Raw genomic sequence first — 226341 nt, 5'->3', positions numbered from 1 at the left:
CAAGTGGTCGCACTACGTGAAACTGGTGGTCGGAACGCCGCTCTACATGGCGATGCTGACGGCCGCGGCGACCCGGGCGGTGTGGCGTGAATACACCGGCCGCAATGATTGGGAGCTGACCCAGCATGTGGGCGCTCACCTCGAGCCGGCGTCGAAAGTGCGGGCCACGGCATGACTCTCACCCTGGTTCCCGATCCCGCGCCCGCGGCCGAGGTCTCTCCGAATCCCCCTGTGCACCTGCGCATCCGGCCCGACAACTGGGTGCTGGCGGGTCTGCTGGTCATCGTCGGCACGGTGGACGGCTGGAATCTCACCAACTATCCGAGCCTCAGCGACGACGAGGGCACCTATCTGGCGCAGGCCTGGGCGGTGCGCACCGGTACCGGCCTGACCCACTACACCTACTGGTACGACCATCCGCCGGGCGGCTGGCTGCAGATCGCCCTGCTGTCCTGGCTGCCGGAAGTGGCGGCGCCGGACCAGCTCGCGGTCGCGACCGGCCGGATCGTGATGGTCATCGTCGCGTTGATCAACGCGGCGCTGGTCTTCGTGGTCGCGCGGCGGCTGTCGTTCACCACCTGGACCGCGGCGCTGGCCGTGCTGCTGTTCGCGCTCTCGCCGCTGTCGGTGACCCTGCACCGGCAGATCTATCTGGACAATGTCGCGGTCGGGTGGATGCTGGCCGCGTTCGCCCTGGTGCTGTCGCCGCGGCGGCATCTGTGGCACCACGTGGGGGCGGGCGTGTGCGCGGCGGTGGCGATCCTGTCCAAGGAGACGATGCTGCTGGTGTTGCCCGCGTTGGGTTTCGCGTTGTGGCAGTCGGCGCATCCCACCACCCGGAAGTTCTCGGCGGCCGGGCTGTTGACCGGCGTGGTGCTGACCGGATGCCTGTATCCGCTGTACGCGGTGCTCAAGCGGGAGCTGATACCCGGCGCCGGGCACGTGTCGCTGATCGACGGGGTCCTGTTCCAGCTGCACCAGCGCACCGGTTCCGGAGCGATGTGGCAGACCGGCAGCGCCTCCGGAGAAGTGGTGCGCTCCTGGCTGTTCTACGACCGGGTGCTGCCGGTGGCCGGTGTGATCGCGGTGGTGGCGGCGCTGGCGGTGCGGCGATTGCGCGCACCGGCGCTGGCGGGCGCGCTGCTGGTCGGCATGGCGCTGCGCCCGGGCGGCTATCTGCCCGCGATGTACGTGATCCAGGCGCTGCCGTTCTTCGCGTTGGCGCTGGCCGGTCTCGTCGACGCCGGATCGCGAATCCTGTTGTCCGAGGCGGTCTCCGAGTCCGCTCGACGGTGGGCCGCCCGCGGCGGCCGCGGGGCGCGCGATCTGGTGCGGGTGGCCGCGGTGCCGTCGGCGACCTGGTGGCTGCGCTGGGTGGTGGCCGCGGTGTGCGTCGCGGTGGGTCTGTCGGTGGTCGCGCCGCGGTGGGACATCGGCCTGCGTCGGGCCACGACCTCGCACGTCAATGACGAGTACGCCGCGGCGCTGGTCTGGGTGCGGGAGCACATCCCGGCTCCGGGCTCACAGGTGATCGTGGTCGACGATGTGCTGTGGCTGGACATGGTCCGGCTCGGATTCACGCCCGGCCTGGGCGCGATCTGGTTCTACAAACTCGACCTCGACCCCGGTGTCCGGCTGCCGAACGGCTGGCGCGACGTGGACTGGATCGTGTCCACGCCCACGCTGCGCGGCAACCTCACCACCCTGCCGAATACGGCTGACGTGCTCGACCATTCGAATATCGCGGCGACTTTCGGCCACGACGCGGGCCGCATCGAGATTCGCCATGTGGACAAGGATCGCCGATGAGTCGCATTCGCCCGGGTAGTGTCGTTCGCTGGATGCTCGCGGTGGCCTTGCTGGTGACCGTCGTCGCCTCCGCGCCGTCGGCGCAGGCCGACAATCTCATGCTCAATGCCGGAATGGAAACCATTGGCGCGGACGGCTTTCCGGACTGCTGGGAGAAATCCGGTTGGGGGGACAACGATGCCACCTTCACCGTGACCGATCAGGCGCACAGCGGTTCGAAGGCGGTGTCCATCGCCGTCGCCCGCATCGCCAGCGGTGACCGCAAGACGCTGGTGCTGGAGAACGCCCAGTGCGCGCCGAAAGTCACTGTGGGACACCAATACGACCTGTCGGTGTGGTACACGACCAGCACTCCCGACACCGTCATCACGATGTTCCGTCACGACATCACAGCGGGCTGGCAGTACTGGACCGACCTGTCCGCGCTACCGGTGACCTCCGCATTCCAGAACGCCGGGGCCCGCACCCCGGCCGTGCCCGCCAACACCGATCAAATCACCTGGGGCGTCACGATCTACGGCGTCGGAACGCTGGTGACCGACGACTACGGCATGTCCGACGCCACCCCTGCCACGCCACCGCCGACCTGCACCGCGGGCGCGGCCTGCACCCAGGGGTCGTGGGAGGTCCTCGCCTTCGAGGCGACCGTGCGCGGCATCCACGCCGCGGTCCTGCCCGGCGGCAAGGTGCTGTTGATCTCGGGCTCCGGCAATGACCCCACCGCGTTCGCCGCGGGCACCTTCAAGACCGCCGTCTACGATCCGGCCACCGGCCAATTCGCCGATGTGACAACGCCATTCGACGCCTTCTGCGCGGGTCATGTGCAGTTGCCCGACGGGCGGCTGCTGGTCATGGGCGGCAACAAGGACTACCCGGCGGCGGACGGCAGTCACGGCTACGAGGGGCTCAAGGACGCCTACGTCTTCGACCCGGCCGACAACAGCTATCACCGGCTCAACGACATGAACGCCGGGCACTGGTATCCCTCGGCCACCGCGCTCGGCAACGGCGACGTGCTGTCCCTGGGCGGCCTCGGCGAGGACTCCAGCGGCACCGTCTCCACCGAGTACTACTCGGTCGCGCAGCAACGCTGGCTGGGGATGGGGGAGATCGCGCAGACCTGGCGCTTCTGGGGGCTGTATCCGTCGATGGTGCTGCTGCAGGACGGCCGCCTGTTCTATACCGGCAGTCACGTGTTCGGCAGCGGACTGCCCGGTACGGGCGCGTCGATCTACGACTATCCCGCCGGCGCCGTCACCGACATCCCGGGACTGCGAAACAAGGACGAGCGCGATCAGTCCATGAGCGTGTTGCTGCCGCCCGCGCAGGATCAGCGGGTGGCCACCTTCGGCGGCGGAAATATCGTCACCAATGTCGACGCCAACGCGCTCACCGACATCATCGACCTCAAGGCGGCCACACCGGGTTATCAAGCCGGACCGGCGCTGCCGACCGCGAAGATGTACCTCTCCGCGGTGCTGCTGCCCGACGGCAAGGTCTTCGAAACCGGTGGCGGCCTGCACAATCGCGCCGATCCGGTGTACGAGGCCTCGATGTTCGACCCGGCGGCCAATGCCTTCAGCCCCGGCATGGCCACCGACCCGGTGCCGCGCACGTATCACTCCTCGGCGTTCCTGCTGCCCGACGGCCGGGTGATGGCGGTCGGCAACAACCCCGGTGACGGCAGTTTCGACAAGCGCGTCTCGATCTACTCGCCGCCGTACCTGTTCCACGGATCGCGTCCACAGATCACCGCGGTGGCCGCGCAGAACTGGACCTACGGCAGCGCGCAGTCGATCACGGTGGACGGCCCGATCGCGAAGGCGTCGCTGATCCGGCCCGCCGCGGTCACCCATTCCTCCGACCCGAACCAGCGCTATGTGGACCTGCCGCTGACCGTCGACGCCACCGGCACGAAGGTCAATCTCACCACCAACCCGAATCTGGCCCCGCCGGGCTGGTACATGCTCTTCGTCGCCAACTCCGCCGGTGTGCCCTCGGTGGCGCACTGGGTGCACGTGGGGTGAGAGGATCGCCATGAAACACGTCGGAATGCTTGTGGCCGTGGTCTTCGCCGTGGTCGTCTGCGTCGGCGGGGACGCCGCCCTGCCCAGTTCGAGGGCCGAACCGGTCCCGGCGCAGCCCCAGGTACCCGATCCCCATGTGAACGAGTTCGCTCGCCGCCCCGCCGCCCCGGCCCAGCCGCCCGCCGCGCGGGCCGACAAGGCCGCCGTGCCCGAGGCCGTCGACGGCTGCGATCACGCCTACGGCAGCCCGGGACAGTGCGTGCCGTGGAACTTCCCGCCCCGCACCCACGACCGCTGCGCCTGGCTCCGAGACCACGGGCTCGCCGCCCTGCCGGTCCACGGCAAGCGCGACCGGCACAACCTCGACCGCAACAAGGACGGGACCGCCTGTGGCCCCGGGGACTCCTGAACCGCGAAGGACCCGGAACCGCGGGGGTTCCGGGCCTCGTCGGCCGCGGCGGGCGGCCGGGTCAGCTGGCGAAGGTGACCGTCCAGTGCTGGTGGTTGTCCTTGTAGATGACGGAGACGCCGACACGGGTGAGGTTCTTGTCGAGAATGATGGCGCGGTGGGTGGGGGAGTGCTCCCAGAAGTTCATGGCGTTGGCGGGGGTGACGTTGTAGCCCCAGTAGTTGATCTCGGCGATGCGGCTGGTATTCGCGGGGACACCGCACTGCTGGAAGCGGGTCTTGATGTCGCGGCCGAGAGTGTCGACGTGGTTGGAGGGGGAGGAGCCGCGGTTCGCGCTGTCGTTGCTGGCCCATTCGGCGGGGCGGGACAGGACGGTGGTGTGGGTGACGGGCTTCAGACCGTTGGCGGCTCGCAAGTTGTTGATGGCGTTGAATACGTCCGGCTCCTCACCGCGCAGGGCGAGCGACGGGGTGTCGACGTCGCAGTTGGTGTAGGGCGCGGCCTGCGCGGTGGCGGGCAGGGCGAGGACGGTGGCGCCGGCGGCGATGGCCAGGGCGGCGGTTGCGGAGCGAAGGTTCATGGGTTTCCTCGGGGTGGGTGTGAGCGGAGTGCCCCAACGGTCGCGCCGCTCACCAACGAGATCCCAATCAAGCGCTAATCGCCTGGTGGAGCCGGTTTTACTTGGTCAGGCGACCGTGTTGGACCAGCGCCCAGGCGAGCGCGGTGAGGGCCCCGGTATTGGCCAGGGCGCGGACGATATTCCATGTCAGCCAGGGGGTTTCGAAGTCCTTGCGCAGGGCGGCGTAGTCGGCGAGGCCGGGGGCGGCGTCGGTGGCGGTGGCCAGGTTGTTGTTCAGGGGCACGTTGAAGCCCGAGGTGATGATCAGGCTCAGCAGGTTGAGCGCGGCGGCGACGGCGACCCAGATCAGCACCGAGCGCAGGTCCGCGCGTAGATAGAACACCCCGGCCAGCACCGAGAAGCCCAGCGAGCCGAGGAAGCTGAGCATGAACACCGGGTTCACGATCACCACATTGATCTTGTTCATCACCTCGACGTACGTCTTGTCGTCGAACTTGCCCAGCCCGATCATCACCGAGCAGGCGTAGGCGTAGAACACGCCCGCCAGCAGCCCGGTCGTCACCGTGGCGGCGATCAGTGAGATGACCCCGAAGGTCGGGGGCGCGTGCGGCGGATCGAGGACTTCTTCGGCCAGTAACGTGCTGTGCTGCATGTCGTTTCACTCCCTGTCGGATTCGAGTTCGACTCAGCGTCGGTCGATCCGGGGATTCGATCAACGGCGATTCGCGCATGGCCGGATTAGCCCGCGTGATTGATAGCGATCCGGCATGGCGGAAATTGCCAACCAACTGAAACGCCGATGTGTCTGAAAACCCTGCGAAATCGCCGCCGAGCGGCGAGAATTAGCTATGACTGTGCTGCGGATCTGTCCTTCGCGGCTCGGGAACGGGACCCCTTCGGCGGCAGAGGAATCGGAACGATGAGCAGGCTGGCGACCTCGTGCGCGGCGATCTTGGTCACCGCGGCCGTCACGGTCGGGACCCCGGGAATCGGCATGGCGCGGGCGGATACGCCTGCGGCGGAGCCGTGCACCCGCTACACCGCCATTCTCGCGCCGGGCACCTGGGAGACCCATCCCGACGCCGATCCCACCGTCCCCGTGGGCCTGCTCCGGCCGATCGGCGACGGCCTGCAACGGCAGTTCGGATCCGATATCACCGTCCTCTACGCCCCTTATGCCGCAAGCGCTTTCGACCAGGGCCTGACCTACGCGCAGTCGCTGGGCACCCTCGAAGCCCGACTGCGCGAGATGGTGAGCGGCCTGTGCGCGAAGACACGCGTCATGCTCGCCGGGTACAGCCAGGGCGCCGACGGCGTCGGCGACTTCGCCACCGAGATCGGCAATGGCGAGGGCCCGATCACCCCCGACCGGGTGCTGGGCGTCGGCCTGGTGGCGGACCCGCACCGCGACCCGAGAACCGCTCTCCCGCTGGGGACTCCGCAGCCGGGCCACGGCATCGCCGGCATCCGGACCCAGGATTTCGGCGCGCTGACCGACCGCGTGCGCACCATGTGCGCCGACGGCGACCTGTACTGCTCGCTCAATGCCGTGGCGTCCCCGTTCCTTTCGGCGCTCGGCCAGGTGGTGGTCGGCAACCCCGATGCCATCGCCTCCGTGATCCCGCCGGGCACCGATCCCGGCCCGATCTTCGCGCAGGCGATCAAGGTGGGCGCTGGCTGGTCGGCGACCGCGGCGAACATCCCCGCCATCCTCGCCAAGCTCACGGGTCTGCAGGGCCTGATCGAGGCGGGCAATATCCCCGCCGCGCATCAGATCGCGAGTGACCTGAATGCCGCCCTGGCCCCGCTCGTCCAGGCCGCCGCCGGCGTGGACCTGCCGCTGGTCGCTTCGGTGATCCGGGCGGCGGGCGGTGTCGACCCCACCGGCTGGACCGCCGCGGCGAGTGTCCTGGCCGACGCGCTGACCCAGATCGACATCGTGCGGATCGCCGCCAATGTGGGCCGCGTGGAGGAGAGCCTGTTCCGCGCCGCCGATGCCCTGGCCCGGGACAATGCGCTGGCCGCCGCGGCGGAACTGGTGAACCTCACCCCGGCGGGTCTGGATCTCGCGGGCTCGGTGGTCGGCCCCTTCACCTCCGCCATCCGCAGTGACCTGCGCGCGTCCGCCCGCACCCTGATCAGCCTCGGCGATCCGGACAGCGTCAACAACCTGCTGGAGATGACGCGCCAGGGCGTCGACCTGGCCAACTTCTACGCATCCAAGGCGCACGTCGACTACGGCGACGACACCGAGCTGCTGCTGGATTTCCTGGGCTCCCAGGCGGTTTCGTAACTCAGTCGAGAGTGTTGGTCCGAGGCTGCAATCCGGCCGCCCACTTCTCCTCGATCCGGCCGTACCGCCAGGTGAGCAGGGCGGCGGCCCAGGTGACGACGAACAGTCCGACGATCAGGAATCCGATCAGGTTCAGGTCGAGCCCGCTGATCGTGTCCCACGGCCCGCCGGTCCAGCCGAACTCCTCGGCCAGCAGGCCGAGCAGTTCGATCGTGCCGATGATGAGCGCGACCGCGATCGACAGCGACGTGATGGTCAGGTTGTAGTAGATCTTGCGCACCGGATTCGCGAACGCCCACCCGTACGCGAAGTTCATGAACGTCCCGTCGATGGTGTCGAGCAGGCTCATCCCGGCCGCGAACAGCACCGGCAGGCACAGGATGGCGTACCAGGGCAGACCCGCCGCCGCGCTGGTCCCGGCCAGCACCAGCAGCGCGACCTCGGTGGCGGTGTCGAATCCGAGCCCGAACAGCAGCCCGATCGGGTACATCTGCCACGGCTTGGTCACCGACTTCATGACCGGCCCGAGCAGCCGATTCACCAGACCGCGTTGCGCCAGCTGGGCTTCCAGCTCGGCCTCGTCGAAGTCCCCGCTCCGCATCCGCCGGAACACCCGCAGAATGCCGACCAGCACAACGATGTTCAGCAGCGCGATGACGTAGAGGAAGGTCCCCGACACCGTGGTCCCGATCAGCCCGGTGTAGCGGTGCAGAGACGAGGCGTCGTCCTCCACCGGTCCCGCGATCGCCTTGACCCCGAGCGACAGCAGCAGCGCCAGCCCGAACACCACCGACGAATGCCCCAGCGAGAAGAAGAATCCCACCGACAGCGGCCGCTTCCCCTCGCCCATGAGCTTGCGCGTGGTGTTGTCGATGGCCGCGATGTGGTCGGCGTCGAACGCGTGCCGCAACCCCAGCGTGTACGCGGTCAGTCCGACCCCGATGCCGAGCGTCCGGTCTCCGACGCTCAGCTGCTGCGGCGCGACCAGCGCCACCAGCGTCACCCATCCCACGAGGTGCAGCGCCACGATGACCCCGGCCATCGCCCCGAGCCGCACCCATTCCTGCCGAGTCACCCGCATCGATCCACACACCTCTCCACGACCACCCATGGTGCCCGATGGCGTCGAAAGTTCCCCGACCGGCGTGATCGACCACCCGCACCACGATGTGATCGCGCATAGATTCGAGCAGTCCGGGCCCGCGCGGGGTGGGCCCGGACACAAAACAACTGCGCTACTTAAGTTTCGCGTGCATGAGGTAGACGTTGTAGCTGTTCCACGCGGATATCGTGAAATACAGGTCCTTTGCGGTGGACCAGGGGTGGATGAACCCGCCGTAGGCGGTCGGGTAGTCCTCGGTATTGATCAGCGCGACCGGTTCGGTCCACGTGCCCTGCGGGTCGGCGGCGGTGCGCAACACGATCTGCCCGCGCACGGTGTCGAGGTACACCATCCGCCAGCGGTTCGACTCGGCGTCGAACTGGACCGACAGCTCACTGGCCGTGCCGGAGATCAGGGGTGTGGCGAGCAGTTCATTGGCGCCGTCGGCGGGAATCCAGGCGTCCTTGACCCAGTACTGGTACGCGGACTTGTTGAGCACCTGATCCGTGGGCACCCGGCCGAGCCCGATGGTGCCGAGCCGGCCGTTGGGCGTGCCGAACATGTAGACGTAGTCGCCGTGCGGCACCATCGTCGCGACCTGGAAGCGCCCGGCGCCGAACAGGTTGTCCCAGCGCGCCCATTGGGATTTGGTCCAGGTGCGGCCGTGGTCGTCGGACCAGGCGATGCCGCCGAGGTTGGTCCACCACATGCCGGGGATCTTGGACCAGCGATTGACCGACATGTAGGTCAGGTATTGGCGATCGCCGACCGCGAAGCCGGAGGTGGGGATGGTGGTGGTCTCGTAGTTCTTGACCTTGCGGCTGTCCAGGATCTCGGTGGCGTGGCAGCGGGTGTTCTGCACGAAGTCGTCGAGGACCAGGCCCTGCGACAGATCGCGGGTGCTGCTGTAGGCGATCACATTGCTGCGCCAGTCCTGCGTGTCGGTGCCCGCGCCGCCGGGCTTCCAGCCCTTGCCGAAGGTGTCGCCGAAGACGACCGCGACCTGGCCGGGCTTGCTCTCCCACATCAGCCCGAGGTCGGTGCCGTCGACCGACCAGCGGGTGTCGGTGCGGTTGACCGACCCGCGCCCGGTCACCTGATTGACCAGTTCCACCGAATCCACCTGCGGCGCGGCCACCGCGGCGGCCGCGGGCGCGGGCACCGACGGCTGGACGGCCGGGGCGGGCGCGGGCTGCGGTTCGGGCGGTTCACCGCCGGGCACCACGATCGGGATGGGTTCGGGGTCGGGGGCGATTTCGATCTGCGGCAGCGACGCGCTGCCGCCGCCCGGCGGGGCCGGGGTCGGGGCCACGGTGTCGCGGACGTCCGGGCACGGGCTGGCGCACGGGTCCGTGGGCAGCGCGACGTCCACCCGATTGGCGTCCGGCTTCTGCGCGTACTGGCTGACCGTCACGATCTGCGGTACCGGGATGGGCACCTTGATGGTCGCCGGCGGCTGCGAGGTCGATCCGCTCGGGTCGGCCTGCCGATTGACCGGGTCGAATCCCGTTTCTCCACAGCTGTTCACGGGAGCGGGCGCCCACGGTCGCGGCGCGGCGGCGGCGGGGGCCGCGGGCAGCAGCATCACGCCCAGGGCGACCACGGCCGATAGCGACAGCGCCGCAGGGATTTCGGCAGGGTTCGAGCGACGGCGGGATCGAATTCCCATGGGGTAGGCGGCTCCTCGTTCGCGATCGACCCGACCACCTTAGACCGATCTTGTCGCGGGGTGAACCACCGTGAACCGGTCGCGAGATCCGTCGCGTGTGAGGTGGTCGCGGCGCGATCGGGCGCACGCGGCAGACTGAACGGTAATGAAACTCCCCGATCTCCCCGACCTCCCCGTGCGCGGCGCGCTCGGGGAGATCACCGACACGCTGGCCGAGCGCGGCACCGCCGTCCTGGTCGCCCCGCCGGGCACCGGTAAGACGACGCTGGTTCCGCTGGCACTGGCCGCCGCCACCTCCGGGCGTGTCGTAGTGGCGGAGCCGCGGCGACTGGCCGCGCGCGCCGCCGCCTCGCGCATGGCCGCCTTGCTGGGAGAGCGGGTCGGGGAGACCGCCGGATACTCGGTACGCGGCGACCGCAAGGTGGGACCCGGCACCCGCATCGAGGTGGTGACCTCGGGACTGTTGGTGCGGCGCTTGCAGAACGACCCCGAACTGGCCGGAGTCGATGTGGTCGTCCTCGACGAATGCCACGAGCGGCACCTGGACGCGGACCTGCTGCTGGCTCTGCTCCTCGACGCCCGCGCCGGACTCCGCCCCGACCTGCGCGTGCTGGCCACCTCCGCGACCGTTGCGGCGGACCGCCTTTCGACCCTGCTGGGCGGCGAGTCGGAACCATCCGCCCCTGTGCTGGAGGTCCACGGCCGCACCTACCCGGTCGAATTCGATTACGTGCCACCGCTGCCCCGCGAACGCATCGAGCAGCAGGTGGCCCGTACGACCCGCCTGGCCCTCGCCGACAGCCCCGGCGACGTCCTGGTCTTCCTCCCCGGTGCGGGTGAGATCCGCCGCACCGCCGCCCTGCTCTCGGACCTACCCGAGGTCGACGTCGTCCCGCTGCACGGCAGACTGCCCGCCGCCGCACAGGATTCCGCCCTGCGCCCGGGCACCCGCCGGCGGGTCGTGCTGTCCACCGCGGTCGCCGAATCCAGCCTCACCGTCCCCGGCGTCCGCACCGTGGTCGACTCCGGACTGGCCCGCGTCCCGCGCATCGACCACCGCCGCGGCCTGTCGGGCCTTGCCACCGTCCGTGTTTCGGCCGCCGTCGCCGAACAGCGTGCGGGCCGCGCGGGCCGAGAAGGCCCGGGCCGCGCCTGGCGCTGCTGGCCCGAATACGAGCACACCACCCTCCCCGCCTACCCCGAACCGGAGATCCGCACCGCCGACCTGACCCGACTGGCGCTGGAACTGGCCTGCTGGGGCACCGTCGACGGCCAGGGCCTGGCCTGGTGGGACGCGCCTCCGGCAGGCGGCCTCGCCGCGGGGCGCGCGGTCCTGCGAGCCCTCGACGCCGTGGACGACCATGGCGCGGTGACGGATCGAGGCCGGCGCATGGCAGCGGTCGGCCTCCACCCCCGACTGGCCCGAGCCCTGCTCGACGGCGCGAGCGAGGTCGGAGCCCGCGCCGCCGCCGAGGTGGTCGCCCTGCTCGACGACGACGCACTGGCCCCCGGCGTGGATCTGGTCGCCGCCCTGCGCACCCTCCGCGGCGACCGCCCGGCCCGCTGGCAGAAGGAGGCGCAACGCCTGGCGCGCCTCGTCAGCGACGACGTCGACGGTGGTCGGGGCTCCACGCGCGGCGCAGGGTGCGATGATCCGGCTCTCGTTGCGGCACTGGCCTATCCGGAGCGGCTCGCTCGTCGCCGCGCCTCCGGGGCGGCCAGCTATCTGATGGCGGGTGGGACCGCGGTGACCCTGCCACCCGGGAGCGGATTGGGCGATGCCGAATGGTTGGCGATCGCGGTGGCCGGGCGCGATCCGGGCCAATCCGAGGGGCGAATCCGGTTGGCGGCCACAGCGGATGAGGAGCTGGCCCGCCGGGCTGCCGCCAATCTGCTCACGACCGTGGACGAAGTCGACTGGGTCGATGGCGATCTGGTGGCTCGCCGGGTGCGCCGCTTGGGCGCGATCGTGTTGTCCGAGCAGCCGCTGCGCGATCCGAACCCGGACTTGGTCTCGGCGGCATTGCTGCGAGGATTGCGCGCCACCGGCCTCGACCTACTGCGCTGGACCGATGATGCCCGCGGCCTGCGGCAGCGCCTGGACTTCCTGCACCGCACCCTGGGCGCGCCGTGGCCCGCCGTCGACGACGACACCCTGCTCGCCGACGCCGAAACCTGGCTCGCCCCAGAACTTTCCACCGCCCGCCGCCGCTCCGACCTGGAGCGCGTGGACGCCGGTCAAGCCCTCCGCCGCCTGCTGCCCTGGCCCGAGGCCGCCCGGCTCGACGAACTCGCCCCCGAACGCCTGGAGGTCCCCTCCGGCAGCAATGTCCGCCTCGACTACTCCACCGACCCACCGGTCCTCGCCGTCAAGGTCCAGGAGATCTTCGGCTGGACCGAAACCCCGCGCCTGGCAGGCGGCCGCGTGTCGCCTGTCCTGCACCTGCTCTCCCCGGCCCGGCGCCCGGTGGCGGTCACCGCCGACCTGCCGTCCTTCTGGCGCACCGGCTGGCTCCAGGTCCGCGCCGACCTGCGCGGCCGCTACCCGAAGCACGCCTGGCCCGAGGACCCCACCACCGTCGTCGCCCACCGCGGCACCGCCCGCAACGCCAACCGGCAGGGATAGGTCAGGCCGGCGGTACCCCCGAGTCCGCCGCCTGCGCCCGCCTCGCCCTGGGTCCCCGGTGAATCCGAGACCCCCACGGCCACAAGCGCTACCGCCTCGGCATGAGGTGAGTCGGCGTGACCTGTGGCCGACGTGGGACACCCGCGCGGTGTGCGGAATAGTCGGCTCGTCGCGCATGCTGCACTCGTGCGTCCGGGTTCGGACGATGTGGCGACTCGTCTGGTGAGCAGGCGGAGAGGGAGTGTGGCGGTATGCGCGCGATTCGATTCGACGAGTACGGCGGGCCCGAGGTGCTGCGGTCGGTGGAGCTGGCAGTACCGGAGCCGGGTGCGGGGGAGGTGTCCATCGAGGTGGCCTACGTCGGGGTGAATTTCGCTGACTTGCAGGCCCGTTCGGTCGGGTATCGGGTTCCGGCCTTGCCGTATGTGCCGGGGCTGGAGCTGTCCGGGCGGGTGCGGGCGGTCGGTGCGGGCGTCGAGGGGCTGAGTGTGGGGCAGGCGGTGGCCGCGATCTCCGACGGCGGCGCGTATGCCGAGGTCGTCGTGGTCTCCGCGGCGACGGTCTTCCCGGTGCCCGATGGCGTCGATCTGCGCACTGCCGCAACGCTTCCCACGGTGCTGCCGACCGGTTACGCCCTGCTGCACACGGTGGGCCGGTTGCAGCCGGGTGAGACGGTGCTGGTGCAGGCCGCCGCCGGTGGCGTCGGTACGGTGGCCGCGCAGATCGCCAAGCTGGCGGGCGCCGGCGCGGTGTACGGCGTGGTCTCCAGCCCGGCCAAGGCGGACTACGCCCGCGAATTCGGTTATGACGAGGCGTTCTCGAACGAATCGTTCGATGCCGATGTCCGCGCCGCCACCGGTGGCCGTGGGGTGGACCTGGCGTTGGAGTCGATCGGCGGTGACACCTTCCGCCGCACCCTGGAGTCGCTGGCCCGCTTCGGTCGCCTGGTCTCCTTCGGCAATGCCGGTGGCGAGGCCCCGTGGCAGGTCGGCGCGCCCGAACTGTTCCCGCAGGGCCGTTCGGTCGCCGGCTTCTCCATCATGGGCCTGAGCGCCTCCGCCCCGGATGTGTTGCGCGAGATCTCCTCGCACGCCTTCGACCTGGCCACCTCGGGCAAGGTGCGGCTGCCGATCACCGCCGAGTTCCCGCTCGCCGAGGCGGCCGACGCGCACCGGCTGATGGCCGGCCGCTCCTCGACGGGCAAGCTGGTCCTGGCGGTCAACTCCCGGCTGTGATCCGACCGGATTCGATTGCCGCGAGCAGGGATTCGTGGTCGGCGTCGGTCTGGTCGGCGTAGGCCAGCGCGAATTCTCCCATGGCCCGGTCGAAGGTGTCCTTGCCGCCCAGGTAGGCCGCGATGGCCGCCCGGTCCCCGGACCGGGCGTGCCCGCGGGCCAGGGTGTGCCCGCACAGGGCCGCGTACTCGCGCAGCTGTGCGGGCGACATGTCGTCGATGCTCAAGGAACCCTTCATGTCTCGCAGCTGCCGCCAGTAGTAGAAGCGTCCGTCGGGGCCGGTGGCCCAGCCGAGGAAGATGTCACCGGCCGATTGGGAGAGCCGCTGTCCGTGCACGACGCGGTGGCCCTGATGGAGGAACGGGCTGTGGCTCAGGTGCGCCGACAGCACCGAGGGCTCGGCCTGTTTCACCTGGAGGAACAGCGGGTCGCCGGTATTGCGTCCGGTCAGCAGCGCGATGTAGCAGCGGGTGCCGACGCTGCCCACGCCGACCACCTTCATGGCGATGTCGCGGAGTACGTAGCGGTCCAGCAGGACGCGGCGCTCCTCCGGCAGCGTGTCCCGGTAGTCGGTCAGCACCGAAAGTAGTTGCTTCTGGGCCTTTTTCGGCACCGGAAGCAGCAGGGGCGGGTCGGCCTTGATGCGCGGCGCGCCGTCGGGCCCGAGTTCGGTGAGCTTGTCCAACGCGTGCAGGCTGGTGCGCGTCCGCGCCCGGCTGATCACCTTGGCGGTCAGCTTGCGATGCTTGGGCCGCATCAGGGCGGCGACCTTGTCGGCGTCGACCATCTCGTACCAGACGTCGGTCTCGCCGAGCTCGGCCAGCCGGTTCATGGCCTCGCGATAGGCCCGCGCCGCCGAGACGGCGGCCTCGCCCGCCTCCTCGTCGTCGCTGCCATTGGTCCGTGCCGCCACCGCCACGCTGGCCGCGAGCCGCTTCACATCCCATTCGAAGGGCCCGGGCAGCGTTTCGTCGAAGTCGTTGACGTCGAACACGAGTGACCGCTCCGGCGAGGCGAACAGCCCGAAGTTGGACAGGTGCGCGTCCCCGCACAACTGCACGTGCAGTCCGGTGTTCGCGCCGCTCGCCAGATCCCCCGCCATGATGGCGGGCGCGCCCCGGAAGAACGGGAGCCGTCCGGCCGCCATCCGCTCGTACCGGATCCCGATCAGTTCGGGCAGCCGCGTGGCGGCCTGCCGCTCCAGGACCGCCACCGGATCCGGCCGATCCACCGCGGCTTTCCACTCACCCAGCGACCGCCGCGGCACCCGCTTGCGCACCGCCCGCCCCGCCTTCGATCTCGACATGCGCTGACTCTAATGGATTGTGCCAAACCACTATCGACCCGCTGCGCACTCGAAACAATTCGCAGCTATCCAGGAGTAAGTAGCCGCATTCACTCATTTCGAGTACTGGTCCCGGGGAAGTGCTCATGCGCACTCGATTTCGCTGTCTCATCGCGTCCGCCCTCGTCACGGCCGCCGCACTGCTCCTGGTCCCCGGTGTGTCCGGCACCGCGTCGGAGGAACGCGCCGGTGTACTGGGGGACGAATTCCTCTGGGGAGTGGCGGCGTCCGGGTTCCAATCCGAGGGACAGTCACCCGACAGCAATTGGACGCGTTATGTCGACGCGAATCCGGGCTGGGATCGCCTCGGCGGTTCCGTCGATTTCCGCACCCGCTACCGGTCCGATATCGCCCTGGCCAAGAGCCTCGGCGTCAAGGTCTTCCGTATCGGGATCGAGTGGGCTCGACTGGAACCTCGACCGGGAGTGTGGGATTCGTCCGCCTTCGCCTACTACGACGACGTGATCGGAACCATCGTCGCCGCCGGTATGCGTCCGATGCTGACGCTGGACCACTGGGTGTATCCCGGCTGGGCGGCCGACCGCGGCGGCTGGCGCGATCCCGGCATGGTCTCGGACTGGCTCGTCAACATGCGCAAGGTCGTCGACCGATACGCCGCCCGAAATCCGGTGTGGGTGACCATCAACGAGCCGGTCGCCTACATCATGCACGAGGTCCGCCAGAACGGAACCGACGCCGATCAGATGCTCGACAGCGTGGCGCAGGCGCACAACGCCATCTACGACTACATCCACCAGATCCAGCCGAACGCGCTGGTGACCAGCAATGTCGGTTATGTCGCCGGGGCCGAGTCCCAGGTCAACGGACCCCTGATGGACCGTATCGGCGACCGGCTCGACTTCATCGGAGTCGACTACTACTTCGGCTACGAACCGCCGGATCTCGCCGCCGCGAACGCACCCTCGGGCATGTGGGACCTGCCCGTCCGTCCCGAGGGCATCTACTTCGCGCTGCAGCACTATGCACAACGCTTCCCCGGCAAGCCGCTGTGGATCGTCGAGAACGGCATGCCCACCGAGAACGCTCAACCCCGCGCGGACGGCTACACCCGCTCGGATCACCTCCGCGACACCGTCTACTGGCTCCAGCGCGCGAAATCCGACGGCATGAACGTCATCGGCTACAACTACTGGAGCCTGACCGACAACTACGAATGGAGCTCCTACACACCGAGATTCGGGCTCTACACGGTGAACGTGCGCACTGATCCGACCCTGAGCAGAATCCCCACGGACGCCGTCGCCACCTATCGCGCCATCATCGCGCACGACGGCGTCCCCGCCGACTACCTGCCCCTGCGTCCGGTCGCCGACTGCCGCCTGATCGATCCACCCGCCAGCTGTGCCACCCCGGTCTCCGCGTCTCGAGCCGATGGCTGACCATCGGCCCGAGGCGCGGTGAGAACGCTTGTCTCAGGCGAACTTTCCGGGGTTGGCGGCCACGGCCCGGCGCAATGTGGGCCGGTCGGCGCGGTAGGCGTCCACCACCGATTCCAGCTCGTGTGGGCTGGCCCCGTGCATGATCACCGAGTGGCAGCCGAGGTCGTACTCGCGGGAGATCTTCCGCACGCACTGCTCCGGCGTGCCGTAGGCGGCCGACGCGAGCCACTCGTCGGGGATGAGCGCGTCGAGCTGCTCCAGCACGTCGACCGAGGCGGACGCGTCGATCGGGCCGGCCGCCGCGGCGTCCTGGAACAGCTGCGTGCCGCGAATACGCTCCCACACCTGCGGATCCCAGCCATTCGCGCTGATCAGGATGTCGGCGTACGCCTGCATGTAGGTCACCAGACGACCGGTCCGCCGCCGCAGCTGGTCCTCGGGGGTGAGCGCGTCGCTCGCGGTCGCCAGGCAGGACCAGATGCGCACGCTGTCGGGGTCCTTGCCCGCCCGCTCCGCACCGCGCCGCACCGCCGCGACCGAGTTGGTAGTGGCCTCGTCGGAGAAGAAGGTGTGCAGGACGACGAAGTCACCGATCTCACCGGCGAGTTCCATGGTCTTCGGGCCGACCGCGACGAAGCCGATCGGGGGCGCTTCCTCCAGGCCGTTCTGGTGGTACAGCACCGGCCATTTGCCCGCGGGCCCATCGTGATTCACGATCGTCTCGCCGTCCCACAGGCGACGCAGGATGCCGACGAAATCCCGCAGCTGCGCTTCGGTGACGGCGGGCAGCCCGATCGCCTTCCAGTTCGCGGCCATGCCGCGCCCGAAGGCCATGGCGTACCGGCCCTCGGTCAGCGCCTGCATGGTCGACCCGATGGTCGCCGTCACCATGGGGTGCCGGGTGTGGTGATTGGTTGCCGCGGCGGCGATTCCGAGGTCGGTGGTGCATCCGGCGAGACCGCCGGACAGGACCGCGGAGTCCTTGACCGTCATACGCTCGCCGATCATGCACGAGCCGAGTCCGAGGCGCTCCGCGTCGCGGGCCTCGGGCAGCAGGACGCGGGCGTCGGCGGGATGCCGGGTGATGCAGTAGTAGGCCAGTTCGTTCAGTTGGTCGGTCACGAGAGTTGTACTTCCCTGATAGGTTTCGAAAGAAGGGGGGTGGGCGCCGGAGTGTCAGGCGCCGAGTTCGGTGAGCAGTTCTTCGACGATCGCCCGGTGGTGGAGCAGCACCTCGATGTCCTCGGGACGTTCCATCTCGCCGAAGTGGATCTGCCGTCCGCCCGCGCGCAGGAAGACGACCGCGTAGTTGAGGGCGGCGAACATCGTGTACCAGGTGAGGTCGGCGAGCTCGACGCCCGAATGCCGCGCGTAGCTCGCCCGCACGTCCTCCACGCGCATGAAGTCCGGCATGCCGGGGAATCCGAAGTTCACGGCGATCGCGTGAAAGACGCGGTGCCCGAACGTGATCCAGGCGACATCGAGTTCGCGAGGTCCGATCGTCGCCATCTCCCAGTCGAGCACCGCGACCGGTGCGAAGTCCCGGTACATGCAGTTGCCGAGCCGTGCGTCACCCCACGAGAGCACGGTCTGGTAGGACGACGGCTCCGGAAGATTGTCCGTGAGCCACTTCAGGATTCGCTCCACGAGCGGTGACGGCCCGATATCGCGGGCCGCGAACTCGTACCACGCGCGGGCGCGATTCAGGTTCCGCTCGAGCAGGCTGGCGCCGGGCTGCCGCGGGTCGAGGAACGCGAAAGTGGTTGCCGCGTCCGGGATCGCGTGGATCTTCGCGAGCGCCTCGACGGTGCTTTCCTGCACGCCACGCTGCTGCTCCGGGTCGGCGTCGAAGAGCCAGTTGTCGCCGAAGGTATAGGGCATGACATCGGGCGGCACCAGGCCCTCGACCCGATCCATCAGCAGGAACGGCGTGCCCAGCACCTCGCCGGTCGGTTCGAGGAACCGCACCAGGGGGACGCGGACATCGCTGGCCTCGGCCACGATGCGCATGACGTCGAACTGGTCGCGCAGGTTGTAGTGCTCGTAGACCGGGAAGTCGCCGGGGGCGGGCACTACCCGGGCGATCAGTTCGTTGACCTGCTCCGCTCCGGCTTCCTGCCAGCGCAGGGTCAGAGTGAGCGTCTCCGCGGACATGCCGTTGCTGTCGATGCCGGACCCCAGCGTGAGCTCCGGATTCGCGTCGTCGGGCAGCTGGGTGGCCAGCCATTCGGTGAGGCGCGGAATCAGGGCGGCGGTGTCACGGCTACTGCGCTGCAGGCGCATGCCCTGATCATCGGGAGACGGAGACATGAGTCACTCCTGACTGGATTGCGAAAGCTGGAGGTAACAGTGGACCTCCCCGTCGCAATTGTCAACGAGGGTTCTCAAAGAATGTGAGTTAGTGCAGGTAAGACGCTATGGAGTCGACCAGGCAGTGGCGGGCTTCGGTCAGTTCGGCGGGCGAGGACAGCCGGCGCTCGTTATTGATGCCGCGCATGGCCATCGGGATCAGCGCCTGGACCCGATGCACCTTGTCCGCGTCGAGGGGCAGGTCCGCCAGGAAGTACTCGAAGGCCCGGAGCCAGGCGTCCTCGTACCCGGCCATCGCGGCCGTGGTCAGCGGGAAGTCTCCGAGCCGTTCCTGCCGGCCGTTCGGCAATCCGGCCCGCAGCGTCTCCACCGCCCGGCCTTCGGGAGTGTCCAGGATGGTCCAGATGGCATCGACCATCTCCCACACCCGCTCCCGGACGGTCCCGGTCACCTGTGGCCAGCTCTCGGGACTGTTCGCCCCGGTGCGGTCGGTCAATTCGATGAGCACGGCCGCCCACAGCCCGTCGATATCGCCGAACTGATGCTTCAACGTCCCCCAGCTGACCCCGGCCTCCTTGGCGACCCGATTCGCCGACAGCGGTTCCCCGGACCCCGTCGCGAGACAGCCGATGGCCACATCGAGCAGCCGCTGCCTGGTCTCCCGCCCCTTCCGGTTGAGGCGAGTTCCGGCCGCGGATTGCATTGTCGAACTCGTCTCGGTCATCGCCGCTTCCGTTTCGCATGTCCCGAAATCTCGGAATCTCCGATTATCGGTCCGACGATAGCTGGAGGACTTGAGTCTCCATCTGGGGGAGACAGGAAGGTTGGGGCATGGACGACGACACGCTCTTCACGATCGGAGCCCTGGCCGAACGGACCGGCTTGACGGTCAAGACGATCCGGTTCTACTCCGACAAGGGGATCGTGCCGCCGACCGCTCACACCCCGACCGGCTACCGGCTCTACGACGCCGAGGCCGCCACCCGCCTGGAACTGGTCCGCACCCTGCGTGAACTGGGCATCGACCTGCCCACCGTGGCCCGGGTGCTGGCCCGCGAGACCTCGCTGACCGAGGTCGCCGCGGCTCATGCCGATGCGCTCGACGTGCAGATCCGGATCCTGCGGATGCGCCGCGCGGTCCTGCGAGCCGTGGCCGAGCGGGGCTCCCACCGAGAGGAAATGGAACTCATGCACAACCTGATGCGCCTGTCCGAGGCCGAACGCCGCCGGCTGATCGACGACTTCATCGACGCCGCGTACGGCGGCGTGGACGCCAATCCCGCCATGGTGGAGCTGGTACGCACCAGCATGCCCGAACTGCCGGACGACCCGACCGTCGCGCAGCTCACGGCGTGGATGGAACTCGTGGAACTGGTGCGGGACAACGACTTCCGGGAATCGGTCCGGGCCATGGCCGAGTACCAGGCCCGCGAACGCGCCGAAGGCGACACCACCGGCCTGCACCACGACCTGACCGAGGCCGTCCGCGCCGACATCGGCAAGGCGCTCGCCGACGGACTGAGCGCCGACTCCCCGGCTGCCGCCGCGGTGGTCGACGGGCTCACCGCACGCTATGCCGAGACCTTCGGCAAGCCCGACGACGCGCGACTGCGCCGCTGGATCCTGGAACGGCTCGAGGTGGCCGATGATCCACGCGTGGAACGCTATTGGCGGCTGGTATCCGCCATCAACGGCTGGCCGAAGCTGCCCGACATGGGGCCGGTGTTCACCTGGTTCGCCGCCGCTCTCCGCGCCTACCCGGCCTAGGGGTTCCGCCGGGGATTTCCTCGGATGAATCAGGGAGCGATTTGGGGGATCCGCCGGATCCGGGGAAAGGCTGGTCTTCCTTAGCGTTCGAGGCATGAGAGACAGGTCTCGAACGCGGCGGGTAGTGGTCTGGCTGGGTGTGGCGGTGCTGGTGGTGGCCGCCGGGATCGGTGGCGCGTTCACCTGGGTGTACACCTCGGCCGACGTATCCACCGTGGGGAAGGTGGATTTCGTGCGTCCGCTGGCCGTCCCGCCGCTGGCCCAGTCGACCGTGGCGGCTGACGGGACGCGAGAGTTCGAGCTCGACATGCGCTCCGGCAGTAAGGAATTCCTCCCCGGGCAGGTCACCGATACCTGGGGATTCAATGGGGATCATCTCGGACCGACCCTGCGTGCGCGCCGCGGGGAGCAGGTGCGGGTGCGGGTCCGCAATGAACTGCCGGAAGCGTCGACCGTTCACTGGCACGGGATGCACGTGCCCGCCGCGATGGACGGGGGACCGCATCAGATGGTCGAACCGGGTGCGGAGTGGAAGCCGGAGTGGACGGTCGAGCAGCCCGCGGCCACCCTCTGGTACCACCCGCACCCGCACGGGGCCACCGAGACTCACGTCAGCCGCGGGCTGGCGGGCGTGTTCCTGCTCGACGACGACGCCGGCGACGCGCTCGCACTGCCCCACACCTACGGCGTCGACGATCTCCCGCTGCTGGTTCAGGACGTCCGATTCCGCAACGGGCGATTCGATTTCGGGCACGGCGCGTTCCGTGACGCCGGGTTCCTGGGCGACGAGGTGCTGGTCAACGGCACCCTCGCGCCCTACCGCGAGGTGAGCGACGAACTGGTGCGACTGCGCCTGGTCAACGCGTCCCCCGCGCGCATCTACAACTTCGGCCTCTCCGACGGCCGCGAGTTCGCGCTCATCGGCACCGACGGCGGCCTGCTCGAGCGCCCCGCCCAGCTGGAGCACGTGCAGCTGTCCCCGGGTGAGCGCGCCGAAATCGTGGTCCGCATGAAGCCCGGCGAACGAGTGACCCTGCGCAGCGACCGCCTCGACGCCGGACTCGACATGTTCACCAACCGATTCAGCGGCGGCGACGACCGATTCGACATCCTCGAACTACGAGCCGCCGCCACCCTCCGCCCGGCGCCGCCCCTGCCCGACCGCCTCGTCACCCCGCAGACGCCGAAGGCCGCGGACTCGGTGGGGGAGCGGTCCTTCGAGCTGGAATTCGGCAAGATCAACGGCAAGGCAATGGATATGAGCCGCATCGACGCCTCCGTCACACGCGGCGCCACCGAGACCTGGATCGTCCACAACGGCGACGGCACCCCGCACAACTTCCACATCCACGACACCCAGTTCGCGGTCGCGGCAGTGAACGGCAGCCAACCGCCCGAGTCCCTGCGCGGCCCGAAGGACACCGTCTTCGTAGCCCCGGGCTCCACCGTCGAACTGCTCGTGCGCTTCGACGGCCCCGCGGATCCCAACGCCCCGTACATGTTCCACTGCCACCTGCTCTGGCACGAGGACCTGGGCATGATGGGCCAGTTCGTGGTCGTGGACCCGGGACAACAGCCCGGAACCCCTCACCACACCGGCCACTGACCGGCCCACCCTGATCCGCGAGCAGACGCCGATCACCGACACGGTCGGTCAGTGGTCGGCGACCGGGGTGTTCTGGCAGAAGGTGAGCAGCCAGCGGCCGTTCTCCTTGGTCATGCCGTACAGCGGCGTGCCCTCGGACTGGAGTTCGTCGGCGTGGTTGAAGTACTGCTGGCGCACCTTGACCGCGGCCACGTCCGGTCGGATGAAGCGGATGAAGAAGGGTTCGTAGGTGGCGTAGCCGTCCTCGGTGGCGCCGGGCAGTACGGCACGGGTGAATTCGGAGATCTCGGTGAGGCCGTTGAGGAATTTGCCGCCGCCGGTGGTCCAGATGGCGTCGGGGTGGAACAGGGCGAGGAAGGCGTCGGCGTCCTCGGCGCGCTGCGCCTTGGCCACCGCGGCCACGACGGCGTGGATGGCGGTGATGTCTTCGGTCTGCTCGAGCTCCGTGGTTGTCATACCGCCATCTTCGAACCCCAACCCCACTCGAGGTCAAGTGACCAAGATCGATTTACTCCGCCCCGCCTGATGCCAGCGCCGCGATGACCTCATGAGCTGCGCGCTCGCCGGACTCGATGGCGCCCTCGATGTAACCGGCGTGCTCGCGGGCGGTTTCGGTTCCCGACCAATGAATTGGTCCGGTCGGTTCGGCGGGGTGCGGGAAGTAGCCCTCCTCGTGACCGATGCTCGGCAGTGCCGAATAGCCCCCACCCGCGTGAACGTCCTGGTGCCAGGCCTTTTCATGCCAGCCGCGAGGTTCGAGGACTTCGGCGCCCAGGCGGTCGGCGATAGGGCCGAGAATGGTCGAGCGGCGGGCGTCGGGGCCGAGCTCGCCGAGATCGCGCGCTTCGGGACCGGCGACCAGAACGCACAGGTGCCCCGGCCCGTCCGGTGGCGAGGTGTCGAATACCGCCATCCCGGGTTCGGTGAGCACGATCATCTCGGCGTCCGCGCGCTCGCGCCAGAACGGTCGCTCGAAGACGGCGATCGCCTTGTACACCGAACCCATATAGGTGTTGTCCTGCAACCGAATCCGATCGGCGGGCAGCGGCGGCTGGTGTGCGATGCGGGCGGCCATCGGGGCCGGGACGGTCACGATCACCTTCTCGGCGCGGTACGTGCCGGAGGCCGAGTGGATCGTGACTCCGGTGGCGTCACGGTGCAAGGCGGTGACCGGACTGTCGAACACGATTGTGCCGTCGAGTTCGTCGGCCAGCCGTTCGGCGAGGGTTCCCGCCGCCTGGGTGACGAGGTTTTCCTGCGCGCCGCCCGCGGTGGAAACCATTGTGGCGAGCCCGCCTTGGTAGCGGACCAAGTCGAGGAAGGCGTGCATCGAGAATCGGTCGAGGTCGGCGGTGGACGATACCGAGACGAGGACTTCCATCAGGCGTCGCGCTCGGCGGGTCGGTATCCGCCGCAGCCACGACTGGACGCTCTGCCGCTTCCATGACCGGGGTGTCCGGAGCCGGGAGACGGTCTCCCAGATCAGCAGAGTCGCGTTGGCGGCCAAGCCATCTCGACCCCAATATCCGATGGTGGCGCCGTCTTCGACGATGGCGGGCCGTGCGGGGGTGTGCATGGCGAAGACGTCGGCGCCCAGTTCGGCGGCGAGCTTCTCGAAGCGGTGATGGCCGTGGCCGATCCATTGCCCGCCCAGGTCGACTCGCGAGCCGAGCACCGTGGTCTCGGCCAGCACCCGCCCGCCGGGCCGTGCGGCGGATTCGAGCACGAGGACGTCGATTCCCTGCCGGTGCAGTTCGCGCGCGGCGACGAGTCCGGCCATGCCGGCGCCGATCACGACGACGCCGACTTGCCGGAATCCTCGATCGCCGGGGTGATCGATGGGTGGGTGCTGGGTCATCTCGCCACGCTCCAAAAGGCTAAAGAAAGTCGGTCAGCCGTATGACTCACGATAAAACGACTGTGACCCAGGACGCAATAGGCGGTGAAATCGAAGCGGCTACTCGTCGTCGGCGGGCGCCGCGGTGGACCGCGGCCGGGTCCGGCGCGCCACCGGCTGGGGGTCGGCGAAGAGGACGAGCATCTCCAGGGCCTGCTGCAGGTCGCGGCGGGCGCGCTCGGGGTCGGGCTTGGCGATGTACTGCAGTATCAGGCCGTCGACCTGGGCGAGCGCGAGGCGTCCGAGGGTCTCGAAGCCGACCGCGCAGCGCTCCCCGGCGGCCCGCGCGGCCTGCTCGCAGAAGTCGGTGACGACCGAGCTGTAGCTCTCGTACTGCAATCGGGCCAGCTCGCCGGACTCGTTGCGCAGGGAGTAGCTCATCAGCTCGTACTGCATGATCTGCAGTCCGATGCGGTTGTCCACCAGCTTCTCCCAGAAGCTGGTGACCCCCTGGCGCAGGGCGTGCTCGACGCCCTTGTCGAGGTCGAGGTGCGGACGCAGCGCTTCGGAAATGTCGTGGATCACCTTGGTGATGACCCGGCGAAGCAGCTGGTCCTTGCTGGAGAACACGTACTGCAAGGTCCCGAGCGGAACGTCGGCCTCGGCGGCCACGCCGCGCAGGGTGGTGGCCGGCACGCCCACGTCGCTGAGCACCCTGATGGCGGCCGCGATGATCTGCTCCTCGCGCTCGGACGCCTTGACGTAAACCACGGACTCTCCTCGTTCAACGGCCGACGAACCTCGACACAACTCTTGCATATCGGGGATACCGTGACCTACCTTACAGTCATACAGCTGACTGACTCTTTGTCGAAGGACCGGATATGACCGACGTAGATGTTGTGGTGATCGGAGCGGGTCTCGCGGGGTTGACCGCGGCCAGAACCCTGCGCGCGGCAGGGCGCAGCGTGCGCGTGCTCGAGGCGCGCGACCGGGTGGCGGGGCGCAATCACGGCGGCACGCTCTCGAACGGAGTGCCGGTGGAATTGGGCGGCCAGTGGATCGGCCGGACGCAGACCGAGGTGTTGCAGCTCGTCGAGCAACTCGGGCTGGAAACCTTCGCCACCTACGACGACGGTGAGGCGGTCACCCTCTACAACGGCACGCTGACTCAATACGGCGACGAGACTTTCGGCTTGTCCGATGCGGCAGCCCTGGAAGTGGGCCGTCTGCAGGCCGAGCTGGAGGCGCTCGCCGAAACCGTCTCGCTGTCCTCCCCGTGGACCACGGAGCACGCGGCGGAGCTGGATCGCCGGACGCTCGACGAGTGGTTGCGGACGAACACCGGCAATGACGAAGCCCTGGCGTTCTGGGATGCGGTCGTGCCGGGCCTGTTCTCCGCCGAGACGGCGGAGATGTCGTTGCTGCACTTCCTGTTCTACATCAAGTCCGCGGGCATGATCGACATCCTGGTGGGCGTCACCGGCGGCGCGCAGGAGCTGCGTGTCGTCGGCGGAACCCATCACATCAGCGAGCGGCTGGCCGCCGAACTCGGCGACGACGTAGTCACCCTCGATGCCCCGGTGCGTGCCATCGCATACGACGATGACGGTGTGCGAGTGGACTATTCGGGCGGAACGATCTCCGCCGAGTACGCGATCGTCGCGATCCCTCCCACCCTCGCGGGGCGACTGCACTACCAACCGGCGCTGCCCGCCACCCGCGACGGCCTCACCCAGCAGATCCCGATGGGATCCGTCATCAAGATCCAGGTCGCCTACCCGACGCCGTTCTGGCGGGACTCGGGCCTGAGCGGCTTCGCCTTCAGCCTCGACGATCCGATCAGCGTCACCCTCGACAACTCCCCGCCGGACGGAACCTGCGGTGTGATCGTCGGATTCTTCGAAGGAGCCCACGCGCGGATCGCGGGCCGGTGGAGCACGGACGAACGCCGGGCGGCCGTCGTGGCGACCCTGACCAAGCTGTTCGGAACACAAGCCGCGGACCCGGTCGACTACCTCGAATTGAACTGGATGGAAGAGGAATACACCCGCGGGTGCTACGGCGGCCGACTGGGCGCCGGGGTCTGGACCCAATACGGCGCGGCACTGTCGGAGCCGGTCGGCCGCATCCACTGGGCGGGCGCGGAGACCTCCGACGTGTGGAACGGCTACATGGACGGAGCCGTGCGATCGGGCTACCGCGCCGCCGCCGAAGTCGACCTCCGCCTGACTTCCTGAAGGAGAACCGCGACCCCAGCGGAGCAAAGGATCCCATCGGTACGCTCGTGCCCATGGGCGGGGAATTGCTACTGCTGATCGCCACCATCGGCCCCTTGGCAGTGCTCGGATGGGCGGCTGTTCGCGCGAAGCACCGCGGCCTCGGCGGTTCGTTCGTCGGACCGTTCCAGGAGATGTTCGACCCCGGCGCGGCCCGAGCTCAGATCGTCATCGAGGAGAGAGCGGAACTCCCGGACCCCTCGGACTCCGGCGACCCGGACGACGACGATCTACCGAACGCCGTGGTGTACAAGGGCATTCGACTCCACATCAACTCTCGGCGCCGCGCCGAGGGTTGATGGTGATCCAGGAGCCCGGTGTCGACCACAAAGATGGTCGAACGGGTCACGTGGTTGCCGGTAGCGACCCTGCAAGCACGCTCCGCGGCGGGCGAGTGGCGCGCGGTAGTGACCTGTGTCACGCAATGTCACGGGGGTCGGGGGTGGGGTGTCTTCAGGCTCGAACATCGAGCAAGGAGAACATCATGAACATCGCACTGTGGATCGTCACCGGACTGCTGGCTGTCGTCGCGCTCGTCAGCGGCAACATCAAAATGTTCACGCCGAAGGCCAAGCTGGCTCAGGCGCCGGGCGGGCAGTGGACAGCCACCGCTGGCGCCGGGGTCATCAAAACCCTGGGGGCTGTGGAGGTTCTGGCCGCGATCGGATTGATTCTGCCTGCCGTGCTCGACATCGCTCCCACGACGGTTCCTGTCACCGCCGTGTGCTGGTCGTTGCTGATGGTCGGCGCGATGATCACCCACATTCGCGACGGGGAATACAAGGTGATCACCGCGAATGTGGTCTATCTGGCAATGGCGGCCTTCGTGGTGTGGGGTCGGTTCGTCCTCGAACCGTTCGCCGGCTGAGCCTGTAGCCTTGCCGGGCATTTGTGGCCGGGTATGAGGAGCAAGGTGAGCAGCACAACGTCCGACTCGGCGACCGACACGTTCGTCGCCTACCGCAATCTGCTGTTCACCGTCGCCTACGAGATGCTCGGCTCGGCTGCCGACGCCGAAGACGTGCTGCAGGAGACCTGGGTCCGGTGGGCGCAGGTCGATATGGAGCAGGTGCAGGACCGGCGCGCCTACCTGGTCAGGATCACTACTCGGCAGGCATTGAATCGGCTTCGAACCATGAAGCGCCGCAAGGAGTCCTACGTCGGGCCCTGGTTGCCGGAACCACTGCTCACCGCACCCGACGTGGCCGAGAATTTCGAGCTCGCCGAGAGTATGTCGATGGCGTTGATGCTCGTGCTGGAGACGCTGTCGCCGACCGAGCGCGCGGTGTTCGTGCTCCGCGAAGTCTTCGACGTCGGCTACGAGGAGATCGCCGCCGCGGTCGACAAGTCGACGGTGACGGTCCGTCAGATCGCCCGCCGCGCGCGCCAGCACGTCGAGGCCCGCCGCCCGCGCTCGGTCGTTTCCCCCGACCAGGCGCGGGCGGCGCTGGAGTCGTTTCGGACGGCGTTGGAAACCGGTGATCCGCAAGGTCTTCTGAACGTGCTCGCCCCGGATGTCGTGCTGCTCACCGATGGCGGCGGAATCAAGACCGCGGCGCGAGTACCGATCGTCGGCATCGAGCGGGTGCTGCGGAACCTGCTGGTCGGCTTCGGCAAGATCAATGCCACGCTCAGCACCGAACCGGCTGTCGTCAACGGCAACCCGGCGCTCGTCGTGCGCTGGGACGACGAAATCGGCATCCTGACCTTCCGGATGGATGACACCCGCATCACCGGGCTCTACTTCGTCCGCAACCCGGAGAAGCTGACCCATATCGACTCGCCGACCGCGCTCAGCGTGCGGTGAGTATCGACTCGTCGGCGGTGCGGCTGATCAGTTGCTGAGGTCCTGGATGAGGTCCAGGGCCGGGTAGAGGACGGGGCGCAGTGGGCGGAGTCTGGACAACGCCACGATGCGTTCGACGAGGGGGGCGGTGCGGCGGATCAGCAGCCGGGTGCGTTGCTGGTCGGGGCTGCGGTCGTGGACCCAGAACAGGACGATGCCCATGTGGGCCAGCCACAGCAGATTCGGCAGCTCGGCCAGCAGGCGCTTGTCGCCCTTGACGTCCGTGCCGATGACCAGGTCGCCCATGATGGCGGTGGATGTCTGTCGGGCGGGCAGGCTTTCGTCGCTGAACGGGCTGAGCGGGCTGGTGGGTTCGGCAGCGATGGCGAAGAACTTGCCGCCGAACTCGTGGTAGGGCGCGGCCACGTCGACGAAGGACAATTCCATCGTCTCCCATCGGTCGGCGAGGGAGTCGCTGTGCGGAGCCTGCTCGACCCGCTGCTGGTGGAGAGCCTGGATGTGCTGGTAGAAACCCTGGACCAGGTGCTCTTTGGATGCGAAGTAGTAGTAGGCGTTGCCGACGCTGACACCGGCTTCGCCCGCGATCGCGCGCATGGTGGTCTTCGTGAAGCCGTTCTGCTCGAACAGGCGCAGGGCGGCGTCGATGATCTGCTGGCGAGTTTCCTCGCCGCGCGCGGTCGCGGGCTCGGGGCGGGGCATGGGGCTCAGGCTAGTTGGGCGGCGTCGAACACGACCGGGGGGACATCGGCCTGCTGCTCGTTGTGCCTGCTGCGCCGGATCTTGTTCAGGGCGATCAGGTTCGCGAAGTGCATGCCGCCGAGAACGAGCAGGACCAGGCCGAGTTTGCTGGCGAGCTCCTCGATGGCCACGCGCGCGTCGTCGACCGGGACGCTGATGCGCAAGGCCAGTGCCACGAATCCCGCGTTGACGAGCCAGAACCCGATGACCAACAGATGATTCACCGCCTCGGCGAGGTCGCTGTCCCCGTTCATGACATCCACCAGAAACCGTGCGCCGGTGCGATGCAGGACCCGTGCCACCCAGAAGGTGACCGCCAGGCTGATGGTCGTGTAGGCCGCGTATGTGACGACGACAAGGTTCATTTCCCCAGCTCCTCGCTGATTTGAACGTGTTCAACTAGGAGGCTAGGTCATTTTTTGAACGTGTTCAAGAGTGAGCGTCGCGACAGGAGTGTCGCAGGAGCGGATGTGCGCCAGGTTCGGACGTAGGGTGAGGTCCCGTGGAGTCAGACAGCAAGCTGGAAGATCTGCGGTCAGCGCTCTCCTGCGTTTTCGAGAAGCTCGGTGCCGAGAGCCTCACCGAGCCCGACCGCGTCGAGTTGGTGGCGCGCGCCGAGGTCGTTCAGGAGCAGATCGACGCGATCCAGGACGTCATCGACGACGAGGAGGGGCTGCGATGATCCCGTCCATGGACGAATCGGTCGACCCGCGGATCCGGGAAGCGGCCCTGGACGGCGCGTGAGATCGCCGACGTTCCTCGGCGGCGGCGACGACGAAGTATCGCAATTCGCGCGTCTCCATCAGGTTATCGAATCCGGCGTCTACCACGACCGATACCCGTGCGGTATCGCCGTCCACCCAATCGGTCTTGGACGACCGAACCAGATTTGCCGCATGGTCGACGGTATGAGTGATCGGAAGATCGCGCTGGTGACCGGCGCGAACAAGGGAATCGGATACGAGATCGCCGCGGGCCTGGGCGCTCTCGGCTGGCGAATCGGTGTGGGCGCGAGGGATGAGCAACGCCGCGACATCGCCGTGGAGAAGCTGCGTGCGGCGGGGATCGACGCTTTCGGCGTGCCGCTCGATGTAACCGACGACGCGAGTGTGGCGGCCGCGGCCGAGTTGATCGCCGAGCAAGCCGGAGGGCTCGACGTTCTGGTCAACAATGCCGCGGTCGCCGGCGATCATCCACAGACACCCACCACGGTGGATCCCGCGATCCTGCGGAACGTAGTGGACACCAATGTGATCGGCGTCGTTCGCGTCACCAACGCGATGTTGCCGATGCTGCGCGTGTCTGCCTCTCCGCGCATCGTGAACATGTCCAGCAGCGTCGGTTCTCTCACCCTGCAAACCACGCCCGGCCTGCCCAGTACCGAGATCGGTTCCTTTGCCATCACCGCGTACATGGCATCGAAGACGTTTCTCAACGCCGTCACGATCCAATACGTCAAGGAACTGAGCGACACCAATATCCTGATCAACTCCGGCTGCCCCGGTTTCACCGCCACCGACCTCAACGGCTTCCGAGGCATCCGCACGCCAGAGCAGGGCGCGGCGATCGCGATCCGCCTGGCGACCCTGCCCGACGACGGCCCGACCGGCGGATTCTTCGACGACGCCGGCGTGGTGCCCTGGTGAAGACCATGCCGAAGGCAGTCAGGTACAACGAATTCGGAGGGATCGACGTCCTGCGGATCGACGAGGTCGACCGCCCCGTACCCGGCCCCGGGCAAGTCCTCGTCGAGGTGCGGGCCGCCGGCATCAACCCCGGTGAGGCGGCCATCCGCACCGGCGTGATGGCGCACATCTTCCCCTCGACCTTCCCATCCGGCCAGGGCAGCGATCTCGCCGGAGTCGTCGCCGAAATCGGTTCCGGAGCAGACCGATTCGCAGTCGGCGACGAGGTGATCGGATTCTCCGACCGGCGGTCCGCCCAAGCGGAGCTGGTCCTGGTCGACGTCGACAAACTCGTCCCCAAGCCGAAGAACGTCTCCTGGGAGGTGGCGGGCGGCCTCTACGTCGCCGGCGTGACAGCCTGGGGCGCAGTCCATTCCGTTCAGCTGGAGCCGGGCGAGTGTGTCGTGATCTCCGGAGCAGCCGGAGGAGTCGGCTCCCTCGCCGTCCAACTCGCAAGCCGTACCGGTGCCATGGTCATCGGCCTGGCGAGCAAGCCCAACCACGAGTGGCTGCGACGCCATGGCGTCATCCCCCTCGAGTACGGCGACGCCGTAGCGGACCGCCTGAAGGCCACCGCCCCCAACCGCATCCACGCCTTCATCGACACCCACGGCACCGGCTACGTCGACCTGGCCCTCACCCTCGGGGTTCCCCGCGACCGGATCAACACCATCGCCGACTTCGCAGCAGCCGCGAAACATGGCGTCAAAACCGAGCCCGGCCCCAACCCCAGACCAGGCGCCGAGATCCTCACCGAACTCGCCACCCTGATTGCCGCCGGCCACTTGGAAGTCCCCATCGCAAACGTCTACCCCCTAACGCAGGTCCGCGAGGCCTACACCGAACTCGAACGCAGACACACCCACGGCAAAATCATCCTGAAGCCCTGACCGACACAGCATTTCGGATGCCGCGCGACCACACCTCCGGTATCCCACAGAAGATCTACGGTCGGTCGAACTCGCCGTCTCTGACCCCCAGGGTGAAGACGTCCCACTCGCTGGGGTTGAAGGTAAGGGCCGGTCCGGTGGGGTTTTTGGAGTCGCGGACACCGATTCTGCCGGAGTCGAGGAAAGCGACTTCGACGCATTCGCCTTGGGGTTGGCTGTAGCTGCTTTTGAACCAGTTCGGCACGGGTAGTTCGCTATTCACGCTCGTACTCCTTCGCGATGGTGCAGTGCGGCTTGTCCGATGACCACGTCCATCGCGACGGGGCTGGCCGGGGAAGGGGTCTGGCTATTCGGTGAGGAGTTGTTTGATGACCCATTGTGCTGCTTCGGGTTGCATGGGGAGGGTGGCGTGGGTGGAGGGGCTCGCTTGGGGGTATAGGTCTTCGAAGTAGTCGTTTTCTACGCGGGGGTCGTTGATGAAGGAGGCTGGGCCGGGTGGGGTGAGGACTTGGTCGCGGTGGGTGGCGAGGACTGCGTAGATGACGCCGGGGACGGTTAGTCCGTCGGTGAGGAGGGCTTGGGTGACTTGGGATCCGGCTAGGCAGTCGAGGGCGCCTGCTACTCCGGCGAAGATGGTGGAGCGCAGGGGGTCTGCGGGGTTGTCGAGGATTGCGGTGAGGCCTTCGGGGGAGCCTGGGAGGTCGAGGCCGCCGATCAGGGTGGCGGCGGTTGTGCCTGTGGTGACCGGGGCGAGGTAGGTTGCGCGGTCGACGTGGGGGCCGCCGTGGAGGAATTTCAGGTAGTAGTTCGCTACCAGGGCGCCTGAGGAATGGGCGACGATGTCGACATGGGTGGCTCCGGTGGTGGCGAGCAGTTTCGTGATGAACGCCCCCAGTTGGTCCGCTGACTCCGCTACCGGTGCCGCTGCTTGCATCGGGCCGATGATTCCGTAGCCGAAGATGAAGGGGCAGCCGCCGAGATCTCTTATGCCGGTGGTGATTCCGGACATCTGCATTTCCAGCGTGCCGCGGATGTCTCCGACTGCCCCGAAACCGCCCAGCACCACAACGGGATTCGGTTGGGCCGGTGATGGCACGCAGTCCAGCACCGGTTCGAGTGTGGTCGATGTCAGCGCGGCTCCGAGGCGATGTGGCCGTTCGGAGAGTTGCCCTGTCCCGCTGTGCCGGGCCGGCCCGGAGGTGGACTCTGGTGGTCTGTCGATCGGGGCTGCCCAGGCCGGGGTGACGCTCGAGCCGATCGCGGCCGCCGTGACCGCGACAACGGCGCCGACCCGATTCCACGAGTGTCTCGCTCTCGGCACCGGGTTCGTCTCGGTTGCCGGTCTCGCATCCCTCACCGAAATACTTCGTCGGGCGGCCGAGTTCGGACGACTGGTTCAGCGTGTCGGCGGCGTGCCCTACGCTCCCGGGATCGGAAGGAGTGTGCGGTGAGTAGGCGCGGATGGCTGTTGTTCCTGGGTATGGGCGTTATCTGGGGCGTGCCGTACGCGATGATCCGGGTGGCGGTGGGGGAGTTCGATCCGGTGTTCGTGGCGTTCGGGCGGACGCTGCTGGGTGCGTTGGTGCTGCTGCCGGTCGCGCTGTTCACGAAGGTGCTGTGGCCGGTGTTGCGGGAGTGGCGGTGGGTGCTGGTCTACACGCTGGTCGAGATCACCGGGCCGTGGCTGCTGATCGGGCACGCGGAGACCCGGCTGACCAGTTCGACGGTGGGGCTGCTCATCGCCGCGGTCCCGTTGATCGCGATCGTGATCACCACCCGCCTCGGACACGAGGGTCTCGAGACACGCCGCGTCCTCGGCCTGGTGATCGGCTTCGCGGGTGTGACCGCACTGGTCGGTCTGGATATCGATATGTCGAATCTGGGCGCGCTGGCCGCCATCGGGGTCAGCGTGATCGGCTACGCCCTGGGCCCGATCATCATCGACCGCAAGCTGAAAGAGCTACCGCCGATCGGCGTGGTCACCGCGTCGCTGGTCTTCGCGGCCACCCTGTACCTGCCGTTCGCGCTGTGGCGCCTGCCGTCTCATTTCCCGGCGGCCGCGACCTGGTCGGTGGTCGGGCTGGGCCTGTTGTGCACCGCGCTGGCGTTCGTGGTCTTCTTCGCCCTCATCGGCGAGGTCGGCCCGTCCCGCGCCACGGTCATCACCTACATCAATCCGGCCGTGGCCCTGCTGATCGGCGTCTCGCTGCTGAACGAGCCGCTCACCGCCGGCATGGCGATCGGCTTCCCGCTGGTGATCCTGGGCTCCATCCTGGGCACCGCGCGGGCCAAGCGGCCCGAGGACGCCGTCCCGGTCCGCGCCTAGTCCCCGGACTTCTCGGACTCCTTCGCCGCGGCCTCGTCCAGTTTGCGCTGCTTGCGAGCCCCGCCCTTGCGCTCGATCCGCGGATCCTCGCTGACCTCGTACCGCTTCACGTACTCCCCGAGGAACGCCTGCAAGGTGGCGGTCGCCGGAATGGCCAGCAGCGCCCCCACCGCCCCCAGCAGCGCCCCGCCCATGATCACCGACAGCAGTGCCACCGCCGGATTCACGTCCACCGTCCGCGCGGTGATCCGCGGCTGCAGCACATAGTCCTGAATCCACTGGTAGACCACCACGAACAGCAGAATCCACACCGCGTCGAGCGGTCTGATGGTGAGCGCCACCAGGATCGGCAGCACACCCGCGATATAGGTTCCGATGGTCGGCACGAACGAGGCCACCACACCGAACCAGATGCCCAGCGCCAGCGCGTTGGGTATGTCGAGCAGCCACAGGAACGCCCCGTGCGCGACGGCGGAGATGACCGCCAGCAGCGCCCGCGAATAGAGATACCCACCGGTCTTGTCGATGGCCAGGTCCCAGGCATGCAGCACCGCACCCTGTTTCGCGGGCGGCAGCAGCGAGCACACCGAGCGTCGCAGCTTGGGCCCGTCGGCGGTCATGTACACGCTGAACAGCGCGATGGTGATGAACTGCGCCAGCCCGCCCAGCACCGTGCTCGACAGCCCCCACACATTGTCGGCCGCACGCGCGGCATAGGAACTGATGATGTCCGAGTCCTTGAACAGCCGATCGCGCAACTGATCCAAGGTGAAATTCTGGTGGAATACGCGATTGACCCAATCCACCAATTCGCCGACCAGCCGCGGCAGTTCGCTCACCACATGGGACACGGTCTCGACCAGGAGCACGCCCAGCGTCGCGAGGAATCCCGCGGTGCACGCGAACACGATGACGAACACCAGTCCGGTGGCCAGTCCGCGATTCACCCCGCGCCCGGCGAGCCCGTCCACCGCCGGCTCCATGGCGAGCGACACGAAGAACGCCACCGTCATCATGATCGCGATCCCGATGAGCTGGTGCGCCGCCCAATTGGCGAGCTCGAACAGTCCGAGCAGGGCCAGCGCGAGCACCATGGCGCGGGGGAGCCACGCGGGCATGGCGGTCCGCTGCGGCGGGTCTGGAGTGTCGGCGGCCACCGGGCCAGTCTCGGTTACCGGCGGGTCTTTCCGGTTACGACCCACCGAAGCAGGTCAAATCGAACTTTTGGTGGACAAATCTGACAAATCTGGACGGTCTGTTTACTTCTGATGAACGAAACCGAGACCCATTCGGAGAGAAAGGTTTTCCCGCGATAGTGTGCAGGCATGCGGGAGGGCGGCCAAGATATGCGAGTGCGCACGAAATTCTCCAGCGAACTGATGGCGCTGACCGAGGAGCTCGCGCATATGGCGCAGCTGACACAGGAGGCCTCCGAGCGGGCCACGGCGGCGCTCCTCGGCGCCGACCTGACGGCCGCGTACGAGGTGTTCGCGCTCGAGGAGCAAGTGGAGATCGAGCACGCCAAATGCGAGGACCGGTCGGTCATCCTGCTGGCTCTGGAGGCCCCCGTGGCCCGCGATCTGCGCCAGGTCATCACCGCCATGCAGATCGCCGACGACCTGCTGGCGGTGAGCCGATCGCTGAGCCGCGTCGCCGACGTGGTGGTGCGTCGCTACCCGAACCCGGTGGCCCCCGAGCACGTCCTGGACCTGCTGGTGGAAATGTCCGGCGCGGTCACGCATCTCGCCACCGGCTCGGTGAGAGTCATTGCGGCGCAGAACCCGCCGCGCGACCGCGTGCTGATCCCGCGTGACGAGAACCTGGAGCGCCTGCGCGGCCGCCTGGTGGAGCTCGCCGCCGACGACGGCTGGGCGCACGGCTCGGCCATGGCCATCGACATCGCCCTGCTGGCCCACCACTTCGAGCGCGCGGCCGACCACTGCGTGCGCATCGGCCGCCTCATTCGCTTCTTCCACACCGGCATTCCGCTCTACGCGCAAACGGAGGCGTAACCACCACCTCCTGTGAGGGGCCCCGATCGGCGGGAGTAAGCTGCCCGAATTGCTTCATGGCGAGGTCTTTTCGAGTAGCACCGCACGTACGGCAAGCCGAAATCCGACAAGGGCCCCAAACATGCCAAACAGCTCTACCCAGGCATCGGTATCCACCCCGTCGCGGGTGGCAGCGCCGGTCCGGGTCGCACCGACCACCGAGAAATCAGCGCCGAGCGAGCCCTCGGCGCCGGCCGAGAGAACACTCTCGCACCGCCAGATCATGACCATCCTGTCCGGCCTGCTGCTCGGGGTGTTCCTCGCGGCGCTGGACCAGAACATCGTCAGCGTGGCGATCGTCCGCATCGCCAACAGCCTGCACGGCTTCGACAAACAGGCCTGGGCCACCACCGCCTACCTGATCACCGCCACCATCTCGACGCCGCTCTACGGCAAGCTGGCCGACATCTACGGCCGGAAACCCTGCTACCTCATCGCCATCGGCGTCTTCGTACTCGGCTCGGTGGCCTGCACCTTCGCCACCTCCATGTACCAGCTGGCGGGATTCCGCGCGCTGCAGGGCGTCGGCGCGGGCGGGCTCATGTCGCTGGCCTTCACCATCATCGGCGATATCGTGCCGCCCCGCGAAAGGGTCAGGTACCAGGGCTATTTCATGATGGTCTTCGGCATCGCCACGGTGCTGGGCCCCGTCCTGGGCGGCTTCTTCTCCAACGCCGACCACATCCTCGGACTGTCCGGCTGGCGCTGGGTGTTCCTGGTGAACGTGCCGATCGGCGCGCTCGCGCTGGTGGTGGTCGGCAAGGTGCTCGACGTGCCCTTCGAACGGCACCGCCACCGCACCGACTGGCTCGGGGCGATAACCCTTGCGGCGGGCACGGTTCCGCTGCTCATCGTCGCCCAGCAGGGGCGCGAATGGGGGTGGAGGTCGCAGCACGCGCTGCTCTGCTACGGCATCGCGGCCGCCGGGCTGACCGCCTTCCTCATCGTGGAACTGCTCATGAAGGACTCCGCGCTGATTCCCTTGCGGCTGTTCCGCAGTCGCACCTTCAGCATCGCCATCCTGGGCGGGTTCATCGTCGGCGTCGCCATGTTCGGCGCGATCGTGCTGGTGCCGTTGTACTTCCAGGTGGTGCGCGGGTACTCACCCACGCGCTCCGGGCTTTTCATGCTGCCGCTGGTGCTGGGCATCATGCTGGGCGCGCAACTGTCCGGGCTGGTCACCAAGTTCACCGGGCGCTACAAGGCGCTGCCGATCCTGGGCTCGCTGATCATCGCCGCCGGATCGGTGCTGTTCGCGCTGGTCCGCTTCGACAGCCCGCTGTGGCAGCCGCTGCTGTACTGCGGCGTCATCGGTTTCGGCCTGGGCGGCTGCATGCAGACGCTGATCATCGCCGCCCAGAACGCCGGACCGCGCGCCGACATGGGCGTGTCCACCGCGTCGGCCACCTTCTTCCGGCAGATGGGCGGCACCCTCGGGGTCGCGGTGTTCCTCACCATCCTGTTCAACCTGCTGCCGCGAAAGATCCTGGCGGCCTTCGGCGGTCAGCTGCCACCCGGCTTCGACGCCGCGCAGCTGGGGCGGATCGAGGCCAATACCAGCGGCATCGCGGACCTGCCGGAGCAGGTGCGCACACCCATTCTGACCGGATTCACCCACGCCATGGGCGGGGTGTTCGCGGTGGCCGCCGCCGTCGCGGTGGTGGCGGCGGTCGTGCTGCTGTTCATGAAAGAGATTCCGCTGCAGGACACTCCGGTACCGGTCGCGGTGGCCGAGGAGGAGCTCGTCGAGCCGGAGCTCGAACCGGACCCGGAGTTCGACGCGGAGCCGGAGTTCGTGTTCGAGGAGGCGCCGGGGCTGTCGGTGTCGGGCCGGGTGCACCGGGAGGACGGGCAGTCGGTGCCCGACACCGTGCTCACCCTGATCGACCAGCGCGGACGTCAGGTCTCGCGGGCCGTCGGCGACGCGGACGGCGAGTACCTGATCGGTGCGCCTCGGACGGGCGGGTACGTGCTGATCGTGTCCGCCTACGGCTATCAGCCCGCCGCGGTGAGCATTTCGGTCGGTAGCCGCCCGCATCGGCTCGATGTCGCCCTGCTCGGCTCCGGCGAGGTGTCGGGCGTCGTGCGGTCGGCGGGCCGGGGCGCGCCGCTCGGCGACGCGACCATCACCCTGACCGATCACTTCGGTGACGTGGTCGGCTCGGCCGTCACCACCGCCGACGGCGACTTCATCTGCCGCGGCGTGCTGGCCGGGACCTACACGCTGGTCGCGGTGGCCGAGCACATGCGGCCGTCCGCGGTCACCCTCACCGTGCCCGACAGCGGAATGCTGCGCCACGACATCGAACTCGCGCCGCGCGCGGTCCTGGCCGGATCGGCATGCAACGAGCGCGGCGACGGCATCCCCGACGCCCAGATCACCGTGCTCGACGAGGCCGGGGACCTGATCGCTGTCACCCGCACCGACGACACCGGCCACTACGTGGTGCCGGATCTCGCCGAGGGCCGCTACACCGTGATGGCCCGCGGCTATCCGGCCGCCTTCAGCCGGGTCACCGTGGCGGACGGCGAAGTGGCGCACGATGTCCTGCTCGGGTACGAGCGGATGGAGGCGGCGAGCGTCGACCGCAGGGAGATGGTGGGCGCGGAGCTGCGGGAGGTGGCGGACCGGGTTTGAGACTTCGGCGAGCAGGACGACGGTCCAACTGCTAGGTTCCGCACTGAAAACAGTCCCCTCTTCGGTATTGGGACTGATCCAGGGGAGACCAGACATGAAGACCTCGCGCGCACTGCTCACCGCCGCCGCCCTCGCCGCCGTCCTGCCCGCGGGGGCCGCGTCCGCCGAACCGCCCGCCGCCACGATCAACGAATATGTGGCCCTGGGCGACTCCTGGGCCGCCGACGCCACCCTCAGCCAGCTCAGCACCGCGTTCACCCCCGCGCCCTGCGCGCAGAGCGCCCACAACTACGCCAAACAGGTGGCCGCGGCGCTGGCCGTGCCGGTCTTCCGCGACGCCACCTGCGGCGGCGCGGTCACCGCCAATATGACCCAGCCGCAGCACACCGCGCTCGGGTCCAACGCACCACAGTTCGACTCGCTGACCGAGTCGACCGACCTGGTCACCCTCGAAATCGGCGGCAACGACGCGAATCTGGCGGCCATCGTCACCGACTGCATCACCCTCGACCCCGCCATCAGCCCCTGCCTGAACTCGATGGTCGCCGACGGCGTCGACCGGATGTCGCAGAACATCGCCCGGACCGAGCCGCGCGTGGCCGCCACCATCGCGGGCATTCGCGAACGCGCGCCGCACGCCCGCATCCTGCTGCTCGACTACTTCGAGGGCATCGGCCTCGACGGCGGCTGCTGGCCGGTCATCCCGATCTCCGACGGCGACGCGGTCTGGCTGGGGCAGAAGCTGATCGAACTGCACACCATGCTAGAACGGGTCGCCTCGAGCACGGGAGTCGAATTCGTCGACACCTACGCCGGCAGCGCGGGCCACGACGCCTGTCAGCCCGTCGGCACCCGCTGGGTGGAGGGGCTGCTGCCGTTCTCCGGCAACCCGGTCGGCCTCGCCGTCCCCTTCCACCCCAACCAGCTGGGCGCGGACTATCAGGCCCGGCGGGTGCTGGAGCAGCTCGCCGCGTCCTGACCGCTCAGTTCCGGGGGCGGATCCACACCCGGTTGTCGTGGAACACCGCGCCACCGCCGAAATCCGAATCCCGTTCGGCGACGGTGGCGTTGACGGTCGCGCCGCCGGAATGCTTGGCCCAGCGGCCCTTCGGGGTCGCGGCCACACCCGGGCGGACCATGTCCGAGACCTCGGCGAGGGCCTCGAAACTGCCGCGGTCATTGCCGACGGTCACCGGATCGCCGTCGGCGATACCCCGCGCGGCCGCGTCGTCCGGATGGATGGCGACGCGGAGTTCGCCTGCGCGGCGACGCAATTCGGGATTCGAACCGAACCCGGTATTGAGGAAGTAGTGTGACGCCGCCGAGATGAGCACCAGGCCGTCACCGGGATCCGCGGGCGGGGTGTATCCGGCCACCGGATCGTGTCCCACCGCCGCCACCTGGTCCGAGACGAACCGGAGCTTGCCGTCGGGCACCGGGCCCGGCTCGATCTTCAGGAACCCGTCCGCGCGCAGCCGGTCCACGTCGTACTGTTTCAGCAGCTGGTTCGCCAGCTCCTCATCGGACTCGTAGAGCGCCGGCTCGGTCAGCCCCATGCGCCGGGCCAGCCGCCGGAAGGTCTCGGTGGTGGGCAGGCATTCGCCGGGCGGGGCCACGGCGGGCTCGTTCCAGACCAGATACAGATTGCCGTAGGCGGCCAGCACATCGAGGTGCTCGGGCTGCATGGTGGCCGGGAGGACGATATCGGCGTAGTCGACCGTGTCGGTCGGGAAGTGCTCCAGCACCACGGTGAACAGATCCTCGCGCGACAGGCCCTCGACCACCCGGCGCTGATCGGGGTTGGAGCCCACCGGATTTGCGCTGATCACGAACAACGCGTGCACCGGAGGACCGTCCGGGGCCAGCAGCGCCTCACCCATCCGCGTCATCGACAGCGTGCGCACGGGATGCGGCAGCAGATCGAAACGGGTCAGGGCGTCGATGTCCAGGCGGAAGTGGCCGCTGGTCGAATAGTGCAGCCCGCCACCGGGAATCGCCCAGTCGCCGGTGACGCCGGGCAGACAGGCCAGGGTGCGCAGCGCCATACCGCCGCCCGCGTGCCGCTGCATACCCTGCGAGGCGCGGATGGCGGTGGGGCGGGTGGTGGCGATCCGTTCGCCGAGCGCCACGATGCGCTCCACCGGCACGCCGGTGATGGCGGCGGCCCGCTCGGGCGGGTACTCGGCGATGCGGGCGCGGAATTCGGGCCAGCCCTCGGTGTGGTCGGCCAGGAACTCCTCGTCCTGCGCGCCCAGCCCGACGATCACGTGCATGAGGCCCAGCGCGAGCGCGGCATCGGTGCCCGGCAGCGGGGCGAGATGCTCGTCACAGCGTTCGGCGGTCTTGGTGCGCACCGGGTCGATGGCGACGGTGTACGCGCCGCTGTCCTGGATGAACTTCCAGACGTGATGGCCGGAGGTGAGCGGATTGGTGCCCCACAACAGGATCAGCTTCGACTTCGCCAGGTCCTCGGGATCCATGCCGCCGGATGTGCCCAGCGTGTACCGCAACCCGACCGTGCCCGCGACGGAGCAGATGGTCGGGTCGTGCCCGGACGCGCCGAGCGCATTGAAGAAACGCCGCCCGGAAAGACCCTCCAGCCCTTGGATGAAGCCGAGGCTGCCGGTGCCGTGGAACGGCCACACCGCTTCCCCGCCGTGCTCGGCGATGACCGCGGTGAGACGGGTGGCGATCTCGTCGAGCGCTTCGTCCCAGCTGATCGGCTCGAAGCGGCCCTCGCCCTTGCGGCCGACGCGGCGCAGCGGACGGGTGAGGCGTTCAGGGGAGTGGACCTGCTCGAGGTAGCGGTTCACCTTGACGCACAGCGCGCCCCGGGTGACCGGATGCTCCTTGTTGCCGCGCAGGCCGGCGGCCTGGCCGTCCTGGACGTCCACCACCCAGGAGCAGGCGTCGGGGCAGTCGAGGGGGCATGCTCCCAGTACCTTCACGTACTAGATCGTATGCAGGGGCTCCGACACCCGCGAAAGGCGAGGATACGGCCGGTTTTCCAGTGCGACACGCCTATGCCGTCATGTGACGACACGCGGTCGAGCTGGGGTAGTCTCGGCCCGCGGCTAATCAGCCGCAACAGGAGTGCGGGGGCGGAAGTGCGCGGTGGAATGGGAGATTCATGATCACCCCCGGCCGAGGTCTAGTCGGTGTCGTGTCAGGTTGCGCGGCGCTACTGACCGGCTGTGCGCACGGCGGACACGCTGAACCCACGCACGCGCACCAGTCCAATGCCGAGCAGTCCGTCGGTGATACCGCCGAAATGCAGCGCAGCGCCTTCGTCACCGCCTGCGCGGGCACCTCCGCGGGCTGGCAGGCGACCGCCGTGGTCAGCAACCGCGATGTGGTGGAGCACCGGTATCTGGTGGTGATCAGCTTCCAGACGCCCGAGTCCGCGGATCTGGAACGCACGCGCACCGAGGTATTGGTGGCGCCCGGCGCGACCCAGGACTTCACCACCGAGACGCTGCTGGATCCGGTGGCCCGGCCACAGACCGTGCGGTGTGTGCTGCGTGGTGTCGAGCAGCTCTGATCGATACTCGCTATTCGGGCGCGGGTCGGATGGGTCCGTCACGAAAGTTGCGCGGGGACAGGGGCGGACGCCTAGGATCACCAGCGCCGGCCATGCTCCGTGGGCCGCACCAGTAGGAATAGCTGAAGGATCACTGACCGTGCGTGGGTGACCAGGCGCGTTCTCCGGATGTGGATTTGTCGGTGCCATGGTGCATGCTCTTGGCACGCAGCTGTCCGCCCCGTCCGCCCCGGAGTGCCCATGTCGACCCGTACCAAGCCACAGCCCTTGTCGGATACCGAGATTCGGGAGATCGCCGCGGAAATCGACGCTGGCAGACCGCCTATGGTGTGGTTCACCGCGGCGGCGGTCGGTGTCCCGGAAGGTCGTTCCGGCAAGGTGATGTCCCTCGGTGATCCGTCCGAGGGCGATTTCCTGCAGGTGAAGCCGACGGGCTCGAAGGACGTGCTGTCCTTCGGTCCCACCGAGGTGACCCTGTCCAAGCCGGCCCGGCAGAACCCGGCCAAGCCGGCCGCCGCGCCGGCGTCCGCCGCCAAACCGGCGAGTGCAACCCCCAGAACGGCAACCAGGAAGGAACCGACCGTGACGATGTCGTCCCCCGCGACGATGCCGGCCGCCGCGCCGAGCACCCCGCCCGCTCCGGAAGCCACCCCGCAGCCGGCCGGCGAGCCCGCCGCCGAGGCCAAGAAGGCCTCGCGCCCGGCCCGCAATGCCGCCGCCGCCGCGAAGAAGCCGAAGACGCCCGAGGTGACGGTCACCCTCAGTGGCACCGCCGAAGGCGAGTGGACCCTCGATGTCGTGAATGGCAAGAAGCGCGCCATCAAGGGCCTGGTGGTCACCAGTTCCGCTGTCGCCCAGGCAGCCAAGATCCTGCATCCCGAATTCGCCGAGGTCGTCGACTCCATCCACGAGTCGGTCCGGTCCGCCCAGCAGGCCAAGGTGGAGCAGTTACAGGCCGAACTCGAGTCGGCCCGCCGGCTTTTGGAAGACCTGGCCTGAGCGGCGTCCGACCGGCTCGAGCGTCCGCGTTCGGGCCCGATGGTTCGGACTCCGGCCTGAAGGCCGACGGCCCAACCCTTTTCGTGTGGGTTGGGCCACAACTCCTACCGCGTGCTCACACCGCGGATTCGCGCTGCCAGGTGCGTGGGCCCGCCTCGGGGCGGTTGCGCCGCAAGTCGTCGTGGAAGATGTAGCCGAGGGAGTATTCCTTGGCGTGGTACATGGCCGAATCGGCCTCGCGCAGTAGCTCGTAGACGGTGGTCTCGGTCTCGCGCGGTTTGGAGCACGCGATGCCGATACTGGCCGCGATACGCACCTCGGCCGCGCTCAACTCGAATGGTTCGCCCAGCGTGGCCAGCAGGCGTTCGGCCAGCTGCAGGGCGTGCGGCCGGGCCAGCGGGGCCAGCACCACGAATTCGTCTCCGCCGTAGCGGGCGGCCGCGTCGTCGCGGCGGATCACCCGGCGGATCCGGGCCGCCGCATTGGCGATGAGTTCGTCACCCACCGCGTGCCCGTAGTTGTCGTTGACCCGCTTGAATCCGTCCAGGTCGATGAACAGCAGTGCCAGGGGCTGTCCGGCCCACCGGTCCCGATTACGATGCAGCGCCCGCAGCAGGGCGGCGCGGTTCAGGAGTCCGGTGAGCATGTCGTGGTCTGCCTGATACTGCGCGCGCCGCTCGCTGCGGGCGCTGCGTTCGATGGCGCGCTCGCTGCGTAGCAGCACTCCGGCTAGTAGGAGTGCGAACAGCGACGAGACCACGATGCGGTCCAGGGTGTCCAGACTGGAGCCGACCACCGGTACCAGCGAGGCCACGATCATGACGATGGCGATGATGCTGGCCCGCTGCCGGGACCGGTGCGGGTGGATATCGCGCGGCCCGCCGAGCACCACCATGCTGGGGTGCAGCGCGGCCGCGCCGATCAGCGTGAATCCCAGCTGCAAGGGCAGCAATTGGATCTGGCGGCCGATCACCGCCGAGCCCGCGGTCTCCAGGTTGTAGGCCAGGTCACCGGCGAGGATCACCAGCATGGCCAGATGCACCAGGCGCAGTGAGGTTTCCGAACGCGCCGAGGTGATCACCGAATGCACGATCACCGTGAGCAGCAGCGCGTCCACGATCGGGTCCGCGACACAGGTGATGGTGGTGAAGTCCAGGTCCCGGGACATGTGCAGCACCGGCGAGATGAGGAAGGTCCACGACAGCAGCAGCGCGCCCAGCCCGATCAGCCCGGAATCGAGCAGCAGATCGTGGTCGGTGCTGTTCTGGCGCGGGCGCAACCACAGCACCGCCGCCACTCCGACACAGCAGTAGCCGCTGAGGGTGAACAGGTCGTCGAAGGGGTGCCGCTGGGAGTCGGAGACGTGACGCAGGGCGGTGCCGATGGCGAATTGCACGGCGGCCGCGGAAAGCAGGTACCACGGCAGCGGATGGCGGGGGCGGAACTTGCGCACCCCCATGCCGATCATGGTGAGACTGATGGCCACCGACACGAACAGCGTGCCCAGCGCCACGGCCTTGGAATCGATCACCAGGGGTAGGCCGAGAATCAGTACGCCGCAGATGAACAGGACGGTGCGCCAGCAGATGTTGAAGCGTCGCGGCCGTTCGGCCGGTTGTACTTCTGTTCCCACCAGCCCCCCTGTCCGAGCAGTACTCGAAAAGACACCGCCGATCATCAACCGTGTGTGTTGCGGTACGAGCATAGGTCCCCGCACTGCGGTGGCAGAGTGCCCGGTCGAGAAAGGCGCTGCCACTTATTGGGCAACCGAACCGATCATGACATGAAAGCGGGCGGTCCGGATGGGAGTTCGGCGAACCCGCAGGGCCGCTTTCGGGAGACTCGCTATGCTCCCCGCAGATCGAACCGTACGCCCCGCACGCCCCGGTGAAGAGGAGCCCGACACGTGGAATCGACAGCGGGACGCTGGTGGGCGCCAGGGCGGGTCAACCTGATCGGCGAGCACACCGACTACAACGACGGGTACGTCCTGCCCCTCGCGCTGCCGCTGGGTACGACCTGCACCGCGCGGGCCAGACCGGACGGCGTGCTGCGCATCGCATCCGAGCAGGCGCCCGGCGACACGATCGACACCACCACCGCCGACCTCTCCACCGCGGGCTGGTCCCACTTCCCGGCGTGGTCCCGCTACCCCTTGGGCGTGATCCGGGAATTCGAGCGCCGTGGCCACGAGATCCCCGGCATGGACATCGGCCTCGACAGCACCGTCCCGATCGGCGCGGGCCTGTCCTCCTCGGCCGCCCTGACCTGTTCGGTCGCCATCGCGGTGCGGGATCTGTTCGCCCCCAGCGTCTCCACCGCCGAACTCATCGACATCACCCGCACCGCCGAGAACGTCTACGCGGGCGTCCCCACCGGCGCCCTCGACCAATCCGCCGCGCTGCTCTGCACGCCCGGCCACCTCCTCTTCCTCGACACCCGCATCGGCAAGACCGAACACATCCCGTTCGACCTCGCGCGCTACGGCCTCACCCTGCTCATCGTCGACACCGGCGCCCCGCACCGCCTCATGGACAGCGCCTACGCCACCCGCCGAGCCGAATGTGCCGCCGCCGCAGCCCAACTGGACGTCCCCACCCTCCGCGACGTCCCCACCGCCGCCGAGATCGACCGCCTCCCCGACCCGGTCCTCCGCCGCCGCGCCCGCCACGTGATCACCGAAAACGCCCGCGTCCTGCGAATAACCGAACAATTGCGCTCCACCACCGACCCCCGCACCATCGCCCACCTCCTCACCGCCGGCCACACCTCCCTCCGAGACGACTTCGAAGTCTCCGCCCCACCCCTCGAAACAGCCGTGGCCGCGGCCCTCACCGCCAGCGCCCACGGCGCCCGCCTCACCGGCGCCGGCTTCGGCGGCAGCATCCTCGCCCTCATCGACGAGAACCGAGTTGTCCCGGTCTCCCGCCGGATTCGAGAAGCCTTGATCGCCAAGGGATTCCCCAGCCCCCACATCTTCACCGCCATACCGTCCGCCGGTGCCCACCGCCTGGCCTGACCGGTGCCGCACGGCGATGACCAGGCGGTCGCGGGAGTGCTGAGGCCGTGAACGCGGGGAGATCTGTTGCCCGCCACCGGATCGCGGATGCGGGGATCGGGTGGCGGGCAGCGGGTTTCGGGTTACTTCGCCGGCTGGATCGTCGGCTGGGTGATCGTCGTGAAGTACTGGACGGCGGCGGCGACGGCGACCGGGGCGGTCACGAGGACCTGTCCGGCGATGGTGCCGAGGAAACCGACGGCGCTCGCGCCGATGAGGCAGCCGGTGCCCGCCGCGCCCAGGAGGGGGACGAAGAGGGCGGCCAGCAGTCCGGCGGAGCCGATGGTGACCAGGCTCGCGCCCGCGACGCCGCCGATCAGGCAGCCGAGGGCCGCGCCGCCGAGGCCGCCGGTGAGGGTGCCGATGGTGGCGCCCATGGACAGGGTGCTGGTCATGCGGCTCCAGGCGGCCTGCTCACGCTCGTAGTCGGTCTTCCAGGGAGCGCTGTTCTCGAAGGGGAGGGCGACCGGCTGGTAGGTGGCGTGCGCGAGGTCGATCTGGGGGGTCAGGGTGGCGACACGGTCCTTGATCTCGGTGGCGACGGGGAAGACGAAATCGTCCACGCGGACCGACAACTCGGTGCCGGCGACGGTGGTGCCGTCCGCACCCTTGATCTTGAACACGCCGTTCTCGACGCCCATGGAACCGGCGTCGGTACGAATGACCACGTCCTTCTCGCCGGCGGTGGCGGTGTAGTTGATGGCGTCCGCGGGGGCGGGCGCGGCGTTCACGGTTCCGGCGGTGACACCCAGGGCGGTGGTCACGAGGGCGGCGGACACGGCGAACTTGTTGAGCTTCATCAGGTTTCGATCTTTCGTTGGTGCGGCAGGGTCCGCACGAGAGGACGCAGGTCGCGTACGCGAGCTGCGAAAGGGTGTCAGGATCCGGCGGCACGGCCAAGAGGCCGTGTCGCTCAGTGGATTTCGGTGCGCCTAGGCAGTCTTGGCGCGCACGCGGGCTCCCACTCCCACGAGCGCGTCGATCACCAGGAAGGCCAGCAGCGGCAGACCGATCATCGGCGCGAACCAGCCGACCACCGCGGCGGCGGCCGCCAGCGGCAGCAGCACGACCAGCGGGGCGTGGGCGATCGCCCGGCGCGGAGCCTTGCCCACGGCGAGCTTCGACTCCTTGGTCGGGCGCCGCCGCCACCACATCAGGTATCCGCGCACGATCACCGTGCCCAGCCCGACCATGATGACCAGCAACAACAGCTGGTTGACCAGGCCGAACAGCAGACCCATATGGAACTGGATGCCCCAGTTGGTGAGCTTGGCCATCAGCGGCCACTCGGCGTAGGGCAGCTTGGCGGTGACATTGCCGGTCGCGCCGTCGACGGCGATGGCGTCGCGGCTGAACTGCCACGGCCGACGCAGCTCCTGCGCGACGAAGGCGGTGCCGTCCTTGGCCGGAACACTGATCTCCAGCGGCCCGGTCAGGCCGTTGGCGCGGGCGACGCCGTACACGGTGTCGGCCAGCGCCGCCTTCCCGGCCGGGGGAGTGGCGGCGGGAGCGCCGCCGTGACCGGCGTGCTCGCCGCCCGCCGGCATCGCCGGACCCGACGTGCCCGGCAGCTTGGCGTCGACCGCGGGGGTCTGCCAGCTCATGGCCTTGCGCAGCTCGGTCACGTTCTCGCCCGCGTACTTCGACCAGGTCATGCCGGTGGCCGACAGCAGCAGGATCACGGGCAGGATCCAGACGCCCACCACCGCATGCCAATTCAGCGTGCGTGCGCGGGGCCGCGACCGATCCGGGCGCACCAGCCAGGCCGCCGAGCGCTTCTCGCGCCGCGCCCGCACCCGCCGGTACCAGAGCACCAGCCCGGCCAGGGCCACCAGCCACAGCCAGGAGGCCGCGATCTCGCTGTAGAAACGGCCGACCTTGCCCAGGTGCAGGTCCTTGTGCAGCTTGTCGATCCAGGTGCGCATGGGCAGCGCGCCCGAACTGCCGTAGACGACGCTGTCGCCGACGGTCTGCGCGGTGACCGGGTCGACGAACACCGCGCGCCGCTCGGACTCGCCCAGCGACGGATCATTGAAGATGACCCGCGTGGTGTCACCGGCGTTCTGGCCCGGGGCCACCGCCACCAGCGCCAGCGAAGGCTCGACGGCCTGCGCGGCCGCGATCTGTTCCTTCAACGGCTTGGCGGGCCCGGTCGACGAGGTGTGCAGCAGATCGCTGGAGGTGATGTTCTCCAGCGTCGGCGAGATCGCGTACAGCGCACCGGTCACGGCCGCGATCAGGATGAACGGCGCCACGAAGACGCCCGCATAGAAGTGCAGCCGCAGCATGAGCGCCTGGAAGGCATTGCCCACGCCACGTTTCGCGGCCTTCCCGGACGCCGGCTCCGGCGTCGGGGCAGGGGAGGGTGGCGGTGTCGTCGCGACACCGCTGTCAGTGATTGTCACCAAAGGTCTTTCGGGTTCGAGGGAACACCCGGGGCGCGAAGGACCTGTCGACGGCGTGTCGAGACGGCACCCATGACCCCCTCACGGCGCGCGGGCGCGCACAACGGTCATGGGAATGCCGGACACCACCGCGACCGGTCACGGCCGTACGGCGAAATCACACGAACGCGAAAGTCCGTGTGCCCGGGTGAAAGTAAGGAATCAGCCTCGAACGAGCGCGGGCGGCCCGCGGGTATGGAATACGTCGGCCGCGAAGATCCGCAGCACGACCAGATCCCGGTGCGCGATGGGCAGCCGCGGCGGCCCCGACAGCACCGGCAGTGAAACCGGCAGCGGCAGCACCCGGGCCAGCACCGTGGTGCCGATCCGATAGGCCGCCTCCGCGCCCAGGATGACCACCGCCGCCACACACGCGGCCGTGATGTGCGCGGCCAGCATGGCCGGACTCCACATCGACGCGTTGTGGTGCATGTGGTGCATGCGGCCCGGCGAACCCCACATCATGGCGAAGTGGCCCAGCAGCTGCCCGCCGATCAGGGCGACCACCAGACCCGGCACGGTGGAGCGCAGCGCGTGCACGCTCGCCACCGCCGCGCCGACCGCGGCCGAGGCGGCGACCAGCAGCGTCAACGGCCCCGATTCCAGGGGCGCGGCCCTCGAGATCCAGCCGTGCGCGGCCATCGCGAGCGCCCCGGAAACCGAACCGGCCGCCCCACCGCGCAGCACCGCAGCATCGCTGCGGATTTGCGCCGTACGGCGGCCGGATTCGAAACTCACGCGCTGATAATAGCCACAGGGCTCCCAGCGAATTCCCAGCCCCGGACGAAAGCGGCCGGGGCGCGCGGGGATTCGGCTAGCCCTCTGTGACCTCCATCTCGATGAGCGGCTTGCGCAGCAGCTTGCCGGTGGCATTGCGCGGCAGTTCGTCGAGGAAGATGACCTCGCGCGGCACCTTGTACCGGGCCAGGTTCTCCTTCACGTAGTCCTTGATCTCCTGCACGTCGCGCTTGGACTCGGGGCCGGGGACCACGATGGCGCGCAGCCGCTTGCCGAAGTCGCGGTCGTCGACGCCGACCACGGCGGCCTCGAGGATGTCGTGCCGGTTGGACAGCAGGTTCTCGACCTCCTGCGGGAAGACGTTCTCGCCGCCGGAGACGATCATGTCGTCGTCGCGGCCGTCGATGAACAGCAGCCCGTCGGTGTCGAAGTGGCCGACATCGCCGGAGGACATGAGGCCGTCCACGTACTCCTTGGTGCGGCCGTCGGTGTACTGCTTGAACGAGTGCCCGTTCTCGATGAAGATCGTGCCGGTCACGTTCGGGCCGCTGATGCGCTTGCGGTTCTCGTCGTACAGCGCGATGCGGATACCGACCGGCGCCTTGCCCGCGGTGGTCGGGGCCTTGCGCAGCTCGCTCGGGGTGGCCACGGTCATGACCGCGCACTCGGTGGAGCCGTACACGTTGTAGAGGGTCTCGCCGAAGTAGTCGAGGGTGCGGGTGACGACGTCCGGCGGGATGGCCGAGCCGGCGGCGAAGATGACGCGCAGGGTCCGCTTCGGGTCGTACTTGGCCAGGGTCTCCGGCGGCAGGTCGAGGATGCGCTGCAGCATGGTCGGCACCACGGTCAGGCCCTGCGCCCGGTACTTCACCAGGTTGGCGAGGGTGGTCTCCGGATCGAAGCGGCGCTGCTGGAACACCACCCGGTTGCCCAGCGCGATCGACAGCGTGAACTGCGACAGGCCGGTGGCGTGGAAGATCGGGGCGGCCATCACCACGGTGCTGTTGCGCGGCAACGGGATTCGATCCAGGAACTGGGCCGTGATGAACGGCGACACCTTGTCGCGCGGCGCGCCCTTGGGGGTGCCGGTGGTGCCCGAGGTCAGGATGACCATGCCGCCCGGCTTCTCCGGCGGCGCCAGCGGCGCGGTGGACTGACCGGCCGCGACCGAGTCGATGGTCGGGATCGACGGGTCGGCATTGTCCTTCTCGTCGACCCAGGTCAGGATGCGCGGAATCTCGGCGGGGATGGCCGACATGAGATCGAAGAACTCGCTGTCGTGCAGCACGGCCTTGACGTTCTCGCGGGCGGCCACATCGGTGAACTGCGGCTTGGCGAAACCGGTGTTCATCAGCACCGCGCGCACGCCCAGCTTGCCGGCGGCGACCAGGCTCAGCACCATGCCGCGGTGGTCGCGGGCCAGTACGCCGATCACGTCGCCGGGGCCCAGGCCCTGCGCGGCGAGGCCACGGGCCAGCGCGGTCGACTGCTTGTCGAGCTGCTCGAAGGTGAGCTCGCCGCGCTCGTCGACGATGGCCGCGGACTTCGGATTGGTGTTGGCGGCGTGCACGACCGCGCCCGCGAAGGGGCCGAACTTCAACACGTTGATCGCCGAGCGCACCGCGTGATCGGGGCGCAGCGGATTGAACAGTCCCCCTCGGACCATCGCGTTGACGCTCAGTGCGGTATCGCCGGCCTTGCGTAGAACCGAGCCCGCCGATGGAAGTGACATGGGTACAACCTTCCGCGATCCCCCTGGCCGGACGAGTCCGCCGACGGACCACAACATCGAGATCCAGTGCGGTGCTAACCCTAGCAAGCGCAGGCAGCGAGGATGTGGCCGAGGTCTCCGTTACTCACGGTTACGAATAAACCTCGCAGCTCGTGGTGTGAATCCCAGGATTGCCACCGTGTCGCGGTGATCGGGACCGGGAAGGTGTGTGTAAGCGCCGCCCGTGATTCAGGCCGCGGGCGGCTCGTATTCGACCAGGACGCGGCGCAGCAATTTGCCGGTCGCGTTGCGGGGGAGATCGTCGAGGAAGAAGACGTCACGCGGCACCTTGTATCGGGCCAGATTCGCCTTCACGTGCGCCTTGATCTCCTCGGCGTCGAGTCGCACGCCCGGCTCGGGAACCACGAACGCGCGCAGCCGCTTGCCGAACTCGACGTCGTCCACGCCGACCACGGCCGCGTCGAAGATGTCGGGCCGCTCCAGCAGCAGGTTCTCGACCTCCTGCGGGAAGACGTTCTCGCCGCCGGAGACGATCATGTCGTCGTCGCGGCCGTCGATGAACAGCAGTCCACGGTCGTCGAAATGCCCGACGTCGCCGCTGGACATGTAGCCGTCGATGACCTCCTTCTTGCGTCCGTCGGTGTAGCCCTTGAACGGGGAACCGGAGCGGATGAAGACGCGGCCGGTGACATTCTTGGCCAGCACACGGCGGCCGTCGTCGTCGAACAACGCCACCTCGCAGGTGAGCGGGGCCTTCCCGGCGGTGCCCGGGGCCACGGTCAGATCCTCCGGCCGCGCCACCGAGGCGATCGCGCACTCGGTGGAGCCGTACAGGTTGTAGAGCACCGGGCCGAACACCTCGGCCGTGCGCGTCGACAGCTCCGGCGACAACGCCGACCCGGCCAGCACGATCCCCTTGAGCGAGGACGTGTCGTACTTCTGGCGAATCTCCTTGTCCAGCTCCACCATTCGATGCAGCATGGTCGGCACCGCCACCAGCATGTCCGCCCGGTGCTCGGCGATCAGGCGCAGTGTGCGCTCGGCGTCGAAGCGGCGGGCGGTCACCACCTTGTTGCCGAACGCGCACCCGGTCAGCCAGGTCGCGAAGCCGGTGGAATGGAAGATGGGGGAGACGATCACCATGGTGCCCCGCTGCGGGAAATCGATGCGGTCCACCATCTGCACGGTCGACAGCGGCCCGGTGCGGTCGCGCGGCGCGCCCTTGGGCAGGCCGGTGGTGCCGGAGGTGAGGATGATGAACCCGCCCGGCTTCTTCGGCGCGGGCAGCGGCGTCTTCGCGTTGGACTCGACCAGCTCGTCCAGAGTCTTCGCGCCGGACGGTATTTCGGCGCCCTCGTCGACCCAGGTCAGGATGCGGGGCAGCTCCTCGGGCAGGGCGTCGAGCAGGCCGAGGAATTCGCTGTCGTGCAAGACGACTCGCACGTTCTCGCGCTCACACACCTGCGCGAACTGGGGTTTGGCGAAACCGGTGTTCATCAGCGCCAGCCGTGCCCCGAGTTTGCCCAGGGCGGCCATGGTGAGGATCAGGCCCCGGTGGTCGCGGGCCAGCACGCCCACCACGGTGCCGGGGCGGACGCCGGTGCGCTGCAGGCCGCGGGCCAGCGCGTTGGACTGCTGATCCAGCTCGCGGTAGGTGAGTTCACCCCGCTCGTCGGCCAGGGCGGGCTGATCGGGGAACATGCGGGCCGCGCGGCGCACCGCCGTGGCGGGCGGGCCGAAAACCCGTGCGTCCCTGAGCAATCGCACCGTCTCCACCGGATCCGACGGGTCGCTCAACCCCAATTCTCGCAACCGCCGCAATCCCCTGAGCGCCTCGCCGGTGTGCGCCATGCGCTGCCGAGTCGAATGCAGAACCGAGGCCATGCGGACCACCTCCGTTGACGAGACGCTCGCCGCCCACCCGACGACGGTAGCGCCACCGTAACAGGGGTATGTGACGCCGGTTACACATTTTCGGTCACATCGGGCATCGGTATTATTCGCGAAATTCCCCGGATTGTTAACCCTGCCGTCGCGCGGACGTCACTCTCATCGCCCAGGCTGCGTGTTTCCCGCCCCGAATTGATGAGGAACTCAAATGGAACTTCTCGCCGTGCTTGCCAACATCATCACCGCCATGAGCACCGGGAGTGCCGCGCTGACCGCGCTGTAGGCAGAACGCATGAAACAGCCCGCCGAGGGGACCGGCGGGCTGTTCGCGTTTCCGGGGGTGCTCAGGCCTCGTCGAAGGCGGTGTTCAGGCCGAGTGCCGCGGTGGCGTCCAGCTCCGCGGCGACGGTGGCCAGCTTGGCGCGGATCGCGCCCACGGCGTCCGGGCCCAGGGCCAGGCGCAGCGGGGCGTCCCGCTGACCGACCGTGGCCAGCACCGCGGCCGCGGCCTTGGCCGGATCACCGGTCTGCTGCTGATCGGAGGCGGGCAGGCCGTCGCGGATCGCGCCGACGGTCCCGGCATAGTCGGGGATCGACGAACCGAACGTGAGGGCGTCGGGCCGGGCGAAACCGGTACGGAACTCACCCGGTTCGACGATCAGGACCTGGATGCCGAGCGGATTCACCTCGGCCGCCAAGGCTTCACTGGCCAGCTCCAGCGCGCCCTTCGCGGCGCTGTACGCGCCCACACCCGCGAAAGACATGAAGCCGCCCATGCTGGTCAGCTGCACGATCACGCCGGAGCGGCGTTCCCGCAACTGCGGCAGCACCAGCTGGGTCAGGCGCAGCGGGCCGAAGAACATCACCTCCATGGCGTCCCGCAGATCGGCCTCACTGGTCTCCTCGATCGCGCCGACGATGCCGTACCCGGCATTGTTGACCAGTACGTCGATGCGACCGGCCTCCTTGATCGCGCGCTCGGCGGCCTCGCCGTCGCGCACGTCCAGCGTCACCACCTGCACCTGATCCGGGTGCGTCGCAATGACTTCCGCCATCGTCTCGGGGCGGCGCACCGCGGCCACCACCTCGTCCCCGGCGGCCAGCACGGCCGCGGTGATGGCCGCGCCGAAACCACTGTTCGCGCCGGTGATCAGCCAGCGGCGGGGGTTCTGTGCACTCATTCCATTCCTTCGTCGCTGTGCCCCCGGCGAATTCACCCGGGGCGGTCGCGTCCAGTGTCGCGGCGCGCGGCATCGCCCGGTATGGCCCAAAGGTGGAAAATGGCTGGAGTGACTGGAGCCCTGCTCGATCCGCACCGCCGCCCCCGGCCGTTGCCCGACGGCGAACCGCTGACCGCCGAGGATCACCGGCGGCTGATCGGCGTGCTGGAAGCCGTCGACCGGGCCGTGGACCTGAGCGAGTTCCGGGAACGGCTGGTGCTCGCCCTGCAGAGCTGGTTCGGATTCGTCGGAGTCGCTGTGCTGCACGGGGATACGCTCGACGAGGCGATCCGTGAAGGCTGCGGCGTGCAGGGTGGATACACGGCGGCATTCATGGCCGACTACGCCGCACGCTGGGCGGCGGTGGACCCGCTGCGCAACGCGCTGGTCCCCGACCTGCTGCGCGCCCGCGGCGTCATCCGGCTCAGCGAGGTGCCGGGGTCCGACACGTTCCGCGCGGAGTTCCTGCACCCCAACGGAATCACCGACAAGGCGGCCATGCTGGTCGACGGCGGACCCGCGGGAGTGCTGTGCGTGGGCATGGCGGTCGCGGAGTCGCCGAGCGTGCCCGAACGCGATGTGGCGCTGCTGCACGCGCTGCGCCGCCACCTCGCGCCGCTGGTCGGCGAACAGCTCGCCCGCGACCGCGAACGGCGGGCCGCCACCGCCACCTGGCAGCTCACCCCGCGCGAATGGGAGGTCGCCGACCTGGCCGCGCGCGGGCTGACCAACCGGCAGATCTCCGAACGGCTGTTCATCGGTGTGGATACCGTGAAGAAACACCTCAGCCGGGTGCTGGCCGAGACCGCGTGCACCAGCCGCACCCAATTGGCGGTCCGCTTCGCCGCCGCCTGACCGGGCTCGAGCTCGACGAGGATCTCGGCCCGAACCGGTCGCGAGCCTGCATCGAACCGCGTGAACCCGACCCCGGAGCGGGGGAATCGCCGCAGAATCAGGAGATGAGCGACCTCTTCGACTACTCCGGCCGGACGGTGTTCGTGGCCGGTGGCACCAGCGGAATCAATCTCGGCGTGGCTCGCGCGTTCGCGCGGGCGGGGGCCTCGGTGGGGGTGCTGTCGCGCTCACCGGACAAGGTGCGCGCCGCCGTCGACTCGATCGGGGAGAGCGGGGGCACCGTGCTCGGCTTCGCCGCCGACGTCCGCGACTACGAGGGGGTGGAGCAGGGGATCGCCGCCATCTGCGGGGAACTCGGGGAACTGGACGTGCTGGTCTCCGGGGCCGCCGGGAACTTCCCCGCCGCGGCGGACACCATGTCGGCGGGCGCGTTCGCGGCGGTCGTGGACATCGATCTGAAGGGCACCTTCAATGTGCTGCGCGCCGGCCGCGAGCATCTGCGCGCGCCCGGGGCGTCGGTCATCACCATCTCCGCGCCGCAGTCGACCCTTCCGATGGCGATGCAGGCGCACGCGTGCGCGGCCAAGGCGGGCGTCGACATGCTCACCCGATGCGCGGCGCTCGAATGGGGGCACCACGGCATCCGGGTCAACGCGGTGGTGCCGGGGCCGATCGAGGACACCGAGGGCATGGCGCGGCTGGCGCCCACACCCCAGATGGCCGATATGGTGACCGGATCGGTGCCCATGGGCCGCTACGGCACCGCCCAGGAGATCGCCGACTGCTGCCTGTGGCTGGCCTCGCCCTACGCCGCCTACGTCAACGGCGCGATCATCCCCGTCGACGGCGGCTGGTCGCTGGGCGGCGCGTCCGAGGTGTTCACCGCCATGCGAAACATGTTGGCGGGCTGAGCGTCCCGCTCAGTGCCCGCCCGCCGCGATCTTCTTCGGATCGATGAACGCCTGCAACGGCGACAGATGCGTGTACGTGTCGAGCAACGACCGTCCCAGCGCGGCGTGCGCTTCCACCACCGGATTCGTGGCCCCGTAATTGTCGGCGTCGGGAGCCTGATCGGCGAAGAACGAGAACACCACCGACGGGGCCCCGGCCGCGTCGAACATGACGCCCGTTTCGTGCCGTTTGTCGTCGGACGCACCGTGTTTGACGGCGAAACGGGCCCGCTCGTCCGACGACATATTGCGCCGGACACCGTCGGTGTAGCCGACCGAGGACCACGTCATGATCCGCAGCACCGCCTGCGTCGACTCCTTCGACAGCAGCGTCCCCGAGGCCAGCCGGTACAACAGGTCGTTGTTCTCGCGCGCCGTGGTGACGCCCAGATAGAAGCGGCTCTCCCCGGGCAGCGGCTCCACGCGAGTCTGCTTGAACCCCAGCCGATCCAGCGTCTCGTTGACCTGATCACCCGGCACGAACCGCGACAGCAGCCGCACCGCGGTGTTGTCCGACACCTGCAACATCGTGGTCAGCAGATTCGCGACGGTCAGCTGATCCCCGAACGCGGCCTGGTTCAGATACAGCCCGCTGCCCTCGGCGATGATATCGGCGTCCAGAGTCGTGGTGTCCGACAGCTTCACCCGACCCGCGTCGACCTCGCTCATGAGGGCCGCCATCACCGCCAGCTTCTGCACGCTGGCGCCCTCGATCACGAAGTCGGCGTCCTCCTCCACGACCGGCACCGGCGTCCCCGACCCCAGATCGGTCACCAGGCAATGCCAGCGCCCGCCGGCCACTCTGGTGACCGCCCGGTACTGCGCGTCGAACGCGGGCCCCACCACCGGCACCCCGGCCCGGCCGACCCCCGCCGGGATCAACACACCCGCCGTAAGAGCCCCCGCCCCCAATAGCATTCGCCTACTGAATCCGCGCACCGCCGAAACCTATCCGCGCAGATCATATTTCGGCAACCGACGCTCCGCGCCCGCGCCACCGGTTCCTCCTATTTCACCTGGTCGCCCGACCGCTACCGAACCTCGAGAATTCCCTGTGATCGATTGAATACCAGCAGTATCCTGATCCTGCCGCTCCGCTCGAGCGGCCACAATGCGTGATCGACCAGGGGAGGCGCGCATGTCCGAACGGGCAGGCGTAGCGATCGCAGTAGCCGTCATCGGCGCCGCCGCCACCATCGCCGCGGCTTTCATCGCGGCGGGAGCCTTCGGCAACATTCATTTCGGCGCCGGGTCCGACAAGCCGGCGGACACCACCATCGTCGTCACCGGCAACGGCAATGAAGTGGGATCCGGAAAGGATGTGGGCAAACAGGAATCGAAGGGCCCCTCCGCGGACCAGATCGCCAGCTTCATCCGCAGCTACTACGCCCAACTGCCGTCAGGCACCGAATCAGCCTGGGCCCAGCTCTCCTCGTCCTACCAATCCCAGAGCGGCGGCTACTCCGGCTACACCAAGTTCTGGTCCACCGTCACCACGGTTCAAGTCGGCTCCATCACCAACACCGACTACCGAACCAGCACCGCCACCCTCACCTATACCTACACGACCGGCAAAACCCAGACCGAGAAACGCTGGCTCCGAGTCGAGTACGTGAACTCGCAACTCCGAATCACCGGCTCCGGAATCTGATCGATCCCCGCCTCCTCAACCGGTCGGAACGAGATCACCGAGGCGCTCGTTGGCAGGACATGACCTCATCGACGAACACCGTACGGCTGATCACCGACGCCGACGTCCCCACCGCGGTCGACACCCTGGCCCGCGCGTTCGCCGACTATCCCTACACCCGGTACGTGATCGACGCCGACAATCACCTGGAACGAATCCGCCGCTACCAGGAACTGTGCCTCACCCGCATAGCGATGCTCTACGGCAAGGTCTGGATCGCCGATGACGGCTACGCCGTCGCCGCCTGGTCCACCCCCGACCAGGACCCCACGCCCGCATTCGCCGACCTCGCCGCCGAACTGTCCGACCTCATCGGCAACCGGTCCGAAGCAGCCGCCGCCTCCGAAGCGGCCATCGAGCCCTACCGCCCCCATGACCCGGCATGGATGCTCCACACCGTCGCCGTGGCCCCCGAACACCAGAGCCGAGGCCTCGGCACCGCAGTCCTCCGCCCAGGCCTCGAAGCAGCCGCCCGAGCCGGCTACCCAGCCTTCCTGGAAACCTCCAGCGAGGCCAACGTCCGCTTCTACCAACACCTGGGCTTCGAAGTAACCGCCGACATCATGCTCGCCGACAACGGCCTCCGCACCTGGTGCATGCGCCGAGACCCCCGTTAGGAGCGCCGATGGCGTCCGTCAGAACAATCCAAGTCACCTTCGACTGCGCGGACCCCGCGCGGCTCGCCCATTTCTGGTGCCAGGTACTGGGATACGAGCAGCAGGATTCGGCCTGTGTCGACCCCTCAGGCATAGGCCCGCGCTTGTACTTCCAACGTGTGCCCGAAGAGAAGCTCGTCAAGAATCGTCTGCACCTCGACGTGCGCGTCGGCACCGGCCTCGTGGGCGAGGAGCGCGTAGCCGCTCTCGAGACCGAATGCGCAAGACTGGTCGCCCTCGGCGCCCGCCGCCTGCACTTGCTGCGTGCCGACGACGTCAACGAGTCATGCCTGGTCATGCAGGACATAGAGGGCAACGAATTCTGCCTCGACTGAAGCCTTTCGAGCGAAAGACCAGCCGCGGCTCCGATCGCCGCACTACCCGGCCGATGACCCGCGTGCGCTGGTGAAAGAGTCGTGAGCATTCTGGCTGAACAGCACGAAACGCACTTCCCGCACCGCGGTGTCGGCCGCTCGCACCGTCTCGATCGCGATCCGGGCACCGTCATCCATCGGCCACCCGAAAATGCCGGTCGAGATAGCCGGGAACGCCACCGTCCGCGCACCCAGCTCATCGGCCACCCGAAGCGATTCGCGATAGCACGACGCCAGCAGCTCCGAGCGGTCGTCCTGCGCCGACCACACCGGCCCCACCGTGTGAATCACCCACCGCGCCGGCAGATTCCCACCGGTCGTCGCAACAGCCGCCCCGGTCGCCAGCCCCTTCCCGTACCGCGACGCCCGCAATTCCCGACACGCGGCCAGAATCGCCGGACCCCCCTTCCGATGAATGGCCCCGTCAACACCCCCACCCCCGAGCAGCGAAGAATTCGCCGCATTCACCACGGCATCAACGTCCTGCTCGGTGATATCCCCCCGAACCAGCACGAGATCGACCATGCCCCCATTGTCCCCACCTCCACCGAAGCGGCAAGGGCCGATCAACGTGGCTGTGATTCAGAAGTACTGGACCAAACAGAATTCGTGCCCCTCAGGATCGGCCATCACAACGACCACTCCGCCATCATGATCGTGCCGCTCACCCGTGTACCTGCCCCCGAGCGCGATCACCTGCGCCATCCCCTGCTCGACATCATCCACCGCCACATCGAGATGAAGGCGCACCTTGCCGTACTTGTGTTCGCTCACAGGCTGAAAGACCAGCCGCGGCTCCGGATCATCAGAATGTCCGAGGTAAATCCAACCAGGTTCCGACGGCCCCTGCGGACGGTCCAACAGCGCACTCCAAAAGGAGGCAACCTGTTGCACATCAACGCAATCGATCGTCACCCCGACCCAGCGATTAGCCATCAGGCGAGTATCCATGCGATTGCGTCAGGAGTAGGCCAAGGGGCCGAGGTCCTGGGGTGTGCGGTTCTTCGGGTCGGGGCCGTATTTGTTGGGGCCGTGGGTGCCGTCGATGAGGGAGAGGACGAGCAGGGTGAGCATGCCTATGAAGGGGATGAAGGCGATGAGGATCCACCAGCCGGAGAATTCGGCGTCGTGCAGGCGACGTACCCGGACGGCCAAGGAGGGCACGATAAGTGCAAGCACGACGAGCCCATGAACGGTGGCCAGCACGGATGTTCCGCCGCCGTCAGGGTCGGCCAGGGCGATGTTGACGCCGGCCACACCAAAGATGATCAGCAAGAAGAACAGCGCGAACCACCAGAATTCGCTACGCCGGGCCCGCCCCCTAAACGTGGCGTAATTCGACAGAACACTCTTGATAGCAGCACCGAAACCCACAGGACCCTCCCCGAAACCCGAGGAGCCGACGCCACTCCCGCGTGGCTCCCGAAAGCAAACGCGGGCAACGTATCACGTGGTGAACGGCGTCATCGGCCACCTTCACCCGATCTGTGTAGCGCAACCGATTCGCTGACGGATACAGCCCCCAACTGATAGGCCCCGCCGAGATTCCTCCGGTGCTAGTCTGCGGCGGCCCTTACCTGGGCTAAGGAGATACAGGAGAATAATGAGCACGACAACACGCGGCCGTTTGATCGGCGGGGGAGTCGCGTCGGCGCTGGCGATCGCCGGTGTATTCGGAGCAGGTATCGCAGCGGCAGACACAGCGCCGACGTCGATCACCGTGGCCGGGGGCACCAACCTCATCGTCAATCACACCTACACGATCACGGTGCACTGCCAGGTGCAGGGCACCCTCGCCGTGGCGATCGATCTGGATCCTTACTCGGCGACAGACGCGAGCCAGCTCCTCGGCGGAGACAACATCGCAGCGGGTTCGAACCTGCTGGCGACTGTGCAGTGGACGCCAACCACTCTCGGATCCCACACCATCGAAGCGTATGGCTGTGCCAGCGGTGCAGGATGGCCCGGCTCCCGTCCGCCGACCGCAACCCTGGCGGTGAACGTCACGGCTGAGCCGACGAGTACCGGCAGCGCCGACTCTCTCCCGGTTGTCGGCAACGTGCTGAAGGCGCTCGGACTCTAGTTCCGTCATGGAATCACCGGCCGGTGGGCGTCTCCTGGGTAACGCGCACCGGTTCGAGCTTCCATCCGCCTGAACGCGCGCCAAGCAAAGTTGAGAGCTGTACGCCCCGCGACGGATTCGTTGTCGCGGATAGTATTTGGGAGTGTTATCGCAGTTGCTCGGCACGCTGAGCGGGGTGGTGATCGGTGGCGCGATCACCTTTCTGGCGTCATACGTGAACGAACGATCGAAGTGGGTTCGGAGCAAGGCCGCCCGTTGGGATGAACGTCGGCTGCAGGCGTACTCGGACTATCTCATCGTCACCAGGGCTATGCACACCATGGCCGCGCGCATGGTTCGCTTGCGGGCCGGTGAGGCTGATCCGCACGGTATGTCATTGCAGGAAGCGCTGGTTCAGCTGGGCGAGCTCGAGCGTGAGCGGACCCAGCGGTGGCAGGAGGTGCAACTGCTCGGCAGTCCGGCGGCAGTGGCGATCGGCGACGAACTCAACAGGTGCACATGGACATTGGAATGGTTCGCCTACGGCGAGCTTGCCGGTGACACGGATTGGTTGTTGATCGTTCGCGAGTCATACCGTCTGCGCAAGGAATTCAGTGTCGCCGCCCGAGGCGACCTGGGTGTCGCCGAGCCGACTATCGCCGTACCGGAATGGCGTGATGCGTGGACACCACGTAACCACATGATCGAGATCCGCCGCCGAGCCGAAGCCCTTCCTCGCACCTAGAGGCGGAACTACCCGACCAACGACTCGATGCCGACGTGCAGCACCATTTTGTGCAGATCGACGGCCTGCGCATCCATTACGCGGAGGCGGGTGCCGGTGAACCGCTGATCCTGTTGCACGGGTGGCCGCAGCACTGGTGGGAGTGGCGCCACGTCATCGGCCCGCTGTCCCGGCGCTATCGCGTCATCTGTCCCGACCTGCGCGGGCTGGGTTGGTCCGAGGGACGGGCCGACGGATTTACCTTCCAGCGGATGGCGCAGGACGTGATCGACTTGATGGATCACCTGCAGCTGCCCCGGACCCGGATCGTCGGCCGCGACTGGGGTCTGGTGACGGGGTATCGTGCCTGTCTCGACCACCCCGAGCGGTTCGAGCAGTTCGTCGCCCTGGCCGGTGTTCACCCGTGGACCGGTGACGACGTCCGACCAGCCGCCATCATCAGTCCATGGCATGTGTATCTACTTGCATTGCAGGGTGATTCGCGCATATTGCAGGACTGGATCAGTAAACGCAGCCTCCACGCATGGCGACATCGTGGACAGTTCACCCCCGACGAGATCGCGGTCTATCAGAAGCGCATGCACACCCCCGCCGCATACGCCGCAACAGTCGCGTTCAATCGCAACGTCGTGCTGCGCGAGGTCCCGTACTTCTTGCGGAACTACCGGTCACTGCGGCCAAGGGTCCCCACGCTGCACCTCAACGGCGCCCGGGACCCACTCTGCCGCGGAATCCCGCACAGTTACCACGCCTTCGCCGACGCCATGCGGCTCGAAAGTTTGCCGGACTGCGGCCATTTCGTACCCGAGGAACAGCCCGAACAGCTGACCGCGCGAATGCTGGGCTTCTTCGGATAGTGCCGCCACCCCGCAACGCCCGGCGGGTCGGTCACTCCGTTCCTTCGCGGGTGCAGACGAGCATTTGCGTTCCGAAGCGCTGGAACTCGTAGCCGACATCCTTTATCGCCGTAGTGATTCCGGCCTCAGTCAAGCTGTCGATGAGGGTGGGGAGTTCTCGGTAGAGGTGGGGTGCGCCCATGGGGGTGAGGGGGAAGATGCGGACTTCGCGGCGGCTTACTCGGATCAGCTCGAGGATTGCGCGTAGGTGGAAGTTCAGGTCGAGACGGTCTGCGTAGCTGAACAGGAAGTGGGAGCTGAGGACCAGATCGAAGCTGGCATCGGCGAAGGGGAGGTTGGGGAGGGCTGCCGCGATGTAGCGGGCCGGGTGGGCGGCGATATCGGCGCCGAAGCGGCGTGCGGCCTCCGAGCGGGACTGCCGATGATGTTCGGGGTCGGTGAAGAAGGTCCACGCGTACTGGTCGGCATGGCTGCGCAGGTACTGGTTCGCGCGGTCGATGTCCGCGAGCGCGAGCGCGGTGGTTTCCGTGGGGTCGCGCTCGGCGTAGACGGGATCGCACGCGAGCGCATCGCCTCCACGGGAATTGATTTCGGCGACGAATCCGGCGGCTCCGGCAGGGCAGTCCAGGATGGACGCGCGCAAGTCGGCGTCGGACAACCCGAACATGGCTTGGTACTCGGCAAGCGATCGGGAGGTCACCAGGATCTCGCCGATGACGTTCGGCTCACCGCTCATGTCCGCTCCTCGACCCGGGAGACTGCAGCGCCTGCAGTGTTCGGAATCAACCTAGCCGACAGGGCCCATCGCGCTGAAACGAAAAATCCGGTGCGGGCCACTTGCGTGGCGCGCACCGGTTTTCCGTTGTGCCGGAACTTACTTCAGCTTGTCGCTGGACAGCCCCAGCACGCGGCGGGCGACGATGAGCTGCTGGATCTGCTGGGTGCCCTCGAAGATGTAGGATCTTGCAGCCGATCCCCCTGACCTCAAGAGATGTTCCGAATAGGACCTTTGAGCTGGGTTAGGACTTCCCTCGACATCTACCTGGCTCCGCCCAGGTTCCGTACTTCTACGGCCTGGTGGCGGGCTGGCTTGTAAAGCTTGGCGTCCACGAGGGCGTGCCGGTCGGCAGGAGGTCCGAGACACGTGTTCCGGAACCGCGGAGGTGTGGTTCTACTAGGTTGTGCCGTGGTAGGTGCGGGTAGTGGTGCCGTCGGGTGACGAACGTGCAGCCCAATTGCCGAACAGGCACTAAGGTGGACAGACAGCCGTGCTGTCGCGGAATAACTACAGAGTCATAAATGCAGGGGTATTCGTTGGATATCATCGATGAATTCGTCGCTCAATATACTAGGGAGATTGATTTCTATGAGCGTGCCGCGAGGCTAGCTCGAGAATCTCTGGAACAGCGTTTGAGCTCTGCTGGCATCAGATGCATCGTCACTAGTCGAGCTAAAGCGATTGATCGGTTGAAGGATAAATGCCGGAAGCGAAATCAAGATGGACGATATGGAACATTCGCTGATATCACTGCCGATATAGCCGATCTCGCAGGCGTCCGTGTGGCTCTCTATTTTCCAACGGAATCTGAGCAGGTTGACAAGATGATTGATGACTTATTCGATCAGACGGATGTTCGACGTGAGATTATCAATCCTCCAGAGCCGTCAGAAAAGAAGCGGTTCCCGGGATATTCGGCGCTGCACTATCGTGTCAAATTGAAGTCCGATCCTCTTCCGGATGCAGACAAGAGATACTCCGAAGCAAAAATTGAGATACAAGTCGCTTCAGTGCTGATGCATGCTTGGTCGGAGGTCGAACACGACCTCTCCTATAAGCCCGTGAATGGAGAACTTTCTGAAGACGAGCGTGCATCTCTGGATCAACTGAGTGGGCTCGTACATGCTGGTGAGGTCGCGCTTGAACTGCTTCAGAGAGCTGGGGAGCGGAGAGTGGAAAACTCTTCTCGTCCATTCTCTAATCGCTATGAGCTTGCGACCTATCTATTGAAGCGGGAGAGAGTTGATCAGGAGATAATTGACATCGGCCTCGGCCGTGTGGATGTTCTCTACGTATTCATTTGCAGACTGGATCTGAACACTCCGGAGACTCTGCAGCCATACCTGACCTCCCTGCATGGAAATCTTGAAGAGAGGGCGCTCTCTGAACAGATCGTGGATGCAATCTTGGCTCAACATCCTGAGCACACTGATCTATATCAGAGAATCCTTTCTGAAGTTCGGGTGCAGACTGTCGAATATGACGAAGATGCTGATACTCGTAGACTTTTCGGAAACTATGTAATTGAGTGGCGGCGGCTGGAAGAAGTACTTGGCGTCCTGGCTGGCTCTGATTGGGGGCATCGGAATCCGGCGGCAATTATCGCCCATCTCTTAAAGGCTGGAATTATCGATGCAGACTTGCGTGGCAGTTTAGATCATGCGCGACGCACTCGAAACGAACTGATACATGGTCGAGCGGTCGCTAATGCCGCGGAGCTGGATTCGGAGATCCAGAGGGTACACAGGCTTATCGATGAGCTTATTGCCCGGGGGAGAGGCTCGGAGTAGGCCAGTTTCAGCACGATTATCGAATTTGGCGACTTTCTTCGCCGCTTCCTCATACCGGCTGCCCTCAGTGGAGGAAGGGCGTGTCAAGGGCGCCGTAGGCATCGCGGAGCGACGCGACGTAGGAGCGCCCTTACTCGTCCGAGTGGAGCGAGACAATGGGCCGATGAGGAGGCAGGACCACCGCATACGCAGGTTGAGCCGGGCCTTCGCGCTCAGCTCCCGAAGTAGTTGCGCGGATGGCTGTTCGAGGGCTCGGGGCGAGTGGCCGGACGGTCGTGGCCGACGTACCGGCGCCGCAGGGAGGGCCCGCAGCGAGGACGCCGCGGCGTGGCGGCGGCGGCCGGTAGGCCGCCGCCCTTGAGTCTGTATAGCCAGTTTCGGCAACGGGTCGCGAGCGCCCTCCCACGCGAGTGGCCAGATGAGCACCGATGCGGCTTGGATCCGCTGTTCTGCGGGTCTGTTCAGAGGTCCTCGGGATCGAGGTAGGGCTCGGATTCCGTGAGGCCCCAGTCGATCCGCTTGCGCTGGCTCGGATCCATTCTCAGTGTCGGAATCTGTTCCACGGGAACCCATTCCACGTGAGTGCTCTCGCTACTTGTGGTCGGCTCGCCGCCGATGGCCTCGGCGCGGTAGATGATGGTGAACTCCTGCCGCACTTCGTCATTGCTGGTGTAGTGGATGACGTGCGTCGGGTCGGTGAAGATTCCGACAATGCCGGTCAGCCGGACATCGACGCCGGTCTCCTCCTGGGTCTCGCGGACAGCTGTGCGGCTCAGCGATTCTCCTGGATCGTGAGCGCCGCCCGGCATGGACCAGTTGCCATTGTCGGAGCGGCAGATCAGGAGGACTTCATCGCCGCGGCGGACGAATGCGCCGGCACTCGGTCGGACGCTGTTCGCGGTGGGTGCGTTCGGATCCCGGTGGTAGTCGATACGTCGGCCCATAGGGCGCAGCGTACTGCTGCCGGACCAGGTCACAGCACGATTGGGCTGGGCCGCCGGGTGCTGCTATCCGGGGAGCAGACGGCGGGTGAATCCGGCCTCGACCAGGTTGGCATACGCCTTCCGGACTTCGCTGGGGACCTCTTGCTCGATGGCCCAGCCTCTTTCCGGGTAGACCCAGATTCGTTGGGTATCGCCGACAAGCATGTTGATCACGCGATCCACGTCTCCGATGCTGGCTACGTAGTCGTCGAGGGCAAGTGGGAGTGATCCGCAGACCACCTCGACCTCAGGCCATCGTTTGCGGCAGATCGCGAAGCTGCGTCGCTGCTGGTACGGGCGGGAGATCAGCACGACGGATTTGATCGAGTCCAGCAGGCCATGCTCGTCGAGCAGGGCTCGAGTGAAATCGATGTTGTCGCCCGTGTTCGTCGCCTTGGGCTCGATCAGGATGGATTCGGTCGGCACGCCGAGCCCGATTGCGCGTTCACGGAAGTGGACCGCTTCGCCCCGGGGAAACCGGTCCACGGTGGTGGGTGCATTCGCGCCGGTAAACACGATGAGCGGGAGCATGCCTGCCCGGTAGAGGTCAGCCGCGTAGGTGGCGACTCCGATGTCGTGGCCCCCCAGGCCGATACCGAGATCGACCGGCCGCGGATCGTGATGCATTTGGTTGTAGTCCCAGAGGATCTCGACGTCTGAGCGGTGCTGGGCGGGCAGGATCGTCGTTGGCATCGGCAGGTCCTCTATTCGGGAAGCTTGAAATCGTAGGTCCATGAAAAGCGAGAGGCCGCGTGGACGCCCCGCGCGAACTCGATCAGGACATCGTTCGCGGTGTACGTACGTCGCGTCAGGATCATCACCGGTTCGCCCGCAGGCAGTTCCAAGGTCTTGGTCTCATCGGGGGTCGGCATCCGCGCGAAGATCGTCTCGGACATGTGGTCCGGCTCGTAGCCCTGCAACGTGAGGACCGCGAAACCCCCACCGGGACCGGCGGGGCCGGGTGTCGGGTCGACCAGCGGTGTGCCTTCAACCGTCTCCGGAAGGTAGTAGCTGGTGAGCACGTGTGTTGGGCGACCGGCATTCCGAACAGTACGGGCGCGCTCGTACACGTGCGAACCAGGTTGTAGCCGATAGGCTTCCGCTACTTCCGGATCCGCTTCGACAAGGGTGACGCGTTGTGTCTGATCCGTCCGCTGCCATGGCCGACCGGAAGCCTCACGGTCGGCCATGAACGCGACAGTGTCGCCGTACTTCCACTTCTTCTTCGAGTAGCGCTCGACGCCCAAGCGCTGCAGCGGTGGTTGTTCCCGAACGACGGTGCCACGCCTTCGGATCGCGGTCACCAGCCCTTCGGCCTCGAGCATGCCGACCGCCTGACGAACCGTCTTGATGTTGACTCCGTAGCGATCTGCCAGCACATCCTGCTTGGGAAGTGTTGATCCAGATGGGTATTCGCCCCGCTTGATGCCTTCGCGCAGGTGGTCCGCTACTTCCCGGTATCCGCTCATGTCGCTCAGGGGCTCCCTCGCCGCGTTGGTGCGAACTGCACAAGTTTAAGAGTAGCCCTAACTTGAGTAGCTCCTAGGACCAGCTAATAGAACCGGCCCTATTGATCTATCGGTCTGATGATGCTTCTATAGAACCACTCCTATCAGGGTGGATGGAGGCTGAAGTGGCTGGACAGACAAGGCTCTTCGTATTTCCCGGCGGCATCTTGGAAATCGAGGCTTATGGGAGCGAGGACGACGAGGAGGCCGGGGCCTATCTCGAGTGGTTCGGATGTGGCGATGACGGCGACGGCGATGACGGCGACTGTAAGGGGGAGTAATGCGTTACAGGCCAACGGCATTGGGATATCTGAGGACAGATGTGTCCGGGATCGTCCAGCTATGGGATGAGAGTCGGATACGTCAGACGGCCTCGCACTTGGGTTTTGATCTTGCCGCGATCATCGTGTACGACCCGTTGAGCGGCCGTCCGCCTCTGGCGCGGTTGAAGGCACAGGCGACGCGGCTCGATGCCGAGGCCGTAATCGTTCCCGACCTCACGCATCTCGAGAACAGCGGAATTCCGGCGTCGATCTCAGGAAGGCTCGAGCTGATCGCCGTATCGCCGGAACAGAGCTATCCGCGAACGAGGGGCCCGTCTCGGTCGTGCTCTCCGCCCTCGCCGCTGGACGGCACATAGCCGGTGTTCAAAAGCAGAACCCCGGTGCGGGGCCGTTGGGCCATGCACCGGGGTTTCGTTGTGCCAGTACCTACTTCAGCTTGTCGCTGCCCAGCCCGAGCACGCGGCGCGCCACGATGAGCTGCTGGATCTGCTGGGTGCCTTCGAAGATGTCGAGGATCTTCGAGTCGCGGCCCCACTTCTCCAGGAGGGTGCGCTGGGAGTAACCCGTGGCGCCGGCCAGCTCGACTGCCTTGAGGGTGACGTCGGTGCCCATGCGGCCGGCCTTGGCCTTGGACATCGACGCCTCGAGGGAGTTGGGCTTCTTGTTGTCGGCCATCCACGCGGCGCGGAGGGAGAGGAGGTAGGCCGCTTCCCAATCCGCTTCCAGGCGGAGGAATTCCGCGGCGGCGGCGTGCTGGTTGTTGGCGGGGGTGTCGTAGGAGATCTCGACGCCCGCGTCGGTCAGCACCGTGCGGAGTTCCTCGAGGGCGGCGCGGCCGACGCCGACCGCCATGGCGGCCACGAGGGGGCGGGTGTTGTCGAACGTCTGCATGACGCCCGCGAAACCCTTCTCCACGTTGACTTCCGGGGAACCGAGGATGTTGTCCTTCGGGATGCGGCAGTCCTCGAAGCGGATCTCGGCGGTGTCGGACGCCTTGATGCCGAGCTTGTGCTCGAGGCGGGACACGGTGAGGCCCTTGGCATCACGGGGAACCACGAAGGACTTGATGGCGGCGCGGCCCAGGGACCGGTCCACCGACGCCCACACCACGATGTGGGTGGCGCGCGAGCCCGCGGTCACGAAGATCTTGGTGCCGTTGAGGACCCACTCGTCACCGTCGAGGGTGGCGGTGGCGGTGACCGCCGCGGAGTCCGAGCCGAAGGACGGCTCGGTGATGGCCATGGCGGCCCACACCTTGCCGAAACGCGCCAGCTGCTCGTCGGTGGCGACCGCGGCGATGGCGGCGTTGCCCAGACCCTGGTAGGGGATCGACAGCATCAGGCCGACGTCGCCCCAGGAAGTCTCGAGGGCGTTCATCAGCGCGGACATATTGCCGCCGTTGGTGTTTCCGAGCAGCTCGGTGGCGTGCTTGTCACCTTCGGTGGACTCGCCGGCCTTACGGCCGCCGGTGGCGCCCGAGACATCGGCGGAACCGGAGTCGGACAGGCCCTCGACCATGGCGGCCATGGTGTCCAGCTCGACCGGGTATTCGTGCTCGGCCAGGTCGTACTTGCGCGACGCGGGACGGAAGATCTCCTGCGCGACCTGGTGGGCCTGGTTGGCGCTGGCCCGCAGCTTCTTGGGGAGTTCGAGATTGATCATGAGTGGTCTCTCCGTTGAGAAGTCGGGTCAGAGGAGGACGACGCCCTCGGCGACGCCCACACCGCGCAGATCGCGGTACCAGCGCTCGACCGGGTGTTCCTTGGTGAAGCCGTGGCCGCCGAGCAGCTGCACGCCGTCGAGGCCGATCTGCATGCCCTTGTCGGTGGCCAGCTTCTTGGCCAGCGCGGCCTCGCGGGCGAAGGACAGACCCTGCTCGGCGCGCGACGCACCGCGCAGTGTCACGAGACGAAGACCGTCCAGCTCGATCGCCATGTTCGCGACCATGAACGCGACCGCCTGCCGGTGCGCGATCGGCTCACCGAACGCCTCCCGCTCCTTCACATACGGAATCACGTAGTCCAGCACGGCCTGACCGGTACCGATGGCCAGCGAGGCCCAGCCCAGACGAGCCAGCCGCACGGCGTCGGCGTACTCCTCGGCGCGGACGGCACCCTCGGAGTCGCCCAGCAGGGCGGTGGCCGGAACCGCGACATTGTTCAGGATCAGGCGACCCAGACCCGCGGCCCGCATACCCATGCTCGGGTCCGCCTCGATCACCAGGCCCTCGGTGTCGGACTCGACGATGAAGAAGGTCGGGCGGCCGTCCAGCTCGGCGGCGACGATGAACAGCTCGGCGTCACCGGCGGCCGGGACCAGGGTCTTCACACCATTGAGGCGGAAACCGCTGGGGGAGCGGGTGGCCTTGGTCTTCAGCGCGAACGGGTCGAACAGCGCCTGCGGCTCGGCGATGACCACCGAGGACTGCGGCACGTTCTCGCCGGCGTAGGCGCCCAGGTAGCTCTTCTGCTGCGCGTCGGTGCCCCACTGCGACAGCGCGACCGCGACACCGCTCGGCGCCAGGATCGGCAGCGCCAGGCCCATGTCGCCGTACGCCAGCGCCTCGGCGACCAGCGAATTGGTGACCGCGCCGCGCTCGGAGGCCGCGCCCTCGAGCTCCTCGGGCACGTTGATCAGCGTGACGCCCAGCTCGGCGGCCCGCTCCAGCAGGTCGCGCGGCGCCTTGGCCGAGTTGTCGGCCTCGTACGCGGCCGGGCGCAGGATCTCGCCGGCGAAGTCGCGCACCGTCTCGACGATCATCTGCTGCTCGTCGGTCGGGGTCAGGTCGAAGTAGTCCTTCTTACGAGACTCGTTGGCGGGCAGACGCTTCGGAGCGCCACCGCCGGCGACCTTCTCGAACGCGCGGGTCGCGGCACCGAGAGTGCGGAATCCGGTCTTGGTGCCCTCATAGGTGAGACGCTCGATCGGCTTGCGCAGGTTGTACTTCTCGGCCAGGTCGGACCCCGTGATGGTCGTCATGACCCGCATCGCCGCGCCCATCCAGTCGCGTTTGACCGGGTTGAGGCCAACGGCGGAGGTATCCCGCTTCGTTGCGGTGTCTCGAGTGCTCATAATCACCAAGTTTCTATCGAGGAGGTGGGTGATCCTGCCCAGCAATCTTACTCCTGAGTAAGACTATCTTACTTCAGAGTAAGAACTGTCGTCGAGTGTTGTCGAATCACGAGGTCAGAGCGGTGGCTCGAACATGACTATGACGTAACCCGGATCTAGTGAAACAAACACACTTCAAACGACGGCGAGCTGGGCTAAGGTGTCGGCGCATAACCCGATCCTGATGGAGGCTCGTACATAATGAAGATCGCGCTCGGAACGGTCGGCTTCATCGCCGCCGGTCTCTTCCTCACCGCCCCCGCCGCGAATGCCGAAGTGCCGCTGCAGAACATCGACATCGGCATCACCGGCTCCGGCATCGGCACCGGCTCGGGCACCAGCGGGTGCAGCACCGGCGTCGGCACCGAGATCGGCCTCGGCTCGGTCGGCGTGGGCTCGTCCATCCCCGGCGGCCCGTTCCTCGACCTCGGTTCGGTCTGCGTTCCGCTGGGCTGATGACCCCCCAGGCGTCGCCACGCCGGCATGAGCGGGCGCAGTGACGCGCCCGGCAGCGGGACCGCAGCCCGCGCCGGGTACCCCTCGAATTTCTCCGATCAGGCCTGCAGTGCCGCCAGAACCTGGTCCTGCAGATGCGAATTGGTCGCCACCGCGCTGCCGCCGTGCGGTCCGGGATTGCCGTCGAGTGACGTGAAGGTGCCGCCCGCCTCGCGAATCAGAATGTCGAGCGCGGCCATGTCCCACAGCGACAGCTCCGGCTCGGTGACGATGTCCACCGCACCCTCGGCCAGCAGCGCGTAGCCGTAGAAGTCGCCGTATCCGCGCACCCGCCACACCTCGTCGGTGAGCGCGATGAGCTTGGCGCGGCGGCCGATCGCCCGCCAGCCGGACAGGCTCGAGATCGCCAGGCTGGACGCCCCCAGCTCCGCGATCGCCGACACCGAAATCGCCTTGGGTTCACCCTTTTCGAAGGTGCTCCACGCACCGTGGCCCGACGCCGCCCACCAGCGCCGCGACAGACCGGGCGCACTCACCACGCCCACCACCGGCACGCCGTCCTCGAGCAGCGAGATGAGCGAGGCCCACACCGGCACGCCGCGCACGAAGTTCTTGGTCCCGTCGATCGGATCGATCACCCACTGCCGCCCGGTGAACTCGGCGTCCCCGCCGAATTCCTCGCCGAGCACCAGATCGTCGGGGCGCTCGGCCGCGAGCACCTCCCGGACCATCCGCTCGACCGCCAGATCCGCGTCCGACACCGGCGTCAGATCCGGTTTCGAATCGATCTTCAAGTCGAGCGCCCCGAACCGCTCACGGGTGATCACATCGGCCGCGTCGGCCAGCCTCAGCGCAAGTTCCAGGTCAGCGGAGTATCCGGTCACCCCGAGCACGTTAGTCCTCCCCCGTTAACACCGGGTGTCTCACGTCCCGAACACCGAGTGGCACACCAGTGCGGAGATTTGCCCGATTTTCCCTCCATGGTGTGCCGCTCGACGGGTCAGGCGGGGATGGGGGCCTGGCGGGCGGTGTTGAGCGCTGTTGCCCACCAGTGCAGCTGGGTCAGCAGGCGGTCGGCGGCTTCCTCGTACTCGGCGGGTTCGATCAATGTGCCGGACTGGTCGAACAGCAGGTAGTAGCGGGAGAAGGAGAGGTAGTTTCGCACCGTGTGGGCGTTCAACTCGTTGAACACCGCGCGCAGACCCTCGATCGCCAGCAGCCCGCCCGACCCGCCGCTGTAGCCGACGAATCCGACCGTCTTGCGATCCCATTCGGTGACATGCCAATCGATAGCCGTCTTGAGCGACGACGGGAAGCTGCGATTGATGTCGGGCGTGACGACCACGAACGCGTCCGCCGCCGCCAGCCGCGCGGCCAGCTCGTCGCCATTGCCGGGGCGGGCCGGATTCGGTTCCATCGCCATCGGGATCGCGGGCAGTTCGTGCGGCAGGTTGTAGTCGGCCAGATCGATCACATCCACCTCGAACGCGCCGTGGACGCGGGCCCGCGCGGCGAACCAGTCGGCCACCACCGGTCCGAAGCGTCCTTCCCGAACGCTGCCGATGATCACCGCGAGGCGCAGGGACGTGCTGGTCATGATGGTCTCCTTGGGGGATCCGGTGCGGCCGGTCGGCCGCTCGGGATCAACTCTGCGAGTTCGCAAGACCGGTAGGGAGACCACGCTGAGGGTGGTAGTGGCAGGGACACCCTCAGTGGCCGCCCCGGTTGTTACCGTCGAAAACGTGAGTGAGAACGAGCTGGGACTGTTCCTGCGCCTGCGCCGCGAGGCCGTCACACCCGCGGAGGTGGGCCTGCCGACCGGTCCGCGGCGGCGCACGCCCGGACTGCGCCGGGCCGAATTGGCCACGCTCGCGGGTGTTTCCGTGGAATACCTGACCCGGCTCGAGCAGGGTCGCGACCGGCATCCGTCGTCACCGGTGCTGATCGCGCTGTCCGATGCGCTCCGACTGACCCCCGCGCAGCGCGTGCACCTGCTCGGTTTCGCGAAGGCGGGGGATCCGAACTTCAACTGCCGCGGCGCATCCGGACCCAACCGCCGCATCCGCCCGGCCGTGCAGGCCATGCTGGATCAGCTCGAACCCGCGCCCGCCGCGGTCATGAACCGCCTCACCGAGATCCTCGCCGTGACCGACGGCTACCGCGCCCTGTTCGGACCGATCGGCATGCTCGACGACGGACTGCCCGGCAACTACGCCCGCTACGTGCTGTCCGACCCGCGCGCCCGCGAGTTCTACCCCGACTGGGAACACAAGGCGGACAAGGTGGTCGCCACCCTCAAACAGGGACCCGGCCGCGCCGACCCACACGTGAACGCCCTGTTCGACGAACTCGCCGAGACCCTCGGCTCCGAATTCACCGACCGGCTCGACACCATCCCCGGCCTGCCCGACACCAATGGCGTCGGCCGCCTCGAACACCCCGAGGCCGGGTCGCTGCGCCTGGCCTACGAGACCCTGCACTTCTCCGCGGACGACGACCAGACCCTCATCGTCTATCTCCCCGCCGACGACGCCACCGCGACCGCCCTCGACCGGCTCGTCGGCCGCCGCCCCGGCGGTCTGCGGGCGGTCGCGGGCTGAACCACGCACCCCCGCACCCGCCGAAGTTAGGGCGCGGTGCGGCGGGACGGTAGATTTGAACACCGTGCATCCTGACGTCTCCGCTGATCTGGCCGAACTCGACACCACTCTGAAGACCATCGAGTCGGTGCTCGATATCGACGAGCTCGCTCGCCGCATCGACGAGCTGGAACACCAGGCGGCCGACCCGGAGCTGTGGAACAACCAGGAGCACGCGCAGAGCGTGACCAGCGAGTTGTCGCACGCCCAGGCCGAACTGCGGCGGGTGCGCGACCTGCGGCAGCGGCTCGAGGACCTGCCGGTGCTCTACGAGCTCGCCGAAGCCGAGGAAGGCGCGGACCAGGTCGCGGCGCTGGCCGACGCCGACGCCGAGCGGGCCAGCCTGCACACCGACGTCGAGGCGATGGAGGTCCGGACGCTGCTCTCGGGCGAGTACGACAAGCGTGAGGCGCTGGTCAACATTCGTTCCGGCGCGGGCGGCGTGGACGCCGCGGACTGGGCGCAGATGCTGATGCGCATGTACGTGCGCTGGGCCGAGGGGCACAAGTACCCGGTCGAGATCTACGACACCTCCTATGCGGAAGAGGCGGGCATCAAGTCGGCGACCTTCGCGGTGAAGGTGCCCTACGCGTACGGCACGCTGTCGGTCGAAATGGGTACGCACCGACTGGTCCGTATCAGCCCGTTCGACAACCAGGGCCGCCGCCAGACCTCCTTCGCCGAGGTCGAGGTGCTGCCCGTCGTCGAGACCACCGACCACATCGAGATCCCCGAGGGCGAGGTCCGCGTCGACGTGTACCGCTCCTCGGGCCCGGGCGGCCAGTCGGTCAACACCACCGACTCCGCGGTCCGCCTGACCCACATCCCGACCGGCATCGTGGTCACCTGCCAGAACGAGAAGTCGCAGCTGCAGAACAAGATCTCGGCCATGCGCGTGCTGCAGGCCAAGCTGCTCGAGCGCAAGCGGCAGGAAGAGCGCGCCCAGATGGACGCGCTCAAGACCAACGAGGGCGCCTCCTGGGGCAACCAGATGCGCTCCTACGTGCTGCACCCGTACCAGATGGTCAAGGATCTGCGCACCAACTACGAGGTCAACAACCCCTCCGCCGTGCTCGACGGCGACATCGATGCTTTCATCGAAGCCGGAATCCGTTGGCGCATGCGAGAGCAGTCGGCGAATTAGGCTGATCCTGTTGCTTCCCTCGGTGTTCGCGGCCCGCCCCGGTCTGGACTGACGGAGCGGGGGAGCGAAGCGGAGGAGCGGAGGAGGGAAGACCGGGGTTACGAGGGCCGCGAACCGCCGGAGCGGAGCGGAGGCAAATTGGATACAGAGTTCGGAAATTGGCTGCGGTCCAGCGGTTTGGAGATCGTGCTGCTCATTGTGGGCACCATGCTCTTCAGCCGCGGCGCGAACTACGTGCGGGACCGGATCACCCGGCGCATCGATGCCGGATTCCGCAGCAGTGACTCACTGGTGCGGTCGGAGGCGTCCAAGCATCGGCACGCGCTGGCCCAGGTGATCACCTGGGTGGTGTTGTCCATCGTCTACTTCCTGGTCTCGCTGGAAGTGTTGCGGCGCTTGGGATTCGAGCTGGGCGGACTGGTCGCCCCGGCCGCCGTGCTGGGCGCGGCGCTGGGTTTCGGCGCGCAGCGCATCGTGCAGGATCTGCTCGCGGGATTCTTCCTCATCACCGAAAGGCAGTACGGCTTCGGCGATGTCGTGCGGATCGCGGTCAGCGGGAACTCCGCGGAGGCCGAGGGTACGGTGGAGGACGTCACGCTGCGCATCACCACCTTGCGCAGCGCGGACGGCGAAGTGGTCATCGTTCCCAACGGCCAGATCGTGAAAGTGACCAATCTGTCCAAGGATTGGGCGCGCGCCGCCATCGATGTGCCGGTGCCCGCCACATCCGACATCAACAAGGTCAACGAAGTCCTGCGCGATGTCGGGGCCAAGGCGTTCTCCGATCGCAAGCTCAAGGCCCTGCTGCTGGACCAGCCCAGCGTGATGGGTGTCGAAGATCTCACCGTCAATCAGATGAACATCAAGATGGTGGCCCGGACGCTCCCGGGCAAACAGTTCGAAGTCGGGCGCGAGCTCCGTGTGCGGGTGGCCGCGGCACTGCGCCGGGAGGGTATGGGTGTCGGTGTCGATCAAGCGAATCCGTAAGTCCACCGCGATCCTGATGGCCGTGTGGGTCGCCACGTTCGCGCTCTACGTGGTCGTCAAGCCCGCCGGACACGAGCCCAAGAACGCCCCGCCGATGGTGAATACCGTGCTCAGCAACTATCTGCCAAACACATCGGAGCACACGCAGCGCTGACCCCGCGTCCGCGCGGTGTAGTCGGCCGCGCGGACGTGCTGGCTACACTGGCTCCCCGTGATAACCCTGCGCAACGTCACCAAGTCGTATCAGACCTCGACGCGGCCGGCGCTGGACAATGTCTCCGTCGATATCGGAAAAGGCGAGTTCGTCTTCGTTATCGGGCCCTCGGGCTCCGGAAAGTCCACGTTCATGCGGATGCTGTTGAAGGACGAGAAGCCGACCACCGGTGAGGTGTGGGTCGCCGACTTCCGGGTCGACCGGCTGCCGGGGCGCAAGGTTCCCAAGCTGCGCCAGCGCATCGGCTGCGTCTTCCAGGACTTCCGGCTGCTGCAGCAGAAGACGGTGGAACAGAATGTCGCCTTCGCGCTGGAGGTGATCGGCAAATCGCGAGCATTCATCAATCGGTCGGTGCCCGAGGCACTCGACATGGTGGGACTCGCGGGCAAGGCCGACCGGCTGCCCGGTGAACTGTCCGGTGGTGAGCAGCAGCGCGTCGCGCTCGCCCGCGCCTTCGTGAACCGGCCACTGGTACTGCTGGCGGACGAACCGACCGGCAACCTCGACCCGGAGACCAGTCAGGACATCATGATGCTGCTCGAACGCATCAACCGCACCGGAACCACGGTGGTCATGGCCACCCACGACAACACCATCGTCGACGCGATGCGTCGGCGCGTGGTCGAACTCGATCGCGGACGCATCGTGCGCGACGACGAGATGGGCGTCTACGGGGTGGGCCGATAATGCGCGCGGGATTCCTGTTCAGCGAGGTCTTCACCGGCCTGCGCCGCAACGTCACCATGACCATCGCCATGATCCTCACCACCGCGGTGTCGCTGACCATGCTCGGCGGCGGTCTGCTCGCGGTCCGCATGGCGGACAAGATCCAGGACTACTACGTCCAGCGCGTGGAGATCCGGCTGTACCTCGACGACCAGGTGTCGAAGACGGATCCGGACTGCACCGGACAGCCGTGCGCCGCGCTCATGGCGGATCTGAAGAAGCACGACTATGTGGCGAACGTGCAGTTCATCAATAGCTCGGACGCGGTGAAGGAAGTCAAGGAGACCACCTTCAAGGATCAGCCGGGACTCGCCGACGAGGTGAGCAAGGACGGCCTGCCCGCCTCGTTCCGGGTCAAGCTCGACGACGTCACCAAGTACCGGTCCATCTACGACGACTTCTCCAAGCGGCCCGGCGTCATGACCGTGCTCAACGACATGGACATCGTGGACCGACTGGTCAGCTTCTTCGTCGGATTGCGCAATGCCGCCTTCGGGTTGGCGGCGCTGCAGGCCCTGGCCGCCCTGATGCTGATCGCCAATATGGTGCAGGTCGCGGCGCTGGCCCGGCGGACCGAGGTCGGCATCATGCGGCTGGTCGGCGCCACGCGCTGGTACACGCAGTTGCCGTTCCTGCTGGAAGCCGTGCTGGCCGCGCTGGTGGGTTCGGTGCTGGCCGTGGGCGGTCTGTTCGTGGCGCAGCCGCTGGTGATCAACCGGGCGCTGGGGTCGCTGTTCAACGATCAGGTGCTGCCGCGGATCACCGGCGACGACATCGCGGCCGTGGCCATGGTCGTCACACCGATCGGTATCGGATTCGCCGCTCTCACCGCGTATGTCGCCTTGCGGTACTACGTGCGCGAGTGACGGGGTGCGAAGTTCTCGAGCGGGCACCGGTCGTCGGATGGTGTCCGTAGGATTGCCGTCGTGAGTGCGCCGGAGGTCGAGACCATTGACGGGAACCTGGGTGATGCCGGAAGTGATCCGGCACACCAGGTTTTGCGGAAGACGTTCGGGTACGACAATTTTCGCGGGCCGCAGCGGGAGATCGTCGAACAGGTGATCTCCGGCGGCGATGCCCTGGTGCTCATGCCCACCGGTGGCGGCAAGTCGCTGTGCTATCAGATCCCGGCGCTGGTGCGCCCGGGCGTCGGCGTGGTCATCTCGCCGCTCATCGCCCTCATGCAGGACCAGGTCGACGCGCTCACCGCGGTGGGCGTGCGGGCCGGGTTCCTGAACTCCACGCAGTTCCCCGACGAACGGCGCACGGTCGAGGCGCAATTCGTGGCGGGGGAGCTGGACGTGCTCTATCTCGCACCCGAACGGCTGCGGCTGGAATCCACCGCCCAGCTGCTGGACCGGGGCAAGATCTCGGTCTTCGCCATCGACGAGGCGCACTGTGTGTCGCAGTGGGGCCACGACTTCCGGCCCGACTATCTGGGCCTGTCCATGCTGCACGAACGCTGGCCGGACGTGCCGCGCATCGCGCTCACCGCCACCGCCACCGAGGCCACCCGCAAGGAGATCGCCGAACGGCTGGACCTGCTCGAGGGGCGCGGGGCCAAGCACTTCGTGGCCAGCTTCGACCGGCCCAATATCCAATACCGGATCGAGGGCAAGAACCGGGCCGAGCACCAGCTGCTCTCGTTCATCCAAAACGAGCACGCCGGCGATGCGGGCATCGTCTACTGCCTGTCGCGCAATTCGGTGGAGAAGACCGCGGCGTTCCTCACCGCGAACGGCGTCGAAGCGGTGCCGTACCACGCCGGTCTGGACAACCGGACCCGCGCGACCAACCAGTCGCGGTTCCTGCGCGAGGACGGCCTGGTCGTGGTCGCCACCATCGCTTTCGGCATGGGTATCGATAAGCCGGACGTGCGGTTCGTCGCCCACCTGGACCTGCCCAAATCGGTGGAGGGCTACTACCAGGAGACCGGCCGCGCCGGGCGTGACGGGCAGCCGTCCACCGCGTGGATGGTGTACGGCCTCAGTGACGTTGTGCAGCAACGCAAGATGATCGACTCCTCCGACGGCGACGCCATGCACCGCCGCCAGCTGCAACTGCACCTGGAGGCCATGCTCGCGCTGTGCGAGACCGTCCAGTGCCGCCGGGTCCAGCTGCTCGCCTACTTCGGCCAGCCGGGGGAGCGCTGCGGCAACTGCGACACCTGCCTCAACGCGCCCGAGGCGTGGGACGGGACCGTGCCCGCGCAGAAGGTGCTCTCCGCCGTGCTGCGGCTCAAGCGGGAACGCGGGCAGAGCTTCGGCGCGGGGCACATCGTGGACATCCTGATCGGCAAGCGCAATCCGAAGGTGGAGCAGCACGCCCATCACGAGCTGAAGGTCTTCGGCATCGGCACCGAGCTGCGCGATATCGAATGGCGCGGGGTGATCCGCCAGCTGCTGGCGCAGGGGCTGCTCGCCGTGCACGGCGACTACGGGGTGCTCACCCTCACCGAATCCAGCAACCAGGTGTTGTTCGAGAAGCGTGAAGTCATGCTGCGCCGCGAGCCCGAACGCACCAAGGCGGCCCGAACCTCGAAGCCCGCCAAGGGTTCTCGCCTCGCGGCCGGCGACCTGAGCAAGTCCGATACCGACCTGTTCGAGAAGCTGCGCGCCTGGCGAGCGGCCACCGCCAAGGAACAGGGGGTGCCCGCCTACGTCGTCTTCCACGATGCGACATTGCGGGATATCGCCTCCCGTAAGCCCGCGTCCCTGGCCGACCTCGCGAGCATCTCCGGCATCGGTGAGAACAAGCGCGCCAAGTACGGCGAAGGCGTGCTCGAAGTCGTCGCGGGTGAGGGCGGCACCGGCGAGTCATCCGGAAACTCCGCGTCCGCACTGCAGGCCGAGGCACCAGCCTCCGCGACCCGTGCTCCCGCTGTCGATGCGATTGTCGAGACGGCAAGCTCCGCAACGGTTTCCCGGGGCACACGCACCGCGTCTGGTTCCCGGTTCGCCGAGGATTCCGGTTCGCGGGGCGGCGCTGCGCGCGAGGCCGGAACATCTGCCCGCGGGTCCGCGCCGCGCTCCGCCGCACCCGAGTCGCGGCGTACATCCGGTTCCGGCGCGCCGACCGCCGCGGGCCGGGGTGCGAGCTCCGCGCCGTCCGCCTTCGCGCCGGCCGACGACATCCCCTGGCCGGACGAGGCTCCGCCGGAATTCGACGACCTGCCGCCGGACTACTGATCGGGCTTGCCGATGAGACACGACATGCCGCAGGTCGCGGCGGAAATCCTCGCGCACCTGCGGGCGGCCGGGTTCCCGGCCGAGGGGTCGCGGAACCGGCAGGTTCTCGCCCTGGCCGAGGAGGCGGGCGAGTTCGTCGGCGCGTACCGCCGTTGGTCCGGACAGGCCCGCCGCACAGGCACATTCGAGGAGATGCGGGCCGAGCTGGCGGACGTGGTCATCTGCGCGTGGCTGACCGCCGAGGAGCTCGGTATCGATCTCGACGCCGCGATCGCGGACAAGCTCGCGGTGATCTTCGATCGCGGTTGGCGTGACGAGGTCCCGGAGAGCTGATCTCGGGTGGGTCCGGTGGCGCACCGCAGGCCTGTCAACAGGCGATTTGGTTGCTGGGCGGCGGCAGGATAAGCTTTCGGAGCTGCCGCGGTCCACGGATCGCAGCGAGCGACCTGGTCCCGTCGTCTAGCGGCCTAGGACGCCGCCCTCTCAAGGCGGTAGCGCGGGTTCAAATCCCGTCGGGACTACTGTGAAAGGCCCTTCAGTGAAAACTGAAGGGCCTTTTCGCATTTCACGGCCCTCGTTCCCGCGCCCGGAAAATCGTTGGCGCGCATCGCGATGCGGTGGCTACCTTTGATCTCGGCCGCTACTCAGGGGCGCACCGGAATCTCCGGACCGCGTTCCCCGCATCGGGGGTGGCTACTCCCTGGTGACGCAGATTCCATCTGCCGAGGTTCGACTCCTTGACGTGATGCGCCCTGACCGGTCGTGGGCGGCATCGCGGCTCTGCGAGCTCTCCGTCTCCGGACGGGGGAGGCTCCCGCCGCGTGCCGTGATCGGTCAGGGCGTGTCCGGTCGTGCCCCGATGCCAAGCGAGGGAAGGAGATTGGGATGTTCACGAAGACGATGTTCACGAAGACGTATGCGACTGTCATGGATTGGCAGCGCACCCTGCTGTACCGCGACGGTGTCCTGGAGCGGACGCTGGAGCCGGGCCGCCACCGCTACGACGAGAAGCGCTGCAAGCTCGTCGCCATCGATATGCGCCCGCGCATGCTCCATGTCGGCGGCCAGGAGCTGCTGACCTCGGACGGCCTGTCGCTGCGCGTCAGCTTCGCCGCGGACTGGGCGGTCACCGATCCGGTGGCGTTCACGGTCGAGGCGCAGAACGCCGAAGTGGTGCTGTACGGCGCGGTCCAGGAGGTCGCGCGCGACCTGGTGGCCGCGCACACCCTCGACGAGCTGGTCGCCGATCGCGCGCTGCTCGGTTCCGGGACGGCGACGGTCGCGGCCGCGGTCGAGCGGCTCGGCATCCGGGTCGACGCCGTGCGCGTCAAGGACCTCATGCTCCCGGGCGAGCTCCGCAAGGCCGCCCTCGAGACGGTCCTGGCCCGTGAGCGCGGCCGCGCCGAGCTCGAGCGGGCCCGCGCCGAGGCGGCCGCGCTGCGGTCGCTGGCCAACACGGCCAAGCTGCTCACCGACAACCCGGTGCTGCTGCGCCTGCGCACCCTGCAGGTCGCCGCGGCGTCGGGGGCTAAGGTCGTCCTCGACTCGCGCGAGAACGTCTGAGGGTGATTGCCCAATCCGGCCGCGGGCGGCGCCGCGCAGGCGCACCAGGAGACGGCCTCCGAGTTGCGTGCCGAACGTGCACTCGACGGCCGGTCCGGGTAGCGCGGCGGATCAGGCCAGGGCCGTGGTGTGGTTCTGCTCCCACACCTGGATGTGCGGGCCGAACTCGCTGAGGAAGGCCTGCACGTGCGGGGTCGAGCCGTGATCGTCGAGGGCCTGGCGTGAATCCCAGTGCTCGAAGCACAGGAACAGCGACGGGTCGTCGTTGTCGCGGTAGAACTCGTAGGTGTGGCAGCCGGGCTCGGCCAGGGTCGGTGCGGTGAGCGTCAGCATGGCCTGCGCGACCTGGTCGGCGGCGGCGGGATCGACCTTGATGCGGATGAAAGCCGTATGCACGGAGGTCCTTTCGAGGAGAGTCGCTGTGAACTGGCTCACGCCAGCACCGGTTTCATGAGTAACACCGGGCCGCCCGGTCCGGACTGGGCGCGTCCCGGCCACCGGAACCCGTCCGGACCATCCGTAAGCTGGTTGGGAATTCCGACCGGCGACGGGACGATAGAGGAGACATGAAGGAAAAGGGGCGCAAGGTCATCGCCAGCAACAAGAAGGCGAGGCACAACTACGCGATCCTCGAGACGTTCGAGGCCGGCGTGGCGCTGGTCGGCACCGAGGTGAAGAGCCTGCGCGAGGGCAAGGCCTCGCTGGTCGACGCCTACGCCTCCATCGACGACGGCGAGGTGTGGCTGCGCGGCCTGCACGTGCCCGAATACGGCCACGGCACCTGGACCAATCACGCCCCGCGTCGCACCCGCAAGTTGCTGCTGCACCGTCGCGAGATCGACAAGCTGCTCGGCAAGACCAAGGAGTCCAGCCTCACCCTGGTCCCGCTGTCCATGTACTTCTCCGACGGCAAGGTCAAGGTCGAACTGGCTCTCGCCAAGGGTAAGCAGGACTACGACAAGCGGCAGGACCTGGCCCGACGCGACGCCGAACGCGAGGTCACCCGCGAACTCGGCCGCCGCATCAAGGGCATGCGCGGCTGACCGATCGGCCCGCGCGTTAATGGAATGAACCAAGGTTTGTGCGGTGTTAGGATAGGTAGCCCGGTGAGAGCCGGGAAGTTCATCTGAATCGGTGAACACAGACGGGGCTGAACGGTTTCGACTGCGTACGTTGATTCAGGGGAAGCGTGTCGGTGCAGGCAGGAGACCACCGTATAAGCGTCGCTGTAACCCTATAAGCGCCGATTCTCATCAGCGCGACTACGCTCTCGCTGCCTAAGCAACGAAGCGTGTCTGTCAGCCCGGGTTCGCCCTCGACCCGGTCCCTGGCATCAGCTAGAGGGCTCTACCGTCCGGCGCGGTCGCGGCGTCGGATGGAACATCAAACAGCGACTGGGATCGTCATCTCGGCTTGTTCGCGTGACCGAGAGATCCAAGCAGAGGCATAGCGAACTGCACACGGAGAAGCCCTGAAGATGCGGCGGAGGACCCGGGTTCGATTCCCGGCAGCTCCACCTCGAGGCTCCCGGCCTGATCCAGGTCGGGAGCCTTTTTCATGCGTCGCTAGCCGCGGCCGAACACCTCATGCGTGCCCAGCTCATGGGTGACCTCCTGGCGCCAGGACACGATGCGCCAGCCTTCCGGGCGGCGCCGCACCGTGGCGTGATACCAGCCGAACACCTCGTATTGCAGATCCGGCCGACCCTGTCCGATGTGGTGAACCCGCATCTTGGCTGTCACCGTGCCGGTTTCGCCTTCGATGGCGGCCGACTCGTTGCCCATGAGGTGCTGCGTCGGCCCGCAGCCGTCGAGATACCCGCGAATCATCCCGGCCAAATTGTCACGCCCCGAGACGATCTCACTGCCCGCGTAATCGGCCGAAACATCCGGGCTGAACACGGTATCCAGCGCCGCCCAGTCCCGCCGGTCCAGGGCGTCCGCGTATCGGTGCAGTAGTCCGATGACTTCTGTCGCATCACTCATGCGCCGGACGCTAGCCGCACCTACTACGCCCGCCCGGCTCCGTCCTGATCATCGGGACAACGGCGGCGAACATCGGGTCGGCGCGTGTCAGTGGACATGTCAGGTTGTTGTCAGGGCGCTGTCAGTCTGCCCGGCGAAAGTGTGTCCATCGAACAAAACGACCGGGACCGAACCGGTTGGGAAAACCGAAGATTCGAAGGAGACACGACATGACCATCACGCTGACCGACCAGGACAAGAGCACCATCCGCACCGCCGCCTACGGCGCGGTCGCGCTGCTTTCCGCCGCCGGGGCGCCGCACAAGGGCAGCAGCCAGGGCTCCGTCGCCCTCACCTCCGCGACCGGTGTTGTCGGCCACGTGCTCTCCACCCGGGCACGGGACGTCCACCTGGACGGTAAGAACGTCGCCGAACTGGCCGATCAGGTGCTGCCCGCCCTGACCGCGGCGATCACCCTGCTCGGCAAGCAGGATCCCGCCGAGGCGGCCAACTTCCGCGACACCGTGCTCGTCGCCGTCGACGCCACCGCCCAGGCCAAGGGCGACCCCAGCCCGGCGGTGGCCGCCATGGCCCGCAAGATCGCCGCGGCCCTCGACGTCGCGTAATCCGACAACCAACGTGCTGCGCTGAGCGAGGTCCCCTCACCCTGGGTGAGGGACCTTTCGCGTTGTCAGGACGAGCGTTCGATGGTGACCTTCACGTTCTTCATGATCGGTTGGTCGCTTTGGGTGCTGTAGTCGCCGATGGCGCAGAGGACGTTGAGTTCGGGCATGTAGCCGGCGGCGCAGCCTGGGGGGATGTCGTAGGGGATTGCCTTGTAGCGGTGGACTGTTCGGGTGGTCTGGTCTCGGGCGATGCTGGTGATGTCGACTTCGTCGAAGAGTTCCAGGCCTCGGGCTTTCATGTCCTCGGGGTTCATGAAGACCAGGGTGCGGAGGTTCTTGATGCCCCGGTAGCGGTCGTCGTGGGAGTAGATGGTGGTGTTCCACTGGTCGTGGGAACGCATGGTGGCGAGGGTGAGGGTACCGGGCGCGGGGGTGAGGTCGGGGAGGTCGGCGGTGGAGAATTCGGCCCGGCCGGAGGGGGTGAGGAAGACGAGTTCGCGGGCGGGTTGTTTGATGCGGAAGCCGAGGGGGAGGCGGACTCGGCGGTTGAAGTCCTCGAAGCCGTCGATGACCTCGGCCATGGTGTCGCGGATGCGGTCGTAGTCGTCGACGTAGTGGTCCCAGGGGGTATTCGTCCGGGGGAGAGCGGCTTTCGCCACGCCGGCGATGATGGCGGGCTCGGAGAGCAGGTGGGGGGAGGCGGGCTTCTTCATGCCCTTGGACAGGTGGACCATGGCCATCGCGTCCTCGACGGAGGTCTGCTGCAAGCCGGCGCGTTGTTCGTCGCGTTCGGTGCGGCCCAGGCAGGGGAGGATGACGGCGCGGGCGCCGTGAACCAGGTGGCTGCGGTTGAGTTTGGTGCTGACCTGGACGGTCAGGGAGCAGCGGCGCAGCGCCTCGGAGGTGTAGGCGGTGTCGGGGGCCGCGAGCGCGAAATTGCCGCCCATGCCGACGAATACGGTGACCTTGCCCGCGTGCATCGCCTCGATGGTGGCGACCGTGTCGAGGCCGTGCGCGCGGGGCGGATCGATGCCGCACACCTCCCCCAGCCGATCCAGGAACTCCGGTTTCGGTCGGTGGTCGATGCCGCAGGTGCGGTTGCCCTGCACATTGCTGTGCCCGCGGACCGGAGACGGGCCCGCGCCCTCGCGGCCCAGATTGCCGCGCAGCAGCAGGAGATTCACGATCTCGCGGATGGTGTCGACGCCGTGCTCGTGCTGGGTCACACCCAGACACCAGCTGATGATCGAGCGGTCCGCCTCCCGGTATATCTGTGCGGCACGGCGCAATTCGGCCTCGGTGAGCGCCGACTGCTCCTCGATCTCGGCCCACGGGGTGGCCTCCACCTTGGCCCGGTAGTCCTCGAACCCGGTGGTGTGGAGCTCGATGAACCGGTGGTCCAGTGCCTTCGGATCGGTCTTCGACTGTTCCAGAACGGCTTTGGCGATACCGCGGATCACCGCGAAGTCGCCGCCGATACGGGTCTGCAGATTCAGGGTGCCGGTGGGGGTGGCGTGGAAGGTCGCCATGTGCAGGAACTCGTGCGGGATGATGGTGCGCCGCGAACCGGCCTCGATCAGCGGATTGATGTGCACGATCTGGGCGCCGCGGCGATCCGCCTCGGCGAGCGCGGTCAGCATGCGCGGGGCGTTGGAGGCCGCGTTGACGCCCATGATGAACAGCGCGTCGGTGGCCTCCCAGTCCGCCAGATCGCAGGTGCCCTTGCCGGTGCCGAGCGCGGCCTGCAGGGCGCGGCCGCTGGCCTCGTGGCACATGTTCGAGCAGTCCGGCAAATTGTTGGTGCCCAGCTCGCGGGCCATCAGCTGGTACAGGAAGGTGGCCTCGTTGCCGAGGCGGCCGGAGGTGTAGAACGCGGCCCGGTTCGGGTCGTCCAGCTCGCGTAGGGTGCGTCCGATCAGCTCGAACGCCGCCTCCCATCCGATCGGGACATAGCGGTCGGTTTCCGGGTCGTAGGTCATGGGCTCGGTGAGTCGGCCCTGGTTCTCCAGGTCGTGGTCACTCCAGCCGGACAGCTCGGTCACGGTGTGCGCGGCGAAGAACTCCCGGTCGACCCGCTTGTGGGTCATCTCCCAGGTGACGTGCTTGATCCCGTTCTCGCAGATGTCGAGATGGATGCCCTTGATGGAATCCGGCCAGGCGCAGCCCGGACAGTCGAACCCGTCGTTCTCGTGATTCATCTTCAGGATCGCGCGCGTGCCCAGGATCGGCTCGCGCTCCTGCCCGATCATGAACTCGGTGACGGACTTGGCCGCACCCCAGCCCGCAGCGGGATGGTCGTACGGGTGGAAACTCGGCCCGCCGTCGGACTCGGTCCGGTCGGTGTGATCGATGGCCATCACAGATCCCTTCGACAACGTGCCTGCGGTCGGTGTGGTGCGGATCCAGTCGGTGATAGCCAGCGTAGATGTTCAGGGCCGACGGCCACCAGCACACCGACAGCAACACCCAGAACCGTGTCCACGCCGCGATCGATCAGCAGCCGCCCCGGGCTGGTCGTGACCGACAGACTGGTCGTCAACATGATCAGCGGTGTGAAGAATCCGAGCGCCAGCGCGTAGTTGCGGGCCATGTACAGCTCGGTCGGGAACAGCAACGCCAGCACCAGGGCGCCGGTGAGCACCGGGCGCGGGCCGGGGATCAGCAGGACCGCCGACAGCCCGAGTCCCAGGAAGGTCCCCGCCACCCGGTGCAGCCCCCGTGAGAGGTGAGTGCCCGCGTCGAGGGCCGCCAACGGGACCGCCGCCGACGCCATGGCCCAATTCGCATGGCCCACACCCAATCCCAGGCCGGCCAGCCCCGCACCGGATACCGCGACGGCGTAGCGTGTCGCGTGCCGCGCACCGAAATGCACGCCCGGGCGTGCGGATACGGTTGCCGCGTCGATGGTTTCGCCGTCGAGGGCGGCGAGCACCATGCACAACACCGCGGTCATCGTGAACACCCCCAGCGCCGGAAGGGGTTTCGCCAAGCCCGCCGGTGTCAACGAGACCGCCCCGAGCGCGAAGATCGCGTAGAACGGGCCCCCGGGCCGGATTCCGCGGCGATCGGCCAGCAGCGAGGCCGCGGCCGCGAATACGCTCTCGACGATCACCAGCACGAGCGGCGCGACTCCGGTCGCCGCCAGCAGCACGCCGATCCCGACACCGCCGCCGATGAGCCAGGCCGCCGACCGCTGCTGCCGCCCCCGCTCGCGCCGCGATCCGTCACGCCCGTACATGCCGACGAACGAGCCGAACATGGCGAAGATCAGCAAGTCGGTCCGGCCCAGGACCAGCAGCACCGACCCGGGGATCACCAGGCCCGTCGCGACGCGCAGCGCGTGCCGGGTGTGGTCGGCGGAGGGCCCGACGGTGAACAACCCCGTCGTCGCCTCGCGAACCGCAAGCACCGCACGCACGTTCCGACCCCGCCTCTCGCTCGGTACCCGCGGCGATCGAGTCCGGCGGATGTAGAGATCAAGTGTTCGGCGCAGCGGGGTCCGGCGTCCAAGACGTGGCTTCGACCGGCTGATAGGTGCGGCCGATCAACCGAGGTCGCCGCCTGGGCCGCCGTCGAGGCGGACGAGCCGCGAGGTCTCGGTGAAGGCGCGGATGATCAGCGGCACCGGCTCGGTCGCCAAGGTGACCAGTGCGACGGTCGCGGTCACCGGATCGCGCGGCCGCAGTACTCGCGCACCCGCCGGTGGCCGCGTCGCGCGCAGCCAGGACTCGGGCACGATCGTGGCCCAGCGTCCGGTGGCGACCTGACCGAACAGGGTCGCGACCGAATCGGTCTCCAGCCGCGGGTCGGCCGTGAGCCCGTGACCGGCCAGCGCGTCGTCGATCAGCTCGCGCCCGCGCATCCCCGGACGCAGCAGGCACAGCGGCAGTTCCACCACCTCGGCCCAGTCGACCGACCCGGTCGCACCGGTCAGCAGTCCCTCCGCGGCGAGCACGACATGGTCCTCGGAGTACAACGGCGTCACGGTCATGTCCGGTGTATCCCGGCCGTCGGGATAGACCAGTCCCGCATCGAGTTCGAAGCGCCGCAGCCGGTCGACGATGTCGGCCGACTCCAAGCCGGTGTCCACCCGCACCCGCACCAGCGGGTTGTCCGCGCAGAACGGATCGGTGAGCCGGGCGACGGTGGCCGCGGCCGCGGGAATCACCCCCAGCCGCAGCTCACCGGTCAGACCGGTCTGCAGGGCCACGACCTCCTGTTGCAGCGCATCGCGATCGGCCAGGATCCGGCGGGCCCACAACACCAGCCGCTCCCCTTCGGGAGTGAGCCCCTCGAAGGTGCGCGCCCGCTTGACCAGCGGCACCTTCAGCTCGTGTTCGAGCTTGCGGATCGCCTCCGACAAGGCCGGCTGCGACACGTAGCAGGCGGCGGCGGCTCGGGCGAAATGACGCTCCCGGGCGAGGGCGACGAAGTACTCGAGCTGCCGGAACAACATGACCACATTCGATCACGGCCGCGGCGGAGTCCTAGGGATTCGGGTCGCCGTAGGCGGCGGCGATGTCCTCGGAGGAGGTCCAGCCGGAGTAGGTCGGCGACTGCGGCCACCCGGCCGGGGAGTCCTGCCATTCTTCCCGGCGGCCGTAGGGGAGCAGGTCGATGAGGGGGAAGGTGTGGGCGATCTGTTCGACCCCGCGGCCGTTGGTGTGCCAGGTGCGGTAGACGGTATCGCCGTCGCGCAGAAAGACATTCACGGCGAAGCCGCCGCCGGGCGGCGCGTCGACGTCGCTGCCGAAGGTGCTGTTCGCCGTTGAGTACCAAGGCATCTGGTTGCCGACCCGGCGTTTGTAGGCGAGCGCCTCGTCGATCGGGCCCTGGGTGATGATGACGAAGCGGGCGTCGTAGTTGTCGAGGAAGTTGAAGCGGGTGAACTGGGCGGTGAACCCGGTGCAGCCGGGGCACTGCCATTCCTTGCCCTCGAACCACATGTGGCTGTAGACGATCAGCTGGGATTTGCCGTCGAAGATCTCGGCCAGAGTGATCGGGCCGTCCTCGCCTTCGAGGGTGTAGGTCGGGAGTTCGACCATCGGGAGGTGGCGGCGCTGGGCGGCGATGGCGTCCAGCTCACGGGTGGCGGCCTTCTCGCGGATGCGCAGGGCTTCGAGTTCTTTGCGCCAGGTGGCGGCGTCGACGATCGGTGGCAAGGGCTGGGTGCTCACGGAGGTCCTCCTGACCGGCTCACAGATTGCGTGCTGACAGTGAGGACGGGATCAGCGCGCGGAATTCATCGGTGGCGGCCCAAGTCAGTTGGAGCGGTTGGCGTAATCGTGGGGGAGTTTGCCCGGGGGACGGTCGATGACGGTGTCGTCATCGGGGCTGCGGGCCTCGAGAAACGTGATGTGTCCGGTGGCCGCGACCATGGTCTGGGGGTAGGCGGGGCCGCGATTACGGGCGGCGGTGATCTCCGGGATGTTGTCCTCGTAGCGGCCCAGGGTGAATTCGGGGTAGTCGAGCATCCACTGCGGATAGCAGATGGTGGTGTGGACCCGGCGTTCGGCGAGCCAGGCGATGACCACGGTGACCGTGCCGGTCGGTTCCACCCAGGCGAGTTTGAACAGGTCGTCGCCGAGCTGGACGATCTTCGCCGCCTGATCGGTGGACCAGCGACCGAACATGGGACCCATCAGGCAGCGGAACGCGACGGTCTGGGGATTACGGACGTACAGCTCGTACTTCCAGCCGTTCTCGTACGTGTAGATCAGGTGCTGCCCGACGATGCCCGTCAGATCGCCGGCCCAGGCCGGTACGGTGGCGGCTTCTTCGGCGCTCATCGTGAACTCCTCTCGGCCGACCTGCGGAGAGCCCCGGGTGATCCCCGCCAGCCTATCCGCTGATCACACGGTTCCGAGGAAACCGAGAGGTGTTCCCGGTCGCGCGCTCAGTTGGCCGCGGTCGGCAATGCCGGACCGAGGGAGATGCTGCGCGCACAGCTCGACGAGGAGGTCTTCGGCTCGGTCCCCGCTCTCGCCGTGCTGGACGACCGGCAGCGGCGCGAGCTGTACGCGCTTCTGGAACATGTAGCGTCTCAATAGAATTCGGCTTGCACCGAGATTCAGGCGGGCTGTGCCGCCGTGACCGGGCCGGTCGCCGGAGCAGGGCCGGTCGCCGGAGCCGGGCTGATGAAGCCGTCGGCCGCGCCGACCACGGCGCCGACAGCCGCGCCCAGGGCCGCGAACGGCGCGGCGACAAAGGCGTAGCCGAGGGCCGCGCCCACCACGGGAACGACCACCAGCCCGATCGGAGCGAAGGGAAGCCCGGCGACGAGCCCCGCCACGACGCCGACCACCGCACCGGTGGCGGCGATCGGGCTCACGACGGTGGCACCGACGGCCGCGCCGATCGCGGCATCGCCGATTACCGACTTCGCCACGTGCGTGGAACGCGCATGATCGACGCCCGCTGCCTCGAGGGCCTGTACCAGCACGGATTCCGCGCTCGAGGTGACGGCGTTGATCTGCTGGGTCTGCTCGGGGGTCAGGAAGAACGGCTGGTCGAGCCGGACCGTGCCGATGTGGATCTGTGAATCGGGGATGTCGGCGGCGGGCTGAACCGCCGCGGGCGCCTCCTCGGCGAGTGCGGGTCCGGTGCCCAGCAGGGCGAGGGACAGTGGGAGGGCTCCGGCAACAGCGATCCTGGCTGCGTGCCGAAATGCCGGACGAACAGGACTTTTGGGCTGATCAAGGCCCATAGGAAACCTCATTCCGAAGTTCGATGTTATTCCGCATCTGAATTCGAAACCGAAGCCTGTTCGGATATGTCCCGATCGCAAATTTTTGGAACGGAACGGGACCCGCGCTCGTCATCCGCGGGTCCCGGCCCCGTCAGCCGCGCCGCATACGCGGGCCGGGACCGCCCCAATTGTGGTGCCCGTGATGGCCGTGATGGATCAGCACCAGAATGAACAGCAGATAGAGGACGGCGAATACGACGAACAGGGCGCCACCGATCCACAGCGAGAGGATGCCGAGATAGCGGGCTCGGCCGGAGGCGTACCGGGCACCCTCGACATCGCCGTCACTCCACAGCGGGGACACATTGAGTGCGTGGGTGAACGCGGAGAACGACAGGGGCCAGAAGAACAGGAGGGCGGCGACGGCCCAGCCGATATTGTGCGGCGGACGTGTCGCGGGCTTCGGAGTGTTTGCGGTGTCGGCGGCCGGGGTGGGGAGCTCGGTGGTTCGGGGCTCCTCCGGGGCGGCGGCCGAGTCGGGTGTCGTCATGGCAGAATCCTTTTCGAATTGCCTGGTCCGCGAGGTTTCGCGGACCCTGTCTGGTCGATTACGACACCGCAGTCTGGTAATCGGCCGTGAACCATCGGTGAGATCACTGCGTAGGAGATTCGACGATGACGTTTGCTCGCAAGATCGCTGTTTTCGGTGCCGCGTTCGCGATGTGCGGATTGCCGGCGGTCGCGACGGCCGCGGCCGACACCGTCGCCATTCCTTTTCAAATCGATGCCGCGCCCTTCGGAAATCCGAACGGCAGTTTCGACGCCTTCCCGGCGCGCTGTGCGGCCGTACTGGGTGGAACGCCCGGGGCTGTCGTGATCACCGGCGCGAAGCCAGGTGGTTGGGGCTGCACGATTTCCACGCCGGTCCGCTGGATCAATCTGTCGACCGGTGCGACGGGTGTGGTTGTGCTGTCCGACGGCCTGAACGGAATCCCCTCGGCCGCGACGATCAATTCCGGCCCGGGGCGGGTGGCGGTGCTGCTCGCGCCCGGCGGCACCTACACGCCGGGTTTCGCGACATTCGACGTGCAATAGCACCGCCGCGCGAAACAACACCGCCACACGAAAACTGTGGGTACGGTCCTGAATTCGTTGAGTCGTCGGGGCGCTACCGGAGGTCGTCGGACAGCGCCGCCGCCACCTCGGTGAGCAGCGGCGCGGCGCGCTCGACGAGTTCCTCGGTCATGCGGCCCACCGGGCCGGATACCGAAATGGCCAGCCGGGCCGGGGCTTTCGGGACGGCGACGGCGACACACCGCACGCCCAGCTCCTGCTCGCCCTCGTCCATGGCGTAGCCGGTCCGGGCGGCCTGCTCGAGCTGGCGCGCGAATTCCTCCGGGTCGGTGATGGTGGTGTCGGTGTAGCGGGGCATTCCGGTGCGCCGCAACAACTCTCGGGTCAGGTCCGGCGGGGATCCGGCCAGGATCGCCTTGCCGACGGCGGTGCAGTGGGGCAGGACGCGGCGTCCCACCTCGGTGAACATCCGCATGGAGTGGCGCGACTGCACCTGTGCCACATAGACGATCTGGTCGCCGTCGAGCATGGCCATGTTCGCGGATTCGCCGAGCTCGTCGACCAGTCGCGCCAGGTGCGGGCGCGCGAGGACGGACAGCATCTGGGAGGAGCTCTCGCCGAGTTTGATCAGCTTGGGGCCGAGTACGTACTTGCGGGACGGCTCCTGGTGCAGGTAGCCCAGGTCGACCAGGGTGCGGACCAGTCGGTGAATGGTGGGCAGCGGTAGCCCGGATTCGGTGGCCAGCTGGGACAGGCCCATCATGCCGCCCTCGTCGGCCATGAGTTCCAGTAGTCCGAACGCGCGCTCGATGGATTGCACACCCCCGGAACTGCCCTTCGGCTGCTTCGCTGCGGGCACCCCGGTCCTCCTTAGTTTTTCCGAATGCCGGAATAGTAGCCTGGGGCGCATGCGGCTACGCGCGGAGTTCACGACCGAACCGTTCCACGGCGAAGGGGAGGCCCCGCCGCATGCCCTGGCGGCGCTCGAGCTCGCCGAATCGGCCGGTCTGGAATGCGATTTCGGTCCGCTCGGCACCTCGGTGGCCGGGTCGGACGAGCGGCTGCTGCCGGTGCTGGGCGAGATCATGGTGACCGCCTTCGCGCACGGCGCGACCCGGGTCACCATGCAGGTCGAGCAGGATGACTGAACATTCGCCCGTGGACGCGTCACACCCGGTCCTGGTGACCCTCGCGCCCCTGCTGGAGAAGACCGGCGGCCGGCTGGTGTCCGCCGGTGAGGCCGCCGCCGACGACGTCCCACTGGTCTGGGAGGGCGAGATGCTGGCCTGCGTGCGTTTCGGTCAGCCGGAGGCCGACAGCCTGGGCGGCCTGGAACGATTGCTCGACGAGGTGGCCGGTGAATTGGGCGGCCCGCTCGCCGAACTGCCGCGCGCCGAGAAGCAGCGTGCCGTGCGATTGCTGGAGGAGCGCGGCGCGTTCACCTTCCGCAAGTCCGCGGAGACCGTGGCGGCGGCGCTGGGCGTCACCCGCTTCACGGTCTACAACTACCTCAACCGCGAGCGCGCCTGATCGGTCCCGCGGCGCGGGTCATGGCGCTGACCGGGGATCTCTGTATATCTTCAACGAACTGTTGACGACCAGTGTGGCCCATGCCACTCTTCTCGGCTAGCGGAATGACCCTTCCGCGATCCGAGAGAGGCTGCGTTCCCATGGAAACAGAAGCGCCGGAACGACATCCGGTCGACGTCATCCCACCGCCCTGGCAGCTGGTCGCCGGCGGCCTGCAGCACATCGCCGCCATGGTCGCCGGAGTCGTGGCGCCCCCGCTGATCGTCGGCGCGGCCGTCGGGCTGGGGACCGGCGACACGGTCCTGCTCATCACCGCGAGCCTGTTCACCGCGGGCCTGGCCACCCTGCTGCAGTCGCTGGGCTGGTGGAAGTTCGGCGCGCGGCTGCCGCTGATCAATGGCGGCTCCTTCGCCGCGGTCGGCCCGATCCTGGCCATCGCCAAGGACGCCGCGCCGGGGGAGGCGCTGCCGGTGATCTTCGGCGCGACCCTGGTGGCGGGCATGCTGGCGGTGTTCGCCGCGCCGTATTTCTCACGGCTGCACCGGTTCTTCCCGCCGATCGTGGGCGGCACCGTCATCTCGTTGATCGGGTTGTCGCTGCTGCCGGTCGCGCTCGGTTGGATCAGCGGCGCGGGGGAGGGTGCGATGGGGGAGGCGCACGTGCCGTCGAAGAACCTCCTCGTCGCCGCGATCGCCCTGGTCGTGGTGCTGTTGTGTCATCGCTTCCTGACAGGGTTCGGGCGGCAGCTCGCCCTCTTGATCGGACTGGTCGCCGGGTCCTTGGCGGGATGGCCACTGGGACTGCTGGATACAGGACCGGTGCGCTCCAGCGCGCTGGTCGGCTTCATTCCGCCGCTGCACTTCGGCGTGCCCCAGTTCCAGATCGGCGCGATCGTCTCGCTGTGCATCGTCATGCTCGTGGTGATGACCGAGTCCACCGCGACCATGATGGCGCTCAGCGAGATCGTGGACCGGCCCGTGGAGGAACACCATCTGGCGGGCGGTCTGCGAGCCGCCGGACTGGGCACCATGCTGGCCTCGGTGATGGGCGGATTCGCGTGCGGCGCTTTTGCTCAGAACGTCGGCCTGGTCGCGCTGACCAGGATGTACAGCCGGTTCGTGGTGGCCGCCAGCGGTGCGCTGCTGGTGCTGCTGGGCCTCTTCCCGGTGGCGAGCGCGGTGGTCGAGCTGGTGCCCAAACCGGCGCTGGGCGGGACGGGACTGGTGTTGTTCGGGACCGTGGCCGCCAGTGGCATCCGCACCCTCGCCAAGGCCGATCTCGGCGACCCGATCAATTCGCTCATCGTGGGCGTCTCGCTGTTCGTCGGCATGACCCCGACGGTGGCCCCGTCGTTCTATGCCGGTCTGCCGGGCCCGATGTCGATCATCATGGCGTCCGGAATCAGTGCGGGCTGCCTGACGGCCCTGGTGCTGCATCAGCTGTTCCGCTCGCGCACGACCCCCGCCCTGGCACCCTCAGCCTGAGCCAAACCAGCGCCCTGACCTGCGGACCGTGTATATTTTCAACAAACTGTTGACGAGTTGTTGTGGCCCGTGACACTCTTCTCGGGTGGCGGAATCACCCTTCCGTCATCCGAGAGAGGTAGCGCCGATGGTGACGTTGAGCGAATTCAATTCGACAGCCGGTGAACGACTCCGGCCGGATCTGCTGACCTGCTGCGACGTGCCCGAATGGGCCGACGCCGTGCTGGCGGACCGGCCCTACGCCGATATCGACGGCGTGCTCGCGCGAGCCGACGAACTGGCCGCCGGATTGTCCGGCGCCGACGTGGACCGCGCCCTGGCCGCGCACCCCCGGATCGGCGAGCGGGTCACCGGCACCGGCACCGGATCGGCGTGGTCCCGCCAGGAACAGGCCGGGGTCGGGCAGGACGTGGCCATCGCCGCCCAGTTGCTGGACGGAAACCGCGCCTACGAGAAGCGATTCGGCCGGGTCTTCCTGATCTGCGCCACCGGCCTGTCGGCCGAGCAGATCCTCACGAACCTGCACGAGCGCCTCGCCAACGACGATGCCACCGAGGCGGCCGTGGTGGCCGGAGAATTGCGCAAGATCGCCGTCCTGCGCCTGCGAAAGGTCTTCGAACAATGAGCACCATTACGACGCACATCCTGGATTCCGCGCTCGGCAAGCCCGCCGCGGGCGTCCCGGTCCGGCTCGAACACCTCGGCCCCGAGACCCGGGTGCTGGCCGAGGGCAAGACCGATGACGACGGCCGCATCCGCGACCTCGGCCCCGAGGGGCTGGCGGCGGGGCACTACCGGCTCACCTTCGATATCGAGTCCTATTCCGCCGCAACGCGACAGACCTACTTCTATCCCACGGTGTCGATCACGTTCACCGTGGCGGGCGAGCCGGGCGAGCACTACCACGTGCCCCTGCTGATGAGCCCCTTCGCCTATTCCACCTATCGAGGAAGCTGAACTCCTATGGCAATCAAGCTGGGACAGAACCAGTACGGCAAGGCCGAGAACCGGGTCGTGCGCGTCTACCGCGACACCCCGCGCCACCAGATCCGCGACCTGAACGTCTCCTCGGCGCTGCGCGGCGACTTCGCCGACGCCCACATCACCGGCGACCAGGGCGACGTGCTGCCGACCGACACCCAGAAGAACACCGCCTTCTCCTTCGCCAAGGAGAAGGGTGTGCACTCCATCGAGGAGTTCGGTCTCACCCTCGCCGACCACTTCATCTCCCGCGCCCCCACCGCCACCGGCGCGCGCGTCGAGATCGAGGAATACGCCTGGGACCGCATCGAGGTCGACGGCTCCGGCCACGACCATTCGTTCGTGAAGTCCGGTCAGGGCATCCGCACCACCGTGGTGAACGTCGACGGCGTCGGCCCGGATCGGGTGGCGCACGTGGTATCCGGCGTCCGCGACCTCACTCTGCTCAAGACCACGGGCTCGGAGTTCCACGGCTTCTTCAAGGACAAGTACACCACCCTGCAGCCGACGAACGACCGCATCATGGCGACCTCGCTGGTGGCCAAGTGGCGCTACAACCACACCGATGTCGACTGGGACAAGACCTACGACGCCATCCTCAAGACCATCCTGCGGCAGTTCGCCGTGGTGCACTCCTTCGCGCTGCAGCAGACCCTGTACTCCATGGGCCGCGCCGTGCTCGAGCAGTTCACCGAGGTCGCCGAGATCCGTTTCTCCGCACCGAACAAGCACCACTTCCTGGTGGACCTGAGCCCGTTCAACGTCGAGAACCCGGGCGAGGTCTTCATCGCCGCGGATCGCCCCTACGGCCTCATCGAGGCCACCGTCGAGCGCGACGACGCTCGTGAGTCCGGCAACGCCTGGCTCGCCACCCCCGGCTTTTGCTGACCAGGCAGAGCCTGATCCCCCTCTTCCTGATCTAGGAGGTGCGGCGATGGGTGATGACCAGAGCCGCGTGTCAGTGACCGTCACCCGACCCGAGGATGCGCGACATTCGTTGGGGCAGTTGGCGATCTACGGAACTCAGCACATTCTGACGATGTACGGCGGCGTGATCGCGCCGCCGCTGATCGTCGGCGGTGCGGCCGGGCTCTCGGTGTCGGACATGGCGCTGCTGGTGACAGCGGGCCTGTTCGTCTCCGGCCTGGCGACCCTGCTCCAGACCCTGGGCATCGGGCCGATCGGCTCCAGATTGCCTATCGTGCAGGGCATTTCGTTCGCGAGCGTCTCGACGATGGTGACCATCGCGAGCGACGGCGGACTCCGGCCGGTATTCGGGGCGATCATCGTCGCCGGACTGATCGGCCTGGTGTTGTCCAGCTTCTTCGCCAAGCTGGTGCGCCTGTTCCCGGCCGTGGTGACCGGGACGATCATCACGGTGATCGGGCTCTCGTTGCTGCCCACCGCGTTCCGGTGGGCGATGGGCAACAATCCGAAGGCCGCCGACTACGGATCGATGGGCAATATCGGTTTCGCCGGGCTCACGCTGCTCATCATCCTGGTGATCAGCCGGGTGTTCCAGGGCGCGATCTCGCGGCTGTCGATCCTGCTGGGCCTGGCGGTCGGCACGGTCATCGCGCTGCTCACCCATCACGCCGACTTCGGTGCGGTGAGCACGGCGAAAATCGTCGCGCTGCCGCCGATCCTGCACTTCGGCGGGCCGACCTTCGAGGTCGGGGCGATCGTGTCCATGACCATCGTGGTGCTGGTGATCATGACCGAGACCACCGCCGACATCCTCGCCATCGGCGAGATCGTCGGCACCGAGGTGGATTCGGCGCGGGTGGCGGCCGGCCTGCGGGCCGACATGCTGTCCACCACGGTCGCGCCGGCGTTCGGCAGCTTCCCGTGCAGCGCTTTCGCACAGAACGTGGGGCTGGTGGCGCTGACCGGCATCAAGAGCCGATTCGTGGTCGCCGCGGGCGGTTTGGTGCTGGTGCTGCTGGGCCTGTTCCCGGTGGTGGGCGCGGTGGTGGCCGGGATCCCGTATCCGGTGCTGGGCGGTGCGGGCATCGTGCTGTTCGGATCGGTGGCGGCGAGCGGCATCCGCACGCTGGCGCGGGTGGATTTCACCGACAACCTGAACATGGTCATCGTCGCGGTGGCTCTGGGCGTCGGCCTGATTCCCATTGCGGCGCCGACGTTCTGGGACAAGTTCCCGACCTGGCTCGGGGTGATCATGCACTCCGGGATCAGTGCCACCGCCGTGGTGGCGATCGTGTTGAACCTGGTGTTCAACGAGATCACGCGCGGAAACAAGGCGGGCGCTTCGGTATTCGCCGCGGTCGAGGATCGGAAGGACGATCTGGGCGAACGCCTGGACGACGACATCCGCGACTGAGTCGAGCGAGATCCGCGCCCGATTCCGCAACTTCGTATATTTCCCGCTCTACCGGCCGGTAGCTCCCGGAACTCTCTTGACGGGCTTGTTCCGGGAGCTCTAGCATTTTCATATCCCGAAAAAACATTTCCGCATTATGGAAAACAGCGGAGAACCTGCGGGAACGACTGGAGGGATTCCTGATGACCCACACGCTGAACTACGCCGTGAACTGCTCGCTGCTGTTCACCGAGCTGCCCATCCTGGAGCGCCCGGAAGCCGTGCGCCGGGCCGGATTCGACGCCGTCGAGTTCTGGTGGCCCTTCGCCGAGGCCGTCCCGTCGGACCGGGACGTGGACGCCTTCGTCGCCGCGGTGCAGGACGCCGGAGTGCAGCTGATCGGCCTGAACTTCTTCGCCGGTGACATGCCCGGCGGCGACCGCGGCTTGGTCTCCTGGCCGGCTCGCGCCACGGAGTTCACGGACAATATCGATGTCACCGTGGGCATCGGAGAGCGCCTGGGCGCCAAGGCTTTCAACGCCCTGTACGGCAACCGCGTCGACGACACCACCGCCGAGCGGCAGGACGAGCTGGCGGTCGAGAACCTCTCCGCCGCGGCCCTGGCCGCCGCCCGCATCGGGGCCACCGTCCTCGTCGAACCCGCCTCCGGCGCACCCCGTTACCCGCTGCTGACCGCCGCCGACGGTCTGGCCGTCATCGACAAGGTGCAGGCGCACTCCGGGGTATCGAACATCGGCCTGCTCGCCGACCTCTACCACCTCGCCGTCAACGGCGACGACGTGGACAAGGTGATCGCCGAGCACACCGACCGAATCGCCCACGTGCAGATCGCCGACAACCCCGGCCGCAACGAGCCCGGCACCGGCGAACTCCAGCTCGAACTCCAGCTCACCGATCTCGCCGCGCGCGGCTACCGCGGCTGGGTCGGCCTCGAGTACAAGCCCTCCGGTCGTTCCGAGGACGCCTTCGAATGGCTGCCGCGCGTGCGCCGCGTCGCCAAGTAGACCGAAAACTATTGACAGACAACCACTTAGGGAACAGATCATGACCAACATCGCTTTCATCGGCCTCGGCATCATGGGCAGCCCGATGGCCGTCCACCTGCAGAACGCGGGCCACTCGGTCAAGGGCTTCGACCGCAACCCGGCCCAGGCACAGCCGCTGGTCGACGCGGGCGGCCGGGCCGTCACCTCCATCGCCGACGCCGTGCGCGGCGCCGACGTCATCGCCGTGATGGTGCCGGACTCCCCGCACGTGCAGGAGGTCCTGGCCGGGGAGAAGGGCGTTTTCGAGACCGCCGAGCCCGGCGCGCTGATCATCGACTTCTCGTCCATCCGCCCGGACGTCACCCAGGAGCTGGCCAAGCAGGCCGCCGAGCGCGGCTTCCGGCTGCTCGACGCCCCCGTCTCCGGTGGTGAGCCGGGCGCGGTCAACGCCACCCTGTCCATCATGGTCGGCGGTTCGGCCGAGGACTTCGCCTCCGCCCAGCCGCTTTTCGACAAGGTCGGCAAGACCGTCGTGCACGTGGGCGCCAATGGCGCGGGCCAGACCGTGAAGGCCGCCAACCAGCTCATCGTGGCCACCAATATCCAGGCCGTGGCCGAGGCCGTGGTCTTCCTCGAGGCCTACGGCGTCGAGCTGGGCCCGGCGCTGGACGTGCTCGGCGGCGGCCTGGCCGGTTCGGCCGTGCTGAACCAGAAGCGCGACAAGATGATCAACCGCGAGTTCGCGCCCGGCTTCCGCATCGACCTGCACCACAAGGACATGGGCATCTTCACCACCGCCGCCCGCGAGGCCGGTCTGGTGACCCCGGCCGGCTCGCTGATCGCGCAGCTGGTCGCCTCGGCCCGCGCCAACGGCGACGGCCACCTGGACCACTCTGCCCTGCTGCGCGGCGTCGAGCGCCTGAGCGGCACCCTGGACAAGGAGAACTGAGCATGGCGCGCATGCGCACCGTCGACGCGGCGGTCCTGATCCTGGAGAAGGAAGGGGCCACACAGGCTTTCGGCCTGCCCGGCGCCGCGATCAACCCCTTCTACAGCGCCATGAAGGCGCACGGCGGCATCAAGCACGTGCTGGCCCGCCACGTGGAAGCCGCCTCGCACATGGCCGAGGGCTACACCCGGGCCCGGCCCGGCAATATCGGCGTCTGCATCGGAACCTCCGGTCCCGCGGGCACCGACATGGTGACCGGTCTGTACGCCGCCTCCGCGGATTCCATTCCGATCCTGTGCATCACGGGCCAGGCGCCCGTGGCCAAGCTGCACAAGGAGGACTTCCAGGCCGTCGACATCGCCTCCATCGCCAAGCCGCTGGCCAAGTGGGCGCACACGGTGCTCGAGCCCGCGCAGGTGCCGGGCGCGTTCCAGAAGGCGTTCTGGCTCATGCGCGAAGGCCGTCCGGGCCCGGTGCTGCTGGACCTGCCGATCGACGTGCAGCTGGCCGAGATCGAGTTCGACATCGAGACCTACGAGCCGCTGCCGGTCGTGCGCCCCGCCGCCACCCCGGCACAGGCCGCCAAGGTGCTGGCGATGCTCAACGCCGCCCAGCGTCCGCTGATCATCGCGGGCGGCGGCGTCATCAATGCCGACGCCGACGCGCTGCTGGTGAAGCTCGCCGAGCTGACCGGTGTTCCGGTGGTCCCGACCCTGATGGGCTGGGGTTCGATTCCCGACGACCACGAGCTGAACGCGGGCATGGTGGGTCTGCAGACCTCCCACATCTACGGCAACGAGTCGCTGCTGGCCGCCGATTTCGTGCTGGGCATCGGCAACCGGTGGGCCAACCGCCACACCGGGGCGCTCGACGTCTACACCAAGGACCGCACCTTCGTCCACGTCGACATCGAGCCGACCCAGATCGGCCGGGTCTTCGCACCCGACTACGGCGTCGTCTCCGATGCCGGCGCCGCGCTGGAGCAGTTCATCGCGGTCGCCGAATCCCTCGACCAGGTGGGCGGTCTGACCGACCACCGCGAGTGGGTCGAGCAGGTGCGCGCCAAGCGCGCGACCGGTCAGCGCAAGACCCACTTCGAGAACGTGCCGCTGAAGCCGGCGCGCGTATACGAGGAGATGAACAAGGCGTTCGGCCCGGAAACCCGCTACGTCACCACGATCGGGCTGTCGCAGATCCAGGCGTCGCAGATGCTGCACGTGTACAAGCCGCGGCACTGGATCAACGCCGGTCAGGCCGGGCCGCTGGGCTGGACCCTGCCCGCCGCGCTGGGTGTGGCCACCGCGGTGCGGGACGAGCCGGTCGTGGCGCTCTCGGGTGACTACGACTTCCAGTTCCTGATCGAGGAATTGGCCGTCGGCGCGCAGTTCAACATCCCGTACATCCATGTGCTGGTGAACAACTCGTACCTGGGCCTGATCCGGCAGGCGCAGCGGGCGTTCGACATGGACTACTACGTCCAGCTGGACTTCGAGAACATCAACTCGCCCGAGGTCAACGGCTACGGCGTGGACCACGTCAAGGTCGCGGAGGGACTGGGCTGCAAGGCGATTCGCGTCTTCGAGCCACAGGACATCGGTCCCGCGTTCGAGAAGGCCAAATCGCTGATGGCCGAGTACAAGGTTCCCGTCGTGGTCGAGTGCATTCTCGAGCGGGTCACCAATGTGTCCATGGGCGCGGCCGGGATCGACGCGATCACGGAGTTCGAGGAACTGGCCTCCGCCTTCGCGGACGCCCCGACCGCCACCGTTCCGCTGGACTAGAGGATTCCCATGGCTCGTGTGCTGATCGCCTCCGACAAGTTCAAGGGCTCGCTGACCGCGGCGCAGGTCGGGGCCGCCGTGCGAGCCGGAATCCGGCGCGGGCGACCCGACGCCTCGGTATCGGTGGTGCCCGTCGCCGACGGCGGTGACGGCACCGTCGCCGCCGCCCTCGCGGCCGGGTTCGACGCGGTCCCGCTGACCGCCTCGGGCCCGACCGGGGAACCGGTGCTGACCGCCTATGCCCGCCGCGGCGACCTCGCCGTCGTGGAAATGGCCGACGTGTCCGGACTGGTGCGGCTGCCCGAAGGCCGCCCGCACCCCATGACCGCCACCAGCCGGGGCACCGGCGAGGTGATGGCGGCGGCGGTGGCGGCCGGCTGCCGCCGCATCGTGCTCGGGATCGGCGGCAGCGCCGGAACCGACGGCGGCGCAGGACTGTTGGAGGCGCTCGGCGCCCTGCTGCTGGACGACGAGGGGCGACCCATCGGCGACGGCGGGGCGGCGCTCACCCGGGTGCACTCCATCGACCTGACCGCCCTGCGCGAGCGGATGGCCGGCGTCGAGGTCATCGTGGCCTGTGACGTCGACAATCCGCTCACCGGGCCCTCCGGGGCCGCCGCGGTCTACGGACCGCAGAAGGGCGCCGATCCGGCCCAGGTCGCCGAGTTGGACGCCGCGCTCGGGCAGTGGGCGCGGCGGCTGGCCGACGAACTCGGGTCGGATCGGCGCGACGTGGCGGGGGCCGGCGCCGCGGGGGGCGTCGGATTCGCCGCGCTCGCGGTGCTCGGCGCGACCCTGCGGCCCGGTATCGAATTGATGCTGGAACTGGTCGGTTTCGACGAACGACTGGCCGGGGTCGACCTGGTCGTCACCGGTGAGGGCAAGCTCGACGAGCAGACCCTGCACGGCAAGGCGCCCGCCGGTGTCGCCGCGGCCGCGCGGGCGGCGGGGGTGCCCGTGGTCGCGGTGTGCGGCCGGAACACCTTGCCGCCGGAGCGTTCTCACGCGGCCGGTTTCGCGGCGGTGTATTCGCTGCTCGAGATCGAGCCCGACGAGCAGCGCTGCCTGAGCGCCGGGTTGATGTTGTTGCAGCAGTTGGGCGTTCGCATCGCGGACGAGTACCTGCCGGGCGGTCGCCGCGTGGCCGCCACGGTATCCGAGCAGTCCGGAGGCGACGCGTGAAACTTCTGCGAGTAGGACCCAAGGGGTCCGAGCGGCCCGCGGCCATCGACGAGCACGGCGTGCTGCACGACGTGTCCGCGGTGACCGCCGACATCGACGGGGCGCTGCTGGGCGATCCGGTCGCGCTCGGCGCGATCCTCGGGGCGCTGGCCTCCGGCACGCTGCCCGAGGTGGACCCCGCCGCGCGGATCGGGGCGCCGATCGCCCGGCCCGGCAAGGTGATCGGCGTCGGCCTCAACTACACCGACCACGCCGCCGCCATCGGCGCGGCCATTCCGGAACGGCCCGTCGTCTTCCTCAAGCCCGGCACCACGGTGAGCGGTCCCTACGACGCCATCGAACTGCCGCGTGACAGCGCCACCACCGACCACGAGGTGGAGCTGGGCGTGGTGATCGGCCGCCGCCTGCGCGACTGCCCCGACGCCGCCACCGCGCTGGGGGCGGTGGGCGGCTACGTCACCGCCAACGACGTCACCGAACGCGATGGCATCGCGGGCGAACCAACCTGGGTGAAGGGCAAGTCCTTCGACACCTTCACCCCCATCGGGCCGTGGCTGGTCACACCCGACGAGATCGCCGAACCGCAGGCGCTGAGCCTGCAGCTGTGGGTGAACGGGGAACAGCGGCAGGCGGGTTCGACCGGCGACATGGTGGCCGGGGTCGGCGAGGTGCTGCGCTACCTGAGCACGCTGATGACCCTGGAACCCGGCGATCTGGTGCTCACCGGCACGCCCGCGGGCGTCGCGGTCGGCCGCCCGGAGCCGAAACCCTATCTGCGCGACGGCGATGTCGTCGTCGCGGAAGTGGCCGGACTGGGCAGGCAGCAGACCCTGGCGACGGGGGTCCGCGGCTGAACCCGCTGCGGTGACAGACTTCCCACGACGACGCCGGACGCGCTGCTGGGGCGCAGACCACGTCGCCACGGGATGATTCGAACGGCCCGGTCGCTGTGGAGACCGGGCCGTTCGTCCCGTTCCGGGGTCAGGACTTGTTGCCGCCCAGGCTGAATCGCACACCGGCCGGATCGGCCACCGCCGCCAGCCGGCCGTACGGGGTGTCCTCCGGCGGGCGCACCACGCTGCCGCCCAGCTCCTGCACCTTCCGCACCGCCGCGTCCACATCCTCGACACCGAAGTAGACCGTCCAATAGCCGGGCACGCTCGGCGGCAGGAAGCCCGAGGAATCCATCACGCCACCCAGCATCGGGCTCACGGAATGGATGGTGGTGTAGCGGAATTCGGGGGTGTCGGCGATCGTGAACGGATCCTGCCAGCCGAACGCCTCGCGGTAGAACTTCAGCGCGTCGTCATAGCCGCGGGTGTGCAGTTCGAACCACGAGGGCGCACCCACATGGCCCTCCCAGTGCCCGTCGCCGACGAGGCCGCGCTGCTCGAAACCGGTCATGGTGCCCGGCTCCCACACACCGATGCCGACGCCGCCGTTGTCGCCGAACACCCCGAACTTCCCGAGCTCGGACACCGGCATCACCGGCACCACGGTCATGCCGCCCGCCGCGGTCACCTTCTCGGCCGTCCGCTCGGCGTCGGTGCTGGCCAGGTACACCATCCACTGGCTCGGTCCGCTCGAGCCGTCACTGGCCATCCCGCCCGCCACGGCCTTGCCGTCCTTGCGGAAGGTGATGTAGTTCCCGTGCTCCGGCGCGATCTCGGCCGTCCAGCCGAGCAATTCGCCGTAGAAGGCGATCGCGCCCTCGGGGTCGGTGGTGAAGATATCGGTCCAGATCGGATCGCCGGGCTGGGTTGTGTACGACATGGTCAACTCCTCGAATCGGTGTTCGCTCGGTGTTTCGGCCGCTGCGAATGGAGACGACGTTCGGCACCGGAAATCATCGCCGCCGCCCGCGCTCGACGCGCGGATGGCGGGAGACGGCGTGTCAGCCGGGACGGCGGTCGCGGCATGACAACTGTCATGGCCGGGAGGTGATGGTTGGCAGATTCGGTGCGGCGGCGGTCTCCGTAGCGTCATTCCTGTAGCGCAGAAACCGATTACAGGAGTTCGCATCATGGCTGACAACACGCTCGCCGCGCCCGCCGCCCGGCCGAATGTGCTCCGCATGCTGGCCCCCACCCTCCGCGACATCGCGGTGCCCCTCGCGGCCTACTACGCCCTGCACGCCGCCGGCTACTCCGACTTCATCGCGCTGCTGGCGGGAGCGCTGTTCTCCGGCGCCGTGGTGCTGGTCGGCGTGATCCGGGCCCGCAAGATCGATGCCCTGGCCGCGCTCATCCTCGCGGGTTTCGCCTTCGGCATCGGATCCTCGCTGATCAGCGGCGATGCCCGGATGATCATCGTCCGCGACTCGGTCACCACCGCCGCGATCGGCCTGGCCTTCCTGATCAGCGCCCTGCTCGGCAAGCCCCTCACCTACGTCGCCGCCCGTAAGGGCCTCGCCGGATCGCCCGAGCGGCTGGCCCAGCTCGACCACAAGTTCCGCACCAACCCCGTGGTCCGTCGCCTGCTGAACCGGATCGCCCTCATGTGGGGCGTCGGCCTCATGGGCGAATCGGCCCTCCGTGTGGTGCTCGTCTACCGCCTGCCCATCCACACCATGACCTGGCTGTCGAGCGTGCTGATGATCGGCGTCACGGCCGTCATGGTCATTATCACCGTGCGAACGGTCAAGCGCGTCAAGCGAATCGAGCCGACCGCCGAACCGGTCTACGCTGCGATGCATGAGTGAGGGATCGGTTCCGGAACGCACGCTCGCGGGAACCGCTCGGGTGGAAGCTTTCAGTGACGGGGTGATGGCGATTGCCATCACCCTGTTGATTTTGGAGATCCGGGTGCCCGAGCACGAGCCCGGGCGCTTGCTGCAGGCGCTCGGGCACATCTGGCCGTCGTATGTGGCGTATCTGGCGTCGTTCATGACGATCGGGGTGGTGTGGATGAACCACCACACCTTCTTCGGGCGGTTGCGGCGGATCGACCATGTCCTGCGGTGGTGGAATCTGCTTCTGCTGCTGGGGATTTCGCTGGTGCCGTTCCCGACCATGGTGGTGGCCGAGAACGTCGTGCACGGGACGCACCGGGACGCGGTGGCGGCGGTGGCGCTGTACGGGATCGTGGGGGTGCTGATGACCGTGCCGTGGGCGCCTATGTGGTGGCGGCTGGCGAAACGGCCGGAGATGCTGAAGTCCGGATTGGGGGCGGACTACGCGCGGCGGGAGAGCTGGCGGGCCTGGCCGGGAATTCTGGTCTACGCGGCGTGCATCGGGGTCGGATTCCTCTCGCCGATCGCCGCGCTGGTGCTGTATCTGCTGGTCGCGACGTTCTACGGGCTGAGCAACAAGGGGTGGACCGCGCCGTCGGAGGCCGATCCGGACGACGAATAGCCCTTGCCAAATTAAGCGATTGTGATTAACTGCCGAAGTGGACAGCACGAGCGTGGCCGATGGGCCCGTCACCCAGATCGCGTGGGTGGTCGAGGACATCGAGGCCGGGGAACGGTTCCTGACGACGATCATGGGCGTGAAGGGCTGGATGCGGATGCCCGACGTGCACTTCGGGCCCGAGAAGTGCGTGTATCGCGGCGAGGCCGCGGACTTCACGGCACACATCTCGCTCGGGTACAGCGGGGACATGCAGCTCGAACTCATCCAGCCGGTGAACGGGCGCTCCATCTACACCGAATTCCTCGAACGCGGGGGAGCGGGGCTGCACCACATCTGCCTGGAGCCCCAGGACTTCGACGCCGCGCTGAAAGACGCCGAGGCCCGGGGGATTCCGGTGGTACAACAGGGCGATATGGGCGGGCAGATGCGGTTCGCCTACCTCGACGGCGCGGACTCGGGCGTGCCGTACATCGAACTCGCGGAGATCGGGCCGAATATGCGGGCGTTCTTCGAGCAGATCAAGAAGGGTGCGCAGTGAGCACGCAGATTCCGGAAACCGTTGCGGCGGAGTCCGTTACCGAATGGTCCGACGAGGTCGACGTGGTGGTCGCCGGATTCGGCATCGCGGGCGGGTGTGCCGCGGTCGAGGCGGCCACGCGCGGGGCCCGTGTGCTGGTGCTGGAACGCGCCGGGGTCGCGGGCGGGACCACGGCGCTCGCCGGCGGGCACTTCTACCTGGGCGGCGGCACCGCCGTGCAGCGGGCGACCGGGCACGAGGACTCGGTCGAGGAAATGTACAAGTATCTGCTGTCGGTGGCGCGGGACCCGGAACCGGAGAAGATCCGCGCCTACTGCGAGGGCAGCGTCGAGCACTTCGATTGGCTGGAGAGCCTCGGATTCGAGTTCGAGCGCAGCTACTACCCGGAGAAGGCGGTCATCCAGCCCGGTACCCAGGGGCTGATGTACACCGGCAACGAAAAGGTGTGGCCCTACCGGGAACAGGCCGTGCCCGCGCCCCGCGGGCACAAGGTTCCGGTGCCCGGCGACACCCAGGGCGCGGCCATGATCATCGACCTGCTGGTGAAGCGGGCCGCCACGCTCGGCGTCGAGGTGCGCTACGAGACCGGCGTGACCAACCTGATCACCGGCGCGGACGGCGCGGTGGTCGGGGTGGAGTGGAAGAGCCTCGGCAAAACCGGTGCGGTGAAAGCGAAGTCGGTGGTGCTGGCCGCGGGCGGCTTCGTCATGAACACCGACATGGTGGCCGAGCACGTGCCGTGGCTGACCGAGAAGCCGTTCGTGCTCGGGACGCCGTTCGACGACGGGCTGGGCATCCGGCTCGGAGTGTCGGCGGGCGGCGTGACCCGCATGATGGACCAGGCGTTCGTCACCGCGCCGGTGTATCCGCCGTCGAAGCTGCTGACCGGAATCGTGGTGAACCACAAGGGTGAACGGTTCGTCGCCGAGGACTCCTACCACGCGCGCACCTCCGCGTACGTGCTCGATCAGCCCGGTGCGGTCGCCTACCTGATCGTGGACTCCGAGCACATGGAACGGCCCATGTTCCCGCTCGCGCCGTTCATCGACGGCTGGGAGACCGTGGACGAGATGGCCGCCGCGCTCGGAATCCCCGCCGAGACACTGCGATCCACGCTCGACCGGTACAACGAGAACGCGGCCCGCGGCGAGGACCCGGACTTCCACAAGGCCGCCGAATGGCTGCAACCGCAGGACCAGGGGCCGTGGGCGGCCTTCGACCTGACCCTCGGCAAAGCGCTCTACGCGGGCTTCACCCTCGGCGGGCTGCGCACCTCCGTCGACTCGGAGGTGCTGCGGGACAACGGATCACCCATCCCCGGCCTGTACGCGGCGGGCGCGACCGCCTCCACCCTGGCCCAGGACGGCAAGGGCTACTCCAGCGGCACCCAGCTCGGCGCGGGCTCGTTCTTCGGCCGCCGCGCCGGACGTCACGCCGCCAGTCGCTCCAACTGACGGATCAGCTCCGAGGCGGTCACGGCGTCGAGCGAATCGAACGTGCCGCCCCGGAGCTCCACCGAGAGCACCCGCTGCAGCTCGGGCTCGTCGCGGAAACCGCCTTCGAGCCCGGGATCCAGCGTGACGATCACCTCCCGGACCGGTCCGAACCGGCGGGTGAGGACCTCCCGCGACACCTGCCAGCCCAGCTGTTGCAGACCGAACACCCGGTCCGTGCGAATCGACCGATCGCTGAAGCGGGACAGTCGATTCGACTCCGCGTCCTCCGTCGTGAGCAGGTTGATCGGCCGTTCCAGCTGCTCGAACGGCTGCCGTAACCGATTGTCGTCGAACAGGTCCCGCCAGGCCGCGAGCGTCGCACCGAGCTGAATCGGGTGTGCCACACCCACCAACGCCTGGTCCGCGAGTTCGACCGGCTCGCCCTCGACAGTGCGCGGCACGCCTTCCTCGTCCACCCGGAACGCCCCCGTCACCTCGCCGCGGGCATCGAAGACCGCCCACACCAGCAGCCGCGCGGCCGGCCCCAGCGCGGGATCCTCGAGCACCAATCGCCGATGCGCGGCGGCCCGCCACCGCCTGCCGTCCACCATGGCCGCCTCGAGCCGCCGAATCTGATCGGTCGTCACCGACTTCGGCTCCGGCGCCCGGCGCGTGGGATCGCGGCGTGCGCCGTTCGGTGGCGCACCGCCCGGTCCCGCATCCTCGGGCACGGTCCCCAGGCGGGCGCGAACCCGTAGGCGCAGCGCGTCGGCGGCCGGCTCGGGCTCCTCGCCCGCGGTGGTGGTCCGCAGCCAGGGCGTCATCCGGCCCGATCGCGGATCGGGATCCTCCACGCGCACCGCCAGCCGGGCTTCGGCGACCTCGGCGGTGAAGGCGTGCCCGCGCTCGATCATCCAGCTGTCGATGAACCGATCGATGAACTCCTGCTCCCGCCGCGCCCCGGTCCGATAGGCGACCGCCGCGTGCTGCGCGATGGCGAAGGCGAGTGCCGCGCCCGCCGCCGTCCCCGGCCGTTCCGGCGCGCCGACGTATTCGGCGGCGGCATCGGCGAGTTCGTTCAGCCCGTCCACCCGGGCCGCCGTCAGCACGGTCTCCACCGCGGCTCGATGCCGGCGCAGCAGCTTCCGCACCGCCTCCGTGGCGTGCGGGTCGGCCCAGCGCCGCTCGTCCTCGGTCACTCCCATGATCTTGCCGTCGGGCACCGACAGATTGCGGGGTCGCTTCCGCAGCGGCCGTGCACCGGAGTCCCGACGCCGAGGGCAGGTGGCGTCGCCGGTGGTCGGAATGCACGCCGCCGCTGCGGGGGCGGCTGCGATTCCGGCGAGGCGGCTAGTCCGGGTCGCGCACGATCAGTGCGACCGTCATGGGGACGAGCACTTCGACCAGGTCGCGGACCGGGGGGCGAGGCTCGGAGAGCAGCCATTCGTGGGCGAGGCCGTTGATCGCGCCGATCAGGGCGCTGGTGGCGAGTTCGGGGGTGCCGCGCAGGGCGGCGTTCTCGCCCGCCAGCGGCTGCACGGCCAGGCGGAGGATGTCGCCCCAGCCGTGGCGGCGGGCGCGGCGGTGTTGTTCCATGCGCTCACTCACGCCGACGACCTCGACGAAGGCCACCTTGGCGCGGAACGGGTCCGAGCCGATCGAGGCCAGGAAGGCCGAGAGGGCCTGGGTCACGGTCTCGGTCGGGTCCGGATTCGGGCCCATGGCGCTCAACGCGGTGGCGAGGGCGGCGGCCGACTGGTCCTGGATCTGGTCGTAGGCCGCGACCAGCACGTCCTCGCGGGTCTGGAATTCCTCGTAGAACTGCCGTTTGGACAGTCCGGCCGCGGCGCACACATCGGCCAGCGAACAGTTGGCGTAGCCGCGCTCGCCGAAGATTCGGATGGCCGCGTCGAGGAAACGCTGCCGGCGCTCGGCTTTTCGTTCGGTCACGGCGCGTCCGCCGTACTGCCTGCCTTCGATCGTCACTGTCGTTTCTCGATCGTCACGCCTGAAAGGTTACGGGTGCGGAGGCCACCGATTTCGGGGGCGGCGGCGCGGTGCCGCGTTCGGTGAACCGCGCGTCAGCGTCGCGGACGCAAATGTTTCAGCGTCGCGGACGCAAACCGTTCAGCATGTGGGTGACCATCTCGTCGAAGAGTCCGTCCGCCTCCGCGGCGTCGACCAGCCCCGACCCGAGGATCGAGGCCAGCCCCTGCAGCGCCGCCACCGCCGACAGGCAGATGCGGCGCGGCTCGCCCGGCACCACCTCCCCGAGCGCCTGCGCGTCGGTGACCATCTCGATCGGCACGGTGAACGCGCGTTCCGCGGCCTCCCCGATGGCCGGGGTCGGGCTGTTCTTGCGGGCGAACATGAGCGCCAGCAGTTCCGGATTGTCGATGGCGAACCGCAGATAGGTGTGGGCCATGGCGCGCAGGCGTTCCAGGAAGGTGCCCGCGGCCGCCGCCTTCTCGAATCCCGCGCCGAGCCGCTCGAATCCGGCGACGGTCAGCGCGTCCAGCAGCGCCTGCTTGTCGCGGAAGTGCCGGGCGGGCGCCGCGTGGCTGACCCCGGTGTCGCGGGCCAGCTGCCGCAGCGACAGACTCTCGATTCCGCTGCCGCGCAGGGTCTCCTCGGCGCGGCGGAGGAGTTCGGCGCGCAGGTCCCCGTGGTGGTAGGAACGGGCGCGCTCGGCCACCGCCCGGGCCTTGCGCTTGGTGATGCTCATGGTGAGAGCAGGATATCGGACACACTCGGGGATGTTGGCGTTGACTACTTTGTTGTCGCTGCCTACATTCGTGCCCATGGCTACTGAGAACCCGGTCCAGCGCGCCGTACCGCTGCGCGGCTGGATCGGCCCGATGGTGGTGCTCGGCCTGCTCGCGGCCCTGATCGGCACCATGTACCTCGGCTACACCTCCGACCCGGAGAAGAACCTGCACGACTTCCCGGTCGCCCTGGTCAATCAGGACGTGGGCGACGTGATGGACGGCCGCACCGTCAATATCGGCGACCAGATCGCCGACGCGCTCACCGAGCGCATCCCGGCCGACAAGATCGACCTGCGCGTGGTCGGCATCGGCGAGGCCCGCCAGCAGCTGAGCAACGGCCAGGTCTACGGCGCCATCATCATTCCCGGCGACTTCACCAAGCGGCTCTCGATTCTCGCCGCGGCCTCGGTGGTGCCCGGTGATGTGGAACGGCCGGTCATCACCGTCCAGACCAATCCGCGCGCCGGCACCTACGCCTCCTCGATCACCCAGCGCATCGCCGATCGAGCGATGGCGCAGGTCAATTCGACGGTCGGCGCGCAGCTCACCGACCAGGTGAAGGCCAAGCTCGCACCGCAGCCGGGCGCGCCCGCCACCGAATTGTCCGGCGCGGCACGGTTGCAGCTGGCCCAGCCCATCGACGTGGTCACCAGCCCGTACCGGCCGCTCCCGGCGGGCACCGGGCAGGGCCTGTCCGCGTTCTTCTACACCCTGGTCCTGCTGTTCGCGGGCTTCAGCGGCGCGATGATCATCCACTCCATGATCGACAACGTGCTCGGTTACGTCCCAGCCGAATACGGCCCGTGGTTCCGCGCCCCCGCGCCCGCCTCGATCAGCCGCTGGCGCACGCTGCTGGTGAAGTGGGCCATCGCCGCGATCACCGCGCCGTTCCTGTCCGGCATGTTCATGGGCATCGCGCGGATATTCGGCATGCCCATCGACCAGCCGCTGCCGCTGTTCCTCTACGGCACACTGGCCATCATCGCGGTGTCGGTCACCGGGCTGTCGGTGCTGGCCGCCTTCGGCACCGCGGGCCTGCTGATCAATATGATCGTGTTCGTGGTGCTGGGCCTGCCCTCGTCCTCGGGCTCGATTCCGGTGGAAGCGATTCCGCGCTGGATCGCCTCCCTGTCGAGCTTCGAACCGATGCACCAGATCTATCTGTCGGTGCGCGCCATCCTGTTCTTCGACGGCCACCTCGAGGCCGGACTCGGCACCGGGATCTGGATGACGTTGTTCGGGCTGGCGTTCGGATCGGTGCTCGGCGCGGTCGCCACGCACCTCTACGACCTGCGCGGCCTGTACCGGCTCGGCGTGCCGCACCGGCCGGTCGCGGTCACCGTCGGCGCTGACCCACAGTGACTTTCGGCCCTGTTCGTTGTCGAGCTGTGACGGAGATACTGGCCTCGGGCACCGAATAACTCATCGCCGGGCGATGATTGTGGGGCGGTTCGATGGTGATGGCTTCGTCGCAGTTCGATCAGCTGACAGGACAGTTCCTGCGCGCCGTGCGCGACGCGGGCGGCGGATTGAACGCGGTGTGCGCCGCGTGCGTTCGGGTGTTACCGGTGCGCCGCGCCGCCATCGTGCTCGAGGAACGCGACGCGGGTATGCAACCCTGGTGCGCCAGTGACGAATTCGCCGAACGGGTGGAGCGGGCGCAGGCGACGGCGGGCGAGGGCCCCGCGGTCACGGCGGTGGCCGACGGGATGCCGGTGGTGGTCACCGATCTGAGCGCCGACTGCGAGCACTGGCCCGGCTTCGCCGAAGCGCTCTCCGGTACCCCGCTGTCGGGCTCGCTGTTCGCGGTGCCCTTGCGGCTGGGCGCGATTCGGCTCGGCGCGGTCGACCTGTATCGCGAATCCGTCGGGCGGCCCGGGCCGCGGCTGGTGTCGGCGGCGCTGCACATCGCCGATCTGGTGACCGCCAGCCTGGTGCTGGCCACCGGCGACGACGCCCGGCAATGGGCACAGCCGTTGTCCAGCAGATGGATTCACCAGGCGGCCGGCATGACCAGCGCACAACTCGGCATCGAGATCCCCGACGCCTACGCCCGCCTGCGCGGATACGCCTTCACGCATGGACTTTCGCTGGTGGAGGTGGCACGGCGGGTGGTGGAGCGCAGCATTCGGATCGAGGCCGAATGAGCGCAACTGTTCCGCGACACCCCGCCCGGCAAATACCATGGGCTGACGGCAAGAGCGGCACAGGAATACTTTCGTGGCGGGCGCCCGGCGTTCGCTGATGCGGGGTGAATGCGGTGTCCGACAGTGAGTTGCTGGTGACGGTGCTGGCCAGATTCGCGCGGCTGCTACCGGCGGCGGGCGAACTGCCCCAGATTCTGGACGAGTTGATGCGCAGCGCCATCGATGTGCTGGAGCCGGGCGGGGTGACGGTGGCACTGTCCGCCCGACTACGAGGCGACCGGTCCGAACTCTTCACCGGTATCCCCGAGGACCTCCTGGACCTCGAGGTCTGCCAGCGCGACCACGACCGTGGACCCGGCGTGGTCGCCCACGCCTGCGGAGCGCCGGTGACCGTCACCGACATCGGCAGCTACGGCGACCTGTGGCCGGAGTACACGACCCTGGCCGGGCGGCATCGGATCGCCTCGGTCGCCGCCGTCCCCATGCGCCTGGACGCCACCGAAGCCGGTGTGCTGAGCCTGTATTCGCGCGAGGCCCGGCACTGGACCGGCCAGGACCTGTCGGTGGCGACGCTGCTGGCGGGCATGGCCGCCGGGCACATCGTCACCGCCGATCTGGTGCGCCGCCACCAGCGGGTGACCGAGCAGCTCCAGCACGCGCTCACCACCCGCATCGTGGTGGAACAGGCCAAGGGCGTGCTCGCCCATGCCCACCACACCACCCCCGACGCGGCGTTCGAGTTGATCCGCGCGCACGCCCGCCGCAATCGGGTGACGGTGCACGCGGTCGCGCACGGCATCGTCGCTCTGGGGCTGCGGATCTGATCCGCGCCCGGTCGGCCGGGTTTGCCGGGATGGCGTCCGGTTAATCGGATCGGTGCGGGCATCGGCCCCCGGGGCGTAGCCTGGATTCTTGGCGGAACCGAAAGCCCCTGTCCCCGGCCGGTTTCCGTAGTGGCCGTCCCAGTCCTCGACGGCTCGTTTCGACATATCCGTATCCGGACACCGTCGATCCGCTCGCTTCGTCGACCTGGGGGCAATCGTGAATTCCTCACGTGCACCACATCGTTCCGCTGCCCATCCGGCAGTCCGTCCGTCATCGGCCCACCCCGTCCGACCCACGACCGTCCCTGCCCGCCGCACCCGGCGCGGCAGCGAGTTCGACAGCCTCGTCCGCCGCATCGCCGAGCGCGACCGCGCCGCCTACGAGGAGCTCTACCGCCGCACCCGCGGTCTCATCTACTCCCGCGTCCTGAACATCCTGTACGACACCGGATATGCCGAGGAAACCTGTCACGAGGTCTACCTCCAGGTCTGGCGCAGCGCCCCGAACTTCGACCCGGCCCGCGGCAATGCGCTGACCTGGCTCACCACCCTGGCCCACCATCAGGCGGTGGACCGGGTCCGGCGCGAGCGCAGCGCCGCCGGGCACGAACACCGCTGGGGCGTCGGCGATTACCGCCCCGCCATCGATGTGGTGGCCGAGGAGATCCTGCGCCGCCAGGAGCAGCGCGCAATCCGTCGCGGCCTGTCCACCCTCACCCCCAATCAGCGCGAGTCGGTGGTGCTGGCGTTCTACGGCGGGCTCACCTACCCGCAGGTCGCGGACCGGCTGGGGATCGGCTTGCCCGCCGTGAAGGCCCGCATCCGCTCCGGCCTCGCGCAACTGAAAGTCGCACTGGCATAGCCGGATACATCCCGGACAGGGGGTCTCAGTGCGCGGCGGTCGCCTTGAAGCCGCGCGGAACCAGGATCACGGTGAGCACCGCGACCGCGCCCACCAGCCCCGTCGAGATCCAGGAGGTGGTGGTGAGCGCCGCGTCGTAGGCGTGCTGAGCGATGCGCAGCACCTCGTCGCCGGTGGGTCCCCCGATCCGCTCGGCGACGTGGGCCGCGCCGCCCACCGAGCCCTGCGCCTCGGTCAGATCGTCGCCGTGCAGCGGCAATCCGGTCATGTGGCCGGTGAACAAACGGCCGTGGATGCTACCCAGCAGCGCCACGCCCAGACCGATGCCCAGCTCGTAGTTGGTCTCCTCGACCGCCCCCGCCTGCCCGGCGCGCTCGGCGGGCACCGAGGCGACCAGGACGGCGGCGGCCGTGGTGATCGCGATGCCGTCACCGATGCCCAGACACAGCAGCACCAGGGCGACGATCGGGTAGGTGGTGTCGGGAATCGCGGCCAGCACCGCGAAACCCGCTGCCAGCGCGCCCAATCCGAAACCCATCAGCGCGCGCACGCCCACGCGCCGCATGAGCCAGGGGGTGGCCAGCGAACCGAACAGGGTGGCCAGCGCCGCGGGCAGGGTGCGCATACCGGCCTCCGACGGCGAGTAGCCGTGAATGTATTGCAGCCACAAGGAGATCAGGAACAGGGCCGCGCCGATCGCCAGCATGGCGAGCAGGGTGGCGAGCGCCGCGGCGGTGAAGGCGCGATTGCGGAACAACCGCACATCCAGCAGCGGGTCGGGCGACTTCGACTGCCGGTAGGCGAACAGCCCCAGCAGGAGTACCGACGACACCATGATGATCAGATCGACCGGGGCCGGATTGCCCTTGGCCACATGCTTGATGCCCCACGCCAGCGCCACGATGCCCAGCACCGACAGCGCCGCGCTGCCCCAGTCCAGCCGGCCGTGCTGCGGGGCCCGGTACTCCGGCAGCAGCCACAGTCCCGCGGCCACGGTGAGGATCACCACGGGCACATTGAGCCAGAAGGCCGCCGACCAGCCGAACGCCTCCACCAGATGACCGCCGACCAGCGGGCCGATGGCCGCGCCGCCACCGGCCACCGAGGCCCAGATGCCGATGGCGAGGGTGCGTTCGTGGTCATCGGTGAAGATATTGCGGATCAGCGAGAGCGTGGACGGCATCACCATGGCCCCACCGACGCCGAGCAGCGCGCGGCCCGCGATGAGCTGGGCGGGGGAGTGCGCGGTCGCCGCGATCACCGAGGCGACGCCGAAGAGCAGGAAGCCGAGCAGGAACAGCAGTTTCCGGCCGTACCGGTCGCCGATCGCGCCGCAGGTGATCAGCAGACCGCCCAGCACCAGGCCGTAGAGGTCGACGATCCACAGCTGCTCCATGGGGGTGGGCGCCATGTGATCGATGAGCGAGGGCAGCGCGACATTGAGGATGGTCGCGTCCATCGCCACCAGCAGCAGGCTCGCGCAGAGCACGGCGAGCATGGCCCACCGGCTCGCCGGTGCGGGCCGCACCGGGTCCGCCAGATCCCGCGCCTGTTCCCGGGGTGGAATGCGGCCCACGGTTCCCGCCTCCTCGACTAGACCTCTGTCCGGCTGTCGGCAACAGCCTGGCTAAGCCTAGTCGAGGCGCTGAGTGGAACCCTGGCTCGACCGTGGGGAACTACCGGCCGGCGTTCTGCTTGGCGAGCAGGTCGCGGATCTCGGTGAGCAGCTCCAGTTCGGTCGCCACCTTCTCCTCCTCGGCCTTCGCGAAGCGGCTCTTGAGGGTGTTCATCGGCAGGATGAGCACGAAGTAGAGCACCGCCGCGACGCACAGGAAGTTGATGCCCGCGCTGATGATCGGCCCGAGGGCGACGAAGGTGGACGGCTTGTCCGCCAGCAGTTGGAAGCCCAGACCGAACTCCTTGTTCCCGCCGAGGGTGGCGAGCAGCGGCTCGATCACGCCCTTGGTCACCGAGGTGACGATGGCGGTGAAGGCCGTGCCCATGACCACCGCCACCGCGAGATCGATGACATTGCCCCTCATCAGGAAGTCTTTGAAGCCCTTGAGCATGATGCGCGCAGTTCCAATCCGAGACGTTTTCGTGATGTTCCGGATGGGAGTTTAAATGCTGGTCGGGGCCTCGTGTGCACATGGCACACCCCCCTTGACGCGTATCACTCCGGTTCGCCGGAAGGTACTGGCACACATTTGGCAAACCGGAAGGTTCCGAATCAGCTCCCGCGGCCCGGCGTCGAGCTCGCGTGCTCGGCCCGGAAGGTCTTCACCAGCGCCACGCACATGGCCAGCAACACCACGCTGAACGGCAAGGCGATCAGGATCGCCACGGTCTGCAGCGTGGTCAGCGCGGCCGTGCCGGTGCCGCTGGCCACCAGCAGCGCCGCCGCCACCGCACCCTGCGCGGTGGTCCAGAACGCGCGACTCCAGGTCGGCGGCTCCGGATTGCCGCCCGAGGACAGCATGTTCACCACCAGCGCCCCCGAATCCGCGGAGGTGACGAAGAACAGCACGATCACCAGGATCGCCAGCCCCGCCGTGATCGATCCGCCGGGCAGGGTGTTCAGCAGTTCGAACAGCGCGCTGTCGCGATCGGGCCCGTCCGGACCGACCAGCCCGCCGCCGCCGAACATCTCGCGGTGCAGGCCCGCCCCGCCGAACACCGCGAACCACACGAAGGTCAGCAGCGTCGGCACCAGCAGCACCCCGGCCACGAACTCCCGCACCGTGCGACCGCGCGAGATGCGCGCGATGAACACGCCCACGAACGGGGCCCAGGAAATCCACCAGCCCCAATAGAAGACGGTCCACTGCTGGGTCCAGGCCGTCCCGGTGGGGCCTTCGGTCGCGCCGGTGTACATGCTGATCCGCGGCAGCGACTGCAGGTACTGGCCCACGTTCTGCACCAGATCGTCGACGATGAACAGCGTCGGCCCGACGATCAGCACGAACAGCATCAGCGCGCCCGCCACACCCATATTGAGCTGGGACAGCAGCTTGATGCCCTTGTCCACGCCGGTCACCACCGACACCGTGGCCAGCGTGGTGACCGCCACGACCAGCGTCACCTGCAGGCCCTTGCCCGGTTCGTGCAGCCAGCCCTGATGATTCAGCCCGGCCGAGATCTGCAGCACGCCCAGCCCCAGCGAGGTCGCCACACCGAAGACGGTGCCGATCACCGCCACCACGTCGATGACGTCTCCGCGCCAGCCTCGAACCTTGTCGCCCGCAATCGATTCCAGCGACCAGCGGATCGACACGGGCCTGCCCTTGCGGTGGATGGAGTACGCGATGGCCAGCCCGACCACCACGTAGATGGCCCACGGGTGGATGCCCCAGTGCAGGAAGGTCTGCACCATCGCCGAATCCGCGCGCTGTGCCGGGGTGGACCCGACCCCGGGACGCGGGTCCTCGTAGTGGAACAACGGTTCGGCCACGCCCCAGAACACCAGGCCGATCCCCATACCCGCCGCGAACAGCATGGAAAGCCAAGCGCCGATGGAGTATTCGGCCTTCTCGCCGTCCTCGCCCAGGGTGATGCCGCCGAACCGGCCCAGTCCCAGCCAGATCGCGAACACCACGAAAAGGCTCACGATCAGGATGTAGTACCAGCCGAAGCCGCCGATCACATTGTCCTGCAGCGCTTTCGCCTGCTGAGCCGCGGTGTCGCGGAAGACGATGGCGTACACGGTGAAGGCGGTCACCACGATGGCGGAGGGCCAGAACACCCGGGGAGCCACCGCCACTCGATGATGGGCCGGAACCGTCTCGGTCGAGGTATGGCGGGTTGTGCTCACGTGCGGTGCCCCCTGCGGTCGTCGTCTGCTGCGATCTACCTGCCGAACACATGCGAACAACCCCGGTTCCGGGCCGCGCGGCCCGGAACCGGGGTTGGCTGAACTACTTTCCGGCCCTGTTCTTCAGCGCGGTGACGATCTCGTTGACCGCGGCCAGCACGTCCTGTGCGGCGTGGTCGAGGTTGGCCCGCACCTGTTCGAGGGTGGCCTGGAAGTCCTCGGGAGTGATCTTGTCGGCGAAGGACTTCGCCATATCGGCGAGGTCGGCGGCCGCGGTCTGAGCTCGATCGGCCAGTTCGGCGGCGGCGCCGCTGGCCCGTTCGGCCAGCTGCCCGGTCGCCGCCCCGGCCCGCTCGCGCAGGTCGGCGGCGGTGACCCCGAGATCGGTGGTCAGGTCGTCGGCGGTGGTGCGCAGGTCGTCTGCCAGGCGTTCGGTCGCGTCCTCGAACTTCGACGCGCCGTCGCCGAGATCGTCGTTGGTCGGCATGGTCGGACCCCTACTTCGATCCGCGGTCGAACATCCCCTTGACCTTGTCGGCCAAGCCGCCCGCCCATTCCTTGACTTCGTCACCGGCCTTCTCGGCCCACTCCTTGGCCTCGTCGCCCGCCTTCTCGACCCATTCCCTGGCGTCCTCGGGCTTCCCGCCCGCCTCGTTGCCGTCGCTGAAAGAACTCATCGGAACCTCCTACGTGGGTGGTCACGCCCGGAAGAGCAGCGATCTTTCAGCAATCGATACTAGTCGGTTTGTCCTAGGCTGGGGCGTACTCAGTTCACCGGGCCCAGGACGCGTTCGATGTAGGCGTTGGTGAACCGGCCCTTGGGGTCGAAACGGCGGCGCACCTCGGCGAAGCGGTCCCACTCCGGGTAGCGCTCACGCAGCGTCTCGGCGGTCTGGAAGTGCCGCTTGCCCCAGTGCGGGCGGCCGTTGTAGCGGTCGAAAACGCGTTCGCAGGCGCGGAAATACGGCTCGTAGTTCATGCCCTCGTACTGGTGCACCGCGATGTAGCAGGTCTCGCGGCCACCGGCGGGGGACAGGAAGGCGTCGTCGGGGGCGACCCAGCGCACCTCGATCGGCATCGGGGTGTCGAAATGCTTGGCCACCTCCTTGATCTCGCGGATGGCGTCGATCGAATGCTCGCGCGGGATGGCGTATTCCATCTCGGTGAAGCGGAACAGCCGGGGGCTGGCGAAGACCTTGTAGGAGCGTTCGACCTGGCGGCGGTAGCTGCCCGCGTAGGCGGCGCTGCGCTGGATCATCGGGATCAGGCTGGGGCGCCACCGGGTGAGTTTGCACAGCGCGTCGAAGGTGTAGTTGGTCATGAGGATGTCGGAGAACCAGTCGACCGCTTTGCCGCGCGGTTGCTCGGCGAGGTCGACCCGGTTGTTGCGCTTGGTCATGGCCAGCGGGCTGTGCGCGAACATGTAGAACTCGAAGTGCTCGTTGCCCTCGACGAAGGTGTCCAGATCGGCCAGCACGTCCTCGACCGGGACCGGCCGCTCGATGCCCTCGAGCACGAACGACGGCACCATCTGCAGCGTCACGGCCGTGACCACGCCCAGTGCACCGATATTCACGCGCGCGGCGCGCCAGCCGTCGGGGTCGGTCTGCTCGTTGAGTTCGACCCGGCTGCCGTCGGCCAGCATGAGCTCCACCGAATGCAGTGCGGCGGAGAGGTTCTGCAGCTTGGATCCGGTCCCGTGGGTGCCGGTGGCGGTGGCGCCGGCGATCGACTGCACGTCGATGTCGCCGAGATTGGGGAAGGCCAGGCCCAGCGGGTGCAGCGCGTTGCTGGCGGCGTTGAGGGTGATGCCGGCCTCGGCGCGGACCAGGCCGGTGGCGCGGTCCACGTGCAGGATCTTGTCGAGCTGGTTCAGCCGCATGAGCGTGCCGTCGGTGAGCACGGTCTCGGTGAAGGAGTGCCCGGATCCGGCGACCCGGACGGTGTGGCCGTTCGCTTCGGCCTGAGCGAGTACTGCCGCGACGTCCTCGGGCGAGCTCGGTTCGGCGATGGACGCCGGGGTACAGCTCTGATCCCCGGCCCAGTTCACCCAAGAGTTGGTCATGCGACCAACTTTAAACCGCGAGTGTGATGCGCGCTACCGTTTGCGCGGGTTGAAGGCAGCCGCCTTCGCTCGCTCGACCTCGTCCTCGGACAGCGGAGGCTGCGTGAGCGGCAGGCGAGGCACGCTGTCGCCGCGCACGCCATTGAGAATCACCGCCATGTAGCGCTCCCACACTTCGGGATTGACCGGCCGCGCGAAGCCCGCGATGCCGTCGACCATGTTCACCATGGCGAAGAAATCGGCCGGTTCGATGTCGGGCTGCAACACGCCCGCGTCCTTGGCGCGCGCGATGACCGCCTGCATGCCGGGCCGGATCTGATCCTTCATGCACACGAAGCGATCCATGCTGTCGTGCAGCTCGAGGATCACCTCACTGAAGCCCCGGTTGGCGGCGATGTGCCGGCAGGAGTACTCGAACAGGTCGGTCAGGCCCTCCCAGGGATCCGGGTGGTGCAGCGCCACGTTCACGGCCTCGGCCAGTTCGGTGACCATCTGCTCGAAGACCTCGGAGATGAGCTCCTGCTTGTTGGCGAAGCGACGGTAGACCGTGCCGACGCCGACACCTGCCCGCTCGGCCACATCGTCGAGGGTGACGTCCAGCCCGCGATCGGCGAACAGCTCGCGGGCGGCCGCGATGATGCGCTGCTGATTGCGGGCGGCGTCCGCGCGCAGACGCCGAGGTGGGGGCGCGGTGGTGACGTGATTCACAGGCTAATCCTATCAGCAATCGGGATTATCCGGAGGAGTTATCTCCGTTTAGCTGATAGCTTGATCGGTAAGCGGAGATGGTTTCTCCACTAAGTCTAGGGGACGAGGACACCAACCATGACTACAGCGCTCGAGAAAGATGTCACAGCCCCGGCTGCGACCGAGGACAAGGCAGGGCGGCGCGGATCGCACGCCCTGCGCTGGTGGGTGCTCGCCGTACTCGGCGTCGCCCAGTTGATGGTCGTGCTCGACGCGACCGTCGTGAACATCGCGCTCCCGCACGCGCAGGCCGACCTCGGCTTCTCCAACGGCGATCGGCAGTGGGTCATCACCGGCTACGCGCTGGCCTTCGGCTCGCTGCTGCTGCTCGGCGGACGGCTCTCCGACCTGTTCGGCCGTCGCACCACCTTCATCACCGGTCTGATCGGCTTCGCGGTCGCCTCCGCGGTCGGCGGCGCGGCCGGCAACTTCGAGGTGCTGGTCGGCTCCCGCGTCGCGCAGGGCGTGTTCGCCGCGCTGCTCGCGCCCGCCGCGCTCTCGCTGCTGACCGTCACCTTCACCGAACCCGCCGAGCGCGCAAAGGCATTCGGCATCTTCGGCGCCATCGCGGGCGCGGGCGGCGCGCTCGGCCTGCTGCTGGGCGGCGCGCTCACCGAATGGGCCTCGTGGCGCTGGGTGATGTACGTGAACCTGGTCTTCGCGGCCGTCGCGCTGGTCGGTGCGATCCTGCTGCTGGCCAAGCACACCGCCACCACCCGCCCCAAGCTCGACCTGCCCGGCACCGTGACCGTGACCGCCGCGCTGTTCGGCATCGTCTACGGCTTCTCGCACGCCGAATCCGACGGCTGGACCAACGGCCTCACCCTGGCCTTCCTGATCGGCGGCGTCGCGCTGCTGGGCGTGTTCGTGTGGCTGGAACAGCGTGTCGCGCACCCGCTGCTGCCGCTGCGCGTGGTGCTGGACCGCACCCGCGGCGCGTCCTACGTCGCCGTGTTCACCATCGGCATCGGCATGTTCGCCATGTTCCTGTTCCTCACCTACTACATGCAGCAGCAGCTGGGGTACTCGCCGATCCGCACCGGCGTCGCGTTCCTGCCGATGGTCGCGGGCATGGTCGCCGCCTCCACCACCGTGCCCGCGCTGCTCATCCCGCGGGTGGGTCCGAAGGTGACCGTGGTGACCGGATTCCTGCTCGCCACACTGGGAATGGCGCTGCTGACCCGCATCGGCGTGGACACCGGGTACGCGAGCCACATCCTGCCGAGCCTGCTGCTGATGGGCCTGGGCCTGGGTATGGCGATGTCCACCGCGTTCAGCGGCGCGACCGCGGGCGTGGAGCACGCCGACGCCGGCGTCGCCTCGGCCATGGTGAACACCAGCCAGCAGGTGGGCGGCTCGATCGGCACCGCGCTGCTCAGCACGCTGGCCGCGACCTCGTTCAACGACTATGTGGCCGGGCACGTTCCGCCGTCGCCGCGGGTGCTGGCCGAGGCGGCGGTGCAGAGCTACACCACCACCTTCTGGTGGGCCGCCGCGATCTTCGTGGTCGGCGCGGTGGTCACCGGGCTGATCATGCCGAACAAGGTACCGGTCCCGGCCGAGGGCGAACCCGTTCTCGCGCACTGAGATTCGAACCCCTGGACAACGCGCTCCGGATAGCGAAGCGGCCCCGCTCACCGAGGTGAGCGGGGCCGCTTCGTATTCCGGCTTACCGCGATCAGCGGCAGTTGGAGGGCGGGGCCAGGCCCGCGAACCGGTCGGACAGATAGTTCACGGCGTTGACCGTGCCGGGGAACGCGGCGGTGCCGTGGTCCGCGCCCGGGATGACGTCGAACTGGACCGGCGTCCCGGCGGCGCAGTAGCGGCCCGCGGTGTACTGGGCCAGATCCAGCGGCACCTGGTCGTTGCCGCCGTGCCATTGGTAGAGCGGCTGGCGGATCAGCTCGGGCACGGTCTCGAGCGCGTTCTCCTCCAGGGCGCGGATCAGCGCCGGATCGTTCTCCCTACCCGGGGTGAAGACCTCGCCGATGCTGTGGTTGGCGCCGACCACAATGATGTCTTCCACACAGGAATTGGCGATCCGGTCGCGCATCCAGAAGCCGTAGGGTGTGAGTGAGCTGTCGAGCTCCATCTCGCGGGGGTACTCGCGTTCCATGCCCGCGGCGACCGCGAAGCCGAGTCCGAACAGCGGCTGCGGCGTGTTCCCGGCCTGGATGGCAATTCTGCCCGGATTGACCGGTACGCCGCCGATGGCGACGCCGACGATCGGCAGCTCCGGCGCATAATCGGGGGCGATGGCGGCCGCGAATCCGGTGGACATCGAGCCGCCGGAGTATCCGGCCAGGCCGACCGGTCCGACACCCAGTCCGGCGGGGGTAAACCGCTGGACCGCGCGAATCCCGTCCAGGGTGATCTGGCCGCCCATGCGGGCCGCGCCGTAGGCGCTGTCGGGCCCGAGATGATCGGGCACCGCGATCGCCCAGCCCCTGGCCACCAGCAACGGGATCGCCGACGCCTCCTTCATGCCCCCGTCGAACAGGCTGTGCGACGGCGCGCATTGCAGGCCCAGGGAATTCACGAACGGCTGATAGGACACCAGCGGCCGCGGCCCGGGGCCGGGGGAGATCAGCGTGGTCACCGCGGCGATGGGCGCGCCGGTGGAATTGGTGGAGCGGAACAGGATCTGCCACACCGTCGCCCCGGGGAACGGGTGGATGGGCACCTGGCGGGAGTTCAGCACGTCGCCGTTCTGGGCGGCGTCGAGATTCCCTGCGGCGTAGTAGAACCCGTCCGGATCCGGGACGGGGAAAATCGCCCCGGCGTGCGCCGCGGGCGCGGCCGCCATGACGGCCACCAGGACCGTGGCGATTCCGAAGCTCTGGACCAGCATCTTTCTGATCGACTGGCGCACCGCCAACTTGGCTCTCCTCGAGGCCGATGGGACAACACCGGGCAAGCCGCACTATCCTCGCAGTTCCGGGCTGCTGTTCGGTCTCAGCAACACGCCAGACAGCGGCGATTGGGCCAGGCACATCGAAGGGAGGGTGATGGCGGCGAACTCCGCGGGCGTCGACGTCGCCCTGCTCGGCGTCATCGCCCTGGGCGGCGCGATCGGGGCGGAGGCGCGCTACGGGGTGGGCGTCCTGCTGCCGCAGCGCGGTCCGATCCCCTGGCACACCTTGGCGGTCAACGCGATCGGTTGCTTGCTCATCGGGGTACTCATGGTCTGCATCACCGAGATCTGGGCGGCGCACCGGCTGCTGCGGCCGTTCCTCGGGGTCGGTGTGCTGGGCGGATTCACCACCATGTCCACATATGCCGGGGAAGTTCGTACACTGCTCGAATCGGGCCGAATCGGCTACGGGCTCGGCTACCTCGGGGGGACGGTGGTGACCGGGCTGATCGCGGTCGTGCTGGGCGTGGGTGCGACACGATGGATATCGGGAACGGCGCGACGATTGGGGGCAGGACGATGAGCACGGAGTCCGACACCGACGCGGTCCGGCGGTGGATACCGGCGTCGCGGCTGACGGTGCTGCTCGGCGAGGACGACACCTATCGGCATCGGCCCCGCTACCACGAGATCGTGCGGCGTGCCCGGGATGCCGGATTGGCCGGGGCGAGCGTGTGGCGCGGCGTCGAGGGGTACGGGGTGTCCTCCCAGATCCACACCACCCGACTGCTCGATCTGGCCGAGCGGCTGCCGGTGATGGTCATGATCATCGACGACACCGACCGGTTGCGTTCTTTCGTGGAAACCAATGCGGACCTGCTGGATTCGCTGACCGTCGCGCTCTCGCCCGTCGAACTCTTCGACGGGGTGCGGCGGTGACCGCGCTGGCGGTGATCCTGGGCGCGCTGCTCGGTGCGCCCGCCCGATATCTGGTGGATCGCGCGTTGGCCCTTCGATTCGATAGTGTTCTCCCCCTGGGCACACTGACGGTGAACATGGGCGGTTCGGCGTTGCTGGGCGCGTTGATCGGTGCGGGAGCAAACCATTGGCTCTTCGCGGCCGCGGGAACGGGCTTCTGCGGCGCGCTGACCACGTTCAGTACGTTCGGATACGAAACGGTTCGATTGGCCGAGGAGGGCGCTTACAGCTATGCGGTGGCGAACGTCGTGATCGGCGTCGGCGCGAGCCTGGCCGCGGCCTACCTCGGTGTCCAACTCGGGCAGTGGGTACGGCCGTGATCCTGATGACCAGCCGGGCGCAGGCGATACGGAAGGGAGGTGCGGGCATGGCCCACGATCGAGCCGGACGACCGGCGCGGTCCACGGACCTCGAGGACATCGCACACCTGGTGACCGCCTATTACAGCCGCATCCCGGATCCGGCCGATCCCGCGCAGCTGGTCTCCTTCGGCACCTCCGGGCATCGCGGATCCAGCCTGGACTGCGCGTTCAACGAGGCGCACATCCTGGCCATCACGCAGGCCATCGTGGAATACCGGGCCTCGCGCGGCATCACCGGGCCGGTGTACCTGGCGCGGGACACGCACGCGCTGTCCGAGCCCGCCTGGACCACCGCCCTGGAGGTGCTCGCCGCCAACGATGTCACCGCGGTCATCGACGCCCGCGACAGGTACACGCCCACACCGGCTTTGAGTCACGCCGTGCTGCGCCACAATCGGGGCGGCACCCGGCATCAGGCCGACGGCATCGTGGTGACGCCCTCGCACAATCCGCCTCGCGACGGCGGCTTCAAATACAACCCGCCGCACGGCGGCCCGGCCGACACCATCGCCACCGACGCCATCGCCGCCCGCGCCAACGAGCTGCTGCGCACCGGGCTCGCCGAGGTCAGGCGCACCTCGCTGGCGCACGCGCTGGCCACCAACGTGGAGCGCTACGACTATCTGGACCGCTACATCTCGGACCTACCCAACGTGCTGAATCTGGACGCCATTCGCGGCGCCGGGATTCGGCTGGGCGCTGACCCCATGGGCGGGGCCTCGGTGGACTACTGGGAGGAGATCGGGCAGCGCTACGATCTCGAGCTCGAGGTGGTGAACCCGTTCGTCGACCCGACGTGGCGGTTCATGACGCTGGACTCCGACGGGCGGATCCGGATGGATCCGTCCTCGCGCTACGCCATGGCCTCACTCGTGGCGATTCGCGACGATTACGACATTTCGACCGGCAATGACGCGGACGCGGACCGGCACGGGATCGTGACTCCCGATGCGGGACTGATGAATCCGAACCACTTCCTGGCGGTGGCGATCGAGTACATGATCGCCAACCGGATGGGCTGGGACGCGCTGACCAAGATCGGCAAGACGGTGGTGACGTCCTCCATGATCGACCGGGTGGTCGGCGTGCTGGGGCGTGACGTGTACGAGGTGCCGGTCGGGTTCAAATGGTTCGTGCCCGGATTGTTCAGCGGCAGCCTGGCTTTCGGCGGCGAGGAGTCCGCGGGCGCCTCGTTCCTGCGCATGGACGGCACCGTCTGGACCACCGACAAGGACGGCATCCTGCTGGCCCTGCTCGCCGCGGAGATCACCGCGGTCACCGGGCAGAGCCCGTCCACCCGCTACGCCGAACTCGAGAAGCGCTACGGCTCACCCGCCTACGCCCGGGTCGACGCCACCGCCACCGCGGAACAGAAGACCCGCCTCGCGGCGTTGACGCCGGACATGATCACCGCGACCGAAATCGCCGGCGAGCCCGTCACCGGCATCCAGACCCGCGCCCGCGGCAATGGCGCGGCCCTGGGCGGGCTCAAGATCACCACGGAGAACGCGTGGTTCGCGGCCCGGCCCTCCGGGACCGAGGACAAGTACAAGATCTACGCCGAATCCTTCGAGGGCCCCGAGCACCTCGTGCAGGTGCAGGCGGCCGCGGAGGAGATCGTCGGACACGCGTTGTCCGGTGAGTAGTACGGCGTTGAGCCGGGCGTTGAGTGGATCGGTGTGTGCGGTGGAGATGTCGAGGTGTGCCGGGGCGATCGCGCGACTATCGGAGCGTGAGGTGTGTACCGGTGAGTGAATCGGTGGAAGTGGCGCAGTCACGGCGGCTGCCCGTGGAGATCTGGGTGCTGGTGGGCTCGGCCTTCACCATCGCCATCGGATTCGGTTTGGTCGCACCGGCCCTGCCGCAGTTCGCGCGGAGCTTCGACGTCGGCGTGGCGGCGGCCTCGTTCATCGTGAGCGCGTTCGCGTTGATGCGCTTGATCTTCGCGCCCATGGCCGGGCGGCTGTTGCAGAAACTGGGCGAGCGCCCGGTCTACCTGACCGGCCTGCTGATCGTCGCGGTCTCCACCGGCGCGTGCGCCCTCGCGCAAAGCTATTGGCAGCTCCTGGTTCTGCGTTCGCTGGGCGGGATCGGATCCACCATGTTCACGGTGTCCTCCCTGGGCCTGGTCATCCGCATGTCCCCGCCCGCCGAACGCGGCCGCGTCTCCGGCGTCTACTCCACCAGCTTCCTCATCGGGTCCATCAGCGGCCCGCTGGTCGGCGGCGCCCTGTCCTTCCTGGGTCTGCGCGCCCCGTTCCTGATCTACTGCGTAGCCCTCCTGATCGCCAGCCTCATCGTCTATGTGGCCCTCCGCGATTCCCCGCTCGCGCTGCCGGAGAAGACCGACGGCGCGCCCACCATGTCCTTCCGCGAGGCGGTCGCCCGCCCCGCCTATCGCGCTGCCCTGTGGGCGAACTTCGGCAACGGCGCCGCCGTCTTCGGCGTCCGGATGGCCTTGGTCCCGCTGATCGTCGTGGAGGTCCTGAAACAGGACGCCGCCCTGGCGGGCGTGGCCCTCACGGCCTTCGCCCTCGGCAACGCCTCGGTCCTGTTCCTCTCCGGCCGCTGGTCGGACACCCTGGGCCGCAGACCCTTCCTCATCGCGGGCACCCTGGTCTGCGCCGTGGGCACAGCGGGCATCGGCCTCGCCTCGACCCTGCCCTGGCTCCTCGCCGCCTCCGCCCTCGCAGGCGTCGGATCAGGAATGTTCACGCCCGCCCTGCAGGCCGCGGTCGCCGACATCATCGGCCCCGGCCGCCGCGGCGGCCCGGTCCTCGCCGGCTACCAGATGTCCGCCGACCTCGGCACCTTCCTCGGCCCCTACGCCATCGGCCTGCTCGCCGACCGCGTCTCCTACGGCGTGGCCCTCGGCGTCACCGGCATCCTCCTCGCCTCCGCCTCCGCGGTCTGGCTGGTCGTGCCCGAGACGCTGCGCCGCAAGGAAGCCGCGCTCGCCGTCGACCGTTAGGGGTGGGTATCGGTGGGGTGGGGGTGTCGGGCAGAGTGGTGCGGGTGAGCAATCCGACTTCGAAGCACACGCCGCAGCCGGTCTCGAGCAAGACCACCTATGCGCTGGCCGGGGTGGCGGTGGTGGTGATCCTGCTGATCGTGTTCGCGGTGTTCCAGTGGAACCGCGGTGGCGGGGACGCGGTGCGCAACGACGGGTACGGGTCGGCGCACGATCCGGCCGTGGAGGTGGCGCTGGACTCCGACGGGGCCATCGTGCTGGGGAAGCCCAAGGTGGCGAAAACCCTTGACATCTACGAGGATCCACTGTGCCCGGCGTGCGGCCAGATGGAGAAGGTGAACGGCCAGGAGATCGCCCAGCAGGTCGACGAGGGCAAGCTCGCTGTGCGGTACCGGCTGGTGAACTTCCTCGACTCCCGCTCGGGCAGCAAGGACTACTCCACCCGCGCCGTCGCCGCCAACGAATGCGTCGCGCAGGACGGGAACGGCCCGGTGTACGCCAAGTTCCACGAGCTGCTCTTCACCACGAAGCAGCCCTCCGAAGGCGGCTCCGACCACGACAACAAGGAACTCGCCGCCATCGCCAAGGAAGCGGGCGCGAGCGACTCCGTCGCCAAGTGCATCACCTCCGGCGACCGCGCCGACACCGCCCGGGCCCACGCCACCGCCGCCCTCGAGGCCCTCGGTGACGCCCTGAACGGCCCGGCTGCCACCCCGTCGGTCTTCCTCGACGGCAAGAAGATCGACCGCGGCAACGCGGACTGGGTGCTCAGCGCCGCGAAATAGGCTGCGGAACAGCGGTCTTCGAACAACCGGTTCAGGCCGGGCAGCCGACTCCTGCGAGTCGGCGGCCCGGCCTGTCTCCTGCGGTGGTATCCACTGCGATTGGGTGGGGTGCGGCCCATCAAGGGAACGGGGACGGTGAGCCGCACCCCGGGCAGGGGGCCGAGCCGGGGGCTCGGTCCCTTGGTTCGGGGTGGTGGACGGTCAGTGGGGGACCGGGTGGGTGGGGGATTCGGGGATGTCGTTGTCGGCTGTGGTGCGGGAGAGCTGGGGGTGGATGAGGACGTGGGATTCGAGGGGGTAGGCCAGGTCGGTGGTGAAATAGCTTCCGGCCGTGGCGGGTTCGGTGGGGACCGGGCGGAGGTGGGGCGGCTTGGCGGGGGCGTCGATGTCGGTGTGGGGGAAGAGGTAGCGGGCGCCCTCGCGGATGGTTTCGTGGGTTTCGCCGCTCGGGTCGATCCAGCGCATGCGGTCGGTGTCGGCGAGGTAGACGCGCCAGGGGTGTTTGCCCTTGTCCGCCAGGGACTTCAGGCGGTTGTGGTGGGTGCAGAGCACGGCGCGGTAGCCGGAGTTCGGTTGCGCGGGGAGGTGGGGGAGCGGGCCGAACTGGATGAGGGAGGTCTCGGCGGCGGGCATGGTGCAGCCGGGGAAGCGGCAGAAGCCGTCGAGGGCGCGCACCTCGCGGGCCGGGGCGTTCGAGAAGGGGCGCACCGCGGCGACTTTGGCGCGTTTGCGCAGTGGCGCGGACGGGGGAGCCGGTTCGGCGGGCCGGGCGGGACGTTCCGGTGCTGCCGGGCTGTCGGCGGTGGTGAGGCGGCCGCGATCCACCCGGGGCGTGGTGGGGGCGTCGTCCTGCGTGCGACGCTGACGGAGGTGGGCGGCGGCCGCTCGTTCCCAGGGGGCTTCGGCGGCGATCCGCGTCCGCCGGGTCCGGCGCGGACTCGGAACGCCCACGCTGACGGATTCCTTTGTCTCCGAAGTGCTTTCCTCGGGCGTCGATTTCGCTGACCCGGCCGAAGGCGACGAGGTGGCGTCGTCCTCGCTCGGGCCCGGAGCGGCGTCCTCCGGGAAGTACTCGGGGATGACCTGGAAGCGGGCGTGTTCGGCGAGCGAGCGGGCCAGGGCGGCGTCGATGGGGCCGTAGCCGGAGAGGAAGGCGGGGTCGTCGCGCAGGCCGAGGAGGGTTTCGGCGGACACCCCGACCTGGATGAGCGGACGGCGAGGCGTGGTGGGGGTGCTGGCCTTGGGGCAGTCGAGTTCCTTGCCGCATTCGCAGTGCAGCCGGCCCGAACCGTCGGCGAGGGCGATGAGCGCGTCGGCCCGGCGCTGCGACATGGTGCGCGGATCGTCCTCGCACACTTGCAGACTCATCTCCCGCAGCCGCATGGCGAGCGCCTGCGCTCCCGCGGCGGGCAGCAGCCCGTCGAACACGGCCATCCCGTCCTGCACCGCGCGAATCCGGACGTCGCGATCCTGTTCCCGCGCCTCGCGCCGCCGCGTCTCGCCGTCGGGATCGAGCCGCGTCACCCAGCGCTGCGCGGTCTGCCGCAACCGGACCGGGTCCGACCGCAGCGCCGCGTCGATCAGCTTGGGCTCCAGGACTTCTCGTATCTCCCGCGGCATCCCCCGCAGGCAGTCCGTGATCACCTGCACGCGCGACAGATCGATCCGGCCCGCCGCGAACGCCAGTTTGGTCTGGGGTAGCGAGTCCAGCGCGAGCCCGATGTCGATGAGCGCCGCCGCCACCCCCTCCGGCACCTGCACCGCTACCGCGATCTCCGCCGCGGCGAACTCCCCAGCCCGCACCCCGCCGGCGCCCGGTGCGGCGTTCGCGGCGCGATGGCGGCGATACACCTCCCGCACCGCTGTGATTTCCGCCGCCTGTGCGAACGCCGCCGCCCCATGTGCCCGCCGCAGCGCGTCGACCAGCTCGTCCTCGCCCATCGCCTCCACCTCTCGGCTATCGAACATGCGTTCGAGACTACCTCCGAAAGATCGCCGCCGCCAGCTCTTGTCCAGGCGATTTGGTTTGTACGCCACCGGTCGTGTAACTTCGTTCAAGCAAGCGGGGCAACGCCCGGCTGGTAGAAAAGTGAACACGGGGCTATGGCGCAGCTGGTAGCGCACCACACTGGCAGTGTGGGGGTCAGGGGTTCGAGTCCCCTTAGCTCCACCCATTGATTCAGGTCAGGTCCGGTCTTGTACCGGGCCTGACCTGTTTTTGTTCCGCCTACCCCGCGCTTACCCGCGGTTTCGATTCAATGTTCATCGTTCCGTCGTGTCGGGTGGCGTGGCCAGTCGCCGGCTCCCGGAGTCACCCGGCCGCAATCTGGTGAGACCTAGGTGTCGACCGCCTGGCGCCGCACGGGACGATCGCCGGAGTGGCCAGCGGGTGCCGGAAGAACGGCGCATCCACTGTCTTGCCGGGCAATCGAGCGGAGTATTTGCCGACGTGCCCGGATCGTTACCTTCGGCCGAACTGGGCAGATGTCCAAAATCGGCGTCGAACCCGCCGGTAATTTTGTGAAACGACGATATTTCTGAATGGATCAACCTATGGTGAGCGCGCTTGCCCCAGACGAGATCATAGGAGATCACAGCAGTACGGATCAGAACAAATGCCGAGAGCAAAGCTTCCGAAATCTCTCGGTCGTAGCCTCCGCTGAAACCCCTGAGTCTGCGTAACCGCCGGCGTTGCGTGATTCAGCGATCGAATGTTGTTGATGATCGCTGGATTTGACCTTTCCGGATACCAGCGCCCAGTGGGGCGATGCGCGTTCCGTCCCGCTGCCCGCGATCGAATTCCGAACGAGCGCCCCGAATTCTCTTCTCCAGGAATAACAATGACAAATCGACATGTCGCCCGCAAACTTGCCGCGACCACCACGGCCGCGAGCGCTCTGGCGCTGTTCGGCACCGGCGCCGCGGACGCGAACCCCGGGAACATCACGTGGTCCGACGGCTCCTCGCAGTTCACCCGGACCATCAGCAACGTGTCCCCGGCCGAGGGCGACACCATCACGGTCTCCACCCAGTTCAGCCGTAACAGCTGGACCGACGAGTACATCTACAACATCAAGGACCGGCACCCGGCCTGTACCACCTATGTACCGGGTTCGGCCACCATGGGTGGCAGCGCGGTGTCGAATCCCGAAGTAGTCGCCGACGAGGGCAACGGCGGCGGCTACGTGCGAGCGTCGTTCGGCGCCACCTCCTGGGTGGTCCAGAACCGGCCGGGCTTCCACAGCTCCCCGACCTTCAGCGTGCAGTACAAGGTCGGTCACGGCTGTGCCCGCGGGGCCGCTATGACCACCGGCATGGATTACGGCGGGTCGCTCGGCTCGGGGTCGTACGGCACTCAGGGCCCGTCGATCACGGTGGGCAAGAACGCCACGACCACCACCCTGGCCCCGGTCTCGGGCGCCCGCGCGGGCCAGCCGGTCACGTTGACGGCCACGGTGACCGGTGGCTCGGCCGGTGACACGATCGGTTTCTCCGACGGCGGCACCCAGATCGGTACCGGCACCCTGGACGCCACCGGCACCGCGACCTACCAATGGACACCGACGGTGGGCGGCAACCACACCCTGACCGCGCAGTACCCAGGCACCGCGTTCGCCAACGCATCGCAGTCCGCACCGCAGACCGTGAACGTCGTCGCCGATGTCGCCTCCACCATCACTCTCAACCCGGTGACCGGTGCGAAGGTCGGTACCGCGACCACCCTCACGGCCAAGGTGACTCCTAACGCGGCCGGTGGCACCGTCCAGTTCGCTGACGGCACTACGGTTCTGGGGACCGGGCAGGTCGATGGGACCGGTACCGCCACTCTCCATTGGACTCCCTCGGCTGCTGGTGCGCACACGTTGACCGCGACGTTCTCGGGGCGTGACGGTGTCACCGGATCCAACACGACCGCACAGGCGGACGTTGCCGCGGCCGATGTCGCTTCCACCACCGTCCTCAACCCGGTGACGGGCGCGAAGGTGGGCACCGCGACCACCCTCACGGCCAAGGTGACTCCCGCCGCGGCCGGCGGCACGGTCGAGTTCGCCGATGGCGCAACCGTGCTGGGGACCGGCCAGGTCGATGGGACCGGGACCGCGACCTTCCAGTGGACTCCCTCGGCTGCTGGTGCGCACACGCTGACCGCGACGTTCTCGGGGCGTGACGGAGTCACCGGGTCCAACACCACCGGGCAGGTATCGGTCGCTGCGGCCGATGTCGCTTCCACCACCGTCCTCAACCCGGTGACGGGTGCGAAGGTGGGCACCGCGACCACGTTGACTGCGACGGTCACTCCTGCAGCGGCGGGTGGCACGGTCCAGTTCGCCGATGGCACTACGGTTCTGGGGACCGGGCAGGTCGATGGGACCGGTACCGCCACTCTCCAGTGGACTCCCTCGGCTGCCGGGGCGCACACGTTGACCGCGACGTTCTCCGGACGGGACGGTGTCACCGGATCCAACACCACCGCACAGGCGGACGTTGCCGCGGCCGACGTCGCTTCCACCACCGTCCTCAACCCGGTGACGGGCGCGAAGGTCGGTACCCCGACCACCCTCACAGCCAAGGTGACTCCCGGCGCGGCGGGTGGCTCGGTCCAGTTCGCTGACGGCACAACCATTCTGGGGACCGGGCAGGTCGACGCGACCGGAACCGCCACCCTCCAGTGGACTCCTTCGGTTGCCGGGGCGCACACGTTGACCGCGACGTTCTCGGGCCGTGACGGTGTCACCGGATCCAACACCACGGCACAGGCGGACGTTGCCGCGGCCGATGTCGCTTCCACCACCGTCCTCAATCCGGTGACGGGCGCGAAGGTGGGCACCGCGACCACGTTGACCGCGACGGTGACCCCTGCCGCGGCCGGAGGCACCATCGAATTCGCTGACGGCACTACGGTTCTGGGGACCGGGCAGGTCGATGGGACCGGGACCGCGACCTTCCAGTGGACTCCCTCGGCTGCTGGTGCGCACACGCTGACCGCGACCTTCTCGGGGCGTGACGGTGTCACCGGATCCAACACCACAACTCCGGTGAACGTCGCTGCGGCCGACAGCAATTCCACTGTGACCGTCAACCCGGTCACAGGAGCCACCGTCGGTACCGCGATCACCCTGACGGCGAAGGTCAGCCCCGCAAACGCGGGCGGCACCATCACCTTCACCGACGGTGGCACCGTCATCGGCACCACCGCCCAGGTCGGCGCTGACGGCACCGCCACCATCACGTGGACCCCCACCACCGCCGGCAGCCACATCATCACCGCCGACTACTCCGGCAACGGCACGGTCAACGCGTCCACCACTACGGTAACGATCACCGTCGCACCCACCGGAGGCACCGGCACCGGCACCGGCAGCTCCCTGCCCGGCAGCCTCGGTTCCAACCGCTGAACAAGAGCTACCGCGGTGCATGTTCCCAGCCGGTACGGCCGGGGACATGCACCGCACTTCGGTGATCATTCAACGCGGAACGGGGGGCTCAGCCGACCGGGAGTTTCACCACCGGATCGGGGCCCTGGTCGGTGATGTAAACGTTTCCCGCCCTATCGACGGCCACACCCTGGGGATTCTTCAGGCCGGTGAACGGCAGCGGGGTCGGTGTCGATGCGCCCGCCGCCAACCTCACCACCCATTGATTACCCCAGTCGACGACGTACAAGTCTCCCGTCGCGTCGACCGCCACACCCTGGGGATCCTTGAGCCCGGTGAACGGCAGCGAGGTCGCCGTCGACGCGCCCGCCGCCAATTTCAGGACCCGCTCGGTACTCAATTCGGTGACGTATACGTTTCCCGCCGTGTCGACCGCCACCCCGTGGGGGTCTTGGAGCCCCGTGAACGGCAACGGCGTCGGCGTGGATGCGCCCGCCGCCAGCTTCACCACCCGATCATTACCCCGGTCGCTGACGTACACGTTTCCCGCCGTGTCGGCCGCCACACCCTGGGGATCCTTGAGCCCGGTGAACGGCAGCGAGGTCGGCGTGGATGCGCCCGCCGCCAATTTCATCACCCGATTGTTACTCGTGTCGGTGACGTAAATGTTGCCCACCGTGTCGACCGCCACGCCCTGGGGATTATTCAGGCCGGTGAACGGCAGCGGGGTCGGCGTGGATGCGCCCGCCGCCAATTTCATCACCCGATCGTTACCCATGTCGGTGACGTACACAGTGCCCGCCGCGTCGACAGCCACATCGGTGGGCAAGCTGACGCCGGTGAACGGCAGTGGAGTCTGTGCCGAGTAGCCCGCGGTGATAGGCGTGGGCGAGTTGCCACCGCCTGATCCGAGGCGGACGCCGATGATGGTGGCCACCACAGTAACCGCGACCGCGGCGGCGAGCAGCCCGGCGGTCTTGGGCGACAATCTGATTCGCCGCCCATGGCGCGCTGCCACGGCCACGGTGGTGCCGACCGCGGAATCGCCCACCGCGGCGCGGGCGGCCGCGGCCAGCTCGCGCACTGTCTGGTAACGATCGTCGGGCTCTTTGGCCATTCCCTTGGCGATGATCGCATCGAACGCAGCCGGTACATCGGGCGTAATGGTGCTGGGTCGTGGCGGCGGGGTATGCAGGTGATGGGCGATCACACCCTGCACGCCCGCTGCGCTCGTAAACGGTGGTTGGCCGGTCAGGCACTGATACAGCACGCACGTCAACGCGTACACGTCCGCTCGGGCATCGGCCTTGACCTCCGCGGTGATCTCCTCCGGCGCCATGTAGGCGACGGTGCCGAGGGTCTCGCCGACCGTGGTCAGCGTCCGGTCATCGGTGGCGTGGGCGATCCCGAAGTCGATCAGGTAGGCGAACTCATCGGCCCCCAGCAGGATGTTGGAGGGTTTGACATCGCGATGGACCAGCCCGACGTCGTGGGCCGCCTGCAGCGCGGCGGCCACCTGTACGCAGATCGCCACTGCCCGCCGCGGCGACAAGGCCCCTTCTCGGCTGATCACCGCGCGCAGGTCGGTGCCCTCGATCAAGCGCATGTTCAGATACAGCCGACCGTCGATGTCGCCGAAATCGTGGATGGGGATCACATGCGGCTCGGCCAACTGCGCCACCGCCCGACACTCCCGGCGAAACCGTTCGCGCAGCTCCTCGTCATCGGCGAAGCGCTCGGGCAACACCTTGACCGCCACCACCCGGTTGGTCAGCGAATCATGCGCCCGCCACACCTGGCCCATGCCACCGTGCCCCAGCAGCGACAACAGCCGATAGCGCCCGAACACCTCCGCTGAGGTGGTGTCTCTGCCACCAACTGACGTGTCGTCCATTATGTCGTCCCGTGACCACCCGACTGGCAAACGGTGTACTTGCCTGCGATCCAACCCCCGCCCGAGCTGGTACCCCACCCTCGTCGATTCAGCCAGGCCAGACAGTCGAGAGTCGGCGCTATCCGCCAACAAACCTGTAGCAACTCGAGCGTACCTCTTTGCCTGTGATTCAACCGTGTGGCACCGGTGTAGCCGGTGTCTGCCAGCCGGACGACCACGCAACGGACCTGCGCGGCGGTTACCGCGTGGCCGCCGACGATAACCGGAGCACCACGCAGTCCCCGGGCGACGCCGGAATTCGATCGCCGCCTGGAACTGCTGGACATGCGACCGTATTCACGTGGGAGTCCAGGCTCGGGAACCGCCCCGACAAGAGCAGTCGGCTTCAGTGACAAGGGTATGCGTCGGCGCGCGCAGTAATTTCGGTCGCTCTTACTCGCCGGCGCGTTCCCGTGGCCCCTCGATCACTGCGTCCACACACTGCTGCAGTACCATCATGTCGAGCGTGAAAACCTCATCCAGATCGACTTCCGCCGGGTTGTCGATCGTCGTGTACACCACGATGCCTGCCCAAAACCGTTTGATGGCCTTCAGGATCTCGACTGCCTCGACGAACAGATCGGTGTCGAGCCGCTCGTTCGGATCGACGATGTACTTGATGAGTTCGCGGGTGACCGCGTGCCGGTGGTCGTATATATCGCAGGACGGCAAGGGCGACGCTGCCCGCCACATGTACTGGAACGCCCGGATGACGCAGGAGTTCGGTGCCGACTGGACCGATAGGTACACGACCGCGCACGAGAAAACCGGCGGTAACGTGGCGGCCCGCGAAGCCATGGATCTCTACAACAACCATCTCGGCCGTGACATCGGGCAAGACAAGAACACCGACGACGCCACTCTCCGTGCCCAGGTGCTGGATACGATCGACAACGGCAAGGCCGTCGTGATCGTGGCCGGTCCCGACGGGAAGTCGCCACAGCTCGCATGGAGCAGAGACACCCCGACCGATAAGACGATCGTGGGTCCCGGTGTCGGCATTCCCCTACCAGCGACGAAATGAGGACGCCGATGAGGACGCTCATGCGGGCCGCACTGTCGACCGCTCTGGTTGGGCTGGTTGCTTCGTGTGGAGTGGCCGGACCGCCGAAATCGCATGTGCAGGAGCAGGAGTCGCGAGATTGTAGTCGCGGAACCTTCGACTTCGGTGCTTCGAGCGCGGCGCAGCCGCTGGGCTCCAGTAAGGCTCTTTATCAGAAGATGCTGGAGGCCCAGGAGAACAAGCAGACGATCCCTGTTCTCGATATCACCCACGCCGCGGGTTGGTCCGACGAGTGGGATCGGATGGTCGATGTCGGCGAGCACACGAACCAGGCCGAACTGAATTCCCGCGCCCAGACGCCCGGTTACTGCTGGAAGGGCCTGCCCCCCACGTCTGCCATGTCCGACCGCCCATCGGATGGGTACTACTTGTTCGTTCGCGACAACAAGCCAGTCCAGTTCATCCAATACCGACCCAGCATGTATCCCATCCTGATGCTGACGGGCGTGGTGGTGACGAAGGAATCTGTACTGACGTATTACGGTTCGAAGCTCAAGCCGCAGTAGCCGCCCCCGGTGAGCTCGCATATGAGGTAACGGAATTCGGCGCATGAAACAAGTTGAGAAGTATTCGGCTTCGATCTTGCTTCGGATTCACTCGCATTGGTATTTCGAACCCCGTCAGCATTCGCCGCGGCAGTTCGGCAGGGTCGTATACTCCCGTTATGGCGGATGTGCGGTCCTCCACGGAATTTCCGGAGTCGCCTGTTCTCGTGGTGCAGACGCGAGAACACGTTTATCGGCTGCGCGCCGGGGGTGTGTACAACATCGGCCGCGATCCGACCGCCGATATTCATGTCACCGATCCGCGTGTTTCGGCCGTGCACGCTGTGCTGGAGCGCGGATCGAACGGTTGGGAAATCGAGGACGCGCACAGCCTGAACGGCACCTTTTTCGAGGGCCATCGCGTCGAGCGGATGCTGATCGACCACGACGAGACGTTCCAGCTGGGGCATGCCAAAGATGGTGCGCAGCTGGCCTGCTCGCTGGAATCACCCAACCCCGCCCCCGAGCCCGAACCCGATGACGACTTCGGTGGGGACACGATGGTCGTCCCCAATCCTGGCTATGACCTGGACGATGAAGCCACAGTCACCCTGTTCGAGCCGGGCCTGCCCCGCCGAGTGTCGCGGACGTCGCCTCCGGCCACCCAGCCCACCGCGGTGGTACGGATCGTCTCGGGCACGCTCCGGATCGGACGAGCCGCCGACAACGACATCGTCGTGGCCGACCTCATGGTGTCTCGCCATCACGCCGAACTACAGGTGATCGCCGACGGCAAATATCGAGTCGTCGACCTCGACAGTCACAACGGCACCTATGTCAACGGCCACCGGATCGAGACCGCGGACCTGTCCGAATCCGACTTGATCGGTATGGGACACACCACCTACCGGCTCGTCGGCAACGAACTGCGTGAGTCCGTCGACACCGGTGACATCTCGGTCTGTGTCCAGAACCTGATCGTGCGGACACCGGAAGGCAAAGTGCTGCTCGACGACGTGACCTTCCCCATCGCGCAGCGCTCACTCGTCGGGGTCATCGGACCCAGCGGAGCGGGCAAGTCGACACTGTTGGGCGCGGTCACCGGGATGCGGCCCGCGACCGAGGGGACCGTCCGCTACGACGGCCGCGACCTGTACACCGATTACGACGAGCTGAGACACCGGATCGGACTGGTTCCGCAGGAGGACATCCTGCACAACCAGCTCCCGACGCGACGCGCCCTGCTCTACGCGGCCGAGCTGCGCTTCCCCGGTGACACCGCCCGTGAGGAGCGCGAGCAGCGAGTCGACGAAGTCCTCGACGAACTCGGCTTGACGCGGCATGCCGACACCCGCATCGATCGGCTCTCCGGCGGGCAACGCAAACGGGTCAGCGTCGCATTGGAACTGCTGACGAAACCGTCGCTGTTGTTCCTCGACGAACCGACCTCCGGCCTGGATCCCGGCCTGGACAAGACGGTCATGGAAATGCTGTCCGAACTCGCCCACGACGGGCGGACCGTCATCGTCGTGACCCACAGCGTGGCGAATCTCGATTCCTGTGACCGCCTTCTGGTGCTGGTGCCCGGCGGCAAGCTCGCCTATTACGGACCGCCCGCAGAGGGATTGCAGGAGTTCGGGCAGCGCACCTGGGCCGAGGTGTTCCAGGCATTCGACCGGGACGAGGACCGCGACTGGGCCGGTGAGTTCCGGAACTCCCCGCGCTTCGAGCACTACGTCGATGTCGCGCCGACCAACGACATCGGACCGGCGGAAGTACACACACCGGCAGTACCGCCGCCCGCGCGGCAGTCCAAACTCAGCCAGCTCAGCACCCTGTGCCGGCGGTATCTGGCGGTCATCGCCTCGGACCGCAGTTATCTGGCGCTACTCGGCGCGATGCCGCTGCTGCTGGGCGGTTTGATCGCCGCGGTGCCGGCGGGCGCGGGTTTCACCGGGGCGCCGGGAACCAACGAAGATGCCTCCACCAAGCTCATGATCTTGATTTTCGGTGCCTGCTTCGTCGGCACCGGCAACGCGATTCGCGAGATCGTCAAGGAACAGACGATCTACCGCAGAGAACGCGCGGCAGGACTGTCGGCGGGGGTCTATCTGATGTCGAAACTGCTGGTCTTGGGTGTGATCACCATCCTTCAGGCGGCGGTATTGTTCGTGATCGGCACTATCGGCACGAGCTTCCCGCCGAGCGGGATATTCACTTCGGTCCAGCTGGAGTTGATCTTGGCGATGGCGATGCTGGGCATCGCATCGCTGACGTTGGGCTTGCTGGTATCGGCTTCGGTGAGCACCTCGGAAAAGACACTGCCCCTGCTGATCGTGCTGTCGATGGCGCAACTGGTCCTCACCGGCGGGCTGGTGCGGCTGCCCGGCACGCCCGTCCTGCAACAGCTGTCCTTCCTGTCGCCGTCCCGTTGGGGCTACGGCGCCGGAGCGGCCAGCATCGACCTCGACACCATCACGCCGCACGAGGGCGGGCCGGACCCGCTGTGGAAACACACCATCGGCACCTGGCTGCTCGATATGGGAGTCCTCGCCGGTCTCGCCGCGATCTTCCTCGCGCTGGCCTGGTATCGCCTGCACCGGATGCAGCCACGGCGGCGCGGTGCCCGTTCCGCTCAGAAGTGAGCCCGCTCCGCTTCGTGTGATCCCCAGTGGAGGTACTGACGAGTGTCCACCACTATTCAGGGTCGGTGTCACCAGTTACGGCTGAGGAAACTGCTAGCTAACGTTGAAGAGGAAGTCCTTCCTCGGAAAATGGTGCAAGGAGTTGATCAAATGAAAGCAAGAATCGCCGGGACCGTAGCCGCGACTGCAATCATGCTGTCGCTGGGCCTCGCTGGAGCGTCGGCGGCGTCGGCCAGCGAACCGCAGGCTACGCCCGTGGACGGATCGGTCGGCATCTGTTTCACCATCCCGTTGCCGGGATCCGCAGACTTGGTTTGGTGCCTCTGAGGAAGAGGCTCGGAGAAAGGCGTCCCGCGGCGTCGCATGAGAAAGGCCCGGTCCAGCAGGACCGGGCCTTTTCGGTGGCGACGCCGCGTGGCGGTCAGAGCGTGCCGTTCTCGATGTCCCGCTTCAGTGCAGCCTGGTACGCCTGGTGGGAGGAGACGCCGTTGCTGACGGTGAAGTTGAGCAGCAGGGGGTTGCAGCTGAAGGTGATGTGTTCGTTCACCGCGGTGGTGCCGTTGCCGTTGTCGGTGAACGTCACCTTCTGATGCGTGATGACACCGGGGGTGTCGTAGCTGTCGGTGAGGTAGTACCGGTCGGCCGGGAAGAGGCGCTGTTCGGCCTGGGTTTTCGCGGGGTAGTCGACCGAGCCCATGGGGACGTTCTCCAGCGCGGTGAAATCGATGGTCGTGCTGACGCCGTCGCTGCAGGTGCGGTGGGTGATGATGTCCTTGAGGAACGGGTGGCGGCCGATATCGTTGCGCAGGTTCGAGTAGACCGTCCACACCTTGTCGATCGGGGCGTTGATGGTGATCGGCAGGTCGACCGTGCGTGAGGCGGAACCGGAGGATCCGCTCTTCTCCGAGGCCTGGTACGACGCCCATCCGGTCTGCCAGCCGGCGGTGTACGAGTTCGGGGTGTCGGTACACGTCGGTGCGGAATCCGCCTGCGCTACCGGTGAACCCGTCGCCGCGAACGACAGGGCCATTGCGCATCCCACAAGATATTTCACGGCCGGACTGTAACGTGTTCTTGCGATGTTCGCGCGCGCCGTCATGGATTCGAGACCGACCGGCAGGATCGTAGTACTGATTACCGGCCGATCGGCCGCCGGGCGTCGAGCTGCGCGCGGTCCGCGGCGGCCCGTCCCGCGTCCCAGCCCTCGGCGCTGCGGATGGTGATGCCGCGATTGCGGGCCTGCGGAAACAGCGCGTCGAAGGCCGCGTCGACGGCGAGCTGATGGGAGGCCAGCACCGGCAGCAGCCGTTCGGAGTCGGGTGATTCGGCAATGGTGGCCGCGGTGGCCGCCGCGAGCCGCTCCCCGATGCGGGTGGCGTAGGCGACCAGGAACGATTTCCGGAAGATCCGGCTGCGCGCCCCGTCGTCGGGGGTGTCCTGTCCGCTCGCGATCATCGCCCGGGTGGCCTGCACCAGCAGCGAGGTCGTGAGCAACTCGATGGCCTCGAGATCCGCGTCGTCCCCGACGATGGTGACGAACCCCCACTCCGAGGCCACGATGGCGCGACTGCGATTGGCCTTGGCGACCACGTCCACCAGCAGCGCCTTCGCGTCGACATAGGGGGTGTCGAGCCAGATCCGCCGCGCCCCAGGCAGATCGGGAGCAGAGGTGTCGGCATCGACCAGCACCCGATCGAGCGCGTACTTGGTCATCAACTCCTGCGCCTTGGCCGACAAGGTCTCGGCCTCCTCGGGAAAGGAGGTCGATTCGGCTTTCGCGAGCAACCCCCGCACCCGCCCGAGCACCTTCTCGTCGACGTGGTGATGCACCCCGGCCCGCGGCCGCGCACTGCCCGGCAACGGTCTGATCAGCTCCAATTCCGGCAGCAGAAACAGCAAGGCGAGCGCCTCGACCACGGTCGTGATCGCTTCCCGCGAGGTCAGCATGTGCTCGGCCGCCCACTGCCCGAAGAACGGTTCCGAGTCCGACCACCAGACCCGAGCCTCGATGGCGTCGAGTTGCTCGACCCACGTCTCGTCCATGGTCTCGGCCGTGAAGGGCCGCACATGATCGGCCATTACATCGACGAGGAACCCGGCCGCGAACTCGTCCACCCGCCGTGTCGCCGCCTCGTGCACATCCCCCGGCAGCCACCCGTGCTGAAACACCCGCCGAATGACGTGCCGCCCGGCCAGGTGTACCCCGGATCCGACAATGTGATCCGGCAGCCCGCTCGCCGCGACCTCGTCGGCGAACCGCCCCGCGATCCCGGAATCTCCCCGAGCCGTCTTACTCCCCGCGCCCACCCGCGCCGCGGTCATCGCGGCCGCCAGCACGGCGTTCCCGACCCCCTGCGCGGTCGGCTGGTCGCCCTCGCCGGTCAGGAAGCGAACGTCACCCAGTTGCGCACGCAACTTGGCGGCTCGGTGCTTGCGATTCGGCTTACCCACGGCCATCAACCCTATTTCACGGCCGGATGGCCCCGGTCTCGTCCCATGGGGCTGCCGGTCACGCCGAGCGTGACCGGCAGCCGGGCTCAGCGGGCGTCGGTGGATACCGGTTCGGGCGCAGCGGTTTTCGCGCGTCCGGGCACCCACCAGTTGAGACGGCCCATGGTCTGCATCAGGGCCGGGACCAGGATGGTGCGGATCACGGTGGCGTCGACCAGGACGGCCAGGGTGAGGCCGAGGCCGAAGAGCTGGACGAAGGAGACGTGGGCGAAGACCATGCCCACGAAGGCGATGGCCAGCAGCGCCGCTGCCGCGGTGAAGATTCGTGCGGTGCGCGCGATGCCGACCGCGACCGAACGCCCGGTCTCGCCGGATTCGAGGTACTCCTCACGGATTCGGGACAGGAGGAACACCTCGTAGTCCATGGATACGCCGAAGGCCAGGCAGAACATGAGGATCGGCATGGTGGGGACGAGGTATCCGGTGGGGGTGAAGCCCAGGACGCCGGAGAGGTGGCCGTCCTGGAAGATCCAGACCATGGCTCCGAAGGTGGCTGCCAGGGACAGCACGGTGAGGACGAGAGCCTTGATCGGGAGCACGACGCTGCGGGTGAAGATCAGCAGGACGGCGAACATCGAGATCGCGATCAGGGCCAGTGCCAACGGGACTCGTGCGCCGAGGGCGTGGACGGAGTCGGCGTTGCGGGCGGCGGGGCCGCCGAATTTCACCGGTCCGGGGGCGGGAACCGCCCGGAGGCGGTCGAGTTGTTCGGTCGAGGCGGCGGAGTACGGGTCGAGTCGGGTTCCGATGCGCAGGTAGGTTCCGGAGTCCCCGGCCATGACGGATTGCGGCCCGGCGACCGGCAGGCCACCGGCGTAGACGCCGCCGCTGGACAGCACCGAGCTCACGCCCGGGACCTGGGACAGGGCGCGCGCGTAGTCGGCCACGCGCGCGGTGTCCCCGTGGGTGTCGGGCAGGACGGCGAGGATGCCCGCGGTGAGGTTCTCGGAGAACCCGGTGCGGGAGGCGTCGCCGACCTCCCGGCTGGAGCCGGAGGCCAGCACCCGATCGTCGGCCCACCCGAACCGCACGCCGAGGAACGGCGCCCCGAGCAGCAGCAAGGCCGCGACGACGGCCGCGATGGCGAGGACCGGCCGCTGCATGACGCCGATGGCGAAGCGGTACCACCGGTCCCGTTCCACCGGCTGGGGGACGGGGTCGGGCCGCCCGAGTCTTCGGCGCAGCCACTGCCGAACGTCGAGCGCCTCGACCCGGGTGCCCATGAGCGCGAGCGCCGCGGGCAGCACCAGCAGTGTGGTGAACACCGCCGCGGCGAGCACCGCCAGTCCCGCGTAGGCGAACGACCGCAGGAAGTACAGCGGGAACACCAGCAGCGCCGCGAGCGAAAGCGCCACGGTCAGACCGGAATACAGCACGGTGCGCCCGGCGGTGCGGACGGTGCGGGCCACCGCGTCGACGGGGTCGGAGCCCGCCGCGATCTCCTCCCGGAATCGGCTCACCATGAACAGGCTGGAGTCCAGCGCGACCGCGAACCCCAGTGCGGTGGTCATATTGAGCGCGAAGATGGAGACGTCGCCGACCGCCGCCAGCACCCGCAGCACGGCCAGCGCCGCGCCGATGGTGACCACGCCGACCAGCAACGGCAGCATGGACGCGACGAGGCTGCCGAACACCAGCACCAGCGCGATGCCCGCCAGGGGGATCGCGATGGATTCGATGAGTACCAGGTCGAGGGTGACCTGCTTGCTCATCTGCGCGAGGGCGACGGCCTCACCGCCGGCCCGGACCTGCACCCCGTCCTGGCCGCCGTTGTACTTGTCGGCCAGGGCGCCCGCGAGTTTCGGTGCGGCGGTGTCGTCGCCGCGCGCGTAGGCCACCAGGACCGCGCTGTGGCGGTCGGTGCTGCGCAGCGCGGTGCGCATCTCGGTGGGGACGCTCCAATATGACTGCACCCCTTGGAGATCCGGGTTCGCCTTCAGTTCATCGGTGATCCGCTGTCCCGCCGTGGTGGCGGCGGGTGTGTCGATCCCGTCGGGCGCGGTGAGCACCAGCACGACATTCGGCGCCGCCCCGGGAAAGTGGTCTTCGAGATACCGGTCGACCCAGGTGGATTCGGAGTCCGACGCCTGGAACCCGCCGGATTTCAGATGCATCGGCGCCGACCATCCGATGGCGTAGCACAGGATGGCGGCGAGCCCCGCGAGCACCAGGACGGCACGCGCGCGACGCTGGGCGAAGTGGGCGATGGCGAGCAGCACGCGCGATCACCGCCGTTCGGCGGGCGGCACCCGTCGCGCGGTCCGGACCAGGTCCTCGGAGATCTGCCACAGTTCCGCGGCCCGCTCGGGGTCGTAGGACTCGGGCGCGCTGGGTACTTCGGTCGCGCCGGTGAAGTATTTGCCGGTGGTGTCGGCGAGGTCGGGTCCGGTGATCAGCCAGGCCAGGTCGGCGGCCGAGCGGGCGACGGTGCGGGCGATGGGCATGACCCGGATGAGCACCGGCGCGAGCAACCGGAATCCGATCCGGGCGGGCGCCGAATAGCCCCGGGAGAGAGCGGTTTCCGGCATCAGCCCGGGGTCGAAGGCGTTGACGGTGATCCCGCGATCGCCCCACCGGTTGGCCAGTTCGTAGGCGAAGTACACATTGGCGAGCTTGCTGGTCGCGTAGGCGACCCGCCCGTCGCGTCCGGAACCCGCACCGGGAGTGGCGAGTTCGCGGGGTGCGCGCCACCGCGGCGCGGGGAACCCCATCGATTTGCGCGGTCCCTGATGCACGTCGCTGGACACCACCAGGACCCGCGATCCCGCGTCGAGCAGGTCCGCGCATCCGGTGACGAGCGCGAAATGCCCGAGATGATTGACGGCGAAGGTCAATTCATAGCCGTCCTCGGAGCTGCGCACCTGGTCCACGATCTGGAGTCCGGCATTGCACACGATCGCGCCGAGCCGCGGTTGTTCCCGGCGGTGCAGGGTTTCCACCGCCGCCCCGACCGAATCCAGCGACGCCAGTTCCAGTTCCAGCAGTTCCACCTGGGCCGTGGGCGCGTGTTCCCGGATCCGCTGCCGAGCGGCCTCCGCCCGCTCGGTGTCACGGCATCCGAGGATCAGGGGAACACCCTTGGCGGCGAGGATCTTCGCGGTTTCGAGGCCGAGCCCCGAGGTCGCGCCGGTGATGAGAACGGGAAGGCTCATGCCGCGTTCTCCAGCCACTTCATCGTGAACTCGTCGATGGCGGCCGCGGTGCTGGTGAACGTCTTGCCCATATCGGCTTCGATGAGCCTGCCGATCAGGGGAACCCGGGCTTCGATCTGCCCGGACATGGTGAATTCGCACCCGTCGTCGGTGCGTCGCAGCACCAGGTCGGCGCCGAGTTTGATGGTCATGCCCTGGATCTGCCCGTCCATCCGCCCGCGGGCGATGCCGTCGGCGGGTTCGGACCAGGTCTCGCTGTAGGTGTAGCGCACGCCGTCGGGCCGGAACTTGGCGGCCGGGCCGGGCAGGGACGAGGCGGGGATGACGGTGTTGACGGTGACCAGGGTGCGGTTCGGGGTGACCTCGAAGGCGGCCAATTCGGCGTCGGCGCCGTCGATTTCGCGGATGCGCTGTTCCCAGTAGTCCCGGGAGCCGAGGGCGCGGTGGAACTGGATATCGCTGTACGGGTACGGGGTGGTGTGTTGCACGGAACGCGGCATGGTCAGTCTCCCAGGTGCTTGGCGTAGATGCGGTGGATGTCGAGCATTCGGTAGAGGGCGCGGTCGGCGTCGTCGCGGCCGACCTCGGAGAGCAGGTAGGCGTCGACGAGCCGGTCCATGGCGTCCTCGACCTCGTCGGCGCTGAGTTCGGGGTGGTCGGGAGCGATGAATTCGGTTCCGGCGGAGGTGTGGTGGCCGAGGTCGCGGAAGACGCCGGCGGCGGTGCTGTCGAGCCGGTCGAAGGTGAGGTCGAGGCTGGCGCGGATGTCGAGGGATTGGTAGGACACGACTTCGAGGCGGCGTTGCTCGTCGCTGATCCGGGCCAGCATGCGGGCGAAGGTCCAGTGCGGTCGCGCCGACATGCGGCAGGCGACGGCGCGCAGGGCCAGCGGGATGCCCGAGCAGTGGTCGGCGACGCTGCCCGCGTCCTCCCATTCGGGCAGCACCCGCGCCCGGCCGACGGTGGCGACCAGCATCTGCAGGCCCTGGGTGCGGGACAGCTCGTGCAGGACGTAGGTGCGGACGGTGGTGAGCCCCAGAGCGAATCGGCTGGTGATCAGCGCGGTGCTGGATCCGCCCGCGGGCAGCAGCGGGATGATCTGTGATTCGGTGACGGCGTTGTCGAGGATCACCAGCACGCGCCGCCGCGCCAGCCGCGCCCGGTAGAGGTTGGCGCGTTCGGCGAGGGTGGAGGGGATGGCGTCGGCGGGCAGGCCGAGCGCGGTGAGCAGCCGGCCGAGCACCGTCTCCGTGGTGGTGTTCGGTACCTCGGCCAGGTCGGCGTACAGCATCCCGTCGGGGAAGCGGTCACGCAGGAAGTCGGCGGCCTGCAGCACCAGCGCGGTCTTGCCGACGCCCGCGCCGCCGGTCACCAGGACCGGGCGCGGGGAGGGCTCGTCGGTGAGCATGCCGGTGAGGGTGGCCAGTTCGGCGTCGCGCCCGCTGAATCCGAGCGGGGCCAGCGGCACCATGTCGGGCGCGATGCCGAGGGTGACGGTGGGCGGGTCGCCGCGCAGGATCTGGCAGTGCAGTTCCCGCATGCCGGGGCTGGGGTCGGCGCCGAGTTCGTCGGCGATGAGCCGCCGCGCCAGCTCGTACTGCCGCAGCGCCTGCGCGGTCTCGCCGTTGAGGAAGTAGGCGCGGATCAGCCGCTCCTGCAACCCTTCCACGAGTGGTTCCTCGAGCAGGGCGGTGTGCAGCCGGTTGATCACCAGCGAATGGTTGCCGCGCCGGATCTCGGCGTCGGCCCAGTCGGCGGTGACCTCGTGCTTGAGCCGGTGCAGCGAGTCGCTGAGTCGCCGGGCCCATTCGCTGTCCAGTCCGGTCATGGCGCTGCCGTTCCACAGGTTCAGCCCCGCGGCGAGTTGTTCGACGCGGCCGGGGTCGTCGATGTCGGTGGCGCGGGCCCGGTCCACCAGGTCCATGAAGTGCCGCAGGTCGACGGAATCCGGTGGGGTGGACAGGGTGTAGCCGCCGGAGCCGCGGTTGACCTGGACGGGCGGGCCGCCGTGCCCGGCGGTGGCCTCGGTGAGCACCCCCCGCAGCCGGGCGACGTAGGTGTAGACGGCGTCGCGGGCGGCGACCGGCGGGGAATCACCCCACACGCGGTCGATGAGCGTGTCGATGGAGAGTGGCCGGCCCGAATCCACCAGCAGTGCGGCCAGCAGGCTGGTCTGCCGGGGCGGCCCGAGGTCGACGGGTTTGCCGTGCACGTGGAGCTGTATCGGGCCCAGGAGCTTGAACTGGATCATTGTCACGCCTAACTTCCCCCCTGGTTTGGTTGCGGCGCAGCCCATTACATGGACAGCGCCGCGAGAAAGAGTGCGACCAGGGCGATTCCCTGCAGGACGACGCGGACGACGATGACGCTGTCCCAGGTGCGCTGCATCTCGCGGACGTCGGCGGGGACGCGGTCGGCGATGACCGCGGCGGTGAGCTGCTTGTTGACCGGCGCGCTGATCCGGGCGTAGATGCCCAGCCAGACGGCCAGGACGGCGACGGCGAGTGCCGCGAAGCCCCCCGCGGCGGTCTTGCCGTCGAGAAACGCCAGGCCGGTGGCCACGACTGCGGCGACCACGCCGACCGCGCCCGGGATCGGCATGCGTTTGTCGGCGACCTCGTGGATCCGGCCGGTGACGGCGGCCAGGGCGCGGTCGTCGATGCGGGCGAAGGCCGTCCGCAGCACCAGGGCGCAGAAAAAATCGGTGCCGTAGACGACCGCGGTCGTCAGAATTGAAATACCTATGGCTGACTGGAATAGAATTTCCATTAGCAAATCCTCGGCGAATGGCCAAGGGCGAGAACGGCTGCCGCCGATTCTCCACCTCGGCGTCGGTAGTGGTGATCGTCCCAAATTGTCGTGAACATTATGTTGCACCGTGTGGTGCAAGACATTTCACTGAAATGTGATTGTGGCGATGGCCAGTTCTCGCCCGGCGCGCGTTGTGATCGGTTATGGGGCGGTAGGGGTTCGCTACTCCCGCAACGCCGCGGCTACCAGAATTCCGCCGGCCAATCCCGCTGCTGTGAGCAACTCCCAGGTGTCGGGCGGCCCGGTCACGCCGAGGCGCCCGCGCTTGTTCAGCGTCACCGTGGCATCCACCAGTTCGAGTGCGACACCGAGCACGAACCAGTGCCGCACCGGGTGCCCGCGCCGCAGCGACCACACGGTGCCGAGCCCGATCACCACGTCGCGGGTGCCGAACGCGCGGGTGGGCAGCGAGGAGGCGTTGTCGTCGTATTCGCCCGACCACGATTTGGAGACCGTGGCGGGCTGGGTGAGCATGCCGGTGCCGATGGCGATCCGGGCCAGCGCCTGCGACCAGGCCATCTGCCGCACCATGCCCTGCACACGGCGGTGGGCCAGCATCGAATTACCGTTCATCGTAAGGGTTTTCCTCCTGGCAGGCGGCCTCGTCCACGGCGACCACGACCTTTCCGCGGGCGTGTCCGCCCTGGCTGAGCAGATGCGCGCCGGCGGCCTCGGGCAGCGGGAAGACCGCGCCGACCGGCACCCGGAACACGCCCTTGGCGGCGAGCGCGGCGACCACGGGCAGGTCGCCGGTGTCGGGCCGGGTGAAGACGTAGGAGCCGCCGAGTTCGCGGGCCTTCGGATCGACCACGGAGGCGAACCGGCCGTGCGGGGCCAGCAGCGGCAGCACGGTGCGCTGGATGCGTTTGCCGACCGCGTCGAGCAGCACGTCGACCCCGTCGGGGGCGAGTGCGCGGACCGAATCGGCCAGTCCCACCGTGTAATTCACCGGTTCCGCGCCCAGCTCGCGCAGGAATTCGTGATTGCGCTCGCTGGCGGTGCCGATCACCCGCGCACCCAGGTGCACCGCGATCTGCACCGCCACGCTGCCGACGCCACCGGCCGCGCCGTGCACCAGCACGGTCTCCCCGCGCTGCACGTCGAGCACCCGCACCAGGGCCTGGTAGGAGGTGAGCGCGGCCAGCGGCATGGCGGCGGCCTCGGCCCAGCCCATGTTCGGCGGTTTGATCGCCAGCGCCCGCACCGGCGCGGGCATCACCTCGGCGAAGCTGCCGCGGCTCAGGTAGTCCTCGCGCACGCAGCCCACGACCTCGTCGCCGACCGCGAATTCGTTGACGCCGATGCCGATCTCGCGCACCACGCCCGACACGTCCGCGCCCGGGATGATGGGGAAGACGGTGTCGGCGAACGGATCCAGGTAGCCCTCGCGGGCCTTCCAGTCGATCGGGTTGACCGCGGCGGCCTTCACGTCGAGCAGCACCCCGTCGAGCGCCATCTTCGGGATGGGCAGCTCACCGTATTCGAGGACCGACGCGTCGCCGTAGCGCCGGTAGAAGACCGCCTTCACGAGCGCACCGCCGCACCGATATAGGTGGAGGACAGGTCCGCGGTGGTGAACATGATCAGGTTGCCGTCGCGCTTCTTGCCGAGGATGGTCAGCCCGCGCTGCTTGGCCAGCGGTGTCAGCCCGGCGGCGTCGAGGTGGCGGGCCAGCTCGGCGGGTTTGATGAACTGGTGGTGATGATGGGTGCCGCGGGCCACCATGCCGGTGATGTACTCCGGGATCCAGATCATCACGATGCGAGCCAGCAGGGTCCGATTGATGGTGTCGTAGCAGAAGATTCCGCCGGGCTTGAGCACCCGCGCGATCTCACGCACCGCCATGGCCGGGTCGTCCACGTGCTCGAGCACGTCCACGCAGGTGACGACGTCGAAGGTGTGGTCCGCGTAGGGCAGGGCCTCGGCCCGTCCGACGGAGTACTCGATGTTCTTGCCGGTCGATTCGGCGTGCGCGCGGGCGGCGGCGACCAGCCGGGCGGAGGGGTCCATCCCGCTCACCTCGGCGCCGCGCCCGGCCAGGTATTCGGTGGTGAATCCGCCGCCGCAGCCGACGTCGAGCACTTTCTTGCCCGCCCAGTCCTGGACGAATCTGTCGAAGTACTCGAAGCGCGGGCGCTGGAAGGAGGTGAGCCCCTTCATGGCGGAGTCGTCGTCCCACCAGGATTCGGCGAAGTCGCCGAAGAAGTCGGCCTCGGTCTGGGATTGCTTCATGTCAGACACCGTCTTTCTGCAGTGATGCGGTCGGTTCGGGGGTGCGCCAGCGGGTGGCGTAGGCGATCTGGTCGCGTTCGGCGATGCGGAAGACGAGCCACGGCCACACCAGCCGCATGCCGAGTTCGCGCAGCCGGATGAGCAGCGGGTTCTCCACCGCCCCGAGGCGGCCGATGCGCCAGGCCACTTTCTGGAGTCCGGCGGTGCGGGCGCGGCGCTGTTTCTCGTAGCGGTGCAACGCGGTCGCGGGGTCGGTGGTGTCGAGTTCCTCGGCCAGGACGAGGGCGTCCTCGAGGGCCTGGCACGCGCCCTGACCGATATTGAAGGTGATGGGGTGGGCGGCGTCGCCGAGCAGCGTGACCCGGCCGGCGCCCCAGCGCTTGTCCGGGGCCCGGTCGAGCACGTCGCCGCGAATGACGGCCTCGGGCGGGGTGGCGGCGAGGATCTCTTCGACCGGGGCCATCCAGCCCCGATGCCGTTGCGCCAGTAGCTCTCTGGGGTCGCCGTCGTCGTGGCCGCCGGGTGCGCCGTTGGCCACGCTCATCCAGTGCACGACGCCGGGGGCGACGTCGTAGAAGGTGAATCGGGTGCCGGGGCCGAACAGCGCGTAGAAGGTGCCGGGCCGGATCTTCTCGTGCCGCAGTTCGGCTTTGCCGCGCCAGGCGATGTAGCCGGTGTAGCGCGGCCTTGCCATGCCGAGCAGTCCGTTGCGGACCATGCCGTTGATGCCGTCCGCGCCGATGAGGACGTCGCCGCGGACCCGGTCGCCGTCGGACAGCTCGACCGTGACGCCGGTGTCGTCCTGTTCGAAGCCGACGACGGCCGCGCCCGTGCGGATCTCGGCGTCGTCGCCGGTGGCGGTGACCGCCGCGCTGAGGATCCGGTGCAGCACCGACCGCTCGACCGCGATGGTCGGGCAGCCGTACTTCTCGATGAACCCGCCGACCGGCCACGCGCCGAACAGGTCCCCGCGCCAGGTCCCGAAGTGGGTGATCTGTTGGATCGGTGCGGTCTCGAGCACTTCGCCCAGCACGCCGAGGCGTTGCAGCGCGATGGTGCCGTTGGTCCAGATATGCAGGCCCGCACCGCCGTCGCGCAGTTCGGTGGCGCGTTCGAAGACCCGCACCCGTAGGCCGCGTTGCCGCAGCGCGAGGGCCGCGGCCAGGCCGCCGATGCCGCCGCCGGAGATGAGTACCGTCAGTGGCCGCTGCGTCACGGCCGGCCCGCTTCGGTCGGGGCCGCCGCGTCGGTCAGGGACGACACGGTGGCCGCCAGTTCCGCGAGGTCCATGCCGCCGCCCTTGCGGCGTCGGCCCTTGCGGCCCAGCGCACCCGACACCAGCCAGCCCAGGCCGAGCGCCTCGAGCATGGCGGATTCCACGCCGATGCCCCAGCGTTCGTGGATCAGGCCGTCGGCCAGCCGCCACACCACCACGCCCTTGAACTCGACGGCCTCGCCGGTGGGGTCCATGCCGAGGAATTCGCCGGTGAAGGTGCCGCGCCAGGTGTTGTGGATGACCACGTAGTCGGCGTGCGCGCTGAGCGCCTCGATGGTGACGTGCAGGTCCGGGAAGCCTTCGCGCAGACCGGCGATGGTGTACTTGACGCCTGCGGTGCCGTCGGGCGCGCCGGGCAGCGGCTGGTGGTCGACCATGTCGGGGGAGTAGATCTCGTCGACCACCGAGAAGTCGCCCTGGTTGACGAATTCGTCGAAGACGCGGCGGATGATGCGCGCGTTCTCCTCGGCTGTGAACACGTGATCAGGCGACATGGTCGATCACCTCGGCGGATTCGGCGAACGGGGCTTCCCAGCGCAGCGACAGACCGGCGTAGAGGTAGCGGCTGGCCTCGACGGCGAGCAGCAGCACCTGGTCGCCGGGCCGGACCCGGCCCTGGACCCAGCCGTCGTCGAGGGCCAGCGGTACCGCCGCGGAGCCGGTCGCGCCGACGGTGGCGAGGTTCTCGACAATGTTCTTGGCCAGCACCGCTTGGTCCTCGGGAGAGACTCCGGCGGCGTCGAATTCGGCGGTGAAGTAGTCGGCATTGCCCTCGGGCAGCACGCAGGCGTCGATCTCGGCGACGGTGAGCCCGGTGCGCGCCAGCATGTCCTTCATACCCGCCACGAACACCTGCGGCCCGAAGGTGGCGGTCCCGTTCACGTCGAGCTTCATCTCCACCAGGCGCTTGCGCTTGGCCTGATCGAACACCGGCTCGTGGGTGCCGCCGCCGACGATCTGCATGCCGGGCTTGCGGTCGCCGCCGAGACAGGCGGTGGCGAAACGGAATTCACCGTCCGGGTCGGCGCTGCCGGGTTCGCCGGCGCGCAGCACGACCGCCCCGGCCCCGTCGCCGAAGGAGTTGATGACCAGCCGGTCGCGCATGCGCACCAGCTCGGGGTCCATGCCGAGGTACATCGGAACCAGCAGCGGCGAAATGGATTCCGCGCCGATCACGACGGCCGTCCGGTACGTGCCGTCGGCGAGCAGGCGGCGCGCGTAGTCGAGGCCCTGCACGAAACCGGTGCAGGCGGCGCGGAATTCGATGGACGCGCAGTGCGCGAGCCCGAGCTGCTCCTGCACGTAGGTGACGACAGCGGGCAGCTGATATTCGGGGCTGGCGGAGGACATGACCAGCAGATCCACCTCCGCCGGGTCGATGCCGGCGCGGGCCAGCGCGCGCCGCGCCGCCGTGGTGGCCATGGCGGAGGTACCGGTGGTGTGGCGGCCGGTGGCCGGGTCGATGATCCAATGCCGTTGCCGCACTTGGATGTTGTCGAGGACCTCGGCGGGCATGGGCCCGCACAGGCGCTCGAGGGTGGCATTGTCGATCGGGTCGCCGGGCAGGTAGGAGCCGGTGGACAGGATCGATACGTGGCGGGTGTCGAGGTTCGGCATGGTGTCTCCGTTCACGATTCGAGGTGTGCGTTCACGAGTTGGTGGATGCGTCGGGTCACCGCGGTGCGGCCGCGGGGTGGGTCAGCACGAAACTGGTGTGGGTGCCGCCCAGCGACGAGCCGTTGACCAGCACCGGCCCGTGGTCCGCGCCGTGCGCCCACGAGGTGATGGCCAGCGCGGCGGCCAGCTGCGCGCCCGCGCCGATGGGATCGCCGAGCACCCGCTTCGGCTCGTGCCGGGCGCAGGCCGGGTTCAGGCCGAGCCGGTCGACGGCCCGGCGCTCGGGACCGTCCACCGCGGGCAGCCCCGCCGCGCCGGTCCAGACCGCGGTCACGTCTTCCGGTTTCATCCCGGACGCGGTGAGGGCCTCGCGCATGGCCCGCTCCACCCCGTGCCCGCGCGGATCCCAGCGCGCGATGCCGAGCGCATCGCAGGTGGTGGCGTAGCCCGCGAGCCCGGCCAGCGGGGTGACCCCGCGGGCCCGCGCCGTCGAGGCCCGTTCCAGCAGCAGGGTGACGCTGCCCTCGGCGAGCTGGAATTCGCGGCCGTGACGGCCGGTGAACACTCCCGCTCCCCGGTAGGCGTCGAGCGCGTAGGGCGAGAGCTCGTCCGCGCCGGTGCACAGGACGGCGTCGGCGCGTCCGGCCCGCAGCAGGTCGAAGGCGGTGCCGAGCGCGGCCGCGCCCGCGGCGTGACCCGACGTGAGCGTCGAGGTCGGCCCCTTCGCGCCCAGCGCCATCGCCACCTGCCCGGCGGCGGCATTGAAGACGGTATTGGGGAAGATCGCCGGATTTCCTTGCAGCGGACCGCCCAGCACCGTCGGCTCGAAGAACCGGGAGATGCTGCTCATCGGCCCGACACCGGTGCCGAGCACCACGCCCACGCTCTCGTCGGCGGTGAGCCCGGCCGCCGTGAGCGCCTGCTCGCTGGTCGCCACGGCCAACTGGCCGAGTCGGTCCATGCGTCGCCGCGCCTTCGCCGGAATGGTCGCCCCCGGATCGGTGCCCACTCGCACCACCCGCAACCCGCGGTGCGACTCGGCGACTCCGGCCCCGGCCTGCCATGCGGCCCAGAGCTGTTCGGCGTCCGCTGCCGCACCCATGAGCACGCCGATCCCGGTCACGACGACCTCGTCGACCACGTCGGCCGCGACGGACACGAGCTCGCCGTGGGTTTCGGCGGGCCGCCCGTACACGACGCAGGCGTTGGCCCCGGCGAAGGCGAAGTTGTTCGAGGCGGCGACCCGCATGGGCAGGGCCCGGGCCTGGTTCGGCGCGGGATCGAGCCCGCAGGCCGGGTCGGTCTCGGCGAAACCGGCTGTCGGCGGGATCATCTCGTCGCGCAGGCCGAGGATGGTGACGATGGCTTCGACCGCCCCCGCTGCGCCGAGCAGGTGGCCGATCATGGATTTGGTGCTGCTCAGCACCACATCCCGGGCGGCGTCGCCGAGGGCGGCGCGGACCGCATTGCTCTCGGCCGAGTCGTTCTTCGGGGTCCCGGTGCCGTGCCCGTTGATGTAGGGCACGTCGGCGGGAGTGAGCCCGGCGGTGTCGATGGCGGCGCGGATGGCCCGCGCCGCGCCCGCGCCCTGCGGATGCGGGGCGGTGGCGTGGTAGCCGTCGGCGGACATGCCGTAGCCGAGCACCTCGGCCACGATCGGGGCCCCGGCCGCGAGGGCCACCTCGGCGGAGGTCAGCACCATCATGCCCGCGCCCGCGCCGAGCGAGAGGCCGTCGCGGTCACGGGAATACGGCCGCGCCGGTCGCGAGGACAGCGATTCGACGCTGTTGAAGCCGTAGTACGCCATCTCGCTGAGCGCGTCGCTGCCGCCGACCAGCATGGCGTCCGCGCGTCCGGCGCGGATCTGCTCGACGGCGTGGGCCAGGGCGTGGGCGCTGGACGCGCAGGCCGTATTGACCGACAGCACCGGACCTTTCAGGCCGAATGCCGCGCTGAGGGCCTCCGCGCAGAACTGCGGTGACACCAGCAGCAGGTGCCGGTCGTCGCCGAGCCCCAGTTCGTCCGCGCCGACCGTGCGCCCGGCGTCGACCGCGCGGCGAACCGCCTTCTCGGCGCTGCGGATCCCGCTGTTGCAGCTGCCGAAGGCCACACCCCACCGGTGCGCGGGTAGCGCGTCCGGACGGGGCGTCGCGCCCGCCTCCAGTACGCCCAATCCCGCGCCCGCCATGGCTTCCTCGGCGGCGATGAGCGCGTAGTCGATGGCCGGTTCGGGGTCGGTGAGGCCCAGCGGGGCCAGGTAGTCGTATTTGGGGCGTGGCGGGTCGAGGATCTCGCCGCCGATGGCCGCGGGCAGTCCGGCGACGGCGAATTCGCGCAGCGGCCGGATGGCGACCTCGCCGCCGCGCACCCGCTGCCACAGTTCCTCCGCGCCGGCGCCGTGGGCGGTGATCGCGCCGAGCGAGGTGATCACGATGCGCCGGGGCGCCGGACGATGGGTTTCGTGCATGGCCGAAAGTCCTGTCGATCAGTTCGATTGGGTGAGGGTGAGCGCCACGGCCTGGCCCTCCAGGCCGCGGGCCAGGGCCAGCGCGACCCTCGGTCGTGCGTGCCGGGCCGCACCGGTGACGATGTCGAGATCGCATCCGGGGGCCGGGTTCTCGTGATTGGCGGTGGCGGGCACCACGCCGGAGTCCAGGGCCAGCGCGGCCAGGGCGGCATTGAGCGCGCCCGCGCCGCCGACCAGATGCCCGGTCTGGGGTTTGACGCTGGTCACGGCCGCCCGGTCGGCGGCCCCGCCGAGGGCGGTGCGCAGCGCCCGCACCTCGCTGGTGTCGCCGAGCGCGGTGGCGCAGCCGTGCGAGAACACGCAATCCGGGCTTGCCGCATCGGCATCCGACAGCGCTGCCGTGATGGCCCGGACCAGGCCGCGGCCGCCGGGATCGGAGGCGGGCGGGCGTACGCAGTCGTTGCCCATGCCGTAGCCCGCGAGCTCGGCGTAGATGTGCGCGCCGCGTCCCAGCGCTCGATCGCGGTCCTCGAGCACCAGGATGGCCGCGCCGTCGCCGATCACGGAGCCGGTGTGTTCGCGGTCGAACGGCCGGAACGCCTTGGTGTCCAGGTCGTTTCGAGGTGACAGCACGCCGAGGCCGTCGAGCTTGGCCATGGCCCACCAGTTGGTGGCGTCGTCGTAGCCGCCCGCCACGGCCAGATCGGCCTCCCCGCGCCGGATGGCGCGCATGGCCCGACCGATCGCGGTCGCGCCGGAATCGGCCGCGCCCGCGTAGAAGGCATTGGGTCCACGCAGGCCGAACAGCGAGGAGATGTGGTAGGTCCCGCCGTTCTGCAAACCCTCCACGTACGCCAGCGGCGGCACGATCGACCGGGCCAGTTCACCCAGCCTGCGCATGTCCGGCTGTCCGTCCGCGCCGCGGATGGCCTCCATGTCGGCGATGGAGTCGTCGCGCTGGCAGATGTCCTTGTTGCCACCGAGATACAGCCCGGTGCGGTGGCCGAGGTCGCTGCGCTCGAGCCCGGCGTCGCGCAGCGCGAGGGTGGCGGCCGCGACGCCGTACTGGTCGCCGCGGGTGGAGGTGCGCATGGACCGCAGCGACAGGAACTTGCCCGGATCGAAGTCGGGGATCTCCGCGCCGAGCCGGGTGCGCAGCGGCGACGGGTCGTAGGCGCGCAGCGGTGCGATGCCGGTGCGGCCCGCCACCAGCGCGTCCCAGGTCTCACGGGCGCCCTCACCGAGCGCCGTGACCAGGCCCACGCCGGTGATCACCACGCGCCGCGCGGTCACGACTGCACCTCGGCGGCAAGGCCGTTCGTGACCGGCGCCGATACAGCCCGGTCACCGATCGCCGCGGCGGAATCGCCGTTCACCGCGGCGATCGGCCGACGCGCCAGGCGCAGGTTCTTGATGGCGGCGGCGGTCTTGCCGTTCACCGTGGCGGTCGCCCGCCACACCGACTCGTCCGGATCGGTTCCGGCGCTGACACTTTCGACGGTCAGGTGCACCTGATCGCCCGGCGTGATGAAGCGCCGGAAGCGCAGCCCGTCGGCGGCGCGCAGCCGCAGCAGCGGATCGCCGGCGGCCATGACGGCCAGCGCGATCAGGCTCTCGGTCAGCAGTACGCCGGGCAGGATGGGGCGGCGCGGGAAGTGGCTGTCGAAGAACGGCAGGGTGCCGGTCACGTTCAGCAGGGCCTCGGCGCGAACGCCGGGTTCCACCACCAGGATTCGATCGAATCCCGGGGTGCCGATGCCCGCCGCCGGGAGGTCGGCGGGCGCGGGGTGGGACGCGGTCATGGCTGCTCCCTGAGCTCGGGGGTGTGCGGGGGTGCGCCCACCACGAGGCAGGTATTGGAACCGCCGAACGCGAGGGCGTTGATCATGGCCGCGCGCACCGGCATCCGGCGCGCGCGATGGGGGACGTAGTCGAGATCCAGGGCCCGGTCCGGGGTGTCGAGATTGAGGGTGGGCGGCACCACCGCGTCCCGGATCGCGCCCAGCGCCGCCAGCAGGTTCAGGGCCGCGGCCCCGGCGGTGAGATGCCCGGCCATGGATTTGGGCGAGGACACCACCAGCCGGTAGGCGTCGTCGCCGAACACCTTCTTGATGGCCCGGGTCTCGGAGACGTCATTGCCGGGCGTGCTGGTGCCGTGCGCCGCGATGTAGTCGATATCGGCGGCGCCCAAACCGGATTCGGTGAGGGCGGATTCCATCGCCTCGATCGCGCCCGCTCCGTCCGGCGGCGAGTCGGTGATCCGCCAGGCGTTCATGGTGGACCCGTAGCCGAGCAGCTCGCCCAGGATCGGCGCGCCGCGCTCGAGCGCGGAGTCGTGGTCCTCGAGGACGAAGGACACCGCGCCCTCGCCGATCACGAACCCGCTGCGGTCGGCGTCGAAGGGGCGCGAGGCGGCGGCGGGATTGTCGTTGTAGCGGTCGGTCATCGCGCCCAGCAGCCCGAAGCCGAGGATGTCGGCCCAGGTGGTGAGCGAGTCGTAGCCGCCGGCCACCATCATGCGGGCGTCGCCCTCCTGGATCAGCCGGAAGGCCTCGCCGAGGGCGTGCCCGGATCCGGCGCAGGCGGTGTGGATGCCCACCATCGGACCGGTCGCGCCGATCAACCGGACCATGGCGTTGAGGGCCAGGTTCTGATTGCCGGTCAGGGTCGCGGACGGCGCGGGCCGCACGAAGGCGTCGGCTTGCCCTGTACGGGAACGCAATTCGGAGACCCGCAGCACCATCGCCAGGTCGGGTCGGCCCACGCTCGCGCCCATGGCCACGCCGCGATCCGAGGGCGGATAGGGCTGCTCGTCGGCCAGGCCCGCGGAGCGCAGGGCCTCGCCGACCGCCGCCAGCCCGAACAGGCCGGGCCGGGACACCCAGCGCCGGTCGGCGGCGGCCGGGATCGCGGTGGCCGGATCGAAGGAGTCCGGGACCAGCCCGGCGATCCGGACCGGGAAGGTGGTGCAGTCGAAGGTGGTCAGCGGGCCGATGGCGTTGCGCCCGGCCACCAGTCCGTCCCAGGTGGACGGCGCGTCCACGCCGAGCGGGGTGACCGCGCCGACGCCGGTCACCACCACCCGCCGGCGTCCGGCCGGGGTGCTCATCCGACCAGCTCCTCGCCGAGCAGGTGGCGTGCCATCCGTTCGGTGTCGGCCGGGTCGTCGAGCCGGTCGGCGTCGATGAGGGCGCACATGATGTTGCGGGCGTCCATGATCCGCTCGCCGTCGACCTCGATCCAGCCGTCCACCACCGCGGCCTCCGGCGTCGCGTGCACCACCCGGGCCGTCATCCGCAGCACGTCACCGGGTACCGCGTCGCGGTGCATGGTGACCTCGCCGACGGTGAGCAGCGCGGCGCGTTTGGTGTGCGCCGAGCTGAGCAGCACGAGCCAGGCCCCGGCCTGGCACAGCGCCTCCAGGGCCAGGCCGAAGGGCAGCACGGGGCCGGTGGCGGACGGCTGCCAGACGTTCTCGTAGACCGAGGTGAGTTTGCGAGCCGTGATGTGCTGCAGGGGTTCCCAGGACTCGATTCGGTCGATGAGATGAAATCGCATGGCAGTCACGTCCTTTCCGATTCAGCGGGATGCCGGGGTGTTCAGCGGGAGACCAGGCGGCCGTTGCTGAGCTGCACCGCGAGGCCGCCATCGACGCGCAACAGTTCTCCGGTGACGTAGTCGGCGGCCGGACTTGCGAGCCAGGCCACCGCCTCCGCGACCTGTCCCACATCGCCGTAGCGGCGCATCGGGACATGGGTGCGGCCCTTCCCGTTGTCGCGTTGCAGCAGGTCGCCGATGAGATCGGTGGGGATGACGCCGCCCAGCACGGCGTTCACCCGCACCCCGAACCGGGCCATCTCCACCGCGCAGGCCAGGGTGAGCGCGTTCATCGCGCCCTTGGAGGTGGAGTAGTTCGACTGCCCGGTGAGGCCCTTCTCGCCCATGATCGACGAGACGTTCACGATCGCGCCCTCGCCCTGGGACATCAGGTGCCCGGCCGCGGCGTGCGTGCAGTTGAAGGCGCCGCCCAGGTTGACCTGGATGACCTTCCACCATTCGGCCGGATCCATGTCGTGCAGCAGGCCGTCGCGGGTGATGCCCGCGTTGTTGACCAGAATGTGCAAGCCGCCCAACTGATCCCGGGTCTGCTCCACCAGATCCTTGGCCGCCGCGAGCTCGGACACGTCCGCGCCGATGGCGACCGCGCGGCCGCCGAACTCCGCGATCTCCGCGACCACCTCGAGGGCTTCGTCCTTGTGGGAGCGGTAGTTCACCGCGACCGCCGCGCCGCGCCGGGCCAGCGTGAGCGCGACGGCCCGGCCGATGCCGCGGGACGCGCCGGTGACCAGCGCGACCTTGCCTGCGAAATCCTGCTCCGGCATCAGGCGACCTCTTCGGCCTCGGCCGGTGCGGCGGCCCGCTGGGCGACCAGGTCGACCAGGTTGCGCACGGTGACCAGCCCGAGCACCTGTTCGCCGCGCAGCGGGCCGTTGAGCTTGCTGCGGTCGAACTGCGGCAGCACCTTCTCCAGGTGGGCGAGCCCGATCTCGGAGACGATCTCGTTCTCGTCGCCGAACTCGTCGTCGGGGATGCCGCCCTGCAGCAGTTCCTGAACGTCGGCGACGGCGATCTTGACGCCGGTGTCGCGGTGGATGCGGAACAGGATGTCGAGCAGGTCGATGGATTCCGCGCCGAGCTCGTCGATCAGGGTGGCGTCGAGGGTCACCTCGGACTGGTCGATGCCGAGGGCGTCGGCGATCGCGTCGGTGACGGCGGGTGCGAAGTCGGTGGTGGTTTCGGGCATGGTGATTCCTTCTTTCTCGGTGAGGGGTTGGCGGGGACCCCCGCGGCGCCTGCCGCAGGGGTGTGATCGGTGGGAGTTCGGCCGGATCCGGCCTGGCTCAGGCGTATTCGGCGACGGCCGCGGCGATGCGGCGAGCGTCCTGGGTGCTGCGCACGGTGGCGTCGCCGACCATGCGGTTGGCGAGCCCCGACAGCACGCGTCCGGGCCCGACCTCGAGGTAGTCGGTGCAGCCGAGTTCGGCGGCGGTGCCGATCACCTCGATCCAGCGGACCGGGGCGGTGAGCTGGCGGCGCAGCAGTTCCCGCGCCTCTGTGCCGCTCGAAATCGGTTGTGCGGTCACGGAACTGATGACGGTGGTGGTGGGATCGCGGAAGTCGGCCAGGTGCAGCCCGGCGGCGAATCGCTCCTCGAGCGATGCCATGAGCGAGCAGTGGAACGGTGCGCCGACCCGCAGTGCGACCAGCGAGCCCGCCCCCGCGGCGCGCAGCAGCTCGGTGGCGGCCGCGACCGCCTCCGCTGTCCCGGAGATGACCGACTGGTCCGGCGCGTTGTAGTTGGCGAGTTCGACGACCCCGTCCACGCCCGCGCAGATCTCCTCGATCCGCCCCGCGTCCACCCCGGACACGGCCGTCATCGCGCCCGGCACCGCCGCGGCGATCTCGGCCATCAGCTCACCCCGCAAGCGCACCAGCGTCAACGCGTCGGCGAGATCGAGCACCCCGGCCGCGGCCAGCGCCGCGAACTCCCCGAGACTGTGCCCGGCGACCAGATCGGGTGCGAACCCCTCGGCCCGCAGCACCTCGAACGTTGCCAGCGCCGTGGCCAGAATCGCCGGCTGCGCCACCTCGGTGGCCCGCAACTGCTCCGCGTCCGCCTCCGTGCACAGTGCCCGCATCGGCAGCCCCAGGCACTCGTCGGCCCGCTCGAACACGGCCCCCGCGGTCTCCGGGTGTTCCCGAATCAAATGCGCGGCCATCCCCTCCCGCTGCGATCCCTGCCCGGGAAACATGGCCAGTACCCGTCGTTGCCCGTCCGGTGCCCCCGGCGCGGCCGACTGCTGGGCCGCCGCGATCAGATTGGCGTTCATGATGTCTTCCGAATCGTGCAGGTAGCCGGTGGCTACTCGGGGTCAGATCCCGAACGTCGCTGTTCGCGTCCCGAGTATGTGAATCCCGGCTCGAGCGGTCCTCGAGGAAAACCAAACACGCAGTAACCATCCCGGCGCGGATCACATCCGGTGAGCGCGGACACGGCCGGGGTGGTTGACGGGGGTGCGGTGGCGGCGCATGGTGGGCCGATGGGCGAAGACGCGCGGGCCGGTCTGAAGTTCTCCAGTCTGGACAGTCCCCTGTTCGACGGGGCCGAGGCCACCAAGGGGGAGCTGATCGACTATCTCGAGGCGGTGGGGGAGCGGATGGTGGGGGCGCTGCGGGAGCGGCCGTTGTCGGTGGTGCGGGTGCGGCCGGGGCAGGAGCCGTTCATGCAGAAGAACCTGCCGAAGTACACGCCGGAGTGGGTGCGGCGGAAGACCTTGTGGGCGGGGAGCTCGAAACGGGAAGTGTCGTACGCCCTGTGCGATGACGTGCGGACACTGTTGTGGTTCGGGAACCAGCGGGCGGTGGAGTACCACGTGACCCTGCTGCTGGCTGAGGATCTGGTCGACTATTCCGGCGGGCCCACGCATCTCGTGCTGGATATCGATCCCGAACCGGGACAGCCTTTTTCGCAGGCGGTCGCCGCGGCGGAGCTGATTCGGCGGGCGCTGGCCGACGACGGGCTGGCAGGGGCGGTGAAGACCAGCGGGTCCAAGGGAGTGCACATCTTCGTGCCGGTGCGGGCGGGGATCGATATCGAGGACGCGGCGGCCGCCACCCGGGCCGTCGCGGCGCGCGCCGAACGGCTCGACCCGGACCTGGCCACCACGGCCTTCATTCGAGAAGACCGGGGCGGCAAGGTCTTCCTGGATTCCACCCGGGCGGGCGGGGCGACGGTGGTGTCGGTGTACAGCCCGCGGGTGCGGCCGGGGGCGACGGTGTCGTTCCCGGTCGGCTGGGCCGACCTGCCGGAGATCGATCCGCGCGATTTCACCGTGCGCACCGCCGCCGCCATCCTCGGCGACCGCGATCCGTGGGCCGAGGCCATGCCCGAACCGCAAACGCTCCCGGCGGATCTCATCGCCGAGGGCCACACCATCCCGGTGGCGCGGGTGCAGGCCATGCACGAAGGCAAACGCCGCGCCCGCGCCCGCCGCGCGGACTGATCGAGTCCGCTCAGGCCGCGTCGCGGTCGAGCTTGCGTTCGCTGTCCTCGACCAGCAGCCGGTACGCCCGGTCCGTCAGCGCCTGGAATCCGGTGGCGCGCGGGTCGCGCGGCGGATCCAGCGGCACCCGGATCTCGCCCTTGATCCGCCCGGGATCGTTGTCCAGCACCAGGATTCGATCCGCGAGCATGACCGCCTCCTCGATATTGTGGGTGACCATGAGCATGGTCCGGGTGGGGAAGGCGGTCTCGGCCCACAGCCGCATGAGCTCGCCGCGCAGGTTCTCGGCGGTCTGCACGTCCAGCGCGGAGAACGGCTCGTCCATGAGCAGCACCTCGGGCCGCAGCACCAGGGCTCGGGCGAAACCGACGCGCTGGCGCATGCCGCCGGAAAGCTCCTTGGGACAGGCGTTCTCGAAGCCGCCGAGGCCGATCATGTCGATGGCGTCGGTGACCCGCTCGGCGCGTTCCCAGCTCGGCAGGCCCTGGGCGCGCAGTCCGAGCTCGATGTTCTGCCGCACGGTCAGCCACGGCAGCAGCGCGAAGTTCTGGAACACCATGGCGGCGTCCGGATGCGGCGCGGTGATCGGCTCGTCGTGCAGCCGTGCGGATCCCGACGTCGGGGCGACCAGTCCGGCCATGATGCGCAGCAGCGTGGACTTCCCGGACCCGGACCGGCCGAGCAGCGCGACGATCTCGCCCTCGCGCAGCTCCAGCGAGACCTCCGAGAGCACCGGCAGCGGCGCACCGGTGGGCCCGGTGTAGTGCTTGCTGACGCGGTCGACGGTGACGATGGGGGTGGACATGGCTGCCCTCCTTTCGAAAACTGTTTCAGTTCAACGAGAAACGCTGTTCGGCCCGGCGCTGCAGCCGACGCCACACCAGCCGGTTGATGGTCACGGTGACGACGCTCATCACCACGGTGCCCAGCAGCACCTTCGGAAACACATCCGCCGCGGTGGCATCGGTGATGTACGCGCCCAGCCCGTACGCCTCCAGATGGGTGCCGCCCGCCTCGACCACCTCGCCGACCAGCGTGGCGTTCCATGCCCCGCCGAACGCGGTGATCGCGCCGACCACGTAGCCGGGGGCGATCGCGGGCAGGATCAACGACTTCCACCGCAGCCACCCGTGCACGCCGAGATCGTCCATGGCCTCGCGCAGATCGGTCGGGATCTGCCCGGCCGCGGCGATCACGTTGAACAGCACGTACCACTGCGCGCCCAACGCCATCAGCACGATGCCGCCGATGTTCAGCGAGACCCCGGTCCAGGTGAGCGCCGCGATCACGAAGATGAACAGAAACTGTGCCGGGAAACTGGCCAGCACCTGCACCACGGGCTGCGCGAACCGGCACACCCGCGGGTTCAGCCCGATCCACACCCCGACCGGCACCCACACCACGGTGGACACCACCAGCAGCACGATCACCCGGCTCAGACTCGCCAGGCCCATGAGCGTGGCGGGCCCGAATTCGGCCAGCCCGACGGTCCTTTCGAAGTAGGCGGCCAAGGTCCAGGTGCCCCAGGCCAGCGCCGCCAGCAGCAGTCCGAAGAACACCACGTCCCCGGCCCGGCTGCCGGGACGGTCGTCGTAGGCGGACCGGGTGCTGCGTCCGAAGACTCGCATGACGCGATCGATCCCCTCGCCGACCGGTCGTGTCACGCGGGCCAGCCGCGCCGGCACGGTGCTGCGTCGCAGCAGGTCCAGCACGAGACTGCGTGGGATTTCGGCGCTTTCGGTGTGCTCCACCCGGAACCGCTCCGACCACGCCGTGAGCGGCCGCCAGAACAGCACGTTCACGACGACGATGGTGGCCACCATGACCAGCGCGCCCAGCAGCAGTCGCGAGACCTGCCCCTGCGCGGTGGCCGCGGCGATGAAGCTGCCCATGCCCGGCAGCGCCTCTTCCCGCCCGGACACCGTGATCACCTCGGACGCGGCGAGCATGAACCACGCGCCGCCGAAGCTCATCATCCCGTTCCAGATCAACGGCACCATGGCGGCCGGCACCTCCAGCTGCCACAACCGCTGCCAGCGGGTGAGCCGCAGCATGTGGGCGGCGTCGTCGAGTTCCCGCGGCAGGGTGCGCACCGCCTGGTAGTAGGCGAAGGTCATGTTCCAGGCCATCGCGGTGAAGATGGCGAACACGCACACCGCCTCCGCGCCCAGGAAGGAGCCGCGGAACAGCGCCACGAACGCGGTCACCGTGATGGAGACCAGCGCCAGCACCGGCACCGATTGCAGCACGTCCACCATCGGGACCAGCACCTTCTCCGCCCGCCGCGAATGTGCCGCCCACTGGCCGACGACCAGCGTGAACAGGATCGAGGCCGCCAGACCCAGGAACATCCGCAGTGTGGTGCGCGCCGCGTAGTACGGCAGTTCCCGGGGATCGGTCGACACCGCTTCCGGTCCGGAGCCCGGCGTCCACGGCACCGACATATCGCGGAACAGCCGCAGCGCCACGGCGATCAGGAACACGGCCACGCCGAGAACCAGAAAGTCGACGGCGCGCAGCCGGTTTCGCGGACGCGGCGTCGGCTGCCGTGTTCCGGGGCGGTTGGGAATGGTGATCTGGAGCGTCATTGAATGAATCCGCATCTAATCGAAAAAGGGCGCGCGGAAATAGGCGCACGCCGAATCACGCGAAAGGGTGATGGTGGCGTCGCCGAATACCGGGAAATTACGGGTGCGCGACAGGAGGTCCGGGGTCGTCATCAGCTGTCATCCGACCGGCACCTCCTCACGCAGCTCATACGCGGATTCATCAGCGCACACGGGGGAGGTCGACCCGGGAATCCGGGGAGGACGCACACCCCTCTCGTCAGAGCTTCGGCACTGCACGACGTGTTCCGAATCGGAAAGCCACTTTGGATTACCCCTTAATCCGGGGAAATCTGTCCTAACCTTGGGCGTCTCTCGACGTCGTCAGATCAGTGGCCTGTGTTCGTGCAGGAGCCTCGCCTATCGAGGTGCGTTATCGAACGTAGTAAAGCCCCGATGAATTGTCAAAGTGTGTCCGCCCACGATCGGTCCGATTCGCCTAGTCTGGTCCGCGTGACGAGAGCGACGCGCGCGGCGGTGGGGATCGCCTTGATCGGGCTGGCGATCGCGGGGTGCGGGAACTCCTCGGATCAGCGAGCCGCGACGACCACGACGGCCGCACCCAAGGCGGCCGCGCCGTCTCCCGACACCATCGGCCTGTGCGGTGGCGTATCCGACGCCGAGGTGGTGGACGCCACGGGAGCATCCGGTACGCAACGGGTTTCGGCCAATCCGGTCGGCTGCGCCTGGCAGCCCGCCACGGGCGGCGACTACGCGGTCACCTTCCACTGGTTCCGGGGCAGCTCGCTGCCGGACCGCCGCGACCAGGTCACCATCGGCAGTCCCGCCACCGTCCGGATCGCCGGGCAGCCGGGCATCGAATGGCGGGGCGCGCAATCCTGCGAGGTCGCAGTGGCATTCGGCGACACCGACTTCATCGACTGGTCCGAACGGTCGAGCCCGCGCGCCTGCCAGGGCATCGAGCAGCTGGCCGCGGCCACCCTGACGCGGGCGGGACAGAGCTGATGACGCGCCCGGGAGTGCGAATCGCGGTGGCGGCCTTGCTGATCGCCGCCCTGTCCGGGTGTTCGCACGCCGATCGGCAGACCGATGCCCGCCCGGCGGCCGATCCGAACCTGTTGGCGGGCTGTGGACCGCTGGAGGATCAGAAGCTGGCCGCCGCGATCGGCGTCACCGGCATGCGGCGGCAGAGCGAGCCCACGGTGTGCGACTGGACCGCCACGAATCCCGGTGGCGGCGCGGTCGATATCACCTATGCCTGGCTGCGGGACGACACGCTCGCGCGGGAGGTGCGGATCGCCGACCGGTTCGGATACCGCGTGGAGCGGCTCGTGGTGCGGAACTTCGGCGGCATGTACTGGCGGGATCCGGCGGATCCCGGTGGTTGCGCGGTGACGGTGGCCGACACCGGCACCGTCACCTGGTGGGTGCGAAACCGTGATCACACCGCGCAGCCCGATCCGTGTGCGGCGGCCATGAATCTGATGAACGCGACGCTCTCGGTCGACGGCATCTGACGCGCGCGGGACCGACCTCAGTGCTCGAGGAACGTGGCGACGATGTTCCAGAACATGTTCGGGTCCACGGTGTGGAAATCCCAGCTCTCGGTGAGGTTGTGGGTGGTGCTCACGATGGACTTGATATCGAAGTCGTGCCGGGTGGCGGTGCCCTTGGCCTCCACGGCGGTGACGACGTAGGCGGTGGCGGTTTCTGCGGTGTGGGGCACGAGGAAGCTCCAATCGAGTACCGGTCCGGGGGAACGCGTGACAGTGTCCTGGCGTTTCCGACCAGTCTGATTTCCGTCCGCCCTGCGCGGGAGTTCCGAAAGCGCCAAACCGGTCCGGGACACGCCAACCTTGCTGTGAGGTTGCCGGAATACCGTACGGTAGGTGCGATTTCGGCTCCTCAACGAGGGTCTTCGGGTTCCTGATCGGCCCGGTCCCGCCATCGCTGCACCGCCCGTCGCAGGCTCGCCGGATCCGCGTATCCCAGGAATTCCGCCTGCTGGGCGCGTGGAAGGTGTTCGGCGCGTTGCAATCTGCGGCGACGCGCGTGATCCACCTCACGCCGCCAAGTGGTTCCGGCCTCGGCGAGCCGGCGTTGCAGCGATCTCGGCGATGTCAGCAGCCGCCGCGCAACCACTTCCAGGGTCGCCGCGCCATCGGCGAGAGCCAGATCGATGGCGTCGCCGAGCTGCTCGAGCCAGGTCACCCCGACCTCGGGGGTGGCGGGCAGGGTGGCCGCGTAGGTCAGCAGCACCGCCGTCAGTTCCGGATCGGCCGACTTCATCGGCAGCGCCAGATCCGCGGTCCGCAACGTCAGCGCGTCCGCCGGGGCGTCGAAATCGATTGCGCGGGTACCGAACAGCTCGGTGAGGACGGCGATATCGACGGGCGCGGACTGCCGGAAACTCACTCGCGCCGGCACCACCGGGAAACGGGTGGCGGCCCGCGCCCGCCCCACGAGCAGCGCGAAAGTGGCCTGTATCAACAGTTCCCGGCCGCGGCAGTCCTCCACTCCGGACCGCACCTCGTAGCAGACCTCCTGCTCGTCACGGCGCTCGACGCGGAATCCGTAACTCGTGGAGAGACTGCCGGTATGGCGCACGCATGCCTCGAGCGCGTCGCCGAGCGTGGCGGCGGACAGGAACAGATATTCGAGCAGACCGAACTCTCCGGTGGTGCTCTCGTCGGAGACGCGCAGCGCGATATCGGGATCCCCGGTTTCGCGCTCGATCAGCTCCCACACCCGCAGGCAGTACCGGGACGACACCCGGGTGCCCTCACCGCCTTCGCGCCAGGCGGGCACGCCCGCCGCCCGGGCGATCCGGTCGGCGTCGAGGCCGGCCCGCACCGCCCGCTCCAACGCGAACCGGGCCATGAGAATGCTGTCGTGACAATCGGATCGAGTGTTCACGGCCGACCGTCACCACGTGGCCCGGCGGCGAGCGTTCGCCAGCTCCCGAGTCCAACTGGTGCCGGCCGCGGCCAGCCGCCGCTGCACGGTGCGCGGACTGGTGTCCAGCCGCCGCGCGATGTCGGATAGTGAGACGGTGTCGAGGGACACCGCCGTCCGGAAGTCCGCGGTGTCGCGATCCGGTCCGGGTGGGGCCGGATCGCTCAGTGAATCGAGTTCGGCCGCAAGCAGATCGACCCAGGCCCGCGCGGGCGGCGTGGACAGGGTCGCGACCGCCGCGCCGCGCCGCAGTACAGCGGCCAGGCCCGGATCGGCGGAATGCTGCGGCCGGTCGAGGTCCGCGCGGCGCAGCGTCAGGCTGTCGACCTCGGCCCCGAAATCCACTGCCGCCGTGCCGAAGAACTCCCGGTAGGGACCGTGCCGTCGGGGCGCGCGTGCCCGCAGGGTGACCGCCACCGGCGTGATCCGCGCCCGCGCGGCCAGCCGGGCCCGGCCGGTGAGGAAGGCGAAACTCGCCTGCGCGGCGACCTCCGCGCCCCGGCCCCGCGCCGCCGTCTCCGCCGCGAACGTGACCTGCCGATCGGTCTCGGCGACCACGGACACCCGGCGGTTGCCCGACAGCCGCGACCCGAATTCCCCTACGGCCCGGAAGCCTTCGCCGACCGTCGGCGCGGTCGCGAGCAGATAATCCATCATCCCCAGTTCCCCCATTCCATGTCGTTCGGCCGCTCGAAGTCCCACGTGCGGCACATCCACCCTGTGCTCGAACAACTCCCACAAGCGGGGATAACACTGCCCCGGAACACTTCCCGTCGAAGCGTCCAGCGCGCTCGGCCCAATCCCCGCCGCCCGCGCCAACGCCACCGGATCCACACCCACGGCCCGAGCCCGGGTGAGTACGAAGCGCGCCAGCAGCACGCTGTCCGATCCGGTCACCCATCCGCCTTCGAGCCTGGAGATCCTGTACCGCAGCCGATCCCGGGCGTCATAGCACGTCGTCCAGGGGCGGCGTCGCGGGTTCGGGCCCTTCGAAGTGCCGCTTGCGGGCCCGGTCGACCTCCAGCCGCCAGGTGGTGCCGGATTCGGCGAGGCGGCGTTGGAGGGTGCGGGGGCTGGTGTACAGCCGCCGCGCGACGTGCTCCAGCAGCGCGTCGGTGCCGTCGAGCACCTCGGCCAGAACTGTGGCCACCCGGTCGGGCCATTCGGTGGCGCGCGGGGGCGGCGGCGGCATGGTTGCGGCGTGGCGGCGCAAGACAGCCGCCAGCATGGGGTCCGCGGTGATCTGCGGCCGCTCGAAGTCGGTGTTGCGGTAGGTGATGCGGTCGACCGGGGCGCCGAATTCCAGGCGGGCCGTGCCGAACTGCTCGGTGAACGCGCCGAGATCGCGCGGCGCGCGCTCGCGGAACTCGATGCTCACCGGATCCATGGGCTGCCCGGTCATCTGGCGCATGCGCGAGACCAGGGAGGACAGCGCCATCTGCACCGACAGCTCGCGGCCGCGGCCCTCGGCGTTGACGGTGTACACGTCGAAGGTCGACTCGGTCTCGGTCTGCTCGCCGGGATCGATCCGGAAGTTGGTGGAGATGGACCCGATGAACGGGCCCAGCACGGTCAGGCCGGCCCCCACGGTGTCCGCGGTGGAGATCAGATAGTCGATCAGCCCGAACTCGCCCAGCCGGTAGCTGCCGGTGGCGCGCAGGGTCGCGTCGGGGTTGTCCAGCTCGCGCTCGAGCAGCTCCCACAACCGGGGGAAGTAGTGGCTCGGCACCCTCGCGGCATCATCGGCCAGCAGCCAGCCCGGAATACCCGCTGCCCGCGCCAGGCGGGCCGGATCCACGCCCGCCGCGCGGGCGCGCGACAGCACGAAGCGGGGCAGCAACACGGAGTCGGAGGTGTGCACGTGCCAATGGTGCGGGCAATTCCGGGCCGGAAACCGGGAATTCGCGGAACTGTGAGGCAGCCCGCTCGTCAGGCTCTGATGAAGGTGGCGGCGATACCCCAGAAGCGCTCGCGGGCGACCGCGCGGAAATCCCATGTCTGCGTGATGTTGTGGGTGGCGCTGACGATCCCGGACACGTCGAAGTCGTCACGGGAGGCGGTTCCCTTGGCCTCGAGGGCGGCGATGACGTAGGCGGTCGCGGTTTCCACGGTGTGGGACACGGGTGTTCCGATCTGTCGCGGGGGCAGGGCGGGCGGTCGTGGTGGGGCGGGTTCAGCGGGTGGTGTCGGTCAGTACTTCCTCGTAGCGGTACTCGGTGGGGATGATGACGCCTTCCGCGTGCGCCTGTTCCTCACGGTGGCGCAGGTCCACGCGGCGGATCTTGCCGGAGATGGTCTTCGGCAGTTCGGTGAACTCCACCCGGCGGACACGCAGGTAGGGAGCCAGGTGGTCGCGGGCGTATTCGAGGATGGCGCGGGCGGTTTCGGCGTTGGGTTCCCATCCCGCCGCCAGCGAAACGTATGCCTTCGGCACGGCAAGCCGCGTGTCGTCCGGTTGCGGGACCACGGCGGCCTCCACCACGGCCGGATGTTCGATGAGCACGCTCTCCAACTCGAACGGCGACACCTTGTAGTCGGAGGATTTGAACACGTCGTCGGTGCGGCCGATGTAGGTGATGTAGCCGTTCGCGTCCCGGGCCGCGACATCGCCGGTGTGGTAGTACCCGCCCGCCATGACCGCGGCATTGCGTGCGGGATCGCCGAGGTAGCCGGTCATCAGGTTGACCGGCCCCGCGGACAGGTCCAGGCAGATCTCGCCCTCGTCGGCGAGCTGCCCGGTGATCGGATCCACCAGCGCCACCGGCACACCCGGCGCGGGACGGCCCATGGAGCCGGGCACCAGTGGCTGTCCGGGCGTATTGCCCACCTGCAGGGTGGTTTCGGTCTGGCCGAAGCCGTCGCGGATGGTCAGGCCCCACGCCTTCTCGACCTGCGCGATGACGTCGGGGTTCAATGGTTCACCCGCACCGAGGATTTCGCGCAGCCCGGCCGGACGCTCGCCCAGATCGGCCTGGATGAGCATGCGCCACACCGTGGGCGGCGCGCAGAACGTGTTCACCTCGGCCCGGCGCAGCTGCGCGAGCAGGGCGGCGGCGTCGAAACGCGCGTAGTTGTAGACGAAGACGGTGGCCTCGGCCAGCCACGGCGTGAAGAAGCAGCTCCAGGCGTGCTTGGCCCAGCCGGGCGCGCTGATGGCCAGGTGCGTGTCGCCGGGCCGGACGCCGATCCAGTACATGGTGGTCAAATGACCGACCGGGTAGCTGATCTGGGAGTGCTGCACCATCTTCGGCTTGCTGGTGGTGCCGGAGGTGAAATACACCAGCAGCGGATCGGTCACCTCGGTGACCGCCCGGAACGGACCGGCCGACTCGACGGCGGCCGCGTCGGCGTAGTCCCGCCAGCCGGAGATCGCCCCGCCGACCACGATTCGGGTGTAGTCGCCGGGCACCTCGTCGAACTTGCCCGCGTCACCGTGGTTGGCGATGACGAAACGCGCTCCGGCCCGCTCGATCCGGTCGCTCAGGTCGGCCGGGCCCAGCGCGCCGGTGGTCGGCATGATGACCGCGCCCAGTTTGGCCACGGCCAGCATGGCCTCCCACAGCTCGACCTGATTGCCCAGCATGAGCATCACCCGGTCGCCCTTGCCCACGCCCAGCCCGGCCAGCCAGGTGGCCACCCGGTCCGAGCGCTCGGCCATCTCGGCGAAGCCGACCTTCTGCTCGGACCCGTCCTCCTCGACGATCCAGAGCGCGGGCCGGTCGTTGCCGCGGGCGATCACGTCGAACCAGTCGATCGCCCAGTTGAATGCGCCGGACAGTCGCGGCCACGCGAAATCGCGCACCGCCGCGTCGTAGTCGGTGGCGACGGCCAGCAGCCCGTCACGGGCCGCGCGATAGGCCTCGGTATTGGCGGTGTTCACGCGTTCTCCTCGGTCAGTCCCAGTAGTCGCGCGCTGATCTCCCGCATCTCGACCTTGCGAATCTTGCCGGTCACCGTCATCGGGAACTCCTCGACGACGTGCACGTATCGCGGCACCTTGAAATGCGCGAGTTTGCCGGTGCAGAACTCGCGCAGGCTCGCCGCGGTCAGCTCCTCCGCGCCCGGCCGCAGCCGAACCCAGGCCATCAGCTCCTCGCCGTACTTGGCGTCGGGCACGCCGATCACCTGGGCGTCGAGGATGTCGGGGTGGGTGTAGAGGAATTCCTCGATCTCGCGGGGGTAGATGTTCTCCCCGCCCCGGATCACCATGTCCTTGATCCGCCCGGTGATGGCGACATACCCGTCGGCATCCATGGTGGCCAGGTCGCCGGTATGCATCCAGCGCGCGGAATCGATGGCCTCCGCGGTCTTCTCGGGCTGACCCCAGTAGCCGAGCATCACCGAGTAGCCGCGCGTGCACAGCTCGCCCGCGGCGCCGATCGGCACCGTCACCCCGGTCACCGGGTCCACGATCTTGACCTCGATGTGCGGCCCGGCCCGGCCCACGGTGGCGGTGCGCTGCACCAGCGAATCGTCGCCACGGGTCTGGGTGGACACGGGGGAGGTCTCGGTCATGCCGTAGCAGATGCTCACCTCGCGCATGCCCATCCGCTCGATGACCTGCTTCATCACCTCCACCGGGCACGGCGATCCGGCCATGATGCCGGTGCGCAGCGAAGACAGGTCGTAGGCGTCGAAGTCCGGGTCGGCCAGTTCGGCGATGAACATGGTCGGCACCCCGTACAGCGAGGTGCAGCGTTCGGCCGCAACGGCTTCCAGGGTGGCGCGGGCGTCGAAGGCCGGGGCCGGGATCACCATGGCCGCGCCGTGGGTGGTGGCGGCCAGATTGCCCATCACCATGCCGAAGCAGTGGTAGAAGGGGACCGGGATGCAGATGCGGTCTTGCTCGGTGTACCCGCACAGCTCGCCCACGAAATACCCGTTGTTGAGGATGTTGTGGTGGCTGAGCGTCGCGCCCTTGGGGAAACCCGTTGTGCCGGACGTGTACTGGATATTGATCGGATCGTCGGTGGACAGCGCCGACTGCGCCGCCGCCAGCAGGTCCGGATCGGCCGCGCGCCCGGTGGTGAACAGGTCCCGCCACTCGGTGCTGTCGAGCAGCACCACCTGCTCCAGCTCCGGGCATTCCGGACGGACCTCGTCGATCATGGCCGCGTAGTCGGAGGTCTTGAACGCGGGCGCCGCGACGAGCAGCCGGATCCCGGCCTGACCCAGCACGTAGCGCAGTTCGTGGGCCCGGTAGGCCGGATTGATGTTCACCAGGATCGCGCCGATCTTGGCGGTCGCGTACTGGGTCAGCGTCCACTGCGGGCAGTTCGGCGCCCAGATGCCCACCCGGTCGCCCTTGCCGATCCCGGCCCTCAGCAGGCCCAGGGCCAAGGCGTTCACCTCGTCGGTGAACTCGCGGTAGGTCCAGCGGATGCCGGTCGTGTAGTCGATAAGGGCCTCGCGGTCCGGATGCGCCGCCGTGGTCCGGTCCAGGTTCGCCCCGATGGTGTCGCCCAGCAGGGGAGCGTCCCAGACTCCGAAGGTGTAGCTCGTGCTCTCGGTCACACCAGTAGGATCTACGTCACACCCAGCCTCGACTACCCCCGAAAGGGGCTACCCGATGACTACGGCCGCCGACGGGCTCCTGCGCCCCAGCGACGGCGACGCACTGCGCGCCGAGCTGCGCGCGCTCGCCGCCCTGAGCAAGCTGCCGGTCGTCTTCGGGGGCGAGGTGCGCGCGGGCACGCTGGTGCTCAGCGAGTTCGTCGGGACCCGGACCAACGGCATGCGGGGGCTGGCGGTCGCGCACAGCTCCGGGCTGGGCGGTTCGGCGGTGGCCACGGGCCGCCCGCGCTCGGTGGCCGACTACCGCTCGGCGTCCACCATCACCCACCACTACGACGTCCCGGTCCTGGGCGAGGGCCTGCGCGCGGTGGTGGCGGTGCCGGTGGTGGTGAAGGGTGAGGCGCGCGCGGTGATCTACGTGGCCAATCGCGAAACGGGGGTGATCGGCGACGGGGTGGCCGACGAGATGGTGCAGGCCGCCCGGCGGCTCAGCACGGAGCTCGCCATCCGCGACGAGGTGGATCGGCGGCTGCGACTGTCCTTCGCGCTCGAATCCATGAACAGCGCCAATGTGATTGCCACCGAACAACTCCGGGATCTGCACGCGGAACTGCGGGGGATCACCCAGGTGGTCTCCGACGCCACGGCGCGGGCGCGGCTGCGGGACGTCACGGAGAAACTCGCCCGCCTGGTCTCGGGGGTGGCCGCCGCCGACGACGCGGTGACGCTGGCTCCGCGGGAACTGGACGTGCTGTCCCACATCGCCCTGGGCTGCACCAATGTGGAAGCGGCCCAGCGGCTTTCGGTGAGTCCGGAGACGGTGAAGAGCTATCTGCGCAGCGCCATGACCAAACTGGGCGCGCACAATCGCCACGAGGCGGTCGTGCGAGCACGCCGCCTCGGGCTCCTACCGTGAGTGCCTCCCGGCCGGAACGGGGTTCAGGGGCGGGCCCCCGAACCCCGTGAGTCGATCGACTAGTCGGAAACCAGGTGGCGGATGGATTCGCCGCCCTTGGCGTGATGCAGTCTTCCGAACCTGCTGTCGAGCAGGTGTGCCATGCTGTCGGCGGCTCCGGTGTAGGCGTCCTCGACGGTGGCCGCACGATGCGTGGTGGCGACCGGCGGCTGGCCCTTGGGCCGGGCCTCGAGGGTGCACTTCTTGTCTTCGGAACCACCCTTGTGGCCGTTCACATCGGTGATGTGGGCCTCGACCCGGGTGAGATGATCCGCGAACCGGTCCAGAATCGCAGCGATGGTATCGGTTGCATCCTGGGCGATCGCGCCGCCACCGACGTTCTTGTCGGCGAAGACCTGGATTTGCATGGCTGGCATCTCCAATCTTCTCGGTAATAGCCGAGAACTTGCTGACACCTTCGACCATACCTACCCCGGCTGAGACTCGCCTGTGGGATCGCTCGCGTGGGACCGGAATCACCGCGCGGCGACCCGGTTCACCGCGTGGCGAGGTCCAGGACGGTCAGCGCCAGGTGCTCGGCGGCCTCCGGGTGTCCGAGGGCGCGGGCCGCGGCGGAAACGGCTGCGCGGGTCTCGGATTCGGTGAGCAGCTCGGTCAGCGCGGCACACAGATTGGTGGCGGTGGCGTCCTCGCCGACCAGGGCGCGGGCGGCATTGTGATCGGCCAGGATCCGCGCGTTGCGGATCTGCTCGCCGCCCACCGAATGCGGATACGGGATCAGCACCGACGGTTTGCCCAGGGTGGTGAGCTCCGCGAGAGTGCCCGCGCCGGAACGGGATACCACCACATCGGTCAGCGCCAGCACGTCCGGGAGCTCCGGGCCGATGAACTCGCGCACCAGGTAACGGCCGCGCACGTCCTCGGGCAGGGTGGCGGCGAAGTCGCGCACCTGCTCGTAGGACAGCCGCCCGCACTGGTGAATCACGTTGGCGGAGTGCAGCAGTTCGGGCAGCAGCTCCCGGATCAGGTCGTTGATCTGCACCGCGCCCTGCGCGCCGCCGGTGATGTAGACGGTCGGCAGACCGGGGGCGTAGCCGTCCCAGTCGAGGGCCTTGACCGCCGCGGCGGGATCGCCGGTGGTGAGCGCGGGCCGAATCGGGTTGCCGGTGACCAGGGCCCGGCCCCGGACCTTGGCGGGCAGCATGCCGAGGGAGGCGTCGGAGGACAGCGCGATGCGGTCGGCCATCCGGGCCAGCAGCAGATTGGCCTTGCCGATGCCGGTGGTCTGCTCGTGGATCACCAGCGGGCGGCGGCGCAGCGCGGCGGCCATGCCGATGGGGGCGCAGACGTAGCCGCCGGTGCACAGCACCGCGTCCGGCCGGAAGCGGCCCACCACGCCCTGGGCGGTGAGCACGCTGACCGGCACCCGCAGCGCGTCGCGGGCATTGTCCTTGTTGAGCATCTTCAGCGGATTGCGGTCGCGCCGCAGCTTTCCGGCCTTGATGCCGGTGAAGTCGATGTCGTTCTCGGCCGCCACCCGCTGTTCGAGACTGTCGGGCACGCCGACCCACAGCACCTCGGCGGTGGCGCCGGCCTCGGCGGCCAGATCGCGCAGCGCCCGGACCGCGGCGACCGCCGGATAGGTGTGGCCGCCGGTGCCGCCGCCGGCGACGATCACCCGGACCCGGCCACGATCGCCCAGCCGCTGCAGGATCGGGGCGCGGTCGGCGGCGGGATTCGACATGGACGATCCTCCTGGGCGGGGTGGGTCGGGTGGGTGGGGCAGCGCTCAGGCTATCCCGGGAACGGCTCCGGGGACCGGTCCGGGAGGTACCGGTCGGTCGGAGAAGATTGCGAGGTGTTGGCGAGACGGCTACGGGCCTTTACCATGGTTGTGACACTGATCACGTTGTCGCAGTAAGAGTCACGTCTTCGCAGTGCAGTTCCGACGCGGTCCCGTTCGGCTTTTCCCCGAGTAGCGATATTTCCCCAAAAGCAGTGCTCACCGGCATGTCCTCATTGATCAGCCCAGCGAGAGGGCCCCGCATTGAAGCCCTTCACCCTGCCCGATTTCTATTCTCCGCACCCCGCCCGGCTCAATCCCCATCACGACTACGCCCGCGTCCACGCCGCCGCGTGGGCCGAGCGCCTGGGCATGCTCGGCGAGCCCGGGGTCGACGGCAAACCCATCTGGGACGCCGAGAAATTGGAGCGCATGGGGTACGCGCTGCTGTGCGCCTACACCCATCCCGATTGCGACGCCGAGACTTTGGCCCTGCTGACCGAGTGGTACATCTGGGTCTTCTACTTCGACGACTGGTTCCTCGACGCCTACAAGCGCACAGGCAACCGTGTCGAGGCCACCCGCTACCTGGCCCGCCTGGAAGAGTTCATGGCCGAACCAGGTTGTCCCGCACCGGAACCGGAGAACGCCTCCGAGGCCGGGCTGGCCGACTGCTGGGCCCGCACCGTGCCCGCCATGTCGGAGGACTGGCGGCGGCGCATGCGACGCTCAACCCACAACCTCATGGTCGAATCCCTCTGGGAATTGGACAATATCGCCCGCGATCGGGTCGCCAATCCGGTCGAGTACATCGAGATGCGCCGCCGGGTGGGCGGCGCGCCCTGGTCGGCCGCGCTGGTGGAATTCGCCTGCGGCGCCGAGGTGCCCGACCGCTTCGCCGAGGAGCGCCCGCTGCGGGTGCTGTGCGAAACCTTCTCCGACGCAGTGCATCTGCGCAATGATCTGTTCTCCTACGAACGCGAGGTGCGGGTCGAAGGTGAGAACGCGAACATGGTGCTGGTGCTGGAACGGTTCCTGGGCTTACCCACCCAGGCGGCCGCCGAGCTCACCAATGACGTGCTCACCTCACGCCTCAAGCAGTTCGAGCACACCGCGCTCGTCGAGGTGCCACAGCTGTTCACCGAACGCGCGGCCACTCCCGAGGAGCAGCTCGCGGTGGCGCGCTACACGCTGGGACTGCAGGACTGGCAATCCGGTGGGCACGAATGGCATCTGCGATCGAGTCGCTACATGAACAGCGGCGTCGATCGCGGGCCGACCGGCCTGGGCACCGCCGCCGCACGGCTGCGGCCGGGCCTGCGGGTGCAGCTGAATCAGCAGGTGCCGCCGCCCCGGGTCGCGGGTCCGCTGCCGGTCGAGGGGCTGGAGATGCCCTACGTCGTGGGGGTGAATCCACACGTGGAGCTGGCCCGCGCCGATATCCCGGAGTGGGCGGCGTCGGTGGGTCTGCTGGATCCGCGGGTGGGCTGGACGGCGGAATCGTTGGCGGACACGGACTTTCCGGCGCTCCTGGCCATGGCCGACCCCGAGGCCGACGCGGAGACCCTGAAATTGCGCTCGCGCTGGTGCACCTGGGGCACCTACGCCGATGATCTGGGGACCCGGGTGTTCCGGGCCGATCCGGTCTCGGGCCGGGATCAACTGCGGCGCTTACCCCTTCAGCTGAGCGAGAGCGCGCCGACGCCGTCCAGTCCGCTCGAGTTCGGTCTGGCCGCGCTGTGGCGGCAGACGTCGGAGGTGTGCGACGACACCGGCCGGAATCGATTGCGTGCGGCGCTGATCGACCTCGTCGAAGGCTGGATCACCGTGCTGGAGAACGAGACCCGGAACCGTTTGCCGGACCCGGTCGACTATCTCGAATTGCGGCGGATCACCTCCGGTGGTCCCTTGTTCGGGGCGCTGGATGCTCTCCATTCGCCCGGAGTTGTCTCGGATCCGGCGGTCGCGGAACTCGCGGACTCCAGTATCGTCCGGCAGCTGCAACATTCGGCGCAGGACTATGCCGGTCTGGTCAATGATCTGTACTCGTATCAGCGGGAAATCGAATATGACCACGAACTGCACAATCTGGTGTATCTGACGCAGTCGTTCCTCGGCTGTTCACGGGAACGCGCGTCGGCGATCGTGGTGGATCTGGCCAACGAGCGGCTGCGGCAGTTCGAACTCGTCGTCCGCGATCAGCTTCCGGGCTTCATGGCCGATCATCAACTGTCGGAGGAGGTTCGGTCCGCGCTGCTGACCCACGTCGATCGGCTGCGTGATCACATGGCCGGAAACCTGCACTGGCACATCAGGACCGGACGCTACTCCGAGGCAGCGCTGCGCGCGTCGCAGCCCAGGCCGACCCTCGGCCGCCCGGGGCCGTTCGTCAGCGTGCACGCCGTCCCGGCGGCTCGTCGCTGAGCCGGTCGGCACCCACATCTCGCGGGCCTCGGCGCCCATCGGGTCGGCGCCGACCCGGTCGGTGCCGGGTCCGGCGACCACGATTCCGCAGCAGTTCACTGGAGGTTGCCATGAGTTCGTCGACAGCGGCCGGTCCCGTCTTCTCCCACCGGAAAGGCGCGCGGGACAGCGGAATCGGGCCCGATGAGCGAGCCCCGTACCTGCTGCGGCGGGCCCAACGCCTCACCCGGCCGCTGCTGCGGACCGCCTTCGACACCCTGCCCAGTGAACTGCGCCTGATGGCCGAGTACCACGTGGGCTGGTGCGACGCGAACGGTGTGGTGACCGAGGGGGAGTCGGGCCGGGGACTGCGCCCGGCGCTGGTGCTGGCGGCCGCCGCGGCCCTGGACGCGAAGCCCGCCGCCGCCGTGCACGCCGCGGCCGCGGTCGAGATGGTGCACAACTTCACGGTCATCCACGACGACATCGTGGCGGGCGGCACCGTGCGCCGGGGGCGTCCCACGGTGTGGCGGTTATGGGGTGTGGACGACGCGGTGCTGGTCGGGGATGCCCTGCACAGCCTGGCCATCTGGACCCTGGCCGACGCCCCGGCGACCGCGACGCTGGACAGCATCGCGCGGCTGGCGGACGTGGTCATCGAACTCTGCCTGGGCCGGCATCACGACCGGGCCCAGGAATCCGCTCCGGCCGGGTCGCTCGAGGAGTGCCTGGAGACGCTGCGTCACCAGCGGGCGGCCCTGCTGGGGTGCGCGTGCGCCATGGGCGCGTTGTGCGCGGGCGCGCCTTCGGAGGTGGTGGCGGCCATGGATCGGTTCGGCCGGGAGCTGGGCATCGCTTGTCAGCTGTGTGACGACCTGCGCGGGATCTGGGGTGAGCCCGGCAATCCGAGCCGACCGATCGGTCATGATCTGATGCGGCGCAAGCATTCCTTACCCGTGGTGGCGGCCCTCGAGTCGCCGACGCCGGCGGGCCGCGAGTTCGCCGAGCTCTACGCCTCGGACACCGCCTTGGATCGGGAATCGGCGGCGCACGCCGCGGATCTCATCGCGCGAGCGGGCGGAAAGGCCTGGGCGCAAGCGGAATCCCTGCGCCATATGCGCGCCGCCGCGGACATGCTGGGAGGACGTCCCGCCGCGGATCTACTCGCCTTGGCCGAATGCGTCGTCGCGCACGATCGGTGACGCCTCGATAATCGCGCCGATTCGAAATCGGACAAATCAATTCGACCGGGCGGTTCATATTGTGCCGCAATATTATTCCGTCGGGAACAATTGTGACTCCGCGCCGCCTCTGTCAATAATCCTTGACCCGGTGGCGCGCATGTAGCGGATCGCTTGCGCTGGTGATGCTGGTATCCCGCCCAGCGAATTCGATAGCCGCGAAGGGACTTAAGTACTCGATTCGCAGGAATCCATTGCTCCAAAACTGCTGGGCTGTCACGATATCCCACACGCGGTGAGCGGAGTCGGTGCGATTCGCCGTCGAAATATCAACCAGGCGTGCGCGTTTCGCTGTCGGCCGCTCTCGGCCGCACATTCGTGCCATGTCGTCCTGCCTATTTCCCAGGAGTTCGCGCATGACTACGGGACCTGTCGCCGGACCCGGGCGCCTACCGGCGTTGGACCGCGAATCGGCCCGCGAACTGATCCGGGAACTGGCAGAGGCCGCGGCCACCACGCGGACCGGGGTACTGCGGGTGACCGGGGAGCCGGGCGGCGATCTCCATGTCGTCCACGGGTTGGTGGTGATGGTGGACTCGCCCGGCGCGCCCGGGGTGCGCGAACTGCTCGCGCGCCCCGGGCGTACCTCCAGCGGGGAGGCCGATCTGCGGGTGGTGACCATGATGGCCGCGGTGGACGGCTGCTTCGCCATCACCTCCGGCTGGATCGGCAACTGCTTCTGGCAGTCGGACCCGCACCCCGAATCCGCCGACGCGCCCGGCACATTCGAGGACGCCGCGCCGACGGCGCCCGGCTTCGAACCCGGGTGGCTCCTGCTGGAGACCGAACGGCGGCTGGGCGCGCTCGCCCACGGCCGCATCTCCCCGCATCGCAATCACCTGCAGCTCACCGAACGCGGCCGGGTGTTGCTCAGCGGTCCGGGCAGCGGCCATCGCCGCGAGATCCTGCTGTGGTCCAACGGCCGCCGCAGCTGCCGCGATATCGCGAAGTTGTTGTGCCGCAGCCTGTACGCGGTCACCGTCGAGGCGGTCCGGATGCTCGACGACGACCTGCTCGTCATCGCACCGGTGGAAGCCGATCCGACCCCGCTGGATCCGGCGCCCGTGCACGGCATGACCGGCCGCACCCTGCTGCCGCGCCGCCGGCGCGGGGCCAGCGGCATCAATGACGCGCTCCCGCCCAGTCCGCCCCAGCCCATGCTGCGCGGCGGCCAACGAAGCCTCACCCCAAGGAAATCAGAGAGGACGCAATGAACAATCCGAGCGGAGCCGGCGCACCCGGCAGCATGACGGATCGAGTCGCGACGCTGGTCAAGGTGCTGCGATCGGATGTGCCCGACTGCATCGCCGCGGGCGCCATCGATATGTCGACCGGCATGTTGCTGGCCGTGGAGACCGTCGACAACCACCCCACCGAAGTGCTCGATCTCCTGGCCGCGGCCACCCTGGAGCTGTTCCAGGGCCGCAATGTGGTGATGATCGAGAACATCTGGAAGGAGCGCCGCGGCATCCGCCTGGAGCGCCACTACTTCCAGGAGATCCTGGTCAACAGTGAAAACCTCACCCACCTGTTCGTGCGGACCGAGAGCCGCGAAGACGTGGTCGTGGTCGTGGTGTGCCGCAAATCGGTCAATGTGGGCATGCTCTTCGCGCAGGCCCGGCGGGTGCTCAAGGATGTCGGCAGGCTGTGACCCTCCGGCTCGGCGCGGACCGGTCAGGGAATGCGAGCCACCGCGCCGAGCACGGACACCGCCTCGGGTCGCGGATGCGGCCGATACTCCTCCGGTCGCCACAGCGTGACCGCGGTGATCCCGGGCGGGACGAGGGTGAAGCCGTCGAAGAACTGTGCGATCTCGGCGCTCGAGCGGAGTTGGAACGGCACGCCGCTGCGGGTGTTGGCCTCGGCGGAGCGCTCCAGATCGTGCTCGTCGAGGTAGTCGTTGGTGGCGTGGGACATGACCAGGTAGCTGCCCGGCGCCAGGGCGTCGGTGAGCGTGCGGACCAGCTCGTAGGGGCGCTGGTCGTCGGTCATGAAATGCGCGACGGCCACCACCATGAGCGCGACCGGCCGGCTCAGGTCGATGGTCGCGCGTAGGTCCGGGTGGTCGAGGATGTGTTTCGGGTCGCGTAGGTCCGCGTCCAGGTAGGCCGTCCGGCCCTCGGGGGAGCTGTCGAGCAGGTGCCGGGCGTGCACCAGCACGATGGGGTCGTTGTCGACGTAGACGATGCGGGATTCGGGGGCGATGCCCTGGGCGATCTCGTGCACATTGCCCGCGGTGGGCAGGCCGGTGCCGATATCGAGGAACTGGCGGATGCCGGCCTCACCGGTCAGATAGGCGACGGCGCGTCGCAGGAAATTCCGGTTCTCGACCGCGGCCAGCTGGACCGTCGGAAAGGCTTCGGCGACCGCGTCGGCGGACTCGCGATCCGCGGGGAAATTGTCCTTACCACCCAGCCAGTAGTCGTACCGGCGGGCCGGGTGTGGTTTGGTGGTGTCGACGCGCTCCGCCGCTGAATCCGAGTTCACAACGCTCCCAATCCTTTTCGGCTACTGTCTGACTAGGTCAGCTCCAGTTGCGGATCGGTAGCGGCGGTCCCGCGCCCGCGCCGCGATATCGCCGGAAGGTTCGTCATGCAGTTGCGATACAGCCCGTTCGATTTCGAAGTCCATTCCGATCCGTACCCTTACTATGCCAGGTTGCGCAGTGAGGCCCCGGTCTACCGGAACGAGACCGACGATTTCTGGGCCCTGTCGCGCCACGCGGACGTGCTCGCCGCCCTCCGCGATTCGGACCGTTTCTCCAGCAAGAACGGCCTGCGCATGGAGCCCGCGTTCTGGGGTCCGCAGGCCGAGCGCTTCTTCTCCTTCGTCGCCATGGACCCCCCCAAGCACACCCGGCTGCGCGGCCTGGTGACGCGGGCCTTCACCGCGCACCGGGTGCAGGCGCTGGGGCCGCGGCTGCGCGAGATCGCGGTCTCGATGCTGGAACCGCTGCTCGCGCGCGGCAGCTTCGACCTGATGGCGGAGTTCGCCGGGCCGTTCCCGACCGAGGTGATCTCCGAGCTGGTGGGCGTGCCGGAGGGCGATCGGGAGATGCTGCGCAAGCTCGGCATGGAGATCATGTACACCGAGGAGGAGTCCACCGACCTGCGGCCCGAGGCCATGCAGGCGATCGGCGCGCTGGTCGGCTACTACACCGAGCTGACCATCGAGCGCAGCAAGTCCCGCCAGGAGGACCTGCTCTCCGGCCTGCTCGACGCCGCCGAGGGCGACGACCGGCTCACCCCCGAGGAGATCGTGGGCGTGCTGATCCTGCTGGTCGGCGCGGGTATCGAGACCAGCATGCTGACCTTCGGCAATGCCTGGAACGCCGCCGCCCTGCACCCGGAGGCCCGCCGCGCCGCCCTCGACGGGCGCATCGACGACTGGATCGCCGAGGCCATGCGCTGGGATCCGGCCACCCAGACCCAGCTGCGCACCACCACCGAGGCGGTCGAACTGCACGGCGTCACCATCCCCGCCGACGCCCGCGTGCTGCTGCTCACCGGCGCCGCCAATCGCGACCCGGAGGTCTTCGCCGACCCGGACGCCTTCGATCTGGACCGCGACACCGCCGCCTCGCTGGTCTTCGGCAGCGGCCGCCACCACTGCCTGGGCTCCAACCTGGCGCTGCTGGAGCTGCGCACGGCCCTGCAGGAAATCTCTTCCCGCGTCGCCGATTTCGAGGTGGACACCGCGGGCAGCAAGCGTATCCACGCCTCCAACAACCGCGGCTTCGCCACCCTGCCGACCACGGTCACACTGCGCTGAGCCGAACCGGGCTCGTCGAGACCGAGCCGGACTGGTCGAGCTGATCAGGGCTTGCGGGCGATCCCACGGATCGCCCGCAAGCGCCCGTCCTCGAGTGCCTCGGTCAAGTGCTCGATCTTGGCTGGGAAGTTCGCGACGAAGGATTGCAGGCCAACGGGATTCGGCGGATTCGCCAGCACCATCCGCATGACGGCGGTCGCCTGCTCGGTGAGGTCCTCCCACTGTTCCACCGTCAGGCCCGATCGCTCGACGGCCGCGCGCAGATCGTCGGCGGTCACCAGATGGCTCTGGTCCGACCGGTCCGCCCACGGGAGCGGGAACTCGGGCTCACCCACGGATGCCGTGGTGATATCCCAGATGGCCAGCAGGCCACCGGTATCCAGCACCCGATACGCCTCGCGGTAGAGGCCGTCCTTGTCGGCGATGTTCATCTGCACGTGCTGGCTGAACATCGCATCGAAGCTGTTGTCCGCGAACGGCAGATCGGTGACGTCGCCCTGCCGCACCGTGATCCGATCATCCAGTCCGACGAGCTTGTTGAGCCATCGCGCCGTCTCGCAGTAGTCCTCGGTCAGGTCCACGGTGGTGACTCCGCATCCCCGGCTGTCGGCGATGAATCGCGCGGTTCCGCCGATCCCGCTGCCGGCATCCAGCACCCGTGATTCCGGGGTGAGTCCCGCCAGCTCCACCAGCGCGCCCGTGGCGATCCGGCCCATGGTGTGGAAGTCCTCCACCAGCGTGAGATCGGTGAGTCGCAGTTCGTCGAGGTTGTATCCCGCCGCGACCAGGGCGTTTTCGATAGCTGTCCGGGAGACGCCGGACCGGTAGGGGGTCTCGATCGAAATTTCGTTCATGTCGGCGCCCTTCATTCGAAGGCGGGTTGGCCAATGAGTAATCAGCCAATGCTTACAACTTCGAGTATGCGACCGTTTCGGCTCCTCCGCCAGGGATCCGCGAGAGAAGGCCCGGGCTCACCACCCGCACCCGGCTCTCGAGCTTCTCTCAGCGAAGACATGGCAACCTCGATGACATGCCGTCCACACCGCCCGCGCCGAAGGAGACAGCGCCGACGTCACCACCGGCCGACTACACGCTCACCGGTGTGTTCATCGCGTCCGTGCTGGCGGCGATCATCATCGCCCTCACCTGCGTGGTGGTCTGGTCCCACGGGCCCGCCGGTCCCGATGCGACCTGGTTGCGGTGGTTCATCGACCACCGCACCGACGCCTGGACCACGGTCGCGAAGGCGATCAGCGCGGCCGGCGACACCACGTCGGTCGCGGTCTACTCGACGCTGGCCTGTCTGTTCCTGGCCTGGCGCAGGTATTGGGACCGGGCGGTGCTGGTCGCCGTGACCGCGGCCGGGGCGGGCCTGATCGTCTTCTTCGGCAAACTCCTGATCGGGCGCGACCGCCCGCCGGTGGTCGACCACCTGGTCACCGAGACGAACCACTCCTACCCCTCCGGCCACGCCCTCGGCTCGACGGTGGTGATCGGAATCCTGGTGGTCGTCGCACTGCCCTGGCTCCGACCGGTCGCCAGGCTCGTGCTGGCCGCGCTCGCCACCCTGTTCGTGCTCGCGGTCGGTTTGTCGCGTCTCTACCTGGGCGTGCACTGGCCGACGGACGTGCTGGCGGGATGGCTGATGGGCGCGTGCTGGCTCACGATCTGCCTGACCCTGAGCCCGCTGACCCGCCTGGTGACCGATCGGCTGCCCGGCCCGGACTGAAACCTACCGGGGGACCGGGGTTCCGGCGGACCAGATCCGGCGGATGCGCGTCGTCGCGGTGATGTCGGTGAGTGGATCCCCATCGAGCAGAACGAGATCGGCGCGCAGCCCCGGGGCGACCGCCCCGCGATCCGCGAGACCGAACCGTTCGGCGGGCCCGGCCGTCGCGGCGTGCAGGGCCTCGGCGGGGGAGAGCCCGGCCGCGACCAGCAGCGCGAGTTCGTGGTGCAGGCTCGCCCCGAACGCGGGATTCATGGGGACGCCGGGATTGGCGTTGGCGTCGGTGCCCGCGAGGATCGGGATGCCCGCGGCATGCATGGCGGCGACCGAGGCCAGGCAGGCGCCGAACGCGTCGGGGAAGCCCCGGACCGCGGCCATCCCTTCCATCATGGTGAGGGTCGGGACGACGATCGTGCCCTCGGCGGCGATCCGCTCGATGGTGGCCGCCGGGAGCGGATTGCCGGCGGGGACATGGGTGATGACGTCCGCGCCCGCGTCCAGCGCCATCGTGTACGCGCCGGGGGTGGCCGCGTGGGCGATCACGAACAGGCCGCGCGCATGGGCCTCGGCCACGACGGCCTTGGCGGAGGCGGCGTCCGGGCCGCCCTCGCCGGGGGCCTCCAATACCAGCTTGATGTAGTCGGAGCCGGTCGAGTGACGCTGGGCGACAGCCGGTTCGGCCTGCTCCGCGCCGCGGATGATGGCGGGTTCGCCGAGGAACTTGCCGTGCATGCCGTCGGGTCCGACGATGGCGCGGCCCGCGCTGCGAATATCGGTGGTGCCGACGGTGTTCCGGAGGTCGGCGACCACCTCGGGCTCGCACGCCATGTCCAGGCCGGTGGTGACGCCGTGCGCGGCGAGCAGCCCGGGGGTGTCGTGGTCGCGAATGTGGACGTGGGCGTCGATGAGGCCGGGCAGCAGGACCGCGCCCGCCGCGTCGATGCGCTCGGCACCGGTGTCGTCGGCGCCGATGATCGCGCCGTCGATGACGATCGTGGTCGGTGCGGTGAGGCCGCGGCCATCGAAGACGCGCACATTGTCGAGGGCGGTCCGGCCGGTGCTGGAGGAAGTCACCGGTCCAGCATGCATCCGGTTCGGGTTGTGCGGCAGCGCAATCGGATCGACGGCCTCCGGTTCAGCGGCGACGGGGCAGCAGGCGGCGGGACACGTGGGCGGTCAGGTCCTCGGCGATCGGCGGCACCGGCGCGGTGGGGCGGGCGGGCGGCGGCGGGGCCGAGCGGGCGTCGCCGGAGATCCGGATGAGCAGCGCCAGGATGATGTAGTTGGCCAGCAGCGAGGAACCGCCGTAGGACATGAACGGCGTGGTCAGACCGGTCAGCGGAATCAGTTTGGTGACTCCGCCGACCACCACGAACAGCTGCCAGCCGATGGAGAACGCCAGCCCGCCGCCCAGCAGTTTGCCGAACGCGTCGCGGGTGGTGAGGGCGGCGCTGAAACCGCGCACGCACAGGATCAGGAACAGCGCCAGCACCCCGGCCAGCCCGACCAGTCCGAGTTCCTCGCCGATGGTGGAGATGATGAAGTCGGTCTTGGCGAACGGCACGTCCTGCGGCCGGCCATTGCCCATGCCGGTGCCGATCAGTCCGCCGGTGCCCATCCCGAACAGGCCCTGCGAGATCTGGTAGCCGGTCGTGTAATACGTGGCCAGCGGGTCCTGCCACACCTGGACGCGCACCCGCACGTGCGCGAACAGCCCGTAGGCGATGATCGCGCCGACCGAGAACATGGCCAGCCCGATCAGCAGCCATGACGCCCGCCCCGTGGCGATGTACATCATGGCCAGCACGGTCCCGAACACCAGCAGCGAGAAGCCGAGGTTCTTCTCGTACACCAGCACCAGCACCGCGACGAAGGTGACGAGCAGCAGCGGGGCCAGATCGCGCAGGCGCGGGAAGGTCATGCCCAGGAGGCGTTTTCCCGCCGTGGTGAACAGGTCCCGGTTGGCGACCAGGAACGCGGCGATGAAGATGATCAACAGCACCTTGGCGAACTCACCGGGCTGAATCGAGAAGCCGCTGATCAGAATCCAGCTCTTGCCGCCGTTGACCTCGCTGAATCGGGACGGCAGCAGCGCGGGGATGAGCAGCAGGACCACCCCGGCCAGCCCGCAGGTGTAGCCGTACCGGGCGGGTTTGGTGTGATCGGGCACCAGGGCCAGCACCAGCACGAACAATGCCATGCCCAACCCGGTCCAGATCAGCTGATGCGCCGAATCCGAGGAGGGGACCGGCTTGCCCGCGTGCGCGGCCTGCGCCGCCTCCGCCCGGTCGAGCCGGTCGATGAGAACCAGCCCGATCCCGTTGAGCAACACCACGCACGGCAGTAACACCGGATCGGCCGCGGGCGCCCACCGCCGCACCGCCAGATGCGTGACCAACACGAATACGGTGAAGACGACCAGCGCCCGGATGCTCTGCCCGTCGAACCCGCTGCCGGTGGTGGAGGTCATGGCCAGATACGCGAACCCGGTCAGCGCCAGCGCCGCCGCGCACAGTAGCAATTCGGCGTTGCGCGGAACCCGTCCGCTCGACCTCGCCGGGGCAGGGCTGTGCCGAATCACGCTCACACCGAACAGTATCGCGCGCGATACCGGATCAGGAGCCAAAGCAGCAGGGCTTCCGCGATGGCGGTGAATACGGTCAGGAATTGGCTGAAATAGCTGGCCAGCACGTTCACCACGGTGAGCGACAGAATGTTGGACCAAATGCCCAGTCGGACACCGATATCCACTCGGCCGCGCATCCACTGCGCCGCCGCCACCGCGCAGCCGATACCGACCAGCAGTTCCGCGACCGCGGCGATGCCCAAGCCCGCCAAGGCCTTCCAGCCGTGATTCTGGGTGACGTCGAGGAAGTGATCGAGGGCGGGGGAGGGGGAATGCCATCCCGCCAGCACGATGACGGCCAGCACCAACCGCAACAGCGTCCAGACGGCATGACCGATGAGAACGGTGATCAGTACCGCCGCCATCACCCGCTGTGGGAGCACCGCGTCCTCGGCCCGCCGATACGCCCGCCGCAATCGCCCGAAACGGGAGGGTCGGGCGGCCTCGTGGGTGGTGCGCAGATAGTCGCCGAGCGCGTCACAGAGGGCGACGGTGTCGGGGGTGAAGCCGCCGCGGTCCACGCGGTCGAGGCTGTGCAGCAGGGCATTGCGCTGTTCGACGCTGATCTGCGTGCCCACATCCATACCGACCTGTTCGACGACATCGGCCAGCAGCAGGGCGGGCGGACGGACGCGGCTGCGGGCGGCGTACCGGGCGACCAGCACGATCAGCAGGAAGGCCAGATAGATGATGGGCGCGGCGAGCGGGAAGAAGTAGTCGTTGTCGGAGGTGATGAACTTCCCGACCTCGTCGATGAACAGGCCCAGCCCCACCCCGGACAGCGCCGCCGCGGTGGTCAGGGAGCCGCGACCGGCGAACAGGAACATCACCAGACAGGCGATGACCAGTAGCAATCCACCGAACAGCGCATGCGCGATGTGGTAGGTGCTGCCGCCGATCTTGGGATAGCCGGCGGCCATCAGGTACAGCCGGGTGATCACGACGGTGAGCCCGAAGCAGACCGCCATGATGGTGACCAGACGGCCGGAGCCGGGCCGCCACCGCATCATCGCCACACGCTCGCCGAACACGGCATCCACCGTGACACAGATTCGGCCGCGCCGGTGCCGAACCGGGTTGCCTGGGCTGCTGACCTTGCGGTCAGTACGGTTGCGCGGTCGAGTTCCAGCTCACGGCCAGTTCCGCGACGGCCGCGCGGGGGAACGAGACGTGTGTGGTGTCGCCGTCAGAGGTGTAGCGCTCGGCCGGGTTGGCCGCCAGCCAGTCGAGCCAGTAGCCGGAGTCGAACGCGACGGGGCTGCGGCCGGAGCGGATTCGGGGGATGCCCGCCGGGTCCAGCGCGGCGGTGAAGGGCGAGGCGGCCGGGTTGGAGCCGACCAGTAGGACGCCGCCGAACCGGTAGGGCGTCCCGTCCCAGCTGCCCGCGCGGGCCAGGCCGTGGTCGGCGGGATAGACGCCGAGCGGCAGGGCCATGGACCGGATGGTGGTGCCGGGTGCGGCGGTGGTGATGGCGCGGATGTTCTGGACCAGTTCGCGTTGCACGTCGGCGGGTGGCAGCTGGCCCAGATTGGCGTGGGTGGCGGTATGTGCGCCGATGTCGTAGCCGTGGCGGACCAGCCAGGGCAGGGCGCGGGCGTCCTCGCCGAAGGGTTCGTTATTGATGTAGAAGGTGGCGGTGGCCGCGAAATCCGGGTGGCGGGAATGGAATTGCTCGAGCAGGCCGACGGCGCAGTCGGGGGTCGGGTCGCCGGCCGGGGTGAGGGTCAGCTGGCTGCCGGTGGAGTCGTCGAAGGTGAGGACCACCGGGTGGGTGCCCGCGGGTAGGTCGATGACGCCGGACAGGTACTCGGTGATGGTGATCGGGCGGTAGCCCTCGGCATGGAGCCGCTCGAGTTCGGCGGTGAATTTCGCCGGGGTCTGGTCGTATTCGCCGGCGGGCGCGGCTTCGACGCGGTGGTACATGAGGATGGGGATCTGGCCCAGCTCATTGGCGGCGACCGCGGCCGGATCCGGTGGCCTGGCCGCTGCCGGGGGCGGGGCGGGCGCGGCCGCCGGGCTCGGAGCGGTGGATCCTCCGCACGCGGTGGCGGTCGCGCACAGCAGCGCCGCCGTGACCATTCGCAGCATGGTCGACGCCTTCATCGCCGCAACGCTACGCGGCGACAACGGTTTTGACGTGATCTCGGCGAAAATCGGACGTTGTTCGCATACAGGCGAGATAGTGATGCCCAACAGCCGTCTGTGGAAGTTGGTGTCTAGGTTGCTCATGCGACTCCGGTCGATCCGCCGTCGGCGGTCCGCCCTGCTCGCGATCGGCGCGGTGCTGTGCCTGGTGCTCGCCGCGGTGGTGTTCGTCTTCGGCCGCAGCCGCCCCTCGGCCGCCGTCCAACCGCCCACCCTGGAACTCGCCCCGACCCCCGCCGCCACCTCCTATCGGGACCCGGTGCTGGTGCGCGGCAAGGCGTTCGGCGCGAAACAGGTCGCCATCGGCGACCAGTCGGTGCGTCCCGCCCCGGACGGCTCCTTCGAGATCCGGCTGCCGCACGGTCCGGTCGACGCCACGGTGGTGGCGACCGGTGCGGCGGGGGATACCGTCGTCAGCCCGGTGAAGGTGGAGGTGACGCTGCCGCGCATCCGCGCCGTCCACGTCACCGCCTACGCGTGGGCCTACGACCCGATGCGGGAGGCGGTGCTGGATCTCGCCCGCCAGGGCCGCATCGACACCGTCCAGCTCGACATCAAGGACGAGGACGGCATGATCGGCTACGACTCGCAGGTGCCGCTGGCCCGCGAATCCGGCGCCACCACCACGATTTACGACGCCCCGGCCGCGCTGAAGCAGCTGCACGACATGGGGTTGAAGGTGATCGGCCGCATCGTCGCCTTCCGCGATCCGACCGTGGCCGTGTGGGCCTGGCGCAACGGCCATCCCGACTGGGTGATCCAGAACGCGGGCGGCCAGCCGTACTCCAGCGGTTACGGCGCCATCGCGTTCACCAACTTCGCCAGCCCCGAAATCCGGTCCTACAACCGTGATCTCGCCGTCGAAGCGGCGAAGCTCGGCTTCGACGGTGTCATGTACGACTACATCCGCCGCCCCGACGGCGGGCTCGGCGGTATGCAGTTCCCGGGGCTCACCGAATCCCCGTCGGACTCGATCGCCAACTTCCTGCGCGACTGCCGGGAGCCGATCCACCAGGCCGGTGCGTCGTTGAGCGCCGCCGTGTTCGGTATCGCCGCCACCCGGCCCGACGAGATCGCCCAGGACATTCCAGCGATGGCGCGCTACTCGGATTTCCTGGCGCCCATGCTGTACCCGTCGCACTGGCACGCGGGGGAATACGATGTCGCGAGCCCGAACTCGCAGCCGTACGACATCGTGTTCCGGTCCCTGCAGGACTTCCGCGCGCGCACGGTTGGGACCAGCGCGCAGGTGATTCCATGGCTGCAGGATTTCAGCCTCGGCGTCTCCTACGGGGACGAGCAGGTGAAGGCGCAGATCGACGCCACCTACGCGGCGGGGTACAACGGGTTCTTCCTGTGGAATCCCGCGGTCACCTACCACCCCGGGGCGATGGTCCCCAACTAGCCGGCATGGTCAGCCCCGGTTCAGTGTTGCGCCGAGCGGGGCGACGGTGAGCTGGGATCGGGTGGCCTGCACCGTCACCTCGAAAACTGGCTTCCCCGTGAGGGGCCCGTTCACGAAGCCCGCCAGTTCCGGGTTCCCGGCCGGGTCGGCTTCGCGGACATCGAGGGCGCCTTCGAGTTCGCGGGGATTGTCGTCCAGTCCGGCGGCGCGCGGTAGCAGTCGCAGGCCGTCGGTGGTGTACAGCTGGACGGGGTAGTCGCGGCCGGTCGGTGAGGTCAGCGTGGCCGGGTGTTTGGTCTGCGCCCAGTCGAAGTCGTCGAAGCGCAGGTTCCAGCCGCCCGGCAGGCCGCCCTGCCTGCCTTCGACCCGCAGCTCACGATTCTCCGCCGCGTCACCGGTGACGTGAATGGAGATGCGCGAGGTGATCTCGCCCGGAATCTTGGGTTGGGGCTGCCAGTCCTCGGCGGGCAGCGAGATGGCCGCGTACGCCGGGTTGAACCGCTCGGTCAGCTGATCCGGCGCCGACGGCAGCGGCCCCTGGTCCTGCCAGGTGTACCGCCCCGGAATGTGATTGGACCCCGCCATATCCAGGTCGTACTTACGCGTGAACATGTCCCCGTACCGGTTCATCACGAACGTCACCGATCCGGACACCGACAGCGACTCGGACACGAACCGCCCGCCCATCGGCCCGCCGATCTCATAGCTCAGATACGCCGGCAGCCACGGATCCTGGTACGTGATCCGAGACCCGTCCTGCGACAAGGCAACCAACTCGACCAGCCCCGCCGTGGTCGGATGCCCATACCCCTTCGCATCCTCGAAACTCTTCGACATCCGATGACTGATCGCCCACCGGCTCGACGCGATCGGCCCGTCCCCGGTCCCCGGCACCTGCTCACCCGGCCACAACCAGATCGGCCCGCCGTACGAGTACGTCCAATTCCACATCATCGGCCCCGACAGCAGATTGTCCATCGAGTAGATCCACCCGTTCCGATCCGCGGCCACGAGCATGTTCCCGTCCACCGACACCGCGACCACCCGCCCGTCCAGACACCCGGGTGTCGGCACCTTCCGCCACGCGCCCCCCGACTCCCGAGGCCGCGAGTACAACGACCCGTCCCGCAGCACAACCTCCGCGAAGCCGTTGAAACCCTGTGTCCCATCCCGCAACTCGACCCGCGACGGGAAACTCACACCCTCGGGCGCAGCAGGCAGATCATCGAACTCCGCCACCCCCCGAATACTCGGCAACGGCAGAAACACCCCCGGCAACGGCGGAATCACCTGCAACGTACCGATAGCCGGCACACACCCCAACGGCCGACTCCCCACCCCGGCATCCGCCCTAGCGACACCCCCGCCACCCAGCACCACCCCTACAGCAACCACCGCAGCCATCGCCCGCAACACCGAATGCCCCGTCATCCGAGCAATCTAACCCACCCCTTCCCCCGAAAGACCCACCTTTACCAGGCGATTTGCACACCCCCAACCCCCATGGTGTACCTTCGTCCAGTCGCCGGGTATTTCTAGTGACAACCGCAAGGGGCTATGGCGCAGCTGGTAGCGCACCTCACTGGCAGTGAGGGGGTCAGGGGTTCGAATCCCCTTAGCTCCACTCAACGAAGAGCCGCAAGCGAACGCTTGCGGCTCTTCTGTTTGCGGTGTCAGTATCGCTGGGACATCCGGGTCGACTCGTTCGAATTCGATTGGGTGGTGCGCAATATGGCCGGATGCAGGGTGGTGACGGGGCCGCTGCGATACAGCGCAGCGGGGCGGCCGCCGTGTCGAGTGGTCCGGCGGCCGGTGGGAATCAGAATGCCGTCGGTTCCGGTGACCTTGCGGTGGAAGTTTCGCTGATCGAGAGCTTCATCCCAGACGATCTCATACACCCGGCGTAGTTCGGCGACAGTGAAATCCGGTGGGCAGAATCGGGTGGCGAGTGTTGTGTATTCAAGCTTGCTTCGAGCTCGTTCCACCGCGTCGGCCACGATCAATGTGTGGTCGAAAGCCAGTTCCGTGCTTCCATCCAGTATCGACCCGACGGGCGTCCACGCCGCTGTACGCGCGTCCCCTCCGGCTTCGGGTGCTGGAAGATCCGGAACAAACGCTAGATAGCAGACAGTAACCACGCGACGGCGTGGGTCCCGATCGGGCGAGCCATAGGTGCGCAGCTGTTCCAGATGGGCGCGCCCGAGGTCGATGCCGGTCTCTTCGGTTAGCTCACGCTCCGCTGCCGCATCCAGATCCTCCTGGGGGTCGTCGAGGAACCCGCCGGGCAGGGCGAGGGATCCTTCCCAGGGTTCGGTTCCACGCTCCACGAGAAGTATTTGCAGAGTGTTGTCCCGCACCGTGAGCACCGCAAGGTCCACGGCGATGGCCGCCTCGGTTGCCCGCCAATTGCGTTCTGCCATGCCCGTCTCCTCTCGCAAGGAAACTATACGTCATATTGACGTAAACACCGTCAGCAGCTACCGTTCTGGGCGGGGGCCAGGCTGAGATTGTGGCCCAAAATCGTTGGGGAGAAACGATGTTCGTGATTCTTACTGCTCTGGGAATCGAGCAGGATGCAGTGTTGGAACACCTAGTCGACATCCGTGTGCATGAGCACGACAAAGGCACCTTGTTCGATGTGGGCACGATCGCCGGCTACCCCGAGCATCGTGTGGCGGTGGGCGTCACCGGCGCGGGAACCACGACGGCCGCCACGCTCACCGAACGGGCACGGGCAGCATTCGATCCTGACCTCATGATGTTCGTCGGTATCGCGGGCGGCTTGCGGAAAGACTTGGCCATCGGTGACGTGGTTGTCGCGACGAAGGTCTATTCCCATCAGGGCGGGCGTAGCGAAGACGACGGATTCCTGGTCCGGCCACGCGCCTGGGAGCTGTCGCACCGGGTCGACCAGGCTGCTCGCCGTCTGGTCCAGAGGGACAGATGGCGCAGTTTGCTGACCGAGGGCGCTCCCGCCGTCACTCCAGCGGTGAGGTTCGAACCAATCGCGGTCGGGGACGTGTTGCTGAACTCCACGAAATCGGAGCTGGCTCGCCGAATCCATGCTTCCTACAACGATGCCATAGCTGTGGAGATGGAAGGTTCGGGCTTCGTGCATGCGGCCGCCCTCGGTGATCAGGTGCCTGCAGTGGTTATCCGCGGCATCAGCGATCATGCCGACGGGAGGAAGGCCGAAGCCGACCGTGCGGGCGGTCAGGCCCTCGCTGCGCGCAACGCCGCTGCATTCGCGATTGCGTTGGCGGCTTCGCGAACACCGAAACCTGGCTCGACAGAGGAGAACTCCAGCCCGCCACCCCCGACCATGCCGACGGTCAACAGCACAGTCGTCGCAAAGGGCCACGCGAGAGTCGGCGAGCAAACCGGTGTGCGGTTCAACTGGGGGCTGCGGTGAATGCGGGTCCGTCCGACATACGGGTGGAAAGTCGCGTCAGCGCGAGCGGTCAGGCGCATGTCGGGCACCAGACAGGCGTGCATATCGGTGATGTTCTGCATGGAGTGTCGTACTACACGACCATGGCGGGCGATCCCCCCGAACGTAAGCAAGAAGTGGCACAGGCTCACCTCGACGGTGGGAACCCTCGCCAGGCCGAAGAAGTCCTTCGCGCGCTGTTCAAGGAAGGGCACCTCACGACCGAGCGTGCTTACTTGTTTGTACTATCCGTGCTGAGCGGTCGTTCATTCATCGAGATCACGGCGTCACTCTCGGATGAGATCCACCACGCCATGCGAATCGCCGAGCAGCATGCGAGAGACCAGTGGCGCGAGGCGCTCGAGGTCATCGACATCCTGCTTCGATACGCGCACAGCGAGCACTACGAGGAAACCGTCGCTCGAGACCTCGCCACCGCGCTGAAGCAATTCAGCGAGCTGGATGAGAGGCGGCAGAACGAGATCGATCAGCACCTGGGCCAGATCCTCAGCGGCGCTGTACAAGAACGGATTGCCGGTAAGCGCAGGTATCAGGTCGCCGAGGCGAGAATGAGCAATGACCGCGTCGGACGGGCGTGGAAGTTCTTCGAGGCCAATCCGCGACCTCCGATTATCTGGTCGACGCCGCCGATCCAGGCTGCTGCCACAGAGTGGCGCGATGCTGTAATCGGCTCTGCAGCACTGATATTGGCGATCGCTTGTGTTCCGGTGGCTGGGATAGCCGTCGGTGCGGTAGTCGGATTGGGATTGATCCTGGCCGGTGGATTGTTGGCGCTGCGATACGCCATCCTCACCCAGACTGCTGTGCGCCACAACGAAACCCTTCGGGCGACGTACTGGCCGTTGCCCTACTGGCACCCGCAGGAAACGAAGTTCGACAGTCTGGTCGATCAGTGCTTCCGCGGTGGGGATATCGGTGCGCTGTGGGAATTTTCCGCAGGCCATCGTGAATATCTCAAACGACGGCTCCATCAACAGTATTTCGATCCCCAGGTCTACCCCGGCGAGATGAAATGGCTGGTCCTGTGGCATGCTGCGCGATTCGTCCGCCAGCACTACTACCCACCGGCGGCACTGCCCAAAACGTCTCAGGCAACAACTCTCCGGACCGTCGGTCTCATGGTGTGGGGGGTCGGGCTGGCAGCACTTCTTTTCTCCGGCCAGTTCTTGCCCTTCCTCCTAGGGGTCGGTAGCTGGTGGGGGATTCGGGGTATTGCACGCATCGCTGCTCTTGCCCCCGCGCAGGTACTACTTGATCACGATGCCGCCGTCTTGCTTGCCGAAGAGCAGGCCGAACACTGGCGGTGCTGTCGGATGCTCGATGATCGTCCGACAGACGCGGAGATGGCGCGCTGGCTCGCCCTGGACAAGGCATTTCTCCGCGACGACGCACTTCAGCGGGCGGATCTCCGCGAGCGTGACCTGGTGACATACGTAGTGCTGACCGAACGAGCTCCCTTTGCGCGAAGAGGTAGGGTCAGTGACGGGCCGCCGCGATACGAGGCCTACATCGTCTACGTCTTCCTGTTGACCCAGTACGGGATGCGTACCGCCCGAACATATTTGGATTTCCTCAGCGGGGATGCGCGGAACGAGCACCGCCAGATGTTCACCTACGATGCGGTGGCCTCAGTATCAGTGGTTGAGAAGGGTGTGCGTGCATTTCTGCCCGACGGTCGTCCTGCGATCGCTGAACGAAGTGACCGAGTTTTCCAACTGACCTTGCTTAACGGCGAGTGCATCGCCGAGGTCCGGGAGAAATCTCGGGTGACTGGCAATCACCAGTACGGCGAGAGCGACTTTGCCACCGCCTCAACTGCGTTTGCGTCGGGCTTCGACACCGCGCTGCGGATACTCGAGGCCGTGGCAACCGAGGGCCGCGATTGGATCGTTCGTGACCGCGAGAGAAGGCAGCGATGGTCACTCAACTGGCGTACCAGCTCCGACAAATGATCCGTTGACCTCGCAGGACCATCGTTTGTGGCTCATCACACTCAAACCTTTCCGACCCCGTGTCCTTGCCCGGTATCGATTGATGGTCGAGCGCCGATCGGGTTCAGTTCTCGGGGTTCGGGACTTCCCACAGGGCGCTGACGTGCATTGCGAGCATCTTCGGTCCGAAGGGCAGCGTTTGCTGGCCTGTGTGGAGGACTATGCCGGCGAGGAAGTCGTCGCCGAGGCGTTCGGCGAGGTGGTGGAGGCGGCGGAAGTCGTCCGGTTCCACGGTGGAGGCGGGTTTGACTTCGATGCCGACTACTTCGCCGCGACGGTTCTCGAGTACGGCGTCGACTTCGACACCGTCTTGGGTGCGGTAGTGGTACATCTGGACGTCTTCGGTGGACCAGGTGCGCTTGGCGCGTGAGTTCCATCAGTACGAAACCCTTGAGCAGTGGGCCGAATCGGCCGTCGGGGCGCAGCATGTTTCGCACGTCGGCTCCAACGAGATTCGCTGCGATGCCGGAGTCCACGAAGGCGACCTTCGGGATCATGGTCGCGCGGTTGCTCGTATTGCACAATATGTGCGCGCTTTGCCGCGCATTATGTGCGCGATCTGCCGCTATGGCTGTGCGCTTCTTGCCGACACTGAAACAGTCGCTCTGGCGCAGCGCTGTTGATCGGTCGGCCGTTTGCTCCGCAGGTTGATTCGTTGCCGCGGAGCAGGTGGAGTGGCCGCGATCATCGGACACCGCCAGCTGAGACCGCCCGGGTCCCTGCCGCTCTGGCCAGGATGTCCGGCCCGTCCACCAGCACCGCGCGGTTCGTATGCTGGTCCGTCAGGTCCACCGAACAGCAGAGCCGCAGGTCAATAGCCTGCGGCTCTGCTGTTTCGTAGCAGCGCACGAACCGTTCGAGGCGGTCATGGGCGTGCGTTCCATAGGGCACTGACCGGCAGGGCGCGGAATTTCGGTCCGAAGGGGAGGGTTTCGGTGCCGGTGTAGAGCACGTATCCGGCGAGGAGGTCGTCGCCAAGGCGTTCTGCGAGGTGGCGGAGGCCGCGGAAATCTTCTCCCTTGACGGTGGCGGCGGCTTTCACCTCGATGGCGATTACCTCGCGTCGGTTGTTCTCGAGGATGATGTCGACCTCGACGTTGTCGCGGGTGCGGTAGTGGAACATCCGGGCCTCCTGGTCGGACCAGGTGAGCTGACGAGCGAGTTCGGCGGCTACGAAGCCCTCCAGAAGAGATCCGAGCGGGCCGTTCACGGCCCGCAGCGCGCGCGGGTCGGCACCGCACAAGTATGTGGCGATTCCGGAATCGACCATGAATACCTTGGAGGTCGCGACGGCCCGGGTGGTCAGGTTTCGGGACCAAGCGGGGATTCGCTTGATCAGGAAAACCTCTTCCAGGAGGCGGAGATAGCGGGCAACGGTGTCCTTGGGCAGGCCGAGTTCATTGCCGAGCGCGCCGGGCACCAGAAGTTGACCGGACCTGGCCGCGACGAGGTTGGTTAGGGTGAACATCTCTGCGGAACGTTCGATCTCGGACAGCTGCATGACGTCTCGGTTGATCAGATCGGCGACGTAAGAGGAGAAGAATCGGGAACGCCGTTTACCCTCTCGCGCAACGGCTTCTGGGAAGCCGCCGCGTGCGATCCGTTCGATGTAATCATCGCGATTCTCGGTCCCATCGTGCCGTAGCTGGGGTCCGCGCTCGAAGGCGCAATCGATGAATCTGTCGGGTGCGCCGTCGATTTCGCCTTGGGACAGCGGCCAGAGTTCGATCGTCTCCATGCGCCCAGGGAGGGCATCGGGAACGCTCCGAAGTGCCATGACGTGAGCCGAACCGGTCAGCAGGAACCGGCCGGGTCGTCCATCGACGTCGACGGTCTCCTTGATCGCCAGCAACAGCTCTGGTACTCGCTGCACTTCGTCGATGATCAAGAGGGAATCGTCGAGCACGAACTGCGTGGGGTCATAGCCGGCCGCCTGCCGAGTCTCGGGCTTGTCGAGGCTGCGCCAGGTCGCGCCGATCTCCCTGCCTATCCGGGAGACCAGCGTGCTCTTTCCGCATTGACGAGCTCCGTTGACGAGGACGACACGAGTATCGGCAAGAGCTTCATGCACTGCCGAATGGGCGTGGCGGGGAAGGATCCGACCAATCGGCGATGATGAGAAGGGCGAGGTCACCGTAGTAGTATTGCAGACGCAATGCGCGATTTGCCGCAGAACAAGTGCGCGATCTGCCGCAGCTTCTGTGCGCGATCTGCCGCAATGATCGTGCGGTTCTTGCCGCCGCTGGAGCCGCTGCTTCGCTGGAGCGTCGTCATCGAGTCGGCGCCTTCGTCTGCAGATGATTCGTTGCGATCGGGAAGTAGGAGCGGTGGCGATCACCGGGCACCGCCAACCAGGCCTGACCGGGAACCAACCGCTCGAATCATGACGTCCGGCCCCATCGTCGTTTCCAGATTGAGGGATGCGGAAGGTGCGGTGTGTCGAGTGATCGGCAGGCCTTGGGCTTCTGATATGTAGGTGGTTGTCCCGCACGGGCGTGCGGTTTACTTGACCGACTGTGTGAGCGTGGTTGAGAGGCGAATTCTGTTGTTGGTGCGACTATTCCGGCGTTCGATCACCGCACTTGTCGTATCGGTGACCGTCATCGCGCCGGTGGGTGTGTACAGTTCCGCCGCGCCCGGGCCGGGAAGCGAGCCGCAACCGCTGGGGTTGGAGCGGTTTCAGGGGCAGCCGATCGATTGGAGGGCTTGCGGGACGGAGTTGGATGCGGCCGGCGGGGAGTGCGCGGACGTGGTGGTGCCGGTGGATTACGGGAAACTCGACGGGCGCACGACGACAGTGGCGATATCTCGGGTGCGAGCAGGTGATCCGGAACGACGGCGAGGGGTGCTGCTGTCCAATCCCGGCGGACCCGGCGCGGAGGGGTTGGACAGTCTGGATCTGCTCGGTGATGTGCTGAGCCCGGAGGTGCTGGCCTCCTATGACCTGATCGGAATGGATCCGCGTGGTGTCGGGCGATCGGGGCGGACTGGGCGGTGCGGGTGGCCGGTGGGCGAGATGATCCGATCGGCGGGCGTGGATCTGCTGGGGTTCGCGCACGACACCGTGCAGTCGGCGGGAATGGCTGCCTCGTGTCTGGTGCGTGATCCGGAGTTGCTGCGGCAGTTCACTACTCGCAATACGGCGCGGGATATGGATATCGTCCGGAGCGCGCTGGGCGAGGAGAAGATCAGCTATTACGGGACGTCCTACGGGACCTATCTGGGCGCGGTGTACACGCAGATGTTCCCGCAGCGGGCAGATCGGATCGTGCTCGACAGTGCCATCGATCCGGATCGGTATTGGGAAGGGCTGGTCCAGGATTGGGGGCCGGCCGACGAGATCGCATTGGACGATTGGGCGACGTGGGCGGCCGCGCGGGATGACACGTATCGGTTGGGTGCGACACCGCAGCAGGTGCGGGCCGGAATCGAGGAGCTGGTGCGGGCTGCGGCACGGCAGCCGATCGTGGTGGACGGTTTCGCTGTCGACGATCATTGGCTGCCGTTCATCCTGCACGGGACGCTGATGAACTATCGGATCAATGCGGCTGTGGCCGAGACCGTCCGGGAGCTCGCCGACGCCGCGGGCGGGCCGCCGACCACGTCTCGGTCGCCTCGGCTCACGGCCATCGTGGCAGCGCTGCGCGACGGGGAGAACTCGACGCTGGCCCAGATCGCCTGCGGGGACGCGGGTGCGATGACTGATCTGGGCTCGTACTGGCGCAATATCGAGGACAGCCGGGTCACGCAGCCGGTCTTCGGCGCGTTGGCGAGCAATGTCGAGCCCTGTGCGTTCTGGCCACGGCCGGTGGAAGCGCCCACCGTTGTTCGGAATTCGGTGCCCGCGCTCATCGTTCAGGCGACCGGAGACCCTCGTACCCCGTACGCCCACGGACTCCGGCTGCACCAGGACATGACGGGGTCGCGGATGGTCACGCTGCAGGACGTCCGCATTCACATGACCTTCCGGCCCAAGTTGAGCGCCTGCGTGAACGAGGCCATCAACACCTACTTCGACGCCGGAACACTGCCGGAGTCGGATACCACCTGCCACGCCGACCCATCGACGCCCTAGCGCCACGTTCGCCCCGATCCATAGCAGCAGGGGCGGAGTCGGGTCGTCAGTCGGTGGGCGCCACCGCCCGCGACCACGGGAGCAGTCGGGGCCCGAATTCTTATCTCCGGCCCACCAATCAGCACCACGCGGTTCGGATGCTGGTCCGTAGCAGTCGAATTCGATGTCGCACACGCGGAAGAAAAGACGATCCGGGCATGTCCGTTCGTTTCAGAACGGGTGTTCGAATGCATCGCTATCTTCGGTGTGTGCCGTCCATTCGTCACGAGATTCCGTTGCAGCTGTTGCGCAATCGTCCCGAGGTCGCACCCCGGATCGCTCGGGCGGTGCTCGGTGTGCCGGTGCCCGATCTGCCGTGCTGGCGGCCGGGGCCCGAGACGGTTACGTTGCTGTCCCCGGGCGAGCTGCACCTGGACATCGTGCTGGTGGGCACAACCACGGACAAACCGGAGTTCGCGATTATTCATGAGGTCCAGAACTCTTGCCGCACTCCGGAACTCGAACGGATCGCGTTGAGTTGGCCCGCCTATGTCACTCACGTGCGTCAGCGGTTGGGTTGTCCCGTGGTGCTGTTGGCGTTCTGTCCCGACGAGCGAACCGCTCGGAGAGTCGCGGCACCGGTCGAAACCGGTCACCCTGACTTCGTGTTCCGCCCTCGGACGTATTGGCCGGGGATGTTGCCCGCGATCACCAGTGTCGTCGAGGCGGACCGTTGGCCGGAATTGGCTTTGTTGTCCGCGCCGGGGCACCTGGGGGATTCCGAGCGGCACAGCGTTCTCACCATGGTTCTCGAGGCGATGCAGCGGCTCGGGCCGGACTGGCGTGTCCACTACCATGACTACATCAGCCGATGTGTACCTGCTCGGTACCGGAAGGAGTGGGAGGAGCTCGTGGCTATGGCGATCGAGAACTACCACTGGGAAAGCGACTTCGCGCACGAACACCAGGCCATCGGCCGGGCCGAAGGACGGGCGGAGGGAAAGGCTGAGGGAAGGGCCGAGGCGTTGGCCGGGTCGGTTCTGCGGATTCTCGACCGCCGCGGGCTGGTCGTCGGTGAGGCAGTCCGGACGCGGGTCACCGACTGCTCGGATCTGGCTCAGTTGACCCGATGGCTGGATCTGGCGCTGGTCGTGGATTCTGCCGAGCAGATTTTCGAGCCCGGAACGCAGGCTAAGGGCGAATCGGAATAGCCGACCGCTGTCGAGATGGCAATCGCCCTGCGCCGGGATGATCTTGGGCGGTGGTTTCCAGCTCGGCGAGCCCTTGGTGAACAGTGTTTACTGAACAACTGACCAGTATTCATGTGGGTGACGGGTTGCGGTGGGGTGGGGTGCTTAACCTGCCGCGCATGGCAAAACGATTTCTGGTCGCGCTGGCGGTCACCCTGGGCCTCGCCGGTTTGGGGGCGCCGCAGGCGAGCGCGGCTCCGTCGAGCGACAAGTGTGAACAGCTCGACAGCTCGCTGCGGTGGTATGGCGACAACGCCGCCAAGTTGCAGCAGATGATCAATGAATATGGCAAGTGCAACAAGGCCGTTCACGGCAACAAGCATCCGGTTGCCACGTTCGACTGGGACAACACCACGATCAAGAACGATGCGGGTGATGCCACCACGTTCTGGATCCTGCGGAATGACAAGGTGTTGCAGCCGCCGAACAAGGATTGGATGCAGACCAGTCCGTATCTGACCAAGGATGCGGCCGAGGCGCTGTCGAAGGCGTGCGGGACCGATGTTGCCGCTGGGCAGCCGCTGCAGACCAGCACGAACACCGCGTGCGCCGATGAGCTGTACACGGTCTACAACGACACCACCACGACCACCGGCAAGCCCGCGTTCGCCGGGTGGAATCAGCGCCGCATCGAGGCGTCCTACGCGTGGGTGAACAACCTGCTCTCCGGCTACAACGACGAGACCGTCACCAAGTTCGCCGAGGCCGCTCGTACCGAGAACCTCGCCAACCCGGTCGGCGCCACGCAGATGGTCGGCACCAAGAAGGTCACGGCCTGGGTCCGCTACTACGACCAGATGGCCGACCTCTACCGAACGTTGCAGAAGGAGGGCTTCGACGTCTGGGTGATCACCGCCTCGCCGCAGGCTGTGATCGAGGCCTGGGCGCCGCATCTGGGCGTGCAGCGCAAACACATCGTGGGAATCCAGAACGTCATGGATCACGGCGTGCGCAGCTACCACACCGTCGGCTGCGGCGGATCCGGCGCGGACCAGGCGATCACCTACCTGGATGGCAAGCGCTGCTTCATCAATGAGCGCGTGTTCGGTGTGACCGGCGCGGCCGCGTGGGAGCGGCAGGACAACCGTCAGGTCTTCGCAGCGGGCGACTCCACGACCGACGCCACCTTCGTTCGCGACGCCACCGCGCTGCGCCTGGCGATCAACCGGAACAAGACCGAGCTGATGTGCCCCGCGTACTTCAACGGCGACGGCAAGTGGCTGATCAACCCCATGTTCATCGAGCCCAAGGCGCAGAAGACCTCGCCGTACCCGTGCTCCACCAAGGGCTACACCAACCCGGACGGAAGCACCGGCCCGGCGAAGGACGACACCACCGGCACGGTCATCCCCGACCAGGCGGACCGGGTCTACTGAGCTAGGACGCCACCGCCGCCCGGGCTCGGCAGGATCGCCGAGCCCGGGCGCTTTTCGAATCCGACTACCCGCGACGCTGATCCCAGTGCAGTGCCGGAGCGGAGCATGTCGGCCGGTGTGGCGGTGGTTCTAGCTCGGGACGTAAGCGGGCGAGGAGTCGGGGTACGCGTGCCATGCCCAGGACAGCGAGTCCAGCAGGTTGCGTTTCAGCGTTCGCGCGTCACGGGTGTCGCTGGGGCGTTGGACGAGGGCCTCGCGGATCATCTGGACGAATCGCCAACGGGTGACGCCGAAGGCGACGAGCACTTCGCCGGCGCTCGCACCGCCGGAGGGCGCGCGGCGGATGGCGAACTCGACCACGGATTTGGCGTTCGTGTCGAGCGACTTGGTCGCCGCGAGAAAATCGCAGTGCGTGATCGATGAACGAACCCATTCCGGGGCATCGGTGGTGTGCGCCGGGGTGGCGTTGTCCGGGGATTGCGGGTCGGTGGTGTCGATGGTGAAGACCGGGAATCGGTCCTCGGGCGGGTCGGGTTCGTATCGGACGCGGATCGGCTGGTCCGATGTCGGCGGGAGCTCGCCGTCGATCGTGGAGTAGATCCAGGGGCCGTCGTCGAGTTCGACAATGCCGACCGTCGACTGCTCCCACGTCCCGGTGCTGGACGGGTGGTGCGTCACTTTCCACGACACGATCGACCCCGTGCCCGAGGAAGGCACCCAGTCCAGGGTGGTGGACCGGCACGATGAGCAGGCGTTGGTCATTGGCGCGACCAACGTCGCGCAGTCGGGACAGCGCCGAATCATCAAGGTCGTACCGCCGTGGCGCCCCGAGCGGTCGCCGGCGTGTCGTGGGCTCTCGGGCCTGTGATCGAACATTGGAATCCTCGCCAGTTCGTGCCTGCGCTGTCACTGTCGAGCTTGTACCGCGGACGGCTCGGCCCGCGACGGCAGAACTACCCAAGACATACCTATCTTTGCCGCCCCGGCCCACCAAAGACGCTGGTCATGGACGGTCCGAGGGGTGCGCCTGTCCCAGTGGACGAGCAGACGGGTCCCCGCCGCCCCCGCAGATGCCGACTGGATCGTGCGCCGCCGACGGTCGAGAACGAACCGCGCGGAACTCAGAGTGACGCGAGCCTGCCGGTCGCGGCGGTCGCACGCCGGCCCGTCGTGTTCACTGCGTCGGCACCACCGACACCGAGCCGGAGCGCGAGTTCGCGAAGTACAGCGGCCGTCGGCGGACATGACGAGGCCTTCCTGCTCGACGCGGATCTGGTCGACGAGCTTCGCGGCGGCGGTATCCACGACCATGGTGGCGGCGGTCGCCTCCGAAGCGATGTAGGCGCGGGAGCCGTCGGCGGACAATGCGACGCCGGGCAGGCGGGAGTCGAAATCTATGCTGCCGGTGCCGGTTTCGGTGGAGTTCGACGAATTCCTCAGTGCCGCCGCCCAGGACGAACAGCTGTCTGCCGTCGGCCGAGAGTGCGACGGAGGTTGGGAGGCGCGGCATTCGCCGTCGCGGCAGGGTTGCTGAGCCGTCGATCAATTGTCCTGGCCGTCAATCGGTTTCACACCCGAGGTGCCGGTTGCCGGGTGTAGCGGATGGCTTGCGGTGCGGTAATCTCTCTGACCAGCTGAGTTCTCTAGATCGGAGCGGGTTGGTGAGTGCGGTGATGTCCCCGGTGCAGCAGGGGCAGCCTCGGTCCAAGCGGGTGTGGATCGTCGGGGCGGTGGTGCTGGCAGTGGCGATCGCGGGCGGCGCTGTGTACCTGCTCGACTCCGGCTCTTCCGACGAGGCGGCCGCGGGGCCGACGTACCACGACACGAGCGACGAGTGCACGCTGGTGTCCGCCGCGCTGCTGAGCCGGTACACCCCGGGGGCGCAGTGCAAGCGCACCCCGACGATGACGCTCAACCCCGACGAGGTCACCCACACGCCGAGTTGGACCACGGTCGATTCGGTGACTCATCCGGTCAGCATCCAGGTGGTCCTGCGCATGGCCGCCGGCTCGCCGACGATGTACAGCCGCGCCCAGAGCTCGCTGTCCGATGTGTATCAGCCGCAGCTCAACGAGTCGAAGTCGGTCGAGATCACCCCTGCCGAGCTCGGGTCGAAGGTGCAGTCGGCCGTCATGGTCAGCGGTAGTCCGAAGGCGATTCCGGGCCGTTCCGACGCGCGCCTCATCCTGCGGTCGGGCAATGCCGTCGTGGATGTCGTCGTCAACGACTGGAACGGCGCGGCCGCCTCGGAGGCCGCGGCCAAGGCGATCGCGGCGGATGTCGTGGCCAATCTGCATTAAAACGCAGGAGTATTCGGCAAAATACGCCGAACGGCGGTGCGGACCCATTCCCTGCAGGTAACTTTCGACCTTGTCGGCAGTTACGCAGGAGGGGTTTGCCTTGCCCAGAACACAATTCGTCGCGGCGCCACCGACGGACAGCGAGCTCCGGCAGATCAGCGGACCGGCCACGAACTGGGTCGCACAGCTGCGGCGCCAGCGTCGCGACCCGCACGGGTCGGCCCGCGAGGACGAGAGCACCTACGGCCCGGTGCATGTGCTGAACATGTTCGGCAGCCGGTGGATCATCGCCGCCGGTCCCGATGCGGCACAGCAGGTCCTGATGAACCGGGACCGGGTGTTCGCCAACGGTCCCGCGTGGAAGCCGCTCAACGGGCCGTTCTTCGACCGCGGCTTGCTGATGCTCGATTTCGACGAGCACAAGGCGCACCGCGCGATCATGCAGCAGGCCTTCGGCCGCTCGGCGCTCAATTCCTACCTGGAAGCCCTGCACACCATCGTAGAACGCCACATCGCGGAGCTGCCGGAAGGCAGTGTGGCCGAGGGCAACCCGGTGCTCATGCACAAGCGTTTGGAGCAGCTGACCCTCGACGTGGCCCTCGAGGTCTTCATGGGTGCGCGCCTGCCCCGCGCGGAGGCCGACCGGATCAGCGGCGCCATCATGGCGCTCCTGCACGCCGGTGGCGCGATGGTGCGGATATCGCTGCCCGGTAGCCGCTGGCGGAAGGGCCTGCGCGCCCGCCGCACCCTGGAAGTGTTCCTCGCCGAACGGATCACGGCCGCCCGCGACCAGCAGGGCACCGACCTCCTGTCGATGCTGTGCCACGCCACCGGTGAGGACGGCGAACGCTTCACCGACGAGGACGTCGTCAACCACATGGTCTTCCTCCTGGCCGCCGCCCACGACACCACCACCGGCACCCTCGCCAATATCGTCTACAACCTGGCCAAGTACCCCGACTGGCAGAAACGCGCCCGCGTCCGCTCCCTCGACATGCCCCACGAACTCGGCTACGACGAACTCGCCGACCTCACCGAACTGGACTGGATCTTCAAGGAAACGACGCGCCTGTGCACGCCGATCCAGATCGAGCCCCGCGTAGCGGTCCAGGACACCGAGATCTGCGGCTACTTCGTGCCGGAAGGCTCGATGGTGGTCATCCCCGCCCTGGCCAACCACCACCGCCCCGAAATCTGGTCCCAACCAGAGGAATTCGATCCAGAACGGTTCAGCGACGACCGCGCCGAACACAAACGCCACCGCATGGCCTGGGCCCCCTTCGGCGGCGGCCCCCACAAATGCCTGGGCCAGCACTTCGCCGGCCTCGAAATCAAGATGGTCCTGCATCAACTGCTGCGCAGCTTCGAATGGAAAGTCCCGCAGGACTACATCATGCCCCTCGACATGAGCGCTACTCCCCGGCCCGAAGATTCACTGCCCGTGACTCTTCGACGACGGGGCTGACGCGTCCGAACTGGCGGCGGGGTGCCTGCCGGACTTCGGCAAGCACCCCGGCCGAAGGCGTTGACTATTCGGTCACGGTGACCGGCGGCATGGTGAATTGACCGGCCAGCACGGAGGATCCGGGGATGTAGGCGCGAGCGAACAGGATGAAGGCGTGGCCGGGACCCGGGCTGGGGAGCCAGTTCGGCTTCTTGTCGGCGGCAGGTTCGGTGGCTTGGACACGGATGTCGAAGCTGCCGTCGGGGTTGGTGACCATGCCGGGTGTGTTGTTCGAGATGTGGTAGCGGTTGATCGGGTTCTCGGTGAGGAACTGGCCGTTCTGCTGGACCTCGTAGAGGGTGACCGACCAGAACGCCTTGGACGGGATGCCGCCGGAGGGCAGGCGCAGGGTGTAGGCGCGGTCACCGGTCATGTAGTTGCCGGAGCTGTCGGTGAACGTGATCCAGTAGTTGGCTTCCTCGCGGCGCAGGCCGAGCATGCCCGTTCCGCTGCCCAATGAGCTGGCGCGCAAGGCGTAATCGCGTTGTTCGGTGGTGCCGAGCAGGGAACCCGGCGGGCTGTAGTCGACCCAGCCTTTGGCTTTGGCGGTCTGGGCGGCGTACTGGGCCATGTAGTTGCCCAGCGTGGGATACAGCTCCTGCCACGCCTGTTGGGTCGGCTTCGGGATCTTGTCGAAAGCGCAGTCGGCACCGCAGATTCCGACCTTGCGGAACTTCTTGATCAGGGAATCGTCGTAGTTCGGCGGCGGATTCAGTTCCAGCATCTGGTTGACCATGGCGAGGTAGTTCTCCGGGCCCGTGCCCGGCGCGACCCGGCGGACCGAGGCGCCGGCCGAATACCCCGGTGCCGGAGTAATGGTGAATCCGTCCTGGACGGCGTTGACCGCTGCCTGGTCGTCGGGCCCGGTGGTCTGAACACGCAGGTTGACGTAGACGTCGTTGGTCGACGAGCGCACCACCGAAACCCCGTCGGGCGCTTGACCGTTCCACTTGGGGCCGACCAGGAGGACCCGCTTCGCCGCGGTGCCGGTGGCCCGGGTGCCGCCGTAATAGAAGGTGTTGGAGTAGAAGTCGATGAGGGTCAGCGCGTAGTAGCGGCTGCCGGTGTCGGGTGTATCGAGGAAGACCGGTCCCGCGGCGAGATCGATCCACGCCGTCGAGTAGAGGGCGTCGACCAGCGGTGCGTTGGCCCACGTGTCGTTCGGGCCCGCCACCGACCGCGAGTGCGCGTAGTGGTTGAGCGTGGTGCTGGTGCGTCCGCCGGTGGTCTCGAGCGCGTTCCACCGCAGCTTCGACAGGAAATAGAGGGGGAACGCGTAGTCGTAGGCCTCACGGATGGTGGTTTCCCGATGCGGATCGGGACCCTTCGCGTCGGGTTCGTCGGCGCCGGCGGGCGCGGCGAGGGTCGCGAGCGTGGCGGTGGCGAGAGCGCCCGCCAAGCCGCGCGCGACCAGGGTGATGACGGCCCTGCGGCCTCGGATGATTCTCATGTGGACCACTCCTGAGAGGTTAAGTCGAGCGCCTTAAGGCATATGACTTAACTCGGGTGGTCGTCAATGACGGAACTGCTGTACGGGCCGCCGTCTTGACAGTCCGGTCGAGCAGGGGGTTCGGTTATTCGCCGCTGGCGGCGCCGATCAGGAAGGGCCACGGCCAATCGGGCTCGGGCGCCGTGCCGGGCAGCTCGGCGAGCAGCGCGACGGCGGCCTCGGAGACGGGCGCGGTGAGCATGCCGATGGTGGCGTCGACGATGTTCACGGTGAACAGGGCGCTTCGGGGACCGTCCGTGGGTCCGGCGTGCTCGAACCCGGCGAGGGCTCGGACGGCGAGCATCATGCTCAGCGACAGGCGGGTGCGCAGGATCGGCAGGGGAAGATGCGCGAGGCGATCCGCCAACGCCGCCAGCACGGCCCGCACGCTGCTGGTGACCGCGGGATCCGCACTGGCAAGGGTGTGGACCCACGGCGGAGTCGACACCTGGGCCAGGAATCGAAGGTAATAGCCGTCCGGTTGAGCAGCCTTCTCGGCCAGCGGCCGGATCAGCGCGTCGGTGAGTTCGCGGATGTCGGCCCGGTCCCCGAGAGCGTCGAGCAACTCCCAGCGCCGCCGATTCACCTCGCCGGTGTGCTGTTCGAACAACTCGCGAACCAGCTGTTCCCTACTGCCGAAATGGTATTGGGCGGCGGTCTTGTTGCGCTGACCCGCGGCGGCGGTCAGCTCCCGCAGGGAGACGGCGTCGATGCCGCGCTCGGCGAACATCCGCAATGCCGTATCGGCCAGGAGCTGCCGGGTAGAGGGGCCTTGGGACATTCAGCCATCGTAATGATCACCAGACCTGGCCGGCCCTGACGGGATCGACGCTTCGTAGTCCTCGATGGTCATGGAGTTGTAGAGACGGCCGGTCTTGCCGGCGAGCTGGAGGAGGGCTCGGCGGGGGCGGGTGGGGAGGGCTGAGATCAGGCGGGCTCCTTGGGTCAGGCCGGTGATGCCGAGGCGGGATGCGGGGATGAGGGTTTTCGCGGCGCTGAGGGCGGCTGCTCGGCCGCCCTGGATGTGGGGTGTCATCGCGCGTTCGTAGGCGGCGAAGGCGCGTTCGTGGTTGCCGTCGGCTCTGGCCAGTTCGCCCGCGAGGACGTAGGCGCCGACGACTGCGAGGGTGGTGCTGCCGCCCACGGCCGGGCCGGGACAGTAGCCCGCGTCGCCGACCAGCGTCACCCTCCCTCGGGACCAGGTGTGCAGGCGGAGTTGGGTGATCGAGTCGAAGTAGAAGGCCGGGGTGCTGTCGAGCTCGGTCAGCCAGTGGTCCACGTCCGGATGCATGTTCTGGAAGGCGTTGCGCAGCAGTTCTTTCTGCCGCGGCACATCGCGGTGGTGGTAGTCGAGTTCTTGGTCGCTGTGGAAGAGGAACAATGCCCGAGCCTCGCCGGAATGACGGGTGCCGTACATGCCTACGGTCCGGCCGACGCCGACGTGAATGAGCAGTTCACGCTCCAGCGCGGCGGCATCGCGCAGGGTCAGAACGCCGAGATAGGCTCCGATGAAGGTGCTGGAACCGGGTTGGTCACCGAAGGCGAGCCGCCGGACCGTGGAGTGCAGCCCGTCCGCGCCGACCACGAGATCGAACCGGCGCGGAGCCGCGTTCTCGAACCGAACCTCGCCGTCCGGCGAGAGCTCGATGATCGAGTCACCGAACAGGTACTCCACATCGTCACACGTTGCGTCGTAATAGATCTCGCTCAGATCATCCCGCATGATCTCGACATGCCGATCCGACGCGGCGCTGAAGATCTTGCCGAGGTCCACCCGAACCGCCCGAGACGACCCCTCCGGCCGCAACGTCAACCGCGCAGTCCCGGTAGCGCACCCCTCGATCCGATCCAGCACCCCCATCCGCTCCGAGATCTCCACCGCAGGCCGGAACAGATCCACCGCATGCCCCCCGGCCTTGCGCACCGTCGCCGCCCGCTCCACCACGGTCACCGAAAAACCATGCCTGTTCAGCCAATACGCCAACGCCGGCCCCGCGACGCCGGCCCCCGAGACAAGAATCCGCACGAAGCCCTCCTTGTGAACGAACCCCCACCATCCACCGCCCACCCACCCCGGATATAGGACAAATGTTCCCGCTCGGGAATCAACCCATCCTGTCTAACTGTTCAAATTATTATTGGCGGTTAGCAAGACCCATCTCGCATGGGCCTGTCGAGTGGGAGGTTGGGGATGACTGGGCATTATGCGCAGGTTGCGTTCACCGATGGGGTTCGGGCTCATCAGGCGGCGCATGGGAGTTTGCGGGGGTATGAGCGGATGGCGGCGGTGCCGGAGGTGGCGGATCGGCTGGGGGGGAACGAGGCTTGGTTCATCGGGGAGCGGGACAGTTTCTATCTGTCGACGGTGGGTGAGACGGGGTGGCCTTACATTCAGCATCGGGGTGGGGCTCGGGGGTTCTTGAAGGTGGTGGATTCGCGGACGGTGGGGTTCGCGGATTTTCGGGGGAACAAGCAGTACATCAGTCGGGGGAATCTCGATCATGACGATCGGGTGGCGTTGTTCCTGATGGATTACGCGGCCCGGACGCGGTTGAAGATCTTCGGGCGGGCGCGGGTGGTGGAGGCTACGGATCAGCCGGAACTTGTTGCCTCGCTGGCGGTTCCGGGGTATCGGGCGCAGGTGGAGCGGGCGGTGTTGATCGAGGTCGAGGCGTTCGACTGGAACTGCAGTCAGCACATTCCGGAGCTGTATCCGCGGGAGGAAGTGCTGGAGGCGGTGGCCGACCTGCGGGAGCGGATCGCCGATCTGGAGCGGGAGAACGCGGCCCTGCGGGCGACGGGGGTGAGCGCTTCGGACGACACCGAACCGGCCACCGCCGCCGGGCGACGCAACACGGTGACGGTGACGATCAAAGCCGCCAGCAGCAGGCCCGCCGCCACGGTGAAGGCGAGTCGATACCCGGCGGTGAGCGCCGCGGCCTCGGAAACCCCTGCGGTGAGCTGACTTCCGGTGCGTGAGGCGGCGAGCGTGGTCAGCAGCGCGACGCCGATCGCCATCCCGATCTGCTGGGTCGTATTGAACAGTCCCGACGCCAGCCCGGCGTCGCTGGGCTCGGCGTCGGACATGCCCAGTCCGGTCAGGGCGGGCAGTACCAGGCCGCCGCCGGCGATCAGCACCATCATGGGCAGCAGGTCGACGGTGTAGTCGGCGTGCACGGGCAGGCGGGTCAGCCAGGCCATGCCGGTCAGCAGCAACAACAGTCCGGCGACGAGCACGGTGCGCGCACCGAGGCGCGTGATGAGCGGGGCGGACACGAACAATGACACCCCGCCGATGGCCACCGCGGCGGGCAGCATCGCCAACCCGGTTCGCAGCGCGTTGTAACCGAGCACCTGCTGCATGTAGAGCGCCACGATGACCTGGAAGGCGAACATCGCCGCCAGGGTCAGCATCTGCACCGCGTTCGCGCCGGAGACATTGCGGGAACGGAAGATCCGCAGTGGCAACAGCGGTGCGGGGGCCGTGGCCTGCCGAACCAGGAAGCCCGCCAGCAGCAGCGCCGACACCAGGGCGAGGGTGAGCGTCCGCGTCGCCAGCCAGCCGTGCTCGGCGATCCCGACGACGGTGTAGATCCCCAGCATCAGCCCCGACGTCACCAGCACTGCGCCGAGGACGTCCACGCCCGCACCGAATCCGATCCCGCGATCGGCCGGCACCACCCGCAGGGCCAGCACGACGGTCGCCAACCCGATGGGCGCGTTGATCAGGAAGATCCAATGCCAGTTCAGCGCGTCGGTGAGCACCCCGCCGAGCACCTGCCCGACCGAGGCGCCGGCCGCGCCGGTGAAGCTGAAGACGCCGATGGCCTTGGCGCGCTCGGCATTCCCGGTGAAGTGGGTGATCAGGATGCCGAGCACCACCGACGCGGCGAGCGCACTGCCGACGCCCTGAAGAAACCGCGCCGCTATCAGCACTTCCCGTCCGGTGGCCGCGCCGGCGAGAACCGAGGCCGCGGTGAAGACGACGTTCCCGGCGATGAACATGGTCCGGCGTCCGATCAGATCCCCGAACCGCCCGGCGAGCAGCAGGAGTCCGCCGAAGGCGATGAGATAGGCATTGACCGTCCAGCTCAGTTCGGACGGGCCGAAGCCGAGATCTCGTTGGATCGAGGGCATGGCGACGGTCACGATGCTGCCGTCGAGGATAGTCATGAGCATCGACGCCGACAGAGTGGCGAGGATGAGGCGCTGCGAAACCGACATGGGTCTGTCCTGTGATCGAGAGTGGCGGGTCTACTGCGCGGCGCGCACGTCGGCGGCGAAGGCGTAGTCGCTCCGCCAATCCGGGCCGGTCGGAGCCAGCACGACCCGCTCGACACCGGCGGCTTCGTAGGCGACCAATTCGTCCGCGGCCCGGCGGGGATCCGTCGAGAGCGCCGGCGCGACGACCGTCACGGCGGGGGTCAACCGCCCATGCTGCGCAGCGAGGTCCTTCAACTCGGTCAGCAAGCCGGGAAGATCGTCGAGACCAGGATTGATCGGCATCCAGGCATCCCCATAGGTGGCGGCCCGGCGTCGAGCCCGAGAGCTATTGCCCGCGACCAGAATCGGCGGCACCGACGCGCCTGGCGCCAATGCGACCTCGAGGCCCTCGTCGAGCGCCGTCCGGGCACCACTGATCAACCCCGGCAGCACGGCCAGCGCCCGATCGGTGCGAACTCCCCGCTCCGCGAACGGCACACCCGCCGCTCGCCACCCGATATCCCCGTGCGCGGGATTGCCGGTCCCGATTCCCAGGAGCAGCCGCCCTTCCGATACCTGCTGCAACGTCCCGATCTCCTTGGCCGCCCACGCGACCGGCCGCATCGCCACCAGCATGGCCCCGAACCCGATCCGGATCCGATCGGTCACCGCCGCCGCCGTGCTGAGCGCGACGGTGCTGTCGAGCATCGGCTGACTGGCGACGAGGTGATCTGTGGCCCACAGGGATTCGAGGTCGGCGGCCTCAGCCACTCGCGCGCTCTCCCGAACCTCTCGCGGCCCCGACCCCGTGCTGTGCGTCCCCGACGTGGGCAGAAATACACCGATCCGAATAGCCACCGAAGGCCTCCACTTTCCTCGAGCGTTTGGTACGCGACCAACGCTATGGCACTCCCGCGAGCGTTCCAATGCGCGATTCACTCAGATCTATATCCGAAGCGCGCATCTCCCGCCCCGTGGTCGAGGGTGGCCGGGAAGCGGGATGTCCTTGCCGGCGGGGTGTTTCGCGTGGGTTCCGAGGTTCGGGGTATTGCCCGATCCGGGGGTGGGGATCAGGGCGCTGCGGTATACAGGCGGGGGACGGGTTTTCGGATACGGGTCGTAGGGGGCCGTTGTGGCGGGTTCGCGTGAGCTACGTACTGATGTGCCGCATTCTGCTCGGATGTACGACTACTTCCTCGGGGGGAAGGACAATTACGAGGCGGATCGGGATGCGGGGGACAAGGCGCTGGCGGAGTTCCCGGCTGTTCGGGTGACCGCGCAGACCAATCGGGAGTTCATGCGGACCGCTACCCGGTATCTGGCGGGGCAGGGGGTTCGGCAGTTCCTGGATATCGGGACGGGGATACCCACCGAGCCGAATTTGCACCAGGTGGCGCAAGGGTTGGCGCCCGAGTCGAGGGTCGTTTACGTCGATAATGATCCGATGGTGTTCTCGCACGCGCGAGCATTGTTGGTGAGCGCGGAGGAAGGGCGGACGGCGTTCGTCCTGGCCGACGCGGGGAAACCGGAGGAGATTCTCCAGGCTCCGGAACTGCTCGAGACGCTGGATCTTTCGCAGCCGGTCGCGGTGTCGCTGATGGCGGTGCTGCATTTCGTGCCGGGGGATGTGCACGAGATCGTGCGGACCCTGATGGAGCCGCTGGCGAAGGGGTCGTATCTGGCGATCTCGCATGTCACGACCGATTTCGACGCCGGGCCCGACGATCCCGAGGGGATGGCCCGGCTGCTGCAGGTCTACATCGATCGCGGGATACCGGTGCAGCCGCGCACCCGGGACGCGGTCGAGCGACTGTTCGACGGGTTGGAACTGGTCGAGCCGGGGGTGGAGATGATCCACCGGTGGCGCAACCCCGACGAGGAATTCCCGCCGGGCCACGACAAGAACGTGTCGCTGTACGGGGCTGTCGGCAAGAAGGTCTGAGCCGCACCGGGTTACGCGACGAAGGCCAGGCCGTAGAAGATCCAGCTGGTCACGGCGGTCAGCGTCATGCCGATGGCCGCGATCGGCGCCCAGCGGCGATGCCAGGCGCTGTGCGCGCCGGGGTGCGGCGGCGAATCGAAGTTGCGGGCCGCGCGGATGATCACCACGGGCCACAGGACGACCGAGAAGACCGCGCAGGCCAGGTGAATGGCCAGGGCGGTCCACACCACGGTGGAGGCCGTGCCGCCGACGATGCCCGCGGCCCGCTCCTGCCAGCCGTTGAAGCGGACATCCATCTCGAAGAGCACCACGGCGGCGAGCAGGCCCACCGCCAGCAGGATCTGAACTCCCTTGTGCAGGCCGAACTTTCGATTGACCCGGGCCTGGTAGACGCTCCACGCCAGTACGGCGACCACGATCGCCATGACCAGCACCATGGTGTCCATCGCCCACGACGCTCTCGTGCCGAGGAAACCGTCGACTCCGGGGAAGTTGTTCATCGTCGGTGCCTTCACCTCTCTGCGGGGAGAAACTTACCGACGGTGCGTCGGGAAGATCCGCGAACCGCGAGCGTAGCAGCGCGCCCGGCATGTCCGGTTATCCCCCCTTTCCAGCCGCATCACCCCTCGTCAGCAGGGGCCCGGCGGCTGTTTGATGCCGTTATCGTCACCGTCGAACGGAGGGTTCATGTCCGGAACACCAGCGGCCCAGGGGCCGGGTCGGGTTTGCATCATCGGCGCCGGGCCGGCGGGATTGTCCGCGGCTCGGGCGTTGAAACGTCTCGGGATTCCCTACGACCAGTTCGAGCGGCATTCCGATGTCGGCGGCATCTGGGACCTCGACAACCCGGGCACGCCGATGTACGAGTCCGCGCATTTCATCTCGTCGCGAAAGACGTCGGGATTCTTCGACTTTCCGATGCCCGACAACTACCCGGACTATCCGGGTAACCGGCAGATCCTGGAGTACACGCGCTCCTTCGCCGCCGCCTATGGGCTGCGCGAGGCGATCCGATTCGATTGCGCCGTAGTCGATGTCCGCAAAGACGGTCTCGAATGGCTGGTCACGCTGGATGACGGCACCGAGCGCCGGTACGCCGCGGTCATCTGCGCGACCGGCGTGACCTGGCAGCCGCGCTCGCCCGAGCATCGGGGCTCGTTCGACGGCGAGATCCGGCACTCCTCGACCTACCGCAGTCCCCTCGAATTCCGCGGGCGGCGGGTCATGATCGTCGGACTGGGCAACTCCGGCGCCGATATCGCCTGCGACGCCGCGGCGAACGCCGAGGCCGCCTTCGTCAGCATCCGGCGCGGCTATCACGTCATCCCGAAACATATCTTCGGTATCCCCAGCGACGAAATCGCCAATAGCGGACCGCAATTGCCGTTGTGGCTGGAACGCCCGTTCTTCCAGGCGCTGCTGCGGCTGCTCCAGGGGAATCTCACGAAGTACGGCCTGCCGAAACCGGATCACAAACTGTTCGAGTCGCATCCGCTGCTCAACAGTCAGCTGATCCACTACCTCCAGCACGGTGATGTCGCGATCCGCCCCGATGTCGCGAAGCTGGAAGGCTCCCGGGTCCGGTTCACCGACGGCAGTCGCGAGGAGGTCGACCTGATCCTCCACGCGACCGGATACGACTGGTCGATTCCCTACGCGGAGAAGTACTTCGACTGGACCGAGGGCCGGCCCGACCTGTACCTGTCGGTGTTCAATCGCGAACACCGCAACCTGTTCGGCCTCGGCTATCTCGAGATCAATTCCAGCGCGTACACGCTGTTCGACCACATCAGCAATGTCGTCGCCCAGTATCTGCACGACCAGCAGCACAATCCCGCGCGGGCGGCCGCGTTCGAGGGACTCATCGCCGGCGATCGGCCGAAGCTCAACGGCGGCATCAAGTTCCTGGCCTCGGCCCGGCACCGCGCCTACGTCGACGCCCGCGCCTATCACGGCTATCTCGCGGTGCTGCGCAAGCGATTCGGCTGGAGCAACCTCACCGCGGGCCTGTTCGAACCGATCCGGGCCGAGCGGTCGGAGTCGGAGGCCCGGTCATGAGGTGCCTGGTCACCGGCGCGACCGGATTCGTGGGTGCGAATCTGGTCCGGGAACTGCTGAGCGCCGGTCACCAGGTGACCGCGTCCGGAATGCCAGGCTCGGAAACCCGCTGGCTCGCAGAGCTTCCCATCACCGTCCGCCTCGCCGACCTGACCGCGCCCGGCGCGGCCCGCAGTCTGGTCGACGGCCACGACTGGGTTTTCCACGTCGCGGGCGACACCTCCACCTGGTCCGGCCTGGCGGAACGGCGGCGGTTGGTCAATGCCGTGGTCCCGGCGCTGCTCGCGGATGCCGCACTCGAGTCCGGCGTGCAACGGTTCCTGCACACCAGCACCACCGATGTGCTGGGGTATCACCGCGACGGCCGACCCGTCACCGAGGACGGCGGCGACCAGCTGTTCACCGGTATCGGCTACCACTACGCCGACACCAAGCTCGCCGGTGAGATCGCCGTCCGCCACCGCATCGAACGCGGACTGGACGCGGTGATCGTGTACCCGGGCTTCATGATCGGCCCCTACGACTACACCCTGCAGATCGGCCGGGTCATCCGCGCGCTGCAACAGGGCCGCCGCTATCCGTGCCCGCCGGGCACCACATCCTGGTGCGATGTGCGGGCGGTCGCGCGCGGCATGATCGCCGCGCTCGAACACGACGGAACCCGCGGCAGCAGCTACGTTCTCGCCGGGCCGAACCACAGCTACCACGAGGTGTTCAGCCGCATGGCGGAACTGGTCGGGGCAGCGAAAAGGCCACTGCCGCTACCCGGTTCGCTCGTGCGCGCGGCAGGACTGTTCGGGGAACTGACCGCCATGGTCACCCGGACCGCTCCCGAGCTCGATCCCGGTCTGGCGCGCTACCTGTCCCTGCCGCAGGCGACCAGCAGTGCCCGCGCCATCGCCGAACTCGGCTACCACCCGGGCGATATCGACACAGCGATCCTCGACGCCGCCCGCTGGTACGAGGAACACCTGCCGCTGTGACGCTCAGCCGGTCCGGATCCCTTGTCCGGGATGCGGACCGGCTACGCGAGCGTGCGGCGCGCCACGCTGGGCGCGGACCCGGTCCAGCGGATGTAGGCGCGGCGGAACTCACGGATATCGCTGTACCCGATCTGGTGCGCGATCGCCGAGATCGGCAGCCCCGAATCCTGGAGCAGAAAGGTGGCGCGGCGCTCCCGCACCCGATCCCGGACCGAGCTGAAACTCTCACCGGCGGTGGCGAGTTGGCGGCGCAGCGTGCGTTCGGTGACATGCAGTCGCGCGGCGACCTCGGCCATCGTCAGGGGATGCCGCAGATTCTGCTGAAGCAGGGTTTCGACGATCAGCACCACATCCGGTTCCCGCCGCCCGATATCGAGCAGGCGGCGGCAGGCGTCGACCGCGATCACCCGGGTCGGCTCACTGTGCGTGGCGAAGGGCAGGGCCAGGTCCGCGGCGGGGAAGACCGCCCGGTTGGCCTCGGCGGAGAACTCGACCGGGCAGCGGAAGAACCGCTCGTAGTGACCGGCGTACGGCGGCGGGCCATAGCTGAGCTCCACCCGGGTGGGGGACCAGTCCGAGCCGACCACGGACCGCACGAAAATAATGGTGCTGCACAGTATTTCCTCGCACAGGAAGCCCAGCAGCTGCGGTTCGGGCCAGCGTTCGTGCAGCCGCAGCGCCGCGTGGTGCTGGTCGCGCTCGAGTTCGATGTCCATCAGGCTGCCCGATGCCTGGTGCAGTTCCAGCCCGATCGACATCGCCTCGCCCACGGTGGCGGCCGAGCGCATGGCCACCCCGAGCATGCCCATCGACAGCAGGATGTCCCGCCCGCCCACCTGCATACCGAGCGGCCGCCCGGGCATATCCGCGATGGCGCGCCGCAGGATGGTGACGGCCTGCCGGAAGGACACCTTGATCGAGTCCGCGGTCAGCACATCCGGCGCGGTCAGGCCGGTCCCCGTGAACCACCGCCCGACGTCGCGGGCCTCCCGCGCGCCGATCTCGACCAGCCCGCTCAGGACCGATGGGGGGATCGTGGGCAGATCCAGCCTCGTGCTCACTCCGTCCGGACCTCGCACCGACGGACGCCAAACTCGGTCACACGTCCAATCTAAGTTCGCGAGATCGTTTACACCAGTGGACACCGGTCGCTACCCCTCGAACGCGGTGGGGCTCAACAGCCGCCGAGCCGGGCCAGCACCGCCCGGTACAGCGCGTGCCATTCGTCATTGCCCTGGCCTGCGAACTCCCCATCCGTACTCAGCTGGACAGTGTGCGCCAGCCGGACACCGGTCACACAGTCCGATGGGGCGACCGTGATGTACTGGCCCTGGAAGCCGTTGGCCTGGAAGCCATCCGGCGTCGCACCGCTCCACCACTGGAAGCCGTAGCCGCCGACGGTGGTGTCCCCGGCGTCGCTGGCCGGTTTCATACCGGTGGTGGCGGCGGTGACCCACCCCGGGGACACCACCTGACGGCCCTCGGGCGTGCGGCCGCCACTGCGCATGAGCTCACCGAGCCGCACGAAGTCGCGGGGCCGGGCGAACAGGGCTTCGGAGGCGATGGCCGCGCCGGTCCGGTCGGTCATGATGTCGCCCGGCGCTTCCATGCCCACGGGCTGCCACAACTGTTCGGAGAGAACCTGGTTGAACGGCTGGTGGTAGACGCTCTCCAGCATCCAGGCCAGCACCTGGGTGTCGGCGCTGCTGTAGTTGAAGGCGACGCCGGGCGCCCGGTCCGCCGGAAGCGACTTCAGGAACTCGTCTCGGGTCTTCCCCGACCCGCCGTCGGTGTAGTAGTCCAGGGACATCTCGATCCACTGCGTGACCTGGGTGTTCTGCGACAGCTCCGCGGTGTGCTCGTCCCATCGGATGCCCGATCGCATCTCCAGCAGGTTCCGGACGGTCGCGCCCTGCCAGGCGGTCCCGGTCAGCTCGGGGAGGTAGTGCTCGATCGGGTCGTCCAGTGAGGCGATCAGATGCTGGTCGACGGCGATGCCGACCAGGGTCGAGACGAAGGATTTGGTGGTCGACCACGCCTGATGCGCGGTGTCATCGGACCAGCCATTGGCGAAGTACTGGGCGACCAGGGACCCCCGGTGCGCGAATTCGACAGCGTCGGTGCCGGAGTCGTTCAGGAAGTCGGCGACCGTCTTGGTGCCGCCCGCCCATTCGTAGGTCACGCCGAGCAGATCGACGGGTGCCTGCGGCAGCGCGGCGGCGGCCCCGGCCGCGATCGGCGCGTGCGGCAGGGCCACATCCGGTTTGACCACATCGATCGGGATCGGCAGCAGCACCTTGTTGTTGACGAGGATCTCGCGCACGTAGTTGGACCAGAATTCGGGCGACGACAGGCTCGCGGCGCTGCCCGCGATCACGTCCCGCAAGGGCGGCACCCCGAGCAACCGGCCACCCTGGATCGCCGCCAAGAGATCGGTCGCGTCGGCAATCGGCCGCGGCCCGGGATCGGCCGTCGCGGCCGGGAACGGCCCGCCCAGCGCGAGCACGGTGGTCGTGGCCGTGATCGCGCCGAACCGAATCAAACGACCGCGATTGCCGTGGCGGCGAACTGATCTGAGCATGCGGGTGGGGAACTCCTCTGAGTCCCGCCGTGCCCTCGGGGGAACACTGAACGGCGGGTGTCCGGCTGGTTTCGCAAGAACATACCCAGAGGTAGAGGCGGTGGACTCGGGACTCACCGCCTTGACCGACCGGACACCCGTGCGTGACCGGTTTGCCCCCCCATCGGCCGGAACGGCCGCTCTCAGGCGGCGCTGCGCATCAGGCCCTGAGTGTCCACCGAGGCCACCAGATCGCCTGCCCGCGTGAAGATCTGGATCCGGCCGTGCATCCGCCCGCTGCCCGCGAAGTTGCTCTCGCACCGCATGAGCAGCCAGTCGTGCAGGCTGAATGGGCGGTGGAAGGTGACCGTCTGGGCGAGCATCGCGGCGGCGCCGCGACCCCCGAGACGAGCGATCTCGGACTGCGGATAGGGCCGCATGGCGACCGGGCCCAGGAAGCCCTCGCTGCCGTGGGCCAGCAGCGCGCGGGCGAGGCCGGGCTCGTCCGGAGCCTTGTCGCAGCGCATCCACACGTCCAGGGTCGGCGGCCCGGCCAGTTCGAGGGCGAGCGCGTCGGCTCCGCCGAGCGTGCGAACCTCCCAGGGCAGCAGCGCGCAGGGCAGCTCGTCGCACTCGTCGGGACCGGGCACGCCCTCGGGCAGGCGGGCGCTGTGGGCGAGGAAGTCGGGCTCCTCGACGCTCAGCATGGCCAGCACGCGCGCGTGCTCGCGGCCTTCCTGCCGAAACGACACCTGAACGGTGGCCAGCGCTCGGCCGGACTGCACGGTCTCGACTTCGACCTCGACATCGCGATCCGCGTACCCGCCGCGCGGAAACACCCCGTGCAGCGACTGGACGGCCATGTGCGGAACCGTGCGCTCGGCCGCGATGACGGCCTGGGCGAGCGTCTGGCTGCCCAGGGTCGTCGGCAGCGTCGAGGTGACGTTGCGGGCCCGGAACCTCCCGGGCCCGGCCTCGGTCAGATCGAGAACATCGAGCAGGTCCGTCAGGTCGACGACCGGCCACATGTGGGTACCACCAGCCATGGCCGAATGTTAGCTGTCGCCTCCCGCCAGGGCCGGGGTCAGTCCCGCGTCGTGGGAACCGGCCGCCGGCCGGAAGGAAACCGCTGCTACGGACAGGATCCCGACCGCGAAGCAGGCGAGGGTGTACCAGAGGTTGCCGATGGGGTCGCCGTTCTCGGTGATGCCGTTCTTCGCATCGAAGAAGTCCGGGAGGGCGGTGGCCCACAGGACCGCGAAGACGATGAGGTAGACGGCGGCGTAGACGCGGACGAAGGCGTTGTCGTAGCGCGGTTCGGTGTTGCCGGGCTGCCGCAGCCGCGACCACTGGCGGTACATCAACAGGACGGCCACCACCGAGAGCACGATCAGCTCGAGCGCGTAGATGACGCCGCGCACGGTGGTGCTGCCGGCGCCGAGGACCGTGGCCGGGAGCGGGAGGATGAAGGTGCCCGCGGAGGCCGCGAGGCCGATCACCAGTGTGCGCCACACCAATTGGAGACCGGTGAACTGCTCACCGGCATCCACGCGCCGGCCCACGAACCGGTACACGCAGAAGGCCAGCGACATCGGCCACAGGGCGGCGAAGACCACGACGCTCGGCAGCGGCACCGAATCGAACATGGGCTGGTTGAGCGGGTTGTCGGTGGTCCACTCCCACCAGCGCAGCTGCGGGCCGATCTGATCGAAGATCTCGTAGAAGGCGTGGTGCACGAAGCCGACACAGGTCGCGCCCGCGAGCGCGCCGTAGCGGAAGACGCCGAGCATGCGCACGATCTCGTAGGCGATCGTCGCCATGAACGGGTAGATCGCCACGATGTAGAGCGGCAGGCGGCCCCACAGGAAGTCCACGGTGAACACGTTGTGCGCGAACATGGTGTCCACGTGTTCGGAGATGCCGAACGCGGCGGGGAAATACAGCGGCGGCTCGATGACGAACAGGTACGCGGTCGCGCCGAACCACAGCACCAGGTTGGTCGGGTCCCCGTGGCGGCGCAGCCGGATGACGGCCCACACCAGCGCCAGGATCGAGCCCAGGATGATGGTGGTTTCCAGGACCGGCAGCGTCCAGTTCTCCAGTGCCAGCGGGCTTCTCAGCTCGAACAGTCCGCCGGCTTCCTCGCAGGAGAAGCCGAGCGACTTCGCGAGCCCCTCGAAGGTGGGTGCGCAATGCTCGGCCATCAATTCGCCCCCGCTCCGGAGGTCTCGGCGGTGTACCAGCGGGTCACGTCGTAGCCCTCCTGGTAGCGCTTGAACCACACGTCGGCCAGGGCGGGCGTGGCCTCGTGCGCCGGATTATGTTTGGGCAGCTGGCTTCTGATGACCCCGCGCAGAGCGGAGAGCTGCTCGCTCAGCGGCAGATCGTCGAAGGCGCGCGGGCCCGGACCCGCGTACGGCAGCGCGAGGCTGGGCACCACCTTGCCCAGCAGCTGCTGATAGCGGTAGGTCGCGAACATCGACATGGCGTCGATCTTCCGCTCCTCCAGCGGCACATGCTTGTTGAATCCGGCGCAGGCGATCCGCACCATGCGCAGCACGTGCCGGAAGATCGACGGCGCCACCCGCATCCGGTACAGGTCACTGCCCACCAGCGAATCGAAGATGATGAGCGCGGAACTGCGGTGCTCGACCTCCTCGACGAAATGCCAGATGAACAGCGACGCGACGCGGTCGTCGCCGGGCCGGAACAGCGTGGCCTCGTTGTCGAGCATGAGCTTGAACACCGAGGTGAAGGTGGCCTCCAGGTCTGCGGTGTAGGCCAGGCGGTACTTCAGCGGCTTCTCGGCGGTGAGCTTGTCGAATTCGCCCACCACCTCGTCGAGGGTCTCCTGCAGGCCCGGGTAGGCGCGGATCAGGCCGCGCACGTGCTGGCGGTGGGCGGTGGAATGCTGTCCCTCCTGGCGCATGAAGGCGTCGGCTTCCTCGGCAATCTCGGGGTCGGTGAACTGCGACTTCGCCTGGGTGATCATCTGCACGATCATCTTCTCGAAACCGATGGCCAGGAACGACACCGCGTTGGCCATGCTGGAGAAGGCCGGGTTCTCCGGATTCCAGAGGAACGGCACGTCGTGTTGCTCGAACGCGAAAGTCAGCTTCCGCACAATCAGATCAGTCATATCGGGCGATTCCTCGTCTTCCGGAGGGGGTGGGGTCCGGTGGCCCGGTCGCGCGCACCGCTGCCGCTGTGAACATACAAACATACACTCACATGTACAAGTGTATGATATGAAATCCCTGTTCAGGGGCATGCGGAGGTGGGTTCCGGATGATCGCGTGTTACGGTCGGGCCGTGGCACGCAGGCGCGGATGGGGTGGTCGTCCCCCGGAGAACGACGCGGAGGCGTCGGATCGAATCGTCGCCGCCGCAGTCGAATTGATCGCGCGCACCGGCGCCGCGATCAGCATCGCCGACGTCGCGGAATCCCTGGGCGTGATCCGGCAGACCGTCTACCGCTACTTCCCCAGCGCCGACGCCCTCATGCGGGCCTCCGCCATCGCCTCCGTGGACGGCTTCCTGGACCGCCTCGAAGCCGAGGTCAGCGGCATGACCGATGCGGTCGAGGCGATGACCCACGGCATCGCGTACACCATCACCGAGGTCCGCCGCACCCCGCACCTGGGGCTGCTGCTGGCCGCCACCTCCTCCAGCGCCGACCCCGCGGGCATCACCTCCGACGAGGCGCAGGCCTTCGGCCTCACCATGATCAGACGCTTCGACGTCGACTGGCGGCACTACGGCTACGACGACGAATCCCTGCGCGAGCTGGTCGAAT

Annotated in this window: 218 protein-coding genes, 3 tRNA genes, 1 other RNA gene, 3 pseudogenes and 1 riboswitch (2 of these 226 running past the window's edge); of the genes and pseudogenes, 107 read left to right on the top strand and 118 right to left on the bottom strand. The window is 68.1% G+C overall.

Annotated features, from left to right (window positions below; all coding sequences use genetic code 11):
- The 4 genes in view from ABZ382_RS10975 to ABZ382_RS10960 are tightly spaced (at most 10 nt apart) and all read left to right on the top strand, a layout consistent with a single transcriptional unit that may run on beyond the window.
- Positions 1 to 175, top strand: the 3' portion of a protein-coding gene (locus ABZ382_RS10975; protein ID WP_357086775.1) for a glycosyltransferase. Its footprint begins 1088 nt before the window's first position; 175 of the gene's 1263 nt are visible here — the last part of the coding sequence; its start codon lies off the left edge, out of view; the stop codon is at positions 173 to 175.
- Positions 172 to 1809, top strand: a complete 1638-nt coding sequence (locus tag ABZ382_RS10970) for a glycosyltransferase family 39 protein (RefSeq protein ID WP_357086773.1) — start codon at positions 172 to 174, stop codon at positions 1807 to 1809. Before ABZ382_RS10975 ends, ABZ382_RS10970 begins: the two co-directional genes overlap by 4 nt.
- On the top strand, positions 1806 to 3836 hold the full coding sequence (locus tag ABZ382_RS10965) for a galactose oxidase-like domain-containing protein (protein WP_357086771.1): 2031 nt from the start codon (positions 1806 to 1808) through the stop codon (positions 3834 to 3836). Before ABZ382_RS10970 ends, ABZ382_RS10965 begins: the two co-directional genes overlap by 4 nt.
- Before the next feature lie 10 nt (positions 3837 to 3846).
- Positions 3847 to 4245, top strand: coding sequence for a hypothetical protein (locus ABZ382_RS10960; RefSeq protein ID WP_357086769.1), 399 nt, complete (start codon positions 3847 to 3849; stop codon positions 4243 to 4245).
- 61 nt (positions 4246 to 4306) lie between these two features.
- Here ABZ382_RS10960 and ABZ382_RS10955 read toward each other — a convergent pair whose 3' ends face one another.
- Together ABZ382_RS10955 and ABZ382_RS10950 are read right to left on the bottom strand one after the other, a co-directional pair.
- On the bottom strand, positions 4307 to 4825 hold the full coding sequence (locus ABZ382_RS10955; protein WP_357086767.1) for a CAP domain-containing protein: 519 nt from the start codon (positions 4823 to 4825) through the stop codon (positions 4307 to 4309).
- Positions 4826 to 4922: 97 nt separating this feature from the next.
- Complete coding sequence (locus ABZ382_RS10950) at positions 4923 to 5477, bottom strand: anthrone oxygenase family protein (RefSeq protein ID WP_357086765.1); 555 nt, start codon at positions 5475 to 5477, stop codon at positions 4923 to 4925.
- Between the two features lie 267 nt (positions 5478 to 5744).
- Between ABZ382_RS10950 and ABZ382_RS10945 the strand changes: the two genes are divergently transcribed.
- Positions 5745 to 7118, top strand: a complete 1374-nt coding sequence (locus ABZ382_RS10945) for a cutinase family protein (RefSeq protein ID WP_357086763.1) — start codon at positions 5745 to 5747, stop codon at positions 7116 to 7118.
- A gap of 1 nt (position 7119) precedes the next feature.
- On the opposite strand, the gene ABZ382_RS10940 is transcribed toward ABZ382_RS10945, so the two are convergent.
- Together ABZ382_RS10940 and ABZ382_RS10935 are read right to left on the bottom strand one after the other, a co-directional pair.
- On the bottom strand, positions 7120 to 8199 hold the full coding sequence (locus tag ABZ382_RS10940) for a HoxN/HupN/NixA family nickel/cobalt transporter (RefSeq protein ID WP_357086760.1): 1080 nt from the start codon (positions 8197 to 8199) through the stop codon (positions 7120 to 7122).
- Between the two features lie 154 nt (positions 8200 to 8353).
- Positions 8354 to 9889, bottom strand: a complete 1536-nt coding sequence (locus ABZ382_RS10935; protein WP_357086758.1) for a DUF4185 domain-containing protein — start codon at positions 9887 to 9889, stop codon at positions 8354 to 8356.
- Between the two features lie 145 nt (positions 9890 to 10034).
- Between ABZ382_RS10935 and hrpB the strand changes: the two genes are divergently transcribed.
- Both hrpB and ABZ382_RS10925 read left to right on the top strand, forming a co-directional pair.
- Positions 10035 to 12515: an ATP-dependent helicase HrpB gene (gene hrpB / locus ABZ382_RS10930; protein ID WP_357086756.1), complete on the top strand. Its 2481-nt coding sequence runs from the start codon at positions 10035 to 10037 to the stop codon at positions 12513 to 12515.
- A 251-nt stretch (positions 12516 to 12766) separates the two neighbouring features.
- Entirely contained in the window at positions 12767 to 13750 is a 984-nt protein-coding gene (locus ABZ382_RS10925) for a zinc-binding dehydrogenase (RefSeq protein ID WP_357086754.1), read from the top strand.
- On the opposite strand, the gene ABZ382_RS10920 is transcribed toward ABZ382_RS10925, so the two are convergent.
- A complete protein-coding gene (locus tag ABZ382_RS10920) occupies positions 13734 to 15056 on the bottom strand; it encodes a DUF2252 domain-containing protein (RefSeq protein ID WP_357086752.1) in 1323 nt (440 codons plus the stop codon). The two genes, ABZ382_RS10925 and ABZ382_RS10920, sit on opposite strands and share 17 nt — an antisense overlap.
- 125 nt (positions 15057 to 15181) lie before the next feature.
- Here ABZ382_RS10920 and ABZ382_RS10915 point away from each other — a divergent pair, with 125 nt between their 5' ends.
- Positions 15182 to 16495, top strand: a complete 1314-nt coding sequence (locus tag ABZ382_RS10915; protein ID WP_357086750.1) for a family 1 glycosylhydrolase — start codon at positions 15182 to 15184, stop codon at positions 16493 to 16495.
- A gap of 33 nt (positions 16496 to 16528) precedes the next feature.
- Here ABZ382_RS10915 and ABZ382_RS10910 read toward each other — a convergent pair whose 3' ends face one another.
- The 3 genes from ABZ382_RS10910 to ABZ382_RS10900 all read right to left on the bottom strand — a co-directional run bounded on the left by ABZ382_RS10910 (position 16529) and on the right by ABZ382_RS10900 (position 19529).
- Positions 16529 to 17617, bottom strand: coding sequence for a TIGR03857 family LLM class F420-dependent oxidoreductase (locus ABZ382_RS10910; protein ID WP_357086747.1), 1089 nt, complete (start codon positions 17615 to 17617; stop codon positions 16529 to 16531).
- Between the two features lie 54 nt (positions 17618 to 17671).
- A complete protein-coding gene (locus tag ABZ382_RS10905; RefSeq protein ID WP_357086744.1) occupies positions 17672 to 18805 on the bottom strand; it encodes a phosphotransferase family protein in 1134 nt (377 codons plus the stop codon).
- Positions 18806 to 18893: 88 nt separating this feature from the next.
- Entirely contained in the window at positions 18894 to 19529 is a 636-nt protein-coding gene (locus ABZ382_RS10900; protein WP_357086741.1) for a TetR/AcrR family transcriptional regulator, read from the bottom strand.
- 107 nt (positions 19530 to 19636) lie between these two features.
- Here ABZ382_RS10900 and ABZ382_RS10895 point away from each other — a divergent pair, with 107 nt between their 5' ends.
- A complete protein-coding gene (locus ABZ382_RS10895) occupies positions 19637 to 20572 on the top strand; it encodes a MerR family transcriptional regulator (RefSeq protein WP_357086739.1) in 936 nt (311 codons plus the stop codon).
- 94 nt (positions 20573 to 20666) lie between these two features.
- Entirely contained in the window at positions 20667 to 22178 is a 1512-nt protein-coding gene (locus tag ABZ382_RS10890; RefSeq protein ID WP_357086736.1) for a multicopper oxidase domain-containing protein, read from the top strand.
- Positions 22179 to 22226: 48 nt separating this feature from the next.
- On the opposite strand, the gene ABZ382_RS10885 is transcribed toward ABZ382_RS10890, so the two are convergent.
- From ABZ382_RS10885 to ABZ382_RS10875, 3 genes are all read right to left on the bottom strand, one after another.
- Entirely contained in the window at positions 22227 to 22634 is a 408-nt protein-coding gene (locus tag ABZ382_RS10885) for an SgcJ/EcaC family oxidoreductase (protein ID WP_357086734.1), read from the bottom strand.
- Positions 22635 to 22686: 52 nt separating this feature from the next.
- Positions 22687 to 24036, bottom strand: coding sequence for an FAD-dependent oxidoreductase (locus ABZ382_RS10880; RefSeq protein ID WP_357086732.1), 1350 nt, complete (start codon positions 24034 to 24036; stop codon positions 22687 to 22689).
- Between the two features lie 99 nt (positions 24037 to 24135).
- A complete protein-coding gene (locus ABZ382_RS10875; protein ID WP_357086730.1) occupies positions 24136 to 24786 on the bottom strand; it encodes a TetR/AcrR family transcriptional regulator in 651 nt (216 codons plus the stop codon).
- A 113-nt stretch (positions 24787 to 24899) separates the two neighbouring features.
- Here ABZ382_RS10875 and ABZ382_RS10870 point away from each other — a divergent pair, with 113 nt between their 5' ends.
- The 4 genes from ABZ382_RS10870 to ABZ382_RS10855 all read left to right on the top strand — a co-directional run bounded on the left by ABZ382_RS10870 (position 24900) and on the right by ABZ382_RS10855 (position 28101).
- The gene (locus ABZ382_RS10870; protein WP_357086728.1) at positions 24900 to 26255 is read left to right on the top strand and encodes a flavin monoamine oxidase family protein; all 1356 of its coding nucleotides are present in this window, start codon (positions 24900 to 24902) and stop codon (positions 26253 to 26255) included.
- Positions 26256 to 26308: 53 nt separating this feature from the next.
- Complete coding sequence (locus tag ABZ382_RS10865) at positions 26309 to 26593, top strand: hypothetical protein (RefSeq protein ID WP_357086726.1); 285 nt, start codon at positions 26309 to 26311, stop codon at positions 26591 to 26593.
- Between the two features lie 185 nt (positions 26594 to 26778).
- On the top strand, positions 26779 to 27162 hold the full coding sequence (locus tag ABZ382_RS10860; RefSeq protein WP_357086724.1) for a DoxX family protein: 384 nt from the start codon (positions 26779 to 26781) through the stop codon (positions 27160 to 27162).
- 45 nt (positions 27163 to 27207) lie between these two features.
- Positions 27208 to 28101: an RNA polymerase sigma-70 factor gene (locus tag ABZ382_RS10855; protein WP_357086722.1), complete on the top strand. Its 894-nt coding sequence runs from the start codon at positions 27208 to 27210 to the stop codon at positions 28099 to 28101.
- A 27-nt stretch (positions 28102 to 28128) separates the two neighbouring features.
- Here the strand turns inward: ABZ382_RS10855 and ABZ382_RS10850 are convergent, their stop codons facing one another.
- A complete protein-coding gene (locus tag ABZ382_RS10850; RefSeq protein WP_357086720.1) occupies positions 28129 to 28800 on the bottom strand; it encodes a TetR family transcriptional regulator in 672 nt (223 codons plus the stop codon).
- A gap of 5 nt (positions 28801 to 28805) precedes the next feature.
- Positions 28806 to 29204, bottom strand: coding sequence for a hypothetical protein (locus ABZ382_RS10845; protein ID WP_357086718.1), 399 nt, complete (start codon positions 29202 to 29204; stop codon positions 28806 to 28808).
- 137 nt (positions 29205 to 29341) lie between these two features.
- Between ABZ382_RS10845 and ABZ382_RS10840 the strand changes: the two genes are divergently transcribed.
- The 3 genes from ABZ382_RS10840 to ABZ382_RS10830 are packed head-to-tail and all read left to right on the top strand — an operon-like array spanning position 29342 to position 31414.
- Positions 29342 to 29521: a hypothetical protein gene (locus tag ABZ382_RS10840; protein WP_357086716.1), complete on the top strand. Its 180-nt coding sequence runs from the start codon at positions 29342 to 29344 to the stop codon at positions 29519 to 29521.
- A gap of 58 nt (positions 29522 to 29579) precedes the next feature.
- Positions 29580 to 30485 (top strand): SDR family oxidoreductase, encoded by a 906-nt coding sequence (locus ABZ382_RS10835; protein ID WP_357086714.1) that lies wholly within the window; start codon positions 29580 to 29582, stop codon positions 30483 to 30485.
- Between the two features lie 5 nt (positions 30486 to 30490).
- Positions 30491 to 31414 carry an NADP-dependent oxidoreductase gene (locus ABZ382_RS10830; RefSeq protein WP_357086712.1) on the top strand — a complete coding sequence of 308 codons (924 nt, stop codon included), beginning with the start codon at positions 30491 to 30493 and terminating at the stop codon, positions 31412 to 31414.
- A 55-nt stretch (positions 31415 to 31469) separates the two neighbouring features.
- Here the strand turns inward: ABZ382_RS10830 and ABZ382_RS10825 are convergent, their stop codons facing one another.
- Both ABZ382_RS10825 and ABZ382_RS10820 read right to left on the bottom strand, forming a co-directional pair.
- On the bottom strand, positions 31470 to 31676 hold the full coding sequence (locus ABZ382_RS10825; protein WP_357086710.1) for a DUF397 domain-containing protein: 207 nt from the start codon (positions 31674 to 31676) through the stop codon (positions 31470 to 31472).
- A gap of 84 nt (positions 31677 to 31760) precedes the next feature.
- Positions 31761 to 32522, bottom strand: coding sequence for a hypothetical protein (locus ABZ382_RS10820; protein WP_357086708.1), 762 nt, complete (start codon positions 32520 to 32522; stop codon positions 31761 to 31763).
- Positions 32523 to 32861: 339 nt separating this feature from the next.
- On the opposite strand from ABZ382_RS10820, the gene ABZ382_RS10815 reads away from it, so the two are divergent.
- Positions 32862 to 33740, top strand: a complete 879-nt coding sequence (locus ABZ382_RS10815) for a DMT family transporter (RefSeq protein WP_357086706.1) — start codon at positions 32862 to 32864, stop codon at positions 33738 to 33740.
- Here the strand turns inward: ABZ382_RS10815 and ABZ382_RS10810 are convergent.
- Positions 33737 to 34897 carry an AI-2E family transporter gene (locus ABZ382_RS10810; protein WP_357086704.1) on the bottom strand — a complete coding sequence of 387 codons (1161 nt, stop codon included), beginning with the start codon at positions 34895 to 34897 and terminating at the stop codon, positions 33737 to 33739. The two genes, ABZ382_RS10815 and ABZ382_RS10810, sit on opposite strands and share 4 nt — an antisense overlap.
- Before the next feature lie 195 nt (positions 34898 to 35092).
- Between ABZ382_RS10810 and ABZ382_RS10805 the strand changes: the two genes are divergently transcribed.
- On the top strand, positions 35093 to 35752 hold the full coding sequence (locus tag ABZ382_RS10805; protein ID WP_357086702.1) for a PhoU domain-containing protein: 660 nt from the start codon (positions 35093 to 35095) through the stop codon (positions 35750 to 35752).
- A 54-nt stretch (positions 35753 to 35806) separates the two neighbouring features.
- On the opposite strand, the gene ABZ382_RS10800 is transcribed toward ABZ382_RS10805, so the two are convergent.
- Positions 35807 to 36022, bottom strand: coding sequence for a hypothetical protein (locus ABZ382_RS10800; protein ID WP_357086700.1), 216 nt, complete (start codon positions 36020 to 36022; stop codon positions 35807 to 35809).
- Here ABZ382_RS10800 and ABZ382_RS10795 point away from each other — a divergent pair.
- On the top strand, positions 36015 to 38429 hold the full coding sequence (locus tag ABZ382_RS10795; RefSeq protein ID WP_357086699.1) for an MFS transporter: 2415 nt from the start codon (positions 36015 to 36017) through the stop codon (positions 38427 to 38429). The two genes, ABZ382_RS10800 and ABZ382_RS10795, sit on opposite strands and share 8 nt — an antisense overlap.
- Before the next feature lie 94 nt (positions 38430 to 38523).
- Positions 38524 to 39408 (top strand): SGNH/GDSL hydrolase family protein, encoded by an 885-nt coding sequence (locus ABZ382_RS10790; RefSeq protein ID WP_357086697.1) that lies wholly within the window; start codon positions 38524 to 38526, stop codon positions 39406 to 39408.
- A 4-nt stretch (positions 39409 to 39412) separates the two neighbouring features.
- On the opposite strand, the gene ABZ382_RS10785 is transcribed toward ABZ382_RS10790, so the two are convergent.
- Positions 39413 to 41377, bottom strand: a complete 1965-nt coding sequence (locus tag ABZ382_RS10785; RefSeq protein WP_357086695.1) for a molybdopterin oxidoreductase family protein — start codon at positions 41375 to 41377, stop codon at positions 39413 to 39415.
- A gap of 215 nt (positions 41378 to 41592) precedes the next feature.
- On the opposite strand from ABZ382_RS10785, the gene ABZ382_RS10780 reads away from it, so the two are divergent.
- Together ABZ382_RS10780 and ABZ382_RS10775 are read left to right on the top strand one after the other, a co-directional pair.
- On the top strand, positions 41593 to 41970 hold the full coding sequence (locus ABZ382_RS10780; protein WP_357086693.1) for a hypothetical protein: 378 nt from the start codon (positions 41593 to 41595) through the stop codon (positions 41968 to 41970).
- A gap of 240 nt (positions 41971 to 42210) precedes the next feature.
- Positions 42211 to 42969, top strand: coding sequence for a DUF6319 family protein (locus ABZ382_RS10775; protein ID WP_357086691.1), 759 nt, complete (start codon positions 42211 to 42213; stop codon positions 42967 to 42969).
- Positions 42970 to 43084: 115 nt separating this feature from the next.
- Here ABZ382_RS10775 and ABZ382_RS10770 read toward each other — a convergent pair whose 3' ends face one another.
- On the bottom strand, positions 43085 to 44602 hold the full coding sequence (locus tag ABZ382_RS10770; protein WP_357086689.1) for a GGDEF domain-containing protein: 1518 nt from the start codon (positions 44600 to 44602) through the stop codon (positions 43085 to 43087).
- 273 nt (positions 44603 to 44875) lie between these two features.
- On the opposite strand from ABZ382_RS10770, the gene galK reads away from it, so the two are divergent.
- Positions 44876 to 45988: a galactokinase gene (gene galK, locus ABZ382_RS10765; protein ID WP_357086687.1), complete on the top strand. Its 1113-nt coding sequence runs from the start codon at positions 44876 to 44878 to the stop codon at positions 45986 to 45988.
- 122 nt (positions 45989 to 46110) lie between these two features.
- Here galK and ABZ382_RS10760 read toward each other — a convergent pair whose 3' ends face one another.
- From ABZ382_RS10760 to ABZ382_RS10735, 6 genes are all read right to left on the bottom strand, one after another.
- On the bottom strand, positions 46111 to 46827 hold the full coding sequence (locus ABZ382_RS10760; RefSeq protein WP_357086685.1) for a hypothetical protein: 717 nt from the start codon (positions 46825 to 46827) through the stop codon (positions 46111 to 46113).
- Positions 46828 to 46959: 132 nt separating this feature from the next.
- Positions 46960 to 48432 carry a PepSY-associated TM helix domain-containing protein gene (locus ABZ382_RS10755; RefSeq protein WP_357086684.1) on the bottom strand — a complete coding sequence of 491 codons (1473 nt, stop codon included), beginning with the start codon at positions 48430 to 48432 and terminating at the stop codon, positions 46960 to 46962.
- Between the two features lie 201 nt (positions 48433 to 48633).
- Positions 48634 to 49209, bottom strand: coding sequence for a hypothetical protein (locus tag ABZ382_RS10750; protein ID WP_357086682.1), 576 nt, complete (start codon positions 49207 to 49209; stop codon positions 48634 to 48636).
- Positions 49210 to 49285: 76 nt separating this feature from the next.
- Positions 49286 to 50941 carry an acyl-CoA synthetase gene (locus tag ABZ382_RS10745; protein WP_357086680.1) on the bottom strand — a complete coding sequence of 552 codons (1656 nt, stop codon included), beginning with the start codon at positions 50939 to 50941 and terminating at the stop codon, positions 49286 to 49288.
- A 228-nt stretch (positions 50942 to 51169) separates the two neighbouring features.
- Positions 51170 to 52825 (bottom strand): acyl-CoA synthetase, encoded by a 1656-nt coding sequence (locus ABZ382_RS10740; RefSeq protein ID WP_357086678.1) that lies wholly within the window; start codon positions 52823 to 52825, stop codon positions 51170 to 51172.
- Positions 52826 to 53175: 350 nt separating this feature from the next.
- Positions 53176 to 54012, bottom strand: a complete 837-nt coding sequence (locus tag ABZ382_RS10735) for an SDR family NAD(P)-dependent oxidoreductase (protein ID WP_357086676.1) — start codon at positions 54010 to 54012, stop codon at positions 53176 to 53178.
- Between the two features lie 99 nt (positions 54013 to 54111).
- Here ABZ382_RS10735 and ABZ382_RS10730 point away from each other — a divergent pair, with 99 nt between their 5' ends.
- Positions 54112 to 54906: a helix-turn-helix transcriptional regulator gene (locus ABZ382_RS10730; protein WP_357086674.1), complete on the top strand. Its 795-nt coding sequence runs from the start codon at positions 54112 to 54114 to the stop codon at positions 54904 to 54906.
- A 104-nt stretch (positions 54907 to 55010) separates the two neighbouring features.
- Complete coding sequence (locus ABZ382_RS10725; RefSeq protein ID WP_357086672.1) at positions 55011 to 55817, top strand: SDR family oxidoreductase; 807 nt, start codon at positions 55011 to 55013, stop codon at positions 55815 to 55817.
- A 9-nt stretch (positions 55818 to 55826) separates the two neighbouring features.
- On the opposite strand, the gene ABZ382_RS10720 is transcribed toward ABZ382_RS10725, so the two are convergent.
- Positions 55827 to 56774 carry a serine hydrolase gene (locus ABZ382_RS10720; RefSeq protein WP_357086670.1) on the bottom strand — a complete coding sequence of 316 codons (948 nt, stop codon included), beginning with the start codon at positions 56772 to 56774 and terminating at the stop codon, positions 55827 to 55829.
- 220 nt (positions 56775 to 56994) lie between these two features.
- On the opposite strand from ABZ382_RS10720, the gene ABZ382_RS10715 reads away from it, so the two are divergent.
- The 3 genes from ABZ382_RS10715 to ABZ382_RS10705 are packed head-to-tail and all read left to right on the top strand — an operon-like array spanning position 56995 to position 58537.
- Positions 56995 to 57507: a hypothetical protein gene (locus ABZ382_RS10715; protein WP_357086668.1), complete on the top strand. Its 513-nt coding sequence runs from the start codon at positions 56995 to 56997 to the stop codon at positions 57505 to 57507.
- A 59-nt stretch (positions 57508 to 57566) separates the two neighbouring features.
- The gene (locus ABZ382_RS10710) at positions 57567 to 58163 is read left to right on the top strand and encodes a GNAT family N-acetyltransferase (protein ID WP_357086666.1); all 597 of its coding nucleotides are present in this window, start codon (positions 57567 to 57569) and stop codon (positions 58161 to 58163) included.
- An 8-nt stretch (positions 58164 to 58171) separates the two neighbouring features.
- Positions 58172 to 58537 carry a VOC family protein gene (locus tag ABZ382_RS10705; protein WP_357086664.1) on the top strand — a complete coding sequence of 122 codons (366 nt, stop codon included), beginning with the start codon at positions 58172 to 58174 and terminating at the stop codon, positions 58535 to 58537.
- A 42-nt stretch (positions 58538 to 58579) separates the two neighbouring features.
- Here ABZ382_RS10705 and ABZ382_RS10700 read toward each other — a convergent pair whose 3' ends face one another.
- From ABZ382_RS10700 to ABZ382_RS10690, 3 genes are read right to left on the bottom strand one after another with little or no spacing between them, the layout of a single operon-like run.
- Entirely contained in the window at positions 58580 to 59101 is a 522-nt protein-coding gene (locus ABZ382_RS10700; protein WP_357086662.1) for an O-acetyl-ADP-ribose deacetylase, read from the bottom strand.
- A 57-nt stretch (positions 59102 to 59158) separates the two neighbouring features.
- Positions 59159 to 59512, bottom strand: coding sequence for a VOC family protein (locus ABZ382_RS10695; RefSeq protein WP_357086660.1), 354 nt, complete (start codon positions 59510 to 59512; stop codon positions 59159 to 59161).
- 24 nt (positions 59513 to 59536) lie between these two features.
- Positions 59537 to 59950: a DUF805 domain-containing protein gene (locus tag ABZ382_RS10690; protein ID WP_357086659.1), complete on the bottom strand. Its 414-nt coding sequence runs from the start codon at positions 59948 to 59950 to the stop codon at positions 59537 to 59539.
- Positions 59951 to 60179: 229 nt separating this feature from the next.
- On the opposite strand from ABZ382_RS10690, the gene ABZ382_RS10685 reads away from it, so the two are divergent.
- From ABZ382_RS10685 to ABZ382_RS10675, 3 genes and pseudogenes are all read left to right on the top strand, one after another.
- Positions 60180 to 60659 carry a hypothetical protein gene (locus tag ABZ382_RS10685; RefSeq protein ID WP_357086657.1) on the top strand — a complete coding sequence of 160 codons (480 nt, stop codon included), beginning with the start codon at positions 60180 to 60182 and terminating at the stop codon, positions 60657 to 60659.
- Between the two features lie 142 nt (positions 60660 to 60801).
- A complete protein-coding gene (locus ABZ382_RS10680) occupies positions 60802 to 61383 on the top strand; it encodes a hypothetical protein (RefSeq protein WP_357086655.1) in 582 nt (193 codons plus the stop codon).
- Between the two features lie 32 nt (positions 61384 to 61415).
- Positions 61416 to 62240 (top strand): annotated as a pseudogene (locus tag ABZ382_RS10675) (alpha/beta hydrolase); the annotation flags it as partial.
- A 31-nt stretch (positions 62241 to 62271) separates the two neighbouring features.
- Here the strand turns inward: ABZ382_RS10675 and ABZ382_RS10670 are convergent.
- Together ABZ382_RS10670 and ABZ382_RS10665 are read right to left on the bottom strand one after the other, a co-directional pair.
- Positions 62272 to 62976, bottom strand: a complete 705-nt coding sequence (locus tag ABZ382_RS10670) for a methyltransferase domain-containing protein (protein ID WP_357086653.1) — start codon at positions 62974 to 62976, stop codon at positions 62272 to 62274.
- 138 nt (positions 62977 to 63114) lie between these two features.
- Positions 63115 to 63195 (bottom strand): annotated as a pseudogene (locus tag ABZ382_RS10665) (hypothetical protein); the annotation flags it as partial.
- 359 nt (positions 63196 to 63554) lie between these two features.
- On the opposite strand from ABZ382_RS10665, the gene ABZ382_RS10660 reads away from it, so the two are divergent.
- A complete protein-coding gene (locus ABZ382_RS10660; RefSeq protein WP_357086651.1) occupies positions 63555 to 64808 on the top strand; it encodes a RelA/SpoT domain-containing protein in 1254 nt (417 codons plus the stop codon).
- Between the two features lie 461 nt (positions 64809 to 65269).
- On the opposite strand, the gene ABZ382_RS10655 is transcribed toward ABZ382_RS10660, so the two are convergent.
- The 3 genes from ABZ382_RS10655 to ABZ382_RS10645 form a co-directional block, all read right to left on the bottom strand.
- Positions 65270 to 65752: an NUDIX domain-containing protein gene (locus ABZ382_RS10655; protein WP_357086649.1), complete on the bottom strand. Its 483-nt coding sequence runs from the start codon at positions 65750 to 65752 to the stop codon at positions 65270 to 65272.
- A 63-nt stretch (positions 65753 to 65815) separates the two neighbouring features.
- Entirely contained in the window at positions 65816 to 66484 is a 669-nt protein-coding gene (locus tag ABZ382_RS10650; protein ID WP_357086647.1) for a YdcF family protein, read from the bottom strand.
- An 11-nt stretch (positions 66485 to 66495) separates the two neighbouring features.
- Positions 66496 to 67260 carry a GntR family transcriptional regulator gene (locus tag ABZ382_RS10645; protein ID WP_357086645.1) on the bottom strand — a complete coding sequence of 255 codons (765 nt, stop codon included), beginning with the start codon at positions 67258 to 67260 and terminating at the stop codon, positions 66496 to 66498.
- A gap of 164 nt (positions 67261 to 67424) precedes the next feature.
- On the opposite strand from ABZ382_RS10645, the gene ABZ382_RS10640 reads away from it, so the two are divergent.
- On the top strand, positions 67425 to 67580 hold the full coding sequence (locus ABZ382_RS10640) for a hypothetical protein (protein WP_357086643.1): 156 nt from the start codon (positions 67425 to 67427) through the stop codon (positions 67578 to 67580).
- Between the two features lie 429 nt (positions 67581 to 68009).
- Here ABZ382_RS10640 and ABZ382_RS10635 read toward each other — a convergent pair whose 3' ends face one another.
- Positions 68010 to 69245, bottom strand: coding sequence for an acyl-CoA dehydrogenase family protein (locus tag ABZ382_RS10635; protein WP_357086641.1), 1236 nt, complete (start codon positions 69243 to 69245; stop codon positions 68010 to 68012).
- Between the two features lie 27 nt (positions 69246 to 69272).
- On the bottom strand, positions 69273 to 70655 hold the full coding sequence (locus tag ABZ382_RS10630) for an acyl-CoA dehydrogenase family protein (protein ID WP_357086639.1): 1383 nt from the start codon (positions 70653 to 70655) through the stop codon (positions 69273 to 69275).
- 240 nt (positions 70656 to 70895) lie between these two features.
- Between ABZ382_RS10630 and ABZ382_RS10625 the strand changes: the two genes are divergently transcribed.
- Positions 70896 to 71150: a hypothetical protein gene (locus ABZ382_RS10625; protein ID WP_357086637.1), complete on the top strand. Its 255-nt coding sequence runs from the start codon at positions 70896 to 70898 to the stop codon at positions 71148 to 71150.
- A gap of 98 nt (positions 71151 to 71248) precedes the next feature.
- Here ABZ382_RS10625 and hisN read toward each other — a convergent pair whose 3' ends face one another.
- Together hisN and ABZ382_RS10615 are read right to left on the bottom strand one after the other, a co-directional pair.
- On the bottom strand, positions 71249 to 72034 hold the full coding sequence (hisN, locus tag ABZ382_RS10620) for a histidinol-phosphatase (RefSeq protein ID WP_357086635.1): 786 nt from the start codon (positions 72032 to 72034) through the stop codon (positions 71249 to 71251).
- Between the two features lie 116 nt (positions 72035 to 72150).
- On the bottom strand, positions 72151 to 72750 hold the full coding sequence (locus ABZ382_RS10615; protein ID WP_357087328.1) for an NAD(P)H-dependent oxidoreductase: 600 nt from the start codon (positions 72748 to 72750) through the stop codon (positions 72151 to 72153).
- 142 nt (positions 72751 to 72892) lie between these two features.
- Here ABZ382_RS10615 and ABZ382_RS10610 point away from each other — a divergent pair, with 142 nt between their 5' ends.
- The 10 genes from ABZ382_RS10610 to ABZ382_RS10565 all read left to right on the top strand — a co-directional run bounded on the left by ABZ382_RS10610 (position 72893) and on the right by ABZ382_RS10565 (position 81611).
- A complete protein-coding gene (locus ABZ382_RS10610) occupies positions 72893 to 73750 on the top strand; it encodes a helix-turn-helix transcriptional regulator (RefSeq protein ID WP_357086633.1) in 858 nt (285 codons plus the stop codon).
- Positions 73751 to 73814: 64 nt separating this feature from the next.
- Positions 73815 to 74933: a peptide chain release factor 2 gene (prfB, locus tag ABZ382_RS10605; protein WP_357086631.1), complete on the top strand. Its 1119-nt coding sequence runs from the start codon at positions 73815 to 73817 to the stop codon at positions 74931 to 74933.
- A 138-nt stretch (positions 74934 to 75071) separates the two neighbouring features.
- Positions 75072 to 75920: a mechanosensitive ion channel family protein gene (locus ABZ382_RS10600; protein ID WP_357086629.1), complete on the top strand. Its 849-nt coding sequence runs from the start codon at positions 75072 to 75074 to the stop codon at positions 75918 to 75920.
- On the top strand, positions 75898 to 76074 hold the full coding sequence (locus tag ABZ382_RS10595; RefSeq protein WP_357086627.1) for a hypothetical protein: 177 nt from the start codon (positions 75898 to 75900) through the stop codon (positions 76072 to 76074). The genes ABZ382_RS10600 and ABZ382_RS10595 overlap by 23 nt, the downstream gene beginning before the upstream one ends.
- A gap of 57 nt (positions 76075 to 76131) precedes the next feature.
- A complete protein-coding gene (ftsE, locus tag ABZ382_RS10590) occupies positions 76132 to 76821 on the top strand; it encodes a cell division ATP-binding protein FtsE (RefSeq protein WP_357086625.1) in 690 nt (229 codons plus the stop codon).
- Positions 76821 to 77726 (top strand): permease-like cell division protein FtsX, encoded by a 906-nt coding sequence (ftsX, locus tag ABZ382_RS10585; RefSeq protein ID WP_357086623.1) that lies wholly within the window; start codon positions 76821 to 76823, stop codon positions 77724 to 77726. Before ftsE ends, ftsX begins: the two co-directional genes overlap by 1 nt.
- A gap of 60 nt (positions 77727 to 77786) precedes the next feature.
- The gene (recQ, locus tag ABZ382_RS10580) at positions 77787 to 80048 is read left to right on the top strand and encodes a DNA helicase RecQ (protein WP_357086622.1); all 2262 of its coding nucleotides are present in this window, start codon (positions 77787 to 77789) and stop codon (positions 80046 to 80048) included.
- A 24-nt stretch (positions 80049 to 80072) separates the two neighbouring features.
- Positions 80073 to 80381 carry a hypothetical protein gene (locus ABZ382_RS10575; protein ID WP_357086620.1) on the top strand — a complete coding sequence of 103 codons (309 nt, stop codon included), beginning with the start codon at positions 80073 to 80075 and terminating at the stop codon, positions 80379 to 80381.
- A gap of 115 nt (positions 80382 to 80496) precedes the next feature.
- Positions 80497 to 80569 (top strand) — tRNA-Glu (locus ABZ382_RS10570).
- 364 nt (positions 80570 to 80933) lie between these two features.
- On the top strand, positions 80934 to 81611 hold the full coding sequence (locus tag ABZ382_RS10565) for a slipin family protein (RefSeq protein ID WP_357086618.1): 678 nt from the start codon (positions 80934 to 80936) through the stop codon (positions 81609 to 81611).
- A gap of 111 nt (positions 81612 to 81722) precedes the next feature.
- On the opposite strand, the gene ABZ382_RS10560 is transcribed toward ABZ382_RS10565, so the two are convergent.
- Positions 81723 to 82007, bottom strand: coding sequence for a putative quinol monooxygenase (locus ABZ382_RS10560; RefSeq protein WP_357086616.1), 285 nt, complete (start codon positions 82005 to 82007; stop codon positions 81723 to 81725).
- Between the two features lie 170 nt (positions 82008 to 82177).
- Between ABZ382_RS10560 and smpB the strand changes: the two genes are divergently transcribed.
- Positions 82178 to 82654 (top strand): SsrA-binding protein SmpB, encoded by a 477-nt coding sequence (smpB, locus tag ABZ382_RS10555; RefSeq protein WP_040860814.1) that lies wholly within the window; start codon positions 82178 to 82180, stop codon positions 82652 to 82654.
- A gap of 103 nt (positions 82655 to 82757) precedes the next feature.
- Positions 82758 to 83130: a transfer-messenger RNA gene (gene ssrA / locus ABZ382_RS10550) on the top strand.
- A 46-nt stretch (positions 83131 to 83176) separates the two neighbouring features.
- Here ssrA and ABZ382_RS10545 read toward each other — a convergent pair.
- Positions 83177 to 83596, bottom strand: a complete 420-nt coding sequence (locus tag ABZ382_RS10545) for a nuclear transport factor 2 family protein (protein ID WP_357086614.1) — start codon at positions 83594 to 83596, stop codon at positions 83177 to 83179.
- A gap of 209 nt (positions 83597 to 83805) precedes the next feature.
- On the opposite strand from ABZ382_RS10545, the gene ABZ382_RS10540 reads away from it, so the two are divergent.
- The gene (locus ABZ382_RS10540; protein ID WP_357086612.1) at positions 83806 to 84201 is read left to right on the top strand and encodes a hypothetical protein; all 396 of its coding nucleotides are present in this window, start codon (positions 83806 to 83808) and stop codon (positions 84199 to 84201) included.
- Positions 84202 to 84266: 65 nt separating this feature from the next.
- Here the strand turns inward: ABZ382_RS10540 and ABZ382_RS10535 are convergent, their stop codons facing one another.
- The 7 genes from ABZ382_RS10535 to ABZ382_RS10505 form a co-directional block, all read right to left on the bottom strand.
- Positions 84267 to 86558, bottom strand: coding sequence for an FdhF/YdeP family oxidoreductase (locus ABZ382_RS10535; RefSeq protein WP_357086610.1), 2292 nt, complete (start codon positions 86556 to 86558; stop codon positions 84267 to 84269).
- On the bottom strand, positions 86558 to 87619 hold the full coding sequence (locus ABZ382_RS10530; protein ID WP_357086608.1) for an FUSC family protein: 1062 nt from the start codon (positions 87617 to 87619) through the stop codon (positions 86558 to 86560). The genes ABZ382_RS10535 and ABZ382_RS10530 overlap by 1 nt, the downstream gene beginning before the upstream one ends.
- Positions 87620 to 87745: 126 nt before the next feature.
- Positions 87746 to 88657: a LysR family transcriptional regulator gene (locus tag ABZ382_RS10525; RefSeq protein WP_357086606.1), complete on the bottom strand. Its 912-nt coding sequence runs from the start codon at positions 88655 to 88657 to the stop codon at positions 87746 to 87748.
- A gap of 31 nt (positions 88658 to 88688) precedes the next feature.
- Positions 88689 to 89378, bottom strand: a complete 690-nt coding sequence (locus tag ABZ382_RS10520) for a DUF899 family protein (protein ID WP_357086604.1) — start codon at positions 89376 to 89378, stop codon at positions 88689 to 88691.
- A gap of 84 nt (positions 89379 to 89462) precedes the next feature.
- Positions 89463 to 89990 carry a phenolic acid decarboxylase gene (locus ABZ382_RS10515; RefSeq protein ID WP_357086602.1) on the bottom strand — a complete coding sequence of 176 codons (528 nt, stop codon included), beginning with the start codon at positions 89988 to 89990 and terminating at the stop codon, positions 89463 to 89465.
- A 281-nt stretch (positions 89991 to 90271) separates the two neighbouring features.
- Positions 90272 to 90907: a hypothetical protein gene (locus ABZ382_RS10510; protein ID WP_357086600.1), complete on the bottom strand. Its 636-nt coding sequence runs from the start codon at positions 90905 to 90907 to the stop codon at positions 90272 to 90274.
- A 133-nt stretch (positions 90908 to 91040) separates the two neighbouring features.
- Positions 91041 to 91439 (bottom strand): CD225/dispanin family protein, encoded by a 399-nt coding sequence (locus ABZ382_RS10505; protein ID WP_357086598.1) that lies wholly within the window; start codon positions 91437 to 91439, stop codon positions 91041 to 91043.
- 170 nt (positions 91440 to 91609) lie between these two features.
- Between ABZ382_RS10505 and ABZ382_RS10500 the strand changes: the two genes are divergently transcribed.
- Positions 91610 to 91984, top strand: coding sequence for a hypothetical protein (locus tag ABZ382_RS10500; RefSeq protein ID WP_357087326.1), 375 nt, complete (start codon positions 91610 to 91612; stop codon positions 91982 to 91984).
- A 73-nt stretch (positions 91985 to 92057) separates the two neighbouring features.
- On the opposite strand, the gene ABZ382_RS10495 is transcribed toward ABZ382_RS10500, so the two are convergent.
- Complete coding sequence (locus tag ABZ382_RS10495) at positions 92058 to 92822, bottom strand: IclR family transcriptional regulator (protein ID WP_357086596.1); 765 nt, start codon at positions 92820 to 92822, stop codon at positions 92058 to 92060.
- A gap of 49 nt (positions 92823 to 92871) precedes the next feature.
- Here ABZ382_RS10495 and ABZ382_RS10490 point away from each other — a divergent pair, with 49 nt between their 5' ends.
- The 12 genes from ABZ382_RS10490 (at position 92872) to ABZ382_RS10435 (ending at position 104051) form a co-directional block, all read left to right on the top strand.
- Entirely contained in the window at positions 92872 to 93111 is a 240-nt protein-coding gene (locus ABZ382_RS10490) for a thiamine-binding protein (RefSeq protein WP_213559929.1), read from the top strand.
- Positions 93104 to 93493: a helix-turn-helix domain-containing protein gene (locus ABZ382_RS10485; protein ID WP_357086594.1), complete on the top strand. Its 390-nt coding sequence runs from the start codon at positions 93104 to 93106 to the stop codon at positions 93491 to 93493. The genes ABZ382_RS10490 and ABZ382_RS10485 overlap by 8 nt, the downstream gene beginning before the upstream one ends.
- Before the next feature lie 140 nt (positions 93494 to 93633).
- The gene (locus ABZ382_RS10480) at positions 93634 to 94977 is read left to right on the top strand and encodes a nucleobase:cation symporter-2 family protein (protein WP_357086592.1); all 1344 of its coding nucleotides are present in this window, start codon (positions 93634 to 93636) and stop codon (positions 94975 to 94977) included.
- Positions 94978 to 95104: 127 nt separating this feature from the next.
- Positions 95105 to 95602, top strand: a complete 498-nt coding sequence (gene uraD, locus ABZ382_RS10475) for a 2-oxo-4-hydroxy-4-carboxy-5-ureidoimidazoline decarboxylase (protein WP_357086590.1) — start codon at positions 95105 to 95107, stop codon at positions 95600 to 95602.
- Positions 95599 to 95934: a hydroxyisourate hydrolase gene (gene uraH, locus ABZ382_RS10470; RefSeq protein WP_357086588.1), complete on the top strand. Its 336-nt coding sequence runs from the start codon at positions 95599 to 95601 to the stop codon at positions 95932 to 95934. Before uraD ends, uraH begins: the two co-directional genes overlap by 4 nt.
- Before the next feature lie 6 nt (positions 95935 to 95940).
- Positions 95941 to 96846 carry a factor-independent urate hydroxylase gene (gene pucL, locus ABZ382_RS10465; protein WP_357086585.1) on the top strand — a complete coding sequence of 302 codons (906 nt, stop codon included), beginning with the start codon at positions 95941 to 95943 and terminating at the stop codon, positions 96844 to 96846.
- A gap of 46 nt (positions 96847 to 96892) precedes the next feature.
- The gene (locus tag ABZ382_RS10460) at positions 96893 to 98299 is read left to right on the top strand and encodes a nucleobase:cation symporter-2 family protein (protein ID WP_357086583.1); all 1407 of its coding nucleotides are present in this window, start codon (positions 96893 to 96895) and stop codon (positions 98297 to 98299) included.
- Positions 98300 to 98481: 182 nt separating this feature from the next.
- Positions 98482 to 99303, top strand: coding sequence for a TIM barrel protein (locus tag ABZ382_RS10455; protein WP_357086581.1), 822 nt, complete (start codon positions 98482 to 98484; stop codon positions 99301 to 99303).
- Positions 99304 to 99343: 40 nt separating this feature from the next.
- On the top strand, positions 99344 to 100234 hold the full coding sequence (locus ABZ382_RS10450) for a 2-hydroxy-3-oxopropionate reductase (protein WP_357086579.1): 891 nt from the start codon (positions 99344 to 99346) through the stop codon (positions 100232 to 100234).
- A gap of 2 nt (positions 100235 to 100236) precedes the next feature.
- Positions 100237 to 102015: a glyoxylate carboligase gene (gene gcl, locus ABZ382_RS10445; RefSeq protein ID WP_357086577.1), complete on the top strand. Its 1779-nt coding sequence runs from the start codon at positions 100237 to 100239 to the stop codon at positions 102013 to 102015.
- 9 nt (positions 102016 to 102024) lie between these two features.
- Entirely contained in the window at positions 102025 to 103197 is a 1173-nt protein-coding gene (locus tag ABZ382_RS10440; RefSeq protein WP_357086575.1) for a glycerate kinase, read from the top strand.
- On the top strand, positions 103194 to 104051 hold the full coding sequence (locus ABZ382_RS10435) for a fumarylacetoacetate hydrolase family protein (protein ID WP_357086574.1): 858 nt from the start codon (positions 103194 to 103196) through the stop codon (positions 104049 to 104051). Before ABZ382_RS10440 ends, ABZ382_RS10435 begins: the two co-directional genes overlap by 4 nt.
- Positions 104052 to 104178: 127 nt before the next feature.
- Here ABZ382_RS10435 and ABZ382_RS10430 read toward each other — a convergent pair whose 3' ends face one another.
- A complete protein-coding gene (locus ABZ382_RS10430) occupies positions 104179 to 104970 on the bottom strand; it encodes a VOC family protein (protein WP_357086573.1) in 792 nt (263 codons plus the stop codon).
- A gap of 250 nt (positions 104971 to 105220) precedes the next feature.
- Here ABZ382_RS10430 and ABZ382_RS10425 point away from each other — a divergent pair, with 250 nt between their 5' ends.
- Genes ABZ382_RS10425 through ABZ382_RS10410 form a run of 4 tightly spaced genes read left to right on the top strand, consistent with a single transcriptional unit; the run spans position 105221 to position 108542 of the window.
- Positions 105221 to 105898 carry a VC0807 family protein gene (locus ABZ382_RS10425; RefSeq protein ID WP_357086572.1) on the top strand — a complete coding sequence of 226 codons (678 nt, stop codon included), beginning with the start codon at positions 105221 to 105223 and terminating at the stop codon, positions 105896 to 105898.
- Entirely contained in the window at positions 105891 to 106550 is a 660-nt protein-coding gene (locus tag ABZ382_RS10420) for a TMEM175 family protein (RefSeq protein ID WP_357086571.1), read from the top strand. Before ABZ382_RS10425 ends, ABZ382_RS10420 begins: the two co-directional genes overlap by 8 nt.
- 37 nt (positions 106551 to 106587) lie before the next feature.
- Positions 106588 to 107088 carry a VOC family protein gene (locus ABZ382_RS10415; protein WP_357086570.1) on the top strand — a complete coding sequence of 167 codons (501 nt, stop codon included), beginning with the start codon at positions 106588 to 106590 and terminating at the stop codon, positions 107086 to 107088.
- A complete protein-coding gene (locus tag ABZ382_RS10410; protein ID WP_357086568.1) occupies positions 107085 to 108542 on the top strand; it encodes an FAD-binding protein in 1458 nt (485 codons plus the stop codon). Before ABZ382_RS10415 ends, ABZ382_RS10410 begins: the two co-directional genes overlap by 4 nt.
- Here the strand turns inward: ABZ382_RS10410 and ABZ382_RS10405 are convergent.
- From ABZ382_RS10405 to ABZ382_RS10395, 3 genes are all read right to left on the bottom strand, one after another.
- Positions 108518 to 109747 (bottom strand): DUF4132 domain-containing protein, encoded by a 1230-nt coding sequence (locus ABZ382_RS10405; protein ID WP_357086566.1) that lies wholly within the window; start codon positions 109745 to 109747, stop codon positions 108518 to 108520. The two genes, ABZ382_RS10410 and ABZ382_RS10405, sit on opposite strands and share 25 nt — an antisense overlap.
- Positions 109748 to 109874: 127 nt before the next feature.
- The gene (locus ABZ382_RS10400; protein WP_357086564.1) at positions 109875 to 110474 is read right to left on the bottom strand and encodes a TetR/AcrR family transcriptional regulator; all 600 of its coding nucleotides are present in this window, start codon (positions 110472 to 110474) and stop codon (positions 109875 to 109877) included.
- A 154-nt stretch (positions 110475 to 110628) separates the two neighbouring features.
- A complete protein-coding gene (locus tag ABZ382_RS10395) occupies positions 110629 to 111249 on the bottom strand; it encodes a WHG domain-containing protein (protein ID WP_357086562.1) in 621 nt (206 codons plus the stop codon).
- Between the two features lie 76 nt (positions 111250 to 111325).
- Here ABZ382_RS10395 and ABZ382_RS10390 point away from each other — a divergent pair, with 76 nt between their 5' ends.
- The 4 genes from ABZ382_RS10390 (at position 111326) to ABZ382_RS10375 (ending at position 115125) form a co-directional block, all read left to right on the top strand.
- Entirely contained in the window at positions 111326 to 112654 is a 1329-nt protein-coding gene (locus ABZ382_RS10390) for a DUF3533 domain-containing protein (protein ID WP_357086560.1), read from the top strand.
- Between the two features lie 98 nt (positions 112655 to 112752).
- Positions 112753 to 113439, top strand: a complete 687-nt coding sequence (locus ABZ382_RS10385; RefSeq protein ID WP_357086558.1) for a GAF and ANTAR domain-containing protein — start codon at positions 112753 to 112755, stop codon at positions 113437 to 113439.
- A gap of 113 nt (positions 113440 to 113552) precedes the next feature.
- On the top strand, positions 113553 to 114263 hold the full coding sequence (locus ABZ382_RS10380) for a GAF and ANTAR domain-containing protein (RefSeq protein ID WP_357086556.1): 711 nt from the start codon (positions 113553 to 113555) through the stop codon (positions 114261 to 114263).
- Between the two features lie 217 nt (positions 114264 to 114480).
- Positions 114481 to 115125, top strand: a complete 645-nt coding sequence (locus ABZ382_RS10375; protein ID WP_357086554.1) for a sigma-70 family RNA polymerase sigma factor — start codon at positions 114481 to 114483, stop codon at positions 115123 to 115125.
- A gap of 25 nt (positions 115126 to 115150) precedes the next feature.
- On the opposite strand, the gene ABZ382_RS10370 is transcribed toward ABZ382_RS10375, so the two are convergent.
- The 7 genes from ABZ382_RS10370 to ABZ382_RS10340 form a co-directional block, all read right to left on the bottom strand.
- Positions 115151 to 116701 (bottom strand): MFS transporter, encoded by a 1551-nt coding sequence (locus ABZ382_RS10370; protein ID WP_357086552.1) that lies wholly within the window; start codon positions 116699 to 116701, stop codon positions 115151 to 115153.
- A 100-nt stretch (positions 116702 to 116801) separates the two neighbouring features.
- The gene (gene mscL, locus ABZ382_RS10365; RefSeq protein ID WP_357086551.1) at positions 116802 to 117194 is read right to left on the bottom strand and encodes a large conductance mechanosensitive channel protein MscL; all 393 of its coding nucleotides are present in this window, start codon (positions 117192 to 117194) and stop codon (positions 116802 to 116804) included.
- Positions 117195 to 117355: 161 nt separating this feature from the next.
- Positions 117356 to 118936 carry a BCCT family transporter gene (locus ABZ382_RS10360; protein WP_357086549.1) on the bottom strand — a complete coding sequence of 527 codons (1581 nt, stop codon included), beginning with the start codon at positions 118934 to 118936 and terminating at the stop codon, positions 117356 to 117358.
- Positions 118937 to 119039: 103 nt separating this feature from the next.
- Positions 119040 to 119423, bottom strand: coding sequence for a hypothetical protein (locus ABZ382_RS10355; RefSeq protein ID WP_357086547.1), 384 nt, complete (start codon positions 119421 to 119423; stop codon positions 119040 to 119042).
- 10 nt (positions 119424 to 119433) lie between these two features.
- The gene (locus tag ABZ382_RS10350; RefSeq protein WP_357086545.1) at positions 119434 to 119613 is read right to left on the bottom strand and encodes a hypothetical protein; all 180 of its coding nucleotides are present in this window, start codon (positions 119611 to 119613) and stop codon (positions 119434 to 119436) included.
- An 89-nt stretch (positions 119614 to 119702) separates the two neighbouring features.
- The gene (locus ABZ382_RS10345) at positions 119703 to 121001 is read right to left on the bottom strand and encodes a D-arabinono-1,4-lactone oxidase (RefSeq protein ID WP_357086543.1); all 1299 of its coding nucleotides are present in this window, start codon (positions 120999 to 121001) and stop codon (positions 119703 to 119705) included.
- Positions 121002 to 121034: 33 nt separating this feature from the next.
- Positions 121035 to 121709 (bottom strand): helix-turn-helix domain-containing protein, encoded by a 675-nt coding sequence (locus ABZ382_RS10340; protein ID WP_357086541.1) that lies wholly within the window; start codon positions 121707 to 121709, stop codon positions 121035 to 121037.
- Between the two features lie 117 nt (positions 121710 to 121826).
- On the opposite strand from ABZ382_RS10340, the gene ABZ382_RS10335 reads away from it, so the two are divergent.
- Positions 121827 to 123335, top strand: a complete 1509-nt coding sequence (locus ABZ382_RS10335) for an MFS transporter (RefSeq protein WP_357086539.1) — start codon at positions 121827 to 121829, stop codon at positions 123333 to 123335.
- A 91-nt stretch (positions 123336 to 123426) separates the two neighbouring features.
- Here the strand turns inward: ABZ382_RS10335 and ABZ382_RS10330 are convergent, their stop codons facing one another.
- Positions 123427 to 124620 carry a lipase family protein gene (locus tag ABZ382_RS10330; RefSeq protein ID WP_357087324.1) on the bottom strand — a complete coding sequence of 398 codons (1194 nt, stop codon included), beginning with the start codon at positions 124618 to 124620 and terminating at the stop codon, positions 123427 to 123429.
- Positions 124621 to 124756: 136 nt separating this feature from the next.
- Here ABZ382_RS10330 and ABZ382_RS10325 point away from each other — a divergent pair, with 136 nt between their 5' ends.
- The 6 genes from ABZ382_RS10325 to ABZ382_RS10300 all read left to right on the top strand — a co-directional run bounded on the left by ABZ382_RS10325 (position 124757) and on the right by ABZ382_RS10300 (position 129698).
- Positions 124757 to 125185: a CrcB family protein gene (locus tag ABZ382_RS10325; RefSeq protein ID WP_357086538.1), complete on the top strand. Its 429-nt coding sequence runs from the start codon at positions 124757 to 124759 to the stop codon at positions 125183 to 125185.
- The gene (locus ABZ382_RS10320) at positions 125182 to 125541 is read left to right on the top strand and encodes a DUF190 domain-containing protein (RefSeq protein WP_357086536.1); all 360 of its coding nucleotides are present in this window, start codon (positions 125182 to 125184) and stop codon (positions 125539 to 125541) included. Before ABZ382_RS10325 ends, ABZ382_RS10320 begins: the two co-directional genes overlap by 4 nt.
- Positions 125538 to 125900 carry a fluoride efflux transporter CrcB gene (gene crcB, locus ABZ382_RS10315; protein ID WP_357086534.1) on the top strand — a complete coding sequence of 121 codons (363 nt, stop codon included), beginning with the start codon at positions 125538 to 125540 and terminating at the stop codon, positions 125898 to 125900. The genes ABZ382_RS10320 and crcB overlap by 4 nt, the downstream gene beginning before the upstream one ends.
- 47 nt (positions 125901 to 125947) lie before the next feature.
- A complete protein-coding gene (pgm, locus tag ABZ382_RS10310) occupies positions 125948 to 127588 on the top strand; it encodes a phosphoglucomutase (alpha-D-glucose-1,6-bisphosphate-dependent) (RefSeq protein ID WP_357086532.1) in 1641 nt (546 codons plus the stop codon).
- A gap of 101 nt (positions 127589 to 127689) precedes the next feature.
- Positions 127690 to 128913 carry an MFS transporter gene (locus ABZ382_RS10305; RefSeq protein ID WP_357086530.1) on the top strand — a complete coding sequence of 408 codons (1224 nt, stop codon included), beginning with the start codon at positions 127690 to 127692 and terminating at the stop codon, positions 128911 to 128913.
- Between the two features lie 44 nt (positions 128914 to 128957).
- Positions 128958 to 129698: a thioredoxin domain-containing protein gene (locus ABZ382_RS10300; protein WP_357086528.1), complete on the top strand. Its 741-nt coding sequence runs from the start codon at positions 128958 to 128960 to the stop codon at positions 129696 to 129698.
- 201 nt (positions 129699 to 129899) lie between these two features.
- Here the strand turns inward: ABZ382_RS10300 and ABZ382_RS10295 are convergent, their stop codons facing one another.
- Positions 129900 to 131666: a DUF222 domain-containing protein gene (locus tag ABZ382_RS10295; RefSeq protein WP_357086526.1), complete on the bottom strand. Its 1767-nt coding sequence runs from the start codon at positions 131664 to 131666 to the stop codon at positions 129900 to 129902.
- Between the two features lie 129 nt (positions 131667 to 131795).
- Here ABZ382_RS10295 and ABZ382_RS10290 point away from each other — a divergent pair.
- Both ABZ382_RS10290 and ABZ382_RS10285 read left to right on the top strand, forming a co-directional pair.
- A tRNA-Ala gene (locus ABZ382_RS10290) sits at positions 131796 to 131868 on the top strand.
- Positions 131869 to 132538: 670 nt separating this feature from the next.
- Positions 132539 to 135094: an Ig-like domain repeat protein gene (locus ABZ382_RS10285; RefSeq protein ID WP_357086524.1), complete on the top strand. Its 2556-nt coding sequence runs from the start codon at positions 132539 to 132541 to the stop codon at positions 135092 to 135094.
- An 88-nt stretch (positions 135095 to 135182) separates the two neighbouring features.
- Here ABZ382_RS10285 and ABZ382_RS10280 read toward each other — a convergent pair whose 3' ends face one another.
- Both ABZ382_RS10280 and ABZ382_RS10275 read right to left on the bottom strand, forming a co-directional pair.
- Positions 135183 to 136967, bottom strand: coding sequence for a serine/threonine-protein kinase PknD (locus ABZ382_RS10280; protein WP_357086522.1), 1785 nt, complete (start codon positions 136965 to 136967; stop codon positions 135183 to 135185).
- A 432-nt stretch (positions 136968 to 137399) separates the two neighbouring features.
- Positions 137400 to 137699: a hypothetical protein gene (locus ABZ382_RS10275; RefSeq protein WP_357086520.1), complete on the bottom strand. Its 300-nt coding sequence runs from the start codon at positions 137697 to 137699 to the stop codon at positions 137400 to 137402.
- Here ABZ382_RS10275 and ABZ382_RS10270 point away from each other — a divergent pair.
- From ABZ382_RS10270 to ABZ382_RS10260, 3 genes are read left to right on the top strand one after another with little or no spacing between them, the layout of a single operon-like run.
- The gene (locus ABZ382_RS10270) at positions 137698 to 138030 is read left to right on the top strand and encodes a hypothetical protein (RefSeq protein ID WP_357086518.1); all 333 of its coding nucleotides are present in this window, start codon (positions 137698 to 137700) and stop codon (positions 138028 to 138030) included. The genes ABZ382_RS10275 and ABZ382_RS10270 overlap by 2 nt on opposite strands.
- A gap of 8 nt (positions 138031 to 138038) precedes the next feature.
- A complete protein-coding gene (locus ABZ382_RS10265; RefSeq protein WP_357086516.1) occupies positions 138039 to 138575 on the top strand; it encodes a hypothetical protein in 537 nt (178 codons plus the stop codon).
- Positions 138576 to 138628: 53 nt separating this feature from the next.
- On the top strand, positions 138629 to 141199 hold the full coding sequence (locus ABZ382_RS10260) for an FHA domain-containing protein (protein ID WP_357086514.1): 2571 nt from the start codon (positions 138629 to 138631) through the stop codon (positions 141197 to 141199).
- A 421-nt stretch (positions 141200 to 141620) separates the two neighbouring features.
- On the opposite strand, the gene ABZ382_RS10255 is transcribed toward ABZ382_RS10260, so the two are convergent.
- From ABZ382_RS10255 to fabD, 21 genes are all read right to left on the bottom strand, one after another.
- Positions 141621 to 142253, bottom strand: coding sequence for a hypothetical protein (locus ABZ382_RS10255; RefSeq protein WP_357086512.1), 633 nt, complete (start codon positions 142251 to 142253; stop codon positions 141621 to 141623).
- An 80-nt stretch (positions 142254 to 142333) separates the two neighbouring features.
- Positions 142334 to 143650, bottom strand: coding sequence for a DUF2786 domain-containing protein (locus ABZ382_RS10250; RefSeq protein ID WP_357086510.1), 1317 nt, complete (start codon positions 143648 to 143650; stop codon positions 142334 to 142336).
- 86 nt (positions 143651 to 143736) lie between these two features.
- A complete protein-coding gene (locus ABZ382_RS10245) occupies positions 143737 to 145929 on the bottom strand; it encodes an MMPL family transporter (protein ID WP_357086508.1) in 2193 nt (730 codons plus the stop codon).
- A 6-nt stretch (positions 145930 to 145935) separates the two neighbouring features.
- A complete protein-coding gene (locus ABZ382_RS10240) occupies positions 145936 to 146862 on the bottom strand; it encodes an SDR family NAD(P)-dependent oxidoreductase (protein WP_357086506.1) in 927 nt (308 codons plus the stop codon).
- Positions 146859 to 147362 carry a DUF2505 domain-containing protein gene (locus tag ABZ382_RS10235; RefSeq protein WP_357086505.1) on the bottom strand — a complete coding sequence of 168 codons (504 nt, stop codon included), beginning with the start codon at positions 147360 to 147362 and terminating at the stop codon, positions 146859 to 146861. Before ABZ382_RS10235 ends, ABZ382_RS10240 begins: the two co-directional genes overlap by 4 nt.
- A 2-nt stretch (positions 147363 to 147364) precedes the next feature.
- Positions 147365 to 149113 (bottom strand): BTAD domain-containing putative transcriptional regulator, encoded by a 1749-nt coding sequence (locus ABZ382_RS10230; RefSeq protein ID WP_357087322.1) that lies wholly within the window; start codon positions 149111 to 149113, stop codon positions 147365 to 147367.
- Positions 149114 to 149157: 44 nt separating this feature from the next.
- Entirely contained in the window at positions 149158 to 149631 is a 474-nt protein-coding gene (locus ABZ382_RS10225) for a DUF1772 domain-containing protein (RefSeq protein ID WP_357086503.1), read from the bottom strand.
- A 204-nt stretch (positions 149632 to 149835) separates the two neighbouring features.
- Positions 149836 to 150246, bottom strand: coding sequence for a hypothetical protein (locus tag ABZ382_RS10220; protein ID WP_357086501.1), 411 nt, complete (start codon positions 150244 to 150246; stop codon positions 149836 to 149838).
- Positions 150236 to 151201 carry an NADP-dependent oxidoreductase gene (locus ABZ382_RS10215; RefSeq protein WP_357086499.1) on the bottom strand — a complete coding sequence of 322 codons (966 nt, stop codon included), beginning with the start codon at positions 151199 to 151201 and terminating at the stop codon, positions 150236 to 150238. The genes ABZ382_RS10220 and ABZ382_RS10215 overlap by 11 nt, the downstream gene beginning before the upstream one ends.
- Entirely contained in the window at positions 151198 to 151905 is a 708-nt protein-coding gene (ubiG, locus tag ABZ382_RS10210; RefSeq protein WP_357086497.1) for a bifunctional 2-polyprenyl-6-hydroxyphenol methylase/3-demethylubiquinol 3-O-methyltransferase UbiG, read from the bottom strand. The genes ABZ382_RS10215 and ubiG overlap by 4 nt, the downstream gene beginning before the upstream one ends.
- Position 151906: 1 nt before the next feature.
- Positions 151907 to 153121 (bottom strand): FAD-dependent monooxygenase, encoded by a 1215-nt coding sequence (locus ABZ382_RS10205; RefSeq protein WP_357086495.1) that lies wholly within the window; start codon positions 153119 to 153121, stop codon positions 151907 to 151909.
- On the bottom strand, positions 153118 to 153675 hold the full coding sequence (locus ABZ382_RS10200; RefSeq protein WP_357086493.1) for an ester cyclase: 558 nt from the start codon (positions 153673 to 153675) through the stop codon (positions 153118 to 153120). The genes ABZ382_RS10205 and ABZ382_RS10200 overlap by 4 nt, the downstream gene beginning before the upstream one ends.
- Positions 153665 to 154798, bottom strand: a complete 1134-nt coding sequence (locus ABZ382_RS10195; protein WP_357086491.1) for a 3-oxoacyl-[acyl-carrier-protein] synthase III C-terminal domain-containing protein — start codon at positions 154796 to 154798, stop codon at positions 153665 to 153667. The genes ABZ382_RS10200 and ABZ382_RS10195 overlap by 11 nt, the downstream gene beginning before the upstream one ends.
- 55 nt (positions 154799 to 154853) lie before the next feature.
- Positions 154854 to 157265 carry a beta-ketoacyl-[acyl-carrier-protein] synthase family protein gene (locus ABZ382_RS10190; RefSeq protein ID WP_357086489.1) on the bottom strand — a complete coding sequence of 804 codons (2412 nt, stop codon included), beginning with the start codon at positions 157263 to 157265 and terminating at the stop codon, positions 154854 to 154856.
- Between the two features lie 18 nt (positions 157266 to 157283).
- The gene (locus ABZ382_RS10185) at positions 157284 to 158558 is read right to left on the bottom strand and encodes a beta-ketoacyl-[acyl-carrier-protein] synthase family protein (RefSeq protein ID WP_357086487.1); all 1275 of its coding nucleotides are present in this window, start codon (positions 158556 to 158558) and stop codon (positions 157284 to 157286) included.
- Complete coding sequence (locus ABZ382_RS10180; protein ID WP_357086485.1) at positions 158555 to 159067, bottom strand: hypothetical protein; 513 nt, start codon at positions 159065 to 159067, stop codon at positions 158555 to 158557. The genes ABZ382_RS10185 and ABZ382_RS10180 overlap by 4 nt, the downstream gene beginning before the upstream one ends.
- Positions 159064 to 160374: a beta-ketoacyl-[acyl-carrier-protein] synthase family protein gene (locus ABZ382_RS10175; protein ID WP_357086483.1), complete on the bottom strand. Its 1311-nt coding sequence runs from the start codon at positions 160372 to 160374 to the stop codon at positions 159064 to 159066. Before ABZ382_RS10175 ends, ABZ382_RS10180 begins: the two co-directional genes overlap by 4 nt.
- Complete coding sequence (locus tag ABZ382_RS10170) at positions 160371 to 160823, bottom strand: hypothetical protein (RefSeq protein WP_357086481.1); 453 nt, start codon at positions 160821 to 160823, stop codon at positions 160371 to 160373. Before ABZ382_RS10170 ends, ABZ382_RS10175 begins: the two co-directional genes overlap by 4 nt.
- 41 nt (positions 160824 to 160864) lie before the next feature.
- The gene (locus tag ABZ382_RS10165; RefSeq protein WP_357086479.1) at positions 160865 to 161647 is read right to left on the bottom strand and encodes a 3-oxoacyl-ACP reductase family protein; all 783 of its coding nucleotides are present in this window, start codon (positions 161645 to 161647) and stop codon (positions 160865 to 160867) included.
- Positions 161647 to 162069 carry an acyl carrier protein gene (locus tag ABZ382_RS10160; protein ID WP_357086477.1) on the bottom strand — a complete coding sequence of 141 codons (423 nt, stop codon included), beginning with the start codon at positions 162067 to 162069 and terminating at the stop codon, positions 161647 to 161649. Before ABZ382_RS10160 ends, ABZ382_RS10165 begins: the two co-directional genes overlap by 1 nt.
- 97 nt (positions 162070 to 162166) lie before the next feature.
- Positions 162167 to 163156, bottom strand: coding sequence for an ACP S-malonyltransferase (fabD, locus tag ABZ382_RS10155; protein ID WP_357086475.1), 990 nt, complete (start codon positions 163154 to 163156; stop codon positions 162167 to 162169).
- 210 nt (positions 163157 to 163366) lie between these two features.
- Between fabD and ABZ382_RS10150 the strand changes: the two genes are divergently transcribed.
- A complete protein-coding gene (locus tag ABZ382_RS10150; protein WP_357086473.1) occupies positions 163367 to 164329 on the top strand; it encodes an ATP-dependent DNA ligase in 963 nt (320 codons plus the stop codon).
- A 10-nt stretch (positions 164330 to 164339) separates the two neighbouring features.
- Here the strand turns inward: ABZ382_RS10150 and ABZ382_RS10145 are convergent, their stop codons facing one another.
- Positions 164340 to 165134 (bottom strand): ABC transporter ATP-binding protein, encoded by a 795-nt coding sequence (locus tag ABZ382_RS10145; RefSeq protein WP_357086471.1) that lies wholly within the window; start codon positions 165132 to 165134, stop codon positions 164340 to 164342.
- 25 nt (positions 165135 to 165159) lie between these two features.
- Positions 165160 to 166917 (bottom strand): ABC transporter permease subunit, encoded by a 1758-nt coding sequence (locus tag ABZ382_RS10140; RefSeq protein WP_357086470.1) that lies wholly within the window; start codon positions 166915 to 166917, stop codon positions 165160 to 165162.
- 223 nt (positions 166918 to 167140) lie between these two features.
- A riboswitch (M-box (ykoK) riboswitch) is annotated at positions 167141 to 167310 on the bottom strand.
- Positions 167311 to 167388: 78 nt separating this feature from the next.
- Between ABZ382_RS10140 and ABZ382_RS10135 the strand changes: the two genes are divergently transcribed.
- Positions 167389 to 167901 (top strand): DUF3558 family protein, encoded by a 513-nt coding sequence (locus tag ABZ382_RS10135; protein WP_357086468.1) that lies wholly within the window; start codon positions 167389 to 167391, stop codon positions 167899 to 167901.
- Positions 167901 to 168413, top strand: coding sequence for a DUF3558 family protein (locus tag ABZ382_RS10130; RefSeq protein ID WP_357086466.1), 513 nt, complete (start codon positions 167901 to 167903; stop codon positions 168411 to 168413). The genes ABZ382_RS10135 and ABZ382_RS10130 overlap by 1 nt, the downstream gene beginning before the upstream one ends.
- 17 nt (positions 168414 to 168430) lie before the next feature.
- Here the strand turns inward: ABZ382_RS10130 and ABZ382_RS10125 are convergent, their stop codons facing one another.
- From ABZ382_RS10125 to ABZ382_RS10095, 7 genes are all read right to left on the bottom strand, one after another.
- On the bottom strand, positions 168431 to 168622 hold the full coding sequence (locus ABZ382_RS10125; protein ID WP_357086464.1) for a hypothetical protein: 192 nt from the start codon (positions 168620 to 168622) through the stop codon (positions 168431 to 168433).
- Positions 168623 to 168801: 179 nt separating this feature from the next.
- On the bottom strand, positions 168802 to 169812 hold the full coding sequence (locus tag ABZ382_RS10120; RefSeq protein ID WP_357086462.1) for an AraC family transcriptional regulator ligand-binding domain-containing protein: 1011 nt from the start codon (positions 169810 to 169812) through the stop codon (positions 168802 to 168804).
- 9 nt (positions 169813 to 169821) lie between these two features.
- On the bottom strand, positions 169822 to 170748 hold the full coding sequence (locus tag ABZ382_RS10115) for an AraC family transcriptional regulator ligand-binding domain-containing protein (RefSeq protein WP_357086460.1): 927 nt from the start codon (positions 170746 to 170748) through the stop codon (positions 169822 to 169824).
- A gap of 49 nt (positions 170749 to 170797) precedes the next feature.
- Complete coding sequence (locus ABZ382_RS10110; RefSeq protein ID WP_357086458.1) at positions 170798 to 171712, bottom strand: AraC family transcriptional regulator ligand-binding domain-containing protein; 915 nt, start codon at positions 171710 to 171712, stop codon at positions 170798 to 170800.
- A 68-nt stretch (positions 171713 to 171780) separates the two neighbouring features.
- Positions 171781 to 171972 (bottom strand): hypothetical protein, encoded by a 192-nt coding sequence (locus tag ABZ382_RS10105; protein ID WP_357086456.1) that lies wholly within the window; start codon positions 171970 to 171972, stop codon positions 171781 to 171783.
- Between the two features lie 52 nt (positions 171973 to 172024).
- Positions 172025 to 173731: an AMP-binding protein gene (locus tag ABZ382_RS10100; protein ID WP_357086455.1), complete on the bottom strand. Its 1707-nt coding sequence runs from the start codon at positions 173729 to 173731 to the stop codon at positions 172025 to 172027.
- Positions 173728 to 175365, bottom strand: a complete 1638-nt coding sequence (locus ABZ382_RS10095; protein ID WP_357086453.1) for an AMP-binding protein — start codon at positions 175363 to 175365, stop codon at positions 173728 to 173730. The genes ABZ382_RS10100 and ABZ382_RS10095 overlap by 4 nt, the downstream gene beginning before the upstream one ends.
- A gap of 55 nt (positions 175366 to 175420) precedes the next feature.
- Here ABZ382_RS10095 and ABZ382_RS10090 point away from each other — a divergent pair, with 55 nt between their 5' ends.
- Positions 175421 to 176281 (top strand): LuxR C-terminal-related transcriptional regulator, encoded by an 861-nt coding sequence (locus ABZ382_RS10090; RefSeq protein ID WP_357086451.1) that lies wholly within the window; start codon positions 175421 to 175423, stop codon positions 176279 to 176281.
- A gap of 59 nt (positions 176282 to 176340) precedes the next feature.
- Here the strand turns inward: ABZ382_RS10090 and ABZ382_RS10085 are convergent, their stop codons facing one another.
- Together ABZ382_RS10085 and ABZ382_RS10080 are read right to left on the bottom strand one after the other, a co-directional pair.
- On the bottom strand, positions 176341 to 176697 hold the full coding sequence (locus ABZ382_RS10085) for a ribosomal subunit interface protein (protein WP_357086450.1): 357 nt from the start codon (positions 176695 to 176697) through the stop codon (positions 176341 to 176343).
- 119 nt (positions 176698 to 176816) lie between these two features.
- Complete coding sequence (locus ABZ382_RS10080; RefSeq protein WP_357086448.1) at positions 176817 to 178025, bottom strand: UDP-N-acetylglucosamine--N-acetylmuramyl-(pentapeptide) pyrophosphoryl-undecaprenol N-acetylglucosamine transferase; 1209 nt, start codon at positions 178023 to 178025, stop codon at positions 176817 to 176819.
- A gap of 303 nt (positions 178026 to 178328) precedes the next feature.
- Between ABZ382_RS10080 and ABZ382_RS10075 the strand changes: the two genes are divergently transcribed.
- Entirely contained in the window at positions 178329 to 180488 is a 2160-nt protein-coding gene (locus tag ABZ382_RS10075; protein ID WP_357086446.1) for a germacradienol/geosmin synthase, read from the top strand.
- Positions 180489 to 180598: 110 nt separating this feature from the next.
- Positions 180599 to 181669 (top strand): polyprenyl synthetase family protein, encoded by a 1071-nt coding sequence (locus tag ABZ382_RS10070; protein WP_357086444.1) that lies wholly within the window; start codon positions 180599 to 180601, stop codon positions 181667 to 181669.
- A gap of 112 nt (positions 181670 to 181781) precedes the next feature.
- Here ABZ382_RS10070 and ABZ382_RS10065 read toward each other — a convergent pair whose 3' ends face one another.
- Positions 181782 to 182066, bottom strand: coding sequence for a hypothetical protein (locus ABZ382_RS10065; protein ID WP_357086442.1), 285 nt, complete (start codon positions 182064 to 182066; stop codon positions 181782 to 181784).
- Between ABZ382_RS10065 and ABZ382_RS10060 the strand changes: the two genes are divergently transcribed.
- Together ABZ382_RS10060 and ABZ382_RS10055 are read left to right on the top strand one after the other, a co-directional pair.
- Positions 182065 to 182922 carry a hypothetical protein gene (locus ABZ382_RS10060; RefSeq protein ID WP_357086440.1) on the top strand — a complete coding sequence of 286 codons (858 nt, stop codon included), beginning with the start codon at positions 182065 to 182067 and terminating at the stop codon, positions 182920 to 182922. The two genes, ABZ382_RS10065 and ABZ382_RS10060, sit on opposite strands and share 2 nt — an antisense overlap.
- Positions 182919 to 183359 (top strand): hypothetical protein, encoded by a 441-nt coding sequence (locus ABZ382_RS10055; protein ID WP_357086438.1) that lies wholly within the window; start codon positions 182919 to 182921, stop codon positions 183357 to 183359. Before ABZ382_RS10060 ends, ABZ382_RS10055 begins: the two co-directional genes overlap by 4 nt.
- Before the next feature lie 23 nt (positions 183360 to 183382).
- Here ABZ382_RS10055 and ABZ382_RS10050 read toward each other — a convergent pair whose 3' ends face one another.
- Positions 183383 to 184195, bottom strand: coding sequence for an SAM-dependent methyltransferase (locus ABZ382_RS10050; RefSeq protein ID WP_357086436.1), 813 nt, complete (start codon positions 184193 to 184195; stop codon positions 183383 to 183385).
- Positions 184196 to 184366: 171 nt separating this feature from the next.
- Between ABZ382_RS10050 and ABZ382_RS10045 the strand changes: the two genes are divergently transcribed.
- Positions 184367 to 185479 carry a cytochrome P450 gene (locus ABZ382_RS10045; protein ID WP_357086435.1) on the top strand — a complete coding sequence of 371 codons (1113 nt, stop codon included), beginning with the start codon at positions 184367 to 184369 and terminating at the stop codon, positions 185477 to 185479.
- 44 nt (positions 185480 to 185523) lie between these two features.
- On the opposite strand, the gene ABZ382_RS10040 is transcribed toward ABZ382_RS10045, so the two are convergent.
- Positions 185524 to 186333: a class I SAM-dependent methyltransferase gene (locus ABZ382_RS10040; RefSeq protein ID WP_357086433.1), complete on the bottom strand. Its 810-nt coding sequence runs from the start codon at positions 186331 to 186333 to the stop codon at positions 185524 to 185526.
- Positions 186334 to 186509: 176 nt separating this feature from the next.
- Here ABZ382_RS10040 and ABZ382_RS10035 point away from each other — a divergent pair, with 176 nt between their 5' ends.
- Positions 186510 to 187208 (top strand): phosphatase PAP2 family protein, encoded by a 699-nt coding sequence (locus tag ABZ382_RS10035; RefSeq protein WP_357086431.1) that lies wholly within the window; start codon positions 186510 to 186512, stop codon positions 187206 to 187208.
- A gap of 3 nt (positions 187209 to 187211) precedes the next feature.
- Here the strand turns inward: ABZ382_RS10035 and ABZ382_RS10030 are convergent, their stop codons facing one another.
- From ABZ382_RS10030 to ABZ382_RS10015, 4 genes are all read right to left on the bottom strand, one after another.
- On the bottom strand, positions 187212 to 188282 hold the full coding sequence (locus tag ABZ382_RS10030) for an amidohydrolase family protein (protein ID WP_357086429.1): 1071 nt from the start codon (positions 188280 to 188282) through the stop codon (positions 187212 to 187214).
- Between the two features lie 61 nt (positions 188283 to 188343).
- On the bottom strand, positions 188344 to 189789 hold the full coding sequence (locus ABZ382_RS10025; protein ID WP_357087320.1) for an FtsW/RodA/SpoVE family cell cycle protein: 1446 nt from the start codon (positions 189787 to 189789) through the stop codon (positions 188344 to 188346).
- A 2-nt stretch (positions 189790 to 189791) separates the two neighbouring features.
- Positions 189792 to 190865 carry a hypothetical protein gene (locus ABZ382_RS10020; protein WP_357086427.1) on the bottom strand — a complete coding sequence of 358 codons (1074 nt, stop codon included), beginning with the start codon at positions 190863 to 190865 and terminating at the stop codon, positions 189792 to 189794.
- Between the two features lie 70 nt (positions 190866 to 190935).
- A complete protein-coding gene (locus ABZ382_RS10015; protein ID WP_357086425.1) occupies positions 190936 to 191937 on the bottom strand; it encodes a polysaccharide deacetylase family protein in 1002 nt (333 codons plus the stop codon).
- A 124-nt stretch (positions 191938 to 192061) separates the two neighbouring features.
- Between ABZ382_RS10015 and ABZ382_RS10010 the strand changes: the two genes are divergently transcribed.
- Complete coding sequence (locus ABZ382_RS10010; protein ID WP_357086423.1) at positions 192062 to 193384, top strand: putative glycoside hydrolase; 1323 nt, start codon at positions 192062 to 192064, stop codon at positions 193382 to 193384.
- Between the two features lie 9 nt (positions 193385 to 193393).
- Here ABZ382_RS10010 and ABZ382_RS10005 read toward each other — a convergent pair whose 3' ends face one another.
- A complete protein-coding gene (locus ABZ382_RS10005; RefSeq protein ID WP_357086421.1) occupies positions 193394 to 194623 on the bottom strand; it encodes a hypothetical protein in 1230 nt (409 codons plus the stop codon).
- Between the two features lie 312 nt (positions 194624 to 194935).
- Here ABZ382_RS10005 and ABZ382_RS10000 point away from each other — a divergent pair.
- Positions 194936 to 195008, top strand: a tRNA-Ala gene (locus ABZ382_RS10000).
- Positions 195009 to 195057: 49 nt separating this feature from the next.
- Here the strand turns inward: ABZ382_RS10000 and ABZ382_RS09995 are convergent.
- Positions 195058 to 195804, bottom strand: a complete 747-nt coding sequence (locus ABZ382_RS09995; RefSeq protein WP_357086419.1) for an NUDIX domain-containing protein — start codon at positions 195802 to 195804, stop codon at positions 195058 to 195060.
- 116 nt (positions 195805 to 195920) lie between these two features.
- Between ABZ382_RS09995 and ABZ382_RS09990 the strand changes: the two genes are divergently transcribed.
- Entirely contained in the window at positions 195921 to 196796 is an 876-nt protein-coding gene (locus ABZ382_RS09990; protein WP_357086417.1) for a 5'-methylthioadenosine/S-adenosylhomocysteine nucleosidase, read from the top strand.
- A gap of 77 nt (positions 196797 to 196873) precedes the next feature.
- Positions 196874 to 198787, top strand: coding sequence for a hypothetical protein (locus ABZ382_RS09985; RefSeq protein WP_357086415.1), 1914 nt, complete (start codon positions 196874 to 196876; stop codon positions 198785 to 198787).
- 103 nt (positions 198788 to 198890) lie between these two features.
- Here the strand turns inward: ABZ382_RS09985 and ABZ382_RS09980 are convergent, their stop codons facing one another.
- Positions 198891 to 199157 carry a DUF4143 domain-containing protein gene (locus ABZ382_RS09980; RefSeq protein ID WP_357086413.1) on the bottom strand — a complete coding sequence of 89 codons (267 nt, stop codon included), beginning with the start codon at positions 199155 to 199157 and terminating at the stop codon, positions 198891 to 198893.
- A gap of 13 nt (positions 199158 to 199170) precedes the next feature.
- On the opposite strand from ABZ382_RS09980, the gene ABZ382_RS09975 reads away from it, so the two are divergent.
- Positions 199171 to 199449 carry a hypothetical protein gene (locus ABZ382_RS09975; RefSeq protein WP_357086411.1) on the top strand — a complete coding sequence of 93 codons (279 nt, stop codon included), beginning with the start codon at positions 199171 to 199173 and terminating at the stop codon, positions 199447 to 199449.
- Positions 199450 to 199691: 242 nt separating this feature from the next.
- On the opposite strand, the gene ABZ382_RS09970 is transcribed toward ABZ382_RS09975, so the two are convergent.
- A complete protein-coding gene (locus tag ABZ382_RS09970; protein WP_357086409.1) occupies positions 199692 to 200960 on the bottom strand; it encodes an ATP-binding protein in 1269 nt (422 codons plus the stop codon).
- A gap of 615 nt (positions 200961 to 201575) precedes the next feature.
- Here ABZ382_RS09970 and ABZ382_RS09965 point away from each other — a divergent pair.
- From ABZ382_RS09965 to ABZ382_RS09955, 3 genes are all read left to right on the top strand, one after another.
- A complete protein-coding gene (locus ABZ382_RS09965) occupies positions 201576 to 202901 on the top strand; it encodes an alpha/beta hydrolase (protein ID WP_357086407.1) in 1326 nt (441 codons plus the stop codon).
- 248 nt (positions 202902 to 203149) lie between these two features.
- Positions 203150 to 204091 carry a hypothetical protein gene (locus tag ABZ382_RS09960; RefSeq protein ID WP_357086405.1) on the top strand — a complete coding sequence of 314 codons (942 nt, stop codon included), beginning with the start codon at positions 203150 to 203152 and terminating at the stop codon, positions 204089 to 204091.
- Between the two features lie 158 nt (positions 204092 to 204249).
- Complete coding sequence (locus tag ABZ382_RS09955) at positions 204250 to 205506, top strand: haloacid dehalogenase-like hydrolase (RefSeq protein WP_357086403.1); 1257 nt, start codon at positions 204250 to 204252, stop codon at positions 205504 to 205506.
- 129 nt (positions 205507 to 205635) lie between these two features.
- On the opposite strand, the gene ABZ382_RS09950 is transcribed toward ABZ382_RS09955, so the two are convergent.
- Positions 205636 to 206196 carry a hypothetical protein gene (locus ABZ382_RS09950; protein ID WP_357086401.1) on the bottom strand — a complete coding sequence of 187 codons (561 nt, stop codon included), beginning with the start codon at positions 206194 to 206196 and terminating at the stop codon, positions 205636 to 205638.
- 10 nt (positions 206197 to 206206) lie between these two features.
- Here ABZ382_RS09950 and ABZ382_RS09945 point away from each other — a divergent pair, with 10 nt between their 5' ends.
- The 3 genes from ABZ382_RS09945 (at position 206207) to ABZ382_RS09935 (ending at position 209271) form a co-directional block, all read left to right on the top strand.
- Complete coding sequence (locus ABZ382_RS09945; RefSeq protein WP_357086399.1) at positions 206207 to 206374, top strand: hypothetical protein; 168 nt, start codon at positions 206207 to 206209, stop codon at positions 206372 to 206374.
- Between the two features lie 793 nt (positions 206375 to 207167).
- Positions 207168 to 207806 carry a hypothetical protein gene (locus tag ABZ382_RS09940; RefSeq protein WP_357086398.1) on the top strand — a complete coding sequence of 213 codons (639 nt, stop codon included), beginning with the start codon at positions 207168 to 207170 and terminating at the stop codon, positions 207804 to 207806.
- A gap of 100 nt (positions 207807 to 207906) precedes the next feature.
- Entirely contained in the window at positions 207907 to 209271 is a 1365-nt protein-coding gene (locus tag ABZ382_RS09935) for a cytochrome P450 (RefSeq protein ID WP_357086396.1), read from the top strand.
- A gap of 64 nt (positions 209272 to 209335) precedes the next feature.
- Here the strand turns inward: ABZ382_RS09935 and ABZ382_RS09930 are convergent, their stop codons facing one another.
- From ABZ382_RS09930 to ABZ382_RS09920, 3 genes are all read right to left on the bottom strand, one after another.
- Entirely contained in the window at positions 209336 to 210760 is a 1425-nt protein-coding gene (locus tag ABZ382_RS09930; RefSeq protein ID WP_357086394.1) for a DUF1254 domain-containing protein, read from the bottom strand.
- 124 nt (positions 210761 to 210884) lie between these two features.
- Positions 210885 to 211580: a TetR family transcriptional regulator gene (locus ABZ382_RS09925; protein WP_357086392.1), complete on the bottom strand. Its 696-nt coding sequence runs from the start codon at positions 211578 to 211580 to the stop codon at positions 210885 to 210887.
- On the bottom strand, positions 211581 to 212825 hold the full coding sequence (locus tag ABZ382_RS09920; RefSeq protein ID WP_357086390.1) for an FAD-dependent monooxygenase: 1245 nt from the start codon (positions 212823 to 212825) through the stop codon (positions 211581 to 211583).
- Positions 212826 to 212963: 138 nt separating this feature from the next.
- Here ABZ382_RS09920 and ABZ382_RS09915 point away from each other — a divergent pair.
- A pseudogene (locus ABZ382_RS09915) lies at positions 212964 to 213374 on the top strand (pyridoxamine 5'-phosphate oxidase family protein); the annotation flags it as partial.
- Positions 213375 to 213490: 116 nt separating this feature from the next.
- Here the strand turns inward: ABZ382_RS09915 and ABZ382_RS09910 are convergent.
- Both ABZ382_RS09910 and ABZ382_RS09905 read right to left on the bottom strand, forming a co-directional pair.
- On the bottom strand, positions 213491 to 215023 hold the full coding sequence (locus ABZ382_RS09910; protein WP_357086388.1) for an MFS transporter: 1533 nt from the start codon (positions 215021 to 215023) through the stop codon (positions 213491 to 213493).
- A gap of 30 nt (positions 215024 to 215053) precedes the next feature.
- On the bottom strand, positions 215054 to 215860 hold the full coding sequence (locus tag ABZ382_RS09905) for an LLM class flavin-dependent oxidoreductase (protein ID WP_357086386.1): 807 nt from the start codon (positions 215858 to 215860) through the stop codon (positions 215054 to 215056).
- A gap of 274 nt (positions 215861 to 216134) precedes the next feature.
- Here ABZ382_RS09905 and ABZ382_RS09900 point away from each other — a divergent pair, with 274 nt between their 5' ends.
- A complete protein-coding gene (locus tag ABZ382_RS09900; RefSeq protein WP_357086384.1) occupies positions 216135 to 216944 on the top strand; it encodes an SAM-dependent methyltransferase in 810 nt (269 codons plus the stop codon).
- Between the two features lie 11 nt (positions 216945 to 216955).
- On the opposite strand, the gene ABZ382_RS09895 is transcribed toward ABZ382_RS09900, so the two are convergent.
- Positions 216956 to 217444 (bottom strand): DUF420 domain-containing protein, encoded by a 489-nt coding sequence (locus tag ABZ382_RS09895; protein ID WP_357086382.1) that lies wholly within the window; start codon positions 217442 to 217444, stop codon positions 216956 to 216958.
- 187 nt (positions 217445 to 217631) lie between these two features.
- Here ABZ382_RS09895 and ABZ382_RS09890 point away from each other — a divergent pair, with 187 nt between their 5' ends.
- Both ABZ382_RS09890 and ABZ382_RS09885 read left to right on the top strand, forming a co-directional pair.
- Entirely contained in the window at positions 217632 to 219002 is a 1371-nt protein-coding gene (locus tag ABZ382_RS09890; protein WP_357086380.1) for an NAD(P)-binding domain-containing protein, read from the top strand.
- Entirely contained in the window at positions 218999 to 219985 is a 987-nt protein-coding gene (locus ABZ382_RS09885) for an NAD-dependent epimerase/dehydratase family protein (protein WP_357086379.1), read from the top strand. Before ABZ382_RS09890 ends, ABZ382_RS09885 begins: the two co-directional genes overlap by 4 nt.
- A 41-nt stretch (positions 219986 to 220026) precedes the next feature.
- Here the strand turns inward: ABZ382_RS09885 and ABZ382_RS09880 are convergent, their stop codons facing one another.
- The 5 genes from ABZ382_RS09880 to ABZ382_RS09860 all read right to left on the bottom strand — a co-directional run bounded on the left by ABZ382_RS09880 (position 220027) and on the right by ABZ382_RS09860 (position 225684).
- Complete coding sequence (locus ABZ382_RS09880; RefSeq protein WP_357086377.1) at positions 220027 to 221046, bottom strand: AraC family transcriptional regulator; 1020 nt, start codon at positions 221044 to 221046, stop codon at positions 220027 to 220029.
- Between the two features lie 113 nt (positions 221047 to 221159).
- The gene (locus ABZ382_RS09875; RefSeq protein ID WP_357086375.1) at positions 221160 to 222566 is read right to left on the bottom strand and encodes a serine hydrolase domain-containing protein; all 1407 of its coding nucleotides are present in this window, start codon (positions 222564 to 222566) and stop codon (positions 221160 to 221162) included.
- A 182-nt stretch (positions 222567 to 222748) separates the two neighbouring features.
- A complete protein-coding gene (locus ABZ382_RS09870; protein WP_357086373.1) occupies positions 222749 to 223591 on the bottom strand; it encodes an acyl-CoA thioesterase domain-containing protein in 843 nt (280 codons plus the stop codon).
- Positions 223592 to 223600: 9 nt separating this feature from the next.
- The gene (locus ABZ382_RS09865) at positions 223601 to 224749 is read right to left on the bottom strand and encodes a hypothetical protein (protein WP_357086371.1); all 1149 of its coding nucleotides are present in this window, start codon (positions 224747 to 224749) and stop codon (positions 223601 to 223603) included.
- Complete coding sequence (locus ABZ382_RS09860) at positions 224749 to 225684, bottom strand: metal-dependent hydrolase (protein WP_357086369.1); 936 nt, start codon at positions 225682 to 225684, stop codon at positions 224749 to 224751. The genes ABZ382_RS09865 and ABZ382_RS09860 overlap by 1 nt, the downstream gene beginning before the upstream one ends.
- A 173-nt stretch (positions 225685 to 225857) precedes the next feature.
- On the opposite strand from ABZ382_RS09860, the gene ABZ382_RS09855 reads away from it, so the two are divergent.
- Positions 225858 to 226341, top strand: the 5' portion of a protein-coding gene (locus ABZ382_RS09855; RefSeq protein WP_357086367.1) for a TetR/AcrR family transcriptional regulator. It continues 131 nt past the right edge of the window; 484 of the gene's 615 nt are visible here — the first part of the coding sequence; its start codon is at positions 225858 to 225860; the stop codon falls past the right edge of the window.

Source organism: Nocardia sp. NPDC005825, assembly GCF_040630175.1.
Taxonomy (GTDB): Bacteria; Actinomycetota; Actinomycetes; order Mycobacteriales; family Mycobacteriaceae; genus Nocardia.
Note: the sequence above shows the minus strand (reverse complement) of the source record. Positions and strands in the feature narration are given on the sequence as shown.

Bases quoted from the DNA above. Each gene is read 5' to 3' on its own strand.
- ABZ382_RS10970 (WP_357086773.1), top strand. From the start codon at position 172: ATGACTCTCACCCTGGTTCCCGATCCCGCGCCCGCGGCCGAGGTCTCT.
- ABZ382_RS10965 (WP_357086771.1), top strand. From the start codon at position 1,806: ATGAGTCGCATTCGCCCGGGTAGTGTCGTTCGCTGGATGCTCGCGGTG.
- ABZ382_RS10960 (WP_357086769.1), top strand. From the start codon at position 3,847: ATGAAACACGTCGGAATGCTTGTGGCCGTGGTCTTCGCCGTGGTCGTC.
- ABZ382_RS10955 (WP_357086767.1), bottom strand. From the start codon at position 4,825: ATGAACCTTCGCTCCGCAACCGCCGCCCTGGCCATCGCCGCCGGCGCC.
- ABZ382_RS10950 (WP_357086765.1), bottom strand. From the start codon at position 5,477: ATGCAGCACAGCACGTTACTGGCCGAAGAAGTCCTCGATCCGCCGCAC.
- ABZ382_RS10945 (WP_357086763.1), top strand. From the start codon at position 5,745: ATGAGCAGGCTGGCGACCTCGTGCGCGGCGATCTTGGTCACCGCGGCC.
- ABZ382_RS10940 (WP_357086760.1), bottom strand. From the start codon at position 8,199: ATGCGGGTGACTCGGCAGGAATGGGTGCGGCTCGGGGCGATGGCCGGG.
- ABZ382_RS10935 (WP_357086758.1), bottom strand. From the start codon at position 9,889: ATGGGAATTCGATCCCGCCGTCGCTCGAACCCTGCCGAAATCCCTGCG.
- hrpB (WP_357086756.1), top strand. From the start codon at position 10,035: ATGAAACTCCCCGATCTCCCCGACCTCCCCGTGCGCGGCGCGCTCGGG.
- ABZ382_RS10925 (WP_357086754.1), top strand. From the start codon at position 12,767: ATGCGCGCGATTCGATTCGACGAGTACGGCGGGCCCGAGGTGCTGCGG.
- ABZ382_RS10920 (WP_357086752.1), bottom strand. From the start codon at position 15,056: ATGTCGAGATCGAAGGCGGGGCGGGCGGTGCGCAAGCGGGTGCCGCGG.
- ABZ382_RS10915 (WP_357086750.1), top strand. From the start codon at position 15,182: ATGCGCACTCGATTTCGCTGTCTCATCGCGTCCGCCCTCGTCACGGCC.
- ABZ382_RS10905 (WP_357086744.1), bottom strand. From the start codon at position 18,805: ATGTCTCCGTCTCCCGATGATCAGGGCATGCGCCTGCAGCGCAGTAGC.
- ABZ382_RS10900 (WP_357086741.1), bottom strand. From the start codon at position 19,529: ATGACCGAGACGAGTTCGACAATGCAATCCGCGGCCGGAACTCGCCTC.
- ABZ382_RS10895 (WP_357086739.1), top strand. From the start codon at position 19,637: ATGGACGACGACACGCTCTTCACGATCGGAGCCCTGGCCGAACGGACC.
- ABZ382_RS10890 (WP_357086736.1), top strand. From the start codon at position 20,667: ATGAGAGACAGGTCTCGAACGCGGCGGGTAGTGGTCTGGCTGGGTGTG.
- ABZ382_RS10885 (WP_357086734.1), bottom strand. From the start codon at position 22,634: ATGACAACCACGGAGCTCGAGCAGACCGAAGACATCACCGCCATCCAC.
- ABZ382_RS10880 (WP_357086732.1), bottom strand. From the start codon at position 24,036: ATGACCCAGCACCCACCCATCGATCACCCCGGCGATCGAGGATTCCGG.
- ABZ382_RS10870 (WP_357086728.1), top strand. From the start codon at position 24,900: ATGACCGACGTAGATGTTGTGGTGATCGGAGCGGGTCTCGCGGGGTTG.
- ABZ382_RS10865 (WP_357086726.1), top strand. From the start codon at position 26,309: ATGGGCGGGGAATTGCTACTGCTGATCGCCACCATCGGCCCCTTGGCA.
- ABZ382_RS10860 (WP_357086724.1), top strand. From the start codon at position 26,779: ATGAACATCGCACTGTGGATCGTCACCGGACTGCTGGCTGTCGTCGCG.
- ABZ382_RS10850 (WP_357086720.1), bottom strand. From the start codon at position 28,800: ATGCCCCGCCCCGAGCCCGCGACCGCGCGCGGCGAGGAAACTCGCCAG.
- ABZ382_RS10845 (WP_357086718.1), bottom strand. From the start codon at position 29,204: ATGAACCTTGTCGTCGTCACATACGCGGCCTACACGACCATCAGCCTG.
- ABZ382_RS10830 (WP_357086712.1), top strand. From the start codon at position 30,491: ATGCCGAAGGCAGTCAGGTACAACGAATTCGGAGGGATCGACGTCCTG.
- ABZ382_RS10795 (WP_357086699.1), top strand. From the start codon at position 36,015: ATGACCATCCTGTCCGGCCTGCTGCTCGGGGTGTTCCTCGCGGCGCTG.
- ABZ382_RS10800 (WP_357086700.1), bottom strand. From the start codon at position 36,022: ATGGTCATGATCTGGCGGTGCGAGAGTGTTCTCTCGGCCGGCGCCGAG.
- ABZ382_RS10790 (WP_357086697.1), top strand. From the start codon at position 38,524: ATGAAGACCTCGCGCGCACTGCTCACCGCCGCCGCCCTCGCCGCCGTC.
- ABZ382_RS10775 (WP_357086691.1), top strand. From the start codon at position 42,211: ATGTCGACCCGTACCAAGCCACAGCCCTTGTCGGATACCGAGATTCGG.
- ABZ382_RS10760 (WP_357086685.1), bottom strand. From the start codon at position 46,827: ATGAAGCTCAACAAGTTCGCCGTGTCCGCCGCCCTCGTGACCACCGCC.
- ABZ382_RS10745 (WP_357086680.1), bottom strand. From the start codon at position 50,941: ATGTCACTTCCATCGGCGGGCTCGGTTCTACGCAAGGCCGGCGATACC.
- ABZ382_RS10740 (WP_357086678.1), bottom strand. From the start codon at position 52,825: ATGGCCTCGGTTCTGCATTCGACTCGGCAGCGCATGGCGCACACCGGC.
- ABZ382_RS10735 (WP_357086676.1), bottom strand. From the start codon at position 54,012: ATGAGTGCACAGAACCCCCGCCGCTGGCTGATCACCGGCGCGAACAGT.
- ABZ382_RS10730 (WP_357086674.1), top strand. From the start codon at position 54,112: ATGGCTGGAGTGACTGGAGCCCTGCTCGATCCGCACCGCCGCCCCCGG.
- ABZ382_RS10725 (WP_357086672.1), top strand. From the start codon at position 55,011: ATGAGCGACCTCTTCGACTACTCCGGCCGGACGGTGTTCGTGGCCGGT.
- ABZ382_RS10720 (WP_357086670.1), bottom strand. From the start codon at position 56,774: ATGCTATTGGGGGCGGGGGCTCTTACGGCGGGTGTGTTGATCCCGGCG.
- ABZ382_RS10715 (WP_357086668.1), top strand. From the start codon at position 56,995: ATGTCCGAACGGGCAGGCGTAGCGATCGCAGTAGCCGTCATCGGCGCC.
- ABZ382_RS10710 (WP_357086666.1), top strand. From the start codon at position 57,567: ATGACCTCATCGACGAACACCGTACGGCTGATCACCGACGCCGACGTC.
- ABZ382_RS10705 (WP_357086664.1), top strand. From the start codon at position 58,172: ATGGCGTCCGTCAGAACAATCCAAGTCACCTTCGACTGCGCGGACCCC.
- ABZ382_RS10700 (WP_357086662.1), bottom strand. From the start codon at position 59,101: ATGGTCGATCTCGTGCTGGTTCGGGGGGATATCACCGAGCAGGACGTT.
- ABZ382_RS10695 (WP_357086660.1), bottom strand. From the start codon at position 59,512: ATGGCTAATCGCTGGGTCGGGGTGACGATCGATTGCGTTGATGTGCAA.
- ABZ382_RS10685 (WP_357086657.1), top strand. From the start codon at position 60,180: ATGAGCACGACAACACGCGGCCGTTTGATCGGCGGGGGAGTCGCGTCG.
- ABZ382_RS10670 (WP_357086653.1), bottom strand. From the start codon at position 62,976: ATGAGCGGTGAGCCGAACGTCATCGGCGAGATCCTGGTGACCTCCCGA.
- ABZ382_RS10655 (WP_357086649.1), bottom strand. From the start codon at position 65,752: ATGGGCCGACGTATCGACTACCACCGGGATCCGAACGCACCCACCGCG.
- ABZ382_RS10650 (WP_357086647.1), bottom strand. From the start codon at position 66,484: ATGCCAACGACGATCCTGCCCGCCCAGCACCGCTCAGACGTCGAGATC.
- ABZ382_RS10645 (WP_357086645.1), bottom strand. From the start codon at position 67,260: ATGAGCGGATACCGGGAAGTAGCGGACCACCTGCGCGAAGGCATCAAG.
- ABZ382_RS10635 (WP_357086641.1), bottom strand. From the start codon at position 69,245: ATGATCAATCTCGAACTCCCCAAGAAGCTGCGGGCCAGCGCCAACCAG.
- ABZ382_RS10630 (WP_357086639.1), bottom strand. From the start codon at position 70,655: ATGAGCACTCGAGACACCGCAACGAAGCGGGATACCTCCGCCGTTGGC.
- ABZ382_RS10625 (WP_357086637.1), top strand. From the start codon at position 70,896: ATGAAGATCGCGCTCGGAACGGTCGGCTTCATCGCCGCCGGTCTCTTC.
- ftsX (WP_357086623.1), top strand. From the start codon at position 76,821: ATGCGCGCGGGATTCCTGTTCAGCGAGGTCTTCACCGGCCTGCGCCGC.
- ABZ382_RS10575 (WP_357086620.1), top strand. From the start codon at position 80,073: ATGCCGCAGGTCGCGGCGGAAATCCTCGCGCACCTGCGGGCGGCCGGG.
- ABZ382_RS10565 (WP_357086618.1), top strand. From the start codon at position 80,934: ATGTTCACGAAGACGATGTTCACGAAGACGTATGCGACTGTCATGGAT.
- smpB (WP_040860814.1), top strand. From the start codon at position 82,178: ATGAAGGAAAAGGGGCGCAAGGTCATCGCCAGCAACAAGAAGGCGAGG.
- ABZ382_RS10545 (WP_357086614.1), bottom strand. From the start codon at position 83,596: ATGAGTGATGCGACAGAAGTCATCGGACTACTGCACCGATACGCGGAC.
- ABZ382_RS10540 (WP_357086612.1), top strand. From the start codon at position 83,806: ATGACCATCACGCTGACCGACCAGGACAAGAGCACCATCCGCACCGCC.
- ABZ382_RS10535 (WP_357086610.1), bottom strand. From the start codon at position 86,558: ATGGCCATCGATCACACCGACCGGACCGAGTCCGACGGCGGGCCGAGT.
- ABZ382_RS10525 (WP_357086606.1), bottom strand. From the start codon at position 88,657: ATGTTGTTCCGGCAGCTCGAGTACTTCGTCGCCCTCGCCCGGGAGCGT.
- ABZ382_RS10515 (WP_357086602.1), bottom strand. From the start codon at position 89,990: ATGAGCGCCGAAGAAGCCGCCACCGTACCGGCCTGGGCCGGCGATCTG.
- ABZ382_RS10510 (WP_357086600.1), bottom strand. From the start codon at position 90,907: ATGGGCCTTGATCAGCCCAAAAGTCCTGTTCGTCCGGCATTTCGGCAC.
- ABZ382_RS10505 (WP_357086598.1), bottom strand. From the start codon at position 91,439: ATGACGACACCCGACTCGGCCGCCGCCCCGGAGGAGCCCCGAACCACC.
- ABZ382_RS10500 (WP_357087326.1), top strand. From the start codon at position 91,610: ATGTGCGGATTGCCGGCGGTCGCGACGGCCGCGGCCGACACCGTCGCC.
- ABZ382_RS10490 (WP_213559929.1), top strand. From the start codon at position 92,872: ATGCGGCTACGCGCGGAGTTCACGACCGAACCGTTCCACGGCGAAGGG.
- ABZ382_RS10485 (WP_357086594.1), top strand. From the start codon at position 93,104: ATGACTGAACATTCGCCCGTGGACGCGTCACACCCGGTCCTGGTGACC.
- ABZ382_RS10480 (WP_357086592.1), top strand. From the start codon at position 93,634: ATGGAAACAGAAGCGCCGGAACGACATCCGGTCGACGTCATCCCACCG.
- uraD (WP_357086590.1), top strand. From the start codon at position 95,105: ATGGTGACGTTGAGCGAATTCAATTCGACAGCCGGTGAACGACTCCGG.
- uraH (WP_357086588.1), top strand. From the start codon at position 95,599: ATGAGCACCATTACGACGCACATCCTGGATTCCGCGCTCGGCAAGCCC.
- pucL (WP_357086585.1), top strand. From the start codon at position 95,941: ATGGCAATCAAGCTGGGACAGAACCAGTACGGCAAGGCCGAGAACCGG.
- ABZ382_RS10460 (WP_357086583.1), top strand. From the start codon at position 96,893: ATGGGTGATGACCAGAGCCGCGTGTCAGTGACCGTCACCCGACCCGAG.
- ABZ382_RS10455 (WP_357086581.1), top strand. From the start codon at position 98,482: ATGACCCACACGCTGAACTACGCCGTGAACTGCTCGCTGCTGTTCACC.
- ABZ382_RS10450 (WP_357086579.1), top strand. From the start codon at position 99,344: ATGACCAACATCGCTTTCATCGGCCTCGGCATCATGGGCAGCCCGATG.
- gcl (WP_357086577.1), top strand. From the start codon at position 100,237: ATGGCGCGCATGCGCACCGTCGACGCGGCGGTCCTGATCCTGGAGAAG.
- ABZ382_RS10440 (WP_357086575.1), top strand. From the start codon at position 102,025: ATGGCTCGTGTGCTGATCGCCTCCGACAAGTTCAAGGGCTCGCTGACC.
- ABZ382_RS10430 (WP_357086573.1), bottom strand. From the start codon at position 104,970: ATGTCGTACACAACCCAGCCCGGCGATCCGATCTGGACCGATATCTTC.
- ABZ382_RS10425 (WP_357086572.1), top strand. From the start codon at position 105,221: ATGGCTGACAACACGCTCGCCGCGCCCGCCGCCCGGCCGAATGTGCTC.
- ABZ382_RS10420 (WP_357086571.1), top strand. From the start codon at position 105,891: ATGAGTGAGGGATCGGTTCCGGAACGCACGCTCGCGGGAACCGCTCGG.
- ABZ382_RS10395 (WP_357086562.1), bottom strand. From the start codon at position 111,249: ATGAGCATCACCAAGCGCAAGGCCCGGGCGGTGGCCGAGCGCGCCCGT.
- ABZ382_RS10390 (WP_357086560.1), top strand. From the start codon at position 111,326: ATGGCTACTGAGAACCCGGTCCAGCGCGCCGTACCGCTGCGCGGCTGG.
- ABZ382_RS10385 (WP_357086558.1), top strand. From the start codon at position 112,753: ATGGCTTCGTCGCAGTTCGATCAGCTGACAGGACAGTTCCTGCGCGCC.
- mscL (WP_357086551.1), bottom strand. From the start codon at position 117,194: ATGCTCAAGGGCTTCAAAGACTTCCTGATGAGGGGCAATGTCATCGAT.
- ABZ382_RS10355 (WP_357086547.1), bottom strand. From the start codon at position 119,423: ATGCCGACCAACGACGATCTCGGCGACGGCGCGTCGAAGTTCGAGGAC.
- ABZ382_RS10350 (WP_357086545.1), bottom strand. From the start codon at position 119,613: ATGAGTTCTTTCAGCGACGGCAACGAGGCGGGCGGGAAGCCCGAGGAC.
- ABZ382_RS10345 (WP_357086543.1), bottom strand. From the start codon at position 121,001: ATGACCAACTCTTGGGTGAACTGGGCCGGGGATCAGAGCTGTACCCCG.
- ABZ382_RS10335 (WP_357086539.1), top strand. From the start codon at position 121,827: ATGACTACAGCGCTCGAGAAAGATGTCACAGCCCCGGCTGCGACCGAG.
- ABZ382_RS10325 (WP_357086538.1), top strand. From the start codon at position 124,757: ATGGCGGCGAACTCCGCGGGCGTCGACGTCGCCCTGCTCGGCGTCATC.
- ABZ382_RS10320 (WP_357086536.1), top strand. From the start codon at position 125,182: ATGAGCACGGAGTCCGACACCGACGCGGTCCGGCGGTGGATACCGGCG.
- pgm (WP_357086532.1), top strand. From the start codon at position 125,948: ATGGCCCACGATCGAGCCGGACGACCGGCGCGGTCCACGGACCTCGAG.
- ABZ382_RS10295 (WP_357086526.1), bottom strand. From the start codon at position 131,666: ATGTTCGATAGCCGAGAGGTGGAGGCGATGGGCGAGGACGAGCTGGTC.
- ABZ382_RS10285 (WP_357086524.1), top strand. From the start codon at position 132,539: ATGACAAATCGACATGTCGCCCGCAAACTTGCCGCGACCACCACGGCC.
- ABZ382_RS10280 (WP_357086522.1), bottom strand. From the start codon at position 136,967: ATGGACGACACGTCAGTTGGTGGCAGAGACACCACCTCAGCGGAGGTG.
- ABZ382_RS10270 (WP_357086518.1), top strand. From the start codon at position 137,698: ATGTACTGGAACGCCCGGATGACGCAGGAGTTCGGTGCCGACTGGACC.
- ABZ382_RS10275 (WP_357086520.1), bottom strand. From the start codon at position 137,699: ATGTGGCGGGCAGCGTCGCCCTTGCCGTCCTGCGATATATACGACCAC.
- ABZ382_RS10265 (WP_357086516.1), top strand. From the start codon at position 138,039: ATGAGGACGCTCATGCGGGCCGCACTGTCGACCGCTCTGGTTGGGCTG.
- ABZ382_RS10240 (WP_357086506.1), bottom strand. From the start codon at position 146,862: ATGAGCCTTCCCGTTCTCATCACCGGCGCGACCTCGGGGCTCGGCCTC.
- ABZ382_RS10235 (WP_357086505.1), bottom strand. From the start codon at position 147,362: ATGCCGCGTTCCGTGCAACACACCACCCCGTACCCGTACAGCGATATC.
- ABZ382_RS10230 (WP_357087322.1), bottom strand. From the start codon at position 149,113: ATGATCCAGTTCAAGCTCCTGGGCCCGATACAGCTCCACGTGCACGGC.
- ABZ382_RS10225 (WP_357086503.1), bottom strand. From the start codon at position 149,631: ATGGAAATTCTATTCCAGTCAGCCATAGGTATTTCAATTCTGACGACC.
- ABZ382_RS10220 (WP_357086501.1), bottom strand. From the start codon at position 150,246: ATGAACGGTAATTCGATGCTGGCCCACCGCCGTGTGCAGGGCATGGTG.
- ubiG (WP_357086497.1), bottom strand. From the start codon at position 151,905: ATGAAGCAATCCCAGACCGAGGCCGACTTCTTCGGCGACTTCGCCGAA.
- ABZ382_RS10200 (WP_357086493.1), bottom strand. From the start codon at position 153,675: ATGTCGCCTGATCACGTGTTCACAGCCGAGGAGAACGCGCGCATCATC.
- ABZ382_RS10195 (WP_357086491.1), bottom strand. From the start codon at position 154,798: ATGCCGAACCTCGACACCCGCCACGTATCGATCCTGTCCACCGGCTCC.
- ABZ382_RS10190 (WP_357086489.1), bottom strand. From the start codon at position 157,265: ATGCACGAAACCCATCGTCCGGCGCCCCGGCGCATCGTGATCACCTCG.
- ABZ382_RS10180 (WP_357086485.1), bottom strand. From the start codon at position 159,067: ATGACCGCGTCCCACCCCGCGCCCGCCGACCTCCCGGCGGCGGGCATC.
- ABZ382_RS10175 (WP_357086483.1), bottom strand. From the start codon at position 160,374: ATGAGCACCCCGGCCGGACGCCGGCGGGTGGTGGTGACCGGCGTCGGC.
- ABZ382_RS10170 (WP_357086481.1), bottom strand. From the start codon at position 160,823: ATGCGATTTCATCTCATCGACCGAATCGAGTCCTGGGAACCCCTGCAG.
- ABZ382_RS10165 (WP_357086479.1), bottom strand. From the start codon at position 161,647: ATGCCGGAGCAGGATTTCGCAGGCAAGGTCGCGCTGGTCACCGGCGCG.
- ABZ382_RS10160 (WP_357086477.1), bottom strand. From the start codon at position 162,069: ATGCCCGAAACCACCACCGACTTCGCACCCGCCGTCACCGACGCGATC.
- fabD (WP_357086475.1), bottom strand. From the start codon at position 163,156: ATGAACGCCAATCTGATCGCGGCGGCCCAGCAGTCGGCCGCGCCGGGG.
- ABZ382_RS10150 (WP_357086473.1), top strand. From the start codon at position 163,367: ATGGGCGAAGACGCGCGGGCCGGTCTGAAGTTCTCCAGTCTGGACAGT.
- ABZ382_RS10145 (WP_357086471.1), bottom strand. From the start codon at position 165,134: ATGTCCACCCCCATCGTCACCGTCGACCGCGTCAGCAAGCACTACACC.
- ABZ382_RS10140 (WP_357086470.1), bottom strand. From the start codon at position 166,917: ATGACGCTCCAGATCACCATTCCCAACCGCCCCGGAACACGGCAGCCG.
- ABZ382_RS10130 (WP_357086466.1), top strand. From the start codon at position 167,901: ATGACGCGCCCGGGAGTGCGAATCGCGGTGGCGGCCTTGCTGATCGCC.
- ABZ382_RS10090 (WP_357086451.1), top strand. From the start codon at position 175,421: ATGACTACGGCCGCCGACGGGCTCCTGCGCCCCAGCGACGGCGACGCA.
- ABZ382_RS10085 (WP_357086450.1), bottom strand. From the start codon at position 176,697: ATGCCAGCCATGCAAATCCAGGTCTTCGCCGACAAGAACGTCGGTGGC.
- ABZ382_RS10080 (WP_357086448.1), bottom strand. From the start codon at position 178,025: ATGTCGAATCCCGCCGCCGACCGCGCCCCGATCCTGCAGCGGCTGGGC.
- ABZ382_RS10070 (WP_357086444.1), top strand. From the start codon at position 180,599: ATGAGTTCGTCGACAGCGGCCGGTCCCGTCTTCTCCCACCGGAAAGGC.
- ABZ382_RS10060 (WP_357086440.1), top strand. From the start codon at position 182,065: ATGACTACGGGACCTGTCGCCGGACCCGGGCGCCTACCGGCGTTGGAC.
- ABZ382_RS10065 (WP_357086442.1), bottom strand. From the start codon at position 182,066: ATGCGCGAACTCCTGGGAAATAGGCAGGACGACATGGCACGAATGTGC.
- ABZ382_RS10055 (WP_357086438.1), top strand. From the start codon at position 182,919: ATGAACAATCCGAGCGGAGCCGGCGCACCCGGCAGCATGACGGATCGA.
- ABZ382_RS10040 (WP_357086433.1), bottom strand. From the start codon at position 186,333: ATGAACGAAATTTCGATCGAGACCCCCTACCGGTCCGGCGTCTCCCGG.
- ABZ382_RS10035 (WP_357086431.1), top strand. From the start codon at position 186,510: ATGCCGTCCACACCGCCCGCGCCGAAGGAGACAGCGCCGACGTCACCA.
- ABZ382_RS10015 (WP_357086425.1), bottom strand. From the start codon at position 191,937: ATGAAGGCGTCGACCATGCTGCGAATGGTCACGGCGGCGCTGCTGTGC.
- ABZ382_RS10010 (WP_357086423.1), top strand. From the start codon at position 192,062: ATGCGACTCCGGTCGATCCGCCGTCGGCGGTCCGCCCTGCTCGCGATC.
- ABZ382_RS09995 (WP_357086419.1), bottom strand. From the start codon at position 195,804: ATGGCAGAACGCAATTGGCGGGCAACCGAGGCGGCCATCGCCGTGGAC.
- ABZ382_RS09990 (WP_357086417.1), top strand. From the start codon at position 195,921: ATGTTCGTGATTCTTACTGCTCTGGGAATCGAGCAGGATGCAGTGTTG.
- ABZ382_RS09980 (WP_357086413.1), bottom strand. From the start codon at position 199,157: ATGTACCACTACCGCACCCAAGACGGTGTCGAAGTCGACGCCGTACTC.
- ABZ382_RS09955 (WP_357086403.1), top strand. From the start codon at position 204,250: ATGGCAAAACGATTTCTGGTCGCGCTGGCGGTCACCCTGGGCCTCGCC.
- ABZ382_RS09930 (WP_357086394.1), bottom strand. From the start codon at position 210,760: ATGAGAATCATCCGAGGCCGCAGGGCCGTCATCACCCTGGTCGCGCGC.
- ABZ382_RS09925 (WP_357086392.1), bottom strand. From the start codon at position 211,580: ATGTCCCAAGGCCCCTCTACCCGGCAGCTCCTGGCCGATACGGCATTG.
- ABZ382_RS09910 (WP_357086388.1), bottom strand. From the start codon at position 215,023: ATGTCGGTTTCGCAGCGCCTCATCCTCGCCACTCTGTCGGCGTCGATG.
- ABZ382_RS09895 (WP_357086382.1), bottom strand. From the start codon at position 217,444: ATGAACAACTTCCCCGGAGTCGACGGTTTCCTCGGCACGAGAGCGTCG.
- ABZ382_RS09890 (WP_357086380.1), top strand. From the start codon at position 217,632: ATGTCCGGAACACCAGCGGCCCAGGGGCCGGGTCGGGTTTGCATCATC.
- ABZ382_RS09885 (WP_357086379.1), top strand. From the start codon at position 218,999: ATGAGGTGCCTGGTCACCGGCGCGACCGGATTCGTGGGTGCGAATCTG.
- ABZ382_RS09875 (WP_357086375.1), bottom strand. From the start codon at position 222,566: ATGCTCAGATCAGTTCGCCGCCACGGCAATCGCGGTCGTTTGATTCGG.
- ABZ382_RS09870 (WP_357086373.1), bottom strand. From the start codon at position 223,591: ATGGCTGGTGGTACCCACATGTGGCCGGTCGTCGACCTGACGGACCTG.
- ABZ382_RS09865 (WP_357086371.1), bottom strand. From the start codon at position 224,749: ATGGCCGAGCATTGCGCACCCACCTTCGAGGGGCTCGCGAAGTCGCTC.
- ABZ382_RS09860 (WP_357086369.1), bottom strand. From the start codon at position 225,684: ATGACTGATCTGATTGTGCGGAAGCTGACTTTCGCGTTCGAGCAACAC.